Raw genomic sequence first — 218,254 nt, forward strand, 5'->3', positions numbered from 1 at the left:
AGTCCTGTCTGATCCGGTGGGTGCGGGCAAAGGAGGTCACCGCCGGCGTCGGCGCGTCGGCCACGATCCCGATGTACTCGGTCCACCGCCGGGCGTCGTCGACGACGGTGTCCGGTGCGGCCAGCGATCGCATCGCTTCGAGATCGAACGCCAGCGTCATCGATCCGCTGGATCCGTCCATACGACTGAATCGAGCGCCCCGTTCGAAACCCTGACGATCGGGTCACGGCGGCTGGCGTCGACCGCTCGGCTCGATGGTCCGGGTCACCGGGGGTCGCTGGGCCGGGCGATCAGCGTTCGAGCGTCTCCAGGGGCGCGATACGGGCGATACGCGTGCCCGCGGCGATCCCCGCGACGGTGCTCGTGACGACCGCGACCGCCAGCCCACCGGCCAGGACCCGCGTGTCCGGCGCGAGCAACCCCTCGAACCCGACGAGTTCGGTGACCAGCCACTCCAGGCCGGCGGCGACCGGGATCGTGAGCGAAACGCCGATCAGCCCGCCCACGACGCCGAGCACGACGGCTTCGACGGTGACGACACCGACGAGCGTCGTCGTCGAGGTGCCGAGCGCCCGCAGTGCGGCGAGTTCGTAGCGCTGGCGATCGACGTGTCCGAGCATGAGATTCGTCGTGAGCGCGACGCCCGCGACGACCGCGAGCACGATCATCACGACGCCGCTCGCGAGCACGAGTGCCTGCTCTTCGAGGATGGATCTGAGCTGTTCGCTGTTCGTCCGGACGGTCAGATCGGGCCGCTCGGCCTCGATCTCTGCGGCGACGGCCTCGGGATCCGCGCCCTCCTTGAGGGCGACGGTGATAAAGGAGGCGCCGTCGGTGCGCGCCGACCCGGTGATCTCCTGGAGTTCGCTCAAATGGAAGATCGCGGTCGACCCGCCGAGGAAGGTCCGGTACGTCGGGGAGATGCCTACAACGGTGTACTCGCGTCCGCGCGCGCCCGCGACGGTCCCGCCGACGTGGACGGTTTCCCCCACCGAGACGCCGAGTCGTGTCGCGGTCTGATTGTCGAGGACGACTGCCTGGCTCGTCGGCCCGTCGTACGTTCCGTTCGCGTAGTGCAAATCTCCCGTCGAAAAGCCTTCACCGCGCGTGATCTGGACCGAGGGGCCACTCGCGGGGGCGCCGACGCCGATGACGGTCTCCAGGGCGTCGGGATCCGATCCGACGTAGACGGTCTGAAAGCTCATCGGCACGGCCGTCTGAACGTCGGGTCGCCGGTCGAGATCCGCGGCCAGTCGGTGGGCGTCGACCAGCGGCGTTTCGAGCCCACCGATCGCGCCGGGCGTAATGCGCGTCGCGCCGGCGGTCACCCACAGGTCGCGATCGGCCTGTTCGAACATCTGCTCGCCGGTCGCGACGACACCCAGGCCCAGACTCGCGAGGATCGTCGTCGCGAGCACGGCGACGACGATGCCCACGACGGCGAGGAGCGTTCGCGTTCGATCGTGGCGGAGTTGCGCCCCGGCGAGCCCACAGATCGCGCGGGCTCGTGCCGCCACCCGGCGCAGGGCGGCCAGCGGCGCGATCACCACCCCTCTCATCGCGCCATCGCCTCCAGCGGATCGGTCCGGCGAGCGACCCAGAGCGGGTAGACGACCGCGAGCGCGCCGATCGCGAGCGCGACGCCGAGGCCGACGGCGATCAACAGGGGGTCGAACAGCGCGACACGGCCGAGGCCCGCGACGCGTGCGGCGACGCCGTTCACCGCGGCGATCGTCGCGATCCCGAGGCCGACGCCGGCGACCCCACCGATCGCGGCGACGACGATCGTCTGGGTGCCGACGATCCAGGCGCGAGACCGTCCGGAGAGCCCGATCGCCGCGAGGACGGCCAGCTGTCGGCGGTCGTCGGTGACTTCCAGGCCCATCAGCGTCGCGACAAAGAGTACGCCGACGACGAGTGTCGTGATCGTGGCGGCGATCGCCATCGCCAGCGGCAGGTTCGCCTCCGAGAGTTGATCGCGGCCGAGTCCCGTGCCGGTCACGACGTCGGTCTCCGGGTATCGCGCCCCGATCGACTCGCGGACTGACCGGTCGTGTGCGCGAACGAGGATGCGATCGGCCAGATCACCCTCGTCGGCCCCGGTCGCGGCCTGGAGTTCCGCGAGGTGGACGACGACCACGGGCGCGGTCGTGAGTTCGCCCGCGAGGCCCTCATCCTCGACCGCCCGGACGGTGAACCGATCGCCCCGCAGAGCGAGCGAATCGCCGTTCCCGACGGCGAGCAACTCCGCAGTCGCGCCGGAGACGACGGCCTCGCCCGTTCGCGGACCGGCATAGCTCCCGTTCGCGTAGTGAGGGTCGCTCGGCGAGAGCGCCGCGCCGGGAAGCGCCTCGCTGTCCTGGCCGTCGGGCGGGCCGATCACGCCCATCAGGACGGCGTACTCGGTGCGATTACCCGCCGAGACGGGGAGGATCGTCACCTGGACGGGCGTGGCGTAGGCGACACGGTCGTCGCTCGCAATCGAGTTCGTGACCTCGTGGACCTGGCCCAGCCGTGGCCCGTCGACGCCGACGACGACCGACCGCGCGGTCGCGCCATCGGGGACGATCCAGTAGTCGACGGTCTCTCCGGCCACGACGGTCCCGCCCGCGAGGCCGAGCGAGACGCCACCGATGGTCACGAGCAACGCGACGGCGATAGCGATGCCCGTGATCGTCACGAGCACGCGCGTCGAGGGCTGGCCCGCGACCCGGCGGATCCCGACGCCGACGAGCGCGCGTCGTCGCGAGAGCCACCGGTGGATCCGTTCGCGCATCGTCACCCCTCGGTCTCGCCGTTCACGCGGCCGTCGCGCAGTTCGAGCACGCGATCGGCCCGGTCGACGGCCTGGTCGTCGTGAGAGGCCAACACGACCGCGCGGTCCTCCGCGACCGCGGCGAGCGCGTCGAGAATGCGCTCGCCCGTCGCGGTGTCGAGTTCACCCGTCGGCTCGTCAGCGATCACGATGTCTGGATCGGGCGCGAGCGCGCGTGCGATCGCGACGCGCTGGCGCTCTCCGCCGGAGAGTTCGCCCGGTGCGTGATCGGCGCGATCCGAGAGCCCGACCGTCGCGAGTGCCTCCTCGGCGCGCGATCGCCGCTCGGCCTTGGAATGGCCGGCCTCGATCAGCGCGACCGCGACGTTCGACCGCGCGGACAGCGCGGGCAAGAGGTGAAATCGCTGGAAGACGATCCCGACGCTCTCCTGTCGGAGCCGACGCCGACCCCGGGCCGATAACGCGGCGGTGTCCTGGCCCCGAATGCGGACCTGGCCGGCGGTGGGCACGTCGAGGGCCCCCAGCAAGTGGAGCAGTGTCGACTTGCCGCTGCCGCTCGGTCCGACGATCCCCAGAATCTCGCCGCGCTCGACGAAAAGAGAGACACCGTCGAGGGCGCGCACTTCGGGGCCCGCGCGCCGGAATCGTCCGGTCGATCGACGGTAGGTGCGCTCGACCGACTCACACGCGATCAGCGGCGCGGACGACGCGGCGGACATTGCAGACGCGTCTCCGGGACGGCGAGACATAATGGTGCTGTCTGCGATCCTGACGCATCGATCACCGGTTTCGTAAGCGTTCAAAAGCGAGTCTTGGGCTCGTCGGCTGTCTCAAGAGCAATCTTGAAACGTCTGCCGGTCACAGACTGCCGTAAGATGGGAGGCCCAGAACTCTTCGCGTTCGCGCTGTTCGCGGTCATCACACTCGGTGGCGCGATCGGCGTCGTCGTGCTGGACGAACTCTGGCACGCCGCGCTATCGCTCGGGACCGCACTTCTCGGGGTGGCGGTGCTGTACGTCCTCGCAGGAGCCCCGCTGGTCGGCGCGATTCAGGTGCTCGTGTACGTCGGTGGTGTCCTCATTCTGATCACGTTCGCCGTGATGCTCACCGACGGCGATCGGACGATCGACCTGCCGGTCGGGGGGAACCGATGAGTCGACCGCGCCTCGACCGGGGGATCGATCTCCGGGCCGCGTTCGGTGTGGGGACGCTGTTCGTCGTCCTCGCGTGGGTGTTCGCGACCGCCGATCTGGGGCCCGCTGCGGGGTTCGGCACGGACTCGGTCACCGACGGCGTCGGCTTCGCGCTGCTCGGTCTGATCGACGCCTCGCCGCTGGTCACCGAGGGCTTTCTGCTCGCCTTCATCCTGCTGGCGGTCGTCCTCGACGCCGCACTCGGTGGCGCGGTCCACCTCGCGCGACGCGAGGGAGGTGAACACTGATGGTCCCGATCGAGTACTATCTCGTGGTCTCGGCCGCCCTGTTCTGTATCGGCCTGTTCGGCGTGCTCGCCCGCCGGAACGCGCTCCGATTCCTGATGTCGGTCGAACTCCTCCTCAACGCGGGCGCGCTCAACCTCGTCGCGTTCTCCCACCACTGGGGAAATCTGACGGGCCAAACGTTCGCCCTGTTTATCATGGCGCTGGCCGCCGCCGAAGTCGCGGTCGGTATCGGCATCGTCCTCGTGCTCAACCGGACGCTCGGGACGATCGACGTCACCGTTCCGCGGGGGCTGGAGGGGTAACATGGCGGTGACGACTGCCGCTGCGGGCGTCATCGCCGCGCCACTGATCGCCTTCGTCGCCGTCCTCCTCGTGGGCCGGTGGCTGCCGAAACGCGGCGCGTCGATCGGAATCCTCGGCACGGCGACGTCGCTCGCACTCGCGGTCTGGATCGCGCTGCAGGTCGCCGGCGGGATCGACCCCGAGGTCGCCAACAGCGTCGTCTACACGTTCGCGACTGGCGTCGAGGGCGCGCCGACACTCGAATTCGGCCTCCTGATCGATCCGCTGTCGGCGCTGGTCGGCGTCATCGTCGCGCTGATCGCGACGCTCGTGCTGGTCTTCTCGCTCGGATATATGAACGACGAGGGCGAGACCGGCCTCCCGCGATACTACGCCGAACTCTCACTGTTTACGTTCAGTATGCTCGCGTTCGTCTACGCGAGCAATCTTTTGATGGCGTTCGTGTTCTTCGAACTCGTCGGCCTCTGTTCGTACCTCCTCATTGGCTTCTGGTTCCGCGAACCCGGGCCCGCCAGCGCGGCGAAGAAGGCCTTTCTCGTGACGCGGTTCGGGGACTATTTCTTCCTGATCGGCACCGTCGCGGTGATCGTCATGTTCGGGACGACCCGCTTCGCGGGGCCGGAGAGCCTTCCGGCGGCCGCCGCCGACGCCATCGACGCTGGGACGCAATTCGCGGGGCTCGGCCCGCAGACGGCGATCACGGTCGTCGCACTGCTGATTCTAGGCGGCGCGATCGGGAAGTCCGCACAGTTTCCCCTCCATACGTGGCTGCCCGACGCGATGGAGGGCCCCACGCCGGTCTCGGCGCTGATCCACGCCGCGACGATGGTCGCCGCGGGTGTCTATCTGATCGCTCGGCTGTACGGATTCTACGCGCTCTCCCCGACCGCACTCGCGGTCGTCGCGCTCGTCGGCGGGGTCACGGCGCTGTTCGCAGCGTCGATGGGCGTCGTCGCCCAGGAACTCAAGCAGGTGCTCGCGTACTCGACGATCAGCCAGTACGGCTATATGATGCTCGCGCTCGGTGCGGGCGGCTACGTCGCTGGCGTGTTCCATTTGACGACGCACGCGATGTTCAAGGCCCTGCTCTTCCTGGGCGCTGGCGCGGTGATCGTCGCGACCCACCACGAGGAGAACATGTGGGAACTCGGTGGGCTGCGATCGAAACTGCCCTGGACGTACGCATCCTTCCTCGCGGGGTCGCTCGCGCTCGCGGGCATCGTGCCGTTCGCGGGCTTCTGGTCGAAAGACGAGGTGCTCTACGAGGCGCTCGATCACGGGTTGTCGGATCCAGTGCTGCTCGTCGCGTACGCGCTCGGCTTGCTCGCGGTCCCGGTCACGGGCTTCTATACGTTCCGGATGGTCCGGCTGACTTTCCACGGCGAATCGCGGTCCGACCACGCGCGTGACGCCCACGCCGTCGGCTGGTCGATGCGGATCCCGATGGCGGTGCTCGCCGTCGGCGCGCTCGCGGCCGGGTGGATCAACATGGCACCCTTAGAGGAGGTCGGCGTCCACGCGACCTTCCTTCACGACTGGCTGGACCGCTCGCTCGCGGTCGGCCTCTCGACGGACGCCGCCCACTACGGCGACCTGCTCGGCGCGGCGGGCTACGAAGCCGCGCACCTCTCACCGATTCTCCCGGCGCTCGTCTCGCTGACGCTCGCGCTCGTCGGCGCGGGCAGCGCGTGGTGGCTCTATCGGGAGCCTCGCGAGCACACCGACCGGCTCGGCCCGCTCAAGCGCCTGCTCGCGCACAACTACTACCAGGACGAGTACCAGGTCTGGCTGGCGCGGGGCCTGGTCGCGCCGACCGCCGCGGTGCTCGATCGGTTCGACCGGTCGGGGATCGACGGGTCGGTCGACGGCACGAGTACCGTGACGCTGGCCGCCGCCGACCGCGCGAGTCGCCTGCAGTCGGGGATCGTCACCCACTACCTGACGATCATCACGGTGGCGGTCGCCCTTCTCATCGTCGCCGTCGGCCTGCTCGGGGGGTGGCTCCAATGATTCTCGAAGCACTGATCGCGATCGCACTGCTCGGTGGCCTGGCCACTTTCCTCGCGCCCGACGAGTACGCGGGCCGTCTCGCGGCGGCGATCAGCCTGCTCCCGCTGGGTGGGTCGCTGTACGCCTGGCGGACGTTCGACGGGACGGGCAACGCCCTGCTCGGCGGGCAGATGGCCTTCGAGACCGACGTTGCGTGGTTCGAACTCGGGGGGTACGCGATCGACTGGCACGTCGGCGTCGACGGGATATCGCTGCCGCTGGTCGTGCTCGCAACGTTTCTCACGACCGCCGCCATCGCGAGTGCGTGGTCGACGATCGACGAGCGCGAATCGCAGTTCTACGGCCTCGTCCTGGTGCTCGAAGCCGCGATGATCGGCGTGTTCGTCGCGATGGACTTCATCATCTGGTTCGTCTTCTGGGAGGGCGTCCTCGTCCCGATGTACATCCTCATCGGGGTCTGGGGCGGCGACAATCGCCGGTACGCCGCGATCAAGTTCCTGATCTACACGAACGTCGCGAGTCTGGTCGCCTTCGTCGGCGTACTCGCACTGTTCGTCGGCCTGCCCGAGGCGACGTTCGGACTCCCCGAACTCGCTGATGGCCTGCGATCGGGGGCGCTCGAAGGCTACGCCGGGATCGACGCCGCGACGCTGACGCTGCTCGCCTTCGTCGCGACGTTCGCGGGCTTCGCGGTGAAGGTGCCGCTCGTGCCCGTCCACACCTGGCTGCCCGACGCCCACGTCGAGGCCCCCACGCCCGCGTCGGTGCTGCTCGCGGGCGTCCTCCTGAAGATGGGGACGTACGCACTCCTCCGTTTCAACGTGACCATGATGCCCGAGACGATGGCTCGACTCGCCGTTCCGATCGCGATCCTCGCGGTCGTGAGCGTCCTCTACGGCGCGTTGCTCGCGCTTGCACAGAACGATCTCAAACGCATCGTCGCGTACTCCTCGATCTCGTCGATGGGGTACGTCCTGCTCGGACTCGTCGCGCTCAGCCTCTACGGCCTGGGCGGGGCGACCTTCCAGATGGTCAGTCACGGGCTGATCTCCGGGGCCCTGTTCATGATCGTCGGTGTGATCTACCACCGCACGCACACCCGGGACGTCGAGACGCTGTCGGGGCTGGCCGACCGGATGCCGCTCACGGCGGCGGCGTTCGTCGCCGCGGCGTTCGCCTACATGGGCCTGCCGCTGATGAGCGGGTTCGCCGCCGAACTGTTCGTGTTCATCGGCGGGATGCAGTCGGCGGTCGTCCCTCTCGCGCCGCTCGTGACGGCGGTCGCGATGTTCGGCATCGTCGTCGTCGCGGGCTACCTGCTCTGGGCGATGCAGCGCACCCTGTTCGGCCCGGCGGGATCGGGCTATCCCGTCGACCGCGCGAGTGCGCGCGAACTCGTCCCGATCGGGATCGTCCTCGCGGCCGTGATCGCACTCGGCGTCGCGCCCGACCTGTTCTGGCCGACGATCCAGCGCGCGAGCGCACCCGTCCTCCAGGATCTCGGTGAGGTCGCGACCGTCCTGGGAGGTGGGCTGTAATGCTCGTCGATCTCGCGCCGGTGCTCGCACTCGGTTTGACGGCACTCGCGCTCTTTGCCGCCGACAGTATCCACCCCGTTCCCGACGCGAACGATCGCCGCATCCTCTACGGCGTCACGATCGTCGGCGTCGGCGCGGCGGCGGTGCTGGCTGCCGCTCGCCTCGTCACTGGCGGCGGGGCCGAGACGTTCTTCGCGGGCCACATCGTCGTCGACGAGTTGACGCTCGTGCTCTGGACGATCGTCGCGGGCGTCGCGACGCTCGTCGTCCTCGCGAGCATCGACGTCTGTGCCAACCGCAAGTGGGCGGCGGAGTACCTCTCTTTGATCGTGCTCGCGACCGCGGGGATGGCGCTGATGGCGGCCGCGCGGAGTTTCGTCGTGCTCGTGATCGCGCTCGAACTGACGAGTCTGCCCTCGTACGTCCTCGTCGCGTTCCGCAAAGACGACGAGCGGTCGGTCGAGGCCGGGACGAAGTACTTCCTCGTGGGTGCGCTCGCGTCCGCCCTGCTGATCTACGGTGTCACGCTGCTCTACGGGGCGACCGGGACGCTCACCTTCGAGGGCGTCGCTGCGGCGATCGACGGCGCGTCGCCGGGCCTGCTCGGGATCGGTATCGTGCTCGTCATCGTTGGGCTCGCCTTTAAGACGGCGAGCGTGCCCGTCCACTTCTGGGCCCCCGACGCCTACGACGGCGCACCGACGCCGGTCTCGGCGCTCCTCTCGTCGGCGTCGAAGGCCGCCGGGTTCGTCATCGCGATCCGGGTGTTCACGACGGCACTGCCCGTCGAGGCACTCGTCGGCGTCGTCGACGTAACCCTATTGTTCGCGGTGCTCGCGGTCGCGACGATGCTCGTCGGCAACCTCGCGGCGGCGACCCAATCGTCGGTCAAGCGCATGCTCGCCTATTCGTCGATCGGACACGCGGGCTACGTGCTGGTCGCGCTGGCATCGCTCGGCGCGAGTTCGCTCGCGCTCGGCGGTGGCCTGCTCCATCTCGCGGTGTACGGCGCGATGAACACGGGCGCCTTCCTCGTCGTCGCGCTCGTCGAACTCCGCGGGCGGGGCCGGGAGTTCGACGCCTTCGCGGGCCTGGGCGAGCGCGCACCCGTCGCCGCCGTCGCGATGAGTGTGTTCCTGCTCAGTCTGGCGGGCCTGCCCGTCGGCGGGGGCTTCCTCTCGAAGTACCTTCTCTTCGCGGGCGCGATCGACGCCGGGCTGTGGTGGCTCGCGGTGGTCGGTCTCGCGACGAGTGCGCTCTCGGTGTACTACTACGCGCGCGTCCTACGCGCGATGTGGTTCGAATCCAGCGATGCGCCGGGCCTCGATGCGACGCCGGTCGCGCTGTATCTCGCGATCGTGATCGCAGCCGTCCTCACCGTCGGCCTGCTCGTCGGCGGGGCTGGCGTGCTCGCTCCGCAGATCGACGCCGCGACCGCCGCGCTCTCCCCCTGATCGTCCAACATTTCGGTCGTCGCGAGTGAATCGCCGTTCTCGGTGTGGGCCTCGTCCGCGACCTGTCGGTGACGTCGGACGGCACCGATCGTCACGTCGACAGCGACGCGGAGTTTCTCACGATATCGCGGGTCGACCGACGTGCGGGTCACCACCGGTCGCGTTCGTCGGTCGACGCGCTCGGAAGACTCGACGAGTCGATCGTATCGCACGAAAGAAAAAGGCCGCTCGCCACACGTTCAGGCTGGCCGGCCGATCAGACCATCTCGAACAGTGCGAGGACGTCCTGCATGCCGACGCTGCCGTCACCGTCGAAGTCGTAGTACTCTGCGTTGTTCCGGGCCGAGGTCGACTCGGAGTTCTGGAACAGCACGTTCACGTCGGGGAAGTTCAGCTCTCCGTCACCCGAGAGGTCCTCGTACAGACCGTCGCCGTCGGGGTCGGTCGCGCCCTGTGGCCAGGTCGGGCCGGTCGGATCGTCCGTTCCGACCGAAATCGTTGTCGACGGGGTCGACGCGTCGATGGGCGTGCCGGCCCCGTCGATCTGGAGGGTCGTGATCGAGGTCGAGAGGTCGGCCGATCCATCGCTCTGGCCGTCGAGGCTGAGTGTCGCCAGAAGCACGTCGGTCTCGCCGCCGCTGTAACTGTCGACGGCGTCACTCGCCTTGATCGTCACGGCAGATCCGTCGTCGGTGGTGCTCGCGGAGCTCACGTCGCTGAACTCGTACGGGAAGCTTGCGGGGTCCGCGCCACGTCCGGTGGGGAACTGCAGGACGCTCGAATCGCTCACCGAGATGTCGAGTTCGTACCCCGCGAGGCCGCCGGAGGGCACCTGATCGAGGACCACGTCCACGGCCACGCTGTCGCCGGCGTCGATCGACGACGAGGACGGCTCCAGCAAGAGCTGCGAGCCGCCGTCGTTCGGGTCGTCAGTGGGCGTGGGTTCGTCGGTGGGCGTGGGGTCGTCGGTGGGCGTGGGGTCGTCGGTCGGGGTCGGATCGGTGGGCGTGGGGTCGTCGCTTGCGGACCCGTTGCCCGCCGTGTAGGTCGTCCCGTTGACGGTCAGCCCGAAGTGGTTGAACGTGATCGACCCGCTCGCGTACCCCTGGTACTCGGTCCCGAGTTCGACGCCCGTGAAGATCATGTCGCCGCTGGGGTTGAACCGCTGATCCATGTCGTCCATGACGACCGTCAGGTCGACCTTGCCGGTCTCCATGCCGCCGTCGACCCAGTAGATCAGCTGCGGTGCGCCGGTCCCGCCGTCGTTGTTGGCCCAGAACCGGATCGTGTTTCCGAACTGGTCGGAGCCAACCTCTTCCCAGGGCTGGTTCCACTCCCAGGCACTGCGGTGCTCTTCGTTCCCCCTGAGGACGAGCATGACCTCGTAGTCGTTGGCGGTCGGCTGATTCTCGACGGGATACTCGTTGAGCAGCCACCACTCCTCGGCAAGGTTCCACTCCCCTCCCGAGATGTTGATATCGGTGTCGATCTCCATCACGAGCTCGTCGATGTTCCGCCGCTCTGTCGGGAACGGGGGCGTGTTCGTGCTCTTGCCCCACGGGCGGTCACCGATGTACAGCTGGGGATAGTTGATGGAGCCACCCTGGCCCGTGAAGTCCCAGCCGAAACTCCCGTCGTCGTTGCGCCAGATGCACTGCGGGGCTTCCGAGTCGCCCCACTGGTTGTCGATCAGCGCGACGTCCTCGGTAACCGTGACCTCCTCGTAGGTCTCCTGGCCGTCACAGATCTCTTCGGCTTTCGCCCCGGATGCCAGCGACGCGCTGCCGAGCGCGACGGCCCCGGCCCCCGTCGCGAGGCCAGCCTTCAGGAACTGGCGTCGCGATCGATCGCTCACTTCGGTGTACTGTCCCCCGTCCGTCGTCTTCTCTGTATTGTTGTCTGTCATAAATGCCGAGCCGTGATGTTCCCCTACGCCTTTATTATATGGCTTCGCCACTCAAAAATTAATCGAAAATCTGCCGATCTCACCTCCAGCGCCCCTATCTGACGGCAAATCGACTGGAACCCGAACACGGCGGCCGGTCAGACCCGTTCGAACAGCGCGAGCACGTCCTGGGAGTCGAGGTCGTCGTCGCCGTCGAAGTCGTAGTACTGGCTGTTGTCCTGGGTGACCGACTGATCGGTGTTCTGGAACAGGCGGTTCACGTCGGGGAAGTTCAGCGTTCCGTCACCCGAGAGGTCTTCGTACAGGTCGTCGCCGTCGGGGTCGGTCGCCCCGTCGGGCCAACTCGGGCCGTCCTGGGTCGTGGTGGTCGGGTCCGGCGTCGTGGTCGTTTCGACCTGTCCCGCCCCGCTCTCGTAGGTCTGGCCGTTGATCGTCACGTCGAACTGCTGGAAGTGAGTCTCGCCACTGGAGTACGGCCAGTACTCGTTGCCCAGTTCGATCCCCGTGATGAACAGCGACGGGTCGACCCCGAGGTCGTTCGTACAGTAGTCGACGATCGGCTTCAGATCGAACTTCCCGTTCCGGGGCCCGCCCTGGACTTTGAAGATGTGGAAGGTCGCCCCGGTTCCCCCGGAGGGGTAGGTCGTCCAGTGGTCGACGGTGTTGCCGAACTGGTCGGTCCAGACGTTCCCGCGCTCGACGCCGGAGTGGCCGTGGCCACCGCCCCAGTCGAGATACAGCATGATCTCGTGGGTGTGGGTCTCGGCGTTCTCCGTCGGATCCTCTTCCGCGAGCCACCACTCCTCGACGAAGTCCCACTCGCCACCGCTCGCCGAGATGTCGACGTCGACCTCGATCCAGAGTTCCTCGACGTCTTGCTGGCGAATCGGGAACGCATCCGCTCCCGAATCGTTCCCCCAGGGGCGGGTGCCACAGTACACCTCCGGATAGTTGATGTCCCAGTCACCGACGGAGTCGCCCGACTCGGCGTCCCAGTCCCACCCGTACGTCCCGTCGTCTTCGATCCAGATGCACTGGGCCGCCGACGGCAGCGACCACTCGTTGTCGAGCATCTTGAACGAGTCGTTGATCGACCACTCGACCTCTTCTTCCTCCAGGGTCCCCTGCTGGTCGCAGTGTTCTTCGATTCGCGCTCCCGAAGCCAGCGACGCACTCCCCAGTGCGAGTGCCCCGGCCCCGGTCGCAAGCCCGCCTTTCAGGAACTGCCGTCGCGACCGTGGCGTTCTCGATTCCCCCGCCGTCGATGTGCGCTCGAAATCTGTCATGGTTTCCAATGCCCCGTGGTATTGAGAATTTTTCTCATAGAGCCACTAAAATTTTTCCCTGGATGCGGATGGAACGGTCGTCGCGAACCGCGTCGTGGGGGTCGTCTTCGGCTTGCGCTGTGGCCCGGTCGGATCGGGTGGTCGTCCTTTTGTATCAGGGGTGTCCACTCCCATCCATGACGACGATACTCGGGATCGCCGGGAGTCGCCGGTCCGGGAGCTACACACGACAGGCCGTCGAGCACGTCATCGAGAGGGCCGCCGATCGGGGTGTCGAGACCCGCCTCGTCGCGCTTCGGGAGTACGATCTGCCGCCGTTCGATCCGGATCGACCGGACGTCGGTGACGCGCCGGCGCTCCGTGAGGCACTCCGTGGGGCCGATGCGGTCTGTCTCGGCACGCCCGTCTATCACGGCTCCTATTCCTCGCCGCTGAAGACCGCACTCGATTACAGCGGGTTCGACGAGTTCGAGGAGACGACCGTCGGGCTCTGTTGTGTCGCTGGCGGTCGATTCCCCGTCACCGCGCTCGATCACCTGCGAACGGTCTGTCGCTCGCTCGACGCCTGGGTGCTTCCCCACCAGGTCGCCGTCCCACGGGCGAGTTCGGTGTTCGCGGACGGCGTGCCGACCGACGACGAGATCGAAGCGATGCTCACCGATCTCGGGACCGACCTCGTCGAGTACGCTCACATCGATCGCGATCCGGGCACCTTCGAGAGTGCCGAGAACGTCGGCGGCGACTGAATCGTAACGAGTGACTTTTTGTCGGGCGCTGCCCTTCCATGGACTATGCGTGTCGCGGTCGTCGCACGGGAACTGAACGCGACCCCCGAGGGGCGGGCCCGGCGGCGACTCGCGACGCTGGTCGACTCGCTCGCGAGTCGTGGCCACAGCGTCGCCGTCGTCTGCCATCCCTGGTGGGCTGTCGACGGCGAGAGCGAGGCCGACGGGTCGGAGCCGGGAGCGTCGGGGCAGTCGGCCTCGGACGACGAATCGCCACCCGAGGGGGCGTCACCGGCCCGTCGGGTGACCGTCGACGGCGTCCGGTATTTCGGGGTGCCGCGGAAACGGCGGTGGCCCTTCTCGCTGATCAGGTCGCTCGTCGGCTTCGATCCGGACGTGATCCACACGACGGCACGGCCGGCCCAGACCGTCGCCGCGAGCGTCGCGGGCTCACTCGCACGCTCACCCCTGGTCGTCGAGTACGCCTCGCCGTCCGCGCCGACCAGCCGATCTGACCGCCTCGGACTGAGCGAACCCGCGGCGGTCGTCACCCCCTCGGAACTCGTCCAGACCCGTGTTCGCGAACAGCTCCGATCGGACGATCACGTCCGGATCCTCCCCACGAGCGTCGACGTGGACCGGATCCACGCGATCGACCCGGTCGGAGAGGACGACGCGGTCTTCGCCGCACCGCTCGACGGCAGTTCCGGACTCGACGACCTCTTGCTCGCGCTCGCGGAGTTGCGCGACCGGGATTTCTCAGTGTCAGTGTTCGGTGAGGGCTCGCGCCGGGCGGCCCTGGAGGTCCAGACGCGTGATCTCCGGATCGACGGTCGGGTCACTTTTCGGGGCTGGCCCGACGCCGAGGACCGCATCGCACGCTATCGCGGGGCGCACACGTTTGTCCAGGCCGCCCGGATCGAACCGTTCGCGGAGGAACTGCTCCGCGCGCTCGTCGCCGGCTGTGTCGGCATCGTCGAGTACCAGGCCGACTCCTCGGCTCACGAGTTGATCGTCCACCGGGACCGGCACTTCCGGGTGACCGATCCCGAAGAGATCGCGGATGCCCTCCTCGCGGCCGGCGACATCGACCGCCAGACCGCGAGTACGGAGTTCGACGAATACGACCACGAGACCGTCCTCGAACGGTATCTCGACCTGTATCGCGAGTTGGGTCGGCGCTTTGGCTGGCTCTAGCGGTGCTGGACTGCGAGTGACTGATTCAGGCCGGGGTCCTCCGAATCGTATCGAACTGCCCTCGAAAGCATCCGCTGGTGGTGCCGACCTCTGTTCGATTCTCGACGGATGAATCGGACGGGCCGATATCGAGGGCCAAACGGAGTCAATCTCGAAATTCTTGCCAGGCGAGTCCGAGAACACCGATCACGACGAAGAACGAGCCAGTGAGGAGCAATCCCCACATGATGAGTGCATTCCTGCCGCCCCCGTCAGACACGACCGCCGAGACCTCGTACGTCGACTCCTCGGAGGTAACGTACTCTCCACCGAATGGGACGTCCTCGTCCGTTTCTGCGGACCCGTTCGAGAGGAGCGCATCAGCGAACAAGCGACGCTTCTCGTCCGAGAGGGACCGATACTGGGTGACTGTGGCGTGGTCGGGAACGTCGCTGGCGTTCACTTCCTGGATGTCGATACTCGTGGCTGTCGATGACGATTCGAAGGCCGTCACACCGCCAGAGAACGTGAACACCAGCAGTATCGAGCCAACGAGCACCGCTGTCCAGAACACGTCTTTCATTTCAATTCGCTTTGTAGCCACTCCTCCTTATCATTACACATTTCGTGTGTCGGCGTTCAGACGGCCGTCCTCGAACGGTCTCTCGACCCAAATCGGGACTTCGGCCGACGATTCGACTGGCTAGCGATGGCGCACCGAGACGACCGTGCCCACCTCGTCACCGACTTCCTCGACGGAAACGTCGACGCCGAGCAGTGCGTCACCGATGGCGTCTTCTGCAATCGCCTGGAGTTCGTCGCCATGGGGGTCGTCGGTCCGGAGGTGGACCTGTGTGAGTCCGCGATTCTCACCGACGCTGTCGACGGGGTACTCTGTCCGTTCGAACGCGTCCCGGAGTTGATCGGTAGTGTCGGTCACGACTCGTCGGTCTCACGCCGAGCCATTAAGCCCTCCGGCGATTCCGACGACAGAAACAGATCGTTCGAGTACGGACCGTCGCCCCTGACTCGCTGACTGCGATCAGGCGTCGATGCCCAGGTCTTCGGCACGCCCGTCGATCCAGGCCTGCAACTCCGCAAGGCCCTCTTCGTCTCCGTCCTCGCCGACGAGGTGACTGAATCGCTTCTGGTACTTGACGAACTCCTCGATCGGCTTGCGGTCGCTGACCTTCCGAATGTTCGTGATCTCGCCGCCCTCCATCTCGAAGACGGGGAACAGGCCGGTTTCGACCGCGAGGCGGGCGAGTTCGACCGTCTTCGAGGAGTCGTAGCCCCACCCGACCGGACAGGGCGCGTAGACGTGGAGGAACTTCGGCCCGTCACGTTCGAGCGCGGTCTCGATTTTCTGCTTGAAGTCGTGGGGGTTCGAGATCGACGCCGTCGCGACGTAATCGACGCCGTGGGCGGCGGCGATCGACGCCATGTCTTTCTTGTTGGTGTCGTTGCCGACCGAGGCCTCACCGTGTGGCGAGGTCGTCGTCTCCGCGCCGTAGGGCGTCTGACTCGACCGCTGGACGCCCGTGTTCATGTACGCCTCGTTGTCGTACATGATGTAGGTCACGTCGTGACCCCGCTCCATCATCCCCGAGAGGGCCCGAAAGCCGATGTCGGCGGTCGCGCCGTCGCCACCGACCGCGATGATATTGAGGTCGTCCTCGTCTGCGACGTCGAGGTGGTCGGGGTCGCGCCGATCGAACGCCTGGTAGGCGGCCTCGATGCCGGAGGCGACCGAGGCGGCGTTCTCGAAGATGTTGTGGATGTAACTGACACCCCACGCGCTCTCGGGGTACGGCGTCGAGACGACCTCCATACACCCGGTCGGCTGGGCGATGATGGTGTTCTCGCCGGCGGCCTCCGTGATGTACTTCATCGCGTTCGCGGGACCGCACCCCGCACACGCGCGGTGGCCGGCGTTCCACAGTTCTCCCTCGTGATCGATCTCGTCGGTGTAGTCCTGTTCCTGTAATTCGGAGCTCATCTCAGATCCCTCCGCTGATGATGTCTTCACGCAGTTGCGGCCAGGATTCGCTCTCCGAGAAGTCCATCACGTCGGTGGCGGTCTCGGCGTCCGCGACGATCGCTTTGATGTCCTCGCTGGTCACGTCCCGACCGGCCATGCCGAGGATGTACGTCTTCATCGGCGGCTGGTGCTCGGCGTGGTAGAGTGCGCTCTTGATCTCGCTGGCGAGCGCGCTCTCGAAGCCCTGGGAGTTCTCTTTGGTGAGCACGGCGACCTGGTGAGCGCCCGACAGGGCGTCGCGCAACTGCTCGGCGGGGAACGGCCGGTGGACGCGCGGGCGGACGAGTCCGACGAGTTCACCGTCGGCGCGCATCTCGTCGATGACGCCACGGATCGTGCCACAGATCGAGCCGAGCGCGACGATGACCGTCTCGGCGTCGTCGGCGCGATACGTGTCGATCATGCCGTCGTACTCGGTGTAGTCGCGGCCGAAGACGTCGTCGAACTCCTCGACGGCGTCGGTCCAGACGTCGCGGGCGTCCTCCAGGGCGGCCTGGACCTCGTAGCGCGCTTCGGTCCAGTGCTCGGGGCGGGCGTACGCCCCCATCGTCGCCGGGTCCGACGGGTCGAGCGTGTAGGCGGGGTCCCGCGGCGGGAGGAACTCACTGACTTCGGCCTCGGTCGGGATGTTGGCGGGTTCCTGCACGTGAGTCAGGATGAACCCGTCGAAATTCGAGAGCGCGGGCAGGTTGACCTGTTCAGCGACTTTGAAGCTCAAGAGGACGTGGTCGATGGCTTCCTGGACGTCCTCGGCGTGGAACTGCATCATCCCGCCGTCGCGCTCTGCGAAACAGTCGGTGTGGTCGGCCCAGATCGAGAGCGGGCCCGACAGCGACCGGTTGGCGACCGCCATCACGATCGGCAGGCGGTGCCCCGCCGCCGTGAACAGCGGTTCACTCATCAGCTTCAGGCCCTGGCTCGACGTGGCCGAGAACGCTCGTGCGCCCGCGGCGGACGCGCCGATACACGTCGAAGCGGCGTTGAACTCGCTGTCGACTTTGATGAACTCCGAGTCGATGTCGCCGTCAGCGACGATCTCGGAGAGCTTCTCGACGACGCCCGTCTGGGGCGTGATCGGGTAGGCGCTGATCACGTCGGGGTCGATCGCGGCGACGCCTTTCGCGACCGCCGACGTGCCTTTCATCACCTGGGTGTCCTCGCCGGGTGTGGAGTCTGCTGTCGCCATCTCAGCTGTCCTCCCGGATCATCTCGATGGCGTCGGTCGGGCACTCCTCGGCACAGATGCCACAGCCCTTGCAGTAGTCCAGGTCGATGCCGTACAGCTGATCGTCGACCTGTTTGGCGGCCTGGTCCGGACAGTACGTATCACACTGTCCACAGCCGATGCAGGCGTCGGCGTCGATGACCGGACGGAACTGCCGCCAGGATCCGGTCTTGTTCACCAGTGAGGTGTTGGGCTGTGCGACGGCACCGGTCGAAATCGAGAGATTCTCGTATGGATCTGAACTCATGCCTGGACCTCCGTGAACGCGTCGTTGGATGCTGCGACGTTCTGTTCACCGATCTCGCCGCCGAACTTCCGTGTGATGACCTCTTCGAGGCTGTCCCGAGACAACGCTTCTGTCGCGCCCGCGAACGCGCCGAGCAGCGCCGTGTTCATGATCGGCTTGCCCAGATGCTCCAGGGCGATCTCGGTCGCGTCGACCGTCAGGAGCTCACCCGACGTCTCGATGGCCACCTCCGAGGGATCTTTCCCGGTGTTGACGATGATGAGGCCGTCGTCGGTCAGCCCCTCGGTGACGTCGACGTACTCCAGCAGGCTCGTGTCCTGGACGATCACCACGTCCGGTTCGTCGACCTGACTCCGGTCGGTGATCTTCGACTCGTCGAACCGCGCGAACGCCTCGACCGGCGCTCCACGCCGTTCGACACCGAATGCGGGGAATGCTTGCGCCCAGATGCCCTCCTCGTGGGCCGCCTGCGCGAGCAACTGTGCCAGGGTGACCGATCCCTGACCGCCTCGTCCGTGAATGCGTATTTCTGTCTTGTCCATATCGTCCACCTCTTGGTTGTGTGGGTGGGGTCCCGCCGGGACCCAGCACCCACCCTTACATACTGTTATGTCACGAACGTTCGTCAGTGTATACCCCCTAAATTGGGGGAGTTTAAGGCCCATCCCGCGGGTTTTTCATGATTCTCTCGGAACGAATGTAACCGACCGGACCATTCTATAATCAACGACCATGTCATACGTTTTCTGATATCGGCGGCTCAGCCGCCTCGGCAGACGGATTCCCACGACGGATGTATCGCCGGCGACAGAAGCTATCAGATCGAGGGATCGATCTGGTGGTTCGGGCCCGCGGTGGTTGGACCCCCAATAGCGGGGGTTCGACCCTGCGGTCGGGGTGGCGGCCGCCGTTCGGTCGACGCCGAAGAGGCCGACCGCCGTCGACGTCGGCGGCTTGGGCCGGTCGAATGGCCACGAAGGGGCAACGACCTCTCCACACTGAACCCTTAACTATCCGCCCGTACAAGCGCGTCCAACATGACCGATCCCTGGATCGCGGTCGGGGCGTTCGGCGTCGTCGCGCTCGCCATCCCGCTGAGTATGATGGCGGTCTCGGCGCTGATTCGCCCGAACGTTCCCGAACCAGACAAGCGGGCCACCTACGAGAGCGGTGAAGTCCCGACGGGTGGGACCCACATCCGATTCAACATCCAGTATTACATGGTCGCGCTGTTGTTCGTGGTGTTCGACATCGAAACGGTCCTGATCGTCCCCTGGACCGTCGTCTACAGTCGCGCCGTCGAGATGGCTGGCCTCGTGCGTGCGCTCGCCCCGATACTCGTGTTCATCGGCATTCTGGTCGTCGGACTCGGCTGGGCCTGGCGCAACGGGGCCGTCCGCTGGGTGCGCAGTGATCGCGCCGAGGGCGTGGAGGCTCACTCATGAGTACGGACCGCTCGCTGCCCGAGGAGGCCCGCGATTCGAAACAGGCCGCCCGTCGGGGAGAGGGCCCCGACAACCGCTTCAACTCCCGTCTGCGAGACGTCTTCGGCACGTCGCCGTTCATCCTCACCAAGTTCGACCAGTTCATGAACTGGGTGCGGGGCAACTCGATGTTCATGCTCCAGTTCGGGATCGCGTGCTGTTCGATCGAGATGATGCACACCTACGCGGTCAAACACGACCTCGATCGGTTCGGTGCGGGCGTTCCCCGAGCGTCCCCGCGTCAGGCCGACGTGATGATCGTTCCCGGGACGATCGTCTCGAAGTTCGCTCCCCGGATGAAGCGGGTCTACGACCAGGTCCCCGAACCCAAGTTCGTGGTCGGGATGGGGTCGTGTACGATCTCCGGGGGCCCGTTCCAGGAGGGCTACAATGTCGTCAAAGGTGCCGAGGAAGTCATCCCCGTCGACATCCACGTCCCCGGCTGTCCGCCCCGGCCCGAGGCGCTGGTCTACGGTGTCCTCAAACTCCAGGAGCGCATCCAGCACGGCGAGTCCGCACCGGTGACGGTCAAACCGTACGAACTCGAACAGTTCGGTGACCTCGAACGCGACGAGTTGATCGAGAAACTTGCCGACGACATCGACGAGGACGATCTCGTCATGCGGTACAACTGGGCTGATTCGCCATGAGCGTCGACACACCCGAGACGAGTGAAGCATCGATCGAGGGCGTCGATATCGGTCGGATCGAGACCCTGCTCGGGGAGCAGGTCCTCGGACGGGACGATCACGCGAACGCGCCCGCGATCGTGATCGACCGCGAGAGCGTCCAGTCCGTGCTGGGGACGCTTCGCGACGAGGCGGGCTTCGATCACTGTGCTTGCGTGACTGCCCAACCCTACCGCGATCGCTACGAGACGATCTATCACCTGCGCTCGTACGACGACCCCACTCGCGAACTGTCGGTCGTCGTCCCCACGCCCGCCGACGACCCGGTCAGCGAGTCCGCCGCGCCGATCTACCGAACGGCGAACTACCACGAACGGGAGGCCTACGACCTCGTGGGCATCGAGTACGACGATCACCCCGATCTGCGGCGCATCCTCTTGCCCGAGACCTGGCAGGGCCACCCCCTCGGCCCGGATTACGACCAGACCGAACCCCAGGTGGTCTCACTGCGCGAGCACGTCAACCCGATCGCGGACAACCACGAGGCCGGCGACACGCTGTTTTTGAACATCGGGCCGCACCACCCCGCGACCCACGGCGTGCTTCACGTGAAGACCGTCCTCGACGGCGAGGAGGTCGCAGACGTCGACCCCGACATCGGCTATCTCCACCGGTGTGAAGAGCAGATGTGCCAGCAGAGCGACTATCGCTATCAGATCATGCCGTACCCCGACCGGTGGGACTACGCGCCGGGCGGGATCCTCAACGAGTGGGCCTACGCGCGCACCATCGAGGACCTGGTCGACGTCGACGTTCCGGAGTACGCCCAGTTGCTCCGGACGATGAGTGCGGAACTCACGCGGATGGCCTCACACCTGCTCGCGGTCGGAACCTTTGGCCTCGACGTCTACGGCGACTTCACGGCGATCTTCATGTACGCCGTCCAGGACCGCGAGGACATCCAGAGCCTGCTGGAGGCGCTGACCGGCCAGCGGCTGATGTTCAACTACCTCCGGATCGGCGGGGTCGCCTTCGATCTGCCCGATCCGCGCGAGGAATTCTTCGCGGACGTGCGAGACTTCCTCGACGGGTTCGTCGACAGCATCGAGGAGTACCACGACCTCATCACGGGCAACGAAATCTTCCAGATGCGGTGTATCGACACCGGCGTCTTGCCCGCCGACGTCGCGAAATCGGTCGGCGCGACCGGGCCGGTCGCCCGGGGGTCGGGGATCGATTACGACCTCAGGCGTGACGATCCCTACGGGATGTATCCCGAGTTGGACTGGGATGTCGTCACCCAGGACAACGGCGACAACTACGCGCGCGTGCTCGTTCGCATGCGCGAACTCGAAGAGTCCGCGAAGATCGTCCGCCAGTGTGTCGACCGCCTCGAATCGTATCCCGCCGAGGACCGCCAGATCCAGTCGAACGTCCCGCGGACGATCAAACCCGACCCCGACGCCGAGATCTATCGGGCGGTCGAGGCCGCGAAAGGCGAACTCGGGATCTACATTCGGAGTGACGGCACGGCCCAGCCAGCCCGGTTCAAGATCCGGAGTCCGTGTTTCTCGAACCTGCAGACGCTGCCGACGATGGCCGAGGGTGAGTTCCTCGCGGACATGATCGCCTCGCTCGGCAGTCTCGACGTCGTCCTCGGGGAGGTGGACCGATGATTCCGGCCGTCACGCTGCCCGAGCAGTTCGTCGAGTGGTTCGGCCTCGACCCGGCGAATCCGATCGCCGTGTTCGCGATGGGCCTGCTCGCTGCCGCGGGCGTCGCCTCGTTCGTGCTCGCCCAGACTGCGCTCGCGGGCCCGTGGGCCAAACGCAAGATCACCGCCAAGTTCACCGACCGGATTTCGGTCAATCAGCACGGGCCGTGGGGGATTTTCATCATCGTCGCGGACTCCATTCGATTGCTCTCGAAAGAACTGATCATTCCCGAGGGCGCGGACCGGCCGGCCTACGACCTCGCACCGCTCGTGCTCGCGGGATCGGCCCTGCTCGGCTTCGCGGTGATTCCGCTGGGATCGGGCATCCAGGTTGCCGACCCAGAGATCGGCCTGGTCTACGTGTTCGCGGTCTCCTCGATCGCGTCGCTGGGCCTGCTGATGGCCGGATACGCTTCGAACAACAAGTACTCGTTTCTGGGTGGACTCCGCGCGGTCGCCCAGAATATCGCCTACGAGATTCCGCTCGTCCTGACCGGCGTCTCGGTCGTGCTCTTTACCGGCACCCTCCAGTTGAGTGCGATCGTCGAGGCTCAACAGCAGACGCTCGTCCAACTCGGCCCGATCGCGATTCCGATGTGGTTCGGCCTGCTCAATCCGTTCGCGTTCGCCATCTTCTTCGCGGCGAACCTCGCGGAGGTCGGCCGCAATCCCTTCGACATCCCCGAGGCGCCGACCGAACTCGTCGGGGGGTACCAGACCGAGTACGGCAGCGTCTACTTCGTCCTGTTCTACCTGGGAGAGTTCATCCACATCTTCCTCGGCGGGGCGATCATCGCAACCTTGTTCCTCGGTGGACCCGCCGGGCCTGGTCCGGAGATCCTCGGCCTGTTCTGGTTCACGCTGAAGATCTGGGCGGTCTTCCTCGTGACGCAGTGGGCCCGCTCGGCGGTGCCCCGCGTGCGGATCGATCAGTTGATCGACTTCGGCTGGAAACGCCTGCTCGTATTGGCGTTCGCGAACTTCGTGGTGACGGCCGTCGCCGTGGGGGTGCTCGCATGAGTTCGCTCCCGACTGCGGTCCGGCCCCCGGCGACGCTCGGAGGTGACGCTCCATGATCGGCATCCTCAAAGGACTCGCGACGACGATGAAACACGCACTCGACGGCAACACCATCACTGTCGAGTACCCCAAAGACGCCCCCGACGTCGAGGACCGGTTCCGAGGGGTCCACAAGTGGTCCGAACAGCGGTGTATCTGGTGTCGCCAGTGTGAGAAAGTCTGTCCGAACGACACCATCCAGATCGTCATGGACGAAGACCGCAACGGCGAACAGTACAACCTCCACATTGGGCAGTGCATCTACTGTCGGCTGTGTGAGGAGGTCTGTCCGACCGAAGCGATCGTCCTCACCGAGAACTTCGAGTTCGTCGGTGACACCAAAGACGATCTGGCGTACGCCAAAGAGGAGTTGAAAAACGTCCCCTGGTACGAGAAGACCGACCCCGTCGCCGCGCGTGAACCCGACCGTGAGGCCTGGGTCGGAGAGGGTGACGGCGAGATCGATTATCAGTAGTCCCGATCCGTTCCGCGGCCCGTCTGACGAACCTATTTAGGGCCGGCCGTCGAACCGCCGACTATGACGGCACTCACGCTCGGCGTCGGAGTTCTGGCAGCGTTCGTCGGACTGGCGATGTTGCTCGGTCCCCAGTACGTCCTCCGGGCGAACGCAGCGGTGACCGGGGCCGACGAAACGGTCGCACTCGATGGCCTCGCCAACTACGTGTTCCGTGGGTTGGGCCTGTTGCTCGTGATCATCGGCGTCGGCCTGTCCTATTCGAGCGATCTCGTCGCGATGTGATCGCCGCCACGATCGAGTGAGTCGGCGCTGCCGGTCTGGACGAGTGGCGACCGGTATGGGCGCTTTTTGTCGTCGGCTGTCGTGGTCGTCGTATGCCACGTGTCGAGCACACGGGTCTACCCCGTCAAGGGCCTCGACGGGATCGCGTGCGACACCGCTCGGATCGACGAGTGGGGGATACTCGCGCACGATCGCCGCTACGTCCTGCTGGACGCGTCGGGTGAGATTCCCAACGGCAAGCGCACGGCGGCCATCCACCGCATCGAGAGCGCTTTCGATCCCGACGGGCACCGACTGACCGTCGAGACGCCGGCGGTCGACCGCCCCGAGACGGGCCCGTCGGTGATCAGCACGGCGACCCTGGAGGCCGTCGCTGACTGGTTCGACCTGTCCGTCGAGAGCGTGCGCCGACGCCTGCGAGCGAACGTCGAGGTCGCGGGGGTGCCCGCGTTCTGGGAGGGCCGCTTCGTCGGGCCCCTCGGGGTCGGTGTTCACGAGGCCGGCCACACGGCGTCGCCCGATCAGCCTCCGGCGAAACGAGCGCGCACCAGTAGAACGAAGTGGGCCCTGCACGGAACCCCGATATGGACGCAGTGGTGCTGGCCGGTGGCTTCGCCACCCGGCTCTGGCCGATCACTCGTGACCGCCCGAAGATGTTTCTTCCGATCGGTGACACGACAGTCGTCGATCGCATCTTCCGAGACCTCGAAGACGACGACCGCGTCGACGACGTCTACGTTTCGACCAACGAGGAGTTCGCGGACGATTTCCGCGAGCACCTGGCCGACTCGGAGTTCGAGAAGCCGGCCGTCTCCGTCGAGGACGCCAGCGCCGAGAGCGAGAAGTTCGGCGTCGTCGGCGCGCTCGGACAACTCGTCGACCGCGAAGGGATCGATTCGGACACGCTCGTCATCGCGGGCGACAACCTCATTAGCTTCGGCCTCTCGGAGTTCATCGATACCTTCGAAGAGAACGGCGATACCACGATCGCCGCCTACGACGTCGGTGACCTCGAACGCGCGACCCAGTACGGTGTGATCGACGTCGACGGCGATCGCGTCACGGAATTCCAGGAGAAGCCGGACGATCCGCCGAGCACGCTCGTCTCCATCGCGTGCTATGCGTTCACCGCCGAGACGCTCGGCCTGTTCGAGACGTATCTCTCCGGCGATAACAACCCCGACGAGCCGGGCTGGTTTATAACCTGGCTGATCGATCGTGAACCCGTGCGCGCCTTCCCGTTCGAGGGCGCGTGGTTCGACATCGGCACGCCCGACGGCTATCTCGACGCCGTGTCGTGGTATCTCGACGGTGGGACGCTCGTCCACCCCGACGCTCGCGTCGAGGACAGTGATCTGGGCGCGAACGTTCACGTGATGGAGGGCGCGACCGTGACGGACTCCACGCTCGAACGCTCGGTCGTGTTCCCGAACGCCACGCTTCGATCGTGTCAGATCTTCTCGTCGATCATCGATCAGAACACCCAACTCGAAGAAGTGACGCTGTCGAACGCCCAGATCGGGGCGTACACCTCGCTGGTTCAGGAACCGCCGGTGTCTGCGATCTGGGAGCAGAATCGCGATTCGCAGTAGGCATCGCGTCGTCGCCCGGCTTCGATCGACTGCCTACCGCAACGCGGCGTCGGTGGTCGCGCGCAGGCGGTCCGCGAGCGCGTCGTCGAGCGCCCCCGCGGGCAGTCGCCACGTCCAGTCGTCGCCACCCGCGGGGTCGTTGAGCCGACTCTCGGAGCCCAGATCGAGGAGGTCCTGAACGGGTGCGATCGCGAGCGCGGCGTCGGACTGCCAGACCGCTTCGAGTAGGTCCCAGACCGCGCGCTCGGCGTCGGTCGCGAGCGCGTACTCCAGACAGGAGCGCTGGCGGTCGTCGAGGCTCTCGACGTAGCCGCGTGCAGTGTTCGTGTCGTGCGTGGAAGTGTACGCGACGCTCCGTTCGGGATAGCCCGCGGGCTTGTGGCGATGCCGTTCGGCACACCAGTCCGCGTAGTGGGGCACACGCATCCCTGGGAATTCGAAGCGGTCGCGCAGGGTCGCGAGCGCGTCGTCCAGAAAGCCCAGATCCTCGACGATGAACGGCAACGCGCCGTGTTCGGCCCGGACGCGCTCGAAGAACGCTGCGCCGGGGCCCGCGCGCCACTCGCCCGCGGCGGGATCCGATTTCTCGGCGGGGATCGCCCAGAACGACTCGAACGCTTTGAAGTGATCGATGCGCACGCGATCCACCAGTGCGAGCAGGCGATCGAGTCGCGCGACCCACCAGTCGTACTCCGGCGCGAGCGCGTCCCAGTCGTAGACGGGCATGCCCCAGCGCTGGCCGTCGTCGCCGGGGTTGGGCGGGACGCCCGCGACCGCCGCGGGGTGGCCGTCCGCGCGGAGGTCGAACGCCTCGCGATGCGCCCAGACGTCCGCCGAGTCCCACGCGACGTAGATCGGCAGGTCACCGATCAGATCGATTCCGCGGTCGGCGGCGGCCGCACGGAACCGCTGCCACTGCTCGTCGAAGATCCACTGGACGAACGCGTGATAGGCGATCCGGTCGGCGCGCTCGGTGCGGATCGTCTCTATGGCGTCGGGATCGCGGCTCGCGAACTCCGCTGGCCAGTCGGCCCAGGGCTGGCCGTCGAACCGCTCGCGCAGCGTGACGAACAGCGAATAGTCGGCCAGCCACCCCGCTTCGCGCTCGCGGAACGCCTCGAAGGTCGCGCGTTCCTCGTCGGTCGCCCGGTCTCGAAACCCCTCGAAGGCTGCCTCCAGGCAGTCCTCGGTGAACGGGACGACGCGATCGTAGTCGACCCGATCGGTCCGGGGTGCGTCCGCGAGCGCGTCCGCCGACAGCCATCCCCGATCGACGAGATCGGTCAGATCGACGAACAACGGGTTGCCCGCGAACGTCGAGACCGACGCGTACGGCGAGTGGCCGTGGACGCCCTGGGTCGGATTGATCGGACAGACCTGCCAGACCGACTGATCGGCCCGGTCGAGCCAGTCGAGCACCGCGGTGGTCGCGCCCAGATCACCGATGCCGTGGGGGCCGGGCAGCGAACTCAAATGCAAGAAGATTCCACTCTCTCGATCGAGCGCCATGGACTGAGCAGTCGGGCCCCGCCCAAGAAGGCGGTGGTTGGCGTCTGGCACCCATCGAGTGCGTCAATTTGGTGCCCTCGAACGAACCCGTCAGATCCCCGCCGGAACCAACCGGTAAGTACACCCCCCTCTAATCGCCGGCCAAATGGTTCCGCACGTCCTCATGCTGGGCTGGGGGTTCCCCCCGAACGTGAGTGGTGGTCTCGACACGGCCGTCGGTGAACTGTTCGAGCAGTTCGACACTCGCGACGACGTGGCGATCGATCTGGTCCTCCCCGAGGAGTACGCCCCCGACCGCCCGCACGTCCACGGCGTGCCCACGGGCGAGGGCGACGTCCGCGAGCGGATCAACCGCCTCTCGGAGACGTTCGTCGATCGGGCGGCCGACGCCGACATCGTCCACACCCACGACTGGTTCGGCTACGGCCCCGGGTCACGCGCGCACGCCGCTCACGACATCGAGTGGGTGACGACCTACCACTCGCTGACGAGCGATCGGAATCGCGATCCGCCCGCCCGCGAACGCGAGACCGAACAGCGCATCGTCGATCAGGCCGATCACCTCGTCGCCGTCAGCGATCTGGTCCGCCGATCGATCGACGCCGAATACGGCGGCGAGTCGCACGTCATCCACAACGGCTTCTCCAGCGTCGAGGCGACGGGCCGGGATCTCAAAGCCGAGTTGGACGTCGCGGGCGACATGCTGTTTTTCGTCGGCCGGCACACCCACCAGAAAGGCATCGAACACCTCGTCTACGCGCTCGACCGGTTCGATCCCGGCGAGGTGACGCTCGTCGTCGGCGGGACGGGCCACCTGACCGACCGATTGAAAGCGTTCGTCGACCTGCTCGGTATCGAGGAGATGGTCGAGTTCGTGGGCTACGTGCCCGAACCCGACCTCGGGGATTACTACGCCAGCGCTGACGCGTTCGTCTCGCCGTCGCTGTCGGAACCGTTCGGTATCACGATCGTCGAATCGCTGTCGGTCGGGACGCGCGTCGTCGCGTGTGAGTCCGGCGCCGCCGAGGTGCTCCCCGAGGGCTGTCTGACCGAGGTCGACCCCCACTCACGCTCGATCGCGCGTGGGATCCGCGAGGCGCTCGATGCGGGTCCGCTCCCGGCATACGACCCACGCGGCTGGGACACCGTGGCCGACGAACACGTGGAGTTCTACCGCTCGATTTTGGCGGACTGACCCGCCCTCGACTCGTCGTCGCACAAGACGCGTACGTCGGTCACGGGTTCGGGGTGGACCACCCGGAAGCCAGTCTCCGTCGGCGTCACGCCCATGCGTTCCGGCCGGGCCCGTGCCGACCCGTACGTGCTCTGCTCGCTCATGCCCTCGTAGGGACTGTCAGCGACGCCGTCGGTCGCTCCGTCGTAGGGGCTGTCGCCGCGCGGGGGCGCATCGCTGATCCCCTCGTACGGGCTGTCGTCGCGCGGGCCTTCGCTGCCGTCGTAGGGGCTCTCGCCCGGCCGATGCGACGTCGGTTCGTCCTCGTCGGCCTCCGGCGGGAGGTAGACCCGCTCGCCCGATGCGGACTCGACGACGACCGCTGCGGACCGACTGCCTGCGACCCGAACGATCGTGCGGTCGTCGTCGATCTCGGTCGTGATCGTCACCGATTGCGTGCTCATGGAGATCCTTTCACCTCGACGGTCGTAAGGTTGAGCTTATCCGAAGGAAAAAGACCACCCCGCCCTCTGGTTCGAGTAGATGCACCATCCCGGACCACCGCGATTCATCGCTGCGGGCGAGACGATCGACCTCGCCCCACGCGATCCCGATCCCGACGCGACCTATCGCTGGTCGCTGACGACGCCCGACGACTCGGCGGTCAGCGTCGGCACCGACCCGGTCGAACAGTTCACGCCCGACGTCTCGGGGACCTACGTCGCCCACCTCGACGCCCCCGACGGCACGCACGATCAGACGATCCACGTCTTCGGCCCCGAGGCCAGTACGGGCCTCGTCGAGGGCGAACGGTCGGGCGAGTCCGGATCGCCTGCCTACAGCGCCCCCGAAGCGGCCGATCGTGACCCCGGCGGTCGTCCGCGCGTTCACCTCGACGGGCACGTCGAGGACGACCGGGTCGTCGTCCACGCCGCGGCGCTGCCCAACCCCGCGGGCGAGGAGTCGCCCGCCGACCTCGACGTGGCCTTCCTCGTCGACGATCGCGATTCGATCGACCGCCGCCTCCTCGACGTCGACGGGCGCGAGATAGCGATTCCGATCGCCGCGATCGACGACCGCGTGCGGATCTCCGCCAGCGCAGTCGGCGGCGCTGGCTACAGCGTCCCCGATGCGATCGAGATCGAGGTGTCGGACGAGGCGGTCACGATCGACCGGCCGTACGACCCGCCCGAGTGGGCCGTCGACGCCCAGATCTACGAGATCTACGTCCGGACGTTCCCGGGCCAGGACGCCGCCGCGGACGGCGAGGGCCACGCGGCGGGCGAGCGGTCGGTGTTCGACGCGATCGTCGATCGACTCGACTACATCCAGTCGCTCGGCGTCGACACCCTCTGGCTCACGCCCGTCCTGGAGAACGACCACGCGCCCCACGGCTACAACATCACGGACTTCTTCGCGATCGCCGAGGATCTGGGCACGCGCGAGGACTACGAGCGCCTGATCGAGGCGGCCCACGAGCGCGATCTGCGCGTCCTGTTCGACCTGGTCTGCAATCACACCGCGCGCGATCACCCGTACTATCAGGCCGCCGTCGGCGACCCCGACAGCGCCCACCACGAGTTTTACGAGTGGCGTGGGCCGGGCGAGCCAGAGACGTACTTCGACTGGGAGTACATCGCGAACGTCGACTTCTCGAAGCTGCGCGTCCGCAGACACATGCTCGACGCGGTCGACGAGTGGGCGCCGCTGGTCGATGGCTTCCGCATCGACATGGCGTGGGCGGTGCCCGATTCGTTCTGGAAGGAGGTCCACGACCGGGTGAAAGCACTCGATGCGGAGTTTCTCCTCCTGGACGAGACGATCCCGTACATCCCGGACTTCCAGGACGGCTGTTTCGACATGCACTTCGACTCGACGACCTACGCCGCGCTCCGGCGGGTGGGCAACGGCGAGGACGCTGATGCCCTTCTGGGGGCGATCGACGAGCGCGCGGAGATCGGGTTCCCGCCGCACGCGGGGTTCATGCTGTACGCCGAGAACCACGACGAGTCCCGCTACATCGTCGACTGTGGCCGCGAGTCCGCGATGGCGGCGGCGGGCGCGTTGTTCACCTTGCCCGGGTCGCCACTGCTGTATGCCGGCCAGGAGTTCGGCCAGCGCGGCAAGCGCGACGATCTGGCGTGGGCTCACGCCGACGAACCGCTGCGGGAGTTCGTCCGGTCGCTGGCCGACGTTCGGAGCACCGATCCTGCCCTGTCGGCGCGGGCGGACTGCCGGCGCGTCGCGTACACCGTCGCGGACGGCTGGCCGGACCGGGTCACCGCGTTCGCCCGTGTCACCGACGACGCGGCCAGTGTCGTCGTGCTCAACTTCGGTGAGGACGCGGCGACGGTGACGGTCCCGGCGGCCGCCAGCGACCACGATGCGGTCACCGACGAGCGGATCGGAACGCCCGACGGGCTGGTCGTCGAGCGGGTCGCGGTCCTGCCCGCCGATCGATCCCGCCTCGACTGAGACAATATCCGCGTCGGTCGGGGGTTTATTGCCTGGCTTGCGCTTGAGTCAGGTATGCGGCTGACGACGGCCCTCAACGAATACAAGCGGTCCCGGCACGACCGGTTCCCCGAGGAATCGCGGACCACCCGGGGATCGTTCTCGGGGTTCGACGACCGACTGGTCCACGTCGACCCCCACGGCTCGATCCGGGACTACTCCTCCCCGCTGTCGGGGCTGTACGGGATCGATCGCTCACAGCTCGGCATCGAGACGGCGGACGGCGTCCACTGGTTTGCCGACCTGGACACCATCCGCCAGCACTACTATCGCGACACCCGACTGGTCGAGACCGAGTACGACGCCGGATCGTACACCGTCCACCAGTACGATCTGACGCTCGGGCGGGCCCACGTCACCCACGTCGAACTCCGGGGGTCGGTCCCGCCAGACGCCCGCCTGGTCGCGTTCGTCACGATGGCGCCCGAAGGCAAGGAAGGCGGTGTCGGCGCGCTGATCCACGACGACGGCGGGCCGGGCGGCACGCAGGCCCTGGAGGTGTATCACCGGACCGAACACGACTATCTCGCGGCGTCGACGGGGCTGGATTCGGTCCGCGGGCAACGCCCCGAGCAGTTCGACGAACTGCTCGACGACGACCCCGTCGAGTTCCCGCGCGGTGACGACATTCGCACCTACGACCAGACCCGTCTGACCGGCGATTTCGTCGTGACCGCGCCGCTCGAACGCGCCGGGCGTGGCTCGCGGACGACGCTCGTGAGTCAACTCTCCGATCACGGCGAGATCACGCGCGGCACTGCGCTCGCAGACCTTCGCCGGTGTGCGATCGATCACGACAGCGCCGAGTCGCTCCGGGCCGCCGCGCGCGACCGGACGGTCGTCTCCGTCCCGGAGTCCGTCCCGCGCTCTGATCTCGTCCGGTCGGACGTCCGCGTGCTCGATCTGCTGAGCGTGCGCTCTGGCGGGCACATCGCCGCCCCCGAGTTCGACACCTTTTTCGCGAACTCCGGGGGGTATGGCTACGTCTGGTTCCGCGACGACGCCGCCGTCGCGACGCACCTCCTCGCGGCGGGCGATCGGTTCGGCCTGGCGGTCACCGGCGCGGCCGAGCGCAGCGCGAAATTCCACTGTCGGAATCAGTTGCCCGACGGCACCTGGCCCCACCGCGTCTGGGCGGTCGACGGGTCGCTCGCGCCGGGGTGGGCCAACGCCAACGTCGAGCGTAACGACGACTCCGTCGAATATCAGGCCGACCAGACCGCGTCGGTCACGGCCTTCCTCGCGACCGTCCTCGACGAGCGCCACGGCCACCTCGACGAGTCGCTGACCGTCGACATTCGCGAGACGATCGTCGACGCCGTCGACGCCATCGAGCGCGACCTCGCAGACAACGGCCTGCCCGCGCCGTGTCAGAACGTCTGGGAGGACTCGGTCGGGCAGTTCTGTCACACCGCCGCCGAGACGCTGCGCGCGCTCTCGCTGGTCGCGGACGCGCCGATCCGCCAGCCGATGCGCGAGCGCGCGCTCACCATCGCCGAGACCGTCCTCGAAGGGATCGACCAGCTGTGGGATCCCGATCGGGAGGCGTACGTGATGGCGTTGATCGACGGAGAGCCCGACGGCCGGATCGACGCCGCGAGCGTCGCGCTCGTCGAGGCCGTCCTCGCGTACGACGCCGTCGAGGGCACGATCGTCGACCAGCGGCTCCTCGATCGCCTCCGCTCGCACGTCGAGACGGTGATCGAGACGCTGTATCGCGACCCCGACGGGCCTGTCGAGGGCCTCGTCCGCTACGAGGACGACCGCTGGCGACGCGCCGAGCAGACGGAGCCGAAGATCTGGTCGGTCGCGACGGCCTGGGCCGCGCTCGCGAGTGCCCGCCTGGGGACGGCGTTCGAACAGCGCGACGCCGACGGGAGTGGCCTGCTGGAGCGGGCGGGCGAACTGTACGCACTGCTCGGTCCGGACGGGCCGTTGACCACCGACGCGGGCTATCTTGCCGAGCAGGTCTTCGACGACGGCACCCCCGACAGCGCGAGTCCGCTGGGCTGGTCGCACGCGCTCCGTCTGCACACGACTGCCGTGCTCGATGCAGCGGACGCACTCCCCTCGACCGCCGAGATCGAAGGCCCCGCCGAGCGCCCGACGTGGACGACCGGCGAGAAGTTCGGCGTGCTGACGGCCGCCGACCACGAGGTCGACGACCCGTCGCGCGTGTGGGCGACGCTCACGCGCGGTGCGGTCACCGAGGTCCGGTTCCCGCGGGTCGATCTGATGAACCTCCGGACGCTCGACTTTCTCGTTCGATCGGTCGACGACGAGTCGACGATCCGGACCCACCGCGAGACGCGTCGGGCCGACGACGACCTCGACCGCCAGGTCGAACCGCGCGCCGACGACTCGCTGCGGTTCGCGCACGTCTTCGAGACGACGCCCGACGCCAACCACGACTGGACGCTCACCGTCGAGTACGCCACCGATCCCGCCCACGACGCGCTGGTCGCCGCCCTCGACTTCGAGGCTCACGACGGCGGCGACTACGAGGTGTACGCCGTCGCAGACGTCGCGCTCACGAACTCCGCGGCCGCCGATCGCGGCATTCGACTCGGATCGAAGGGCCAGCGTCATCTCGCGGCCCGGGATCCGACGGCCTACACCGCCGACGCCGACGAGCCACTGCTCGCTGACGAGGACGGCGAAGCCTACTCCGCCGCGGTCGCGATGGCCTCCCGGAGTCGGTTCGACTGGGCGACCGTCGCCGCGGCGGGCAGCGAGGAGTTGCGCGCGCTGTTCCGCGACGGGCAGGTGCCCGAGACCCGGACCGCCGTCGACGGCGCGAACGTCGTCTTGCTCGGCCGCGTCGGGACCGGCACGGCGGTCGCGGAGTCGATCGCGCTGGGCTTCGCGCGCCACGCCGACACCGCCGCGGCGCTCGGCGCGGCGACCGGCGCGCTCGATCGGGGGTACGACACCGTCGTCGACGCCTACGACGCCACGTGGGCCGAGCGACTCGACGGCGTCACCCTGCCCGATTCGGTCGCTGACGATCCCGATCTCGCCGCCCAGTATCGGACCGCGCTGATGTGTCTGCACGCCGTCGGGGACAAGACGTTCGCGGGCGCGTCGATCGCCTCGCCGTCGGTGCCCTGGGGCGTCGCCGTCACCGCCGACGAACCACGGGGGTACGGCTACAACTTCGTCTGGTCGCGCGACCTCTATCAGGTGTTCTCGGTGTTCGAGACGGTCGGCGCGCTCGACGTCGCCCGCTCACAGCTCGAATACATCTACGAGTACCAGCAATCCGAGACCGGATTCATCCCACAGAACACCTACGTCAACGGCATCACGCGGTGGGGCGGCGAGCAGATGGACAACATCTCCTTCCCGCAGGTGATGGCCTATCAACTCTCCGAGGCTGGCATCGGGTTCGACGACGCCGACTATTCGTTCGAGAACGTGCGCCGATCGGCGAACTACGTCGCGCTCAACGGCCCGGAGACCGCCCAGGAGCGCTGGGAAGAGGAGGCTGGCTTCTCGCCCTCGTCGATCGCGACCGAGATCGCGGGGCTGGTTTGTGCGAGTCACCTCGCCGAGACGACCGATCGGAACGCCGACGCGCTGGTCTGGCTCGCCGTCGCCGACCACTGGGCCGAGCGTGTCGAGGAGTGGACCGCGACCACGACCGGCAGCGACCATCACCGTGAGACGCCCTATTACGTCCGGGTCACCCGCGACGGCGACCCCGACGCGGGTCACCTCCGGACGCTCGCCAACGACGGCCCGACGCTCGACGAGCGCGACGTGATCGACGCGGGCTTTCTCGAACTCACGCGGTTGGGCATCCGCCCCGCCGACCACCCCGTCGTCGAGAACTCCGTCGCGGAGGTCGACGCGACCATCCGGGTCGACGTCGACGACGCCGCCGCGTTCTATCGGTACAACGGCGACGGCTACGGCGAGCGCGAGCGCGGCGACAAAGGCGGGCCCTGGTCGCCCGAGCACTCGGGCAAGGGCCGGCTCTGGCCGTTGCTCACCGGCGAGCGCGGCGAGTACGAACTCCTCGCCGACGACCCCGACATCGGAGCCGCGGACTGCCTGCGCGCGATCGAGCAGTTCGCCAATTCGGGGCGGATGATCGCCGAGCAGGTCTGGGATCGCGAAGTCGCGACCGACTACAACTGGGAATTCGGCGAGGGCACCGGGTCGGCGACGCCGCTCGCGTGGTCGATGGCCCAGTTCGTCCGCCTGGCCCACGGTGTCAGCGCGGGCGAACCCGTCGAGACGCCCGCGATCGTCCGCGAGCGCTATCGGGACGGCCGGTTCGCGACCGACGACCCGATCGAGGCCGCCGACGGCGGTCGCGATGGCCCCTCGCTCCGGGTCGACGTGCGCCACCAGGGCAACGACCTCGTGGTCTCGGGCGAGACCGACGGCGCTCGCGTCGCCGTCACGACGCCCGTCGGGAGTCAGAGTTTCGCCGTCGCAGACGGGACCTTCGAGGGCACGGTCCCGGTCGATCCCGGCGAGAACCAGGTGATCGTCGCCGCCGCGAGCGAGGACGATCTCACCGCGGCCACGACGACCGTCGAGCGCTTCCGTTTGTAGGGGTCTGTTATTCGCCGGTCTGCCTGGCGACGATCGCCAGGCCGACCCGCCAGGGGCCGAGCAGCGCGAGGCCGACGCCCGTCGCGACCAGCGCGAAGGAGAGCGCGACGTTGCCGGGGAAGAACTGCGTCGAGCGGAGCGCGAGTGCGATGAGGACCGCGACGACCCACGCGAGCACGGTCCGGCCCGCGACGCTGGGGAGCGACTCGGCCCAGCCAGGAGCGTACGCTCGCGTGGCGAGCGCGGCGAGCGTCCAGCCGGTGAGAAAGCTGATCGCCGTCATCGCGATGTCTCCGCCCTGTGCGACGGGGTCCTCGCCGTGGCCCATCGTCGCGCCAAGGACGACGAACAGCGTAACGAGCGTGAGGTCGCCCGACGCGGCGATGGCGGTGAGTCGGGTGCGTGCGACGTGGTTCGAGAGGAATGGCATTGGCGGTGGTGAGGGGGAGAGGGTCTTGAGGGGACGGATATCGGCTGTGAAGAGGAACTGGCGGTGATTGGCACCCGGTGCGTCCGAGAATTTATCCCCGTCTTTCGAGTGAGCAATCCCTGACCGACTGGCTACTCGTCGTCTTCGGGCGAGGCGGCCAGCGCTTCGTACAACTCTGGGTTCGCCTCGACGTCTTTCGCCATCTCTATTTCAGCGTCCCAGTTCATTCTTGATCTCCATTTATACTGGCGAGATTTAGAGTCTTGGATCGGGAGTATCGGGTTACTCTAGTTGCCCTTTAAGAATCAATTTCGTCGCTGTGCCGTTTGAAAAATCGAATGAAGTGGGCCAACGCGGATTTGAACCAGAGGAAGACGGTTGTGCTCGCTCGCGGTGCTCGCTGCGCGCACTGCGACTTCCAGGGCTCAAACCCGCTCGGCCCATTCACCATTGCGACGGACTCGTCGCTATCGTTCCTCGTTGCGACGCGGCAGGAGAATGGGCCAACGCGGATTTGAACCGCGGACCTCCCGGTTATCAGCCGAGCGCTCAACCTAACTGAGCTATTGGCCCGTGCGAGCGCATTTCTTCGTATTGTAGGGGATCGTTTAAGCGTTGTCTTTCGGTCGCCGTCCGGCGATCACTCGTCGTCGAAGTCGATCGGCGTGGCGTCGTCCGGATCGAACTCGTCGTCGCTGTCGGGGCCGCCAGCGCCGGACGGCCCCGGGCCGGGCCCTGGACCGGGACCGCCAGGCCCCGGACCGCCCGGACCCGGGCCGGGACCCGGACCCCCGGGGCCGCCCGGGTTCCCGCCGGGGACGCCGCCGACGTAGATCTGCCCGGAGAGCAACCCGTCGAGTTCCCGATCGATGTACGGACTCACGACGTAGGTCTGGAGCACCGAGCGGATGGGCCCGCGGGTGATCGGGATCACCAGCAGGAAGCCCAGCGCGTCGGTGACGACACCCGGCGTGAGCAAAAAGGCCGCCGCGACGAGCAAGAGTGCGCCGTCGAAGACCTGCTCGGCGGGCAACTCCCCGCGCTGGAGGCGATCGCGCAGCTTTCGGATCGTGTACCGCCCCTCCGCGCGCACGAGGAGCATGCCGATCAGCCCCGTGAGCACGACGAGCAACACCGTCGGGGCGAACCCGATCCGGGTCGCGATCGGCACGAGGAGGAGTGCGTCGATCAGCGGGATCAGCAGGACTGACGCGTAGGCCCAGCGCATCGATCGATCCTATCGGGGCCGTCCTGAAACACCTTTCGAGCGATTCGACGACCCGACGAGTTTAGGGACCACGCCGTCCGAGGGCGCGCGTGATCGGGATTCTCGCCAGCGAACGCGATCCGGCCTCACTCGCCATCCGGGACGCGCTCGACACGCTTCTCGACTGGACGACCGTCGACGACTATCGCCGCTCCGCGGACGGCCAGTTCGCCATGCGCACCGTCGATGAGTTGCATCTCCACGTCGAGCACCCCGAGGACGCCTTCCCACCCATCGATCGGTTGCTCGTCGTCTCGAAACACGCCGGCGAGACGGGGCGATTGCTCACCGCGCACCCGCCGGGCAACGTCGCGAGCGCAGACCACGGGGGCGACCCCGCGACGCTCCCGCCCGCCGATCCCCGGGGCCTCGACGCGATTCAGACGACGCTCAGCGAGCACGCGCCCGAGGCCTACGAGGTGGGCATGGAGTGCACTCACCACGGCCCGACCGCGGTGAGCGTGCCGATCACGTTCGTCGAGATCGGCAGCGACGAGGCCGCGTGGGCCGACGACGAGGCCGCCCGGGCGGTCGCCCGCGCGATCGCGGCGCTGCCCGAGGCCCTCGACGCCGTCGCCACCGATCGCGCGATCGCGGGCTTCGGCGGCGGGCACTACGTCCCTCGCTTCGAGCGCATCCAGCGCGAGACCGACTGGTCGGTCGGCCACGTCGCGGCGGACTGGACGCTCGACGACGGGGAGGTGACGCCCGCCGTGATCGAACGCGTCGTCGCGGCTTCGGACGCACGGTGTGCGGTGATCGATGGCGATCGACCCGCCGTGCGCGAGGTGCTGGCAGCGACGGACACCCGTGTCGTCGGCGAGACCTGGCTCCGGGCCGCCGACGGCGTCGCGCTCGACCGGATCGACGCGCTCGAAGACGCCCTCGGTTCGATCGACGACGGCCTCCTGGTTGGCGACCTGGCGGCGACCGCTCCCGACTGGTCGGTCGAACGGATTCCCGACGCCCTGCTCGCACTCGCGCGGTCGATCGATCGCGCGGCGACCGATCGTGTCCTTCGTGAACACTGCGTCGCCGTTGCACGCGAGGCCGACACACCGACCGGCCGGGTTGCGGTCGGGCCGGCGGGCCTGCCCATCGATCCGTTGCTGGACATCGTCGACCGTGAGGCCCACGTTCGCCGCGCGGACGGGGTCGTCGTGATCGAACGCCGTGTGTTCGACCCCGAGGCGGCCCACGCGATGGGCGTCCCAGAGGGCCCGACCTTCGGCCGCCTCGCGAACGGGGAACGGGTGACCGTCGACGACGAGGTGATCGATCCGGACGCCGTCCACCGGATCGAGACCACTCGAATCGACCTGATGTCGTGATCGGGAAGTCCCCGAATCGAACGGTCACGATCCGGATATTATTTTCGGAGGGATCTTGATTTCTCGGCCCTCGGCGCTGAAACAGAGGGTTTCCTCCAGGATGGAGTCCGTCAGACGTTCGTCACACGAAGGCAAAGAATAATAATGGTAGGACCGCAATGTGGGTTTAAATATGGACTCGATCATCGACGACGCGATGGACGACGCCGAGGAGTCGGCGGAACCGACCGACGATCCGCCTGTCGAGACGACGACCGACGACTCGACGAGCGACGAGATGCCGTCCTCGGGCATGATGACCGACGACGAACTCCAGGACGTCGTCGGTGAACTCGAAACCCAGATCACCGTGATCGGGGCCGGCGGGGCCGGCGGGAACACCGTCACGCGGATGATGCAGGAGGGCATCCACGGTGCGAAACTCGTCGCCGCCAACACCGACGCCCAGCACCTGGCCGACGAGGTGCGCGCGGACTCGAAGATCCTCATCGGGCGCAAGCGCACCGGCGGGCGCGGCGCTGGCTCGGTCCCGAAGATCGGTGAGGAGGCCGCCCAGGAGAACATCGAGGACATCACTCAGTCGATCGATGGCTCCGATATGGTGTTCGTGACGGCGGGGCTGGGCGGCGGCACCGGCACCGGCGCCGCGCCCGTCATCGCCCAGGCCGCTCAGGAACAGGGCGCGCTCACGATTTCGATCGTGACGATCCCGTTCACCGCGGAGGGCGAGCGCCGCCGGGCGAACGCCGACGCCGGCCTGGAGCGTCTCCGCTCGGTCTCCGATACCGTCATCGTCGTCCCGAACGACCGCCTGCTCGATTACGCGCCGTCGATGCCGCTGCAGGACGCGTTCAAGATCTGCGATCGCGTGCTCATGCGGTCGGTCAAGGGCATGACCGAACTGATCACGATGCCCGGTCTGGTCAACGTCGACTTCGCCGACGTCCGGACGATCATGGAGAACGGTGGCGTCGCGATGATCGGCCTCGGGGAGAGTGATTCGGAGAACAAGGCCCAGGACTCGATTCGGTCGGCGCTCCGATCACCCCTGCTCGACGTGGAGTTCGACGGCGCGAACAGCGCGCTCGTCAACGTCGTCGGTGGCCCCGACATGTCGATCGAAGAGGCCGAAGGCGTCGTCGAGGAGATCTACGACCGGATCGACCCCGATGCGCGCATCATCTGGGGCGCGTCGATCAACCAGGACTTCGAGGGCAAGATGGAGACGATGATCGTCGTCACCGGTGTCGAGTCCCCGCAGATCTACGGCCAGAGCGAACAGGCCGACGAAGAGGCCGCCACGCAGGTTGCCGACGATATCGACTACGTGGAATAGTGACTCGATTTTTAATCGAGGTGGAGTAGAGACGCGATCTTCGATCGCGGTGAAATTGTGACGCGATTTAATTGCTGAGTATACTGACTCGATCTCTGTCTGTTGCCGACGACTATTTCTCACATCGTGGTCTACTCGAATTATGGTCGACGCTCGGACTCTCCGGTCCTGGCGAGCGGTCGGCGTCCTCGCGTTCGCAATCGCTCTCGTCGTCGCGAGCGGGCCGGCCCCGGCGATGGGTCGAACTGCGAACACCACCGGGCCGCCAGCGATCGCGGACGCTCCACCGACCGATCCCGACGGAGACGGCCTGTACGAGGATCTGAACGGCAACGGCCACTGGGGATTTCCGGACGTCAACCTCCTCTTCCAGCACACCGACGATCCACGCGTCGTCGATCACACCGCGGCGTACGACTTCGACGGCGACGGACAGGTCGATATGCAGGACGTCCTCGCGCTGTTCGAACACGACCGTCTCGTCGCACGGGCCACACTCGATCCCGCGGGGTCGGTCACTCCGGGCACGACGGTCACGCTCGACGGCAGGAACTCGACTGCCTCGACCAGTATCGACGCCTACACCTGGCGGGTGAACGGGTCCCGCGTGGGAGCGGGCGAGACCGCGACGATCGAGGTCACCGATCCCGGTCCGAAGCGGGTGACGCTTACGGTCCGTGATGCCGACGGGCGGACGGCAACGACCACCGAGACCATCACGGTGCGATCGGCCGACCAGCGCGTGATCGGCTACTATCGATCGTGGTCGCGATACCAGCGCGACTACCGGCCCGCGGACGTGCCGCTCGATCGGGTGACCCACCTGAACTACGCCTTTCTCGACGTCCGATCGAACGGGACGGTCGTGCTGGGCGATTCCTGGGGCGACCGGCAGAACCTCAGGGCGTTCCGCAATCGGAGTCGTGCCCACCCCGAGACGACGATGCTGCTCTCGATCGGCGGGTGGAGCTATTCCGAGGCGTTCTCCGATGCGGCGATGACGCCCGAACGCCGCGAGCGGTTCGCTGAGTCTGCGGTCCGCATCATGCGCACCTACGAGTTCGACGGCATCGACGTCGACTGGGAGTACCCCGGCGGCGGTGGCGCGCCAGGTAACACCGTCCGCCCCGACGACGCCCACAACTTCACGCTGTTGATGGAAACGCTCGACGAGCACCTCGAACGCGCGGGCGAGGCCGACGGGCGTGAGTACACCACGTCGATCGCCGTCTCGGCCGATCCCGAGAAAGTCGACCGACTCGAATGGGATCGCCTCGAAGCTCACGTCGATCTGGTGAATCTGATGACCTACGACTACGGCGGACCTTGGAGTGAGACCACCGGGCATAACGCCCCGCTCGACCGACCGGAGACCGCGGCGGTCGACAGCGTGAGCGAGGCGACGCGCTCGTTCGCAGACACCGGGTACCCCATGGAGCGCGTTCAGGTGGGCGTCCCGTTCTACGGGCGTGGGTTCGCGGGCGTCGAGAACGGTACGGCCCACGTCGGCCAGGCGTTTTCGGGAACGCCCGACGGCACCTACGGGACGAGCGGGGTCTACACCGCACGCGATATCGAACAGCGACTCAACGACTCTGCGGCCGGGTACCGATTTCACGAGGCGGCCGCCGCGCCGACGCTCTATCTTCCCGACCGGGAGATACTGATCAGCTACGAGAACGAGCGCTCGATTCGTGCGAAAGCTCGCTTCGCCCGCCGGTCGGGAACGGGCGGGGTGATGGTCTGGGCGCTCGGACAGGATCCGCGGGCGCGACTGCTCGCGGCGATCCGGGCGGCGCTCACCACGTCAGATCGTCCTTCCACAGCATACAAATAAGCGCGCGGTGTGGACATGGTATGGAGATTCCGACAGAGCTCAGTTCGTACATTCGGGTGCTCAAGCTGGCGAGCACACCGTCCTGGGAGGAGTTCTCACAGGTCGCGAAGATCGCCGGCGCGGGCATCCTCCTGGTCGGGATGATCGGATTCCTGATCTTCGCGATCATGTCGTTTATCCCCGGGGCCTAAGATGTCGATCTACGCAGTCAAGACCACGGCCAGTCAGGAACAGACCGTCGCGGACATGATCATGAACCGCGAGGAAGAAACCATCCACGCCGCGCTCGCACCGGACTCGCTGACCTCCTACGTCATGGTCGAGGCCGACGAGTCGGCGGTCTTCGAGCGCATCAGCGACGAGATCCCCCACATGCGCGGGGTCGTCCCCGGCGAGTCCGGACTCGGTGAGGTCGAACACTTCCTCTCACCGAAACCCGACGTCGAGGGCATTGCCGAAGGCGACATCGTCGAGTTGATCGCCGGGCCGTTCAAAGGCGAGAAAGCACAGGTCCAGCGCATCGACGAGAGCAAAGACCAGGTGACCGTCGAACTCTACGAGGCGACGGTCCCGATTCCGGTGACGGTGCGTGGCGATCAGATTCGCGTGCTCGACTCGGACGAACGCTGAAGCAGTCTGTTATTCGTCGGTCGTTTCGGCATCCTCGTCAGCTTCGGTGTCCTCGCTGACGGCGACCTGGGCCGGTCGGAGGACGGTCCCGGCCATGACATAGCCCGCCCGATGGACTTCTGCGACCGTTCCGCCGGGCTGATCGGCGTCGATCGTCGCGAGCACTTCGTGGCGCTCGGGGTCGACCGCGTCGCCGGGTACGGGATCGACGCGCTCGACGCCTTCCGACTCGAAGACCTGATCGAACTGCCGGAGGGTGGATTCGAGCCCGGATTCGAGGTCGTCGCCGTGATCGAGCGCGCGCTGGAGGTTGTCGCGGACGTCGAGCAAACGCTCCACCAGGTCGCGGGTCGCGCGCTCACGATACTGCTCTTTGTCGCGTTTGGCGCGCTTTTTGTAGTTCTGGAAGTCGGCTTTCGTGTGTTTCAGTGCGGACTCCAGGTCGTCGATGCGCTCCTCGCGGTCCGCGAGTTCGGCGTCACGATCCGCGACGGTCTCGCGGAGGTCGACGATCTCTGCGGCGACGTCCGTGGGGTCGCGCTCGTCGAGGTCGGCGGCGAGTTCCTCGATCTGATCGTCGCGCTCCTGGCTGTCGTCTGGCTCGGTCGCCTCGTCGGCGTCTGCCGGCTCACTGTCGTCGTCCGCTGGCTGGTCCTCGGGCGTTACTGACTCCTGATCGGTCATACACGAAGTGAGCCGCTTTGGGCTCAAAAGGGTTGAGAAAGCGCGCGGTGTCGGCCCTGCCGGCCTGTCGTTCAGTACGTCCGCGCGAAGTACGCCGTCCGTGCGGCCGGCTCACCACAGATCGCACACTCCTCGTGAATCGGGTCGTCCTCGAAGGGCACCATCACGATCTCGGCGGCGACGGCGTCTTTGATCGGCGCCTCACAGGCCTCGTCACCACACCAGCCCGCCTCGACGTAGCCGCCGTGCTGGCCGATCGTGCCCAGGATCTCTTCGCGGGAGTCGGCCTCGCGGATCGCGCCGTCCAGGGTCTGTTCGGCGGCGGCGTACAGTTTGGCGTACACCTCGTCGAGGTGGTCGTCGACGGTGTCGCTGATTCCTGCGCGCTCGACACTGATTTGTTCGCCGTCGGGCCGGTGGACGAGTGTCGCGCTTTCCTCCTCGACCTCGTTCGGTCCGACCTCGATACGTAGCGGGACGCCCTTGAGCTCCCACTCGTTGTACTTGAATCCCGGATTGCGGTTGTCGCGGTCGTCCAGTCCGACCCGGAGGCCTGCGCTATCGAGGTCTGCAGCGATCTCATCGGCGTATTCGAGGACGTGCTCTTTCGAGTCGGCGTCCCAGATCGGAACGATCACGACCTGTTCGGGCGCGAGCGTCGGCGGGAGGACGAGCCCCTGCTCGTCGCTGTGGAGCATGACGAGCGCGCCGATCGCTCGCCACGAGAGTCCCCACGAGGTGGTGTGGGCGACACAGTCGTCCTCGTCTTCGTCGGCGTAGGTGATGTCGAACGCCTCCGCGAAGGAGGTTCCGAGATAGTGCGAGGTCGCGGCCTGGACCGACTTACCGTCGGGCATCAGCGTCTCGACGGTCGTCGTCATCTCCGCGCCGGGGAATTTGTCGTGGTCGGGCTTGCGCCCCGTCAGCGCGGGCATCGCGAGGACGTCCTCGTACAGCCGTTCGTACTGATCCAGCCGTGTCATCGTCTCCTCGCGGGCCGACTGCTCGTCGCGGTGGGCGGTGTGGCCTTCCTGCCAGAGGAACTCCTTGGTCCGGAAAAACGGCTTCGTCTCGGTGGCTTCCCACCGGACGACCGAACACCACTGGTTGAGCCGCATCGGCAGGTCCCGATGCGAGCGGATCCAGTCGGCCATGAAGGGGGCGATGATCGACTCGCTGGTCGGGCGGACCGCCAGTCGCTCGTCGAGTTCCTCGTGGCCGCCGTGGGTGGTCCAGGCCACCTCGGGGTCGAACCCCTCGACGATGTCCTTTTCGCGTTCGAGAAAGCTCTCGGGGATGAACATCGGGAAGTAGGTGTTCTGGACGCCCGTCGCCTTGAACTCGGCGTCGAGGTGGTCCTGAATGCCCTCCCAGATGGCGTAGCCACGCGGGCGTGTGACGATGAACCCACCCATCGGCGCGTAGTCAGCGAGTTCGGCTTTCTGGACGACTTCGGCGTACCAGTCGCCCGTCGCGTGGGACTTCGATTCGGTGATCCCCAGGTCCTGTTCGCTCATACGGGCACCAGCCAGGCGGCGTTGAAACCGTCTCCGATTTCGACGGGGGAGTCGTTTCAAAACCAGAAGTCGATCGCCCTGCTTTTACATACGGGGGCCCCTATGTCACGAAGTACCATGCACGTGTCGGGGGACGATCGATCGGCGACCGAGGTGACACAGACCCGAGTGCTGGTCGTCGACGACGATCCGACGGTCGTGGATCTGGCGAGTCAGTACCTCGAACACGACCTCGTGGACGTCTCGATCACGGTCGAGACCGACCCCCAGGCGGCGATCGAGCGGATCCGGACCGGCGCGATCGACTGTGTGATCTGTGATTACAGCATGCCGACCGTCGACGGACTGGACGTTCTCGACGTCGTCGAGCGCGAGGCTCCGGGGACGGCGTTCGTGTTGTTCACCGGCTCGCCCGACGAGGCCGTCTACGACCGCATCGACGACGAGAGCGTCGATCGGTTCATCCGCAAGGGTGAGGCGGACGCGTTCGGTCGCCTCGCTACGGCGGTCGAGGAGTTGCGGTAAGTGGGCGCGGTCCAACAGGTAGTCGGAGGTCGGGGTTCTGGGCGGCCGCTCAGTTCGTGACGGCGTCGCGGATGTCGTCGGCCAGTTGGGTGTACTGGTCTGGTCCCTCACCCTTCCGGACGTAGCCCGTCGGAGATTCGTCGTCGAGTTCCTGGCGAATATCGCGGGCGTCGCGGCCCGTAAACAGGAAAAACGGCATCGACGCGTCGCGATCGCGGATCGCTTCGAGGAGGTCGGTCCCCGTCATCTCGGGCATCGTGTAGTCGCTGACGACACAGTCGACTGGTTCGGTCTCGAAGTGATCGAGCGCCGCGCTGGTGGAGGTGACGGCCGTCACCGAGAGGTCGTCAGACTGTTCGAGAAACGTCTCCGCGAGTTCGAGAACGTCGGTGTCCTCGTCGACGAGGAGCACACTGATCGCTTCTGACATGCGCTCACAAATTTGGGCCGTGGCCTTGAGTGTTTCCCGACGCACTCAGCGCCGGCGGGCGACCAGGGCGGCGATCGCGAGGAACGCGGCGACGACGCCGAACCCGGGCCCGTCTTCGGTCGTCACCGGGACCGGGGTGGGCGTGTCGGTGTCGATCGTCGACGCGTCGGTGGTCGTCTCGTCCGCCGGGTCGTCCGACTCTGCGCTGGTGTCGTCGGTAGTCGTCTCGTCCGCCGGGTCGTCCGACTCCGCGCTGGTCTGGCTGTCGGTCGACGCGTCCGTCGTGGTCGTCTCGATGTCGACCTGGTCGTTCGCGAGGCCGCCAGCCCCGCCACTCTCGTCGCCCGAGTCTGCGTTCGCGTCGTCAGCTTCCGGTGCGACGGTGATCGTGAACGTCGTCGTCTCCTCCCCGTCGTCTCCGTAGAACGACTGGACGGTCAATTCGTGGGTTCCGCTCGCGGACTCGGGAACGGTGAACGATATCGAAACGTCGGTACTCGGGTGGAACAATCTGAGGACCTGCGTGTCGCCCGCGTCGTAAACGTTTCCTTCTCGGCTCCCGTCGACCGAGACGTCCCAGTCTCCGGGGACGTCCTCGATTTCGAGCGCGGCGGCGTCGCCTATCTCGGGCGTGAGTTCGACAGTCCCGCCGGGGTTGACGGTCTGATCTGCGATCGTAACGCCCGCTCCGACAGCGGGTGCGACGACGGCGAGGAGGGCCACGGTCGCCAGGAGGGCGGGCACCATTCGGTTCACACGTTCCCTTCGCGTTCGATTGACGTAAATTTAGTGGGATAGGTTGTGATATTGGACGGTTTGTTCGTCTTCTCCGGTCGGTTCCCACTCCTCGGGGGTTAAGGGCCCCTGGACCCTGACGACGGTATGGTCTACACGGGCCGCGGCGATGCGGGACGGACGGATCTGGGCGACGGCCAGCGCGTCTCGAAGACCGACGCGCGGATCGAGGCGTACGGCACCGTCGACGAACTGAACGCCGTTCTGGGGCGGGTCCGGGCCGAGACCGAGACCGACACCGACATCGCTGGCCTCCAGCAGGACCTGCATACGATCCAGGCCGCGCTCGCGATGCCAGACGATCCCGAGGCCCCGACGCTCGCGGACGACGCCGTCGCGGAGCTGGAGGACACCATCGACGAGTACCAGGCCGCCCTCCCGGATCGCGACCGGTTCGTCGTCGCGGGTGACAGCGCAGCGGGCGCGTCGTTTCAGCACGCTCGCGCGGTCTGTCGACGGGCCGAACGCCGCGTGGTCGCGCTCGCTGAGGCGGAGGCGGTCCCCGACCCGATCGGTGCGTATCTGAATCGCCTCTCGGATCTCCTCTTCGTGTGTGCGCGCCGCGCGGACGACGCCGCGGGGGTCGACCCAGACGCGCCCGCGTACTGACCCGCCGCCTCCACAACGCTTAGAGGGCGGTCGGTCGTTGTGACCGTATGAAGCGGCTGATCGTCCACGGCGATCCGGGGATCCGCCGGGACGCCGTGATCGACGTCGACGGTGAAGAGTACGTCTGTTTTGCGATCAATCGCCAGGGCGAGTTCCACGGGCCGAGCGAGGTGCAACTCTGGTGTACGGTCGGCGCGCGCGACGAACGCGACGCCTTCGAGCGCCGGGAGTTCATTCCGATGCATCTGGAGACCGTCGCGGTCGACGCCGAGGACGTGTCCGTCCGCGAGGCGGCCTGACCGGGACGGCGGTCAGTCGGTCTCGACGCGATAGATCGTCACCGTCGGCCAGTCTTCGCTCGCCGTGATCGGGTCGAGACTCGATCGGTCGTCGAGTGTCAGCCGTCCGTACGCCGCTCGTTCGGCCGGCCCGGCGTAGACGTAGCGGACGTCGTAGGTCGCGAGCGCGTCTCGCTGTGCGGTGGCCGGGCCGGTGTAGATCGTCTCGACGGCGCTGACCCGACGCTCGGAGCGGGCGGGGGTCGGTGGCCCGGCGACGGTCGGGAGGCCGCTGATCGCGGCGGGGAGGGCGGCCCGTCCCGATCGTGGGGCGGTGGCGATCGTGGGCGATCCCGATCGGCGGTTCAGCCACTCCAGCGCCGACCGCTCGCTGGGCGTCAGGTCGAGGCCGGCGGTCACCGAGAGGTCGCGATCGGTGCCCGCGTGGTCCTGGGCGGCGAGCAGTGGCGTCGTGAGCGTGCCCGCGAGGACGACGGCGACGGCGATCGCTCGCAGCGCGCGTTGCCCTGCCGGCCACGACCGCCCCGCCGGACTCGGCAGGTGGTGGGTCCCGAGGCGGACGAGCGCGGGCCCCGTCGCGATGGCGAACAGCGTCCAGGCCTGTCGGGTGAACGACGCGCTCGCGGCGGGGTCGGAGACGACCGCTCGGGCGAGGACGGCGAGTGCACCCACGGCGATCAGGACCGCCGCAAACCCCGGTGCGGGGCGGTCGTCGAGGGCGTCGGTCCGGGCCAGGCCCACCGCGAGGACGGCGAGTCCGCCCGCGAGCGCGGCGACCGGACGGTCGTGGACCGCGATCAGCCAGACGAGGACGCTCGCGACGAGGACGACGGCGATCGGTCGGTCCCAGCGCGCCCGGAGGAACGCCCAGAGCGTGACCGTCAGGACGACGGCGAGCAGGCCGACCGCGAGCAGCGTGGTGTCGATCGTGGGGCCGGCCCCGCGGGTGAGTTCGAACGCCGTCCGGAGACGCTCCCGGTCGGGCCAGGCGACGGCGACGCCGACCGCTCCGATCCCGACCGTGACGACCGCCGCGATCACCCAGCGCGATGGCTCGGACAGCCACGCCGGTCGGTCCTCGAGCGCGATCGGTGGCGTCGGCGCGAGTGCGACCGTCAGGCCCGCGAGTGCGAGGATCGTCGGGCCGACCCAGGGGTCGACCGTCGTGGCGACGCCCGCGACCGGCCCGACCGCGACCAGGGTCAGCCACCGCTCGCGACGCTGTCCGGGTGGCCACCGGTAGGTGGCGGCGAGCAAGCCCACCGCGAGGACGAGCGTCAGCGTCGCGAGCGTCGCCCCGTCGAACGGCCCGAACAGCCAGGCGGCGGGCGTCGCCGCGCCCGTGGGGACCGCGACCCCCACCAGATCGAGCGCGCGATCGATCGGGACGGGACCGGCGAGGCCGAGAACCGCCGCCGTGGCGATCCCGCTCGCGACGCGACGGTGTCCCGTCCGGTCGAGGGCGCTGCCCAGGCCGTAGGCTGCGGTGAGGAGGGCGGCGTAGCTGAGCGCCGTCCACAGCGGTGCGGCGAACGCGGCGGGCGTGAGTGTGATCCGGGCGATCAGCGATGCCACGACCGTCCCGGGCGCGGCGGCCGACTCGCCGGCGGCCCAGATCGCGGCGGGCGGCAGGGTCGCGCTGCGGAGGAGACTGCGAAGCGTTCCGTAGTCCGCGAGTGCGGCGGTCTGGGTTGGATCGAGACCGGTGTGTGACTGGGCGAGGACTGCAGCGCCGAACGCGACCGCGAACACGCCGAGCGCGACGGGCGATCGGCCCACCGACCCCCCTCGTCGGGCGAGTGTTCCGAGTCCGAACACGAGTGTGAGGCCGGCGAGCAACCCCAGCGTGATCGAGCGCGTCCCGATCGGGCGCGCGCCCAGCCAGACGATCACGAGTGCGGCGGGCAGGCCCAGGCTCACGCCGCGATCGGGCAGCGGCCGGGCGAGGGGCGCGAGGACGGCCCCGCCGACGCCACCGAGGACTACGGCGAGACCGATCCAGACGAGTGCAAACCCACTCCCCATCGTGGGCGTCTGTGACGCGCTGATCAATACCAGTTCCGCATCGCGGTCGCCCTATCTGTAGTCGTCGACGGTCTCGGTGACCGTGTCCATGTACTCGGAGTGCTGGTAGGCGTCCATGGCGGCGAGCGCGCGGATCAGGAGGTCACCGACGACGATGACCAGCATGATGACCGGCCAGACAAACCAGAGTAACAGGCCAACTCCGAGGGTCAAGACGCCGAGGACGAAGCCGATGAGACCGATCACGGCTGCGGACCCGACACCGACGAGCCCCCACCCGACGATCACCCAGATGACATAGAAGAGCAAAATCGAGACGCCACGGTCTTTCTTGCCCTCGACCACCATATGGCCGAGCCCCGGGATCAGGAAAAAGGAGAGTAAGGCCGCGAGGATCGGGTCGTTGCTGCTGTCGTTCTGGGACGGCTGGCGGGTCTCTTCGGTGGCGGCGGTATCGCCAGTGGCCGTGGCGTCGCCGGTGGCCGTGGCGGCGGTGTCGTCGGTGGCGGCGGTATCGTCGGTGGCCGTGGCGTCGCCGGTGGCTCTATCCGCGGTGTCGTCGGTCCTGTCCTGGCCCGTCGTCCGCTCGCTCATCTCGTCGGCCCCCGGTGTCGTCCCGGTCGTGCTCGTCTCGTCGAAGCGACCGTAGGTGTCGTCGGGGTCGCCACTCCCGGCGTTGCCCGGGTCGTCGTCTTCTGTGTCTCCCGGGTCGTCGATCGGTTCGTCGTCGCCTGGCTGCCCACCGTCGGTGACGAGTCGGGTGTCGGATCGTCTCCTCATGGGCGTAGGGTTGTGGGGGTGGGTATTGAATGTGAAGGGATCGTCGACCTGGTGCCGGATGGGGTGAGTCGGGGTCACGGGTCGAGGACCGAAGCGCGGAGGTCGACCTGTCGCTCACGGAGGTCACCGAACTGGTCCACGACGCTCGCGACGAGTAAGTTAACCCACGGCTACAGCTGTGGGGTGGGGGTGGCGATCGCCGTCCGATGACGATCAGTCCGCACGAGGGTCGTATGGGGCGACCGAGAGCACGCTTTGCACGTCGTCGTCCCAGAAGTGGCGTTCCGCCGTCGCGAACCTGGCGCCGTGTTCGCGAGCCGACGCCGCGATGAGCGCATCGGGATGGTCGGCGGGCAGTCCTCGTTCGAGGAGCGCTTCCTGGAGGGCGGTGGCTTCCGCGGCGGTCCGTTCGGTCACCGGGAGGACGTCCATCGCGGTGGTGATCGCCTGGGTCAGCGTTTGTGGGTCGGCGTCGAGAGAGCCGTGGACGGCCCCCATTTGGGCTTCGTAGAGGACGATCGCCGACACGGCCCAGGCCTCGGATTCGTGGGCGTCGAGGAACTCCCGTGCGGCGTCCCGGCCGTCCAGATAGTCGCTGAGGAGGGTACTATCGAGGACGATCATCGGTGGCCTCGATGTCGGCGGTCGTCCCCTCGCGCATCGACTCCCGGATGCGGGTCATCGCTGTTCGGGTGTCACCCTCCGCGTCGTCGAGGACGCCGAACCCGGCCCACTTCTCGCGCTCGGTGAGTCTCCTGATCACGTCTTCGTAGCTCTCCGACTCGCGTTTGGCGAGATCGAGGCGTCGTTTGCAATCCTCGGAGACCCTGATCGAGGTCGTTCCCATGCATGTGCATACGTATGCGTATACAAAAAGGGTGGTGGGGCGAGTGTCGCCGGTCAGTCCCAGTCGAGGGCCTCGACGTACTCCTGGACATAGGGGTGGGGATCGTCGAGTGGCGGGTGGGCGACGCGGAGGTCGGTGTGTTGGTCGTCGGCGGCGCTGACGGGCGCGTCGGGCGTGACGACGTACGCCTGGGCGACGTAGTGTTTGGTCGGGACGCCCGCGACGTCGCTCGTCTCGTAGAAATGTTCGAACGTGCCACAGTGGGATTCGATGGTGACGGTGGTGTCCAGTTCCTCGCGAGCGACGCGGTCGACGGTGTCGGTGAGCGACTCGTTTTTCAGGACGGTCCCGCCCGGGACGAACCACTCGCCCTGTGCGGGGTCGTTCGTGCGTTTCCCGAGGACGAGGCCGCCCGCCTGGCGGACGAGCAGGTCGACCGAGACCAGTGGGACGTGTTCGACGATGGTCGCCCAGTCGGCGTCGGGCACGTGGGGCATGGGTGTGGTTGGTGGGGCGATGGGAAGTGGGGTTTGGGTGTTCTCTGGAACGTTCTCGGAGATCGAGGTGGGTTCGGACGCTCTCGGCGCGCTCGCGGTCGCTGTGCGGGATATCCTCGTCGCGCGACTGTCGTCGCGCTCCTCGGATAGGGCCTGCGTGGGCGGCGACTGCCGCCCACGTCTGGCGGTCGGCCACGGCCGACCGCCCGCGCACCGACGCGCGAGTGCGCCTCGCCCGTCCACTCCGCCAGGACCTGGCTCGTTTGTCGAGCGACGATGGACTGTTTGCTGGTCGGAATCGAATTGCCGTCGTGAGCGATGGGCTGTCCGGTCGATCAGCCTTCGACTTCTTGAAGCCGTTCCTCGGCGCGGTCGCGATCCTCGGGATATCCCACGTCGACGCGCCAGCCATCCATGCGGATCGCGTCGATCGTTCGCCCACTCCGGATCAAGAGGTCGACCGCCTCGCTGAGTTCGTACTCGCCACGGTTGGAGGGCTGGACGAGCTTCGCCGCGTGGAAGATTGCCGGTGAGAACGTGTAGAACCCGGTCATCACGAGGTTCGACGGCGGGTCTTCGGGCTTCTCGACGACTTCGGTGATCTCGCCGTAGTCGTTGGTCACACAGACGCCGTATCGACTGGCCTCGTCCCACTCGACCTCCTCGACGAGAAAAGCGGCGTCGGTGCGATTTTCCTGCTGGCGGCGGACCACATCGTCGAGGTTGGCCTCGAAGACGTTGTCGCCGAGCATCAGCATGAAATCGTCGTCGACGTGTTCCTCGACGGTGAGCAACGCGTGGGCGAGGCCGTTCTGGTCGCGCTGATGGGTGTAGGTGATCGGGACGCCCTCGTAGGCGTCGTCGTAGTGGGTGATGATGTCCTGCTTGCGATAGCCCACGACGACGATCAACTCGTCGGCTCCGAGATCGAGTAAGCGGTCGAACGCGTGGGTCAGTAACGGTTTCCCGTTCACTTCGACCATCGCTTTGGGTTTGTCGTCGGTCAGTGGCCGCAATCGCGTTCCCTCGCCGGCGGCCAGGACGACTGCTTGCATGGCCGACACCAATAGGGTGGTCGTCTTGAGCGTTCGGGGTCGTTCACGGTCGATTCGGTGGAGCATACGTGATCAGAAACCTACTAATCGCGGGGCATAGTACGGCCCATGATGCACATCAACGTCGTCGGAAGCGGCTATATCGGGACGACGATCGCGGCCTGGTTCGCCGAGATCGGCCACGACGTGACCAACGTCGACATCGACGAGTCGGTCGTCGCGGCGATCAACGACGGTCGCGCGCCGATTCACGAACCCGGCCTCGACGAACTGATGGCGGCCCACGGCGGGGAGACGCTCGTCGGGACGACCGACTACGACGAGATTTCGGGCGACGTGACCTTCCTGGCGTTGCCGACACCCTCGAAAGGGGACGGCAGCATCGACCTGTCGGCGATGGAGGCCGCTGCGGAGTCGCTGGGCGAGGCGATCGCTGGCGACGGCGAGCACGTGGTCGTGGTGAAAAGTACGGTCGTGCCGGGGACGACCCGGGAGCGCGTCGCGCCGATCGTCGCCGAGGCCGCGGACATGACCGTCGGCGAGGATCTTCACGTCGCGATGAACCCCGAGTTCCTGCGCGAGGGGTACGCACTGGAGGACTTCAAGAACCCCGACAAGATCGTCGTGGGCAGCGAGGATTCGGTGGCCTTCGAGACGCTCGCAGACGTGTACGACCCGCTGATGGCGGCCGCCGCCGACGAGACGGCGTACGTCGAGACGGGGCTTCGCGAGGCCGAGATGATCAAGTACGCCAACAACGCCTTCCTCGCGACCAAGATCAGCCTGATCAACGAGATCGGGAACATCTGCAAGGAGTACGGCGTCGACGCCTACGAGGTCGCGGACGCGATCGCACTCGACCACCGCATCAGCGAGCAGTTCCTGCGCTCGGGGCTCGGCTGGGGTGGGTCGTGTTTCCCGAAAGACGTCGCGGCGATCCGTGCGGCAGCCCGCGAGCGCGGGTACGAACCCGAACTCCTCGACGCCACGGTCGCGGTCAACGACAAACAGCCCGAGCGCCTCCTGGGCCTGCTCGACGAGCATCGCGACGTGGCGGGCGAGCGCGTCGCGGTGCTCGGATTGAGCTTCAAGCCCGGGACCGACGACATCCGATACACGCGGGCGATCCCGGTGATCGAGGGGTTGCAGTCGCGGGGTGCGGAGGTCGTCGCCTACGACCCCGTCGCGGTCGAGAACATGCGCGCGGAGTTCCCCGACATCGCGTACGCCGACGGCGCGGCGGCGGCGCTGGAGGGGGCACACGCGGCGCTCGTGGTGACCGACTGGGACGAGTTCGCGGCGCTGGACAGCGAGTTCGACGCGATGGCCGATCCCGTGGTGATCGACGGGCGGCGCGTGGTCGAGCGGCGCGAGGGGATCACCTACGACGGGCTGACCTGGTGAGCGGTGGCGTGTCAGGCGACGATCTGGAGGGTTCGACTCACCCAGGCGTCGACCGGTTCGGGGACGCGGTCGGTGAGTGGGTCGAGTTCGGCGACGTCGATGGCGCGCGTGCGGAGCGCGAGGACTGATTCGACGACCGTGGGCTGATCGGTCGGCGTGATCAATCTGTGCGTGCGTCTCGAAGGGCTCTCTCGAAGAGGTCGTCGCTGATCCAGAATCCCGCGTCCCGGAGAGCGTCGAGTTCGCCCTGTAGGTCGGCAACTGGGCCGTCCACGGCGGCGCGGATCAAAATTCCGATCGCTCCCGTCACGTCGAGGTCGTGACGGCGGGCGACCCGACGACCTTCGCGTTCGTCGATCAAGACCCGGTCGGCGTCGATGTCGAGAGCGTGTGCAATCGCGGCGGCTTCGCCGCTGTCGAGACGGGTCGTCAGTTCCCGAACAAGACTGGATCGATCGACCGGGACGACCGTGACGTCGTCGCTTCGTCGAAACGCCTGAATTTCGCGGAGTCCGTCTTCCCCAGCGGTGAGTTCTGCCCAGACTGGCTGGGGAATTGTGATAGTGCCGAACTGTCGGGTGAGACAATCGAGACGCTCGATCAGTGCGAGATTGAGGAGTGGCGAGGAATAGTGTGACGACGTGCTCACTCTCGGGCATAGTCGAGGTCTTCGTCGAGTTCCTCGCTCGTGTAGTGGCGCTCGATCTGGCGGTCGCCCAAGAGGCGGTGGAACTCTCGGGCAGAGTGGTCGGCCAGTTGTCGGGCCTTTCCGAACGAGAGGACACCGCGGTCGTACAGCGAGACCGCGAGTTCGGTCTTCATCGTAGCGTCTCGGTCTGGTTCGGGAAGCTCCATGGCCTCGTACACACCGTCGGGAATCTCGATGTCGGCCATATCGGTCGTTCGTTGTCCGCTCGCTTGAGTCTTCGGCCCACGGATCGCGGCGCGAAGATCACGAGCGGTCCGAACGAGGTGAGTCTCCCGTGGTCGGGTCACTGTCGTCGATCGGTGGTCGCGTGTCAGGCGACGATCGACAGCGTTCGACTCACCCAGGCGTCGACCGGTTCGGGGACGCGCTCGACGATCGGGTCGAGTTCGTCGACGTCGATCACTCGCGTTCGCAGTACGAGGACGCCGTAGACGACGAAGCCCACGGGCGGGACGACGACCAGCGAGAGGATCGAGTGGGGGATGGCCAGCGAGAGGCCGACGATCACCGGCGCGGAGACGCCGGCGGTGATTGCAATCCGCGCGAGACGGAGGTCACGGAAGGGGTCGTAGCCGATCCGCCGGGCGGCGATGCCGTGGAAGACGAGCATCGAGCCATAGCCCACGCTGGTGGCGACGCCAGCGCCGACCATGCCGTACTGGGGGATCAAAAGGAGGTTCAAGACGAGGTTGATCGCCGCCGCCGCGCCGGTGGCGACGATCAGCGGGCGCAGCGTCCCCTTGCCCTGGCCGACGGCCATGATCGGCCGCGTGACCGCGAAGCCGAGCGTGCCCGGGAGGAGCAAGAGGAGCGGCAGCACCGCCTGCTGGAAGTCGGGCCCGTAGTAGATCGGCACGAAGTCCGCCGCGAGCGATCCGAGGCCGAGGATGAGCAACAGCGTGAACGTGACGTTGAAGCGGGTCAGTTGTGAGATCATGTCCGAGACCTCGTCGCTTCCTTTGGTCGTCCACATCTCCGAACTCGAATGCAGGAGGACGGTCTGGAGCGCGCGCGGTGCGAACCAGAGGAACTGGGCGATGACCAGCGCGGCCTTGTAGAACCCGGCCTGGTCGCTGCCCGTGAGTGGTCGAATCAGGAGGATGTCGACGTGGTACAGCGAGAAGATCAGGAAAATTAATACAATGCTCAGTCCATTAAATGCTAATAGCTCTTTCCTCGGGAAGTCATCTGGGAGTTTTTTAAAAATATATTTTATATTAATGTGTCTTGATAATAATATGTACCCAATTGTGCCAACGATTGTGAATGCGAAAATGCGGCCAATTAACACCCCAACAACGTCTAACCCCAATAATGCAAGACAGATCGCTGATAAGCCAAATAAAAACTTTCGAAGGACAACAAGTGGTTCACTTTGGTGTTCTAAACTAAGTCCCATTAATCCCCCACGAGAAGTATTGCTGTATTGTTTCGCCAGCAAAAGTATTCCCACAAGTATGAAGTATAGGTCGAATGGTGGGCCGAAAATAAAACTAGACAAACCAAACCAAGATATGAGTGAATATATTATTAAAGCAAATCCGGCTAATATAGCACCTACACGGAGGTAATATCCTATGACATACTCTGTCCAGTTTGCGAATTCCCGGTTTTCGGCAATGAATTTGCGAGTCCCGTCGAATGTGCCTGCATTCACAAGTATAAATGAAACTGCCGTTAACGATAATAAGAATGAGTAATCTCCATAACCACTACTTCCGAGTAATCTCACCAATATCGGCGTGATCACGAACATCAAAACTAAGTTGGATACTTTCGCCCCGAAAATAGATATAAATCCTTTTAAAATAGTAGCCATATGTTAATCTATAATAATTGTGTCCACCTTCAAAATCATATCGGATCAAACTGGCTGGCATTTGTGTTTGCCACATCACATTTACTATGCATCAGGTTAGATGGAAAGGATTACAACACGGTGGTGGCTTGAATCGAATTAGCATGGACATAGCATTCATTACTCCAAGGTATCCCCCAACAGTAGTTGGTGGTGGGGAAATCAGTCTAAAATTATTATCGGAAAATTTGGCTAAACAAGACTGGGTTGATCGCGTTTCCGTCTATTCATTCGACGGCCGGGACAGCAACCTGAAAAATGGGGTAGAGGTCGTTCGAGTCTCTGATTTGACAATTAGTATAAAGGAAACGACAAATTATTTTGCTTACCGCGCACTTCAACCATATGTCGATGATTTGTGTGAATTTGATATAGTCCATTCATACAATATGAAGTTCCATCCCCTAGTTGGGTATTTGGCGAAAAAGTACAACATATCTGCCGTAGCAACGTTAAATTCGTTCGAATTCATATCCGAGAAAAAAATCAATATGGGATGGTCGAGACCACTTCGTCGAATATACAAGGAGATCTCGTTGAAATTGATGTCGAATTTTACCCTCAAATGGAAGGATGAAGTTGACGTAATTACTGCATTAAGTAACTCGATTCGGTCAATATATGTCAATAATGGCTTCCCGACTTCAAAAATCCATGTTATACCTAACATGGTTGACCCTGAGCTGTATTCCGGAAATACAAGGACGAGAGGAAATGGAACCCGACTACTCTACGTTGGTGCTTTGAAGAAGACTAAGGGAGTTGCAGATCTGGTGAAGTCTCTAAAGTATTTACCTGATGAATTCACCTTACGCGTGGGTGGTACTGGGAGTGATTCAGGCAGAATAAAAGACATCGTCGATGAGAACAATTTAAATCAACGCGTTGAATTTGCTGGGTGGGTTGATCATGAGGAGATATCTGAATTCTATTCATCTGGCGACATATTCGTTCACCCGGGGATTTGGCCAGAACCTTTTGGTCGGACATTGATCGAAGCTATGCAACACGGTCTTCCGGTTGTGGCAACGAATATTGGCGCAGCTCCCGAGATTATCCCCCAAGATAATCTATTGTGTGAACCGGGTTCCCCGCAGGACATTGCGAGAGCGATAACTGAAGCACATGACGACCACAAACGCTATGGGGAATCTAACATGTCCTATGTAAATGATGAGTACGCCCCCAAACGCGTACTCAACAAATACAATGAGATCTATAGCTCAATAGCATAAATACATGAATGGCAAAAATACTAAGAAAATTTCAGTAATTCTTGGGAATCTATTCATCGCTACCGTTGTATATCTCACTTCCTTGTATATACCGACCAATTCATTTAGGGACGTATTTTTTTATGCCGAATACTGGGTAGCGAATGAAATCATTCGTCAAGGTTCTGTCCCACAATCTGGGATCGAGTACGGCTTAAACCCGGGCGGGGTTCCAGTCATGAATTTATGGGGGAAAATTGGCTCTGACATCACCCTACCTATAACATCCATTATTGAAGCAGAGCTTAGTCTTGTCACGGGAATAGGTGTTAATGAGTGGTTGATTTCATTCCCGTCATTTATTGTAATCGCATTAAGTTACTTCCTTATTATTGATAATATGGTGGATGATCGCCGGATTTCAGTACCAATTAGTTTAGCTGGTGGTGTAAGTCCAGTGAAGCCACCCGATGCAATTTTGAGTATTGGTAGTACAGAAATAGCAATTTTCCTAATCTCAATGTATGTTGTTTCCATGGGGTATGCCGAAAATGACTCATCGGATGATTGGGGGAAGGCAACCATAGTGTTACTTCCGATCATGTCCATCTGGTTGGCCTTCAATACACCTTCATTATTTCTGTTATTCACAATGTGCCTGATTGCAGTGATAATCGTGAAATTGGTGGTTGAAAGGTCCATCCCACGGTACTTAACACCTGTCGCTATTGTCAGTGTGTTAGTTCCACGTATTTTGCAAGAGGGGAATTATGTGACATATGGTATTGCCGCTCTTCAAAATTTGAGAAAATTAGATATATCGAACCCGTTTGGTAGTAATACAGCAACGCCTGATTCAATATTGCCTGTTGAAAGCTATGGCTTGATCGTCATCGTTGTCCTCTTCCCTCTTGGATTAATTGGCGGGGTATTGGTTCTGAACCGAATCAGAACGTACGTGAGGACAAAAGAGCCTGTAATTGAGGTCGTATTGTTTGTTTGGGGTATTGTCATATTCGGGATGACTACCATATTCTTGTCGACAGGAGAATATTTCCTCGTAACTCGTGCTTATACATTTTCTTTCCCATTACTTGTTGTAGGAGCAGCTATTGGCATAGCATATTTGAACAATAACGCTCAAATTCTCATACCAATAATAACTACAATATTGGTTGTGTTTGCTTTAGTATTCGGTCTTCAGGTCACAACCCCACATCAGGACATTCAAACATACAATCAAAATAGTCCATCATGGAGTGAGTGGGTGATGGATTATGAAAACAAAATGTTGGTGGGGGATATGAAGATGGGATCACCATTAGTATCTTCGGGGTATTATGACTACTATTATCCGAGAAGTGAAACACAACTGAATAATATATATTATAGCACTAATATGGGTGCCTTTTGTAATGAGATGGATCAAATTGGAGCTGATCATATTGTATTGACGGGTGAAATGCGAGAGAAAGGGTTGTATATTCCAAATTACGCTAGAGTTCCGTTGAATTCATCTTCTTTCTGGCTAAGAAGTAATGAATTGGGCAAAATATACAGCAATGGAGGTCAGCGGATATTGACTTCAAGACAATCAAAGAAATGTAGAATCAGCAATAATTAGTTAATATTTTAAACAATTGGTCGGTAGAATCGTCCCAAGTGAATTTGTTTGAATGACATACGAGGTCGTCTTCGTTATCATTCAAATCATTATCACAAAGCGCATCTTCAATATCTTCAGTACAATATGGATCCACAAAGGTCGCGTGCCCGTCCAATATCTCGGGCAATGAACTACTGTTCGCCGCGATGACCGGTGTCCCACAGGCCATCGCTTCGAGCGGTGGCAATCCGAATCCCTCGTAGAGCGACGGAAACAGGAACGCGTCGGCGTTCTCGTAGGCATACTTCAGCTGGGGCCGCGGAACGAATCCCGGTGTGATGATGTTCTCGGACGCCTCCACGTCCATCGTCTTGAACATCGACTTGTTCCGTGGACCGATCAGCACGAGTTTCTGGTCGATCTCGTCGTGGATCTGTGTGTACGCGTCGACGAGTCTGCGAACGTTCTTTCTCGGGTTCATCGCCCCGACGTACAGGAAATAATCGTCGGGGAGGTCCATCGGCTCGCTCCCACCGTCCTGCAGGAAGAACTCGTCGACGCCGTTGTAGACCACGTGAACATCCTCCGGGTCGACGGGCAGATGGTCCACGATCTCTCCTTTCGAGAACTCCGAGACGGTGACGATGGCCTCGGAGTTCCGCACACCGAGCGGGACCATGGTCCGGCGGTAGATCTGATGCACCCAACTCGACATCCCCTTCAGGGCGTTCACGTCGTGGACGTAGGTGACGATCGGCACGCCCACGCCGACCGGGGGCGCGTTCCCGTTCGGACAGAGCAGCACGTCGATCTCGTCGGCATCGACGAGCATCGGCAGGACCGTGCGCTCCCAGAGGACGCCGAAGAACGGTGAGTTCGAGAAGAACCCACCACTGTGCACCTGCGTAGCGTTGGGAAACTCGCCGCTGAGACACGAATTACCGTACAGAACGACGGAAACATCGTCTCGCTGGATCAACTCGCGGGTGATCTTTCGCATCGACTGGACAGACCCGCCAGGTTCGTCCACAGAGAATGTTCTCGCATTCACCCCGATTCTCATCGTTGCTTTTTGGCTGTGGATCTGTATTTGTCTTCCGCATTCTCAATAATGGACTCGCGAGCGGTGGGTCTTAGAACAATGAGATCTGCCTTGGAACTCGGATCCGCACGTCTGGCGAGAGGTATCGCGTGCTCTGTCTCCCATCCTGGTCGGCCCGACGCTCGACCGTCTCGACGAGCACCGCGGGACCCGAGCGAGGACTCAAGGCAGTTCTCCCCGCTCGAACCCACACCAAGCGACTCCATCGCCTCGAAGGCCCTCGTGGCACCACAACTGCGAGACACGATGTCCCCCGGGTCGGAACCATCGACGAGGGCCACTTCGAGGGTGGAGCAGTGACTACCCGCTCGGGTCCGCTGGCGTCCTGACTCACGCCACGAATTTCTTCGCAGACCGATACAGGGTCAGTCCCACGAGTGAGTTCATCGAGAGACTCGATACGAGAAGCGACAGGTTGCGTCTCGTCGCCCACTCCGATCGCTCGTGATCGCCATCCGCTCGGAGCCCGCGAACGAGAGTGACTCCAGCGACGATCCATCCCGCTATCGCGATCGTGAGTAAGGTGAGCGACAGTCGACGCATACCCAGTATACGCGGGAGGACCCCACATAAGTATGAGTGACCACAGGGTCGGTGGGCACACGATACCATCGAGACAGTCGACGAGTCGCCGGGCCCAGACGATCCGATGGAATGACGGACGATGTCTCGGAGCGAGTCACGACCGGCCCGAGTACCGTCCTCGATCCGTCACGGGACGCGTGATTGGTCCTCACGAGCCCCGTGGACCAGGTCGGTGACCGCCGCGAGCGCCGCGGGACCCGAGCGAGGGTGTTCGAGGCCGACCACCCGACTCGAACCCCTCACGAAAGACGACCCGATCCCTTCGAATAACACTGAATAGGATCGAATACATACTGATACACACGATACCGATCTCGAAAGACCAGTTCCAGACGATCGAGGAGGACGGCCCACTCCTCGATCTCTCACCCGACACGACCCAGGGCGCGATCTACCGATTCCTCCTCGCCAACGCCGACACGGCGTTTCGCCAGCGCGAAATCGTCAACGCCGTCGACGTGCCCCAGGGCAGCGTCGGCCCGACGCTCGCGCGTCTCGAAGGGCACGGCATCGTCGACCACCGCGCCCAGTACTGGACGATCGCCGACGCCGAGCACGCGACCGCCTCGGCGGGCCATCTCGGTGCCGAGGCGGCGGAGGCGACCGACGGTGGGTTTTCCGACGAGGAGATCGCAGCGTGGATGGAGACCGCTGTCGATCCGATCGAGGACCGGGACGAATAGATGGCGTCGCGCGGCACAGTCGTCTGGGCTCCCGACCCGTTCAAATCGGGCGACGAGGCCGTTCGAACCCCTCGCGATCGAGTCACTCCGACCGACGCGGGCCCCGCGGCCGTTCAGCGATGACCGACCACGCTCGATCACGCCCTCGACTCCGCCACGCGACGACAATTTAAGGGTCGACCGACCCAACAGAGCGTATGATCGACGTCGACGACACGATCGACGGCCTTCGCGAGGTCGGTGCCTACGACACCGACGCGGAGGTGATCGAGGACGCCATTCGAACCCTCTTGCGGACGAAGCCGGAACTTCGGACCGAACTCGCGGTCGAGCAGTACCGCTCGGGCGGCGTCAGCCTCAACCGCGCCGCCGAGACCGCCGGGATGAGTCCGACCGCGTTCCGCGAGCTCCTCGCCGATCGCGGCGACCGCCGACCGGCTGGATTCCTCTCCGAGAGCGACCGCGACGATCGACTCGACGATCTCGAATGACGCTGGTCGATAACAACGTCTGTTCCAGCCTCGCGAAGATCGACCGGCTGGAGCTGCTCCCGACCGTCTTCGAGAGCGTCGCCACCACGCCCGCCGTCGTCGAGGAGTTCCACCGCGACGAGGTGAGCGGCTACGCGTTCGTCGATCGCATCGACGAGGTCGAGGCTCACGCTGGCGGCTGGCTCGACACGATCACGCCCACCGAGACCGAACGCACGCGAACCGACGAGATTCTCGATCGATCGCTCTCTCGCGTCGACGCCCAACTGATCGCGATCGCGGAGGTCCGCGACGAGCGATTGCTCACCGACGACGGGCACGTCCACACCATCGCATCACACCGTGGCGTCGAAATCGTCGATCTCGTCGTCCTCCTCCGGGCGGCCTGCGAACGCGACGCGATTACGTCCGCCGAAGAGCTCCGGACCGTCCTCGCCGACCTCCGTCGGGAAGACCACTACGAGTTCGCGACGGACGACGAACAGTACCTGTTCGAAGCGTTTGAAGAGTGAGCGTCCCGGAATCGCGAGTGTTCGTGGATCGTGAGTGCCGTCTCGACGAGCGCCGCGGGACCCGAGCGAGGGTGTTCGAGGTGGGTCCGTCTCCCGCGCTCCGCATCGCCCCCACTCAGGCCGACTCGTCCCGCCAGGACCCCCAGACCTCGCGATACCGACCCAACTCGCGATACTCTCGTGTACGCTCGAACACGTCGATGGCGTACAGCGTCTCGCTGTCCTTGTCCCAGTCGATCAGCACACGAAAGTCACCGACGCGGAGCTTGTACCCGGGGTGGTCTTTCAGCCGATCGAGAAAATGACCCGGGAACTCCAGCACGTCGTCCAGTTTCGAGACGATGCGCTGCGCATCTTCTCGCTCCAACTGCTCCAGCGTCTCCTGAATCGTCGCCGTATATTCCAGGTCGTGGGCCACGCCTTACTCCTCGTCGAGTCCGAACTGCGAGGTCATCTCGTCGTGACTGACCGTGCGGCCCGCCGCGACGTCGGCGTACCCTTCCGAGACCCCCTCCTGGGCCCCGGGCGTCAAGATCGGCTCCGTCGTGTCCCGGAGCACTTCACGCACGAACTCGGAGCGATTCGTGTACTGCAGTTCGTCCGCCAGCTCGTCGATGTCGTCGAGGAGTCGCCGCGGAACTTTGACGTTCAGCTTTACCATGTCCCCGTCGTCCGAGGCGTCGTCGGTCATGCTCTGTGGTACGTCGGTGGTACTGGAAAACCCTCCGCCAGTGTCGTCGGTGGTCTACAGACACGGACTGAACGGAGAACCAGCTTCCCGCGTCAGCCAGCCGAATCCTGGTGGACTGAAAGGGGAGGGGCGGCTCGACGAACCCCGGCGACGCAAGCCGCGAGGCGCTACGCGCCTCGGGCCGTGCGAACGGCGAAGCCGTGAGCAGACACCGCAACGGAGCGAGGAGCGCAGCGAGAGCGAGACTCGAACGAAGTGAGAGTCTCGACCGCGAGCGGCGAAGCCGCGAGCGCCGCGGGAGTGCTGCGAACGAAGTGAGCAGCACCGCGAAAGACGAGCATCGCGAGTCTTTCGCTGGTCGAGCGCCCCGAGGGCTTTCGAAGCGGTCCCACCACCCGAACGAGAACCACCCAACCGAAACCCGTTTCCACCCGACACGAATACGCACCGTCAATGCGGATCGCGTTCTTGTCAAATGTCGTCTATCCCTGGGTCAACGGAGGCGCAGAAAAGCGCATCCACGAGATCGGTAGTCGCCTCGCCGAGGACCACGCAGTCACGGTCTACCCCCGCAAGTTCTGGGACGGACCCGACGAGATCGACCACCACGGCATGACCCTTCGCGCGGTCGCCCCCGAGACCGACCTTTACGTCGAGGAGGGCCGCCGCTCGATCACCGAGGCGATCGACTACGCCGCCCGCCTCACGCCGCCACTCCGCCGCTCGATCGACGACCACGACGTCCTGGTCGCGAGCGTCTTCCCCTACTTCCCCGTCCTCGCCGCCAGCCTCGCGCGCCTGCGCACCGACACCCCGCTGGTCACCACCTGGCACGAGGTCTGGGGCGAGTACTGGGACGACTACCTCGGTCGCCTCGCGATCGGCGGCCGCGTCACCGAACACGTCACCGCGCGGGTCCCTCAACACCCGATCGCGGTCTCGGGGGTCACCGCCGATCGACTCGCTCAACTCGGGTCCGACCGCGCGATCCTCCCGAGCGGTCCCGACCGCGCAGACATCGCGGTCGTCCCGAACGGCATCGACGTCGCACAGGTCCGCGAGACCGACCCCGCCGACGATCCCGCCGATGTCCTCTACGCGGGCCGACTCATCGCAGACAAGCGCGTCGACCGCCTGATCGACGCGTTCGAACAGGTCGCGAGCGACGCCACCCTCCGGATCGTCGGTGACGGGCCCAAACGCGACGAACTCGAACGCCAGGCCCGCCGTTCCCCCGCGAGCGATCGCATCGAATTCACGGGCTTTCTCGACGAGTACACCGACGTGCTCCGCGAGATGCGCGCCGCCCCGATTTTCGCCTCCCCCTCCACGCGCGAAGGCTTCGGGATCACCTACGTCGAGGCGATGGCCGCCGACTGTACCGTGATCGGGGCCGACCACCCCGAGTCGGCCGCCGGTGAGGTGATCGCCGACGCGGGCTTCGTCCCCGAACCGACGACCGATGCGCTCGCAGACACCCTCGATCGTGCCCTGTCGGGCGAACGCCCCCCGACCGATCCGACCGCCCGCGCCGCCGAGTACGACTGGGACGCCATCGCTCGAATGGCCGAACGCGCCTATCGCGACGCGATCGGGTGAGGGAGAATCTCACCTCGCAAACGGTCCCAAACACAGAAGGGCCCAGAACCCGAATACGAACGTATGTCGAACGCAGATACGAGCGGGTCGTCCGATCCCGACAAGACCAACATCAACGTCCGCTTGACGGAGTCGTTTCTCGGAGACATCGACGCGACGTGGCGTGAGGAAGGCTTCAACTCGCGAAGCGAGTTCATCCGTCATGTCCTCCGTGATGCCGTCAAACACCCGGGGTTGAGTCGTGAAGCCTGGAAAGATATTGTGGCGACCGAGCACCAGCGTCGAACCGGATCGCCCGAGACGCTGACGCGCGAGGACGTTCTCGACCGGGACGATGACGAGTGACGAGTGGGGGTGGCGACTGTATCCACGCGCTCGCCAGCAGTTCGAGGCGCTCGACGATCACGCTCGCGACCGAATCGAATCCAAACTCGAAGAGATCGTGACCGACGAGTGGCGCGACCCCGATGCGTACGTCGAACCACTCACAGGCGTCCCGCACTCCAAACTCCGGATCGGACAGTTCCGGCTCGGCTGTGAACTCGACCACGACGCCAGCGAGATTCAAGTCTATACGATCGATCGCCGGGAAAATGCCTATCAACCTGGTGACGACTGAATCGAGTGGCGATTCACTCAGTATTCTGTGCTTCGTGGACGGGTCGTTTATTCCGTGAGTCGTTGGGACGCTTTGCGAACACTCTCGATCCCCGTGCCGGCGAGCGCCCCGCGATCGACCCGACCGAACGCGCCGCAGAGTACGACTGGGACGCCATTGCTCGAATGGCCGAACGCGCGTATCGCGACGCGATCGCGTGAGAAGGGACCCTCGACGTCACGTGCTGATTACCGGTGAGTGTCGATCCACTCGCAGAACGCCTCGAACTCCGCCGCGCCGGCATCGTCAGCGATGTCGTGCAGTGTTCCGATGCTGATCGAGTCGTGCGCTGGAACGGTAACGACTCGAACGTCCGTCTGCTCGTGGCTCTCGGGTGGATCCCACCGCAAGATGAGGTGGTCGCCAGTCGTGCGGACGTGCCGAAACCCGCCGACGGTGACCAGAACTTTCTACCCGTCTTCGACAGAGAAGTCTCGCGTCACCATCGTTACTGCAAGACATCGGGAAGATCGTTATTCTGCGATCGAGCGACGTCCGGGTCGACACCCAGCGCCTCCAGGTCCTCGTCGGTCGGGGCCCGCCCACCGTCGCCCTCGACGACCGCATCCAGGGTGTCGAGCACCTCGCTGCGAGTGTCCCCCTGAGCAGTGACACCGACGCGGAGATCACGAGCGGTCCACTGCCCGTCCGGATTTTTCAGCAAGCGGATCTCCCGGTCGGGAGCGTCCGCGCTGCCCGGGTCGGCTTGTGCCATACACCACGGTACTGTATTAAGAAGCAAAACGGTTCGGGAGCCTGGACGGCGGTCCCGGACTGTGGTCGAGGATTGTCTCGGAGTATCGGCCCAGTTCGACTGGGACGCCATCGCCAACGTGGCCGAACGCGCCTATCGCGACGCCATCGCATGAGGAGAGATCTTCGGCGTCACGCTACCGTCCGGTCGACCGCTCCACCCCAGCACTCAGGACCGTCCCGCCCCAATCACAGCTATGTGCGGCCGATTCGGACTGTTCGCTGATCCCGCGACGATCGCTGAGCGGACGGGCACTCGCGTGCCCGACGCCTACACGCCGAGCTACAACCTCGCACCCGGCGATCGGGTGCTCGCAGTCGAGCCTAGCGAGACCGCGACACTCACCCGGTGGGCCGAGCGGTTCAACGCCCGCATCGAGACTGCCGTCGACGAATCGGCGTGGGCCGAGCCCTGCCTCCTCCCGACCTCGGGATTCTACGAGTGGCGACCCGACGGCCAACCGGTCCGGATCTATCGTGAGGGCGACCCGATCCTCGCGCTCGCGGGCCTCCGCCTTCCCGATGGCGTCACCGTCCTGACGACCGACGCGCGCCCACCGGTCGACGCGATCCACGATCGGATGCCCGTCACACTCGCTCCCGACCGCGAAGCCGACTGGCTCGCGGACCGCGATCGCGAGGTGATCACCGCCGACCCGGCGACCGATCTGGCGATCGACCCCGTCGACCCCCGCCTGGGCGATCCGACCGTCGACGGCCCGGCCCTGATCGACGGCCCGGATCACGAACAGCGTGATCTCGACGCGTTCGGCTGACTCCGTCACGGGACTACTCCCGACGGTCGATCGACCCCGTTCGGTCGCTCCGCCGTCAGTGCACACGTAGGCAATATATACCTCCGAATCCCCGATTCACTGGTGAGAGGCCGCTGAACGACCCAAAATCGACGCTCCGAGACGATGAATTTTTACACAATAATTTTACCCGGTCCTCCCCAAAGTTGGAATACGCGGGGCGACCGCGGGGGAGAACGATGACAGGGGACAATCAGACGCGATCAGACGTACCGAGAGGTATCGACGCGGACAACTACACACGACGGCACTTCCTCAAAGGGGGCGTCGCAGCGGCCGGTGCACTGACACTCGGGAGCGCCGCGACCGTCAGCGGGGCCGATCAGGTCTGTAACAGCGACTACGGCACGATCGACGTGTCGAACACGTTCACGCTGATGGACAACCGCTGGGGGATGGACGACGCCGACCAGTGCATCTGGCTGAACGACGACGGCACCTACGGGTACGACTTCGACGCCTCGACGACCAGTGGCGGGATCAACTACCCCGAAGTGTTCACCGGGACGCGCCCGTGGGGCGACGACACGGGCGTCCCGGAGTTCCCGCTCCGACGGGGCGACGTTGACGACCTCGTGATGGAGGTCGACGCCGACCTGTCGATCGGTGGCGGCGAGTGGGACTGGGCCGAGGAGTGGTGGCTCTGTACGGACGACCCCACAGTGAATCCCGAGACCCACCAGTACGAGATCATGCTCCTGCTCGACTGGGGCGGCGGGCACGATCACGGGACCGTCCAGGATCCCGAGGCCTGGACCGACCAGTTCGGCAACACCGTCTCGCTGTGGACGGTCTACGAGGAAGGCGGGACGAGCGCCGACTTCTACATCTTCCGCATCGAGGGCGGCCACGACGGCGGCAAGATCGACATGGCCGAGATCGTCGACTACTTGAGCGCCAACGAGGGCATCAGCGAAGACCTCCTGATCACTGGCTTCGAACTCGGCAACGAGTACTGGGGCGGCGCGAGTGGCGAGGTCACCTACAACCAGTTCGACGTGACCGTCAACGGCGCGACCTACACCAGCGGGCCCGGCGGATCGACGAGTTCGACGACCGAGGAGTCGACCACGACGACCGAAGAGGATCCCACGACCGAAGCGGAGACCACGACCGACGACTCGGCCGACGACTCGACGACCGATGCCTCCAGCGACGCGATCGCAGTGATCGATCCGAGCACGACGACGCCCGCTGTCGGAGAGTACGTCGATTTCCACATCGAGGACACCAGCGGCAACGGACGCTGGATCACCGATCTCGCGTGGGACCTCGGGGACGGCGCGACAGGTACGGGGTGGCACGCCGGCCACAGCTACGCGAGTGCCGGCGAGTACGTCGTCGAACTCACGGCGACCGCCAACGATGGCAGTACGAGCGTCGACACCGTGACCGTCGTCGTCGGTGACGGGGGCAGCCCTACCGAGGAGACCACGACCGACGAGGAGACGACCACCGACGAGGAGACGACGACCACCGAAGAGACCACGTCCGACGACTCGACGTCCGGCGATTCCACATCTGACTCCTCGACGGACCCGTACGGCGAAATCGCCCCGAGCGCGACGACCGTGGACGTCGGTGAGACGGTCTATCTCGAACTCGACGCCAACGAGTCCTGGCTGACCGGCATCGAGTGGGACCTGGGTGACGGCACGACCGACTCGGGATCCTGGCACATTGCGCACGCCTACGACGAGGCCGGGAGCTACACCGTCACGCTCGACACCCAGTCCGGCAGCACCGGTGAGTGGACGACCGACAGCGTGACGATCGACGTCGTCTGATCGGTTCTCAGACGATTGGAGCGGGCCGACCGATTTTACGCTCTCAGATCGAATCGCCGCCGTGACCGACTGGCGTGACGCGATCGACGGCCTCCAGACCGATCTGCTCGCGAGCTACCGCCGTGGCGTGCCGATCGCGGGGCGACCGTACGAGCGGATGGCCTCCGCCCTCGACGCCACGCCCGACGCGGTCCGATCTGCGCTGACGGACCTCCAGCGGGCGGGCGTGATCAGGCGAATCGGGCCCGCGATCGCGACCCGTCACGTCGGGGCCTCAACGCTCGCCGCGCTGGCCGTGCCCGACCAGGCGGTCGATCGGGTCGGCCGGCAGGTCGCCGCTCGCGACCCCATTACGCACGCCTATCGGCGCGACCATCGCTATTCGCTGTGGATCGTGCTCACCGCGGGCGACCGGGCGGCACTCGACGCCCACCTCGCTGGCGTCGCCACGCAGACCGGGATCGAGCCGCTCGATCTGCCGGCCGACGCGGTCTACGCCCACGATCTGGCGTTTCCGGTCCTCGATCGCGAGCCACTGCCCGCGACCCGCGATCGCCCGCCGGCGACGCCCAACCGGTCGATCGATCCCGCGGATCGCCGCCTGCTCGCCGCGCTCCAGGACGGCCTCCCGATCGCGCCCCGACCGTACGAGCGGGTCGCTGACCGCCTGGATCGCGACCGCGACGCCGTCGTCGAAACGCTCGGCGCGCTCCAGACGGCGGGCTTCGTCCGCCGGACGGGCCTGGTCGTCAGCCACCACGCGACGGGCTACGATGCGACGGCGATGGTCGCGTGGGCGGTGCCGGATAGCGACCTCGACCGGGCGGGCCGGGCCGCTGCGCAAGTCGACGGCGTCACGAAGGTGTACGCCCGTCCCGCTCGTCCGGAGCGCGACTGGCCCTATTCGCTGTTTACGATGATTCACGCGCGAACGCCCGCGGCGCGCGACCGCGCGATCGATCGATTGGAGGATGCCATTGGCCACGCATTCGAGCGCCTGGAGACTGTCACGCGCTACGGCCAGTCGGGCGCGCGACTCTGATCGGACGCATCGCTGAGCGACGAGTGTTGACCGTATCCACAACACTCACGCGCTCCGATACCGAATTGTCCGATCATGGCACCGACTGGTGACGACACGACCACGCTTCACGTCCGGTATCGCGAGGGAAGTACCCTGGAATCGACGCTCGCGGCGATCGACCGGGGTGAGGATTCCGATCCCCACTACGAGGTGATCTTCGACGATCCGGACGACCTCCATCGCGTCACGCGCCCACGATCGGTCGAACTCCTCCGGACGATCGTCCACCACGACCCAGCGAGCATTCGTGAGACGGCCCGTCTCGTCGATCGTGACGTGAGTCAGGTCCACGAGACTGTCACGGAACTCGAAGGGCTCCACCTGCTCGAACTGCACGAGGAGGGCGCCTCGAAACGACCGGTCGTCTGGTACGACGCGATCGATATCGACCTGCCGCTGACGAGTGAGACGTCTGGGGCCGAGGACGTGACTGCCTGACTGCTCACCACTCGGTCGGGTCGCCGATCGTGTCTCGGATGGTGTGGTCGATCCGAAACTGGTCCGCCGGACCGGTATCTGCCCGGTCGAGTGTCGCTCGCGGCTTGACGAGTAGTGCGTTCGCGGCGTCGACCCACGCGTCGAACTGATCGGTGTCGGCTCGAACAGGCCCGTGTGTCAACGCGTACGTCGCCCCGGAGTACAGCGTCCAGGCGTCGACCTCGCCGGAGGGGTCGTGGGCCTGTGCGACCCGTCGAGCGGCGACTGTCGCCACCCGGGCGGGCAGGCCGATGGACTCGTAGACTGCCCGGACCGACGTGGGTGTCTCGATGGTGGTCGCGTGAGCGGTCGCGACGGCCGCCCCGAGGTCGTCGTCGAGGGTCCCGAGTGCGTGGAGTTCGTCGGCCCAGGTCTCTCGAACGGCGGTAGGTCTACCGTCGGTTTGCTCGGTCCGCTCGGTGAGCTGTCGCATCGAGTTTCGACAACTGGTGTCCTGGGCGACCCCTTCGATCAGCAGCCGCGGCCGTGAGCCTCGTTCGAGACGACCGGAGACGCCGATCGCCAGCGGATCACCCTGGTGGGCGACGGTGACACCCTCGAACAGCACGTCAACAGCGACACGTCCCGTGCTCGACGACGTGCGAAGTTCGCCGAACGCCCGCCGTCTCAGTGAGCGTCCATCGATCTCGATCGACCGAAGCAGGTCGACCAACGGATCGAATGCCGCTTTGGCCGACATTCGTGACCGTTTGGGGGAGCCGACAGTGTGTTCCGAGACCGCATCGACGGCAGTCGACAGCGACTGGACCTCGTCTGGATTGCCGTACCACGCGGGCACCGCCCGAGTGCCGGTGACACCTGCGAAGACCGTTCGATCTGTGGTCTGAGTCATGAGTGCACTCTACCGATCGAAACCGCGGCCCGTGCGGGCAGCGGTCGTGCGAATCGACCGACTGCGCGTCGTGGCGGGATCGCCCGTCCGGGTGAGCAGCGTCGTGGGAAGCGTCGGTGCCTCGACCGTCCGGGGTGTCGTCCCGTCGGACTCCAGCAGGTCGATCGCCTGACCGGGGGCGACCAGCAACTGGTTGAGCAGGCGGACGTGCTCGTCGAAGGTCGCCCCTTCCGAGCCCGGGTGCTCGTGGGTCAGCGCGTACGTCCCGCCCGAGTACAGCGTCCACAGATCGATCGCCATGCCGTCGGTCTCTGTGTCCTGTGATCCGGTCGTGGGCTCGGCGTCTGATCCGGCGTTGTCGTCTGGCCCAGCACCACCCTCAGCGTCTGGCCCAGCATCGTCTTCGTCGTCTGGCCCAGCACCGCCCTCAGCGTCTGGCCCAGCACCGCCCTCAGCGTCTGGCCCAGCACCGTCTTCGTCGTCTGGCCCAGCACCGTCTTCGTCGTCTGAATCCGGCAAGAACTTCGACTCGTCCAGTTCGGTGTCTACCTCCCGATCGACGGATTCGCTGTCGGTCTCTGCGATGACCCGTTCGGCCGCGCTGGTGGCGAGTGAGGGCGGCCACCCGATCGACTCGTACAGCGTGGGCACCAACTCTGGCTCGACCACGGTCTCGATCTCCTGAGCGGCCTCGATCGCGTTGCCGAGTCTCGAACTGACGAGCTCCATCTCCTGGAGATGCGCCCTCCACCACGATTCGAGGCTGTCCCGACTCGGCCTGGTCAGTTCTGATCGCTCGGTGAGCTGTCGCATCGAATTCGTGCAGGTGATGTCCTGTGCGAACCCGTCGGCGCTGACTGTCTCGTCCTCGAATCGGGTCGACAGGCCCATCGTGACCGGTTCGTCCCGGGAGAGGGTCGCCTCCAGACCGTCGAAGAGGATATCGACCTGTACTCGATCGGCCGATCGGTAGGTCCGAATCTCGCCGAAGGTAATCTCGCCCAGCCGTCGCCCGTCGACGCCGGCCCGGTGGCACAACTCGTAGATCGGCGAATACGCGTCGATCGGATCGAACCGGTCGGTGTCGATGGATCGGCTCACCGTTCGGACCGCCCGACTGAACGGGACCGGATCGGGGTCTGAATCGTACCAGTCCGGTATCTCGGCGTTCGATCTCGTGTCCACTCCGGCGAAGACGGTCCGTGTGTCTGGCTGGGTCATGGTGGCTCCTGGGGGCCGTCTGTGGCCCGATCGGCCGATCCGTCGAGTATGTACCGTCGTGAGGATCCCTGTCCCATCCCGAACGGCCCCGTCGACTAGTGGTCCGAATCTGTTAAGAAACCAGACCCCACACACTGTGGGTCTGTCTCCCGGGCGACCCAATCGCGTCGCTGGTCGGTCTTCGTGGCTGCGGGGAGTAAGCCCCCTTCTGTTCGATCCGGCATTCGGCTGAGCGTCCGCGCCGTCACCCGTGAGGGTGCTCGCCGTGTGGCGGTGGTGTCGGACTACCTGTCGCGCGGACTTGCACCGGCGAGGGTCGCCGTTCCATCCGTTCGCGGCCGTCGGCCCTCGGTGGGGTCTTCCCCGTGCTTGACCGGCCTTCGACCCGCGTGCCTTGCGACGGCGGGCCGCAGACCTTCATCGCGTGGGGGTCGCACACCTCGTTGGTCGGGCCGCGCGGTCTCGTTTCTGTTCGAGTGCCGGCGGTCGCCCGTCCCGGGCGTGGGCCCGGTCGCCTGCCCGCACGGTGGGGGGACTTTCCTCGTGCCCTGAGGGCACGGGAGCCGGACTCCCGCTGCCACTCGAACCTCGGCGGGCCCGCCCGTTAAGCGTTCGGTCACGCCCGCCCCGAACGCCAGCGGTTTTCACGATGGCCGTCGATGCCCCGAGCGTGATCGCAGACTGGACCGCCGTCGCCGTCGCGCTCGCCGTCCCGATCGCGGTGCTCGTCGTCCAAACCGCACGCCGCCCCCCGCGTCGAGACTGTCTCGTGGCGACGTTCGCCGTCGCCGGACTCGCCCCCGTCCTGGCGCTGCCGCTGTTGGCCTGGCTCGGCGCCCGCACCGTTTCGACCGTCGATCCAGCCCCCATTGGTCGTGTCGGACCCGTTCCGATCGCCGCGCTCGCGGTCGTCGCGGCGAGCGCACTCCTCGTGGGCCTGCTCGTCTGGCGGATCGGCCGCGTCGAGGCCCGGCCCGCCGTCGCTCGCACCGACCGCGCGTGGGGCACAGTCGCCGGCCTCGCGATCGCGGCCGTCGGTGTCGCGGTGGCCGTCCGCGTCGACCCTGCTCTCGGCGCGACGCTGGTCTGGGCCGGGCCACTCCTGGGGGTTCAGTGGGCCGTCGACTGGCGGATCGTCTGGGCCCGTCGACGGTCGGTCGCGTGGGCGGTCGTCGTTCCGACGCTGTATTTCTGGTCGATCGATGTGGTCGCGTTCACTGGCGGGGCCCCGGTCGGTGGCTGGGGGCCGTCACTCGTCGGGGCGATCCTGGCGCCTGTGGGGTCGCTGCTGGTCGTCCAGATGCTCGTCGTTCACGATCGGCACGCCTGACGGTCACTCTCGTCGCGATCGGTCGTTACCCCTCGGAGCGACGCAGCCCCGATTCGAGGAGGGGCCGCATCATGCCGACGATCGGAACCGCTCCGCCGTCGGTCCAGACCGCGCGGTGGTCGTCGGACGCGCCCGCCGCGTGGAGGCGCGTGCTTGCGAGCAAGGCGCTGCCGTCGAGGAGAGCGATCGCTGAGATCGCGCCCTGCTGGATCGGCACCTCTTCCCACCAGGTCCAGGTTTCGAGCACGGTCGCATGCGGCGCGGCCCGGCGAAGCGCCGCGCGGATCTCCTCACTCGGTGAGGCGGCCAGCATCTCGACTTCGCGTGCGTCGGCGTCGGTGATCGCCGCCCGGAGGTCGTCGGTCAACAGCGACGGATCGGCCAGGGCGAGCAACACCTCGGCCTCGGCCGCACCGATCAGGCCCTCCAGACGGTCGGCAACCGGCGCGACGCCTTCGAGCACCCAGACGTCACCGCTCTCGGACCCCCGTTCCGGGGCCGACAGCGCTGCCAGTCGCGCGTGCAACTGATCCAGCTGTCGAGTCGTCCGGCGCTCGATCGTCGCGATGGCCTCGTCGTGGTCGACCGCGCGGAAGGTTCGGGGTGAGCCCTCCTGGACGTCGACGACCCCGCGCTCGGCCAGCGCTTCCATACAGCCGTACACGCGTGCCCGAGGGACCTGTGAGACCTCGTCGACGTCGCGGGCCGACCCCTGACCGATCCGACAGAGGGCCACGAACGATCGGGCCTCGTACTCGGTGAACTCGAACCGTTCCAGCAGGTCGACGGCGGCTTCGATCGTGTCGGCGTCCTCGGACGTCGTCACGCCGTGCCGTTCGATCTGCCGGGCAATAACCGTTCGTCTCGGGGATCGAAGTCTGTTTCTACTCCAGTAAAAAACTGAAGTAAGACTTATACTCGTGGGTCGCTAATTCGTCGTACGCGACTTCCTCATGTCACGAGTCGACACGCGACCCGACGACGGCGCGACGGGCGAAGCACGCACGGACGAACAGCGTCGGGATGCCCGGCCCGCCCAGCGCACCGAGTGTCCGGAGTGTGGTGGCGAGGTCGTCCCCGACGGCGACGTCGACCGCGTCTGTACCGACTGTGGTGCGGTGATCGAGACCGACCGCATCGACCACGGCCCGGAGTGGCGGGCGTTTTCGGCGGCCGAACGCGACGAGCGATCGCGTGTCGGCGCCCCGACGACGAAACTCCTCCACGACGAGGGTCTCTCGACGACGATCGGGTGGGCCGACGTGGATTCCAGCGGAGCGACGCTCTCTCCAGAGAAGCGCTCCCAGATGCGCCGCCTGCGCGTGTGGGACGAGCGGTTTCGCACGCGCGATGCGAAAGATCGCAATCTCAAACAGGCGCTCGGTGAGATCGATCGCATGGCCGCCGCCGTCGGACTCCCCGAGGACGTTCGCGAGACCGCGGGCGTGATCTATCGTCGCGCGCTCGACGAGGACCTCCTCCCCGGGCGGTCGATCGAGGCGATGGCGACCGCCGCGCTGTATGCCGCCGCGCGGCGGGCGAACACGCCACGCAGCCTCGACGAGTTCGAACCCGTGAGTCGCGTCCCACGCGTCGAGTACGCCCGGGCGTATCGGTATCTCGCTCGCGAACTCGATCTCGGTGTCGCGCCCGCCGATCCCACCGCGTACCTCCCACGATACATCTCCGCGCTGGACGCCGACGAGGACATCGAACGGCGGGCCCGCGAACTGCTCGACGCCGCCAAAGAGCGGGGCGTCCACAGCGGCAAGGACCCGACCGGTCTCGCCGCGGGCGCGATCTACGCCGCGTCGCTGCTGGTGGGCGATCGTCTCACTCAACAGCGGATCGCGGACGCCGCAGACGTGAGCGCGGTGACGATCCGCGATCGGTACAGCGAGTTACTCGACGCTCGCGATCAGTCGCGCCGATAATCCTCGATCGCGAGGTGCGTGCGGACGAGTGCCTCCATCGCGTCGATCGGGCCCGCCGGATCGTACGTCGAGAGGCCGTGTTCGGCCTCGCGAAGGCGGTCACGCCGCTCTCTGAAGTCTCGGGCGAACCCGGCTGGAATCCCACTCGCGGCGATCCGGTCGGCGATCGCTCGTCGCTCGTCGTCGCCGTCCGCCGCCAGCAGCTCCGCATACTCGACGACGCCGTGGCGGATCGCCTCTCGGAAGATCGCCGCCGAAAAATCTCCCTCAGCGAGTTCGCGCCGCCAGGTCGTCACCCAGTTGCCGATCCGCCAGAGGCGCTCGCACTCGGTCACGAGTTCCCGAAATCGCCGGTACTCGGCGGCGTCGATCGACGGGCCGTACGCCAGATCGACGTGGAAGAAGGGCAGCGCGCCGATCGCGGTGGTCTCGTACGCCCAGCCGTCGGCGCGGTTGTACAATCCTGGTGACTCGGCGGCCACCCGAGCGTGGTCCATCGCGACCAGACTGGCCCGGAGATCGAACGACACCGGCGCTCGCAGCGCTGGCCCGTTCGGTGCGGCCTCGAATCGCTCCAGAAAGCCCGTGAGTGCGCGCTCGGCCGCCCGGACGGCGTCGCTCGCCTCCGAGAGGACCCTCTCGTCGGGTGACTGGCCGGGCATCGTCGCGCGAGCGAGTTCCCAGAACGCACGTCCGTCGCCGTCTCTCTCAGCGATGTCGTCCACGAGTGTCGTGAACGCGGCGGCGAAAAAACGCGTCTCCTGGACCGCATCGCGCCGATCGGCGGGGACCTCGGGGAGCGTCAGCACGTCACCACAGACGTAATAGATCCACTGCCAGACGAACGGGCGGCGCCCACCGACGTCCAGCCCATCGAAGATCCTCTCAACAGCCGCCGGCAGCGATGTCTCTTCGATCGTCCGGCGGAGTCGACGGCCGACGCGATCGTCGTAGCCGACGTCGAACGTCGGCGTCGTGTCGGTCGCCGTGACCTGCCGGACGCTCGGCGCTTCGACGGCGATCGCATCGCTTCTGGTCTCGATGTCGGGGTCGAAAGACATACATCTGATAATCCAATCACTACAATAGGTAATTATGGTATATATAATGATAACAAATACGGGAATCTGACTCTCTTCTTCGTCGAAAGCATCTGCTATCCGTCACGAGCCGGACGAGTTCAGGGTCGATGCGGTCGTCTCGGCTCCGTCCATAAATTTAGCCGTTTGGACCGGTCGATTTTATGACGTGGTTCAATGGACCAACGCACGTTTGTTCGGTAATTTATAATTAATTATAGGAGGGGTTCGCTGCTCTTCGGAGGTATGATGTCGACTGAATTCGACCCGATCCAGCACCACCCCGACGCCGAGGCACAGGGCCGATATCTCCAGCACTTTCTTCAGAGCACCGAGGACGTCTTGCCAGCGCTCAGACGGCGGACACAGGACGTACTCGCCGCGAAAGGGATCGAGGACGTCGATCGAGAGGCCTACTATCCGATCGAGGACGTCGCGGGCGTGTTTCAGAACATCGCTGCCTCGATGGGCGAACGGACGCTGAGTCGCGGCGCCGAGAAGATGGGGCTCGATCTGCCCGTCCCGGCGTCGGTCGACAGCCCCCATGCCGCTCTCGAACGTCTCGACGACCGCCACCGAGAGAGCTGTCGAATCTCACCGGACGCCGACGAATCGGGACCGGCCGCCACGGACCCGGCGGGCGGGTACGACGTCACGTTCGTCGACCCGGCCACCGCCCGGGTCGCCATCACCGACCGGTATCCGTTCCCCGACGTGATGGCCGGGGGCATCGTCCGCGGCGCGGTGAACCGACTGACCGACGCGAACACGTCCGTCCGGACCGAACGGGTCCCGACCGACCACGGTGAACGGGCGGCCTGGGAGATCACCTGGGCCTAAGCTGTCAGCGGCGTCTCGTCTGGCCTGACGGGTGTTCGTCGCGACGTGATCGCTGGTCTCCGGGCGTTTTTGTGTTCTCCGACGATAGAGTGCGTATGCCACGCTTGACGATCGGTCGGGCCTTCGGGATCCCGATCCGTCTCGACATCACGTTCGTACTCGTCCTCCCATTGCTGGCCTGGCTCATCGGCTCGGAGGTCGGCAACTGGGTGGAGATCATCGACGCGATGGGCGTCAGCCTCGCCGCCGAGACCCTCGAAGCGGGCCTGACGCCGTGGATTCTGGGAACGGTCGCCGCGATCGGCCTGTTCGCTGGCGTCGTCGCTCACGAACTCGGGCACTCGCTGGTCGCGATGCACTACGGCTACCCCATCGAGTCGATCACGCTCTGGATCTTCGGCGGGATCGCGAAACTCGAAGAGATGCCCGAACACTGGAGTCAGGAACTCGCGGTCGCGCTCGCGGGCCCCGCGGTGAGCCTCGCGATCGCGGGACTCGCCTTTCTCGCCCTCCCGATCGTGCCCGTCTCGGGGACGATCACCGCCTCGATCGCGTTCGTGTTGGGCTATCTCGCCCTCATGAACCTCGTGCTCGCGGCGTTCAACCTCCTCCCTGGATTCCCGATGGACGGCGGGCGCGTCCTGCGTGCCCTCCTCGCCCGAACACGCCCGTACGCCCAGGCCACCCAGATCGCCGCTCGTGTCGGGAAGATGTTCGCGGTCGTGCTCGGCCTCCTCGGCCTGTTCGTGCTGGGGAATCTCTTCTTGGTCGCGATCGCATTCTTCATCTATCTCGGCGCGGCCGGTGAAGCCCAGATGACGGTGATGAAAGCGGCCTTCGAGGGCGTCGAGGTCCGGGACGTGATGACGCCCGCCGACCGGATTGCGACGGTCGACGCCGAGGCGACGGTCGCGGACCTCGTCGATCGGATGGTTCGAGAGCGCCACACGGGCTATCCCGTCGTCGAGGGCGACCGGATCCTCGGGATCGTCACACTCGACGACGCCCGCGCGGTCCGAGAGGTCGAACGCGAGGCGTTTACCGTCCGGGAGGTCATGACGACCGATCTGGAGACGATCGCGCCCGGCGAGGACGCCATGTCGGCGCTCACCCGGCTCCAGAGCCGGAACGTGGGCCGTCTTCTGGTCTACGAGGACGACGAGTTCCGCGGGCTGATCACGCGCTCGGATCTCATGACCGCGTTCGACGTGATCCAGTCGAGCGGGTGGACGAGTCCGGAGACGACGCTCGCGGGCCAGCGAGTCTGAGTCGGTCTGCTGGCTGTGGCCAGCGGTCCTGCCGCAGTATTCAGGCGGGAAGATCGATTCGTCCTGCCGGGGTGTGCCGATTCGCGTCGTAGAACTGTAACTCCTCGATCGACCAGCGGTGTGTATCGATCGACGCCGAGCGGACTCGCTCGGCCCCTGCGCCGCGAGCGACGGTCACGTGCGGGCGATAGGCTTCTTCCTCGATGCCCTCGGCGGGGTCGAAATACTCACACAACTGCTCGTGGAGCGCGACGAGTCCGGGACTCTCGACCGACAGCGCGACGACGGGGGCGGGCCCGGCGGGCGGGTCCTCGAAGACGACCAGTCCCGCGACCCGTGCGGCGACCGGAGGCTGGCCGGCGAGCGCCTCGCGGGCGCGAGCGGAGAGTCGGGCCGCGTCGCTTTGCGCGCCCAGCCGTTTGAGAACGAGAGTGCGATCCGCATGCGGGCGGACGGTCGCCGGCGGGGCCTCGCGGGCGAGTTCGTCCGCAATTCGGTTCACCGCGCTGGGGATCGGGACGTTCAGACTGAACACGCACGATCCAGATTGGCCGGCGGTGAAAACCCGTCGGACGACACAACCGATTTGAGTGCGGCCGACCCAGATCAGGTATGGACATCGATCTGAAGACCATGCTGACGGTGGTGCTGGGGCTGGTGGCGGTGTGGATCGTCGTGGAGATCCTCTCGGAACTGATGGGCTGGATCGGCTGGCTACTCGGGCCGTTGCGTCCCGTGATCGGCCTGCTCGTCCTGGTCGCGATCGCGCTGTTCGTCTACGATCGCTTCCTCTAGAAGTCACTCAGTCCCGATTGCCGGCCCGCGACGAGCGTGGACTTCCGGCGGAGCGCCCCCCGCGAGATCGGGAGTTCGCGCTGGACGAGTCGGTCGATCGCGCTCGCGAACGTCTCCGAGTTGCCGGGCCGCCCCTGCATCGAGTCGGGCACGCCCGCGGGGTCGTCGAAGGCGTGGCGGACGCCCTCGCGAACCTGCCAGACCCCGACGGGCGCCCAGTACGCGTCGGTGACTTCCCGGAGCACGAGACACTTCGCCTGCCGATCGCGCTCGGAGAGGTGTTCGAGGACGCCGAGTCGGGCGGCGTAGTATGCGCCCGCGGTCTCCTCGACGTAGCCCGTCCGCCCATTCTGTCCTTCGTGGGCACTCGCGAGATAGTGCGTTTCGCCGGTCGGGTTCCAGACGCTGTCGGGCGCTTTCATCTCGACGAGTTCGAACTCCCAGGTGCCGGGCGAGAGCACGATCCAGTAGCGATTGCCCATGTAGTCGTTGTGCCAGACCTCGACCTCGTCGATCGTGTCCGCGCTCCGGGTCGTCCCACGGAGGTACTTCCCCACCGCATCGTCGACGGCGGTGATCGACCATCGGGTGGGCACGAGCCGTCGGTTCGGCCCGCGCCCGAGTGCGCCCGCCGAGAGGATGGTGTTGACGTCGTAGACGTCGAACCCCCGGCGATACAGATACGTCATCGCGCCCTCGGCACGCCACTCGTCGTCACTCAGCGTCTTCTCGACCGCGCGTGGGACGTGGGGGTTCTCCCCGAGCGTCGCGTCGGTCGCACTCGCGCGCGGGCCCGTCGGCGTCGCGACGTCGTCGACCGAGAGGTCGAACTCGGGGGTTTCGGAGAGGCCGACCTCCACGTCGACGGGGTGGTCTGCGATCGCGACCTCGCGTTGGGTGCCGACGAACCCGTCCCAGACGTCTTCGACGTTGACCCGGGCCGACCGTTGGGCGTTCAGGAGGCCGGTCCGGCGTTCGAGGACGCCCTCGATCTGGAGGCCGCGATCGTACCAGTCGCCACTCGTCGCGAAGCCCGCGGCGTCGGCGTCGGGATCGACCGGCGAGAGCACCCCCGTCGAGACTTCTGGGTAGGAGGATCGCCCGACGAAGATCTCGGGGGCGGTCGACCCGTAGAGATCGCCACCCGAGACAGACTGCTCGAACTGGCGCTCGACGTCGTCGAGGTGATCGACGATCGCGTAGGACTTTTCCTCAGCGAGGCGGCGTCGCTCGGCCTCGTCGTCCCGATCGACCCCGTCGAGGTACTCGTCGAGTCGCATCGATCGAAACTACCGCGTCGATACCCTTGAACCATCAGGTCGCATCGGTCCGTCAACTCGGCACGATCGTGACCTGCCGGCCGCGGTCGATCGCACGTTCGAGTTCTTCAGCGATCGCGCTCCCGCGCGAGACCTGGACTTCGCCACTCCTGGAGACCGTCGCCGTAAAGAGGTATTCGTCGCCAGCCCGGACCTCGACGGTCTCGCCCGCGAAGTCGTCGGCGGGGACGATCACGTGTCGGGAGGTAACGTCGGGCGTGACGATCCGCCCGGCAGTCGGCCCGTCGGCGCTCCCGCTCGACCCCGCGTCCGGTGCCGTCGGCGCGTCGTCCTCGCGGTCCTCGAACGTCCGGACATCGATCTCCAGGCCCAGGCGGTCCTCGACCGCGCCGATCCGATCGCCGTTCTTGCCGATGACCTGTGAGATGTCACGATCCTCGACGTAGACGACCGCGCTGTTGGGGCCCTGTAACTCCACGTCGACGCGTCCGTTCGCGATCGAGCGGATCTCGCTGGTGAGTTGCTCGCGCGCGATGCCTTCGACGCCCGACTCGTCGGCCGCGCCGTCGAGTGGCACCGTCACGACCTGGCGATTGAACGAGTAGATCTCGAAGGCTGGCTCGCCGGTCTCGAAGTCCTCGACCATCACGACCGGACGGGCGAGATCGGCTTCCATCAGGCCCTTCGGAACCTTGACCTCGGTGGAGACGTCGTACACCTGGGCGACTTCGCCCGCCTCGATGTAGATCACGGTGTCGACGACCTGCGGGATCAGTCCGAGTTCGACCCGACCGATCAACCGCTGGAGCGCGTCGACCCCACGGGTCGCGTGGACGACGCCGATCATGCCGACGCCCGCCAGGCGCATGTCCGCGAATACCTCCACGTCGTCGGTGGTGCGCACTTCGTCGTAGATGGTGTAGTCGGGCCGGACCATCAACAGGGCGTCGGCGGTGGTCTCCATCGATCCCGCGAGCGCGGTGTACTGGCTGATGCGCTCGTCGACCTGGAGGTCGCGGGGTTTCTCCATGGTCTTGACGGCGTGACCCGCGTCCGCGAGCATCGTCGCGACGGCCTGGGCGAACGTCGACTTGCCAGCGCCGGGCGCGCCCGCGATGAGGACGCCGCGCTGGCCGTCCTGGAGGCGTTCGCGCAAGTCGTCGGCGTGAGCGTAGTCGTCGAGACTCGTCTCGACGATCGGGCGGACGGCCGTGATCTCCATGCCGTCGGCGAACGGCGGGCGGGCGATCGCGATCCGGTCGGTGCCCAACTGGACGATCGTCATGCCCGGTTCGTCGATCTCGACGAACCCGTCGGCCCGAGCCGCGGCGGCCGTCTCGATCTCGCGGGCGTATCGCTGGAGTTCCGCCTCGGTACTCTCCGCGTCAGCGATCGGCTCGTAGGCCATCTCACCGACCGATCCGCGCTTGGCGCGTGGCTGGGCCCCCACCCGGAGGTGGACGCTCATCGTCTGGTCGTCGAAGAACTGCTCGATCGCCAACTCGTCGTGGCCCCGCGGATCGGGATCGAGCAATGTGACGTCGATGCCGCGCGCGGCGGCGACGTCACGCTGGACGTCGTCGCTCGTGACGAGCGTGGCGTCGCGCTCGCCAGCCAGGTCTCGAATCGCTGCGTCGATCGCGCCCGCCGCGGCGTTCGCGCGCTCGGCGGGACTCGCTCGCTCGCCCGCGAATTCGAGGTCGATGTCGCCGGCATCAGCGAGTCGTCGCAACGACTGCAGTTCGTCGAGGCCGTCGGCACCCGTGCGCCGCCCGTCGTTGGCTTGCGCTTCGAGTTCGCCCAGGACGGCCTCGTGAACGAGAACGTCGGCACCCACAAATTTGTCGTCAGCGATCGCCGTCGTAACCTGCCCGTCGACGATCACGCTCGTGTCCGGAACGATCTCCATGCTGGGTCTGCGTCGGGCGGACTGAAAAGGCCGTGGACGCGACCCCGATCAGGCTGGTGACGAGTCACCGGCGTCGTCGGGCGATTCGTCGGGGTCCTCCGGCGTCCCCGGTGACTCCTCGGTCGGTTCGTCGCTCTCCGGTTCACCTGTGGTCTCGGTGTCATCGTCGTCGATCGCCGCGCGGACGCCGAGGCCGACCTGTCGGACGGCGACGACCTGGGTATAAAAGAGAACGAAGAAGCCGACGACGAAGACGAGCAGCCATTGGGCCATCAGTCCGCCGATCACCCAGGCGGCGAACGCGACGAGCCACCGGACGGCGTAGCGTCGATCGGTCGCGATCGAGCGGTACCGACCGACGGCCATCGTTCCCGACAGGCCGTCTCGAACGTACAGTGCGACCGAGATGGGGAGCAGATACCAGGACAGGACGGCGTAGAGGCCACCGATCGGGACGCCGAGCAGTGCGACGACGAGCAAAAGCAGGCCCTGGTCGTTTGCCACCGACGAGACGACCATCCCGAGGACGAGCGACGCGGCGGCGATCACGACCAGCGGGATCAGGTACGCGATCGTGATCGCGATCACTGCGAGGCCGTCTTTGAGTCGGGCGCTGAGGTCCGCGAACGTCGGCGGTGCGTCCGCTCCGTCGAGTGTCGACCGGAGCACGTCGACGTAGTACCCGAACACCGGGAGCGCGACGAGGAGGCCCACGAGCGTGACCAGTGGCTGGACGACCACCGCGAACACGAGGAGGAACATCGACATGATGCTCCCGATCAGCGTGAGCGCCTGACTGCCGAACAGGAGTCCCCCGCCGGCAGCGACCGTCGAGAGCCAATCGTCTTTGCGTGTCGGATATCGCACCGCCGCTTCGAGGTCGACCATATCTCGTCTCTATAATATTCGGTACAAAGGGCCTTCGAAACGAGCGCGTCAGTCCGCGCTGTCCAGGTCCATCGCCGCCACGTAGCCCAGGCCGTACAGTCGGACCGTGACCACTCCCAGGTAAAACTGGAGGAAAACGCCGATCACCGCGAGGTACAACAGGCCGATGAACTGGCCGGCGACGAACTGGATCCCGAACGCGATCGTCCAGTAGATCGCGAACGCCTTCGTGAACGCGACCTGCGTGATTCGATCGTGGTCGAACGCCGTGCGGAGGTCGCCCTCGTGAGCGTAGATCGCCATCGAGATCGGCACGAAATACGGCATCACGGTCACGTACACCGCCACCACGAGACTGAAGACGACCACCCCCAGGCTACCGATCAGCAGGCCACCGACGACGGCCGCGTCGCCCCCGAGGGTCGTGACGATTCCGACTCCGAGTGCCGCCAGAACTCCGACGACCACCAGGACGACCACCAGCGGGACGGTGTACACGAGACTCACGGCGATCGGGATCAGGCCGTCTTCGAACAGTCGTTCCCAGTCCTCGAAGCGGGGTGGGTCGTCGTCGCCCTCGATGGTCGCCCGCAGGACCGCCATATAGTAGCCACCGACGGGGAGCGTAATCGCCACCCCGAGCAGGATGACGAGCGGAAACAGAGCGACACCGACGAAAACGAGGCTGAGTATCGCAGCCACGAGCAAGCCGACACCGACCACCGCGAGATTCACCACGAACAGTCCGCCACCGATCCCGATCGTCGACAGCCAGTCGTCGTCTTCCAGTGGATAGGTGATCGCGTCTTCGAACTCGACCATGGTCGAATCGTTACCGTCCGGCATCAAAATAATGCAGTACTCGTCACCACTCGGCCGGTTCGTCGGGGCTCGGGGACTCGCGAGGCGGTTCCGCCTCCCCGTTCCGATTCGAGGCGTCTCCGTGCGCTGGCGCTTACTCGCGGGTCACTGCGTTCCCCGCTCGTGATTTCGAGACGCTCCCGATGGTCGCGTCTCGCTTTACTCAGACGCCTCGCCGTTCTCCACGGCTCGCGCAGAGCGCTCGCCGTTCCGTTCCGAGGGTGTCTCCTTCAGTTCGTTCAGTCGCCACCCTCGCCGTTCTCCGCGGGTCGGCTCCGCCTCCCCGCTCCGATTCGAGGCGTCTTCGTTCGCTCCGCTCACTCAGACGCCTCGCCTTTCTCCACGGCTCCCTGACGGTCGCCGTTCCGATTCGAGGCTTCTCCGTGCGCTACGCTTACTCCGAAGCCTCGCCCTTCACTATCGGCGCACCCACGAGGTTACCCCACTCAGTCCACGAGCCGTCGTAGTTGACGGCGTCGTAGCCGAGCAGTTCGTGCAGCGCGAACCAGGCGACCGAGGAGCGCTCTCCGATCCGGCAGTACGCGACTGTCGTCTCCGATCCCTCGATGCCGACGTCGGCGTACAGGGCTTCGAGTTCGTCGCGGCTCTTGAACAGGCCGTCCTCGTCGGTGACGGCGGCCCAGGAGACGTTCTGGGCACCGGGGACGTGGCCGCCGCGCTGGGCGGTCTCGGTCAGGCCCGGCGGGGCGAGGACTTCGCCGCTGAACTCCTCGGGCGAGCGGACGTCCACGAGCGGCAGGTCGCGCTCGATGGCGTTTTCGACGTCTTCGCGGTACGCGCGGATCGTCTCGCGGGGACCGCCGGCGTCGTACTCGACGCTCGGGTAGTCCGGGACCTCCGTCGTCGTCGGGTAGTCGTTCTCGATCCAGTACTCGCGCCCGCCGTCGAGCAGTTTCACGTCGTCGTGGCCGTAGTACTTGAACTGCCAGTAGGCGTAGGCAGCGAACCAGTTGGCGTTGTCGCCGTACAGGACGACCGTCGAATCCTCGGTGATGCCGGCCTCACCGAGCAGCGCCTCGAAGTCCGATTTCGTGAGGATGTCCCGCGTCGTCTGATCCTGGAGTTGGGTCTCCCAGTTGAATCCGATCGCGCCGGGCGCGTGGCTCTCGTCGTAGGACTCGGTGTCCACGTCGACCTCGACGAGTCGATACTCGGAATCGTCGGACTGGAAGGCGTCCAGATTGTCGTCGACCCACTCCGCCGAAACGATGACGTCGTTCGCGTAGTCGCTCATTGCATTCCACCCTACTGGCGGGGGTCATAAAGCGCCGTGCGAAGAGGCAGGTTCGGTCATCCCTCCGCGGTCTCGACAACACTCTCCGGGAGGTCACCATCGCCCCGATTCGGACCGCCCACGGGCGAGACCGCGCTGGCCTCACACCGGCAACGATTGCCGAAACTCCGGACGGTGGTGGGCCAGGACAGCGAGTGCGAGGAGTGCGAGTGTGAGTCCGCCGACGGTTTCGAGCGGAGTGTGGACACCCGCGCCGACGCGAGCGGGCATCATGAGAAGGGGGATGACCACGAGGACGACCGCGCGTCTGTCCGCGAGCGCGACGAGGCCGAGCGGCGTCATCGAAAACAGGACGTGCCCGGAGAGGTTCCAGAACGGTACGATCGCGGTGTGCACCACAGTGACGGCTCCGAGCGTCAGACACGCCCATAGGACGTGATCGCCCCAGTCTCGGGACTGCCAGACGGCGACGATGACTGCCAGGCCGACGAGCAAGGCGAGACTCGCCTGTAGATCGCCCGCTGACTCCCCGACGAGCAGTTCGGGTGTCGCGGCGATCACTCCGACTGTAACCCCTGCTCCGAGCACGACCGTGACGACGCGCCCGACGGTCTCGATCGGTTCGGCATCGGACGCGTTGGCTTCGACGAGTGCCATCACCGTGAGACCGAGGACGACCATCTGTTCCGGAGCGAACACCGCCGAGTACGTTTCGGAGAGCCCCATAGCTGATCGTTCGTGAACACCGACCTGGCAGTTTTGATTCTCGATCGAGCGACTACTGTCCCAATATTTTTGACCGTTGACGGAGTTTTCGACGTATGCGAAACCGACGTTCCGGGTGGCTCCCCCACCGCTCTCGACATCGCCTCTCTCCGGGCGTGATCCGGGCGTGACGCCGACGCCGTCGGGGAACACCACGGCCACCATCTTCCCGATGGAGTGGGGATCGGGATTGCCGCTGCCAGACTGGGCTGTCTCGTTCGGTGAGGCCGTGATCGTGTTCGCTCTGGCGTACGTCATTCAGCGACTGTTGGCACGTCTTTTGGCCGATCGGATGCGGAAGCGGTTCGACCGCCAGAGTCTCAGTCGGACGGCGATGCGTGCCATTCGCGTGGGGATCTTCGCGTTCGCGGTACTGATCGTCCTCGACAGTTACGGTTTCAATCTCGCTGATTTCACTCTCTCCGTGGCGGTCTTCTCGGCGGTGGTCGGTGTGATCCTCGCACCGATCGTCGGGAGTCTGATCAGCGGGGTCTTCCTGTTGGCCGACCAGCCCTACGAGATCGGTGACATGGTCGAGATTCAAGACACCGGCCAGCGGGGGTTCGTCGAGGACATCACACTCCGCCACACCAAGATATTCACGCTCGACAATACGTTCATCGTCGTGCCGAACGGGACGATCCGCGAGCGAGACGTGATCAACTACTCCGCCGAGGACGCCCGGACCCGCCAGACCATCGACGTGGTCGTCACCTACGAGAGCGACCTCGATCGGGCGCGGAAACTCCTCGTCCGGGTGGCCCGGAGGACCGACGCCGTCATCGAAGGCGGGCCAGACATTCGAATCGGTGCCGCACGGTATCCCTCCGAACCGGTGGTGTTGCTCGAAGAGTTTGGCGATCACGGTATCGGCCTGCGCCTGCGCTACTGGATCGAGCAGCCATACCGCCTCAACGCGATCAAATCCTCGATTCAGACCGCCTACGAGGACGCAATTCAAGACGAACCCGTCGCCATCGCGTACCCCCACTCGCATCTCGTCTTCGACGACACGAGCGGGTCGCTCACGATCGATCGCGACGGTATTGGGTCCTCCGGTCGCGCGGGGGGCGAGCGCACCGGCGACGCCGGGACCGATGCCGCGACCGACGTCGAGACCGACGGTGGGGCTGGCGGAAACGTCGACGGCACGACCGACCCCGTCAGCGGTGGAGAGGCCGACCCAGAGGCCGGCAGCGGGACCGACGGCACCGACGATTCGGAGCCATCGGTAGGGTCTTGAGTCCACCGCCGGAATCCGGTCCATGAGCGAGGTCGATCGGATCAGTCTCACCCTCCCGCCCGCGATGGTCGAGCGACTCGACGGCATCGTCGAGGACTGGGAGTACGCCAGTCGGTCGGAGGCCGTTCGCGACGCACTCAGAGACTTTTTCACCACCTACGCCTGGGAGCGCGGCGGCGACGGTGACCACCAGGGGACAATCGTCGTGGTCCACGATCACGACCACGACAGCGACGTGGCCGGACGGATCCAGCACGTCCAACACGAAATGGCCGACGTCGTCACCTCGGTCCAGCATATCCATCTCGATCACGACTCCTGTATGGAGACCATCGTCGTCGACGGGCAGGCCGCGACGATCGAGGAGCTCGCCAATCGCCTCCGCGCGATGGACGGCGTCCGCCAGGTCAAGGTCGTTGTCGTCGGCAACGGCGAGTGAGGTCTCGACGCGACCGCGACCGTCTCCGACCGCCGTGAGTCGCCGTCGAAACCCTTAGGCAACGCCACCCCGTCGATCGGACATGGCCAACGACGACAGCGGCGGACTCATGTCGAGTGCGGGTCTCGTCCGGTATTTCGACGCCGAGGACAGCAACGCCATCCAGATCGATCCGCGCACCATCGTCGCACTCGGCGTCGCGACGGGGCTGATCGTCATCGTCGCGCGCGTGCTGATGGTCCTGTAGCGACGGATCGATGGACGAGACGAGTCACGACGACGATTCGTCGATCGGCGTTCGGATTCGGGGCATCTACACCACGGCAGCGACCGCTCGGCTACTCGACGCTGGCGTGAGTGTCGTCCAGCCGTCGCCGGCGATCCGCGAGCGATTCGACGCTTCGTTCGGGGCGGGGCCCGCCGACGCGTCGGTCCGGACCAGTGACGACGGCATCGCGATCGGCGTGCACGGCGCTCCCGACGCCGTCGACCGGGTCACCGACGTGCTGGCGGTCGGCCGCGATACACTCACACACGACGTCCTCCCGGAGGGTGGGGTCTATCGCGCAGAAGTCACGGACACGAGTTCGCGGAGTGCGGTCGTCGATCTCGGCGTGGGTGAGGCACTGCTCCCCGCTCACGACGTCGAGGGGCACGTCGAGACCGGCGACGAACGACTGGTCCAGGTCAGCGAGGCGCGCCCACCGTGGGCCGATCGCCCGCTGGTCGAGTCGCCACTCCGCGTCGAAGGTGGCCTCGCCACGCTCGTCCGCGGTGGGTCGTCGACCACGCGTGGCGGGCCCGACCTCACCACGCTGATCGACCCCGATCTGCCCGACGGGTGGGCGATCCGGTACGGTGCGGACGCCGACGTGGACTGTCTCGACGCGATCACCGCGACGATCGATCGGCTCTCCGATCGCGCCCGGGCGATCGACGCCGCCATCGCCGCGACCGACGCGGGCCCGGGCCCGGTCTGGACCGATCGCGCGAGTCGGTGGCTCCGTCTCGGGCGGGAGGGTCGGGCGGCGCTCGACGACGACCGCCGCACGGTCACGCCGACCGTCCCGGGCCACCATCGCATCAAAGCCGGTGGGCACACCGCGGGCCGGGGCGTCGACTTCCTGGAGGCGACCGACGCGCCCGATTCGATCGACGAGCCACCGATCGCCGCCGCGATGGAGGCGTTCGGACCGGGCGAGGGCGATCGCGTCGCGATCGAGCACGGCAAGCCCGACGGGCGGGCCTTCGAGTTGGGCACGGGCACGGTCACCGACCGCGACGGCACGACGATCGACCTCGAACGCGAGATGCACTCTTCGGGCACCTACGACGGTCTCGGCACCCCCCGGGAGGCGGGCGACACTGCGACGACGACCTACACCGAGGGCCAGTGGTGGGCTCCGACGGTGTATCGCAGCGACGGCGCGTATCGGGGGACGTACGTCAACGTCTCGACGCCCGTGGAGATCTTTCCCGACACCGTCCGGTACGTCGACCTGCACGTCGACGTGGTCAAACGACCCGACGGCGAGGTCGAACGCGTCGACGATGACGAACTCGCGGCGGCGGTCGAGGCCGGCGATCTGAGCGCGGAGTTGGCCGAGCGGGCACGGACGGTCGCCGATGCGGTCGAGAATGCGCTGTGAGGGGTCGTAGCGTACTTTTTCGATCGACTTCGATTCTTTTCGGTGGATTTTCGAAAAATTTGCGATCTACGGGCGGCATCCCGCCGAGCACAGCGAGGCGGGGTTCAGGAGCGTCGCTCCTGGCACATCGAACGACGACCGAAGGGAAGAGAGATGTGCCGGCCGGGAATTGAACCCGGGCTATGAGCTTGGGAAGCTCATGTCCTACCACTAGACCACCGGCACTCGTTCACTGCGTTCACTCGTGCCGTGCATCGACGGACATCGTCCGTCTCAACACCGGCACTCACTCGCATTCGCTCGTTCGTGCCGTGGATCGCAAATCCGACGGATTTGCTCACCACCGGCACTCGTCCGCGCCGAGGCCCACGACGCTTCCCGATCGCGTGACCTCGGCACTCGATTCGGGCGTTTCGCCCGACGGCACTTGAACGTAGCGTTCCTCGCTGGCGAGCGGTGCGCACACCCGGACGGTGAAGTGGCTCGGGTGTGGAGATCGATGCGATGACTGATTCCGATCTGGCGACGGCGGACGACCCACTGGATCTGCGCTTTTCGGACGAGGAACTCGCCGCACGTCGGGACCACGTCACCGACTTCGTTCGCGAGTTCGTCGATCGAGCGGGCGTGGAGCGCGCGGTGATCGGACTCTCGGGCGGCGTCGACAGTTCGACGGTCGCGGCGGTCGCGAGCGAGGCGCTCGGTCCGGACGCCGTCCATGGCCTCGTGATGCCGAGTTCGGTCGACGACGACGAGATCATGAGCGACGCCGAACGACTCGCTGAACAGCTCGGCATTGCCTACGACGTGCTCCCGGTCGGTGAGATCGTCGAGACGACCGCCGATCTCGCCCCCGAGGTCCGCGACGATCGCATGGCGATGGGCAACCTTCGCGTGCGCGCGCGGACGCTCGTCAACTACTCCGTCGCGAACGCCGAGGACGCGATCGTGCTCGGGACGGGCAATCGCACCGAGTCGCTGATCGGCTATTTCACCAAATACGGCGACGGCGCGGTCGACTGCCTCCCGATCGCGAACCTCTACAAACAGCAGGTTCGCCAACTCGCCCGGGATCTCGGTGTGCCCGAATCGATCGCCGGGCGGACGCCGACGGCGGGCATGTGGCTCGATCAGACCGACGAAGCGGAACTCGGCGTCGAATACGACACGCTCGACTCGATTCTCGCACTCCACGTCGAGGGTGGCGTGCCCGCGACGGCGACCGCCAGGACGATCGGCGTCGATCGCGAGGTGGTCAGAGACGTTCGCGAACTGTACGAACGGAGCGCGCACAAGCGATCGATGCCGCCCGGTCCGGATCGGCCCTGACGCCCAGGCGCGGCGGGCGTCCGGCCGACCTAGACGACCCGATAGATCCGGCGGCGCTTGTCGACTGCTTCGAACCGGTCGCGCAGGCTGATCGGGACGGTCTCGGTCATCCCGATCACGAGGTAATCACCCGAATCGAGGCCGTCGACGAGCGTCTCGAAGATCGGCTCTTTGTACGCCGCGTCGATGTAGATCAGGAGGTTCCGACAGAACGCGATGTCGAACGATCCAGGGGCGGACCCGCTGACCAGGTCGTGGCGCTCGAAGGTGACCATTTCGCGGACCTCGTCGGTGACGGTGAACGTCGAGCCCTCGCGGTCGACGTACGCCGTCGGATCCGACAGCGGTTCGAGTTCGGTGGCGATATCGGAGGTCGTCGAGGTCTCGTAGGTGCCCGCTCGCGCCCGTTCGAGGACGTCCGCGTTGATGTCTGTCCCGAGGATGTCGATGTTGGTGTGATCGATCTCGTCGGCGTCCAGCGCGAGCATCGCGACCGAGTACGGTTCGCGCCCGTCGGCACAGGGCGCGTTCCAGACGTCGACGGTCTGGCGCTCGTCGGTCAACTCCGCGAGGATGGGCCGTAACTGCTCCCAGACCTCGGGGTTGCGGAAAAACCCCGTCACGTTGATCGACAGCGAGTCGAGCAGCGCCTCGCGCTCGTCGGGGTCGTCGAGCAACTGGCGGTAGGCGTCGTAGTCCTCCACGCCGGTCCGGCGGATCCGGGCGGTGATTCGCCGGTCGAGGTACGCCTGGTTGTAGAAATCCGATTCGAAGTCCATCCCCGAGTCGATGGCGTCGAGGAGGCGCTCGAACGCCGCCTCCGATCCCGAGCGCCGGCTCATAGCGTGACCACGTCGATGATGTGGACGATGTTCCCGTCGCCCAGGACGGCCGTCCCCGAGAGCCCGGGTGTTCCACTCAAAATGCCTTCGAGGGGCTTGACGACGACTTCCTCTTGGGCCTCGACGGCGTCACAGTGCAGCGCCACACGACGTTCGGACTCCCGGACGCGCACGAGCATGCCGTCACCGTTCGTCCGAGCGCCGGGCACGTCGAACGCCTCCCCGAGGTCGATCACCGGATAGATCTCGTCGTTGTGCCGGATGACGGGCCGACCGTTGATCGTCTCGGACTCCGTCGACCGCGTGATCTCGTCGACGTTTTTGATCGGGATGCCGTAGCGTTCGCCCGCGACCGAGACAAAGAGGACCTTCACGATCGCCATCGTCACCGGCAATCGCAACGAGACGGTCGTCCCCTCGCCCAGCGTCGAGGCGACGTCGACCGAGCCGTCGAGTTGGGAGACCGTCTCGTGGACGACGTCCATCCCGACGCCACGCCCGCTGACGTCGGTCACTTCCTCGCTCGTCGAAAATCCGGGGTGGAAGACGAGGTCGTACACCTCGTCGTCGCTCATCGCGTCGAGTTCGTCACTCGATCGGACGCCCTCGCGCCGCGCCTGATCGCGAATCTCGTCGGCGTCCAGCCCCGCGCCGTCGTCTTCGACCGTGATGACGACGTGATCGCGTTCCCGGGTGGCCCGGAGTTCGATTTGGCCCTCGCGGGGCTTCCCGGCGGCTTCGCGCTCGTCCGGCCGTTCGATGCCGTGATCCACCGAGTTCCGCAGGATGTGCATCAGCGGGTCGCTGATCTCGGTGAGGATCGTCCGGTCGAGTTCGATGTCCTCGCCGTCGATCTCGAAGGTGATCTCCTTGTCCAGATCGCGAGCCAGGTCTCGAACCAGGCGGGGGAACTTCCCGACGACTTTCTTCAGCGGCACCAGCCGCATGTCCATGACCGTGTTCTGGAGATTCGCGGTCACCTTGTCGAGTTCGTTCAGAGTGTCGTTCGCGCTGTTGAAGTTGCGATCCTCGACGGCCCGGCGGAGCTTGATCCGGCTGGTGACCAGTTGTTCGACCTGTCCGTGGAGGTCGTCGAGTTGGTCCACGTCGACACGGACCGATTTGATCTCCTGGGCAGACTGGGCGCTGGCGAGGTCGCCATCGCTCTCTGAGGTGTCGCCCTGGTCTCTCGCATCGTCGATCCGCTCGGGAGCGATGGTGTCGATCGCACGGATCTCGGCGTCGCCCGCCGCGTCGATGGCCTCCCGAGCGACGGTATCGTCGGGGGCGTCGAGGGCGATCAGGAACGACTCCTCGAAGGCTCCGTCTTCGACGTCCTCTCGGTCGGGCACGGTTCCGAGGATGGCGACCTGGTCTTCGATTGCCTCCAGAGCGAGCATGGCGTCGACGCCGGGCATCTCCCCGCCGACGGCGAGTTCGGCGGCGACCAGCCCCTCGGTGGGGTCGGTGTCGACGGCTTCGAGGACGGTCACCGGATCGGCCCCGCCCTCTGTGGCCCCGGTCTGCTCGGTCGTGACTGCCTCGGCGTCGCCGGACTCGTGGGCCTCGTGAGTCGCGCGCAACTCGTCGACGAGATCCGCCGTCGCGGTGTCGGTCTCGCCGGTCTCGTCGATCTCGGTGACGATCGCCTCGATCCGGTCGACGCCCTCGAAGATCAGGTCCATCACGTCGCCGCTGACCGGGACCGACTCGTCGCGCATCCCGTCGAGGAGGTCCTCGATCGCATGCGCGAGTTCGCTCGCCTCCTCGAACCCCATCGCCCCAAAATTGCCTTTGAGAGTATGTGCCGTCCTGAATATCTGCTCCATCGCCGCTTCGTCGTCGGGATCGGACTCCAGATCGAGCAGCGAGTTGTTGAGCGCTGTGATGGCTTCCTCGCTCTCCCGGACGAACTCCTCTAGATACTGGTCACTCATTGGTTGCAGTCTCCCGTTCGATAGCGTCCTGAATCGCACGCGGCAGGTCCTCCAGCGCGGCGACGGTGTCGACACAGCCCGTTTCGGCGGCCCGTGTTGGCATCCCGTCGACCGCCGAGGTGGCGGCGTCCTGAGCGATCGTGCGCCCGCCGGCGGCTTTGATCGCCTCGATGCCCGCGGCACCGTCCCGGCCCATGCCGGTCACGACGACGCCCACGAGTGGATCGGTCACCACGTCGGCGGCCGAGGTCATCGTCACGTCCACCGAGGGGCGGACGCTGTTGACCGGTGGCTCTTCGGAGAGCGCGACCGACAGGCGACCGCGATCGTAGGTATCGACGACGAGGTGGTAGTCGCCGGGGGCGACGAGCGCGTCGCCGCCGCCGATGGTATCGCCGTGACTGGCCTCGCGAACGCTGTACGCCGAGTGGGCGTCCAGTCGATCCGCGAACCGAGCGGTGAAATCTTTCGGCATGTGCTGGACGACGAGGATCCGGAAGTCGGCCTCGATCGGCAGCGATTCGAGGATGTGCTCGACGACGCTCGGGCCGCCGGTCGACGAGCCGATGACGAGCGTCGGGCGGTCGAGGGTGGCCCCCCGCGACGTCGTCGTCGTCGTCGACTGTGGGACGCCACCCGCGGACACGTCGGCACTGGCCACCGTTCGGACGGTCTCTCGGATCGAGTCTTCGAGACTCGAAATCGTCGCTGACACCTCGCCGCCGGGCTTGGCGACGAAATCGACCGCGCCCCGGTCGAGCGCCTCGAAGGTCACGTCCGCGCCCTCGCTGGTGTGGGCGCTGAGCATGACGATCGGTGTCGGATGCTCGTCCATGATCCGCTCGACGGCGTCGAGGCCGTTCATCGTCGGCATCTCCACGTCCATCGTCACGACGTCGGGGTCGTGTTCCCGGACGGCCCGAACGGCCTCGCGACCGTTCGCGGCGGTCGCGACGACGTCGATCCCACCCTCGTCGAGGACGTCGGAGATGACGCTTCGCATGAAGTGGGAATCGTCGGCAACGACGGCCCGAATCGATGCTGTGTGGTCCATGGCAATGATGCCCGACGGGCGCGTTGATCCCGGCGCCGTCGGACGCTTACCAGATCTTCTTCCAGAATCCGCAAAAGTGTACTGCCCACGGAATCAGACCTGATAGTTTCGCGGACATGCTTTTGGCCGGAATCGCGCTAGACAGAGGTAGCAATCATGTCAGCGACGATCGCCGCAGACGAGCGCGTTCAGGTGCTGGAGTTCGGACTCGGGACCGAACGCTACTGTGTGGCCATCGAGTACGTCACCGAAATCGTCGACGTCGGCACGGTCACGGCCGTTCCGAACGCCCCTCGCTATGTCGAGGGTGTCATGGACCTTCGTGGCCGGACGACGTCGATCGTCGACCCGACGGTTCTGCTCGGTGTCGACGGCGAGAGTGACCCCCAGCGGATCGTCGTGTTCGACCCGGAGACGGTCGGCGAGGATCGGGCTGTCGGCTGGCTCGTCGACGAGGTCTATCAGGTCCTCGACGTGGAATCCGGTGACGTCGAGGAGTCGCCGGCCTGGGACGACTCCGGAGAGATCAGTGGCGTCGTCAAGCGCGAAAACGGCTTTCTGATCTGGGTCGATCCGCAGTCGATTCACGCCTGATCGCGTTTTTCACACGAGTCGGGTCGGGCCGGCATTCTGTCGGTACGTCGGTGAAGACCGTCACGTGCGGAAGCTATCGATCCCCGACGGTAAGCCACGACCGTTAAGACGGTGCGGGTGAATGTTCGAGTATGTCCGTCCTTTCGTTCGACGAGACGGGTGTGGACGTCGTCTACGAGGGTCACGAGTTCCGCCTCGACAAGTCGTTGATCGAGGACGCGACCCAGCGATCCTATCCCGACGTCACCGATCACGAGGTGCTCAAACTCGTCGAACCCAACCCTGCGCTCGGCGGCGAACCGCGTCGGATCGCGGACATTCTGGACTGAGGACCTCGAATCACATCAGAGCCACGTCGAGTCTGGCCCGAACGGTCTCGGTCGACCCAATCGGGGACCAGCGGGCCCCGCGACGGCCGGTCCCCGACCACTGTTTTCGTGTTCGATACTTCCAATCCCGTCCAACAACATTCGCTCAACTCTGTTCGATCCTCAGTTATGCCGTTATTACCGTCGTATCGTAGTGGGGGCACTCTACGGGTATCGGAAATGAGATTTGGGTCCGGGAGTATACGATCGTTTCGACCCATTCGATAGCGTATGGGAACGAGCGAACGCCCGGTCTACCGAGACGAGACACGGTCAGCGGAGACACGCGTGACGGATCTATTGGATCGCATGACGGTCGCGGAGTTGGCCGGTCAGGCCGTCGGGACCTGGGCGGGGCATTTCGTCGACCACCAGACCGTCGACGACGTCGAGCGAATGGTCCGATCACACGGTCTCGGTGCCGTCGCCACGTTCGGCTGGAACGGCGCGAGCGACGTGCTGCTCGAAGACGTAATCGAGACGGTCAATCGTCTCCAGCGGACCGCGATCGAGGAGTCCCGCCTCGGCATTCCACTCCTCTTTAGCGTCGACGCCGTCCACGGCCACGCCTACGTCGAGAACGCGACGGTGTTTCCGAACGGTCTCGGCGCAGCGGCGACGTGGGACCCTGCGCTCGTCGAGCGGTCGGCGTCGATGACCGGCTCGGAGATGCGAGCGACGGGGGCGGTCCACAACTACGCGCCGGTCGCGGACGTGGCGCGGGACCCACGCTGGGGGCGCACGTTCGAGACGTTCGGGGAGAGCCCGTTTCTCGTGAGTGAGATGACCGCGGCCGCAGTGCGTGGCTACCAGTCGGGGTCGGCCCGAGGCGGGCCGGTCGCCGCGACGGCCAAACACTTCCCCGCGTACGGGGGGTCGATTGCCGCCGAAGACGCCGCACCAGCGGATATCTCACGTGATTCCCTCCAGAACGTCTATCTCGCACCGTTCCGACGAGCGATCGCGGAGGGCGTCGAAGCGATCATGCCAGCCTACAGCAGCGTCGAGGGCCACCCACCCCACGGTTCGCGGTGGATCCTTCAGGACCTCCTCCGCGAGCAGTTGGGCTTCGACGGCGCGGTCGTCTCCGACTGGGGCGGGGTCGATCACCTCCACAAGGACCACTTCACGACCAGCGACGCCCGCGATTCGGTCGTTCGGACGCGCCGGGCGGGGATGGACGTCGAATCGACCGGCGGAGCGGATCACGCCGACCGTCTCGTCGCGCTCGTCGAGGCGGGCGTGCTCGACGTCGAGACGCTCCGGGCGAGTGCCGAGCGCGTGCTCCGCTGGAAAGTCGAGTACGGCCTGTTCGAAGACCCGTTCGTCGAGGCCTGGCACGCCGATCAGATCGTCGGTCACGCGGACCATCACGCCCACGCCCGCGAGATGGCGACCCAGTCGCTCACCTGCCTCGAAAACGACGGGATTCTCCCCGTCGCCCCGACCGCCGACGTGCTCGTCACCGGCCCGAACGCCGACGATCCGGTTGCCCAACTCGGCGGGTGGAGCGTCACCGATCCCGACCACACCGACGCGGTGACCGTTCGGGCGGCGTTCGAATCGTCCCACGAAGGCAGCGTCGAGTTCGTCCCCGGCGCGTCGGTGACCGACCGGGTGGACGTCGACGCCGCCGCACGTGCCGCCGCGGACGCGGACGTCGCCGTGGTCGTCCTGGGTGAAGACTGGTACATCCACGAGTTCGGCATGGAAGTGATCACCGGGCGAGCCACGGGTGAGTTCCCCACACGGACGCACCTCGAACTTCCCGAGGCTCAGCGCGCGTTGCTCGAAGCTGTCGCCGCGACCGACACGCCGACCGTCGCAGTCGTCGTCGGGGGCCGACCGCTGATCCTGGATCGCGAGGCCGACCTCGCGGACGCACTCCTCTGGGCCTATTACCCGGGATCGGACGGTGGCCCGGCGATTCGAGCGGCGCTGACCGGCGAGACGTCGCCCGGTGGTCGCCTGCCGATCACGATCCCCCGATCGCTCGGTCAGATTCCCATCACGGCCGACCGCCTCGCCCGCCCCCGGCCGATCGGTGACGACGAACACTACCCTGACTACGACCCACTGTACACGCTCGGTGACGGCCAGACCTACACCACTTTCGAGACCGAGTCGGTCGGCGTCTCCCCCGAGACCGTCGGCCCACGCGGGACGATAACTGTCGAGGCGACAGTCCACAACGTCGGTACCCGCCGCGGGAGCGAACTTATCCGCGTCGAGGGCAGTGATCGCGCCAGCGATCGGGTGACGCCGGTGCGCGAACTCGTCGGCTTCGATCGCGTCACGCTCGGGCCCGGCGAATCGGAAACCGTCTCGATCGACGTGCCGATCGCACGCCTCGCCCGGTACGACGCCGAGGGCCACCGCGAGGTCGCCCCTGGCGAGTACGTGCTCGCGGTCGGTGACCACCAGCGCCGCGTCACCGTCGAGCGTCAGTATCACTGACCGAACCCTGTTCTGCCGATGAATGGGCGAATCGCGATTGGTTTTTCAGGGCTCGAAGGCTTCGAGCGCCGCGAGTCGCTCGGCGGCCGACCCGTCCGCGATCGCTGCGTCCGCGCGCTCGACGCCCGTGTCCAGTGAGTCGACGGTCCCACCGGCGTACAGCCGAACGGCCGCGTTCAAGACGACCGCATCGCGGACGGGCCCCTCACGCTCGCCCGCGAGCACGGCCTCGGTGATCGCCGCCGAGTCGGCGGCCACGTCGTCGACCGCGAGGGCGTCCTCGTCGGTGTCGAGGCCGAAATCGGCGGTCTGGATCTCCCGATCTGCGATCGCGTCGCCCGCCCACTCGGCCATCGCCGTCGATCCCGGGCGCACGTCGTCGTAGCCTTCCAGCCCCTGGACGAACACGATCCGATCGAACGACTGGGCGCTCGCTCGCAGCGTCTCGATCATCCGCTTCGCGAACGCGAGATGATAGAACGAACCGAGGTGGACGTCGGCGTTCGCGGGGTTGACCAGCGTCTCGATCGTGTTGATGAACGTTCGGACGCCCATCGCCGCGCGCCGATCGTACAGCGCGTCGATCTCGGGGGCGAAGTTCGGCTGGAAGTAAAAGCCGAAGCCCACGTCGTCGGTCATCGCCGCGCTCTCCGGCGGTTCGAGGTCGGTCGCGACGCCGAGTTCGTCGAGTACGTCGTAGTACGCCGGGGCCTCCTGGGTGGGAATGCCGCTCCCGCTGTGGACGACGACTGGTTGGCCCGCCGCGGCGGCGGTAAGGCCCGCGGCGACGCCGAAGATCGCCGTCTCGGCCTTCCCGTCGTAGTTTGCCCCGCAGTCGACGGGGTCGACCGACGGCGTCGCGGTCTCGACGCCGCGCTCGCGCGTGACGTCCAGTGTCGCCGCGAGTTCGGTCGGGGTGTTGGTCTTCCACCGATTGGCGAGCAGGAAGGCGCCGAGCGTCGTCGGATCTGGCTCGCGGTCGAGAATCCGGTCCATCGCGGTGCGGGCCTGGTCGGCGGTCATGTCGTCGGCGGTCTTCGGCCCCGACCCAACGACGTTCGTCATCAATTCGCGGAGCGTCGGGCCGGACGCTGTCGAGACGGACTCGGGCATGGTCGCGGAAAGGTGACTCGCACAATAATGGCTCCGGACTCCGGCGATCACGGCCGGTATCCGGTTTAGGGGATGGCTTGCCAGAGCGCGAACAGTGTCAGCGCGACGCCAGCGATCACGAACAGCGCGTTCTCCAGATCGATGGATTCGCGCCTCAGCGTCTCTTCGTCGGTGGATTGCAGACCGAACACGCCCTCCATGCCGCTCTCGTCGGCGCCCTCCTCGGCGCCTGCCCGTTCGGCGTCTTCGTCGCCAGTCCCCTCACCGACGTCGGAAACGGCGAATTTCCACTCTCCGTCCGACTCTTCTGCGACCTCGACCATGCCCGACGTTTGGGACGCGGCCCCTAAACCCTCCCGGGTTGCGTGTGAACGTCCCTCGTCCGCCGTCACCGGATCACGGTCCCCGGCGGTGCGTCCTCGTGGGTCGTCAACAGGTCGGCCTCGTCACCGGCGGCGAGCAGCATGCCGTTGGATTCCACACCGAACAGTTCCGCGGGTTCGAGGTTCGCGAGCACGATCACGCGCGTCCCGGGCAGCGCGTCGAGGTCGTGGAGCCGTTTGATCCCCGCGACGAGTTGGCGGCGCTCGACGCCGAGATCGACCTCCAGGCGGACGAGGTCGTCGCTGTCCTCGATCGGGTCGGCCGTCTCGATCTCACCGACGCGGATGTCGAGATCCTCGACGGTCTCGAAGGGAACGCGATCGTCGTCGATCGCCGGCAGGTCGGCGTCCGCTGTGCCGTCGCCGTCCTGGCCTGTGTCGCTCTCGTCGCCCGCGCCATCGCCGTCCGCGTCGTCAGCCTCGCCGTGCTCAGCGTCGGTCCCATCGGTGTTGGCGGCGACGCGCTCGTCGAGTTTCGCTTCGAGTTCCGCGACGCGCTCGTCTTCGATCGCCTCGAACAACTCGCTGGGCTCGTCGAATTCGGCCGGCGGGTCGTCGAGTGCATCCTCGATGGTCGCCTCGTCGATCGGATCGTCGTGGCCCAGCTGGGCCCAGAGTCGTCCGGCCGTCCCCGGGATCGTCGGATACAGCATGATCGCGGCGGCGTGGACGATCTGGACGCAGTCGCGGATGACCGGCGCGGCCTCCTCCTCGTCGAGATTCCAGGGTTCGGACCGCTGGATGTACTCGTTGCCGAAGCCGGTCAACTCGACGGCGATCGCCGTCGCCTCCCGGATGGAGTGGTCGTCGATGGCCGCTCGGAACTGATCGATCGCGCTGTCGATGCGCTCGCGCACCTCGTCGCTGACCGCCGCGTCGGGCGTCCCCCCGAAGTTCCGATCGGCAAAGAGCAGTGATCGGTACGCGAAGTTGCCGACGTTGCCGACGAGTTCGCCGTTCACCCGGCTCTGGAACCGCTCCCAGGAGAAATCCACGTCGTGCTGGAAGTCCGCGACCGTCGCGAGATAGTACCTGAGGAGGTCCGGATCGAACCCTTCGTCGAGATACTCGTCGGCCCAGATCGCCCGGCCCCGCGAGGTCGAGAAGCCCTCGCCGTCGAGGTTGACGAAGCCGCTGGCGACGACCGCCCGGGGTTCGGCGTAGCCCGCGACTTCGAGCATCGCTGGCCAGAAGATCGTGTGGTGTTGGATGATGTCTCGCCCGATGACGTGGACGATCTCGCCACCCTCGCCCGCGCCGGTGTCCGCCCCGATCGGGCCGCGGCGCTTGCCCGTTCGGGCTTCGTCTTTCCAGACGGCCTCCCAGTCGTAGCTGTCGGGCCCGACTCGTTCGGAGTACTGTTTGGTCGAGGCGATGTACTCGATTGGCGCGTCGACCCAGACGTACAGCACGAGGTCGGTGTCCGCCTCGGGGTAGTCGATCCCCCAGTCCAGATCCCGCGTGATACACCAGTCCTGCAGGCCGTCCTCGATCCACTGGCGGGGCTGGTTCTGGGCGTTGGGCGTCCCCTCCAATCGATCGATGAAGCCCGCGAGGTACTCCGAGAGATCGGAGAGCGTGAAGAACTTGTGAGCGCGCTCGCGGTACTCGGCCGCGTTGCCGGTGACGACGCTGACGGGATCGACGATCTCACCGGGTTCGAGGTGGCGACCACAGCCCTCGTCGCACTCGTCGCCACGGGCCTGTTCGCCACAGTACGGGCACTCGCCCTCGACGTACCGGTCGGGCAACGGCTGGTCGGCCTCGGGGTCCCACGCGACCTTGATCGGCCGCTCCTCGACGTAGCCCTCGGATTCGAGCGTGCTGACGATCTCTCGGGTGAGTTCGGTGTTCGTCGCGTCGTGGGTGTGTCCGTAGTTGTCGAACTCGACGCCGAACCGGGGGAACGTCTCGGCGTACGTCTCGTGATACTCCAGAGCGTACTCTTCGGGGTCGACGCCGTCCTTCCGGGCGTTGACCGCGACGGGCGTGCCGTGCATGTCCGACCCACAGACGAAGGCGGTCTGCTGGCCGATCGTGCGGAACGCACGCGCGAGTGCGTCGCCGCCGACGTAGGTCCGCAGGTGGCCGATGTGCAGGTCGCCGTTGGCGTACGGCAACCCGCAGGTCACCACCGCGGGATCGTCGGTCGGCAGTGTCTCGTGGCTCATACCTCCGGGTCTGGGAGCCTGCGTTGAAAAGCCGCCGGTTCCGAGTGGGCGCTCCGTCGCGGGGAGGGCGATCGGATCATTGAAATGATGGCTGATCGTGACGCCAGCTATGCAGGGATCGGGCCGCCGTCGGGCGCTCCAACGGATGGGACTGTCGCTCTCAATTGCGGTCGTACTGCTCTCCGTGGCCGTTCCCGCCGCCGGACAGCGACCGGTCGCGGGGGCACCCGTTCTCGGCCTCTGGCGTGTCGCGCTGTCGGTCGGACTGACGGCGTTCGGTGGGATCGTCCTGTTGGGGTTCGTCCCGGCGTTCGGCTACGGTGTGATCGATTCGATCGCAGAGAACCCGTTCGTCACGGGGATGTACGGTCTCGTTGGGACGATCGGACTCCTCGCACTCCTGGTCGTGACCTGGTTTCTCGCGGCCGTCCCGCTGTTCGGCGTCATCGTCGCGTTCGTCATCGTCGTCCCCGTCTCGTCGATACTCCTCCTGGGGGCTGCGGCGGGATACATCGTCGTCGGTCGGTTTCTCGGCGGCCTCGTGGGGGTCTCGAACGCCTGGGTGGGGCTGGTGATCGGCGTCGGACTGGCGCTCGTCGTCCAGCTTGTCGGCCCGGTGGTGGCCGTGCCCGTGTCGCTCCCGCTGACGATGCTGGGTGTCGGCGGCGGGATGGCCCAGTGGTTCGGATCCGGCGGCGCTCGCGAAGAGCGATCGGTGCCACCGGCGACCCGGGTCTAGACGCCGACGAGTTCGATCCCGGCGACGACCGCTCCGAGGACGATCACCAGACGGCCGATCGATCCGACGAACGTCGCGAGTGCGAACCGTCGCGCGTCGCTGCCGACGACCGAACAGGCGTACACCGGGAGCGTATCCGGAAAGGTCGGGACCGAGAGCACGACCGCGAGGCCGACGTAGCCGTAGCGACGCGCGATCGCGACCGTCGTCGTCTCCGAGTAGCCGACGACGTCGATCGGCGCGCGTCGGAACAGATCGAGGACGGGGTCGGATCGGGAGACGCCGTGACCGATGCGGAGTGCGAGCACACTCCCCAGAGCCTTCCCGGTCGCGCTGACGAGGACGATCGTCGCCAGCGTCGCCGGGTGGCCCACCCCCAGATCGAGCGGCGCGGCGAGCACGAGTTCGCCCGGGGTGGGGAGGGCGACGACGATCGCGACCGAGTAGACGAAGACGATCACGAGGCCGACGGGCCCGGTCGCGGTCCGCACAGACCGCTCGACCCAGGGACCGAGCGCGGGTGTCGCGATCACGATCCCGTCGGTGAGCATACAAGCGCGATGCGCCCGGCCCGAATCTATACGTTTCGGCCTCCCGATCAGTACCAGTCCAGATCCGCCACGAACGAGCGCAGCATCGATCGGGTGACGTGTGGCATACAGACGATGCGCAGATCGCCCGCTCCCGTCCGGGAGATCCGCCAGCCACGCCGGCGGAGCGCGTCGATGATCGACTGGGAGACGTCGGCGGCGACCAGCGGGAGTTCGGGATCGACCACCTCGTAGCCCCGCTCGCGGAGTTCGTCCGCGAGCCACGTCGCGTTCGCCATCGCGCGCTCGTGGTTGTCGCGATACCCGTCGGGCCAGAGCGTCTCCATCGCCGCGAGCGCGCCCGCGACGCCCGCGCCGCTGCGCGTGCCCGTCAGCGTGACCTGCGTGCTCGATTCGAGGTACGGTGTCTCGACTTCGAGGACCTCCAGCAGCGATTCGTCGCGAGCGAGCAGTCCGCCCGCGGGGATCGGGGCCTGACCGGCCTTGTGGGGGTCGATCGTCATCGTGTCGATCGGCGCGTCCGAAAAGGACCAGTCGTGATCGGTGAAGGGGAGATGAAAGCCACCCCAGGCGGCGTCGACGTGACAGAGCGCGCCCGCGTCGTGGGCCAACTCCGCGAGCGCGGGGACGGGATCGACGCGCCCGAACTCCGTCGATCCGGCGACGGCGACGACGAGCGCGGTGTCGGAATCAATCGCCTCGGCGATCGCATCGGGGTCGGCGCGGTAGTCCACGAGCGGTGTCGTCCGGATCTCGACGTCGAGCATCGCGGCGGCCTTGTGGAAGCTGAAGTGCGCGCTCTCGGGGGCGACCACGACGGGGTCGTCGGTGTCGGCGCGATTGCGCGCGATGCGGACGGCCTGGATGTTGGCCTCGGTGCCCCCGGTCGCGACGTAGCCCGCGGGATCCGCAAGCTCGGTGATCTCACCGAGGAGGTCGACCGCACGCTCTTCCAGGCGCGCGATTTCGGGGTAGGTCCCCGGATCGCCGGGGTTCGTCGCGAGAAAGCGGTCGGCAGCCGCTCGTGCGGGGGGACAGGGCTCGGTGCACATCGAAGAGAGGACGCGCCCGAAGTCCTGGGGCGTGGCTTCGAGCATGGACGGTTCGTCGGGCCCGATCCAATTATCGGTTGTGGGCTGTTCACTCATGGGTGGTGTCGAGGGTGGCACTCGGTTCGTACAGCGTCTTCCGGGCGTCCCGAAAGGACGGGCGTTCCCGGACGAGATTGCGACCGTCGAGTCGGGAGAGGGCGTTTCGGACGGTGCGCGGCGAGAGCCGCGTTCGGTCAGCGATCTGGGCGGTCGTCATCGGGGCCTCGCGTTCGAGCACGAAAAAGACGAACTTGGCGCTCGGAGAGGCCTCCGCGAGACGCCGGTCGGGCGGGTCGTCGTCGGCCACGGATAGTCTACCGTAAAGAGGGCCCGCGCGATCAAACGCGTGTCGATCCCCGACCGCGATCTACAGGCCTCACCGGCCGGGCCGCTCGATCGGGAGTCTCTCGCCGGCGCGCTCGGCGGTCGTCGCGAGTAACTCCGGGATCGCCACGAGATCGGTGGTGTCGATCACCTCGACTGGCGTGTGCATGTATCGATTCGGCAGGCCGACGTTGAGCGCGGGGATCCCGCCGCGAGCGGTGTAGAAGGCGTCGGCGTCGGTCCCCGTGCGGATGCCTGCGGCCTGCAACTGTACCGACTGGTCGATCGCGTCGGCGGTCGATCGGACCGCTTCGACGAGCGCGGGGTGGTTCGAACTCCCGCGGGTGACGACGGGCCCGTCCCCCAGATCGATCCCGTTCGACCGGTCGGCCGGCGAGACTGGCTGATCGGTCGCGTGGGTGACGTCCACCGCGATCGCGGCGTCGGGATCGAGATCGAACCCGACCATCGCCGCGCCTTTGATCCCGAGTTCCTCCTGGACGGTCGAGACTGCCGCGACCGAGACGTCCAGATCGCGGTCAGCGGCGGCCCGAAGCGTCTCCGCCGCGGTCCAGACGCCGACGCGGTTGTCCAGTCCGCGTGCGGCCAGACGCGTCCCCGCCAACTCGCGAACGCGCTGGTCGATCACGACCGGATCGCCACGATCGACGAGTTCGGACGCCTCGTCCCCGTCGCTCGCGCCGATGTCGACGTGTTGTTCGTCGATGTCGGGGACGCCGTCGTCGTCGGCGTCTCGCAGGTGGATCGCGGTCTGGCCGATCACACCGGGGATCGGGCCCCCGGCGGTCTCGACGGTGACGTGCTGGCCTCGCGAGACCGTGCTGTCGGCCCCGCCGATCCGATCGATCCGCAAGAATCCGTCGTCGGTCACGTCCCGAACGATGTAGCCGATCTCGTCGGCGTGGCCCACGATGGCGAGCAACGGGCCGCCGTTGTCGATCGTGGCGACCGCGTTCCCGTAGGCGTCGGTCTCGACTCGATCTGCGATCGGTTCGACGGCGTCGGTCCAGACCGACTGGACGCGGTCTTCGTAGCCCGACGGACCGGTAGTCGCGAGCAGGTCGTCGAGGAACGCACGTCGTCGCTGGTCCATATCGGGGCGAGGGTTGCACGACCAAAGAACGTCGCGATCGATGGGGCTCGAAGATCGACGGGCATCGATGGGTTCGCGGATCGACGTGGCTCGATGAGACACACGCCGAGAGCCGTCTGGCACCGGTCGGGCCATACGTTTAAAGCGACCCGATCGGAATGTAGACACATGCAGGTCGATCGCTTGTCGATGTCCGAACGGGGGCGCGTCGTCGGGGCCGTCCTCGGTTCGTCGCTGGTGTTGACCGCGTGCTTTCTCGGCATCGTCGCGCTCCTGGAAGGACAGATCGGGACGCTTCCGGGCCGGTTGCCGTACTACGTGCTCGGTGCAGCCGTCGTGTTCACCGTCGCGATGTTCGCACTCGAAGACCCGACCGATCACGGCGTCCCGATCGTGACGACGACGGCGGCGCTGTCTGTGCTGGGATTCGTCTTGCTCACCTTCGCTGCCGAGGGCATCTACTACACGATCTACCATCCCGGAAAGGTGTTCACTGCGAACTTGATCGTCTACTTCCTCGCGGCGGGGCTGATCTGTACGGCGCTCGGCTACTGGGCGCTGCACCACTGGCGAGAGTTCCTCTGACCGGTCGTCGAGTCGGTCCACAGCCAAACCGTTACCCCGCTCGATCGCCGAGGACGAGTGTGGATCTCTCCGTCGTCGACCTCTCGCCCGTTCCGACCGACGGGACTGCGACCGATGCGTACGCGAACACCGTCGAAAGCGCCCAGCAGGCCGAGAGCCTCGGCTATTCCCGGTTCTGGGTGGCCGAACACCACGGCATGGCGACCACCATCGCCGGCACGACGCCAGAAGTGTTGCTCGGGCATCTCGCCGCCGAGACCGACTCGATCCGACTCGGGTCGGGCGCGGTCCTGCTCAATCACTACAGCCCGTTCAACGTCGCCGAACAGTTCGGCGTCCTCGACGCGCTCGCTCCGGGCCGGATCGACGCGGGCCTCGGCCGCGCGAACGGGTCCCCCGCTGCCGATCGCGCGCTGGGCACCGACCGGCGCGTCCAGAATCCCGATGCGGACCAGACCGAAAAGATCGAGGCCGTGATGGATCACCTCTCCGGTGGCTTCCCCGACGATCATCCGTACGCCGACCTCGAAGTCCCGGGTTCGGGCGCGGGCCTGCCGGAGCCGTGGGTTCTCGGATCCAGTCCGTCGAGCGCGTCGATCGCCGCCGAGTTGGGCCTTCCCTACTGTTTCGCGGCGTTCATCCGCCCGCAGTTCGCCGTCCGGGCGTTCGAGACCTACCGCGATCAGTTCCAGTCCACGTCGCTGGCCGGGAGCGTCGACCAGCCTCAGGGGATGCTCGCGGTCAACGCCGTCTCTGCCGAGACTGATAGGGAGGCAGTCCGACTGCGCGCGGTCGCCGAGGCGTCGTTCGCGCGGATGCAACGCGGCGTCGTCGGCACGCGACCCTCCATCGAGGAAGCGATCGACGAACTCGGGGGCGCCCCCGACCCGACACCACCACGACTCGACGGTGACGACTGGCCGCGTGCCGTCTCGGGCAGTCCGGAGACCATCTCGTCGGTGCTCGACCAGCTCGCGGATCGCGTCGGCGTCGACGAACTGATGATTCAACACGTCCAGCCGACTCAGGCCGACGCACTGCGATCACACGAACTGATCGCCGAGGGCGTCGGGATTACGTGACCTGACAGCGCTCGGAACGGAGCGTTACCGATCGGCTTCTGTGCGCCCGATCGCGAGCAAGATGACGCCCGCGAGCGCCCAGATCGGGACCGTCAGCGCCGTGACGAGGTCGTCGTTGGTGAGCGCCCACGCGGCGATCAATGCGCTGCCGACGATGGGGACGAGTCCGGCGATCTGAAAGCGCGGGTCCATCGTCCGCAGGTCGGTGGCGAGTGCAGTCGGAGAGAGCGCCATATCGAGGGCAACCGGTCGAGCCCCAAGAGCGTACCCATCCGGCCCGAACTCCTGAACTGGCACGGGTACGGCGTCGCGGAACCGATCGGGCCTGGCCGACTCGTCGGAACTGACGCCGACCCACCCGATCGGTGACGAAAAAATACAAGTTCCATGCTATCGAAAAATTAAGGTGATGTCTCCAGACGGCCAGTCCTCGGACGGGCGGACGGGTGGACCGGATGCGACGCGGCGACGGGTGCTCGCGACGGTCGCGGGCGCGGCGTTCGCGACCGGGAGCGCCCGTGGGGCCTGGGCGCCCCAGCCACCGGAACTCCCCCATTACTCGCACAACAGGTATATCGGGAGCCAGGAGGTCATCGTGGTCTGGGACGACCCGATCGACCCCTGTGGGAGTGTGATCGACCATTACGAGGTCACCGACGGCACGGGCGAGACCCTGACGGTCCCGGCCGGGATCAACAGGGCCCGGGTCACCCGCGGTGAGATATCGCTTCGTACGGTGACGACCGACGGTCAGCGTTCGGAGGCGGTGACCACACCGACGGACTCGTCGGTGATCGTCGAATCGTCGGATACGCTGTCTCTGGATCCTGCCCACGGATCGATCCCGCCGGGGGCGTCGACGTGGATCCCGCTTCGGGTTCACGCGGGGTATCACGTGTTTTCGGACCTTCCGCAGCCATCGGTGGACTCGCTGTCGGTCAGCCTCACCTCGCCGTGTGCGGCGGAGATCACCGACGTGAGGGCTCACGAGGCGGCCTCAGGCGTCGAAACGTCGATTTCCGAGGACGGATCGAGCGCGTCACTCTCCATCGAGAGCCTTCCGGTCTGTGACGGGGATGTCGTCGGGGCGATCGAAGTCACGGCTCGAACTGTCGGCCACACGAGCATCGTGGGCGATTCGTCGGTCGTGTATCGGGCTGATCCGGGCCGTCTGCACGTGAGCGAGGACGCCGAAGCCCCCGAAGGGTCGTGGACGAGTCCCGGCGGGACCTGTGGCCCGGACTGGCCGACCGACGCGACCGATCCCGACCGCGACGACCGATACGAGGACATCTCGGGCAACGAGCGGATCGATTTCCCGGACGTGAACGCACTCTTCCAGAACATCGATCTCGCGGGAAGATCGAGCAACGAGCAGTATTTCGACTTCTCGGGGGACGGAACGGTCGACATACAGGACGTGCTCGCGCTGTTCGAAATGGTCTGATCGTCGCGAGCGGCGACCGTCGCGTCGGCGGGTCGATCGCTGCGGTGGAGGGCCCGATCGGCCGGCCGCTGTCGTCGTGGTGGCCCCTGCCGCGGGGAGTATACACATATGTCCCCCGGGCCAATGGCGGCGTATGGCCAGGTCTTACGTGATCCTCGGGGACGGTATCGCCGGGAGTTCGGCGGCCGAGACGCTCCGTGAGGAGGACCCCGAGGGGTCGATTACGGTCGTGACCAACGAGGACGAACCCCTGTACAATCGCATTCTCATCAAGGAGTTCGCGAAGGGGACGATGCCCGAAGCCCCGATTCAGATTCACGACCCAGACTGGTACGCCGACCGTGATATCGACCTTCGCCTGGGGACCGAGGCGACAACCGTCGACGTCGAGGGCCACACGGTCGAGACGGCCGGCGGCGATTCGATCTCGTACGATCGCCTCCTCGTCGCGACAGGTGGGACGCCGATGGAACTGCCCGTCGAGGGCGGGACCGCCGCGGGCGTGCATTACTTCTGGACGTTCGACGACGCCCGGCGCATTCGCGCGGCCGCCGGTGAGGCCGAAACGGGCGTGGTCGTCGGAGCGGGCCTGCTCGGGATCGACCTCGCGGCGATCTGTGGCGCGCACGGTTGCGCCGCCCGGTATCTCATGCGCGGCGATCGCTGGTGGCGATACGCGCTCACCGACGCGGGGGCTTCGATCGTCCACGACGGCCTCAGAGAGAAAGGTGTCACACCCGTCTTCGAGAGCGGCGTCGACCACTTCGAGACCGACACGTCGGGCCACGTGACGGCGGCGGTCGATTCGTCGGGCCAGCGCCACCCCGCGGAGTTCGTCGGCGTCGCGATCGGCCTGGATTTCAATACGGACTTTCTCGCGGACACGCCCGTCGAATGTGACGGGGGCATCGTCGTCGACGAACGGATGGCGACCGCCGCACCCGACGTGTACGCAGCGGGCGATATCACGCAGTATTACGACGTCATCCTCGACGAGCGCACGCAGAACGGCACCTGGGGGTCGGCCAAAGAACAGGGCGCGGTCGCCGCCCGGAACATGGTGGGCGAGGACACCGCGACCTTTCGATACGTCCCCTCCTATTCGATCACGCACTTCGACTTTCCTTTCCTCTCCTTTGGCCACCCGACGATCGGCGAGGATCACGCCGAACGCACCTACGAGGAGGGTGTCTGGCGACGCCTGGCGTTCCGAGACGGCCGACTGGTCGGTGGCGTCCTGATCGGTGACGTCAGCCAACAGCGTGTGCTCAAGACGATCATTCGAGAGGAACGGCCCGTCGGAGACCACGCGGAGGCCCTCCTTGCCGAGGAAATCGATCTCGACGCGCTTCCCGAGAGCCCGGTGGACGCGACGGCCGAGTGACTGATCGGAGACAGTCTGCGATCAGCCCTGACAGAAGTCCATGCCGTCGCGAACGGAGTCCCGTTCGCCCAGGAGCGTCACCTTGTCGCCGCGCTCGAAGGTGTAGTCTGCGTTCGGGACGATCGTCTCGCCATCACGGCTGACCAGTGCGATCAGACAGGCGTCGGGGAGTTGGGGGCCGATCTCCTGGATCGACTGGCCGACGAGCGAATCGTTGGTGAGTTCGACCTCCTGGACGTCACCGATTCGGCTGACGTCGGTCATCCAGTGGGCGATCGCCGGCCGCTCGATCTGGTTGTCGATCGCCCACGCCGTCGCCATCGACGCGGAGATGGTCCGGACGCCCAGGTCCTCGAACGGTTCGACGTTCTCGGGGCGGTTCACCCGCGCGATGATGTTCTCGACGTCGAACTCGGCGTCGGCCAGCTGGCTGACCAGCAGGTTCACGTCGTCGTCACTGGTCGCGGCGACGATCGTCTTCGCGTTCTCGGCCCCGGCGTCACGCAGCACGTCCATGTCGGTGCCATCGCCCATGATACCGGTGTACCCGCTGTTCCGGACGATCTCGATCTGGGATTCGTCTTCGTCGACGATGACGACGTTTTCGCCTCGATCCTCCAGCCGTTCTGCGAGGGCCCGGCCGACGCGGCCGCCCCCGACGATGATGACGCGCATTGGGATCACATCCAGGAACTTCGCGACGTGGCGTGCCAGACCGCCCTCGACGGCGGCCGTGGCGAGAATGACCAGAAAGACCGTGCCGATGAGGATGTCTGCCTCGGTCCCCATCCCCTCGGCCTGCAATCGGATGGCGAACAGCGTCGCGACCGACGCGGGGATGATCCCGCGTGGCCCGACGAAACTCATAAACGCCCGCTCGGGCAGCGTAAATCGGTCTCCGATCGTCGAGACGAAAACGAGCAGCGGGCGGATGAACAGGGCGACCGCGATCACGACTGCCAGGCCGGGGATCCCTACCGCGGTGAGCGCCCCGACTTCGAGGATGCCCGCGAGCGTGATGAACACAAAGGAGAGCACGAGCAGCGTCACGTCGCCTTTGAACGTCGCGATCTCGTCTTTGTAGGGCACCTCCATGTTCCCCAGCAAGATCCCCGCCGTCGCGGCGGCGGCGACGCCGGCCTCGCTCTCCAGGAAGTTCGCGACCGCGAAGGACCCGATCGCCCCGGCGAGCACCAGGAGGCGGGCGTTCCGTGGCGCGTCGCCGGCCGAGAGGTCGACGTAGCGGAGCAGATAGAACAGCGCCGCGGCGACGAGCGCGCCGATGAGGACGCCCTCACCGAGTCGGGTGGCGAACTCGTTGACGATGCCGAACGCGGCCGCGCCCTCGATGACGACGACGTCGAAGACGACGACGGCGGTGATCGCCGCGGTCACGTCGTTGACGATCCCCTCGGTCTCCAGAACGGCCGCGACCCGATCGCGGACCGGGACGACCGCGAGGATCGGCGCGATGACCGTCGGGCCCGTCGCGACGAGCAGCGCGCCGATCGTGAAAGCCAGGCCCCACGAGATCGGGAAGGCGAGTTTGGTGGCGATCGCGGTCCCGATCAGCGCAATGGCCGCACCGAGCGTGATGAGCCGAAGCGTCGCCCGCGGGGCCTCGCGGAGGCGCTGGATCTTGAGATGAAAGGCCCCCTCGAAGACGATGATCGCGACCGCCAACTCGACGATCGTCTCCATCGCGTTCGGGCCGAACGTCTCCAGACTGAACAGGCGCGCGGGCAGGTCCATCCCGAGCGCCGATCCCAGCATCGGGAGGACGACCCCCGATACCGGCCCGATGATCAACCCCGCGAGAATGTAGAAGATGATGCTCGGCACGCGCAGTCGGGCCGCGAGCAACTGAGCACTCACCCCGAGCGCGAAGATGGCCGCGACCATCAGGACGACCACGTCGACCCCGGCACTCACGGCGATCGCTCCATGTCCACGGCTCTCGGGTGGCGGTCCAAATAAGCGCGTGGAATCGAGTCGGACGAACACAAGTCACATGGTGTCGATCGATCGGGTGCCGACCGGTCAGGTGTCGAGGACAGCACCCGTTCGTCACAGCCCTGATGTCGCCGCGCGTCCAACGGCCGCCATGCTCGAACTGTTTCCCAACGGCGTCGTCCACTACGCGGCGGGTGGCGTCCTGATCGGCGTCGGCGTCAGTCTCATCTACCTGCTGACGGGCATCGCTGCCGGCGCGAGTAGCGTCCTCGAATCCACGCTTACATACGTCTCCTCGCTCGACCGTCTCAACCGCCCCTCGATGGTCGAGAGTCGCGGGTGGCGACTCGTCTTTTCGGCCGGACTCGTCCTCGGCGCGGCGGCGTACACCGTCCTCGCCGGCGAGGGGATCTGGACGACCGAGGTGCCGATCTGGCGCTTGCTCGGCGGGGGCGTCCTCGTCGGCGTGGGCACGCGGCTTGGCAAGGGCTGTACCTCTGGCCACGGCATCTGCGGGATCGGATCGGTCGCGGGCACGTCGCTCGCGAACGTCGCGACCTTCCTGGGCGTGGCGATCCTGGTCGCACACCTGATCGAGTTCCTGGGAGGTGCGGTCTGATGGCCGACCGTCGCCTCCCGGTCGTCTTCGTCGGAGGCCTGATCTTCGGGGCGGGCCTCGCGATCAGTCGGATGGTCCGCCCCGAGGTCGTCTTGAGTTTCCTCCGCCTGGAGGATCTGGGCCTGCTTTTCGTGATGGGTGGGGCCGCAGTCGTCACGGGCGTGGTGATCGCCCTGGCGACCCGATCGGGCCGGACCGCGCCGTTGACCGGTCGCCCGTACACCCGCCGGCTCAAATCGATGGATCGGAACGTGTTGCTCGGCGGGGCGATCTTCGGTGTCGGCTGGGGGATTTCGGGAGTCTGTCCCGGCGCGGCGATCGCCAGCGTCGGCGTGGGCAACTGGCCGATCCTCGCCGCGATCGCAGGGATGCTCGCCGGGGCCTACCTGCAGGCGGCGCTGTGGCCGCTGCTCGTGACCGGCGAGTAGCGGACCCGCCCCCGGGGCGTCGAACCGCCGACCGCACTGCCGCGTGTCAGTCCTCGTCGCGTTCGTCGAGGAACTCGTGGGCGTCTTCGAGGATCTCCCGGGGCCCGTCCTGGGTGATGGTGTTGATCGCCTGTTCGTAGTCTCGCCACTGGTGGTCGCGATGCTCTTCGGAGAGTTCCGCACTCGTCTCGAAGGACTTCGCGACGAACAGATGGACGGTCTTGTGGATGGTGTTGCCGTCGGCTTCGAACACGTAATCGTAGTCCTGGCGGAAGCCGTCGAGCAGGCGAAAGTCCGAGATGTTCGCCTCTTCTTCGACTTCACGAATGGCCGTCTGCTGGAGTTCCTCCTCGCCTTCGACGCCGCCCTTGGGAAATTCCCAGTCGCCGGGGCGACTCTTCAGGAGTAGATACTCGCGACGGCCACGCGTGTCCCGATAGAGGATCGCGCCGGCACTCGTGGCCTCGATCATACGTCGGATATCGCAGGCAGACGGAAATGAATATCGGAGCGCCCGGGGCGACGCGATGGGTGGGCTTTTAGGCGTGGGTCGACCACCTCCGGACGATCCGATATGCCCTTCGTGACGACGCTCACCTTCACCAGCGGCGATCGCCACACGCTCGAATCGGTGGTTGCCGACATCAAAGAGTCCGCGACCCGGAAGGGCGTCGAACTGAAGGGACCGCACCCGGAGCCACCCACCGAGCAAGCGGTCGATCTCTCCGCGCGATTGCTCGCTGACGACGACGCTATCGACCGCTGGCGCTACTCGGTGTACACGCGCACTATCACCATCGTCGGTCACGACGAGTTCGCTCGGGCGATCACCGAACGCGACCTTCCCGATGCGGTCCACCTCGAAGCCGAAATCGAGCGTCGTTCCTCGGTCGGGTAGTCAGTCGACGGCAGACCGACCCCATCGACGATCGTGGATTCAGTCGATCCGCCGGGCGATCGAGAGTGTTTCTTCCGAGTCGTGATACTGGTCGCGCAAGGCGAAGATCAGCGCGCCACCCCCGACGAGCAGCGCGATCAGACCCACGAGTGGGCCGACGATCGGGATCAGACCGAGCGCGGCGACCCCGACCATCCCGGCGAGCAGGCCGAGCCAGCGGTCGGTGACGTCGAACCGCGCGAGTACCCACCGGCCGAGCGTGTACTTGCCGTAGACGAACGCGATCCACCCGCCCACGATCGCGACTGCGGGCGCGATCACGAGTGCGATCGGAATCCCGACGACAGAGAGGATCAGGATTCCCGAGAAGACGGGCACGGCGAACAGGGCCGCCACCCCCGCCCCGGCGGCGTAGTGGGGGCGATCGATGCCGTGGTCGGTGACCCGTTCGGAGAATCGCGGCAGGACGATCAACAGGATCGCGCCGAGGAACAGATCGACGAGCAGGAAATAGCCCGGCGCGAGCAGGCCGAGCAGGCTGAACGCTCCCGCGCCCGCACCGTCGGACCGGAGGTCGGTGCTCGTGGCCGATCCCTCGGTGGCGGCGCCAGGATCTCCGACGACCGTCGCATCCTCGTCGTAGGTCAGATCACCGCCGATCGAGGCGTCCGGGCCGATCTGGAGGCGATCGACAGCGGCGGTGACCGACCCGGTCACCGACCCGTCGATCTGCAGGTAGCCCGCCTCGGTGTCGATGCTCCCGACCGATCCAGTCTCACGGATTCGTACCGATCCGGCCGACCCGGTGACCGCCCCGTCGACGGTCCCACCGATCGAGACGTCACCCGCGTTCGCCACGATGTCGCCGGTGACCTGCCCCGACTCGGTGACGACGATCGACCCGGCGAACGCCGTCAGGTCGCCCTCGACGGTCCCTTCCACGACGACCGTCCCGCCGTAGGCGACCAGACCGTCCGTGACCGTTTCGTCGGGCCCGACGACGACGGCCCCACCGGTTCGTTCCTCCGCGGCGGCGATCCCCGGCACGACCGCGGCCCCGAGGACCACGAGTGCGAGAATCGCCAGCAGGCGTCCCGTCCGTGTCATGGGTGTGATGACTCGTGGCGCTTGTATAACAGTTTGGGTCGGAAGGTCCGCCGCAGAGCCGTTCTCGGGAGTTCCGCGAGACGCTCGTCCGCGTGATCACGCTCACCCGCCCTTGATCAACCGGACCACGCGCACGTGGTCGGCGTCGATGGGGGCGTCCGCGGGTTGGGGGCGCCCGTCGACGAGGAGCGCGACCTGGTGGACGCTGACCGAGAGGTCCGCGACGAGGTCGCCGAACGTGGCGTCGTCGGGGACCGACCGCTCGTGGGTCGGCCCGCCCGCGACGTCGACGGTGACCTCCATACCGGTCGTTCGTCCCGATCGCAATCAGTCTGTCGCGCTCGTGGCTCGCTCTCGCACTGTCGGACAGTCTCGGGGCCTTTTTGCCCGCGGCCCGTTTCCCTCTGTCCATGAGCGAGGCCGAACGCGCGGGACGGGACGCCGTCTGGATCGAGAAGTACCGTCCCCAGCGCCTGGAGGACATCGCGGGCCACGAAGCCATCGTGAATCGCGTCCGCGAGTACGTCGCCAACGACGATCTGAGTCACATGCTGTTCGCGGGCCCGGCGGGGACCGGCAAGACGACCACCGCCATCGCCATCGCGCGCGAACTGTACGGCGACGACTGGGAGGAGTACTTCCTCGAACTCAACGCGAGCGACGAACGCGGCATCGACGTCGTGCGCGACCGGGTGAAGTCGTTCGCCCGGACCTCGTTCGGCGGGCACAACTATCGACTTATCTTCCTCGACGAGGCCGACGCGCTCACGAGCGACGCCCAGGCGGCGCTGCGCCGGACGATGGAGCAGTTCTCTGACAACGTCCGGTTTATCCTCTCGTGTAACTATTCGAGTCAGATCATCGATCCGATCCAGTCCCGGTGTGCAGTGTTCCGGTTCGCACAGTTGGCCGACGACGCCCTCCGCGAGCAGATCTCACATATCGCCGCCGAAGAGTCGATCGAGGTGACCGAGGACGGCCTCGACGCACTCGTGTACGTCGCCGGTGGGGACATGCGCAAGGCGATCAACGGCCTGCAGGCCGCCGCGGCGGCGGGCGTGACCGTCGACGAGGACGCCGTCTTCGAGATCACCGCGACCGCGCGCCCGGAGATCATCGAGGCGATGGTCGAGAACGCGCTCGACGGCGATTTCACCGCCGCCCGCGCCACCCTCGATCGCCTGCTCGTCGACGAGGGGATCGCCGGCGGTGACGTCCTCGACCAACTCCATCGGTCGGTCTGGCAGTTCGATCTCGACGACGAGGCGGCCGTCCACCTCCTCGACCGCATCGGTGAAGCCGACTACCGGATCACCGAGGGCGCGAGCGAGCGGATCCAACTCGAAGCGCTGCTCGCGGCGGTCGCACTCGATTACTGAGGCTGGTTTTCGAAGGTGACGCGCCGACTCAGGGCCGGCGCGCGATCGTGAGATAGCCGGTGTGGCCAACCCCCGCGGTCGAGGGCCGAGTCCCCCGATCGCCCACGTCGAGTTCCCGCCGGATGGTCTCCCGGCAGGAGACGCGGTTCAGCCCCGCGTCACGGGCTGCCTCGACGACGTCGCTGGCGTGCTCGACGAACGGCGTGTACACCGCGAGAAACCCGCCGGGGACGAGCAACTCGGGCGCGCGTTCGATCATCGTCGGCGCGTCGCCCATGTCCAGGGTCATCAGATCGAACCCCTCGTCGTCCAGCACCTCGCGCACGTCACCCGCGACGACCGAGACGCGATCCCCGACGTCCGCGAGTTCCATGTTGTCGGCGGCGACGCGGGCGAAGTCGGCGTCGCGCTCGAACGTGAGTACGTCCGCACCCGCTCGCCCGAGCGTCGCCGCGAGGATGCCCGTCCCCGTGCCGGCGTCGAGAACGCGATCACTGACGCTGACGCCCGTCTCACCGACGATCAGGCCGACGTCACGGGGCAACATTGGCGCACCCGTGCGCTCGAAGTGCTCCAGAAAATCGGGGCCGCGCAACTCGCGAGCGCGAAAGGCCGTGCCGAGATGGGTCTCGACGGTGTCGCCGGGCGAGAGGTCCGGTGGCACCTCCAGCACGCCCTGGTCGCACTCGAAGCGCTCGCCCGGTTCGAGGACGTACGACCGGTCGTCGTGGACGAAAACGAGCGCCACTAGTCCAGCCGTGCGACCGCGCCCGCGAGGTCGCCGTCTTCGGCTTCGAGTGCGTCACGAGCGTCGTCTTCACTGACGCCCGCGCGCTGGGCGACCAGCGCGACGTCGTCGGGGTCGGGGCCGTCGTCGGCCTCGCTCCCCCCACTCTCGCCGCTCGACTCCTCGACGCTGGGCGACCCGACGATCTGATAGGTCTCCTGGCCCTGGGCGACCATCTTCTGGACCTCCGGCCCGTCGAAGACCAGGTCCTCGTCGTCGGTCCGAATGACGACTTCGGTCGCGTCGATGTCCTCCATGTCGACGCCCATCTGTTCCATCATCTGCTGCAGTTTGCGCGGATCGAGATTTCCGCCGCCGCCTCCAAACATACATCGCCCGACGGGCGGTGGATTCAAAAGGGCTGTCGTTCGCCGCGGCCGGTCGGCCGCCGAGGGGGAGTCGGCGCTGCGGGGTCGCCCGATCACGCGACGCTCTCGCGAACGTCGACGGCGACGCCGGTCTCGAAGGCCGCACACTCCGACGCGGAGAGGGCGGCCTCCCCGACCGCGAGCAGGCCCTCGTCGGTGACGACGAGCACCTCGTCGCCGGGCCGGATCGCGGGGTCGACCTTGCGAACGAACTTCGCGAACGCGTTGCGGCCGTCCCGGACGTACGGATCGGACTCCGATCCGACGACGACCCGTGATCGGGGCGCATCCAGCGCCGCCTGGAGGCGGCGACCCCCCTCGATCCCGAGGGTGAACCGGCCGTCGGTCCCCAGCGAGACGATTCGGCCGTCGGGGCCGTGGACCTGGCGCGGCCGGCCCCCCGACGAGTAGTCGATCGACCGCTGTTCGTCGGCCGGAAACAGCGCGTCGCCCGCCCCCGTTCCGAACTGGTAGGTCGCGATCGCCCGAAGTTTCTCCGTCTCCGATTCCGTCACGTCCTCCTCGCAGGTGCCGATCGGCAAAGCCCCGTCGGTTCACAGCAAGAAGCGGTCGGCCTCGTCGTCCAGATCGTAGTGTGTGTGGGCCGCCTCGACGAGTTGATCCGCCGTCGAGGCACCGAAACTCGCGACCTCGACGCGAACGCCCTCGTGGGTCAGATGCGAACAGAGCCGCGCGAAGTCGCCGTCACCGGTACAGAGGACGAGCGTGTCGACTTTCGAGGCCAGCGAGACCGCGTCGAGGCTCATCCCGACGTCCCAGTCGGCCTTTTTCGACCCGTCACCGAACGTCCGAATTTCTTTCCGTCGTGTTTCGAAACCGATCTCTTCGAGCGCCTCGAAGAAGCTCTCCTCGTCGGGTGAGTTCGCCTCGATGACGTACGCGATCGCTCGAATCAGATCGCGGTCGTCGACCGCAGATTCGAGCAACGCCGCGTAGTCGATCTTCCGGCTGTAGACACTCTGTGCGGTATGGTAGAGATTCTGTGCGTCTGCAAGAACGGCCACTCGTTGGCCCGTGTGAACGGTCGACTGTCGCATGAGTCGTCCTGCACAGCGGGCCGACAAAGCGTTTGTGGGACGGATTCGCCCTACTCCGCGCTGTCGTCGGTCGATTCGGATCCGTCATCCGACCGGTCGCCGTCCGACTGGCCACCGTCGAAGGCAGGCGGCTCCACGGTCGACGCCCTGGCGTCCGCGCCAGTGAGGCGGTCGAGACGGGCCGCGAGGTCTTCGAACCGCCGCATGCGCTCGCGATGCAGGGTGACGATCACGTCCGAGAGCACCGCGAACATCAACAACTGGACGCCGAAGATGATGCCCATCGCCGCGAGCACGGCCATGATTTCGTGGGTGATCGACCGTGTGATCCACTCGACGGCGACGTAGAGGCCGACGCCCGCGCCGGCAGTCGATGTCATCAGTCCGAGACTCCCGAAATAGAACAGGGGGTTGCTCGTCCGGGCCATCTGGTAGAGTGTCAGTCCGATAACTGCGCCGTCGCGGATCGGGCGGAGGTTGGTCTCGGCCTCGGTCGGTCGACACTCGTAGCGAATCGGGACGACGGCGGTCCGGAGGTCGTGTTTGATGCACTCGACGGCCATCTCGGTCTCGATGCCGAACCCGTCGGCCGACAGCGAGAGGCGTTCGATCGAGGCGCGCGTGAAGGCGCGATAGCCACTGAGGATGTCGCCCAGGTCTCGGCCGTGGATCGCACGGAAGGCGTGATTGATCAGCCAGTTCCCCGCGCGATTGAGCCGTGTCATCGCGCCGCGTTCCATGTCCGCGAACCGGTCACCGACGACGTGGTCCGCCCGCCCCTCGAACAGCGGTTCGACCATCGCGTCGGCGTCCTCCGGGCGGTAGGTCGCGTCGCCGTCGACCATCAGGATGTAGGGGGCCTCGATGTGGTCGATCGCCTCGCGGACGGCCTGGCCCTTGCCAGAACCCGACTGTTCGATCACGCGTGCGCCCGCGCTCTCGGCAATCGATTGCGTGCCGTCGGTCGATCCGCCGTCGATCACCAGGACGGTCTCGTAGCCCGCGTCCCGAAAGCCCGTGACGACCTGTTCGATCGCCCCGGACTCGTTGTACGTGGGGACCAACACGCACACGTCGCTCCGGTCCGGCATTGCTCGACGTTCGACCGGCGATCCCTTAAAAGGGTGGTCTCGGTTCCAAACGATAGCCTTTCGGTCGACCGTCGCTCGATATTCTCCTATGCATCTTGGAATCATATATGGGCCCGATCGCGACGACCGGACACCGCCAGCGGAGCCGTTTCACGGGAGTCGGTGATCGCCGTGCCGAAGATCAGCGTCGAAGTCCCGGCGGAACTGTTGGCCGACCTCGATCGTCACGTCGGCTCCGAGGGGAAGTTCGTGAATCGCAGCGAGGCGATTCGGGCGTCGATCCGCAAGCACCTCGATCTGCTCGACGACATCGATGACCGACACGATCGCTTGTCCGACGCCGGGCACCCGGAGGGCATCGATGAGTGAGCGTGCCGGGGCGAGTACCGCGGCGTCCCCGACGATCGCCCAGGTCGTCCTCATCGCGGTGTTCGTCACCGCGCTCGTGACCGCCCAGCTCACCGCCGCGAAGGTGCTCGCGATCGAGTTGCCGGTCGCGATTCCGTTCGCTGGCGACGGCGCGGGCACGCTCTTTTTGCCCGGGGCGGCGCTGGCGTACGCGCTGACCTTCCTCGCCTCGGACTGCTATGCGGAACTGTACGGCCGGCGCGCCGCGCAGATCGTCGTCAACGTCGCGTTCGCGATGAACTTCGTCGTCGTCGCGCTCGTGCTCTCGACGATCGCACTGCCCGCGAGTGCGAACTCACCGGTCGATCCCGCGACCTTCGAGGCCGCGCTGGGCCCGTCGTTCGCGATCGTGATCGCGAGCATGGCGGCGTATCTCGTCAGCCAGAACTGGGACGTGTGGGTCTTTCACGCGATTCGTGATCGCACGGACGGCGCGCAGCTGTGGGTTCGCAATCTCGCCTCGACGGCGTCGAGTCAGGCCATCGATTCGGTGATCTTCGTCGTGCTCGGCTTCGTCGTCGTGCCCGCACTGCTCGGCGGACGGGTGATGGGACTGGAGGCCGCGGCGGCGCTCGTCGTCGGGCAGTACATTCTGAAACTCGCGATCGCCGTCCTCGACACGCCGGTCGTCTACGCGGTCGTGGCACTGGTCAGATCGCAGAGCCCCCGACCCACTCCTGCGCCCGAGTGACCTGACTGTCGAGCCCTCTCGATTGAATCGCCGGACGACAGTCGGATCGACCAAACCTTGAAACCCCGCGTGGTCGAAAACCGCCGGACAGCATGCCGACCGAGTCCGAGCCGTTTGCGTCCCGCCACGCAACGTCGCGTCCTGACGGCTATCCGCCGGACTGGTAGGCTCGACGACAACGCGTCATCGAGCGCGATCAGTTCACCTGCCAGTCGTGTGGCCTGAAGAGCACGCGCATCGAACGGGTCCCGTTCGATATCGACCACATCGTTCCCAAATCCGAGGGTGGCACGCACGCCCTGGAGAACCTCCAGACGCTGTGTCCGGTCTGTCACGCCGAGAAACACCCCGACGTCGACCGACTCCAGCGTCGCGCCCGCCAGTTTCGCCAGCGCAACCGCCCATCGACGCTGTTTCGGGCGATCGCCGTCCTGACGGTGCTCCCAGCACTGCTTGGCCTCCACCGGCCCGCTGGCACGCTGGATCGGTACGGGCGACGGATCGCGGTCGACCGCGTCGAGCACGCGGTCGGGAGCGCCGAGGGATCGGATGTCACCGTCGAAGTGATGCCGACGGAGCTCTGGACGGCGGACGACGCGAGTGTCCAGCAACTGGGGCGGCTCCGCGATCTGAACGGAACCGGTTCGACCGTCCGATTCGTTGCGTGGGCTGGCAACGATCTGCCCCGGATGGAGCGCGACCACCAGTATCGCCTCTTCGGAGCGCGGGTGGACACCTACGAGGGTCACGACCAGCTCGTTCTGGACTCGCTGACCGATATCGAACAGCTCTGAGCGGGCTGCGATCGAAGCGCTGTCACCGAACGAAGGCTTACCCCGATCGGAGCGCAATCCTGCCTGTGTCCCGGAGCGGTCCCGACGCGGTTCAACGTCGACGGTGACCCACTGCAGCCGTGTAGCACGACCCTTTCGACGGGCTATCAACGCGACGGCCACTGTACGGTCGTCCCCGGCGATCACGGTGCGCATCACCTCTGTGCCGAACTCAGCCAGGAGTTTCTTGAGTTCTCTTGCGAACAGGGCAACGATCTGGTCACGCCACGCCCGGAGCTCGATTTCCCGGGACTGAACCCTGGCGATCGGTGGTGTCTCTGTGTCGCGAGCTGGATCGAGGCTCACGAGGCCGGTGTCGCGCCGCCGGTGGTGCTCGACGCGACCAACGAGACAGTCTCCGACGCGATCGATCGCGAGACGCTCGACGTCCACGCTGTCGGGGATTGATCGCGCTCTGCAAACCGTTCATCCAGAAACAGCGTGATCTTTCGGTCGATTGTGGGCCAAAACGGAGTTCACGTCGTCGCGTCCGCTGGTATCGTGCTGCCCGGAGTGCGATCTGAGTGGTGAATCCTCCGACATATTTGCACATCATTCATTTAGAATAGCAGTCTCGATCGGGATATATATATGATCAGTTTGATGGCGAAAATGTATGTCCGACAAGGACTTTATCAGTCGGCGAAAAGCGCTGAAAGGAATCGCAGGCTCGCTTGCGCTGGGGTCAGTACCGGCGGTTGGGTCGGCCAAACGGATGTCGCCAAACGGAAAGCCCGAACCTGGGCACCCGGAAGCACCCGGAGGCCTCGACGACAAACTTTCGGTGGAAGACGGAAAGGTCGTCGTCGAGGGAGAGTCCGAGATAAATGACGAGATAGTTTCGACTCTCGACCAACCTGTTGTCGAAAGCGACACTGGCAGCGTGTCCGCTACGGAAACTACTGCAACCGTCGAGATTCCAGAAGTGACGGCAGGGACGGTTGCTGAGTTCATCAACAAAGGGGTCGAGAACGGCGATTTCGAGGTGTCGTCAGAAAACGGCCAGGTGGCAGTTACCCCGACCGTCGACACATCAGAGATCGAAAGCGACAGCACCAAATTGCAGGACGACGCTTCGATCCAGCACACCAACTGTGGGAAGAACGATCTCATATACGACAATGGCATGTACATAAGGAGTCTGAAGGCCTGGACGGATCACGACCTCACCGATGAAGTCGTCTATTGGATTCAAACAGGCGCAAAGGCGACCGCAGTTGCGGGCCTTATCGTCGCCGCTGTTCCACACCCGTACGCAAAGGTTTCCGGGGTGTGCATCTCCATTCTCGGTATCATTATCAACTGGATCGGCAGTACGATCAAACACATCGATGATGGGTGTGGCGTCTACTGGGAGCGGACCGAGATGATAACCGGGCCAGCGGCGCCTCTCGAAATGACGGTCGAGGCCCAGTAGGCAAAATAGTTACCTCAGTACAAATACATTCTAAGTAATGGTGGTAGAGATAGAAAAACCCTGGATGTTGGCGTTCGCCGTCTTCTTAGCTGTTGCCGGGGTGGCCGGGCTTCTATGGGACACAGGAGAGAGCGCGCTAGTGGTGGAATTGCTGTACTATCCAGCAGTTTTCATCAGTGCCGTTGGCTTCGGTTTGGCGTCTGTCGGAGTGGGGCCGTGGCAGTAACTACCTCCCGGTTTTGAACAGCCGGTTCCTCGCGCCATACCGCCGTTTTGTGTCTGATCGAAAACAAGCAAGGCTGCGTGAAGACGGTCGCTGATCCCGATGGCGCTGCGAGCCCGTCGACAAGCGGTGGACCAGCAACCGATAGTGACGATCGTTCAAGCCCGGTCAGACGTCGAGTCGGTCAGCAGTGACCATGCACCACGTTGGCGTCGTGATGATTGGCGATTCCCTCGGGATCCGGCTCGTGACCCTCGGTCTGTGCCCCAGACCGAGAGTTCGGAATTCGATATGACGCCTTCGAATGCTCTGGCCGCGGCCGGACTTTTCTTGACGAGGATAGTTGCGTTGTGGCCCTCGATGGTCCACACCTCGCAATCACTCCCCTCAACACCGACCCTCGCCCCGCTCGGGTCGGCGATCGATCTCAGGCGTCAGCGGTCGCGAGCGCCTCGATCGCGATCTCGGCCTCCGTGTCCTCTATCTCCCAGGTCTCGCGGAGTCCGTCCTCGACGGCCTCGAACGCGTCCGCCCGGACTTCCTCGGCGATCAGATCGCGATGCTCGTCGACGAAGGCAGCCACACGATCCTCGACCCCGATCTCCACTCGAATGCGCTCGTCCATGTCGAGATCCAACTCTTTGCGCATCTCGTTGCCACCTTTTTCGTCCTCGGGTTCGCTCCCTTCGCTCGCGAACCACTCGTCGAAAAACGTGGGCGAAAAAGACCGGCCCTCGCTCCGCACCTCCGTCGCTGTCTCAGGCGTCGGCGGCCGCCAGCGACTCGATCGCGATCTCGGCCTCCGTGTCCTCGATCTCCCAGGTCTCGCGCAGGCCGTCCTCGACCGCTTCGAAAGCGTCGGCCCGGACTTCCTCGGCGATCAGATCGCGATGCTCCTCGACGAACGCCGCAACCCGATCGTCGACCGAAATCTCGACGCGGATGCGCTCGTCCATGTCGAGATCGAGATCCTTTCGCATCTCCTGGATCCGGCGGATCACCTCACGGGCGTACCCCTCGCTCTCGACGTCGTCGGTGATCGTACAGTCGACGTAGACGACGCCCTCGCCGTCGAGCGCCTCGAAGGCGCTCTCAGCGACGTGATCCGGCGAGTGGCGGACGATCTCGACCATCGATTCGTCGAGGTCGACGTCTTCGAGTTCGGTCGCGGACTCGACGGCGGCTTCGAGTGCGTCGATCGTCGGTTCGTCGACGCGCGCGTCGTTCAGCGCCTGCATGACGGCCTCCGCATCGGCCCCGAAGGCGGGCCCGAGCGCGCCCATGTCGGCGTCGGCCCCGTAGGTCAATTCGGCCCAGGGCTCGGCGGCGTCGAGCACGCGCACCTCCCGGGCGTTCAAACGCTCGCCGAGCAAGTCGGTGTGCGCGTCGAGTGCGGCCGCCAGGTCGGCGTCCTCGGGGTCGACGACGACCTCCGGGACGGGCCAGCGGAGTTTGCGTTCGGCGCGCTGGCGGGCGTTCGACCCCGCCTCTTCGGCCGCGCGCACGGCCGTGATCTCGGCGTCGAGGCTGGCGTCCTGGTACGCGGCGTCGACCGCGGGCCAGTCACACATGTGCACCGTCGGGTGGCCCGCGTCGCCGGTGAGATGCTGGTAGATCCGCTCGGCGGTGTGGGGGGCGTACGGTGCGAGCAACCGACAGACCGTTTCGAGGACGTGATACAGCGTCGCGTACGCGGCCCGCTTGCTCGGGCTATCGGCGGGCTCCCACATCCGCTCGCGCACTTCCTGGACGTAGAGCCGCGAGACGTCCTCGACGATAAAGTCGAGCAGCGCGCCGACCGCGCGGTCCTGCCGGAAGTTTTCGAAACTCTCGGTCGAGGTCTCGATGACCGACTGAAGCCGACTGAGCACCCACCGATCGACGGTGTCGAGGTCGCCCGCGACGGCGTCGAGATCGGTTGCCTCGGGATCGAACCCGTCGAGTCGCATGTACGGCAGCGGGAACCGAAAGACGTTCCAGAGGATGTTCAGCCGGCGCTCCATCGCCTCGCACTCGTCGTACGAAAAGCGCATGTCGTCGCCCTGGGGCGTGACCGAGAGCAAAAAGAGGCGCATCGGGTCCGCGCCGTACTCCTCCATGACTTCGCCGGGTTCGACCGTAATGTTTCGCGATTTCGACATCGCGCGACCGTCGGGCATCAACGCGTGCCCGTGCATGAGGACCGACTCGTAGGGCACCTGATCGAGCGCGGCGGTCCCCATGCCGAGTTGCGACCAGAACCATCCGCGTGTCTGGTCGTGGGCCTCGATGATGACGTCCGCGGGCCACAACTCCTCGAAGGCGTCCTCGTCGCTGGGGTAGCCCAGCGAGCCCCACGAGGCGACCGAGGAGTCCAGCCAGACGTCGAAGACGTCGGGCACGCGCGTGTAGATCACGCCGTCCTCGGTGATCGTCAACTCGTCGACGGTGTCTTTGTGGATGTCGACGCCGTCGGGATCGATCGACTGATCGACGCGATCGGCGAGTTCTGCGCGGTCGCCGATCACGATCACCTCGCTCATGTCGCCGTCCCACGCGATGGGTTCGCCCCCGACGGTCTCCGTGGGCGTCCAGATCGGGATCGGGATTCCCCAGTAGCGCTGCCGGGAGACGTTCCAGTCGGGCGAGTCCTCGACGAAGTCGGTAAAGCGCCCGTCGCGGGCCGATTGGGGGTACCACTCGCTGTCCTGGATGTTGTCGAGCAGATCCTCCTTGACGTCGGTGACCGTGATGAACCACTGGTCGGTCACCAGGCGGACGATGTCCGTATCGCAGCGCCAGCACTGCCCCTCGTTGACGGTATGCCCCGATTCGCTCGCGAGCAGGCGACCGCGCTCGCGGAGGTCCGCGATCACGCGGTCGTTGGCGTCCCGGACGAACGTGCCCGCGTACGCGCCAGCGGCGTCGGTATACACGCCGTCGGGGCCGACCGGACAGAAGATCGGCAGGTCGAGTTCCTGCCCACGCTCGAAGTCCTCCTCACCGTGGCCCGGCGCGGAGTGGACCATCCCGGTCCGGTCGCTTTCGACGTAGTCGGCGGCGTACACCTGGCCCGCGCCGTCGGCGTGGGTCGCGGCCGGGGCTTCGCCCACAAGATCGGCGAGCGGGTGGTCGTACTCCCACCCGACCAAATCCTCGCCGGACAGGGTTTCGCGGACCTCGCCGTCCTCGTACCCAGCAGCCTCGACGACGTCGTCGCGACAGGCCTCCGCGACGTAGATGAGTCGCTCGTCGTCGCCCGTCCCCACCGAAACGGCCTGGTAGGTCGCCTCGGGGTCGATCGCGACGAACGTGTTCGCGGGGATCGTCCACGGCGTCGTCGTCCAGATGACGAGACTCCCCTCGCGATCGATCAGATCGAAGGCGACGTAGATCGAGGGCTTCTCGACGGTGTGACGCTCGACTTCGTTGTTCGCGATCGCGGTCTCACAGCGCGGGCACTGGTTGATCGACCGCTGGCCCTGTTCGACCAGGTCGCGCTCGTGAGCGCGCTGGAACCCCCACCACGCGGCCTCCATGTACTCGGGATCGATCGTCTTGTACGGATCGTCCCAGTCCATCCAGACGCCAAACGACTCGAAGTCGGCACGAAGCCCGTCGAGTCGCTGTTCGGCGTAGTCCTTGCACTCGTCGATGAAGGCGTCCTCACCGAACGCCTCGATGTCGCCTTTGTTCTCGAAATCGAGTTTTTGCTCGACTTTCGTCTCGATCGGCAGGCCGTGCATGTCGAAGCCCGGCCGATCGGTGACGTCGAAGCCCTGCATGCGGAAATACCGGATGTAGGCGTCCTTGAGCGTCTTGTTCAGTGTCGTCCCCATGTGTGCCGACCCGGTCGTATACGGCGGGCCGTCGAGGAAGTACAGCGACTCGCCGTCCGATCGGTGGGCTTTCGTCCGTTCGTAGGCGTCGACCGCCGACCAGTGGGCCCGGGCCTCTGCCCGGGTCTCCTGGGGGTCGAACTGTTCGGAAACTTCGGCGAACCGGTCCATACCGATGGCATTCGGGCCACCGCTAAAGGCGACTCGGTCGACAGCCCAGACCGGCGATCCGAAACGTTTCTGTTCGTCGGCGGGACACTCCGGGTATGGCAACACACTCGTCGATGGCGTACGGGCGCTGGACGCGCCTCGGGTTCGCGACCGGCGCACTGCTGTTCGTGGTCGGGGTCCTCGGGCATCTCGCGGTCCCCGCGTTCACCGGGCCGGCCCCCGACTGGGTCGGCACACTATTGTTCGACATGGAGGTACTGGGCGTGCTCATCGCGCTGTTCGTCCCGCTCCTTTTCGGGATCGTCCTCCCGCTGACGGAGTAAGGTTCACAGCTGTGCCGCGATTCGTTCTGCGAAGTACGTGACGATCAGGTCGGCGCCGGCCCGCCGGATCGCATTCAGCGATTCCAGTGCGGTCGCGTCGAGATCCAGCCAGCCCCGATCGCTCGCGGCGTGGAGCATGGCGTACTCCCCGGAGACGTTGTACGCCGCGACGGGCACGTCGACCGCGCGGTCGACCGCACTGACGACGTCGAGGTAGGCGAGCGCGGGCTTGACCATCACGGCGTCCGCGCCCTGTTCGATGTCGAGGGCGACCTCGCGGAGCGCTTCGTCGCCGTTTCGAGGATCCATCTGGTAGTGTCGGCGGTCACCGAACGCGGGTGCGCCGTCGGCGGCGTCCCGAAAGGGGCCGTAAAACGCCGACTCGTACTTCGCGGCGTAGCTCAGAATTGGCACGTCGGCGTACCCACTCGAATCCAGGCGCTCGCGGATCGCGCCGACCATCCCGTCGGTCATCGCTGACGGCGCGACGATGTCCGCGCCCGCCGCGGCGTGACTTGCGGCGGTCGACGCGAGACGGTCGAGCGTCGCGTCGTTGTCGACGGTCAGCCGAGGGGCGTCGCGCGCCTCGGCTTCGAGGATGCCGCAGTGGCCGTGGTCGGTGTACTCACACAGACAGACGTCGCTGATGACGGTCACGTCGGTCGCGTCGTCGATCGCTCGGATCGCACGCTGGACGACGCCGTCTGTGGCGTCGGCGCGAGTCCCGCGGGCGTCTTTGGCCTCGGGAATGCCGAACAGGATGACCGTCTCGACGCCGGTCGCGCGGACCTCCTGGACGCGGTCGACGACGGCGTCGAGCGGAACGCGTTCCTGCCCGGGCATCGACTCGATCGAAACGCGCTCGTCGGTGGTCGCGTCGACGAACACGGGCGCGACGAGGTCGCTCGGTGCGAGGCGAGTCTCCGCGACCAGTTCACGCAGACCGTCCCGACGCAGACGACGGGGGCGACGGTGGAGGCTCATGGCTGCCGATGCGGCCCGGCCGGCGAAAGACGTTGTGTTCACTCCGTCGCGACGACGAGATCCGCGGCGAGTCGCGCTGCCGACACCGCGTCGCTGCCCAGCACGTACGTGATCGGTTCGAGCGCGAACCCACCGGGATGGTAGACCACGCGTGGGACCGACCCCCGATCGACGAGTGCGTCGCGCAGGTCCGCGAGGTGGTCCTCGTGGTCCGCGTCGAAAGCCAGCGGTTCGATCCCACGCTCACGAGCGGCCGCGAACAGGCCGTCACGCGTCGCGAGGTTGAGCGCACCACCGATCGCGGGATCGACGTCCCGAGCGGCCAAAATTGCGCGTGCGACGTGTCGTGAGGCCCCGAACTCCGGGTTCGCGGGCACTTCGACGCGCCCCTGGATCGCGTAGATCCGCCCCGGAATCGCCGCGACGTCGATCGGATCGGTCGCGCCGGGGAGTGCCGACCCGACGTTCGTACCGACCGCGGGCACGAATTCGGCCATCCCACCGGTCTGAGCGAGGATTCGAGCGGCTTTCCGGACGGTCGCGAGCGTCTCGCGCTCGGCGGCGACCCGTTCGTCGGGCCCGCGCACACAGAGATCACAACTCATCCCCTCCAGTTCGGGCGATTCGGCCTCGTGGAGCGTACACAGCGGCCCGCGATCTTCGAGTGTCTCGATGAGTTCCAACAGGTCGGCCAGTGCGGCGTACTCGTCACCGGCCGCGAGTTCGGCGGCGATCGATTCGACGGCCGCCGTCGTCTCTGGGTGGCCAGCGATCTCGCCGCCGGGCGGGTCGCCGCTGAGATACTGGCTCACCGCGGCCTGGGTCACGCCGAGGCGATCAGCGATCTGCTGTTGGGTCAGATCGCGATCAGCGAGCCGCCGCGCGATCAACGCTCGAACGGGCGGCAAGACGTGTTCGACGACGAGTTCCTGTGGCGCGACCAGTCCCATGCGAGCGGGTTCGTGCCGTCCGGCAAAAGCGTGGGGATGCGCGTCGGCGGCCGAACCCGATTTGACAGCCGCCGGAGATCTCCGATCGGAGCGGACATTGCGCTGCAAACGTCGATCGCGTCAGCCCTCGACGGCGTGGTCGTCGAGGGTCTCGCGTTCGATCCGGTCGAGGGCGTGCTCGTGGGTCGCTGCGAGCACGACCGGCGGCGCGCAGTCGGCGGCCAGCGCCTCGATCCACCGGTCGACACAGAGACACCACCGATCGCCGGGGTCGAGGCCGGGAAAGTCGAGTGCGGGCTGGGGCGTCCGGAGGTCGTTGCCCCGCTCTGCAGAGTACTCCAGAAACTCCGCGGTGAGTTCGGCACACAGACAGTGTTCGCCACGGTCGCCGGTGACGTCGCGACAGTACCCATCGCGCAGGTAGCCAGTCACGGGGTCGACACTACAGGGTTCGAGTGGCTCTCCCAGCACACTCTGCTGATCGCTCGTCTCGGACTCGCTGTTGGTCATGGCCGATCGTCGGGAGTCCGTGTCCATATCGGTTGGGACAGTCACACTCGATCGCCGGAGTATCGGTCGTGCGCGCCGCTCTCGGGATCGTACTCAGTCGTCGCTCTCGATCGCGTTCTCGGCGTGCTCACAGACGGCCGCCGACACCGTCGGGAGCCCGCTGGTGTCGTGGGTTCCCGTCGGTGGGAGGTTCACGCTCGCAGCGGCCGACTCCGCGAGGTCGACCGATCGGTTCAGGTCGGCCATCGAGTCGCCACGAGCGTCCTGATCGATCCGCATCGAACAAAAGTCCGCGCCGCACATCGAACAGTAGCGTGCCTCCTTGTGGGTGTCATCGGGGAGTGTCTGGTCGTGATACGATTTCGCGCGGTCTGGATCGAGGGCCAACTCGAACTGCCGGCGCCAGTCGAAATCGTAGCGGGCCGCCGAAATCGCGTCGTCCCAGTCGCTCGCGCCCGGTTTCCCGGCGGCCACGTCGCCCGCGTGCGCGGCGATGCGGTAGGCGGCGAGTCCGTCCCGAACGTCTTCGTCGTCGGGCAGGCCGAGATGCTCTTTCGGCGTCACGTAACACAGCATCGCGGCGCCGTGTCGGGCGGCCTCGGTCGCACCGATCGCGCTCGTGATATGGTCGTAGCCCGGCGCGACGTCGGTCACCAGCGGCCCGAGCAGGTAGTAGGGCGCGCCGTCACAGATCTCGCGCTGCTGGGCCATGTGATCGCCGATCTCGTCGAGTGGCATGTGGCCCGGGCCCTCGACCATGGTCTGGACGCCGTGCTCGCGAGCAACCCGCGTCAACTCACCCAGCGTCCGCAACTCGGCCAGTTGAGCAGCGTCGTTGGCGTCCGCGATCGCCCCCGGGCGGAGGCCGTCACCGAGCGAGACGGTGACGTCGTGGGCGGCGAAGATTGCGCAGATCTCCTCGAAATGGGTGTACAGCGGGTTCTGGGCGTCGTGGGCCTCCATCCACTCAGCCATGATCGACCCACCGCGGGAGACGATACCCGTCACCCGACCGTCGGTCTTCGGGAGGTGCTCGCGCAGCACGCCCGCGTGAATCGTCTGGTAGTCGACGCCCTGCTCGGCCTGCTTTTCGATGACCTCGAGCAGGAGATCGACGGTGATGTCTTCGGGACTGCCCGCGCGCTTGACGGCCTCGTAGATCGGGACCGTTCCGAGCGGGATCGGGGAGTGTTCGACGTGGGCGGTCCGGATCGAATCCAGATTCGACCCGGTCGAGAGGTCCATCACGGTGTCCGCGCCGTACTCGATCGCGGTGTGCAGTTTCTCCCGCTCGGTGTCGTAATCGCTGGTGGTCTCGCTCGTCCCGATGTTGGCGTTGATCTTCGTGCCGAACTCCGCACCGATGATCATCGGATCGAGCGCGTCGTGAGCATGGTTCGAGGGGATGACGGCCTCGCCCGAAGCGACGGACTCCCGGACGACTTCCGGGTCGCAGTTCTCGCGTTCGGCGACGCGGTCCATCGCCGGCGTGACCTCACCGTCGCGGGCGCGTTGGAGCTGGGTTCGTGCCATCGATAACTCGTTAATATTACTGCGTAATAATCGTGGCGGTGTGATCGACAGTCCAGCAGTGACCGATCGGGTCGGCGGCTGTCGATTCCGATAATCGGCGGGGTCGATTTAAGTGATCAAGCGCCGACGGTCAGAATGACAAATGGTGGCAGATCCCAATAGCGGTCTGGGGCCGCTGGGCCAGGTTCGATCGGTCCTGGGCGACGTGCGGTCAGTGATCGGTCGGGGACCTGGCGACCCCGGACCGTATCGGCCGGCCGAACAGGACACCCTCGTGAGTGCCGAGGGGATCGAGGGCACCGAGGTGGATCGCTACTGGTTGCGCCCGCCGTACGCGTTCGCGGTCATCACCTACGATCGACGGCGTGACGAACACGCGTATCACGTCGTCGAACCGACCCTCGACCCCCGGGAGCGAACCCTGCTCGACCGGACGATGGAGGACGTTCGCGCGCCGTTGCTCTATCGCGAATCGGTCGATATCGACCCCGAGGCGGCAATCCGTGCCGAACTGTTCGACCGTCTCGACGAGTACGGCGCGGATCTCACTCCGGCCAGCGCCCACCGGATCTTCTACTATCTCCACCGGGAGTTTCTGGGCTACGGCAAGATCGATCCGTTGCTCGCGGACCCGAACGTCGAGGACATCTCTGCCGACGGGATCGGCGTGCCGGTCTACGTCTATCACGACGCCTACGACGACGTGCGGACGACCGTGGTCTACGACGCCGACGAACTCGAAACCGTCGTCGTTCGTCTCGCCCAACGCTCGGGGCGACACGTCAGCATCTCCGATCCGGTCGTCTCGACGACGCTGCCGGACGGATCACGGATCGAACTGGCCTACGGGACGGAGGTCACGCCCCGTGGGTCGGCGTTCACGATCCGGAAGTACGCCGACGATCCGTTCACGCCGATCGATCTCCTCGAGTCGGGCACGGTCGATCTGGAGATGCTCGCCTTCCTCTGGCTGGCCGTCGAGCACAACAAATCGCTGTTGATCGCGGGCGGGACCGCCGCCGGGAAGACGACGACGATGAACGCGCTGTCGATGTTCATCCCGCCGGGATCGAAGGTCCTGACGATCGAAGACACGCGCGAACTCTCCCTGTATCACGAGAACTGGCTGTCGGCGGTCACCCGCGAACGGATCGCTGAGGACGAAGACATCTCGATGTACGACCTCCTTCGGTCGGCACTCCGTCACCGCCCGGAGTACATCCTCGTCGGTGAGGTCCGCGGGAGCGAGGCGATCACGCTGTTCCAGGCGATGAACACCGGGCACACGACGTTCTCGACGATCCACGCCGATTCGGTCCAGCGGACGATCAACCGCCTCGAAAACGAACCGATCAACGTCCCACGTCCGATGGTCGCGAGTCTGGATCTACTCTGTGTGCAGGTGTTGACGCGTCGCGGTAACGAACGTGTCCGGCGCGTGCGGACGCTCGCTGAGATCGAGGACATCGATCGCCGGAGCGGTGATCTCGACTACACCGAATCGTTCGAGTACGACACCCGGACGGACGAGTTCCAGCGCGGGAACACCGGGTTGATCGGTGAAATCGTCGACGAACGCGACTGGTCACGTGCACGCGTCCTCGAAGAACTCCGCGATCGATCACGGTATCTCGACGCACTCCAGCGACATGGCGTCGACGACTACCGGCGGTTTACCGCACTGATCAACGAGTATTACGCCGATCGAGCGGCCGCGCTCAGATCGATCGGCATCGAGGGGCCTGACCGCTAATGGCGGTCGTCGGCCTCGCCCCCCTTGCTGTCGCACTCGTGGGGGCCGTGTTGCTCCTGGCCCGGTCGAAGGTTGGGCCGGTGGATCGCGCACTCACCCGGATCGCCCTCCTCGTGGCGCCGGCGGTTCCCGAGCGTCCCGACCGTCGCCGCCTGCTCGGAGCGGCGGCGGTCCCGACGACGTATCGAACGTACGCCGCGGAATCCTGGGTGCTCGCCGCACTCGGTGGGTTGATCGGTGGCGTCGTCGGCGTCTATCTCTCCGGATGGATGCTCGTCGGCCTCCCGATCGTCGCCGGGGTTGTCTCGCTCGCCGTCTCACGGCCGGGACTCGCCGTCCTCGTCGCCGTCGGTGGCTTCATCGCCGCCGGGTTGACCGCCTCCGGGATCTCGCTGTGGCGCTGGCAGCGTCTCAACAACCGCGCGATCGAGCGACGCCGCGCGATCGACGCTGCGATCCCCCGGACCGTCGCGTTCATGTACGCGCTGACCCGCGGGGGGACCTCCGTCACCGATGCGATGTGGACCATCGGGTCGCATCGCGAAATCTACGGCGCGGCGGCCGACGAGATCGACGTCGCCGTCCGCGAGATGGAATTGTTCGGCGCTGACGTGGTGACGGCGACCCAGCGAATGGCCTCGCGGTCTCCCAGTGACCGCTTTCGGACCTTCGGTGAGAACCTCGCGAGCGTGCTCCGAAGCGGACGCAGTGTCTCGGAGTTCTTTCGCGAGCAGTACCAGCAGTTCAACGATGCCGCGGCCGACCGACAGGCCGAACTCCTCGATCGTCTCGCGACCGTGGCCGAGGCGTACGTGACGATCCTCGTCGCGGGAGTCCTCTTTTTGTTGACGATCCTCTTCATCATCGGATTGACCGTCTCGGAGACGCTCGCGATCGTTCGCGCACTGGTGTATCTCATGATCCCGCTCGGAACGCTCGCGACGATCGTCTACCTGGATCAGTCGCTCCAGGGCATCGACGTCGTCGAACGCACTCCGACCGATCTGGCACCCGATCGGGACGAGCGGGCCACGACCGCGGTCGATCCGTCGACGCGGCGTCGACTCGCGATCGCGGACCGCGTTCGTGCCCTCAGAGGGGTGGTCGCTGACCCGTGGACGACGTTTCTCGACCGGCCGATCCGGAGCCTCGTCGTGACGGTTCCGATCGCTGCCATCGTTTTCGGCGCCGTCGTCGTCAGTCTCGACCTCTCGACGATGCCAGTCCACCGCCTCGACGACGCCGTGGTCTGGGCCCTGTTGCTCGTGGCCGGTCCGTACAGCGTCCTCCGAGCCCTCCACCGTCGGCGCATCCGACGCGTCGAGGCTGCCGTCCCGGACCTGCTCGATCGCCTCGCGAGTCTGAACGAGGCGGGCATGTCCATCGTCGAGTCGATCGAGCGAGTCCGAGAGAGTGATCTCGGCCCGCTCGATCCGGAGGTCGACGCCCTCTGGCGGGACTTGCAGGTCGGCGCGACCGTCACGCAGGCCCTCGATCGGTTTCAGGCGCGCGTCGGGACGGCGACCGTCGCGCGTGTGACGACACTCGTCGCGAACGCCCACCGCGCGAGTGGGACGCTCGGGCCGGTGCTACGGATCGCTGCCGACGACGTCCAGTCGACGCTCAGACTCCGCCACCAGCGTCGCCAGGAGATGTTCACCTATCTGATCGTCGTCTACATCGCCTTCGGCGTGTTCGTGCTCATCGCCCTCGTCGTTCGCCTGGTCTTGATCCCGAGTCTTCCCGAGGTCACGACTGTCAGTTCGTCGTCGATCCCGAGCGGTGGCTCGCCACTCTCCCAGGTCGGGACGGCCAACCGCGCGGCGTACGCCGTCGTTCTCTCGCACGCGGTGCTCGTCCAGGCCGCGTGTTCGGGCCTCGTCGCCGGCCAGATCGGTGAGGGACGCGTCGCGGACGGGGTGAAACATGCCGCGATCATGGTCGCACTGGCGTATCTGATCGTCGTCGTTACGACCGGGCCCGTCGCGGCGATTACGGTCGGTGGGGCCTCTGGCACGACGATCGAAGTCGACTCTGCGACCCTGTCGAACGGCGGGTATCTCGTCGTCCACGAGGAGAGCGCCGACGGACCGATCGTCGGTCGGACCGACCATCTCGCGCCCGGCACGCACGGCGATCTCACGATCGCACTCGATCGACCGGCGACGGACGTCGAGGTCGTGGCGTATCGCGACGCCGACCGTGATCGCGTGTTCGACCCCGATCGCGACGTCTCGTATCCAGAGGGCCCGGGTCGGCACGCGGTCGGGCTCTCGATCTGACGCGAATCGAACGGGTTTTTGTGCTGGCTCGTGGAGACTCCGCGAGGACGCGTGGCCTAGTGGACAGGGCGAGAGGTTCCTAACCTCTCGATCGCGGGTTCGAATCCCGCCGTGTCCGACCACCTTTTTCTTCGTCGGGTTCGCTCGCTTCGCTCGCGAACCACTCCTCGAAAAACGTGGGCGAAAAAGACCCGAGCGTTCGCTTCGCTCACGCTCGGTGAAACGGCTCGCTTCGCTCGCCGTATGCGTCGACCACGACGTGGATTGTGACGAACCACTATCCGACCGTATCCGTCGAAGGAACTCTTTCGAACCCGGACCGAAACGGAGAGCGCTCTCGCTACCCGGTCGGGAAAACTCGGAAAATCGATCGACTCAGGCGATCGTGAGGCCGTGCTCTACGCGGGCGTGTTCCAGGAGCTCGTCCGTGGAGTCGAACTGCTCACCGCACTCACACGAATGGTAGGCCGTCGTCGCCTGGCGTGTCGCCATACCCAATACTCGGGGTGGGACTATCATAATTCTTCGTGCTTTATTTCGCAGTCTCTCCTGCGAATCGACTGCCGGCGGCGAATATTACTGTAATTCGTTCGAGGGCTGCAATAGCTCGGTGAGTCCGTCAGCGAGGGTCGAGCGGTCGAGCACGGCGTCGGCGTCGGGGTGGGCCGTCGCGCCGTTCGTCACGACCTGTGCGGTCCGGAGGCCGGCGCTGGCCGCGCCACGGACGTCATTGTCGGGGCCGTCCCCGACGAACAGCGTCCGTTCGGGTGAGACACCGAGACGGTCACAGAACGCCTCGTAGACCGCGGGGTCGGGCTTTCGCGCGTCGATCGCGCCGGTGATCACCTCCACGTCAGCGACACCCGAAAGGCCCACGGCGTCGAGTTTCGCGCGTTGAGCCCTGACGGGGCCGTCCGTGCAGATTCCGACGCGGCAGCCTCGATCGCGGGCGACCCGGATCGCTGCGCGGGCCTGGGGGAGGAGCGTGACGGCGTCGGCCATCGCCGCACAGTAGGCGTCAGCGAGCGCCGCGGCGTCGTCGGGGCACAATCGCTCGAAGATCGGTTCGCGCGTGCGATCGATCCGATCGGCGGGGACTGCGTCGTGCGCGTCGAGATACGCCTCGCGATCGATCGGGGCGACGCCTGCCGTCGCGCAGGCGCTCGCGAGGAGGTCCGAGCGATCCCGCTCGGGGACGATCAGCGTCTCGTCCAGGTCGAACCCGACGGCGTCGATCGGCCCGTCCATCGGGTCGAACGCAGCGATCGAAACGCTTGTGGCTGTCGGTCACGCGCCCCCGTCATGGCCTTTTTCGACCGCCTGGCCGAGCGGATCGCCGCCACGGACAGCGTCGTCTCCGTCGGCCTCGATCCCGACCCCGACCGTCTGCCGGAGCACGTGACCGATCGCGACCTGCCGCGATGGGCGTTCAACCGGCGCATCATCGACGCGACCCACGAGTACGCGGCGGCGTACAAGCCCAACGCCGCGTTCTACGAGGACCCCGACGGCTGGCGCGCCCTCGAAGAGACGATCGCCTATGCGCACGGCAAGGACGTGCCGGTCGTCCTCGACGCCAAGCGTGCGGACATCGGGAACACGGCCCGGCAGTACGCCCGCTCGCTCGATCCCGATGGGCTGAACGCCGACGCGATCACCGTGACGCCGTACATGGGTCGGGACGCGCTCGCGCCGTTTCTGAACACCGACGCGGGCGTGTTCGTTCTCGCGCGCACGTCGAATTCGGGCGGTGCGGACCTCCAGGACCTCGAACTCGCTTCCGGCGAGACGGTCTACGAGCGCGTCGCGGGGATGGCTGCCGACCTCCAGGGCGAGGTCGGTCTCGTCGTCGGGGCGACCGCGCCCGAGGAACTCGAAACCGTCCGATCGATCGCGCCCAACTGTCCGTTCCTCGTGCCGGGCATCGGCGCGCAGGGCGGTGACGCCGAGGCGGCCGTCGAGTACGGGCTGAGCGACGGCGTCGGACTCGTCAACTCCTCGCGAGGGATCATCTTCGCGGGCGAGACCGCGTCGGGTGACGACTACTTCCGCGCGGCGGGCGCTGCGGCCCGTCAGTTGCGCGATCGGTTGAACGACTCGCGGTAGCGAATCCGACGTAACATTCACATGCCGTCCGGTCGCTGTGTGATCCATGGGTCTGATGAGCAAAATCCTCGGCACGACCGGCGCCACCCGCGGTACTGACGACTACGTCGAACTCGACGCCGGGGAGTACTCTGCAGCCACGACCGACGCCGACGAGCAGGTTCACATCGCCCGGATCAGCGACAAGACCGACATCGTCGAGATCAAAGACGCCATCTACGACGGCGACATCGTCGTCGCGGACATCACTCGTCACACGACGGGCGACCGCACGATGGAGCACATCACCGACGAACTCAAGCAGGTCGCCCGCGAGGTCGGCGGTGACATCGTCCTCAAAGACGACGACCAGTTGATCCTCACGCCGGCGGGGACGGCGATCAGCCGCGAGCGCCTCGATCGATAATCAGACGGAGTCGGCTTCGTCCGGGCTGTCTTCGACGTCTCGTTTCAGCGATTCGCGTCGCGCCTTCGCGTCGCGACCGGTCGCCTCTTCGAGGAAGTCGTTTTTCGCGTCGACGGCGTCTTCGGCGGCGTCGACGTGCCCCTCAGCGATGACCTCTTCGGCCGGCCGCTCGTCGATCTGGAGCGCGAGGCGGTCCTTTTTCGAGCCGTAGTCGACGGTGCCGGCGACGACGCGGTCGAACACTGGGTTGTCGGGGTCGTCGACGACGAACAGTTGAGTGTCGTCGTACGGTTCCGTGCCTGTGATCTCACCGAAGTACTCTGTGATCGTGGACTCCATGTCTTCGATCCGGTCGGAGAGATACTCACCACGCCGCATCTTGTATTCGCGCATGGCCCCCGATTCGCCAGCGGATGGTTTACCGGTTACGCTCCCCACGACCCCCCGACACGCCCTGACACCCGCTCAGCTGTCGGCCTGTTCGAGCGATCCGGTGTGACACTCCGGACAGTAATCGCCCGCCCGGAGTGACGCGCCCTCGGTGTCGGTGGTGAATCCACACTCCGGACAGCGGTAGGTCCCCTCCGGGACGGTCGTTCCCGGCCCGCCAGCGTCGTCCGGCCCCAGGTCGAGGCCGTCGTCGACGCTCTCGGCGGCCTCTTCGCTGGTGTCGTCGCCTACGATTTCGTCGTCGCCGCTCACGATCTCCGCGTCCTCGTTCGTCCCGATGTCTGGCTCACTGTCGTCGGGCCACTCGCCGGGTGCGCGCCCCTCGTCGTCATCGTCGTCATCGTCGTCGTCGAGAATGATCCCGTCGTCTTCGGCCGCCGACCTCGGCGGTTCGAACTCGCTTCCGGACGAATCGATCGTCGAGCCAGTCTCGACAGTGCGGGGCGACCGATCGCCAGTATCGGTGTCGGACTTGGACGCTCTCCCGGAGTCCGATGGGCCGCTCGTCGCCGGTCCGCTCCTGCGTTCGTCGCTCTCGGGCGTCTCGATCGCCGTCACCTCCTTGTTCTCGGAGACCACGCGCGTTTCACCACAGCGGCGACAGGTCTCGACGGTCCGTTCGACGATGACGACTTCGTTGCCGGACTCCTCGCGGTCGCGGTCGGTCGTCCGGTCGTCGAAGGCGTGCCCGAGGATCGAACACTTGAGTCCCATTACCGTAGTATGGCGACGGTCGGCAGATAAGCGTACTGCCGGCGATCAGTCGTCGGCGACGCGCTGGCGATGCATCAACCCCTGCATGTCCGCGGTGGTCGCTGCGAACTCTCGGAACGCGTCGCCGGTCGCGCCCTCCGCGCGGACGATCGGTGCGCCCGAATCGCCGTGTTCGCGAACCTCCGGATCGAGTGGGATCGACCCCAGGAAGGGGAGATCCGCTTCCTTCGCGAGGGTCTCGCCGCCGCCCGTCCCGAAGATGTCGTGAGTCGAATCACAGTCGGGACACCGGAACGTACCCATGTTCTCGACGATGCCGAGCACGGGCGTCTCGTGCTCACCGAACATGTCGAGGCCCTTTCGGGCGTCCGCGACGGCAACGTCTTGGGGTGTGGTGACGACGACCGCGCCCGTGACGGGGACGGTCTGGAGCAAGGTGAGTTGGGCGTCGCCGGTGCCCGGTGGGAGATCGACGATCATGTAGTCCAGATCGCCCCACGCGACGTCCTCGAACAGCTCGGTCAGGAGGTTGTGGACCATCGGGCCCCGCCAGATCACGGGTGCGTCGTCACCGAGCAGGAAGTCGATGCTCATCAGCTTCAGGCCGTGTTTCTCGGGCGGTTCGATGCGGTCGTCGTCGGTCGCGCCCGCGCGCTCGTCTGCCCCGAGCATGTGGGGGACCGACGGGCCGTAGATGTCGGCGTCGAACAGGCCGACGTCCGCGCCCATATCGGCCAGTCCCGCCGCGAGGTTGACCGACACCGTCGACTTGCCGACGCCACCCTTCCCCGAGGCGACGGCGATGACGTTCGTGACGCCGTCGAGGACCTCACTGCTCGTCATGTCGGCGGGCAACGATGCAGTGAGTTCGATCGGTTCGTCGAACGCATCGCGAACGGCCTCTGCGATCGCGGTTTCGGTCGGTGCGAACGGTGCGCCGAGTGCGAGATCGACGTGGACCGTCCCCTCGTCGATCCACACCTCGTTTACCAGGCCCAGCGAGACGATGTCGTCGCCCAGGTCGGGGTCCTCGACACTTCGCAACCGGTCGCGCGCGGTGGCTTCGTCCATGCGTCCGCTTTCCGGCCCCGTGCCGAAAGGCTTCCGTCACTGGCGGCGATCGCCGGTGTGGACCGACACGCTCACTTCCGCCGGGGAGCTATCGATACCGTGGCCTACGACGCCCTCCTGTTCGATCTCGACGGCGTGTTGCTGACGGGGTATCACACCGACCGGGCGATCTATCGCGCGGCGGCCGCCGACGCGGTCACCGACGCGGGCCGCCCCGGCGATCCGCCCGACGGACTGGTCGACCCCGACGAGAGCCGCGACGTCCGCCGAGCATGCGCGCCCCTGGATCTCGATGCCTCCTCGGTCTGGGGGTATCGCGAGCACAGTGCGACGGTCCGCGAGAACGAGCAGATCCGATCGGGCGAGCGCGTCCCCTTCGACGACGCGAGCGTGCTCGCGGATATGGCCGATCGCCAGATCGCGATCGTCTCGAACAACCGCCAGGGCACCGCGCTGTTCGCCCGTGAGCACACCGGACTCGACGCGATCGACGTGGTGCGCGGCCGGTACCCCTCGCTCGCAGATTTCGATCGGATGAAACCCGACCCTGCCTTCCTCCACGACGCACTCGACGCCCTCGATGTCGCGCCGTGTGACGCGCTGTTCGTCGGTGATCGGCGCTCGGACGTCGCTGCCGGGCGGAACGCAGGGACCGACACCGCGCTGCTCGTCCGGGATGGTGACCCACCCGTGGGCGACCCCGATCCGACACACGTCATCGACTCGCTCGACGCCATTCCCGATCTGGGCTGATCGATCGCGGCTTTCGGTACGTCTTTGTCGCGTGGGACCGGCCATCGCGTATGTTCGAGAGTGGCGCGTTCGTCGCCGAGCAGTTCGGGGACCTGACCGACGAGCAAGTTCAACCCAACGGCGTCGACCTCCGCATCGAGGGCGTCTTCGAACCCGACGAACCCGGACGGATCGGGGTCGACGGTAAACACGTCGCCGAGCGCCGGGAAATCGAACCCCGCGAGACGGACGGCCGGGCGGTCTACCATCTCGATCCCGGTGGGTACGTCGTCACCTACGAGGACCGCATCGCGATTCCCGACGAGCACGTGGGCCTCCTCCTGCCACGCTCCTCGCTACTTCGCAACGGCGCGACCCTCGAAACGGCGGTCTGGGACGCGGGCTACGAGGGTCGCGGCGAGGGCCTGCTCATCGCACATCACCCCATCGAGATCGAACGGGGCGCGCGCATCGGCCAGTTGATCGTCGCCGAGGCCGAGCACTCGGGAACCTACGACGGATCGTATCAGGGTGAGCGGATCGAGGCCGACGGCGGGTCCTGACCACGAGCACCGATCGGTCGTCGGTGCTCTCGCTGCCGACAACCCCTGACCCCATCGTCAGACCCATGCCACTCGGTCGGCAACGCGAATCAATGCCGACGGTTCGGATGGGATCGCGGTTGCACTTCGGCTTTCAGAACCTCTCGCTCGCGCGCGAACGCCTCTACGGTGGTATTGGCGTGGGGATCGCAGAGCCACGGATGGCCCTCCACGTCGAGCGCGCCGACACGATCACCAGCGACGACCCCGTCGCGGCGCCGTATCTCGAAGCGGCCTGCGAGCATCTCGACGTGCCAGGAGCGGAACTCTCTGTTCGCGAGCGCCCGACCCACCACGCGGGCTTCGGGACGGGGACGCGACTCGCGCTCGGGGCCCTCCTCGGGGTCGCCCGCGCGTACGATCGATCGGTCGATCTGCGCGCGGCGGCCCCCGCGCTCGACCGGGCGGGCCGGAGTGGCGTCGGCGTCGCGACGCTGGAGGCGGGCGGCGTCGTCCTCGACGGCGGGCACCCCACCGAGCGGTTCACCACCGAGCCACCCGCGCGCGGCGCGTGGACGACGCCGCCGGTGATCGCCCGGCACGCCGTCCCCGAGGATTGGCGATTCCTGCTCGTGACGCCGATCGACGCCGCCGGACCGTCGGGCGACGCCGAGGACGGCCAGATCCGCGCCGCCGTCGAGCGTGCGGACCCGGGGATCGCAGACGAAATCGCGACGCTCGTCACCCAGCGATTGTTGCCCGCGATCGCCGCCGGCGACCGGATCCCGTTCGGGCGCGCGATCACGCGACTCGGACGGCTCAACGGTGCGTGGTACGCCGACGAACAAGGCGGGGTCTATCGCCCGCCCGCTGGCGACATCGTCGATACGTTGCGTGATGCGGGCCCGATCGACGGGGTGGGTCAGTCCTCGTGGGGCCCGACGATCTACGGGCTGATCGATCGTGCGGTGAGCGATCGCGCCCGTGAGATCGGCCAGGCGGCGCTCAGGGATGCGGGCGTCGAGGGACAGGTTCGGGTCGTCGCCCCGGATCGTCAGGGCGTGACCGTCGGCTGACGCGCTCCCGGGCGTTCGTCGGTCGGCACCATGCCAGTGAGACCGGCCGTGACCGCGCGTGTTTTCGGTGGCCGGGTCGGAAGCCGGATCATGAACGTCGCCATCGTCAGTGACGCGCACATCCCCTCGCGCGCCACAGAGATTCCCGATTCAGCGAAAGAGCGTCTCCGTGACGCCGATCACGTCATCTGTGCGGGCGATTTCGACAGTACGGACGGATACGCGCGATTCGTCGACCTCGCACCGCGGATGACGGCGGTCGCGGGCAACACCGATCCCCGGAGTCTCGACCTGCCGGACGTCGCGACGGTCGAGTTGGAAGGCGTCACCTTCGTCGTCACCCACGGCGACGGCCTGGCCCGGTACGCGATGGGGCTGGCCGATCTCGCTGAACGAGAGGCGCCCGACGCCGACCGTCTCGTCGCCGTCGCGGGCCACACCCACGACGTCCTCGACGAGCGCGTCCAGTCGGTCCGGATCGTCAATCCGGGAAGCGTGACCGGTGCGGCCCCTGCGCGCCGGGCGACGCTGTGTCACGCGACGGTCGCGAACGGCGAGATCGACCTCGACCTGGTCGAACTGGACTGACGCTATCCGTCGATCGCGTCGGTCACGACTCGCTCCAGGCGGTCGGCCAGCGCGTCGTGGGTCGCCGTGACGGTCACCGGCCCGATTTCGCGTTCGGGGCACCCGGCCGCCTGGGTCACCAACTCGCCGGCGACGCGTTCGCGCTCGTCGGGCCGAATGGCGACGATGGCGTCGAGTCGCCCCTGAGCACACTGCGAGTAGTGGACGACGGGCGCCCAGCTTTCGATCACGCGCTTGGCCGTCCCGCGCGTCTCACTGACGACCGCACGGAAGGTCTCGTCCAACTCGCCCGGGCCATCGATCGCTTCGATCACGGGCGATCCGATCACGACGCCGACGGTGCTCTGTTCGACCGGGAGGTGATCGCTCTCCGCGACGGCGACGCGGTGCCCGTCGAGTCGGCACCCGTCGGGCGTCGCGACGTAGCGATCACCGACGATCGGCAGGTCGACCGCCGTCGCGCGTGGCTGTCCGTCCTCGACGGCAGTGACCGCCGATCCGAACGTCGGCAGGCCGACCGTGAAGTTGTTCGTCCCGTCGAGTGGGTCGACGACCCACCGGATCGACCCCGATCCGGGGTGCTCGCCCGATTCCTCGGCGCTGATCGGGTCGTCGGGCCGGCGCTCGCGGACGATGTCGAGAATGAGGCGTTCGGCCTCGCGGTCGGCGTCGGTCGTCACGTCACCCGCCGAATAGTCGGCGTCGAGATCGTCTCCGAATCGATCGGCAAGATAGGGGCTGGCCGCGCCCACCGCGGCGTCGGCCACCCTGGCGAGATCGTTCATATCGACGGTCGGGCGTCAGGCCCGATGAGCCGTTCGATCGTGGCATCGCGGGGCTTTTTACCGCGCCAGACCCCCGATCGAGTATGCAGATCCGCGCGGTCGACGGGATCCCCGAGATCCGCCCCGGCGACGATCTGGCGGCGGCGATCGGTCGCGAGGCCGATCTGGACGCCGACGTGCTCTGCGTGGCGTCGACGGTCGTCGCGAAGGCCACCGGTCGGTACGCCGATCTGGCGGATTACGAGCCCAGCGACCGGGCGCGATCGATCGCCGACCGGATCGACCGGGCCGATCCACGTTTCATCGAGGCCGTGATCCAGGAGAGCGAGGAAATCGTCCTCGAAGATCCGTTCGTCCTCGCGGTCACGCCCTTTGGCCACGTCGGCGTCAACGCCGGGATCGACCGCTCGAACGCCCCCGGTGGCGACATCCTCCTGTTGCCCGAGGCGCCGGGCGAGCACGCCGCCGCCCTCCGCGATTCGCTGGCCGCGGAGGGTTTCGAGGGAGGGGTGATCGTCACCGACACGTCGGGGCGGCCGTTCCGTGCGGGCCAGCGCGGCGTCGCCCTCGGCTGGGCGGGCCTCCCGGCCTGTCGAGACTATCGGGGCGAACACGACCGCGAAGGTCACGAACTCGAAGCCACGGTCGAGGCCGTCGTCGACGAGTTGAGCGCGGCGGCGAATCTCGTCATGGGCGAAGCCGACGCGGGCCGGCCCGCCGCGACGATCCACGGCTTCGAGTTCGGTGACCACGACGAGAGCGACCGACTGTTTCGCGACCGCGAGACCGATTTCGTCCGCCAGGCGCTCGCGACGTTCGACGTCGACTCACAGCGGTAATGCACACCAATGATCGCCATCGAGATCACACCGGACCGACCGATCGAGGACTGTATCGCACTCGCGACGGCCGCCGAAGACGCAGGTCTCGACGCTGCGCTCGTGAGCCACCACTACAACAATCGCGATCAGTGGATCGCCCTCTCCGCGATGGCGACCGCGACCGAGGCCATCGATCTTGGGCCGGGCGTCGCGAACCCCTACGAGACCCATCCCGTCACGCTCGCCGGGCGAATGGCGACTCTGGACGAACACGCGGGCGGGCGGGGCGTCTTCGGTGTCGGCGCGGGTGATCGCAGCACGCTCGCGAACCTCGGGATCGATCGCGATCGACCGCTCAGGCGCGTCCTGGAGACCATGCAGGTCGCACGCGACCTCTGGGCGGGCGAACGCGTCACGCACGACGGCACCTTCGTGGCCGACGACGCCGGCCTGAACTTCGAATCGGGATCGATCCCGGTGTACGTCGGCGCTCAGGGCCCGCACATGACGCGTATGGCCGGGAAATACGCCGACGGGATCCTCTACAACGGGGCACACCCGCGCAATCTGGCGTGGGCGGCCGAACGGGTTGCAGAGGGTCGATCCGAGCGCGACGAGGACCGCGATCCGCCGCTCCTCGCGGCGTACGCGAGCGTGTCGATCGACGACGACGCCGACCGCGCCCGAGACGCCGCTCGCGAACCCGTCGCGTTCATCACAGCGGGTGCGCCCGACCCCGTCCTCGATCGCCACGGCATCGACACCGACCGGGCGGGTGAGATCGGCGCGGCGATCCAGCAGGGGGCGTTCGGGACCGCTTTCGAGGCGGTCACGCCAGCGATGGTCGACGCGTTCGCCATCGCGGGGACGCCTGCGACCGTCGAGGACCGACTCGCGGCGTTTCCCGACGCGGTCGACGGCCTCGTCGCCGCCTCGCCGCTGGGGCCCGACCCCGAGCGCGCGATCAGTCTCCTCGCGGATGCCGTCGCCCGATCCGGGGCGATCTGAACAGATCGATCCCCGCGCCCAGCGCGAGGCCGCCGAACAAGCCGAGTGCGACCGTCACGAGCAGGCCACCCATCGCGACGAGCAAGGCGGAGACGACGTCGGCCGTGGCGATGTCGATGAATTTGCCGGGCATCGCGAGTGCGTCCCCGAGGAGTCGGGTGAGGAGTGCTTCGATCATACCCACCGTTCGGGGCCGTCCCCCTTGGGCGTTGCCACCGTCACACTCGCCGCTCCCCGATCACCAGATCGGTCTCGCGGCGCTGTTCGGTCCGGACGATCCGACAGCCGGCGTCGATCATCGCGCGGGCGATGCCGGCGACGTCGTAGCGTTCGTGTTCGGGTGGCCCGGCCTCGAAGTCGGGCGCGGACGTCGACCAGTCGAGCACGACGAGTCGGCCGCCGGGCCGGAGCGCGGCGACGATCCCAGGGAGCGCGTCGCGAACGCCGTGATGGAAGGTGCGCAGGGACACTGCGGCGTCGAGCGATCCGTCCGCGACGGGGAGGGTGCCGTGATCGGCCCGCACGGAGTGGACGGTCGCCGGTGGGTCGCGCTCTCGATGGGCAGCGTGCATCGCTGCGGAGCGATCGATCGCCAGCACGCGACCCACGCTCTGGGCGATCGTATCGGTGTACAGCCCCGGTCCGCTGCCCAGGTCCGCGACCGTCCAGTCCGGCCGGGGATCGAGCCACGAATGCAGTTCTTCGGCCGAACAGTACCGAAACTGCCCGGGCGCTGCGAGTCGCTCGGCGGCGTCGTCGTGCATACCGACCGGTGGGGCCGCCGACGGAAGGCCCCGGCGGTCAGACCATCTCGAACAGCGCGAGGACGTCTTGCATATCGACGTCGCCGTCGCCGTCGAAGTCGAACTTCGCGTCGTTCGTGTCGTCGGTGTTCTGGAACAGGAGGTTCACGTCCGGGAAGTCGAGCTGGCGGTTCCCGTTGATGTCCTCGTAGAGGCCGTCGCCGTCGGGATCGGTCGCGTCGAGGGGCCTCGACGTCTCGGGCGTCGGACTCACGTCGAGAGCATCGAGCATGACGTCGGCGTATCGCTTGCCCAGTTCGCGATACCCCGCGGCGTCGAAGTGATACTGGTCCTGACCGCCCAGGCCCTCCGCAGAGACCACGTGCCCGTTGTCGATCACGTCGGGAATCTTGGCGACCTCCTCGTTGTGTGCGGCACACGCTCCGCCCTGGTCGGCGTACAGCATCTCGCCCGCGAGGAAGGGGACCTTTCCGATGTCGAGATCCGCACGGAGGTCCTCGTAGATGCCCTCGACGGCGTATTTCCACTCGGGGTCGCCGGTGTTGGTTTCGCCCTGGTGGAGCAAGATCCCCTTGATCGTGCCGACTTTCTGGGCTTGCTGGGCCAGGTCGAGCAGCCATTGGTACCCGCCCGGGAAATCGCGAGGCACCGAGTACTCTCCCGTTCCGATCGGCGCGCCCTTCTCGAACAGCGCGATGTCACACCCGCTGACGGCGGCGGGGACCAGGCCGATCACCACGTCGTCGGGCGTCTCTTTGGCCATCTTCTTTCCGAAGTAGTCGCCCGGCCCGATCCCCGCCCAGCAGCGGTTCAAGGGTGGTTCGGCCAGGTACCAGGTGCCGTACGCTCGATTCAGGTCGGGACAGGTCTTGTCCTGGAGGACGCGCACGTCCTCGCGGGTCTGTTCGTCTTCTGGCTCGACCGTCCCCTGGCCCTCCATGTTGGATTGGCCGAAGAGGAGATAGATGTGGACGTTCTCCGGATCGACCGCGGGCGGCGCTTCCGTCGCCCCGGACGCGGTCCCGGCCCCCGCGAGTCCGAGTGTCGCGGCCGCCCCAGCGCTCAACACCCCCCGACGCGACCACTGCGTGTTCGGTGTATCCGATCTGTCTGGATCAGCCGCTGGGTCGCCCATATGAAATTCCCCTGCCTTTGATACGGTTTCGCGGTCGAAAAAATTATCGATGATTGCCTGATTGAACGACGATAAATATCGTCGATTGCTGCTCTGATTGGCCTCGAAATAGTTCCAATCTCCAACCGAAATACCTCGTTTGAAACCGCTTCTCGATTCCAGTAGGGCCGGACGTCGAGAGCGGCGAGACAACAGATGTCGAGTTCGTCGTTCGACTGTCTGCTCACCGTTGGACTGCGGGTCGTCGGACAGTGGCGGACCGGGCGTCGCTCGACGCTACGGTCAGACCATCTCGAACAGCGCGAGCACGTCCTGCATGTCGACAGTTCCCTCACCGGTGAAATCGTAGAAGTTCGCGTTGTCCTGGACCGCCTGACCGTCCGTATTCTGGAACAACGTATTGACGTCGGGGAAGTCGACGCGGTCGTTCCCCGAGAGGTCCTCGTACAGGCCGTCGCCGTCGGGATCGGTCGCTCCCGACGGGTACGTCGGCGTCTCGGGGGTCGGCTCGGGTGGCGGACTCACGTCGAGCTGGTCGAGCATGACGTCGGCGTACCGCCGTCCGAATTCGCGGTACGCTTCGCTCGTAAAGTGCGCGACGTCCTGGCCTTCGAGGCCCTCGGCGGAGACGACGTGCGCGTTGTCGATGAGATTGGGCAGTGTGTTGATCTCATCGTTGTGGAGGCCACAGCACCCGCCCTGTGACTCGTACAGCAGTTCGCCGGCGAGCAAGGGGACCGTCCCGATGTCGAGATCCGCACGGAGGTCCTCGTAGATGCCCTGGACCTGATCTTTCCACTCGGGGTCGCCGGTGTTGGTTTCGCCCTGGTGGAGCAAGATTCCCTTGATCGTGCCGACTTCCTGGGCTTGCTGGGCCAGGTCGAGCAGCCATTGGTACCCGCCCGGGAAATCGCGAGGCACCGAGTACTCTCCCGTTCCGATCGGCGCGCCTTTCTCGAACAGCGCGATGTCACAGCCGCCGACTGCGGCAGGGACGAGTCCGATCACGACGTCGTCGGGCGTCTCCTGGGCCATCCGTTTCCCGAAGTAGTCGCCCGGTCCGAGTTTCCCCCAGCACCGATTCAGGGGTGGTTCGGCGACGTACCAGGTGCCGTACTCCCGATCGAGGTTCGAACAGGTCTTGTCCTGGAGCACGCGCACGTCGTCGCGAGTCTCGCGGTCCTGTGGCTCTATCGGACCGACCCCTTCCATGTTGGACTGGCCGAAGAGGAGATAGATGTGGAAATTCTCCTCGCTCACCGACGTCGGCGGCGCTTCCGTCGCGGCCGAGGCCGCTCCGATCGCCCCTAATCCGAACGCAGTGGCGGCACCCGCGCTGAGGACGCCTCGGCGCGACACGGTGGTCCGATCTGTACGACGACTGCCGTCTCCCTCTGGAGTAGTCACGGCGGATTCCCCGTTGTTTGCATACAATGCTCAGGGCGAAAAATTCACCGATCCGTTGCAGTCCGTCGGTCGGGGCGTGCGTTCAAGAGGCTCCGCTACGAGGAATAGCCCGATGACCGAACATCCGATGTCGGGGGTCGATCTGACCGACACCAGCGTGACGATCGTGGGGGCGGGGATCGGGGGCCTCTCCACGGCGGCGTACTGCGCCGACGCGGGCGCGGACGTGACGGTTCTCGAACGGCACGACCAGGTCGGTGGTGTCGCCCGGACGATCGAGGCCGATGGCTTCCAGTTCGACGCCGGGCCCTCCTGGTATCTCATGCCCGAGGTGTTCGAGCGGTTTTTCGGCCAGTTCGATCGCTCGCCCGACGACTACTACGAGTTGGAGGAACTCGATCCGCAGTACAGGGTGTTCTGGACCGACGGCGATCGCGTAACCGTTCCGCCCGATCGGGATGCCGTCCGGGAGATCTTCGAGTCCTACGAGGACGGGGCTGGCGCGGCGTTCGATCGGTACATCGAGCGGGCGGGCGAGGCCTACCACCTCGGGATGGATCGGTTCGTCTACGTCGATCGGTCCCGACTGCGCGATTTCCTCGATCTGGACGTGCTCCGATCGGCGCGAGCGCTCGGCCTCGTTCGATCGATGGACGGTCACGTCGCCCGATACTTCGACGTGCCAAAGCTCCAGCAGCTCCTCCAGTACACGCTCGTCTTTCTGGGGGGCGCGCCCCACAACACGCCGGCGCTGTACTCGATGCTCGCCTACGCCGATTTCGAGGGGCACGTCCACTACCCCGACGGCGGGATGATCGCGGTCGTCGACGGCATCGCCACGCTCGCCCGCGAGCGCGGCGCGACCATCGAGACCGGGACGCCGGTCACCTCGATCGAACCGACCGACGACGGACTGCGCGTCGAGACGGCCGAGCGAACCCACGAAACCGATCGCGTCGTCGCGAACGCACCCCGGCCTCACGTCGAACGCGACCTGCTGGCACCCCGGTACCGCGACAAGGACCCAGAATTCTGGGACTCGCGCACCTACGGGCCCTCGGCCTATATGCTGTATCTCGGTGTCGAAGGCTCGGTCGATCCGCTGGCTCACCACACGCTCGTCCTCCCGACCGACTGGGATCCACATTTCGAGGCCATCTTCGACGATCCGGGCTGGCCCGACGACCCGGCCTTCTATCTGAGCGTGCCCTCACAGACCGATCCGAACGTCGCGCCGGATGGCCACCACGCGCTGGTCGCACTCGTCCCGATCGCACCCGATCTGGCGGACGGGCGAGACGTTCGCGATCGGATGCGTGAGACCATCCTCGATCGCATCGAGAGCGAGGCTGGTGTCGACCTTCGCGATCGGATCGTCCTCGAACGCGAGGTGTGCGTCTCGGAGTTCGCTGATCAGTACTCGTTGCCCCAGGGCACGGCGCTGGGACTGGCCCACACGCTCCGCCAGAGCGGTCCGCTCCGGCCCGGGCATCGCTCGGCGGCCTGTCCGGGGCTGTACTACGCAGGATCGTTCGTCCGCCCGGGGATCGGCGTCCCGATGACGGTGATCAGCGGCGAACACGCCGCTCGGGCGGTTGCGATGGACGTCACCTGACGCCGACCACCACGCTGAAGCCCGGTGACGGCCAAGGTCGTCCATGGCTGTGATTCCCGATTACGAGGTGCTCGGGTCGACGGAGGGCATCGCACTCGTCCAGCACGCTCGGGCGTCGATCGCCGCGGCGTTGAACGACGACCCCACCCCCGACCCACCCGACAACGACGGGCTTCGCGTCGATCGTGGCGCGTTCGTCACGATCAGAAAAGACGGCGAGATGCGCGGCTGTATCGGCCGGCCGACGCCGCGTCGCCCGCTCGCAGTGACCGTCGGTGAGGTCGCCGTCGCGGCGGCGACCGACGACCCCAGATACCCCGCGATGGAGGCCGACGAACTCGACGACGCGCTCATCACGGTCAGTGTCCTGACGCATCCGGAAGCGATCGACGCCGACGAACTGAGCGGGTATCTCGATGCCATCGAGGTGGGCCGGGACGGCCTGATCGTCGAGCAGGGCTCACACCGGGGATTGTTGCTCCCGCAGGTCGCCGTCGACAACGACTGGACCGCCCAGAAGTTCCTCGTCGAGACCTGTCGAAAGGCTCAGCTGACGGGGACTGCGTACGTCGAACCGGAGACGACCGTGAAGCGCTTTTCCGCCCAGAAGTTCACCGAAAAGTGGCCAAGCGGCGAGATCACTCAGCGGAACTACATCGAGTGATGGCGGACCTGGAACCCAAGACCGATCAGTACGAGCGGATGCTTGCCGAGGCGATCGATCTGGCGAACGTCGCTTCGGTCGACGGTCTCGATGGCGATCCGGGCGCGGAGTGTCTGGAGATGGCCCAGGCCTATCTCGACGACGGACGACACTTTCGGGCCACCGACGACCCGGTGAACGCGCTCGCGGCGTACTCGTACGCGTACGGCTGGCTCGACGCCGGCGCACGCATCGGCGTGCTGGACGTGCCACGCGACGACGAGCGGTTCACCGTCGCATAGCTTGCGACGCGCGTGGAGTTACATCCCCATGTCGGCGGCGGCGTCGGGGATCGGGAGCTCGCGTGGCTCGACGCCGAGCAGTTCGGCAGCGTGATCGAGTGCCATGTCGAACCCGTAGTACCGCTCGCGTTCCTCACCACCGGCCCGAACGGCGAGCATGGCGTACCCCTCGGTGTTCTGTGCGACCGTGACGCGCTGTCCACCCCGCGAATAGCGGAGTTGGCGCTCGGTGTCCGTCTCCACGTAGTCGGCCTCGATGTCGTCTGAATGCCCCATCTGGCGGTCCCTGGCACCCCGGACCGAAAGCTGTGTCGCCGTCGTCAGCGATTAGTGAGCGCCGACCGAACGCCGATCATGGCCGACACCGCCGACAGCACGCCGACGGACCCACTCCCCGACCGCGCACCGCCGGACCGCTCCACTGCGCCACAGTCGCCCGCCACATCGCGACAGATCGCGACCGGGGCGGCGATTGCGACGCTGATCGTACTCGCGATCGTCACCCTCGTCGTCGTACTCTGAAGCCCACTCGCCCGCTGAATCGAAGATTCGGCCGCCGATCAGGGCTCGCCGTACTTCTCGCGGAACTCGACGATCAACTGGCCCATCTTCGCGTACCAGTCGTTCAGCGTGCGCTGCATCTCGTCGGCCACCTGATCGGGGTCGGTCGGTCTGTAGACGTGATAATAGCCGCCCTGGTCGTAGTTGACCTGCTCTTTACGGATGAACCCGGCCTTCAGCAGGCGCTGAATCGATCGATACGCCGTCGATCGCTCGCGATCGACCTGGTCAGCGACCTCGTCGACGGTCAACGGGTCGTCGCTCGCAGTCAGTTCACCGAACACCTCTTGATCGAGATCCTTGAGACCGTAGACACACTCCAGGAGCCCTTCACAGGCGATCTCTTGAGAGAGCTGTTCGGACATCGACGCTGGCATGTCCGCACGTACGCCGAGAGCGCTCAAAAGCCTTGTGAGAACTGCACACGATTCAGCGCCCCGCCGGACGGGCCAGGCCCGCCGGCGCTCTGTCGGTCGACTGTCGAACGGACGTTCTCTCACGGGAACCAATTGGTGGTCCCGGGCGTGTCCTCCGGCGAGACAGCTTCGACGGGTCGGCATCGGACCGTCTGGGAGATTCAGCGGTATTGTATAGAGCATTCAAAACTGTTAAGGTGGACCCGATACAACCAGTGGGTGTAATGAGTGACAGCGACGACATCGAGAGCATCCGAGAGCAAAAGAAAGCACAGATGATGGGGGACGGCGGTGCGTCCGCAAACGCGGCCGAATCGGCAGGAGCGCCCGCCGACCCCATCCACGTCGAGGGGGCCGACCACCTCGGGGAGATCGTTCAGGAGTACGACGTGGTCTTCGCGGACTTCTACGCTGACTGGTGTGGACCGTGCAAGATGCTCGAACCGATCGCTGAGGACATCGCGGCGGAGACCGACGCCGCGGTCGCCAAGGTCGACGTCGACGCCCACCAGCAACTCGCTGCGCAGTACCGCGTCCAGGGCGTCCCGACGGTCGTGATCTTCGGGCAGGGCGAGGTTGCCGAACAGCTCACTGGCGTCCGTGACAAGACCCAGTATCTCGATCTGATCGAGCGGGTTGGGGCCTGAGCGCAGTACAGGTTCACCGACGGCGTTCGATTCTGTAGCGAACGAACACGACTGCGTTCGGAGACGATGGTTTTCTGCGGCACCCTCCGTCTCAGATCGCGAGGTACTCCGCAGTCGCCTCGGCGTCGGCGAGCGTCTCGCCGTCGAGTTCGGCCCCGATGACGCCTCGTTCCATGGCGTAACACCGGTCGGCCATCGCGCGGATCACTTCGAGGTTCTGCTCGACGAACAGGATCGTCGTGTCCAGGTCGGCGTTGATCGCCCGCATGTCCTGGTGGATCTGTTCGACGATCGACGGCTGGATCCCCTCCGAGGGTTCGTCGAGCACGAGCAGGTCGGGATCGCCCACCAACGCTCGCCCGATCGCGAGCATCTGCTGTTGCCCGCCGGAGAGCGAACCGGCCCGCTGGTCGGCCCGCTCTTCGAGAATCGGGAAGTACTCGTAGATCCGATCGAGTGGGGGGTCGTCGTCACCGAGCACCGACCTGGGATCGGCGAGGACGCCTCGAACCCGCTCGATCGGGCCGGCGGTCCCCGTGTTGACCGTCCCGCCCATGCGGAGGTTCTGCTCGACGGTCAGATCCGGGAAGACGTCCCGCCCCTGTGGGATGTACCCCATCCCCATGCGCGCCCGGACGTCGGCGGGCGCGTGGGTCACGTCGTCGCCGTCGAAGGTGATCGTCCCCGTCGTCGGGTCGAGAAGACCCATCACGGTCTTGACGAGCGTGGTCTTGCCGACGCCGTTTTTGCCCATGACGCCGACGATTTCGCCCCGCTCGACGGTCACGGAGACGTCTCGCAACACGGGCGTGTGGTGATAGCCCGCCGTCAGGCCCTCGATCTCAAGCATCGCTCTCACCACCCAGATAGATCCGGCGGACCTCCGGATCGTCACGGATCTCCTCGATCGGGCCCTCCCGGAAGATCTGGCCCTGGTGGAGGACGGTCACCTCGTCAGCGATCTTTGCGACGAAGTCGGTGTCGTGTTCGATGACGACGAACGCGATCCCGCGCTCGGTGTTGAGCGTCTGAATCCGGTCTGCGATCTCGTCGCGTTCCTCCATCGACAGTCCCGCGACGGGTTCGTCGAGCAAGAGCAGATCGGGATCGAGGGAGGCGGCCATGCCGATTTCGAGTTGCTGTTGTTGCCCGTGAGCCAGATCGCCCACGAGGTCGTCGGCCCGATCCGCGAGTCCGACGATGTCGAGCGTCTCCTCGATTCTCGCCTCGCGGTCGGCACCGCTGAGGAACCGCTGGATCGGGAGCCGGACGTTCTCGCGGACCGACAACTCCTCGTAGACGCTGGGGACCTGGAACTTGATCGAGATGCCCCGTCGGATGCGCTCGTGGGGTTCGAGGTCGGTGATCTCCTGGCCGTCGTAGAAGATCCGCCCCGAGGTCGCGTCGTGGGTGCCCGTGATGAGTTTCATCAGCGTGGACTTGCCCGCGCCGTTCGGCCCGATCAGACAGTGCATCTCGCCGGCCTCGACCGCGAAGTCTACGGTCTCGACCGCGTGGAACCCGCCGAAGCTCTTGAGGAGGGCGTCGGTCTGGAGCAGCGTGTCGGTCCCACTGCCGGTGAGGATCTGAGCCTCGCTCTGTCTGGCGTCGGGGTACTTGCTGCCGGCCTTGACACTCTCTTGAGCGTCGTCAGTACTCATCGGTCGGTCACCTCCCCGTCACCGTCGGCGCGCAGCGGCGTCGACCCCAGCTTGTCGCGCACTAGCTGTGGCATCCGGCGAACCGTCGAGGGCAGTCGTCGAATGCGGCCGGGGAGCGAGCGGACGCCGGCGACGATCCGCGGCCACCCGTCGGCCACCCGTGGCACGACCCCGTCGGGGAAAAACAGGATCGTGACGACGAGCAGCGTACCGATCGCGATCAGCGCGAAATCCGGGAGATTGATGCTCAGCCACCGATTGCCCCACGCGACCGCGAGCGTCCCGACCGTCGCGCCGATCAGACTCTTCCGGCCGCCGACGCTGACCCAGACCACGGGAAGGGCCGCAAAGGACAGCGAGAACACGTCGGGGCTAACGTAACTGCCCCATGCGGTGTTGAGGACGCCGCCCAGCCCCGCGAGCGCGCCGCCCAGCGTGAACACGAGCAGTTTGACCCGGCGAACGTCGTAGCCGAACATCCGGGTGCGATCCTCGTCTTCGCGGACGGCGACCGCGACACGGCCGAAATCCGAATTGACCAGCCAGCGCAACCCGAGGAAGGTCACCACGAACAGCGCGAGTACGAACCAGTAATATCGTGCGTTCGTGATCGCGACCGCGACCGGGCCCGCGCCGAGTTCGAACGCCGGGATGTCGGGCATGCCGTTGAACCCACCGAGGGCGGCCGATCCGATCGTCCACTCGTCGCCCGCCGTCTGGGCCATGAACGTATGCAGCACGAGCGAGGTCACCAGCGTGATGATCGTGACGTAGACCTCGGTCACGCCGCCGTAGAACATGAAATAGCCCAATAGTGCCGCCAGCAGCGCGCCGATGGCGACGCTGGCGACGACGCCGACCGTGATGCCCAGCGGCGACGCGAAATTGATCGTGATGACGCCGAACGCGTAGCCCGCCGCCCCGAAGAAGGCGACCTGGCCGAAACTCAGGATGCCACCGTACCCCCAGACGAGCGCGAGACTCACGCCGAGGAACGCGTAGGCGATGAACTGGGCGTCCTGGTAGGCGGGATACTGGCCCGCGAACAGGGGGTAGGCGACCGCGAGGACGACCAGCGCGACGAACCCGGCCCAGAACGACCACGACGCTCCGACGGTGTTCGGGCCGATAAAGGGCCGTCGGAGCGGATCGAGCGCCGAGCGGACCGGATCCAGCCGTCGATCGAGACGGGCGTAGCCGTTCGTGATCGTGTCGATCACGACTCGTTCACCCCCCGGCGCTCACGGACCGACTCGACCAGCCCCGAGACCCCCGTCGGAAGGAAACGGAGCACGAGAATCGCGACGACGAGCAGCGCGATCCGGCCGAAAAACGAGTTACCCGTGAGGTTGTCGACGGTCGCGCTGATCGCCGCGAGGACGCCCCCGCCGAGCAGCGTTCCGAGGATGACGCTCGTCCCGCCGACGACGACGGCGACAAAGGCCTCGACGAGGAACTGACTGCCCAGACCGGGCCCGATGCTCAAGGTTGGGGCGTAGAGTGCGCCCGTGAGGCCGGCGAGTCCCGATCCGACCGCGAACGTCGTCATGTAGGTCCGATCGGTGTCGACGCCCAGCGATCGGGCCATCGGTTCGTCCTGGATCGTCGCCCGCGCGCGTCGCCCCCAGGCCGTCCGGGTGAACAGGACGTACATCCCGGCGACGACGGCGACGCTCGCACCCGCGAGGACGACGCCGTACATCGACGTCGAGAACGCGCCGTAGTGGATACTGCCCAGGGGCGTCCCGATCGAGGGCAACGAATCACCGAAGACGATCCGGCCGCCCTCGATCATCACGAGGCTGACGCCCCAGGTCGCGACCATCGAGTCGAACAGCCGATCGTACAGCGGTTCGATCACCGGCCGGCCGATCGTCTTCTGGGCGATCCAGTTTGGGACCGCCCCGGAGACGATGACGCGCTCGACGACGAACCCGATGCCCGCCGCCGCGAGCACGCCGGCGATCATCGCGACCGGCAGGGGTGCGCCGGCGTTGGCGGTGAGCGTCGTGCCGTACGCACCGACCATGATGAACTCGCCGTGAGCGAGGTTGATCACGCCCATGATGCCGAAGATCACCGCCAGGCCCACCGCCGCGAGGACGATAAAGGCGAAGTCGTTCAGGAACTGGAGCGCCAAATTGAACGCCTGATACAGCGGCCCGAGCAGGCCGGCGGCGTCGAGAAACTGGACGAACGCGTCGAGAAGCCCCACGACGGCGTCCAGTGCCCGGCCGGGCAGGCCCAGCGCTCGCTGGAGGATCGACGCCGGCCCTCCACTCGACCCGCGCTGAACGAGGGCCCCGGAGACGGTCGGGACCCCCGCCAGCACGATTCCGAGGAGGCCAACGGCCGCCGTCCGGGACCCTCGCCCCATTACTCGGCCTCCTCGTAGTAGTCTTTGGGAGTGTACTGGGTCTCCTCGTCTTCGGCGGTCAGATCACACCCGACCGTGTCGAGCAGGAAGGTCTCGTCGATCACGCGGTCGTCGACGGCCTCCAACTCGTGGTTCTCGTCGGCGCGCATCGCCCACATGTGGTGGTTGACGTGGTGGGTCTCGGGCACCAGGTCGATCTCTTCCTCGCCCGGCGCTTCGGGGGCCCCGTAGGAGATGCCCGACTCCAGGGCCTCCTTGACGGCCTCCTGCTCGAAGGTGCCGGCCTGTTCGACCGCCTGCTTGTACATGTAGATGCTGAAGTAGTTGTTCTCGGCCTCCTCGTTGAGGTACGGCGCGTCGGGGAACTTCTCGTAGTACCGGTCGACGAACCCGCCGTCGCGGGTGTTGCGCTCGGTCGGAATCTCTTCCATGTAGTTGACCCCGGCGTAGACGTTCGCGAGCGCGGGTGGGTCGAGGGTGAGGTGTTCGTAGCCCTGAGCCATCGCCGTCGAGGTCCCGATGGGAACCTCCATCCCGGCGGACGCCTTCTGCTCGTAGAAGGCGGTGTGGTTGTTCCCGACGAGCATGCTCATCACGAAGTCGGGGTCGGCCTCCTGGATCCGGTTGATCGAGGAACTGAACGAGGAACTCGACAGCGGGATGAACTCCTCGTCGATCACTTCGGCGTCGTTCTCGTTCGCGAGGACCTTCACCCAGTCCGCCGAGAGCTGCCCGAAGTTGTAGTCCGCGGCGATCGTGTAGATGCGCGGGCCGTACTCCTCGACGAGGTAGGGCAGGACCATCCCGAGTTGCTGGCGGGCGGTCGGCCCGACCGCGAAGACGTTCTTGTCACAAACGCCGCCCTCGTACTGGGTCGTATAGAAGTACAGCTGGTCGTTCTCGTCGACGATCGGTCGAATCGCCTCGCGGGTCGCAGAGGAGTAGCCCGCCCACATCGCGTCGACCGATTCTTGCTGGATGGCCTGACGGGTCAGCTGTTGATACCGCTGATTGTCCGACTGTGGATCGGGGTCGAACACCTCGATCTCGGTGTCCATGATCCCGCCGTCGGCGTTGATCTCCTCGATGGCGAGCATGCTCGCGTTGTACTTCGGCGTGCCCACCTTCGAGAAGTTCCCAGAGCGGTCTTCGAGGACGGCGAGTTTCACCGTCGAATCGCCGCCACCCACGGCGCCGCCCTGGTCATCGCCGCCACAGCCTGCGAGCGCGGCGACCGCCGTGGCCCCGCCAGCGGCCAGGAAATTCCGTCGGGAGACGTATTCTGATTTCACGCCTTTTCACCCCAAAAGTTTCCGGATCGTGCGGAATCGGGGGAGACAGTTAGTGGACGTTTCGTCATTTTCTTTCTAAGTGGTCGATCTCTCATGTTGCAACCAGGCGATCCGATGACGCTGATAGATAAAAGGCTTGTGTAGGGCGTATTAATACCATAGATATGTCCTAATATTCCTTGATCGAGTGGCGCGTGGGACTCGAAATCACGCGCAATTATTGCACGGTTCGCGAGGGCTTTTGAGACGACAGTGAAATCGTCTCCCACCGTGCCAATCGACTTACCACACCGTGATTTAGTCCTTGTTCGTCCAGTTTTCCTCCGTAAACATCGAACGGGGGGTGAACGGTGACCGCTCCGGGTGCGGTCACGACGGGCGAGGACCCCGTCTCCATCAACGAGGGGCGCGACCGCCGGTCCGTGACCGTCGCGAACACCGGGGACCGGCCGGTCCAGGTCGGCTCTCACGCCCATTTCTTCGAGGCGAACGACGCGCTCGAATTCGACCGCGAGGCCGCCTTTGGCTTCCGCCTGGACGTGCCCGCGGGCACCGCGATCAGGTTCGAACCCGGTGACGAGCAACCGGTCGATCTGGTCGCGATCGGTGGCGAACGGCGTCTCCTCGGGATGAACGGGCTGACCGGCGGCAATCTGGACGATCCCGACGTTCGCGAGGCCGCCCTCGACCGCGCTCGTGCGGAGGGGTATCTGTGACCGACATCGATCGCGACCGGTACGCCGGCCTGTACGGCCCGACGACGGGCGATCGGGTCCGTCTGGGTGACACCACACTCGAAGCCGAAATCGAGCGTGACCTCCGAACGGCGGGCGAGGAGGCCGTCTTCGGCGGCGGGAAGACCCTGCGCGACGGGATGGGGATGGCCCCCGAAGCGACCAGTGAGGACGCGCTGGATTACGTGATCCCGAACGCGACGGTGATCGATCCGCTCCTCGGCATCTTCGCCGCCGACGTGGGGATTTCGGATGGGCTGATTGCGGGCGTCGGGTCGGCGGGCAACCCCGACACCATGGACGGTGTCGACATGGTGGTCGGCCCGGGCACCGACGCCTATCCCGCCGAGGGGATGATCGTCACCCCCGGGGGGCTGGACGTTCACGTCCACTTCAACTCCGCCCAACTCGTCGATCACGCGCTCGCGAGCGGGATCACGACGATGCTCGGTGGCGGGTTCGGCGGCGGCGCGACGACCTGTACGCCCGGCCCGCACAACATCGAGCAGTTCCTCCGGGCGGCCGAGGACTGGCCGGTCAACGTCGGCTTCTACGGGAAGGGTTCGGCGAGCGCGCCCGACGCCCTGCGCGAGCAGGTCGAAGCGGGCGCCTGCGGCCTCAAACTCCACGAGGACTGGGGGTCGACACCCGCCGCGATCGATACGTGTCTCTCCGTTGCCGAGGAGACCGGCGTCCAGGTCGCGATGCACACCGACACGCTCAACGAAGCGGGATTCGTCGAGAACACCGCCGACGCGATCGGAGAGCGGCCGATCCACCTGTTCCACATCGAAGGCGCGGGCGGCGGTCACGCCCCCGACATCGTGGAACTCGCCGGGGAGTCCCACGTCCTGCCCTCCTCGACGAACCCCTCGATGCCGTACACCGCGAACACCGTCGACGAACACCTCGATATGGTGATGGTCTGTCATCACCTCGACGACGACGTCCCCGAGGACGTCGCGTTCGCGGAATCGCGCGTGCGTGCCGAGACCATCGCCGCCGAGGACGTCCTCCACGACGAGGGCGCGATCGCGATGACGACCTCCGACTCCCAGGCGATGGGCCGGATGGCCGAGGTGATCTGCCGGACCTGGCAGACGGCAGATAAGATGAAACGGCAGCGCGGGCCCCTGCCCGCCGACGAGGGGACGGGTGCCGACAACGCGCGCATCGAGCGCTACATCGCGAAGTACACCATCAACCCGGCGATCACGGCGGGCATCGATGCCCACGTCGGGTCGCTCGAACCCGGGAAACTCGCGGATCTCGTGCTCTGGGATCCGGCCTTCTTCGGGATCAAACCCCAGGTCACGTTCAAAGGCGGGTTCCCCGCGTACTCCGCGATGGGCGAGGCCAACGGATCGCTGATGACCTGTGAGCCGATCGTCCAGCGCGAGCGCGCCGGCGCGCAGGGCACCGCGAAAAACGCCGCCTCCCTGCGCTTCGTCAGCGAGGCCGCCGCCGAGGGCGGGATCGACGAGGCCTACGACCTGGAGACGCCGGTCGTCCCGATCGACGCCCGCGACGTCTCGAAAGCCGACATGGTGGGTAACGACGCCACGCCCGACATCGACGTCGACCCCGAGACGTTCACCGTCCGGGTCGACGGCGAGGTCGTGACGTGTGAACCGAGCGATGAAATCGCCCTCGCCCAGCGGTACGTCCTATGAACCTCTCACCCAAGGACCGCGAACGACTGCTCGTGTTCATGGCGGCGGAACTCGCTCGCCGTCGCCACGAGCGAGGCATTGCGCTGAACCACCCCGAGACGGTCGCGTACATCTCCGACTGGATCTTCGAGCGCGCCCGCGAGGGCGAATCGGTCGCGGAGATTCGCGCCGAGGCGACCCAACTGCTCGATCCCGCGGACGTCATGGACGGCGTCCCCGCAATGATCGACATGATCCAGGTCGAACCGACCTTCCCCGACGGGACGAAACTCGTGACCGTTCACGACCCGATCCGGGCCGCTCCGGAGGCCGCGACCGACGGCGGAGTTGCTCTGGACACACAGACCGATCCCCCGGAGGACGAGTCGTGAGCGCCCGCGACGTGGCGACCGTCGGCATCGGCGGGCCCGTTGGCTCCGGGAAGACCGCGCTGATCGAGGCGCTGGTCCCGCACCTGACCGACCACGATCTCGGCCTGATCGCCAACGACATCCTCACGCGCGAGGACGCCGACCGCCTGCAATCGCGCTTCGCGGGCGAGATCCCCGAAGACCTCATTGCCGGCGTCGAGACCGGGGCCTGCCCGCACACCGGGATTCGCGAGGACCCCTCGATGAACCTCGATCAGATCGCCCAGTTCCTCGACGCCCATCCCGACCTCGATCTGGTGCTCGTCGAGTCGGGTGGGGACAACCTCGCCGCGACCTTCAACCCCGAACTCGCGGATTACTCGCTGTATGTCATCTCGGTCGCCGAGGGCGGGGACATCCCACGCAAGCGCGGACCGGGGGTCGTGGACTGTGACCTGCTCGTTATCAACAAGACCGACCTCGCCGAACACGTCGACGTCGACCTCGATGCGATGGTTGCGGACGCGCGTGCGGTCCGCGATGGGCCAGTCCTCACGACGAACGCCCGGACTGGCGAGGGGGTCGCCAGGGTGGCCGAGCAGTTCACACGCGGGGTGTTGCTGGCCTGATGGCCGCCGATCGACCCGGATTCGAGGCGTACGCCGACGAGTCTCCGCCCGGCCCGTCGGTCGGCGCGGCGGGCACGGACGGCCGACTCGAACTCGAATTCGGCGCGACCGAGGGCGGGACCGCGCTCGTTCGGGATTACGCCCGCTCGCCGTTCCACGTCACCGGAACGCTGCCCGATCCGATCGATCGCGCGACGGCGGTCTGTGTCCAGTCGCCCGCGGGCGGGATCGCCCAGGGCGACCGCCGTGCAGTCGACGTCTCGGTCGGCCCCGAGGCCGTCGCGCGCGTCACCACCGGCAGTGCGACGAAGGTGTTCGGGATGGACGCCAACTACGCCACCGAGCAGGTCCGGCTGACCGTCGAGCGCGGCGGCCACCTCGACTGGCGACCGAAAGCGTCGATCCTCAAAGCCGGCGCGCGCCTGGATCGACGCCTTGACCTCTCGGTCGGGGCCGCGGCCAGCGCGATCGTCGGGTCGATCGTCGTCCCCGGACGCCTCGCACGCGGCGAGCGGTACGCGTTCGACCGGTATCGCGCGGCGGTCCGGATCGAGGGTCCCGGGGGCCGCCTCGCGACCGATCGGACGGACCTCGCGCCCGACGAGCAGGGGGCGCTCACCGCGATCGGCGGCGCGGAGGGCATCGTCCTGGGCGATCTGTACGTCGTCGCGCCGGACGGCGACGCCGACGCGCTGAGCGATCGACTCCACGCGGCCGTCGACGGCCCCGCCCGGGCCGGCGCGAGCACCCTCCCCCGCGGCGCGGGCGTGCTCGTCCGGGTCGTCGCGCCCGCCGCCGACCCGGTCCGGACCGCGATCGCGGCCGCCCACGACGCCGCACGCCGTTCGCTCCTCGGGGGGCCAGCGTGATCGTCGCTGATACGTATCTCGGCCGTGTGTCAGCCCTGGAGTGCGATCCAGCGGTGACCGTCCGCCTCGACGCCGACGAGCGCCGGCGTTCGCGCGTGCGAACGACGACCGAGCGCGGGACCGAGATCGGCGTGATCGTCGGGCGACGCCTCCGGACGGGTGACGTGATCGCGAGCGACGACCGGCGCTTCGTCGTCGAAATCGAACCGGTCGACGCGCTCGCGATCGATCTGGGCGACCCCGATCCACTGTCGACGCTCGAACTCGGCCACGCGATCGGGAACCGTCACTGGGAGGTGGCGATCGAGGACGGTGTCGCCGTCGTCCCGGTCGCGGACTCCGTCGAGCGCACTCGCGAGCGAATCGCTGACGCCCTGCCCACGAGCGCGACGATCGAGGAGCGCGACGTCTCGCCGGCGGTCTTCGAAGACGGACCAGATCACGGCCACAGTCACGAACCGCCCCGCGACGGTCACACCCACGACCACGGTGACGACGCCCACGACCACACCCGCGTCGACGGCCGACAGGCCCACCAGGAGGATTCGTCGTGACCGACCTCGCGGCGTTCCAGCTCGCGGATTCGTTTCTCCCCACGGGGAGTTACGCTCACTCCTACGGCCTCGAACAGTGCGTCGTCGACGATCGCGTCGGGTCGGTCGACGAGCTTCGGGGCTTTCTCGATCGCGCGCTCACCCGCCAGATCGGGCCAAGCGACATGGTGGCGCTCCGGGCAGCCCACCGGGCAGCGCGTGACGGCGACGTCGCGGGTGTCGTCCAGGCCGATCGTCGTCTCGAAGCCGCGACGCTGCCTGCGGAGTTCCGCGAGAGCGCGCGTCGGGCGGGCGAGCGCCTCGCGGAGATCTGGGTCGAAACCCGCGACGCTCCGCTGATCGCCAGCTATCGCGACCGCGATCCGCCACACCAGGGGCCGGCGGTGCTCGGCGCGGTCGCGGCGGTCGCGGACATCGATGCCGATCGGGCGTGTCGGCTCCACGGCTATCGCTACTGTTCGGACCTGCTCGGGGCGGGCCAGCGACTCCTCAGCCTTGGCCACACCGACGCCCAGCGGATCCTGACCGACCTCGGGCCGGCGATCGAGACGGCCGTCGCAGACAGCGCGGACCGCCCGCTCGATCGGATCGGCGGGACCACACCACTGATCGACATCGCATCGGCCAGACACGAACGCGCCGACCGGCGACTGTTCCGGAGCTAGCGCACTTAGACCGACTCGAACAGTGCGAGCACGTCGATGTCGTTGACATTTCCGTCGTCGTTGTAATCGAACAGCTCGACGTTGTTCTGGACGACTGATTCGTCGGTGTGTTGGAACAGCGTGTTCACGTCGGGGAAGTTCACGCGTCCGTCGCCGGTGAGGTCTTCGTACAGGCCGTCGTCGTCTGGATCCGTGGGTCTCGCACCGTCGATCGTGGGGGCGGCATCGACGTACTCGGAGAGGTCGTGATAGACACTCATCATGTCACCATTGGTCAGGACTGTGCTTTCGGTGGCCATCGAGACGTCGACGACTTCGATGCCAGTGAAGCCGGCCCGCTGGCCGGCCACGGTGACCCATCCCAACGTGCCCGTGGAGTCCGCGTCTGGGACCGACTCGTCGACGGTGATCGTTGCGGTCCGATCGTCGACAGTGACCGATCCCTCGATGTCTTGGCGAACGTCACCGTCGGTGATCGTTGCGACACAGGGGTTCGACACCGCGACGGTGACCGACTCCAGGTCGGGGAGCGATCCGAAATCTTCCCAGAGTACGGAGATCGGGATCGTGTCGTCGACGGGCACTGGGTGATGGATTTCGGCGATTTCGACGACGCAGTCCGGATCGTCGTGGCTCCAGTTCGCCGCCGTCGTGACGGTGTCGGACGCTCCTGTCGACGTATCGACTGCGCGGACACCGATCTCCCCGGCTGTGACGTCGGCTTTTGAGAAGACGTTGGCTTCGGTCACTCCGACCGGAACGGTATTCTCGTCCGTTCCGTCGATCGAGACGACGTATTCGTCGACGACCGAATCACAGCCGTCGGCGGGATGATCCCACGAGACGAGGACCGAATCACCCCGGTTCGGTCTGTAGTCGAGGGTCGTGGGTGGGTCCGGCCGCTCGTCCGCGACGCGAATCGTCCGCCGATCGTCTTCGACGATGCAGTCGTCACCGAGATACGATATTTCGAGAGTGACGTCCGTCGATCGACCGGCTGTCTTCCCTTGGAGCGTGAGTGTCGCGAGCGGCGGTTCGACACCGATATACCCGAACCAGGGTTCCTGAAATACCGACAGTGTGGCACGACGCCCGTCCTCGATAGTCGGTTGCGCGGTCAGATCACCGGGCGGTTCGAGGCCGGAGATCTCGACGACATCGGGGTCCTCGACTTCCACCGTTACGTCGTATCCCGCCGGCTGACAGCCCCCGACAGTCCATTTTTGAAGAACGACATCGGCAGTCACCGACTTCCCCGGTGCGACGACGTTCTGGTCCGGCCAGAGATGCGCCCGAGATGGTGGGTCGACAGTTCTTTGATCGGTCGCGACCAGTCCAGCGGCGATGTTCTGGTCTTCGCGTCCGATGCCTGCACCGACGACTCCAGCGATACTACCCCCTGCAACGACGGTTTTGAGGAACTGACGGCGTGACGAGTGCTCGCTGGCATCCGACACCTCAGATCGAGGTCTTCGATCTCTCATACCATAGATTTATCCATCATTCAATGTAAAACTAACTTCCTGACCGGGCCATACCGGGGATCCGAAATGGAACCGACACCCGGTCTTTGGCGATTGGGGTCTGTTAGACCGACTCGAACAGCGCGAGCACGTCCTGCAGGGTCACGCCATTCCCCGATTCGAAGTCGAACAATCGGGCGTTGTTCGAGACGGCGTCCGTCCCGAGGTTCTGGAACAGGGTGTTCACGTCTGGGAAGTTGACCTCGCCGTCGCCGTTGAGGTCCTCGTACATCCCGTCGTCGATGTCGGCGGGAACGCTGCCGTCGATCGGGGGTGACGATCCCGTTTTGCCGCCGGGAATCGTCGCGACGGACTCGTTGACCCCCAGCGTCGCCCACTGCGTCCTGACGTGCCCGTCCGAGGCGGTGACGACGTCGTCGATACCACTCGCGTGTGACTGGCCGCCCGCCCCGTCACCTCGACGGTGGCGACCGTTCCATGGCGATCGGCCCCGTTGGGGAACCCCGACCAGTCGATGGTCACGGACGTGCCGTCGTCGGCGACGGTCGCCGTGCCCTCGAAGCGATCGGCCACGGCCCCATCGTGATGTCGGCCGCACACGGCGTCGAGAGGCCGACCGTGATCGAATCGAGATCGGGAACCGCATCCATGAAATATTTGCCCCGTATTGTGTTAAAATCAATCCGATCCTGTCATCGGTCTCGTGGCCGACCACGGGCGGGGACCACGCGGTTGCCGGGGCACCGTCACCCTTGTGTCTGGACCGTCTATCGACACTATGACCGAGAGCCACCCACTTTTCGCGGCGATTTACGATCCGGTGATGGCGATCGCCGAGCGGACTCTGCTTCGCTCCCACCGGCAGGCGCTCGCCGAGGGGATCGACGGGCCGGTGCTCGACGTCGGGACTGGTACAGGCGCAATGTTGCCCGTGCTGGCGGCGGCCAACCCCAGTGCGATCCACGCGATCGAACCCGGTCCCGCCATGCGCCGGCGGGCCCACGCCCGGATCGAGAGCGACGACCTCGACGTGTCGGTTCGATCGGCCAGCGCCGAGTCGCTCCCGTACGACGACGACAGTTTCGAGACGGTCGTGGCTGCGATGGTGCTCTGTACCGTCGACGATCCCGACGCGGCGCTCGCGGAGGTCGAACGCGTCCTCGTTCCGGGTGGCGAACTCCGCCTGTTCGAACACGTGGCCGACGAGGGGTGGCGCAATCGCGTCCAGGCGGCGATCGACCCTATCTGGCGACACGCGGCCGCAGGCTGTCACCTGCGCCGGGCGACCGCCGAGCGCGTGCTCGACCGATCGGCGCTCGACGTGATCGCGATGGAGCGATTTCACCTCGGCGTCACGCCGGTCCGACCGTTCGTCCGTGGTCGGGCCCGCTTCGGTTGAGTCGAGAGCGTTTCCAAACTGTTTTGGCCACCCATCCGCCACGCTCGGGGTATGACAACTCCCGTCGGAATCGTCGGCGCGACCGGGGCCGTCGGTCAGCGCCTCGTCCAGACGCTCGCACCGCACCCGGACTTCGAAATCGCAGCACTCACCGCGAGTTCGTCGAGTGCCGGCCAGTCCTATCGCGAGGCGGCGAAGTGGCGCATCGACAGTCCGATTCCCGACCACGTCGCCGCAATGACCGTCAGCGAGACCGATCCGGCGGTCGTGCCCGACGACGTGCCCCTGCTCTTTTCGTCGCTGCCCTCCGGAGTGGGCGAACGGGTCGAACCCGCATTCGCCGAGGCGGGCTATCTCGTCTCCTCGAACTCCTCGAATTTCCGGACCGATCCCGACGTGCCGCTGACGATCCCCGAGATCAACCCCGAGCACATCGATCTCATCGAGGTGCAACGCGAGGAGCGCGGGTGGGACGGGGCGATCGTCAAGAATCCCAACTGCTCGACGATCACGATGGTCCCGCCGCTCGCAGCGATCGAGGAGGCCGTCGGGATCGATCGGGTCGACGTATCGACGCTCCAGGCCGTCTCGGGCGCGGGCTACGACGGCGTCACCTCGATGGAGATCATCGACAACGCGATTCCGCACATCGGCGGTGAGGAAGAGAAAATGGAGACCGAGGCGCGGAAACTGCTGGGCACGTTCGACGGGAACAGCGTCGAGTGGCTCGACGCTACGGTCGCGGCCTCGTGTAACCGCATCCCCACCCTCGACGGCCACCTCGAAAACGTGTTCGTGGACACGCGCGCGGACACCACGCCCGAAGCGATCGTCGAGGCGTTCGAGGCGTATCCGACTGTGGACCTCCCGAGTGCGCCCGAGCAGTTGATCCACGTCTTCGACGACCCGGGGCGCCCCCAGCCACGCCTCGATCGGAACACCGAGGACGGCATGGCGATCAGCGTCGGTGGCGTGCAAGCGACCGCCGAGGGCGTCCAGTTCAACTGTCTGGCGCACAATACCCGTCGCGGGGCCGCCGGGGCGAGCGTCCTGAACGGCGAACTGCTGGCCCGCGAAGGCTACCTGTAGTCTCTGCGTCGACGCTGGTCGGGAAGCTCGCTATTGATCGCAGTTTTTCCGTATCGAGACCTTTACCGCCTCGTATCGGCAGTTTCGACGATTTCTGACTGGCCAGCCGACGCCCGTTCTCTCGTCGCGTCGGGCAGGCGGGCCTCTGCCGCGCTCGTACAGATTTCATATAGCCACATGTGATTTATTTTGGGGCTGGGACTCCCGATTCGACGATGATTGTCGGTGTGAAAGCGACAGGACGGGCCTCGGACGACGACTGCCCCCGGGACCCAGCCATTTCATGAGGTCGGGGTCCCCACCTCCGGTATGATCGAATCGGTCCTGGTGCCGATGGACGACTCGGAGATGGCGGAGCGCGCGCTCGCTTTCGCCTTCGAGGCCCACCCTGACGCCGAGGTTACCGTGCTCAACGTGGTCGGGGAACCGTCGACGATGATGGGCCAGGCGATGAGCCTCGCGATCGAAGACGACATCAAGGCGGCGGCCGAGGAGCACGCCGAAGGCGTCCTCGATCGGGCCAGAGCGATCGCTGACGATCACGCTCGCGACATATCGACCGAGGTCGCGTGGGGGCGCCCCTCCAAAGCCATCCTCAACCGGGCCGACGAGTACGACACCGTCGTCGTCGGGAGCCACGGTGGATCGATCGCTGACCGGCTACTCGTCGGCAACGTCGCAGAAACGATCTTCCGCCGGTCACCGGTGCCCGTGACTGTCGTTCGGTGAGGGCGATGTCGCCCGGAACACTAACGTCCGACCTCATCCCTGGCGGTCTGCCGGGTCGGCCGGGAAACCCTCGTGCCGGGCGGACGGGCGTGGCCCGTCAGTGGGCAGTGATCTGCCCACGACTGTCGCAATATAGCGTGTCCGGGATCTCCGCACGGTCATCGCACCCCTGTGGGTCCACTCGGGCGGGGACTAGAGACACGCGATAGAGCGTAGCCCCGACGGAGGGAAATCGATTGCGTTCGTCACGCGATGTCGTAGGCCGATTCGGGGAGACCGACGTAGCCACCGTCGCGTAACTGCCAGCGCCGATACGTGTACTCGGCGACGACGCGCGCCCCGTCGATGCCGGTGCTGAACAGTCGCCAGATCCCCGAGCGGTCTGAATCGAGGACGCGCTGACCGGTCTGGAGGCGTCGATCCCAGTCGTCGGGGCCGTACCCGCGGACCATGTCCGCGACGGCGACGTTCCGGCGGATCTCCGACCCGATGGCGTCCTGCCAGGCGGCGTTGTACTCGTCGAGGCGGTCCGCGGCGGCGAGGCGCCCCGCGATCGATCCCGTGCGGACCGCAACGTGATCGCCGCCCTCGTGGAACGCCGACGTCGTCCCCATCGCCCCGCCCGCGACCGCCAGATCCGCTCCGACGGGCGATTCGATCGGGCGGGTCGACGAGATGGGGTACGCTTCCGTCCCGTTGCTCTTCCCCCGGTCGTCGAGTCGGGGGGCGTCGTCCGGGTCGACCCCCAGAACGCGGTCGAGGAGGCGCTCGACGACGATCGCGCCGGGGGGCATGCGCTCGTCGTCGGCGTCGATCAGGGTGTAGTTCGCGGGGTCATCGACGGTCGCGAGATCGAGCGCCGAGGGCATCGTGAGCCCGATCCGATAGCGATCCTCGCCGTCGGGAAACACCCAGGGGTAAGCGGTATGGCCCGGGATCGCGCCCCACCAGAAGTGGAACTGATCGTCGTCGATCGCGTCCTCGGGCAGGCGGCGATACTCCTGGTAGCCGATGTGGTTGGCGTGATCCGGCCCGATCGCCTCCTCGACCCGGTCACGATCGGCGAACTGTGAGAGTGCGTCCAGGGTCACCGATCGACTCGGGCCGTCCGCGAGGATCACCCGATCGGCTTCGACGGTCGTCCCGTCGGCCAACTCAAGGGTGTGGGTCCACCCGCCGCTCGGAGTACTCGACACACTCGACACGCCGGTCCCGACGCGCACGTCGGCCCCCGCGGCCTCGGCGCGCTGGCGCAGCCAGTCGTCGAAGCCCGATCGATCGAACGTGATGCCGAACGGGGCCTCGCCGTCGGCCAGCCCGGTGTCGGTGATCGTCGTCTCGACGGTCGGCCCGTAGAACGCCGCGCCCGTGCACTCGGCGCTGATCAGGTGGTCAGGAAACTCCGCATACGAGATGCCCATCACGTCGAACCAGTAGTCGAGCAACCCCGCTGCGTCCGTCGAGTCGGCTCCTGGCTCCGGGCGGTCGGCCCGTGGGACCCCCTTTTCGTACAGTCGAACCTCCGCCCCCGCGCTGGCGGCGGCCTCCGCGGCGCTCGTCCCTGCCGGGCCCCCGCCGACGACCGCAATCGCGACCTCGTCCATACCGCAGGGCCGGTCTCGCCTGGCATAAAGGTCCCGTCACCGGCCGGTTCCGTCAGCGAAGCAGACGACTGAGGACGACGCCGAGGACGATTCCGACTGCGACGAGCGCGAGCGATCGCCGTCGGCCGGTCGCGGTCACGAATCGCGTCCCGGTGTCGCTGACTTCGAGGGCCCCTGCGGGTCGCGCCGAGACACCGCCACCGAGTCCACCACCCTCGCCCTCCGCGTCGTGGCCACCGCCGCCACCGAGTCCGTATCCGACCCGCGCAACGGGCACGACCGTTCGATCCGCGCGCTCGATCGGTGGTCCGAAGACGGCGTCGGCGGCACTCGACTCGATGGCGTCGATCAATGACTGAAATTCGGCCGGGAGGTCCATGCCGGTGCGACGAGCGTCGTCTCGAAACGTGTTCCGTCGTCGGGTGTTCGATCGCCCCCTCCGACACGCTCTTTTCGGGCCCGCCCTGTTCTCGTGGTGTGCCGACCGAGATCCGCCAGGCCCGCCCCGAGGAAGCGTCTGCGCTCGACATCCTCCGCCGACAGGCCATCGAAGCGACCTACAGTGTCCCTCTCGACCGGTCGTCGTTTGCCGATCTGGTCGCGACGCCCGACGCCGCGCTCGCCGAGCGCATCGCGAATCCAGACTGGCGGGTCGTCGTCGCGGCGACCACCAACGCACAGGCAGGCTACGCCGTCTTCGACCGTGATCGTCGGCAGGTAACGGGCGTCTACGTCGCCCCGCATCGCCAGTGCGAGGGCCTCGGATCGGCGCTGCTCGACCGATTACTCGACGATGGGCCGGTCGGGGCGGACGCCCCGAACCCCGTGGCTGGCTTCTTCGAGGCCAACGGGTTCGAGCGAACTGGCTCGACGACGTGGAACGGTCTCGACGCCGTCAGCCTGCGACGGCCCTGAACTGCTCTCTGGCCACGCTTATGTCCTCGCCGGCCGATCTTTCCTGCGTGACCGACCTGCGCACCGTCGTCGATGGTCTCGTTCACGAACCGACCCAGACCGAGGGTCCGGGCGTCGATTGCACCGTCGAGGAGGTGTTCGAGGTGACGACTCCCGGTCGGATCGATTTCGGTGGTGGTGAACTCGAAGCGGCGGGCGTCGAGGCACACGACCGCGAGTTTCGATCGCCGGACGACGAGTACGAGTGGTGGCATCTCGATGCGGGCCAGTATCTCGTCGCGTTCAACGAGTCGCTCGATCTTCCGGAGGATCGACGCGCCGTGATCCAGCCACGGGACGCACTGCTCGCTCGCGGCGCCAGTCATCCGACGGTCCACACCGCCACGCTCGATCGGCTCCCGCTCTCGGTCGGGGGTGCGGGGCTGAAGCTCAAAGAAAACGCTCGGATCTCGACGCTGATCGATATCGAATAGTGGGCTGTCGTGCGTTCGGGGCCCGCCCCGATCAGTCGCCCGCGGCGGCCCCGCCGTCGAGCGGTCGCCCGAGCATCGTCTCCAGATCGCTGTCGACCTCGTCGATCAACTGGAGGTTGAACTCCTCGTTGAGCGTCTCGATGACGGCCGGCGTGAGCCACTCGGGGGCCGACGGGCCGATACGGACGTCCTGAATGCCCAGGTGGAACAGGCCGAGCAGGACGGCGACGGCCTTCTGTTCGAACCACGAGAGGACGATGTGCACCGGGAGGTCGTTCACCTCACAGTCGAGTGCGTCGGCCAGTCCCATCGCGATCTTCACGGTCGAAATCGAGTCGTTACACTGGCCGAGATCGATGAAGCGCGGCAGATCCGTCCCGGGAACGGTTCCGAAATCGAGGTCGTTGAACCGGTACTTGCCACACCCGGTCGTGAGCACGATGGCGTCCTCGGGGACGGATTTGGCCATCTCGCGGTAGTAGTCGCGACCCCCGGTCGGGCCGTCACAGCCGGCGATGACGAAGAAGTCGCTCAACTTGCCGTCCTCGATGGCTTCGACGATCTGCGGGGCGAGATCGAGGACGGTTTCGTGGTAAAACCCGGTCGTCAGGGTTTCGGAACTGTTCCACTCCTCAGCGGGCACCGGCCCGAGTTCTTTGGCCTGTTCGATCACCGGGGAGTAGTCGTCGTCGACGATTTCGGTGCCCTCGGTCAGGCCCGTCACGGAGGTGGTGTAGAACCGATCGACGTAGTCCGCGACCGGCGGCATCAGGCAGTTCGAGGTGCCGATGATCGGGCCGGGGAACTCCTGGAACAGTTGGCGCTGGTCGTACCACGCCTCTCCGACGTTGCCCTTCAGGTGGTCGTGAGCGGCGAGTTCGGGGTAGCCATGGGCGGGCAGCATCTCGGAGTGCGTGTAGACGGTGACGTCTTCGTCGGCGGACTGCTCCAAGAGTCCCTTCAGCGCGTACATGTCGTGGCCCGTGACGAGGATCGCGTTGCCCTCCACGTCGTTTTCGGGCACTTCGGCGGGTTCGGGCGTCCCGAGCGTCTCGGTGTGAGCGGTGTCGAGCAACTCCATCGCGTCGATCGCCGCGCCCCCCAGGTCGAGGGCGCGTCCGAGGGTGTCCTCGGCGTCGAAGTTGACGTTCGTCAGCGTCGTGTAGAGTGCTTCCTGGACGGCAGCGTCGACGTCAGGGTCGCTGTAGCCCAGATCGCGGGCGTGAGTGGCATACGCCGAGATGCCTTTCGCGCCGTGGATCAGGGTCTGTTGCAGTGCTTCGAGATCGGGATCTTTGCCACAGACGCCCACTTCCCGACAGCCATCGTCGAGCGTTTGCTCACACTGGGTGCAGTGCATATCTGCAGGAGAACGCTCCACGATTAAACGACCCCCCGCGCGCCACCGTCGTCCGGGAACCGCCGCGAACATGTTCGATCGCACGCCAGCGGAACTCCCTCGCGAAATTTCTACTCATACAACGACGAATATTCCATTCGCTGTCCTCGTTTGCTGGTTCGAGAACCCTCTTTATTTACACGGTCTTTAATCTCGAATACGACTGGGTCGGCTCATCGAGAGCCCGGTCCGCATTCATCCATGACGAACCGACCACAGACGACGGACGGTGGGGGATCGACACCGACGACCAGGGACGACCGGCGACCGACGCGGCGGGGGGTCCTCGCGGCACTCGGCGGGGGCGTCCTGGCGACGACTGCGCTGGCGACGCCGGCGACCAGCAGTCACGCCGACCCGCTGGTGATCAACGACTTCGAGGGCGAGTTCCCGGGATCGAACGCACTGGGCGAGTGGTCGCAGACGGGCGATCTGGAGGCGAGCGTGGTCTCCGACGACGGGTCGTGGCTCGAACTGTCGTACGACGGGACTGGCTGGTTCGCCTCGAACGTGCGTCGTGACGTCTCGGCGTACGATCACCTCGAAATCGCGCTTCGGGGGGCCGACGGCGGCGAAGAAGGCGACGCGACCATCGAGGTCGGCGGCGTCGAGGGCCCACTCGACGATCTGGCCGAGGGCAGCGTCGGCACGGATCGATCGGTCCTCTCGATCGATCTGGTCGCGGCGGGCGTCGACCGCTCGGCCCTGGACGACGTCTGGCTCGAATTCTTCGACGCGAGTGGGGCGGTCTGGATCGACGAACTTCGTTTCGTCGCGAGTGGCCCGCCGGCGATCGGTGACGCCGCTCGCCCGCGTGACCTCGACGGGGATGGGACCTACGAAGACATCGACGGGAGCGGGCACCTCGCGTTCCCGGACGTGAATCGATTTTTCCAGCACTCTGAGGAGTCGGTCGTCCGCGATCACGCCGACGCGTTCGACTTCGACGACGACGGATCGGTCTCGCTGGACGACGTGCTGACGCTGTTCGAGAGGGTCTGACCATGAGGGATATCCACACGACACCGGACGGATCGCAGGCCGTCTCGCGCCGACGACTGTTGAAAGGGGCCGGGGCCGCTCTCGCGGGCGGTGTCGCCATCGGGTCCGTCCTCGGTGCGCCCGAGGACACCCTCGTCGTCGATTCCTTCGACGGCGAGACGCCACTGGAGACCAACGATCTCGACAACTGGTCGACCGCCGTCGGGTTCGAGTCCGCCACCGTCTCGAACGCCGTGCTCTCCCTGGAGTACGACGACGGCGGCTTCTACGCCACGCGTGTCGAGCGCGACGTGACGGCCCACTCGCATCTCGTGGTCGGCATGCGGGCGGCGAACGGAGCCGATGCGAGCGACGTGCAGGTCGAGATCGGCGGGCAGGAGGCCGCACTCGCGGAGGTCGCTGACGACGCCGTCTCCATGTCGTTCGATCGCGTCGCGATCGACCTGGCGGCGATGGGTGTCGACCGATCGAACGTCGACGACGTTCGCGTCAACTGCTGGCAGGGCGGGAGCGGCACGCTCGAACTCGCCTGGATCGCGTTCGCGCCGACCGCCGATCCCGACATTGCGCTGCCCGGCGAGGCGACGCCCGGGACGACGACCGAGGGGACGCCCGACACCGACAAACACCCCTGGGAGGTCGAGGCTGGCAACGAGAAAGAGCCGACGGATACCATTCCCGTTGCCGATATCGACGAGGGGACGACGCTTGCGGAACTGTGTTCGACTTACGACTCCGACGACGCGCACCTCTACGTCCCCCGGTCGACGACTGATTACCTGCCGTCGGCCGCCGAGTCGGCGCCGAGTAGCGTCGACTGGGCGAGTACGAACCTCTCGGACGGCGAGAAAGCCGCGCTGTTCGACGTCGACCTGGCGACCGTCCGGTCTGAGATTGGCAGTGGACAGGTCACACTCGGGGACATGGGGACTCAGACGACCGATCACGTCCGTCGCTGGATCGACGCCGGCCTCCCCTACCACGCCGCGGCGAAACTGCTCGGGCGGGCGATGTTCCTCCCCGACGAGACGGTCAATCTGCCCTACCACAAGTCGGGCAACGCCTGGATGGAGACTGCGGGGCCCGCGACGCCCGCCAACGATCCCGAGACGTTCGTCCAGGAGGAGTGGCCGACCGACGCGCGCACTTACATCCCCGACGAGAAGTACGAACGCGATCGCGCGCACGACCAGCCGAAACACGTCGACGGCTGGACCAACGGCACGCCAGGTGAGGAGGTCTACGCCGACGAGGACCACCCACTGCGCGTCGCCATCGAGACGAACACCCATCCCGTGACCGGCGAGGACCTCGGTGGCGGGTTCACTGCGAACGCGCCGATGGAGGCCTCGGTCAAGATGCACCAGCAGGACGGCTACCTCTACCAGGTGATCGACTTCCTCAACACCCAGGACGCACCCTACTATCTCGACGCCGCGGTGATCTGGTGGGTCGGGCCAGCCGGCCTGTCGACGCTGCGCAACGGCCACTACAACAACCCCCACCGTCCGGGCGCGGGGCGTGGCCACCCACAGCGTGACATCATCGAGGTCATCTACGACCGCGAGCGCAGTCTGTCGGCGTACGCCGTCCGGATCGCCCAGCACGACGAACCGTACCACATGCGGACGGCCTACCCCGACCAGCCGTGGGGGCTCGAACAGGGCGTCCCCGCCGACGATCCGATCAACGGCGGGGCGCGGTTCCAGAGTAGTGAGGAACGGCAGGACCTGTTCGATACGATGCTCTCGACGCTCCACGTCGAACTCGAATCCGACATGGATCGCAATCAGCCGTTGATCGAGGCGCTCGACCTGCGCAATCGCGTCTCGAACTGAGTCACGACAGCAACCGACCTCGTCGGTACTCAGTCAGTTTATCGATCGCCCATCACGTAACCGCTCCACGTCGCTACCCCAGCGTGACGTCGAGAAACAGCATGACGATCACGCCGGCCATCGTGCCCATCGTCGCGATCCGCTCGTTGCCCCGCGCGTGGGTCTCCGGAACGATCTCGTCGCTGACGACGAACAACATCGCGCCCGCCGCGAAGCCCATGGCATACGGCAAGATCGGCGCGATGAGCGTGACCGCGACCGCGCCGATAAGCGCCGCGGGAATCTCGACGGCCCCGGAGCGCAGGCCCGCGAGCGCGGCGTAACTGCGGCGGTCGAACCCGGCGTTGACCGCCGCGATCGAGACCGCCAGCCCTTCGGGGACGTTCTGGATGCCGATCGCGAGTGCGAGTGCGAGCGCACCCGACAGATCTCCCGCTCCGAACCCGACGCCGACGGCCAGCCCCTCGGGGACGTTGTGCAGTGTGATCGCGAGGACGAACAGAACGAGGCCGGCGATCCGCTCGTCGGCGATCGGGAGCGACTCGGCCGGATCGGCGGCGTCGCTCCGCCGTCGGCCCGTCAGCAGGACGTGGGCGTGTGGCACGAGTCGATCGCCAGCGTCGAGGACGATCGCCCCGAGTGCGACGCCCGCGAGCACCTGGACCGCGGCGACTGGCCCGCCGCCCGCGAAGTCGATCCCCGGAAGGATGAGACTCGTGAAACTCGCCGCGAGCATCACGCCCGCTGCAAAGCCGAGTGCGCCGTCGAGACCCCGTTCGCTGGGATCGTGCCAGACGAACACGAGCGACGCGCCGAACAGGTTGAGCACGGCGATCGCGATCCCGCCCACGAGGGCGTGGACGACGACGTTCGACCCGAATAGATCGACGAACAGCGATTCGATCACGTCTCGATCACCCCTCTGCCACCACTCATGCGCTGGGGTTCTGTGGCCCCGCCCATCACTGTTCGCACTCGGTCGGCCTGGCAGTGGGTCCGGAGTGAAGTTACCGCTCGATCAGCGGCGTCCCGTCCGCGCGTGGGCCCAACTGGGGCCCGTGTGGTGGGTCGTCGGGATCCACCCGCCGCCGCTCAGTGTAGTCCGTCGATCGCTCGACGGGCCGGCGGCCGATGGCGTCGATCATCTCGACGTACTCTCCGATCGATCGTGCCTCACCGAACGACCCGCCCGCACGTTTGGTGATCTCCTCGGAGAGGATCGTCCCCATGAAGTCGTCCGCGCCACAGGAGAGCAGCTTCAACCCGCGCTCGTCGCCGTATTTGACCCACGAGGACTGGATGTGATCGACGTTGTCGAGAAAGAGCCGCGAGACCGCGATCAGCAGTTCGTCTTCGACGGGATCGGGCCCACCGTCGACGAGGCCACGCTCGTAGAGGGGCGTGTTCTCGTGGACGAACTTCAGGGGGACGAACTCGGTGATCGCGCCCGTGCGGTCCTGCAAGTCCCGAACCCGTTTCAGATGGCGGGCGCGGTGGGCCTCGTTTTCGACGTGGCCGTACATGATCGTCGCCGTCGTCGACAGCCCGGCCGCCGCGGCGGCCTCCATCGCCGTGATCCAGCCCTGGGTGTCGATCTTGGTCGGGCAGATCACCTCGCGGACCTCCTCGACGAGGATCTCGGCGGCGGTCCCGGGGACCGTATCGAGGCCGGCGTTCGCGAGGCGGTCGTACACTTCCCGATAGGACCACTCCGTGCCGCGGCGGGCGTGGGCGGCCTCTTCGGGCGTCATCGAGTGGACGTGCACACCGCCGACGGACATCGCCGAAATCTGGTCGACGTAGGTCCCTGGATCGGTCGCGTACACCTCCGGCGGGCGGTACTCGGGGGGATCGTCCAGACTCGCCAGGATCGCGCGGTGCTCGTCGTCGAGTGCGAGTGCAGGATGCAGGCCCGAGACCGACGTGACCTCGTAGATCCCCCGGTTGAGCGCGCGCTCGACGATCCGGCGCGACTCGTTGGGGGTCTTCGTGAAACCGGGCGATTCTCCGGGCGAATCGCTCTCGAACGCCGCGGCGGGGTCTTTGAAGTTACAGAACAGACAGCCCGTGTCACAGGCGGTCGTGACGTTGTTGTTGAGGTTCGCGACGAAGGTGACCTCGTCACCGACGACCGCCGCACGGCGACGATCGGCGGCTTCGAGGACGCGTTCTTTGCGTGCGTGATCGATGCCCTCGTGATCGCTCCCAGTCGTCAACAACTCGATCGCGTCGTCGACGGTCAGGCGGTCGCCCGATCGCGCTTTCGCGAGGGCGTTCCCGAAGGACTGGTCGCTCTCTGGCCGGCAGTCGAACTCGAACTCACGGGCCACCCCCTCCGCTGCCATCGCGCAATCTGTGTGGCCCTCCCCCTCGTAGCTTCCGATCGCGTCACCGACTGCCGCGGTCGGGGACGGTCGGCGGTGCGTGCCGACGGCCATCGGTGCCGATCCCAAGCGACAAATCGTCTGGCCCCGACCGACCGGCATGGTCACCGCGAGTGCACCCGGGAAAGTCTACTGCTTCGGGGAGCACGCGGTCGTCTACGGCGAACCGGCGATCCCGTGTGCGATCGATCGGCGGGCGCGCGTCACCGTCACCGAACGCGCTGATTCCGCCCTGCGGATCTCGGCCGACGACCTCTCCTTGGAGGGCTTTACCGTCGCCTACGACGGCGGTCCGGAGGACCGCCCGAACGTCGACGCGCCAGAGTCGTTGCTCGACGCCGCGATGGGGTACGTCCGCGAGTCGATCGCACAGGTCAGAGACCTCCTCGATCGCCCCGAGGCGGGCTTCGACGTGGAGATTCACAGCGAGATTCCGCTCGGCGCGGGGCTCGGGTCGTCGGCGGCCGTGACGGTCGCAGCGATCACCGCCGCGGCGGTCGAGTGCGGGCACGACCCCGATCCAGCGATCGTTGCCGATCGGGCGTTCCAGGTCGAACACTCGGTCCAGGACGGTGAAGCGTCGCGAGCGGACACGTTCTGCTCGGCAATGGGCGGCGCAGTTCGCGTCGAGGGTGAGGACTGTCGACGCCTGGAGGACGTCCCCACTCTGGAGTTCGTCGTCGGCTACGACGGCGGTGCGGGCGACACCGGCGCGCTCGTCCGCGGGGTTCGCGCGGATCGCGACCGCTACGACTCGATCCGCGAGACGATCGACACGATCGGTGCGGTCGTCCGCGAAGGACAGGCCGCCCTCGAAGCGGGCGATCGCGACGCTATCGGGCGATGCATGGACGTCAATCACGGCCTGCTCTCGGCGTTGGGGGTTTCAGCGCGATCGCTCGACGCGATGGTCTGGGCCGCCCGCGACGGCGGGGCCCGCGGCGCGAAACTCACCGGTGCTGGCGGTGGTGGCTGTATCGTCGCGCTCGGTGACGGACCCGTCCGCCGTGCGCTGGAGTTCTCGACGGCGTGTGAACAGGCGTTCGCGACGGCGATCGATCGCGACGGCGTTCGCGTGGAACAGCGATGATCGTCCTCAAACTCGGCGGGAGTGTGATCACCGACAAGGCATCGCCCGAGACCGTCGACGAAACGACACTGGACCGCCTCGCTCGGGCGGTCGGTGACGCCGACGAACCGCTGGTCGTCGTCCACGGCGGCGGGAGTTTCGGCCACCACCACGCCGACCGCCACGGCGTCTCCTCGACCGATGGCACCCGGTCGGCCGACGCGATCCGCGAGATTCACGCCGCGATGGGGCAGTTGAACGACGCCGTCGTGGGCGCACTCGCCAGGGCGGACGTCCCGTCGGTGCCGATCCGCCCGCTCTCGGCGGCGACGCGCGACGAGGGTCTCGATCTGTCGGTCGCGCCGATTCGGGGCCTGCTCGACGAGGGGTTCGTGCCCGTGTTGCACGGCGATGTCGTCGGTCACGCGGGCCGGGGTGCGACGATCGTCAGCGGTGACGCGCTCGTCGCCGCGCTCGCACCCGCGGTCGACGCCGACCGCGTCGGCCTCTGTACCGGCGTCCCGGGCGTCTACGATACGGAGGATCGAGTCATCGAGACGATTACGGACCCCGACAGCGTCGACAGTCTCGGGGCGAGCGATGCGACCGACGTGACCGGTGGGATGGCGGCGAAAGTCGAGACGCTGGCCGCGCTCGACCGGCCGGCCTCGATCTTCGGCGTGGACGATCTGTCGGCCTTTCTTTCCGGCGAGCGCCCCGGAACGACCGTCGAGTGACCGAATCAGTGCCGCCGTTGCCGGTCGTCGGGCGCGCCCTCTGGTAGGTTTCGGTCGATCTCGTGTTGAATACACGTTCCGAACAGTCACTCGAAACGACCAATCGTTTTGCTCGTCGACCGTCTATATCGGGTATGCTGACGATCTCGGCCCGCGAGTCGGTCCGACAGGTGATCGAGACGCTACTGTTCGTCGGGGTGGTGCTCGTCGGATCGGTCGGCGCGATCGGTGCCGGACTCGTCGCTCTGTCCACGGTTGTCACGCCGGGCGCGTTCACCCGTGCGACGATCACCGCGTCGCCGGGCGTGACCGTTGCGGGTGCCGTGGCCGTTCTGTTCGGCATTGCGCTGTTCGCCGCTGGTGTGGCCGTTCTGGCCGTCGAAACCGTGGCGTCGGGCGTCCGTATCGGACTCGACCGGTCCGCCGCGCTGGGCAGACCCTCGATGCCCCGTCGGGTGGCGAGTCCAGTCGGTCCGACCCGGCCTGCAACGACCAGTGACACCACGACACACGAATCGGTCGATGCAGAGACGACCGACGCGGCCGAGCGGGGACGACGAGAGACGCCCGATCCTGCGGACTGGACCGCGCGAAACAGCGTCGAGCGCTCCCGATCGTCGGAGTCGGACCTCGACGACGAGTGGGTGTTCAAAGGCGAGGAGTCGTCCGACGAGGCCGACCGGACGGCCTGAGGGCCCCGCGGAAACGTTTATCTCACCGTTCGTCGAACCGATGGCTATGGCGGTACCCGACCTGGACGGTCCCGACCTCCTCTGGATCGTGCTCGGCCTTCTCCTCGCGGTCGTCCTCGCGACGGTCCTGGAGGCGTTTCTCGGGACGTTCGTGTTCGCACTGTTCGTGTACTACGCCACGCGACCGGTGTATCGACGGCTGCGACGTCGCATCAGGAGCCCCACACTCTCGGCTGGACTCGCGCTGGTCCTCCTCGCGCTCCCGGTGGTCACGCTCATCGGGTATACGATCGCGATGGCCTACCAGGAATTCGATAAATTCGTCTCGACGACCGACGCCGCTGCGATCGGCCCGTTGATCGACCGCGCCGAACACCTCGAACAGTTCGAGGGGCTGTTCGATCTGGTCCAGGACCCTGGATCGCTCGTCAGCGACCCGAACGTCGTCGGCTTTCTCGGGGACATTCTCGACGGCGCGATCCAGTACGTCGGTCTGCTCGGATCGATCGCGATTCAACTGTTCATCATGCTCGCGGTCGCCTTTTACTTGCTCCGGGACGGCCCGGGGTTCGGCCGATGGATGCGAAGTTTCGGGGACGACCGGGGGGTGTTCGACGCGTTCGCCAGTGCCGTCGACGGGAGCCTTCAGCGCATCTTCTACGGGGCCTTGCTCAACGCCGTACTGACGGCGATCATCGGTTCGATCGTGTTCAGCGTGCTCGCCAGCCTCGGCCCGCCGGGCGTGAAGATCCCGTATCCCGCATTGCTGGGCGTGCTCGCGGGACTGGCGAGTCTGATCCCGATCGTCGGCATGAAACTGGTCTACGTCCCGATGACGGCGTACCTCGTCGTCCGAGCGATCGACGTGGGAAGCGGGTACGGCTACGTGGTCGTCGTCTTCGTCGTTTCGTTAGTGATCGTCGACACGATTCCGGACTTCATCGTCCGGCCCTACGTCTCTCGTGGCGATCTCCACGTCGGCCTCGTCATGTTCGCGTACATCATCGGCCCGCTTCTCTTCGGCTGGTATGGCATCTTCCTCGGGCCGATCGTGCTGGTCGTGCTCGTCCACTTCTTGCGGGTCGTCGTCCCCGCGTACGCCGACCGTTCGGGGCCCACTCCGGGGAGTGTCGACCCGGTGTATCTCGACGACCCGTGATCGCGGGGGCGGCCCGTAACCGTTAACCTTGCCGACCGAGCACCGTCGGTATGCCGACCGAACCGGAAACCGGCTACGACGCCTCACTCGGCCGGAAATTCATCTTCGTCACCGGCGGTGTCATGTCCGGACTGGGCAAGGGCATCACCGCCGCGAGCACCGGACGACTCCTCGCGAACGCCGGCTTCGACGTGACCGCGGTCAAGATCGACCCGTATCTCAACGTCGACGCCGGGACGATGAACCCCTACCAGCACGGCGAGGTGTACGTCCTCAAAGACGGCGCGGAGGTCGACCTGGATCTGGGCAACTACGAGCGATTCCTGGACATCGACATGACCGCCGAGCACAACGTGACCACGGGGAAAGTCTATCGCGAGGTCATCGACCGCGAGCGCGCGGGCGACTACCTCGGCCGGACGGTCCAGATCATCCCACACGTCACCGACGACATCAAACGCCGGATTCGCGAGGTCGCGGACGGCCACGACGTCTGCATCATCGAAGTCGGGGGGACCGTGGGTGACATCGAGGGGATGCAGTATCTCGAAGCGCTCCGGCAGTTCGCCCACGAGGAAGACGACGCCGACATCCTCCATACCCACGTCACGCTCGTCCCGTACTCGAAAAACGGCGAACAGAAGACCAAGCCGACTCAGCACAGCGTCAAGGAACTCCGCTCGATCGGCCTCCAGCCCGACATCCTCGTCGGGCGGTGTGAGGACCACCTGGCGGAGAAGACCCGCGAGAAGATCGCGCTGTTCTGTGACGTGCCCACCGAGGCGGTGTTCTCGAACCCCGACGTCCCGGACATCTATCGCGTCCCGCTGGTCGTCGAAGACGAGGGCCTCGATCGGTACGTCATGGACGAACTCGATCTGACCGACGAAGCACTCCCGCGTGAGGATCGGGACAACCACTGGCGCGATCTCGTCACGCGCGAGCGCACCGACGAGGTGTGTATCGCGCTCGTCGGGAAGTACGGCCTCGAAGACGCGTATCTCTCTATTCACGAGTCGCTCAAACACGCCGGCCTCGACGCCGCGACGGAGGTCGAGACCACCTGGATCCACTCCGAGGAACTGGTCGACGGCGTCGGTGACGCCTTCGAGGGGATCGACGGCATCGTCGTGCCCGGTGGGTTCGGCTCGCGCGGCACGGAAGGCAAGATCGCCGCGATTCGGTACGCCCGCGAGAACGACGTGCCCTTCCTCGGCCTCTGTCTGGGCTTTCAGATGGCCGTCGTCGAGTTCGCGCGCAACGTCCTCGATCTCGACGGCGCACACTCCGCGGAGATGGTCGAGAACACGGCCCACCCCGTGATCGACCTGCTGCCCGAACAGGAAGACGTCGACGACATGGGCGCGACGATGCGGTTGGGCGCTCACGAGACCCAGATCGAAGCGGGGACGCTCGCCCACGCGCTGTACGATTCGACGACCTGTACCGAACGACATCGCCACCGCTACGAGGTCAACCCCGAGTACATCCCCGACCTCGAAGCAGCGGGCCTGACGTTCTCGGGCGAGTCCGGCCGTCGGATGGAGATCCTCGAAATCGACGACCACCCCTACTTCCTGGGGACGCAGTTCCACCCCGAGTTCCGCTCGCGCCCCGGTCGTGCCTCGCCACCCTTCGTCGGCTTCCTGGAGGCAGTCCAGGGCGCGACGCGCGTCCCACCCGCCGAATCGAGCGACTGAACGGTCGACGAGTGACGGTGTGTCCGGACCGACCACTCGACGCGAGCGTCGTGTGAGCGCGACTCGCGGAAGGCCTATCCCTGCCGGGCCCCCCGCTATTGTTGCAATGGCGACTGGAACTGTGGATTTCTTCCACGACACTGGCGGTTACGGATTTATCGAAACCGAGGACGCAGACGACGACGTATTCTTCCACATGGAGGACGTTGGCGGCCCGGATCTCGAAGAAGGACAGGACCTCGAATTCGACATCGAAGACTCACCGAAAGGCCCGCGTGCGGCGCAGGTCGTTCGCAACTGATCGGCTGATCTCTCAGCACGACTGAGCACCACCGATTTTTTCGGACCCCCACCCGTCGAGCGATCGCTATCGCTCGGTCTCGACCAGATCGTACGTCTCGCCCAGGTCGCGCTCCACGGCGGCCTCGTAGACGACGCGTGCCGCGGCGACGTCCTGGATCGCCAGCCCCGTCGAGTCGAAGACGGTGACGCCGTCGCTGGCCCGCCGCCCCGGCCGATCGCCCGCGACGATCGCCCCCAGCGTCTCTGTGATATCGGAGTCGTCGAGCCGACCGTTCGCGAGCGGGACGTTCACCTCTCCCGAGTGGCGACACTGCTCGACGTCGTCGACGACGATCCGCGCGTCGGCAAGGATCGCGTCGCTGATCTCGTGTTTCCCGGTGGCGTCGGCCCCGATCGCGTTGATGTGCGTCTCCTCCCCAGCGGTGTGGACGATCGGCTCTGCGACGGGCGTGAGCGTCGAGACGATATCACAGCGGGCGGCGTCCGCGACGGTCTCGACCGAGACCTCGGCCCGATCGGCGTGACGGCTGGCGAACTCCGCGGCGGCAGTGCGATCTTCGTCCGCGACGACGACGCGATCGATCTCTCTGACGGTGCGGATCGCCTCGAACTGGGCGTCGGTCTGTGCGCCCGCGCCGATCACGCCGAGCGTGCTCGCGTCATCGCGAGCGAGGTGATCGGTCGCGACCGCGGCCGCCGCGCCCGTTCGCAGGCGCGTGATCAGCGTGCCGTCCATGACCGCGAGCGGCCGCCCCGTCGAGGGGTCGTTGTAGACGATCGTTCCCATCACCGTCGGGAGTCCCGACCGGCGATTGCCGGGGTGGACGTTCACCCACTTCAGCGCCGCCGCCTCGCCGGATTCGTCGGCGACGTACCCCGGCATCGACCGGAAGTCGCCGCCGTGGTTCGGCAGATCGATGTAGGATTTCGGCGGCATCTGACAGTCGCCCCGGGCCGCCGCCGCGAACGCGCTCTCGACGGCGGTGACGATCGCTCCCGGATCGGCGACCTGTCGGACGATCTCGGGCCCGATCAAGCGTACCATGCGGGCCGTTCGACTGACCCCACAATAAAACGCCGGCCCGTCAGCGGTCCGATCGGCCGACGGTCGCGATCGCCTCCCGACCCAACTCGGCGACGTCGGCGGCCAGATCCGCCTCGCGGAGGTCCGACGGGTCGAACCACTCCCAGTCGTCGGCCGGGACCTCGTCGGGCCCCGGATCGAGGTCACGGGACGGGATCGACCCGTAGTAGACGTGATCGACGTGCTGGTGGCCGACCTCGCCGTCACAGACGTCGATGTCCTCGATGAGGAGGTGCTCGGCCCGAGGGAGACTCCGCGCGGTGGCACTCTCGATGTCGCCCGGTTCGGCGTTCAGATCGACCGCGACTCCGAGTTCCTCGCGCACCTCTCGGATCGCCGCTTCGTGGGGCGTCTCGCCGCGATCGATGTGGCCACCGGGCGGGAGCCACATGTCGAGTGTGGGGTGGTGATGCAACGCCGTCGCGCCCTCGTGAACGACGTAGACCGTCGCGACGAAGTGCCGTGTCCGTTCCATTACAGTCCCTCCACGCGCCGGAGCGCGCTGGCGACGGTCGCCGGTGCGGCGTCTGGCCCGTCGCTGACCCGGTGACTCGGAACGACGATCGGGACGGGGTTGTCTCGAAGGGCCGACGCGACGGTTCGAGCGGCGTCGTCGGCATCGGGGTCGAGATCGGCCGTCATCCGTGCGAGTTGGGCCAGACTGACCGTCTCACCCCGGGGCACCGATCGCAGCGCGTCGAGGACGCGCCGGCGGTCGGTCGGCATCGTCAGCGCCACCTCGACGTCACGCAAATCGTCGTCTTCGCCCCCGAGCACGGCCTCGATCCGGTCGAGTAGTGGGTGTTCGGACCCATCGCGGTCGCCCGCGGTGTCCGGAAACGTCACCGACAACAGACGGCCGTCGGCGACGCCGATCTCGATCTCGCGGTCCAGATACGGCGTGTCGCGCCCGAAAACACCCGTGCGTTCGTCCATGGCCGATCCTCGGCCCGCGGGACCGTCAACGTGGCGTCGTCACGCCAGCGTGTAGCGCTCGAAGCGGCGGGCCGCCACGGCGAGACTCGCCACGCCGCAGACGGCGAGCAGCGTGATCGACGCGACGAGCCCAGTGATCGCTACTGGGGTGACCGACACGCCGATCAGGTCCGCCAGGGGCCCCGCCGCGTACGTCCCCACGAGACCGGGCGCGAGCACGACGCCCGCGACCAGCAGGTAGCCCGCGAACGCCCACCCGCTCGGAACGACCACTTCGGTGCCACTGACCTCGTTGGTCTCGAATTTGGGAAGGTACGCGCCGATCCCGGTCGCGATCGCCGGGAGCGCGAGCGCGCTCGCGACCGCGAGTGCGCCACCCGTCGCGAGGACGAGCGGGGCCGTTCCGAGCGCGATTCCGAGGACTCCGACGAAGATGACGGTGAGCACGACGCCTGGCAACGCGCCCGCGAGCGCCAACCCGGTTACGAACGCCGTCCCCGACGGCGCGGCGATCAAGACGACGGGCAACACGTCGCCTTCACCGCCCAGTGGGTTGAGCGAGAACGCCGCGCCCGCGCCGACCGCGGTCGCCAGCCCCGCGCTGACCGCGAGCGTCGGGGGGATCGGATCGCCCGCGAACGCCGGCGTGATCTGGTAAATCAAAAAGAAGTACGGAAAGATCGCGAACTGCACGATGAACGGCGATCGGAGCGCGCGCAGCCAGGATTTGCGCGCGACGGCCGCGCCCGACGGCGGAAGCACGCTCGGCAGCAGCCAGTCGGTCCAGCGCGCACTCGACGCGCTCGCCTCGATTTGGACGCTGTCGAGATACCAGGTCCGCCCGGTCGCTTCGACCGTCGCCAGCGGGCCGGTGAGCATCGCGACGCCGAGCACGCCCGCCCCGACGAGACCGCGCAGCGGGTCTGCGGGCAGGCCAGGGACCACCAGGCCGACCAGGTCGGGCCACCAGCCCAGCGGTGTCTGGGCGGCGAGTGCGGCGGCCTGGCTCTGCCCGCCGGGCGCGTTGATGAAGCCGATCCACAGCGTCAGGCCGACCAGCGTCGTCGCGATTCCGAGGATCGACCGGTGTCGCGAGACGAACCGCGAGCGCGCCAGGACGTATCGGGCGGCCTGGCCGAGCGCGTACGCCCACGCGACGGTGGCGATCGTGAGCGCCAACACGGAGAGGCCGACCGCGCTCGCAGCGAGCAGCCCAGACACGACCGCCCCGGCGATCGACGGGCGCGTCGAGGCGACGCCCGCGCCGACCCCGATCGCGCCTGCGAGACCGATCACGCCCAGCGATGCGATCACACGCCCGGTCTCAGCGAGCACGACGCCCAGCGTGACCGTCCGGTGGTCGGTCGCGGTCAGGAGTCCGTCCAGCCCGTCGGGTTCGCCGGTCTTCTTGATCGCGCGCTGGAAGACGACGAAGGCGATAAAGCCGACCAGTCCGGCGGGCGCAGCGGCGAACGCGATCTGCCCGAACTCGGAGGGATCGGGGCCAGCGAGGTTCGCGGCGAGGAAAAAGCCTCCACCACCCGCGATCAGGCCGTAAAACAGCCCGAAGAGGAGGCCGCCGACGATCAACAGGACGCCGCGTGCGCTGTCGCGCAGTTGCCGCCAGGACCGTCTGAGTTCGGTGAGCGCGACGAGCGCGATGCCGTGTCGCGTCATCGGTCGGGCCCGCCGGTCACTTCGAGGAACACGTCTTCGAGCGTGCCCGCGCCGTCGCCTTCGACGCGGGCGATCAACTCGGCGGGCGACCCGTCGGCGACGAGTTCGCCGTCGTAGAGCACGCCCACGCGATCCGCGAGTTCCTCGACCACGCTCAGAATGTGCGTCGAGAGCACGACCGTCGTCTCGGCGTCAGCGATCTCACCGATCACCTCACGCACCGCCCGGGCGGCCCGTGGGTCGAGCCCGCTCGTGGGTTCGTCCAGAAAGAGCACGTCGGGGTCGTGCATCAGCGCCTGGATCAGACTCGTCTTCTGGGCCATCCCTTTCGAGTAGGTCTCGATGCGGTCGTCGGCGGCGTCGACCAGATCGAACCGGTCGAGCAACTCCGCGATCCGATCGTCCAGATCGGCCTCGCGGAGGCCCGCGACGTACGCGAGTTGCTCGCGAGCGGTCAACTCCTCGTACAGCGGCGGTGACTCGGGCAGGTAGCCGATGTGCTCGACGACTGCCGAGCGGTCGTCGATCGGCGTGCCCGCGATGGCGGCGGTGCCAGCCGTCGGCGTCGTCAGCGTCGTCAACATGCCCATCGTCGTGGTCTTGCCCGCGCCGTTCGGCCCGAGCAGCCCGAACACCGTCCCGCGCTCGACGCGCAGATCGAGGCCCTCGACGGCGACCGTGCCGTCGTAGACCTTTCGGAGCCCCTCGGTCTCGATGACGGGATCGTCCATGCGCTGGCTGGGACCGGCGGCCTCAAAAACGGTGGGTCACAGTCCGCCGACGGCGACCCACAATCCGGCGATCGCGGCGGTGCCGAACAATGTGCTCGCGACCGCGGCGTGACGAAGCCGATCGGCGTCGGGCGAACAGACGACCGCGCCGTGGCCGCTCTCGGGGTCGCCGGACTTGCACTCGGGCAGCATGTCGATGGCGACGTGGGTGAACACGCCCGTCGAGAGCCCGAAGAAGGCGGCCTGGACGCCGCCGCTCAGCGGCGGGACGAGTAAGGATGCGGGGATCGCCGCGAGCGCGACCGCCGCGGCGGGCACCACCAGTTGAATCGACGACTGGCCGCGATCGATGACCGCGGACGCGCCGGTGAATCCGGCGGGGAACTTGTGGGCGACGACGCCGAATCCGAACAGGGCGGTCAGCCCGGGCAGCGACCCGTAGAGGACGCCCATCATCGCCCCGGCGGCGACGGCGTGCAGCGTCAACTCGCCGGTGACCAGATCGATCGGCCAGTCGCGATGGGTCGCGTGATGGCCGATTTCGTGGGCGGCGTAGCCGACGAGATAGCCAACGGCGATCGCGAACCCGCCGATCTCGGCGTGCTGGCCGATCGCCTTCGGTGCGAGCAGTGCCATCGCACTCGCGAGCATCGCCCCACTCGATAGCCCGTACGCCCAGACAGTCCGTGTCGGTGACCCGAAGTCGCCGGCGACCCGCAGCGCGACGCCGGCCGCCATCGCGACGAACGCGAAGAGTGTGACGCCGACCAGCGTCGTCCGATCGTTGAGGAGGCCGACGCCGAGGACGGCGACCAGCGCGATCGTCGTGCCGATACCGATGACGAACGGCTGGCGGGACGGAGACGTCATATCGAGGACTCGTGAGAGCGATACAGGAAGGTTTCGAAAGGGCGTCGGTCACTACCGGTCGTCCGAGGAGCGGACGCCGAGTCGGCTCAGCACACGACGGGAACGCGTTGCGATCGCTCGCGAGAGGTCGGCCAGGCGCGATCGGAGGCCACCCGGCGGCGAGTCCTCGGGCGCGGCGGGCACGGCGCTCACGCGGTCGAAGACCGTCCGTGGATCGCCGTGTCGAGACCACGAGAGTCGAGTCTTCGCGACGACCCACAGGCGTCTGGGCATCGAGAGTGTGGGCCGAGAACTGACGACGTCACACGACTGGGCGCGGATCAGGCGGTGGTGTTCGGCGTACAGCACGGCGGCGGCCAGGACCGCGAACTGGCAATCGTCGGGCAAGTTTGCGATCCCGTCGACGCCGTGGCGATAGCGCCGTTCGGTCCGCCGGAGTTCCGAGCGGATCACGGCGCGCAACGCCGGCGAATCCGCCAGTCGCCGCACGTCGTCGGGGGTGAGTCCCTCCGCGGCGAGTGCGGATTCCGGCAGGTAGACCCGATCGAAGTCCACGACGTCCTCGCGGACATCACGCAGGAAGTTGGTCAACTGAAAGGCCTCAGCGAGCGCGCGGGCGTGATCGAGGGTCTCGGGGTCGTCACGGTCCATCACTGCACACATCATGTTTCCGACGGCGACCGCCGACCCACGGAGATACTCGTCGAGCGCGTCGTAATCTGCGAAATCGCTCGGGTCGACGTCGCGTGCCATCGCGTCGAAAAACGCCTCGATGTCTCTTTCGGTGAACCCGTGGCGGTCGGACAGGTCCCCGAACGCGTCGAGCACCGGCGATTCGGGCGGCCGGTCGCCGTGGGCCGCCGCGCGCATCTTTGCGAGGCGTTCGCGTCGGATCTCGGGGGCCGGCGGGTCTGGATCGTCGACGATTTCGTCGGCCTCGCGGAAGAACGCATACAGGACGTAGGTCGGCACTCGCACTCGCTCGGGGAGGAATCGCGTCGCGACGTGGAAGGTCACCCCTGTCTCTCGCTGGATCGATCGGCTCACGTCGATCGCGTCGTCGGATGCCCGATCGGAGAGGACCTCGTCCACCATCGTGTGGGGCATATCACGCCCTCCCTCAAAACCCTAGGCACGCGATCGCCACGTCACGTCGATCGGCCGCCCGCACGCACACTGGTCGGCCCCGCGCTCGACGGCGAGCGTGGCCGCAAAGCCGTCGCGTTCGATCCACGGTCGATCGCAGTCCGGACACCGAGTGTCGCTGGCAGGATGGCCGGGAACGTTCCCCACGTACACGTACTCCAGGCCGGCCTCGCGTGCGATCGCGGCCGCTCGATCCAGCGTCTCGACGGGCGTCGAGGGGTGATCGCTCATCTCGTGGGCGCCGTGGAATCGCGAGAAATGCACGGGCGTCGACGGGCCCATCGCGTCGCGGACCCACTCGACGAACGCCCGCAGTTCGTCCGCCGAATCGTTCACGTCGGGGATCGTCAGATATGTCAGCTCGACGTGGACGCCCGCCGCAGCCAACCGCTCGGCCCCCTCGCGACTCGGTGCGGCTTGCGCGCCCACGTACGCGCGATGGTCGTGTTCGTCCATGCCCTTGATGTCGACGTTGGCGGCGTCGAGGTACGGCCCGACCGCGGCGACGAACTCTTCGGTGAAATAGCCGTTCGAGACGATGGCGGTGAGCAGGCCCGCCTCCTGGGCCAGTCGTGCGGTATCACGGACGTACTCGGCGTAGATCGTCGGTTCGTTGTACGTCCACGCGACGGCCTCACAGTCCTGTTCGCGGGCGGCCTGGACTGCCTCCTCGGGCGAGACCGATCGGAGTGAGACCTCCTCGGGGTCGGCGTGAGCGATGTGGTGGTTTTGACAGAATTTGCATGCGAAGTTACAGGACGCGCCGCCGAAGCTCAGAATCCGGCTCCCGGGCGCGACGTGGTACAGGGGCTTTTTCTCGATCGGATCGGGCGTCCCTGGCGGTCCGACCGGACTGTCGTGGACCAGTCCGTAGGTGTCCAGATACAGCGTTCCGTCGTGGTTGGTGCGGACCGAACAGATGCCGGTCTGGCCGGGGTCGAGCGTACATCGATGAGCGCACGCGGTGCAGGTGACCCGATCGCCGTCGGCGTCCTCGCTCAGGGTCGCTGGCTGACCACCGGCCGGATCGTCGGTCGCCATACGCTCGATAGGTGCTCAGAGACCAAATAGCCGTGTGAGACTCGTCCCGACCCAGACCCACTCAGGCGATGTCGCGGCTGGTGTCGATCGCGACTTCCTCTGCGAGGTTGAGTTTGATGATGTCCGTCGGGGCCCGCCCACCGCGGAACTTGGGGATAGCGAGACGGTTCTCGATGTCGTCACCGTCGACGGTCGTATCGAACTGGAAGATCACGTCTGCGAAGTGCTCGGTGCTGTCCCGGAGCGGTGGGACCTGCCGGCCGTCGAGACAGTGCAGGATGGCGAGACTCCCCGTATTGAAGATGTGGTTCTGGAGGTCGTTCATGAAACTCCGGAACCGCGACGGCGGTTCCTGTGCTTCGAGGACGTCCAGCGGGTCGATGATCAGATTCGACGCTTCGGGCAGTGCACTCACGAGTTTGCCGGCGTTGTCGAGCGGGGCCTCCCCCGAGACGTGTCGAATCGTCGGCTCGCCGGTCTCGGCGGGCGTGTACTCGATCGCGTCCCTGACCGCCTCCTCGGAGCGATCCAGCGACAGATACAGCGTCCCACGCACGGCTGTCAGTTCGTATAGAAATAGCTCTGCCTGGCTGGCCGGCGTCGCGTTGACCACGACGATGCTGCCGGCCGGAATACCGCCCCCGAGTTTTCGATCGAGGACGTCGACGCCCGTTCGCAGCCGATCTTTCATTCTTTGCTGTCCCTAGGGATCGTTATTGATTAAAGATTCCGGCCAGTTACGCCTCTCAAGAAATTGGAAAATTGATCGAGGTCGTCGAGATTTCCTTCCAAAGAGGCTTCGATTCGACGTCGTGCCCAGATCGGGACTTTCAAGGTCGTTTGCGGCGGGCTATTCACCGATGCGCCACGAGGACATCATCAGCGCCAAACAGCTCTCTCGGGCGGACATCGAGGGGGTTCTCGACCGGGCGGCCGAGATCGCGGCCGATCCCGCAGCGGTGGCCGACCGCCACGCGAACGCCCTGTTGGGCCTCTGCTTTTTCGAGCCCAGCACGCGCACGAAGATGAGTTTCGCGGCCGCGATCAAGCGACTCGGGGGCGACGTCGTCGACATGGGGACGGTCGAATCCTCCAGCGTCAAGAAAGGCGAGAGTCTCGCGGACACGGTCCGCGTGGTCGAAGGCTACGCCGACGCACTCGTCTTGCGCCATCCGATGGAGGGGTCGGCCCAGATGGCCAGCGAGTTCGTCGACGTGCCGTTGATCAACGCGGGTGACGGCGCGGGCCAACATCCCACCCAGACGTTGCTCGACCTGTATACGATTCGCGAGGCGGCGGGCCTGGACGACGTCTCGATCGGGATCGTCGGAGATCTCAAGTACGGGCGCACGGTCCACTCGCTCGCCCACGCGCTCACCAACTTCGACGCGACCCAGCATTTCGTCAGTCCAGAGAGCCTGCAACTGCCCCGGAAGGTCAGATACGACCTCCACGAGGCGGGCGCGACGATCCGCGAACACACCGATCTCGACGCGATCGTTCCCGAGGTCGACGTGCTCTATATGACCCGGATTCAAGAGGAGCGATTTCCCGACGAGAGTGAGTACCGCGAGGTGGCCGGTGAGTACCGGATCGACACCACGACGCTGGCCGCGGCGGCCGACGACCTCACGGTGATGCATCCGCTGCCACGCGTCGACGAGATCGCCCCCGAGATCGACGACACCGATCACGCGGCGTACTTCGAACAGGCCCACAACGGCGTCCCGGTGCGGATGGCGCTGCTCGACCTCCTCCTGGAGGCCCAGTCATGAGCGATCAGCAACTCCGTGTCTCGAAGATCGAAGACGGCACCGTCATCGACCACATCACCGGTGGACAGGCGTTGAACGTCCTCACGATCCTGGAGATCACGGGCCGCGCGGGCGTCCCCGTCAGCGTCGTGATGCACGTTCCGAGCGACCACCTCTCCACCAAGGACATCGTGAAAATCGAGGGTCGGGAGTTGAGTGAAGCCGAAGTCGACGTGCTCAGTCTGATCGCGCCATCCGCGACGATCAACATCATCCGCGACTACGAGGTCGTCGACAAGCGACGCGTCACCCGCCCCGATCGCGTGATTGGCGTCCTCCACTGCCCGAACCCCAACTGCATCTCCACGAAGGACGAACCTGTCGAGTCGAACTTCGAAGTGCTCGACGACGCCGTCCGGTGTGCGTACTGCGATACGATCGTCCGAGACGACATCGCCGCCCTGATCGACGACGCGTGAGCGGGCCACGCCGACCGCCAGCGCACTTTTTGGGCTGACCCGCGTAGGAGAGGGGGTGACTCGCCACCCGACGACCGTCGACGACGGCACGATCTACGTCGGGGAGGGCGACGACCGGCTTCCGGTCGGTGATCTCGACCGCGTGATCGAAGCGGTCGGTGGGTTCTCCTGGACGATTCGGTACACCGACGCCGAGCGCGAGCGCCACCCCGGGATGGCGACCGACGACGCCGGCCTGACCGTCGACGTCGTCGACGTCATGCACGCGATGACTCATAGCGAGCGGTTTCGCGAGACGCTCGCGGCTCACCCGGTGGACCTCCCGGAGACAGCCCCACCGTCGTCGATCGCACCGCGAACGGGGCTGTTCGTCGGGAAACTGTTGGAGAACCTCGAAAACGGGATGCGGTGACTCGCCGCGGCGGCGGGCGGCTCAGACTTCCGCGAGGTCGAGATCGACCGCCGTGTGATCGAGCACGAGAACGACGATCGCGCCGACGAGAGCACTCCCGAGAAACGCCGTCACCGACGTCGTCGACACCGAGACGGCCTCACGTCCGAGCAGTTCAGCGATCGGCGCTCTGAGCGCGCCGACGACCAGGCCGATCAAAAAGAATAGCGTCGCCCGACGCGCTCGCAACAGTGCCCACTGGATCACGCGTGAAATCGTCGCGAGCCCCGTCAGGCCCCCGAGAATGAAGACGGAGGCGACGACGATCTGGTCGAACGGGAGGCTCGCACCGTCGAGGACGGCGCTCGCCAGGCCGTCCATGACGGATTTGAGCGTCTCGACCATGCGCTCGTACTGTCCGAGAATCACGAGGAGTAGCGATCCCGAGACGCCGGGGAGAATCATCGCGCTGACGGAGACTGCGCCCGCGACGAAGACGACGAGGAGTCCATCCCCCGAGAGCGGTGTCGACCGCCCCGAGAGTACCGCCGCGATCACGACGCCGACGAGCCCCATCGCGATCTCACGACCGGACTCCGGCGGGAGGCTTCGCAACAGAACGACCGCGGAGGCGGCGATCAGTCCGAAAAAGACGCCGTACAGCACGACGGGCGCGTTGGCGTTCGCGAAGTGGACGGCCCGCGTCACGAGCACGACCGCCGTGGCGACACCGGTGCCGAGAGCGATCAGAAAGCCCGCGTCGACAGTCATCAGCAGTCGGCGGGCGCGATCGATCGAGAACCCTTCACCGACGGGGATCAGCGATCGAACGCCGGTGAGAAATCGCTGTGGCGTGATCGCCGTGATCGCGCCGATGAGTCGCTCGTAGACGCCCGCGATCAGTGCGATCGTGCCGCCGGAGACGCCCGGGACGGCGTCGGCGGTCCCCATAAACAGCCCCACGACCGCCGCGCGAAGCAGGCTCACCGGGTCGAGCCAGTCCTCGCGATCGACGCGCGACTCCGCCGTTCCGTCTGACATGCATTGTGATTGGACGATCGCGGGCAAGTCGCTTCCGAAGCGTGACGGCAGCCTCAAGAGTCGTCCGCCCGTCCGAGGTGGCGTGTCGACGATCGATCTCGCCTGTGACCTCGTCGCAATTCCGAGCCACTCGACCGACGCGCGCGACGAACGGGCCGCCGGCGACGCTGTCGAAGCCTGGCTCCGCGAGCACACTGCGGCCACCGTCGAACGCGACGACGCGCCACGCGGCGGGAACGTGATCGCTCGCGCGGGGCCGTCCGGCGATCCCGATCTCGCCTTCGTGGGTCATCACGACGTGGTCGACCCGGCCGACGACCACTGGGCCGCGGATCGATTCCGGGTCGAGCGCCGCGATGGCCGCCTCTACGGGCGCGGGACCGCCGACATGAAAGGCTCGCTCGCTGCCGCGATGACGGCGTTCGCGGCGGTGGCCGACGACGCCACACGACCGGTCGCGTTCGTCTCGTTCACCGGCGAGGAATCTGGGGGCATCGGCTGTCGGTGGGCGATCGACCACGGATTCAGTCCAGAGCGCGCGGTCGTGCTCGAAGGCTCGACGGGGTACGGAAAAGAGGAGGCCCCTAGTGACGGGCCCCCTGGCATCGACGTCGCAGTCGCCCACAAGGGCCGCCGGGCGCTCACCGTCGAGGCCAGCGGAACCGCCGCTCACGCCAGCGTCGGCCACGACGCGGACAACGCGATCTATCACGCCATCGATGCGATCGACCGGTTGCGATCGGTCGATCCGCCCAGCCGCCAGATCGCCGGGCAGCGCGTCGACGGATCGGTCGCTGTCACCGAAATCGCGGGCGGAGACGCGTGGAACGTCGTCCCCGAGACCTGTACGGTCACCGTCGACGAGCGGACGATCCCCGGCGGACGGATCGACCTCGCGATGTTCGACGCCGTCGACGTGACGGTCGATCAGGATCTCCCGCCGATGGTCTGTGCCGACGAGTCGTTCGTCGAGCGTGCGGTCGCCGCCGCGAGTCGGGACCGCGATGCGCGTCGGATCGTCAAACCGCACGCGACCGATGCCGGGTGGCTGGCCGACCGTGCCGGGACGGACTGTCTGGTGATCGGGGCCGCCGAACCCGGCGAGGCCCACACCGACGACGAATCCGTCTCGATCGCCGCGATCGAACGCTGTCGGGAGATCTACGAGCGCCTCGTGCGTGATCTGGTGGTCTGAGGAGGCTGGCGTCGGTCGGCGCTACATATAGGCGGCGTCCCACCGGGTCGGCTTCCGGGCGTTCCCGCAGTTCGCACACTCGATACGGCCCATCGCGTCCATCGCGTTCGCGAAACTCTCGCAGTTGCTACAGAAATAGCCGTACCGCTGATCGCGCGCTTCGTCACTGTAGACGACGAACAGTGGGGCGATCGACCCGGTCTCGGCGTCGTCACGGTCGACGTAGACGGTCTGGCCGTCGGTCTCGACGGATTCGATCCCGCTGGGTTCGTCGACGTAGACGTACTCGATGTGGCTCCGGCCGGCGATCTCGCGTTCCTGCTGGCCGACGCGCTGGAGGCCGAAGTCCTCGTAGAAGCCCGTCCCCTCGCTGTTGTCCGCGAGCACCTGCGCCCGGAGGCGCGTCGCGCCGAGCTCGTCGAGTCGGTCGCGCGTGCCCTCGAACAGTCGGGTGCCGACGCCCGATCCCCGATAGGCGGGATCGACGTGCACCCAGAGGATCGTCGCGTCGTGACTGGTGTCGACGTCCTCGTGTGCGCCGCGAGCCTCGACGTGGGATTCGGTGAGCGTACTCTCCGAGAAGCCCACGACCTGATCGTCGATTTCTGCGACGAGCAAGAGGCGATCGTCGGCGTCGAGCGTCTCGGTCAGTCGGGATTCGGCGTACCACTCCTCGATGGCGTCGGTGATCGCCTGGGGACTCAGCGAATACGACGCCTGGATCGATCGGCGCGCGACGTCACGGATCGCCGGTCGGTCGGCCGGTTCTGCGGGTCGGCAGTTCATACGTGGGCCTCGTGGGCATGGCGCATAAAGGCTGTCACGCCGGCAGGTCCCCTGGAGGGACTGGGTGGGACCTCGCCACTCAACGGATCAGCGGTCGACCCATCGAGACTCGGAGAGCACTCGATCGGTGTGATCGCCCGATCCGATCGGAGGTCTCGATCAATGCGTTTACGATAGGGCCAGCAGACTCAGCATCCAATGATCGATCGCAAAACCCCACTGCACGTCCCGGTCGTCGTGAGCGTGTTCGTGGTCTACGTGGCGATCGGCCGGATCGTCGAGATTCCGATCTGGAGTCCGGCCGGGGCCGTCCTTGGCGCGGTGTTCAACATCGCTCTCTTCGGCGGCGTGTCCCACGCGGTGCTCGCCGCTCGGGGCCGGCCCGGCGACCTCTCGGTCCGCGCGCGGTGGCGGTACGTCCTGGCGCTGATCGCGTTCTTCGGCGCCCCGGTCGTCGTTGTCTCTCTGTTCGAGCGTGGCACGGCGGCGTGGATCGGTCCGGTCCTCGCCGGGTGGCTCCTTGTCGTGGTTGGCGGGTATTTCGCCGTGGAGATCCGCGCCGGCTACCGCGATTCGATCGATCAGTAGGATTCGTCTGCGTCGCCCATTCGGTCCGCATGTCGTCGAGGTCACGCTGGCGGTGCTCACGGCGCTCATCGAGAGCCGCCCGGAGCGTCTCGACTTTTTCGTCGCTCAGAACGCCCGCGAGGTCGAGGAGTGATCGATCGTCGGGGCAGTGATTGCTCATCGGCGTGTTCGAACAATCGACCACTGAACCACTAAGTACTTTCTCCGAGCCGGCATCCGACGGCTCGTCCCGCTACACGACCCGATTTGCCAGATCGCTCAGATCGTCGCCCGCGAGCACGCGTTCCACGTTCGGCGCGACGATGTCCGCGAGTCGATCGTAGTACGCGGGCGTGTGGCCCGCCACGTGCGCGCTGATCAGGACGTTCTCGAAGTCCCACAAGGGGTGCTCGGGCGGGAGCGGTTCGGGATCGGTCACGTCCAGGGCCGCGCCCGCGATGTGGTTGTCTCTGATCGCCGCGACGAGGTCGTCGGTGTCGACGACCGGGCCACGGGCGACGTTGACGAGCACCGCGTCGGTCGGCATGGTGAGGAAGGCGTCCGCGTCGATCAGGCCACGCGTCTCCTCGGTCAGCGGCGTCGCGAGCGCGACGTACTCCGATCCCGCGAGTGCGTCGTGGATCCGATCGAATCCGACGACCTCGTCGGTCGGTCCACCCTTTTCGGGCGAATACCGGACGCCGACGGTCTCGACGTCGAACGCCGCCAGCCGATCGGCGAGCGTCCGGCCGATCGCGCCGAGTCCGACGATGGCGACGCGACTGCCGGTGAACTCGCGAGCCTGATAGGAGCGCCACTCGTGGCGCTGCTGGCGACGCCGCGCGGTCAGGAACTTCCGGGTGAACGTGAGAAAGGCCCCGATCACGTGCTCGGCGATGTTCGGGCCGTGGACGCCCGACGCGTTCGTGACCGCAATGTCGCGGTCGGCCAGCGTCTCACGGGGAAGGTGGCCGGTGCCGGCGTACGTGCAGGCGAACAACTCGATCGCGTCCGCCGCGTCGAGCAGCGACTCGTCGATCGAAAACCCCGTCACGACTGGCGCGCTCTCGACGAGCGATCGGGCGTCGGCGGGCGTCTCGGCCCGCGCGATGCCGACGTGTGGGAGACGGTCGCGCAGTGCGTCGGCGTATCGTTCGGGTGCCATGCCGTGGGGTTTGCCGCGCAGGACGACCACGTCGGGGTCGGTCCGGGAACTGTGTGACGTCGGATCGTCGGCGCTCATACTCGGGCGGGGGTGGCCCGCCCCCAAAAGACTGCCGTCCGTCTCCTGACAGACTCCAGGTGTCGTAACCCTAAAGAGTCAGTCGTCCGTTTATAACCACAATGACTGACGCACACGCGACGTTGCGGAGGAGGTGGTGCTGTGGGTGTCGAAATCCGTGAGCGGCCCGTCACCGACGAGGAGTACGCGGCCATGGAGCAGTTCGTCTGGGAGTATCTCCGCGCGAGTGTCGAAAACGAAGAAGAAGGCGGACGGATGCGGTGGTACCCCTGGCACTCCGCGACCTACCGGTTCAACCACATCCGGAACGTGGTCGATCTCGCGGTCGAACTCGCCCGCGAGGAGGGCGCGAACCCCGACGTGGTTCGGGTCGCCGCACTGTTCCACGATATCGCGAAACTCGAAGCCGAACAGGACGAACACGCCGACGCAGGCGCACACGTCGCCCGGGAGTACCTGACGACACACGTGGACTACCCCCAGTCCTTTATCGATCAGGTGTGTTCGGCCATCGAGGACCACTCCTATCAGGGCCCCGTGACGGACCTGCCGCTGGAAGCGCAGTGTCTCATCGAGGCCGACGTGCTCGACAAGGTCGGCGCGAACGGCATGACGCTGCTCTTCCTCCGGATGGGCTACGAGGCCCGGACGCACATGGACAGCGCGGAGATGGTGAATCGCGTGCTCGAACGCGGCCAGGACGCCCAGGAGCGCATCGCGAGTGACGCCGCCGAGAGCGTCGCCCACCGCCGGATGAAACGCGTCCGGTGGTTCAAAGAGTGGCTCGAACTGGAGGTCGCTGGCATGGACGCCGAGGGACCGGCCCGGCCGAGTGACGACGCCGAACCCGGCGCCTAGAGCAGGAGGCCGCCGGCCTGGACGAGAAAGGCGACACCGAACCCGGCGAGCACGAGCGCGCTCCCGGCGGCGATCAGCGTCGCGAACCGCTCGATCCGACGGCCGAGTGCGACGAGGGCGGCCGGGAACGCGACGATCCAGACGGCGATGCCGGCGAACAACCCGACGATGAGGAGTGGGTCGCCCGTCCGGACGACAATTTGGCCAGCGAGACTCTCGTGAGCGACGCCGAGCACGTCGACGTCGCCCGGGTCGAGCAGTCCGACGCCGACGGTCAGCCAGAAGACGATCTGAAACGGGTTCGTCATCGCGAGGACGAACGCACGCCGGAACCCGCGAACGTCGCTGTCGTCCGTCTCGGCCGGTGCGATGCCCTCGACGGTCGTCCAGCCGGCGGTTCGGACCGCGTCGATGGCAAAGTAGCACATGAGGACGCCGCCGATCGCCAGCATGGCGCCCCGGAGCAGTGTCACGTCGCGGACGACGGCGACGACGCCGACGAGCGCGAGGCCCAGAAAGATGGCGTCGGCGGCCATCGCGCCCAGGCCGGCGATCACGCCCGATCGCATCCCGTTGCGGACGCTCTCCTCAGCGATGACGGCGTTCATCGGGCCCGGCGGGACCGCGAGCGCCAGGCCGAACACCGCGCCAGCGACTGTCGTCCAGAGTGCCGTCGCGAGAGCCATGACTCTCGAATCGCTGGCGAATTCTGAAAAGTCACGCGGTCGCACCGTCCGCGACCGTCACTGAAAGCCGATCGGTTGGACGCTCGAACTCTCGTCGCCACCCTGGCTCATCTCGCGGGCCAGCCGTTCGCGTGCCTCACCGATCTCTTCGGCCTGTTCGATCAGCGATTCGGTTTCGAGGCCGATCCCCGTGATCGGCACGATCGCCCGGTCCAGGAACTGACGCGCGGCCTCGGGGTCTGGGAACTGTGGGGTCGTCTCGACGATGATCCCGACCGCGTCGACCGACTGGCGGATCGCGGCGTAGAGCAGCGCGCCCGTCGGGCCGGTGATCGCACCGCTGTCGGCGGGGTCGTCCACGTCGAGATCGGTGAGAAACCCACTGGCGTCGCCGGTCGCGACACCGATGACCTGTCGGTCGTCGACGTCCTCCACACTGTCGATATCGTCGACGCTGTCGCCGTTTTCGACGCCTTTCCCACTCACGTACAGCGGGAGGATGTCTTCGTCGTCGAGGAACTGTGTCAGACACGCGGCGAAGTCCTCGGCGGTCGACGGCGAGACGGGGACGTCGCTCTGGAGGACGATCACGTCGCCCGATTCGTCGGCGTGAATGCGCACCGGGGCGCGCACGGTCGTCGTCTCGGTCCGGTAGGTCGCGACTTCGGGAAGCCCGTCGCAGTGGCAGGTCCCGACGTGGGCCAGATCGAGCGATTCGACGAGGTGATCGGCGGCGATCTTACCGACGAGGCCCTGTCCTGGAAGGCCGTCGATGAGAACGCCGCCAGAGAGGTCGATGCCGGCGTGAACGTCGACGTGTGCCATGTCAGGACGGACGCCGGTTCGGTGGTTAAATCCACGGGCCGGGATCACAAGGTGGCCGGTAAACCCATCCCGCTGGCCGACGAACCGCCGTCATGACCGTTCTCGTGACGGGCGCGACGGGCTTCGTCGGCGGCCGACTCGTCCCCGCGCTCGTCGATCACGGACTGGAGGTGCGTGCACTCACACGGGACGCGAGTGGCTACGACCCGCCCGATGGCGTGCGCGCCGTCGAGGGCGATCTGCTCGACCCCGACTCGCTCGACGGTGTGTTCGACGGTGTCGAGACCGCCTACTATCTGGTTCACTCGATGGGGTCGGGCCCGGAGTTCGCAGAGCGCGATCGTCGCGCCGCCGCGAACTTCGTGGCGGCAGCCGAAAGCGCCGGTGTCGAACGGATCGTCTATCTCGGTGGGCTCGGTGAGACCGGCGCAGAACTCTCCGAACACCTCCAGTCCCGCCGCGAGGTCGAATCCGTCCTGGCGAGCGGGACGCCCCGACTCACCACGCTCCGGGCGGCGATCGTCGTCGGTGCTGGCAGCGTCAGCTTTCGAATGATTCGCCAACTCGCCGGGCGACTGCCGATCATGATCACGCCGAAGTGGGTTCGGACGCCGTGTCAGCCCATCGCGATTTCGGACGTGATCGCGTACCTCGTCGGCGTGCTCGACGCGCCCGAGACGGCGGGTGAGACCTACGAGATCGGTGGGCCGGACGTGCTGACCTACCAGGCGATGATGGAGGCGGTCGCCAGTCAGCTGGGCCGCGATCCGATCATCGTTCCCGTGCCGGTGCTCTCGCCGTCGCTGTCGGCCTATTGGGTCGAGTTGGTCACCGACGTCGACGGTTCGGTCGCTCGACCGCTGATCCGTGGCGTCGAGAACCCCGTCGTCGTCACCGACGATCGCATCCGGTCGATCGTCGACGTGGATCTGACGCCGTTCGACGACGCCGTCGCGACCGCGCTGTCCGAAGCCGACGGGTCGGAGGACAGCGATGGCGGAGACTGACGACTGGGCGTATCTCAACATCGTCGGCGCACTTCCCGGCTGGACGCCCACTCCAATGCTCGCGCTCGCGATCCAGTTCGGCGGGTTCGGGGGCGTCGCGCTCGTCGTCGCTGCGGTCCTCGATCAGTGGACCGCTCTCCCCGCCGCACTCGTCGCGATCGGTGTCGCGACCGCCGGGAGTGGCCTGATGACCGTCGTGAGCGACCGCATTCGGCGTGCGGACCCACCGCCGGGCTATCGCGACCTCCTCTTCGGATCGAGTGTCGACGTGGTGATGGGTGTCGTCGCGTTCGTCGCCTTCCTCACGTACGTCCTCACCCGCGATCCGCCGGGCATCGTGGGCGCGGTCGTCGGCCCGGAGACGCCCGCACCCGTGGTCTTCCTGGCACTCCTGGTGATCTGGGACCTCTGTTATCGGATCGGCACGGCGTGGTGGGCCAGTGTCGTCGGGGCCTGGCGGTCGCTGGTGTACGCCGGGTCGTTCGATCGAGCGACGCGGCAAGCGTTCGTGGTCTGCGACCTGCTCGTCCTCGCGTTCGCGGGGATTCAACTCGCACTCGTGCCGTTCGCCTGGGGGACGCTCCTCGCGTGGCTGGTCGTCGGTCACGTCCTCGCCGTCGCTGTCGTCTCGGGTGGATCGATCGTCCGATTGCGGCTGGGCTGACCCAGCGGTCGAGGCCCTCTCGCCAGTCAGAGCGGGCAGTCCTCGGGAACGATGTCTGCGTGGAGCCGACTCACCACGCGCTCGGTCACCGTTTCGAGGTGGTCGACGTCTTCGCGATTGTAGCTCACGAGCGTCTCCAGGGCCCCGTCGTCGCCGCGCTGGAACTCCCGCCAGAGTCGCACGGCGTCCTCGCCCGAGAGGTCTGGCCGGTCGCGCTCGACGCCCAGGTCGCGCTCGATACGTTTGAGCCCGCCGGTCAGATCCAGGCGTCGACAGGGGTACATCACGTCGAGATGGGGCCGATCGAACAGGCCGTTCACCTCGAACGCCGATTCCAGGAAGGGAACGTCGAATCGCGCGCCGTTGAACGTCACCAGCATGTCGGCATCGCACACCACGTCTCGCAGACGGTCGGCCGTCAGATCTTGCCCGCGGACGAGCGTGGTCGTCTCGCCGCCGAGACGAACGCTGACGGTCGTCACGTCGTCGCGATACTGATCGAGCCCGGTCGTCTCGATGTCGAGAAACGCGGCGTTGTCCCTGAACGTCTCGTAGAGCCGCCAGCGGGCCTGACTGGGGAACTGCTCCGCGAAGAAGGTGGTGTCCCCCGCCGCGAGGCTCTCGCGGGCGTCGTCGATGTACGCCTGGATCCGGTCGGCGGTCGTCGATCCGACCGCACTGGGGTCGAAGGCGTCCCAGTGGGTGATCCCCGCCCGCCAGAGGTCTCGCTCGGTGGTCTCACCGACGCCGTAGACCGGAATGAAGCTCTCTTCGACGCGCACGACCAGCGGTCGGTCGTCGACCACCGTAAGTGTCGCGTTCGTCGATTCGATCGCGGTAGCCCGCGTGTAACGAAGGCGGTGGGCCGGTGAGAGACGTCCGTGGCTTCCAGAACATCGCGATCGACGCTCGGAACGCTGCTCGTCAACGCCATCGTCGGCCTCGCCATCCTGATCGTGGCGAACGCCGTCGGTCTCGGCGTTCAGATATCCGCCGTGACGCTGCTCGTCTGTGCGGTCTTCGGTGTCCCGGGGGCGATCCTCGTCCTCGCACTCGCGCTGTTCGACGTCGCGTTCGTCGCGACGCTCGTCCCGGTCGACATCCTGGCAGTACTGCTCTGACCCCCGGGATCGGTTCGTCCCCACGTCGCGTGCCGAACCGCTCTTGGTCGGGCCCGGCGTAACGCTCGCGTGGTCTCGATCAGCCAGGGCGACGGGGTCCGGATCGACGTCCCGGGCGCCCCGACGGTCGTCGTCGACGCCGCCGCCCCCGACGACGGTCTCCCGGTCTACACCCACGCCCACGGCGATCACCTCTACGATCGCGCGCCCGAGGCGGCGATCTGTTCGGATCTGACCCGCGACCTCGCGGGCGTCCGCCGCGACGGCGTGCCCGATCCACTCGATCACCCCGCGGTTTCGCTCGTGCCCTCGGGCCACGTTCCGGGATCGCGCGCCGTCCTCGTCGAAGGCGACCGGCGTGTGCTCCACACCGGCGACTGTGCGCTCCGCGATCGACTGTTCCTCGACGGGTTCGACCCCGTCGGAGCGGACGTGCTCGTCATCGAATCGACCTACGGGATCCCCGAATACAGCTTTCCAGACCCCAGCGAGACCGTCGCGGAGATGCTCACCTGGCTGTCGGAGACGCGTGACCGCCCGGTGATCCTCTTCGGATACGCCCTGGGGCGGGCCCAGCAACTCCAGGCGATCGTCGAGCGCTCCGATCGCGACCGTCTGTTCGTCTCCGACGCCATTCTGGATCTCAACGCCCCGATCGAGCGCGCGCTCGACCTGTCGTTCGGAGCCCGATCGATCGACGACCTCGACCGCATTGGGCCCGGCGACGCGCTCGTCCTCCCGAGTCAGGTCCGCTCGCTCGCGTTCGTCGAGAACCTGATAGAGGATACCGACGCGCTCACGGCCAGCGTCTCGGGGTGGGCCGTCGATGCATCGTTCAGATTCGCGACCGACTATGACGCGACCTTTGTCCTCTCCGATCACTGTGATTTCGAGGACCTGGTCGGCGTCGTCGAGCAGGTCGATCCCAGCGAGGTGTACACGATCCACGGGTCGACCGAGGCGCTGGCGAGCGAACTCACCGCGCGTGGCTATCGAGCGCAGGCGCTGAAGGCGAATCAGCACACCCTCGGTGAGTACTGACCGCAATCGCCGCGCTCGAACAGGCTTTAGGGGGGCGCCCGCGAGAAGCGAGTATGTCCGAGGACCTGCTCGCCGCCGTCGAGCGCGGTGAGATCGATCTGCACGAACTGGACGACCATACCGACGCCGAGACGGCTACGGAGATTCGTCGGGCCGCGATCGAGGCGGCGACCGACGCCGATCTGGAGACCGTCGGGGAGACGGCGATTCCCGCCGCCGACGCCGAGCCGAACATCGAGAACATGATCGGCGCGGCCCAGGTGCCGATGGGCGTCGCCGGGCCCGTCCCGATCGACGGCGAGTACGTCGACCGGTCGGTGCGCGTGCCGCTGGCGACCACGGAGGGCGCACTCGTCGCGTCGATCAACCGGGGGATGGCTGCGATCCGCGAGGCCGACGGCGCGATCGCGCGCATCGTCGACTCGGGGATCACGCGCGCACCGGTGTTCACCGTCGCAGACGTTTCGGAGGCCCAGCAGGTCGCGGACTGGGTGGCGGCGAACGCCGACCGCGTCGGCGCGGCCGCCGCCGAGACCGATCCGCACCTCGATTTCGTCGACCTCGAACCGTACGTCGTCGGGGACTCGGTGTTCGTTCGGATCCGCTACGACACCGGCGACGCGATGGGGATGAACATGGCGACGATCGGGTCGCGATCGGCCGCGGAACTGATCGAGTCCGAGACGCCCGCCGACCTCGTCGCGATGTCGGGGAACCTCTGTTCGGACAAAAAGCCCGCCGCGATCAACAGCGTCGAAGGCCGGGGCTACACCGTCGCCGCCGACGTCGAACTCGACGCCGAGGTCGTCGCTGACCGGTTCGGAACGACGCCCGCCGCGATCGCAGAGGTGAACACCCGCAAGAACCTGGTGGGGAGCGCGAAAGCCGGCGCGCTCGGGTTCAACGCCCACGCGGCGAACGTGATCGGCGCGGCCTTCCTCGCGCTCGGCCAGGACGAAGCCCAGGTCGTCGAGGGCTCGAACACCATCACGACCGTCGAAGAGCGCGACGGATCGCTTTACGTCAGTGTGACGCTGGCCTCTCTGGAGGTCGGCACCGTCGGCGGCGGGACAGGCCTGCCCACCCAGCGAGAGGCGCTCTCGGTCATGGACCTCGCGGGCGGGGGCGACCCGCCGGGGACGAACGGCGCGGCGCTCGCGGAGATCATCGCGACGGCGACGCTCGCGGGCGAACTCTCCTTGCTCGGTGCGCTCGCCGGGCGACACCTCACGAGCGCGCACGAAGAACACGGTCGGTGATCGATCGCAGGCAGCGATCGATCGGTGACTGATTGACCCGATCGATGATCGAACGGTCCGATCGGTGTCCAATCGTCGTCCGACCGGTGACGAATCGATCCGATCGCCGGAGAGAGGCCCAATCGCGGCCTGTCGACACCTCACACAGGGGCCCCCCGATCGGGGAGTTTATCCCCCGTGGTAGTCCACCGAAGGTATGGGATTTGGCAGCTACGACGAATCCGAACAACAGGATCAGAACGTCGATACCGACGATAGTGACGGCGTGACCGTTCACGAGCACGATCACGACGGCGAAATCTCGACGGAAGCCTCGGCGTCGACCGAGGAACTCGTGGCTGGCCTGCAGGACATGTCGTCCGACGACGACTGAATCGGACTCCGATCGAGTGACGATTTCTCGCGATCGAAATTCTCCGATGAGACCACCGGCCGTTTCGTGGTCGAAAAGGGTCCTTTGGCGACGCCGACTCGACGCCCGCCGTGCTACGCCGACTCGACCGCGTCGAGGGCCGTCTCGCTGTCGAGCGTCTCGGAGGTGACCGCCGTCGCATCGGGGCCGAGCAGATCGGTCTCGACGACGAGGTGCTTGCTGAACGAGTCGAGGACGATCGAGTGCTGGTGGCCGTCGACGGTCACGACGGCGACCAGGACGAACTCGACGGTCGAGGTCTCGTCGTTGGAGACGTGACTGGCCCACCAGTCGTCGACGGTCTGTGTGTCGATCGATGGCTTGAGGACGACCCGTTCGCTCCCGGGCGTCGCGGTCGCGCCGTCCACTCGGTCGACGCCCATCGTCACGTCGTTCGCGCGCATCGCGAACTCGAAGTGGTCGATTTCGATCTCTCGATCGGCAGCCATCGACATCGCGAATCGGACGACGGTCTCCTCGTCTGTGGCGTCACCCCACCGGACCGACTGATGGGTCAAGCGGAGTTCGTCGTCACCGACGCGGACGGTGTCGTCGTCGAGGCCGTCACCCGGAAGGAGCGACGTGCGGAACGCACGCGACTGTTCGGGCAACGACTGCGTGAAACCGGGAAACTCCAGGCGCGGGGCGATCGTGAGCGACGAGCCCTGGCCGTGACTGTCGGTCGCGACCCACCACTCGACGATCTTCGCGTGATCGAGTGTCGTCTCGACGGTCAGATTGCTCGTCCCGCTTGGAATGCCGATTCCGCCGGTTCGTCCCTCACCGACCCTGGTCTCGTCGAGTCTGATGTCGTAGGCCACCCCCACCAGCGGCGGCACACCGATCGGATTAGGGTTGTCGATCGTCGCTCGGGTCTCGACGTTCGTCGTATTCTCGGTCACGTTGCCCCACGCGTGTTCGTACTCTCGGACCTGCGGCTGGTCCATCGTCACGGTCACGATTCCACCCACCGCGAGCAGCGTTACGACCCCGAGCAGGAACGTAACGCCGACGACGCGACGGGTGGGCGGCCACCCATCTCCCCCCATGTGACTAAATTTAGCGGACGAGAGGCCTTAAATTACGAGGATTGTATCACTGAACCGCACAATCGACCGACGGAGCGCCGATCTCAGTCGTCGTCGAAGACCACGTCCTGGGCGACGAGGTCGGCAAGTGCCTCCGTGATCGCGGGGTCGACCTCCGCGATCGGATCGCCGTCGTGGAGACGGTCGTTGTGGCCGGCGATGGTCGCTTCGAGGTCGTCGAGTGGCACCCGCGTCGTCGTATCACACGCCGTGCAGACGACGGGGACGGTCGGGGCATCGCCCATACCTGTCTATCGGCGCCAGTCGATAAAAAACCGTCCCGGTGGCACGTCCTCCACGTAATCGACCGTCGGACGGGGCGGTGGGGGAGTAGCCGTCGCCCGGGACGACCGCGTCACTCCACGGACTCGGCGGGGACGGGCCCCGATCCGATCACGTCCTCGATCGCAGCACGGAAGTCCTGCCGACTCTCGAAATACGTTCGATCGGTCTCGTCGAGCAGGTCGTCGACCGTGCGCGGGCCGTCGGGCGTCCGGACGGTCGTCGACCCCTCGCGTCGCCGGATTCGACTGGCTTCGATCCCCCACGTCAGACGGGCAGCGACCTGTGCGATCGGGACGCCCTCGACGTCGGCGTCGGGCCCCAGTTCGATCGATTCGCTTTCCTCGTCGCTCATGGCCGTGGTGACGGCCGGTCGAACCATGGGCGTTACGCTCTCGGCGGCGTCGGACGACTGTCTGACACACCACTTTAGGGGCCGGCCGCCTACCGCCCGCTATGGCGAGCCTGGAGGCAGTCTATCGCGGCGACGTGCGCATGCCCGTCGCCGCACATCGCATTCTCGCGGGCGTCGCCGTCGTCCTCGTCGGTGGGGTGGCGGTCGTCGTCGCGATGGCGCTGGCGACGACGGGGCTGGGCAATGACGCGCTCGGCCTGACCGGCGCCCGCCGACTCGCGGGCGCGATCGGTGGCGTCGCGGTGCTCGTGATGATCGTCGGCGGGTTCGTCGCGCTGCCCGCCGCACGAGAGACACTCGTGGGGGCGGCCCTGGGTGTCACCGTCGCGCTCGTCGGCGTCGCATTGTTCGTCGTCGTCTACCCCACCCACTGGCTGTCGGCCACACTCCCGACGTTTCTGACCGTCTCGGTGTTCGTCGCCGGGACGATCCTCACGCTCTGGTCGCTGTTCGTCGCGGTCGCGACCTTCCAGACCCGCCAGCATCCGGGTGGGTCGGCCCGCTTGCGCGTGACCGAGACGGGCCGGGTCGAGTTGACCGAGACGCCCGACTGTGGCGCGTTCGGCGGCATCGGCCTGTTCGGCATGGGCGAAGACGAGGTCGAACCGCAGAATCGGCCGGGAACGCCGGGCGGTGCGGCCCCGGACGGCGGGACGAACGCTCGGGCCGGGGCCGACGCGGACCGATCGGCGGCGTCGGGACCGACGGCGCCCACCAGTGAGACTGGCCCGACCGACGCCGCGACCCACGCTTCGGGCGGGCCCGATCGGTACTGCGGGACGTGTACGCATTTCCGGTACGACAACGGCACGACGCCGGTCTGTGGGTTCCACGAGCGCCGACTCGACGACCTCGATCCCTGTCCAGAGTTCGATCGGTAGGTGCGTTCGGACGGCTCAGCCGAACCGCAAGACCCACACCGCAGGGATCTGATTGTGCGAGCATGTTCGACCCGGGAGTCTATCTCGTGACCCAGCGGACGGCGTCTGCGGGTCGGCCGACCGACGCGGTCGTCGTGGACGCACTCGACGGTGGCCTCGGGGCCGTCCAGTTGCGGGAAAAGGGCCGCTCCGCACGCGAGCGGTATCACCTCGGGCGACGGCTCAGAGCGCTGACCGACGAGTACGCGGTCCCACTCCTCGTCAACGACCGGGTCGATCTCGCGCTGGCGATCGACGCCGACGGCGTCCATCTGGGCGCGAGCGATCTCCCGCTTCCGGCCGCTCGCGACCTCCTCGGTGCGGACGCGATCCTCGGGCGGTCGGTCTCGACGGTCGCGGACGCCCGCGAGGCCGCCGCGAAAGGCGCGGACTACCTGGGTGTGGGCGCGGTCTATCCGACCACGTCGAAAGACGACGTCGATCCCGACGAGCAAGGGATCGGCACCGATCGCGTCGCGGCGATCGACGACGCGGTCGACGTGCCGATCGTCGCGATCGGTGGCATCACGGCAGAGCGCGCGCCCGAAGTCCTCGCGGCCGGGGCCGACACCGTCGCGGTCGTCTCTGCGATCACCGCCGCCGAGGACCCCGAGCGGGCGACCCGACGACTCGCTGATGCCGTCGACACCGAGTGATCACAGGAGTGCGATCACGGCGGCCGTGAGGCCGGCGGCCGCCGTCGCGAGGAAGTTGACGCCCTGATTTCCGACGACGCGACCTTCGATGGTCGCGCCGAGCAGGCTGTCGACCGTCATGCCGACGACGCCCGCGCCGACGATCACGAGCGCCCCCAGCGCACCGACCGACGGGAACGTGAGCACGGCGAGCACGCCGATCAGGCTCGCCCCGCCGAGTCCGGCGACCTCGCCTTGCCAGGTGATCGCGCCGTCGGTCCCCGGATCGACGACTTCGAAGGTCGTGATCAGGCGGGGCCGATCGAACGTCCCACCGATCTCACTGGAGAGTGTGTCCGCGAGCGCCGCCGCGAGCGACCCCGCGAACGCCAACAAAAACGGCGTGGCGTCGAGACCGGTCAGGTCTGGACTCGCTGCCGCGCCGATCAGTGCGAACGTCGCGACCGTGGCGTTCGCGAGGACATTCGCGCTCCCGCGCGCGCCCTCGTCGGCTTCTGCGATGTCACGGTCGACCTTGCGGTCGTATTTGAACTTCGTCGAGAGACCGCCGACACCGAAGAAGGTGACCAGGAGGAGCACCCACCCTGGGTCGCCGCCACCGAGGACGATCGCGAGCAGACTGAGGAGGACGCCCGTGACCATGCCGTGGACCGACGCCGTCTGAAGCCGTCGGGCGACGTATCCGAGCGCGCCAGAGACGGCGATGCCCACCGCGACGATTCGGGGATCGCCCCCGACCGGGAGCACGGCGAGCACCCAGAGGGCGAGCGCGACCGAGACGAGGACGAGTGGGTCGTCACGATCGACGAGCGTCACCCGAAGCAGCGCCGCGATCAAGGCGCCGACGACGCCGAGGAAGGCGATCTGAGCCAGCGGTGTCGCCTGCCCTCCACCGGCGAGGCGCTGAGCGACCGACAGCGCGATCGCACTTCCGAGGACCGCACCGCTCGCACCGCCGACGACGAACGCGGCGGTCGTGAGTTCCGAATCGCCACTGCCGTGGGTAGCCTGAGCGCCGACGGGCCCGATCGAGACGACGAGGACGGCGACGAGAAAGGCGACGACCGGCATGCCGAGGTGTGTCACAAGCAGTGTGAGCCCGCCGATCGCGAGGCTGAACCCCGCGAGGCCGTACAGCCGGCGGTCCCGTCGATCGCCGGGGCGGGCGAACAACTCGAACAGCAGGCCGTCGTCGACGCTGAACAGCGCGATCCCCGAGATCACGAGAAAGGGCGCGGCGCTCGCGAAGGGGAGTGCCGCCTGTGGCAAGATCGCCCCGAGTGCGACCACGGGGACGACGAGCGACCCAACGACGGCAAAGGCACTCGCCCGTCGGACTGGCGACGTCACGACGAGTCGTTTCGCGGAGATCCACTTACCGCTTGTGGACGCACGTGGTCGTCAGACGAGGGCTTTAGGAGTCCCGACAGCCAGACCTGATTCGTGGGGCTGTTCGACCGCTATCTCGAAGTTCGCGTTCGCTCCAGCGACGCTGCCCTCCCGGACTCGGTCGCACTCGTCATCACCGAGCGTGACCTCCTCGAACAGGGGGCGTACGACACGCTTGCCACGTTTTTCGATTGGGCGCTGGAGTTCGGCGCCGAGACGGTCACACTGTACGTGAGCGTCCTCGACGAGGCCGCCATTCCGCCGCTCACCCGGTCGCTGGAGGACCTCGACGCGCCGGCCTCGATCGCCATTCGAACGCCCGAGACCGACGAGCGCGCGGATGCGACGATCCAGGTGTCGATCGGGCTGGGCGGTCGCGCCGAGTTCGCGCGCGCCGTTCGTGACATCGCCGCCGACGTCGAAGACGGCCAGATCGACCCCGAGGCGATCGACGAGGCGGCGATCGAGGGGCGTCTCGTTTTTCCCGAACCGCCCGATCTGCTCGTCAAGACCGGCGCCGAACGACTGTCGGATTTCATGATCTGGCAGACGGTCTACTCGGAGTTGTACTTCACCGACGTGAACTGGCGAGATTTCCGCAAGCGGGACTACCTCCGGGCGCTGCGGGACTACCAGCGCCGACAGCGGCGGTACGGAGAGTAGGTCAGTTCGGCCGGTCTCCCGTCTCGTCCGGCCGGTCGAGCAAGGCGTCGACGTCGGTCCGCTCCGGAACGGAGTCACGGAGTCGTCGGAGGACGGCGCGCGCCTCGTCGAGTTCGCAGTCTTGGACCGTTCGAAGCAAGGCGAGTGCGCGTCGAGCGCGCGTCCGGCGGTGAGAGGCGCGTCGGGACTCGTAGGTCCGAACGCCACGGAGGAGGTCGACTTTGCTGAACTCCGGCCAGTAGGGCGTACAGAAGTAAACGGCCGCCTCGTTGCCACTCGCCCGCCAGGGCAGGAAGTTGCTGGTCCGTTCGGCCCCACCAGTGCGGATGATCAAGTCGACCTCGTGGCCGGGGCCGTCGTACAGCGCGTCTTCGACGGTCGAAACGTCGATGTCCTCGGGTGTGATCTGGCCGGTTTCGACGCGGGCCGCGACTCGGCGGGCCGCCGTCAGGAGTTCGGCCCGACCCCCGTACGCCAGCGCGACGTTCAATCGAAACCGATCGTTGTCGGCCGTCTGGCCCTCGGCGTAGTCGATGGCCTCTCGGACGCGCTCGGGCAACCGATCCAGTTCCCCGACGGCGTGGATCCGCACCCCGGCCGCCTCGACCTCGTCGTGCTCGGCAAACGCCCGGAGTTTCTCTGCGATCAGATCGAACAGCGCCTCGCGCTCCTCGGGCGGTCGTTTGAAGTTCTCCGTCGAGAACGCGTACAGCGTCAACTCCTCGATACCGAGTTCCGCACACCACCGCACCATTCGCTCGGTCGTCTCCGCGCCTTCGCGGTGTCCAGAGGTGGTCTCCTCGTCTTGAGCGCGGGCGTACCGCCGGTTGCCGTCCTGGATGACGGCAACGTGTGTGGGCGTGCCGGCGATCTCCCGTTCGAGGAGGCGCCGATAGACCCGCCGACCCAGACCGCGGAGCCACGATCGCATCGTCCGATGTGACTCGGTGGCTCGCATTGAACGTTGCGTCTGGGGACCGCCGATCGACCGATGCCGTCCCGTTCGACCCGTCGAACGGGCAGAGCGGGGCGCACCGCAGAATTTTAATACGATCCCGTCGTGATCTGAGTTGCAATGGCGACCGGTACTGTGGATTTTTTCCACGACACCAAAGGTTACGGCTTCATCGACACTGAGGACGCAGACGATGACGTCTTCTTCCACATGGAAGACGTCGGCGGCTCCGACCTCGAAGAAGGCCAAGACGTCGAATTCCAGATCGAACAGGCGGACCAGGGCCCCCGGGCGCTGGAACTGCAGCGAGTGTGATCACAATGGCAACCGGAACTGTAGACTTCTTCAACGACACTGGCGGGTACGGCTTCATCGATACCGAGGACGCAGACGAGGACGTGTTCTTCCACATGGAAGACGTCGGCGGTCCTGACCTCGAAGAGGGGCAGGAAGTCGAGTTCGAAATCGTCGAGGCCGAGAAGGGACCGCGCGCGAAAAACCTGACGCGCCTGTAAGCGCAGGCCGTTCTCCGGGTTCTCCGACCGCCGAGCGGCGGGTGTGTCTGCGTGCCCGCGTCGACCGACACGGCCGAGTCGACCGACGCGGACACCGGCCGGTCCTGCACGCGCCGCTGGGTTTAACCGATCCCGTCACCGAAATCCGGCGATGACCGACGGTCTCGATCGTCGTGACGCGGCGATCGTCAACGCGTTTCAGGGTGGGTTCCCCGTCACCGACCGGCCCTTCGAGGTGGCTGCCGACGCGCTCGCTGCGGGCGGCGTCGACCTCTCCGGGACGGCTCTCCGAGAGCACATCGCAGATCTGGTCGAGCGAGGGACGCTCTCTCGGTTCGGGCCATTGATCGACGCCGACGCGATCGGTGGGCGGGCCGAACTCGTCGCGATGGCCGTGCCCGCGGATCGGTTCGACGCCGTCGCGGAGGCGGTCAACGCCCACGAGGAAGTCTCACACAACTATCGGCGCGATCACGACACGCTGACGATGTGGTTGGTCGTGAGCGCCGCCGACCCCGACCGCATCGAGGGCGTCACCGACGCCATCGAAGCCGAGACCGGACTCCGAACGTATCGACTGCCGAAACTGACGGAGTTCCACGTCGGCGCGCGTTTCCCCGTCGAGGGCCCCTTCGCTGACGGGGGACTGGACCTCACAGATCGGAATCCCGGCGTGGCCGCACACGACGGCGAGACGCTCACCGCCGACGAGCGCGAACTGTTGCTCGCGATCCAGGACGGCCTCCCGATCGAGGCCGATCCCTACGTCGCGGTCGCTGACGACATCGGTGCGGCCCCCGCCTGGGTTCGCGAGACCATCGAAGCGTTCCGGCGAGCGGGCGTGATCCGTCGGATCGGTGCGGTCCCCAACCACTACGCCCTGGGGTACAGCGAGAACGGCATGACTGTCTGGGACGTGCCCGACGATTCCGTCGAGGAGATCGGCACGGCGCTGGCTGACCTCCCCTTCGTGACTCACTGTTACGAGCGGCCACGCCACGACGACGTCTGGCCGTACAACGTCTTCGCGATGGTCCACGGGCGCAGCGAGGTGGAGATCGATGCCCGCCTGGATCGTGTCCGTGCGGTCGTCGCCGCGCACGCACGGATCGCGGACGACGACTGGGCGACGCTGTACTCCACCGAGATGCTGAAAAAGACCGGGTTCAGTCTGGCCGATCGGACGGAGGCGGCAACGAACTCGTGAGTCGCGTATGATTCCACTGTTCGTCGATTTTGCCGACGAGACCGTCCTCGTGTTTGGCGGCGGTTCGGTCGGCGCTCGGAAGGCCCGACTGTTTGCCGACGAGGCCCGCGTCGTCCTGGTGAGTCCGACGTTCACGGAGACGCCAGCGGCGGTGGACTGTGTCCGAGCGGCCCCCAACGACCGATCGGTCGGCGCGTGGATCGATCGGGCCGATCCCGCGTTGGTCGTCGCGGCGACCGACGACGCGGCGCTCAACGCTGCGATTGCCGACGCCGCTGTCGACCGTGGCGTGCTGTACAACCGTGCCGATCGACGGGGCGGCGACCGACCCGCGGCGAGCGTGACGGTCCCCGCGACGTCGACCGACGGGCCGGTGACCGTCGCGGTCGGCACGGACGGCCGCGCGCCGGCGCTCAGCAAGTCTCTCCGCGAGGAGATCGACCCGCTGATCGACGACGCCGGCGCGATGGCGCGCCTGATCGACCAGTTGCGCGAGGAGTGGGCCGACTGGCCCGCTGACGAGCGTCGATCCGCACTGCGGCAAGTGGTCAGATCGGATCGGGTGTGGACAGCTTTAGGTGCCGAGGGCGATAACGCCCAGCGGAGAGCCGTGGACGTGATCGAGAGCGGGGGTGATCCGCCGTGAGTGGCCGACGACTCGTCGCCGCAAGCGTCGCCCACGGCCACGCCGACGTCGAGACGATCGAGCGCGCACGCTTCGATTCGCAGACGTCGGGTGTCACCACCCTCCTCGACCGGGTACGTTGCGAGGAGGCACTCGTCCTCCAGACCTGCCATCGGACGGAGGCGTACGTGGTCACCGACGGCGATCACCGATCGCTGGCCGAGACGCTGTTTCCGGCCATTCCTCGCCCGTCGGTCCGGACGATGGGTCACGACGCGGCGATCGAGCACCTCTGTCGAGTCGCGGCGGGTCTCGAATCCGTCGTCACCGGCGAAGAGCAGATTCTGGGTCAGGTCGGTGACGCCTACGAAGCCGCTCGGGCCGCCGACGGCGTCGGTCGCGTCCTCGAAACGGTCGTCCCGAGCGCGATGCGCGTCGGGGAACGCGCGCGGACCGAGACGGCGATCAACGACGGCGTGGTCTCGCTCGGCGGCGCGGCCGTCCGCCTCGCAGATCGCGAACTCGACTTGCACGGGCAACGAGCGGTCGTCGTCGGAGCCGGCGAGATGGGTCGGACGGTCGCCCGGTCGCTGGCCGATCGGACCGCAGTCGAGCGGGTGACGGTCGCGAACCGGACCGTCGAGACCGCCACGCGCGTCGCCAGCGACCTCGCGTGTGCCGCCGACGCCGTCGGTCTGGACGCCATCGAGCGTGCGAGCGTCGACGCTCGACTGGTCGTCACCGCGACGGCGGCCGCCGATCCAGTGCTCGATCGATCGACGCTCGAATCGGCGGGAGAGACCGTCGTAATCGATCTCGGACAGCCCCGTGACGTCGCGGCCGCCGCCCGAGACCTCCCACACGTCGAATCGTACGATCTCGGCGACGTCGAGGCGATCACCGACGCCGCACAGGCCGAACGCGGGGCTGCGACCGCGGCCGTCGAACAGTTGATCGACGACGCCTGTGCGCGTCTCGACCGTCGACTCGAACGCCGGCGCGCCGATGCCGCGATTTCGGCGATGTACGAGGCCGGCGAGCGGATCAAGGCCGATCAGATAGAGCAGGCCAGCCAGCGAATCGACGCGGGCGGCGACGAGCGGGCAGTCCTGGAGGACATGGCCGACGCCATCGTCAACCGCCTGCTCGCGACGCCGACCGAGGCGCTCCGAGACGCCGCCGAGGACGGCGATCTGGAGACCCTGGAGGTCGCACTCGACGTGTTCGACCCCGAGACCTCGACGGCCGACCACACCTCCGAGCGCGCTCCCGATCCAGAGCCCGCGCCACGAGCGCGCGGACGCGGCGAAGACTGATTCGACCCGACCGTTTTTGGTGACCGCACGAGACTGCCCTCCATGGCAGTTGTCCTCGACCCCGACACGATCGACGATCGCTCCCCCGACGGCTGGACCCGAGAGGGTGACGCGATCGAAGCGACCTACGAGTTCGACGACTACCTCGCTGGCGTCGGGTTCGCGAGCGGCGTCGCGGGCCTCGCTCAGGAAGCCTACCACCATCCGACGATCGAGATCGGCTTTCGATCGGTGACAGTGCGCCTCACGACACACGATGCCGGCGGCGTCACGGACGCCGATCTCGATCTGGCCGCGCGGATCGACTCGCTCGATCGGGACTGATCGGCGCGGACCACAGTCCGCCCGAACCGCCTCAGAACAGATCGTCCAGCCGGTCGTCCTGAAAGCTCTCGGTGGGGTCGGCTGGCGACGCACTGGTCTGCTCGCTCGCTTCGCGAGCGCGATCCAGGAACTCCTCGACGCGACGAGAGCGTTCGATCCCACCGAGGACGACGATCGCGGCGAGGCGGTCGCTCTCCATCGGGAAGTCGCCGCCCCGCACGTCGAGACTGCCGGTCTCCTCTTCGATCCACTTGCGGGCGCGCTCGACGCCCTTCCGGGCGATGCGCTGGGGCTCGCCCGCGATCACGAGCAGTGCTGACTGGGCGTCGACGGCGTCGGGCAGACTCGTCCCCGTGAGCACGGCGTTGCGCGCGAGACTCGTGATCGCGTTGATGTTCTCGGCGGCGTCCTCGCTGGCCTCACAGGTCGCGTATCCGACGGCCGCGAGTTCGCCCCGGCGAAGCGTGTTGATGAGATCGCTCGCGTCGACGACCGTCTCGGCGGTGCCCTCACCGATGCGCTCGCCGGTCGCCAGCAGAAGTCCGATTCGGCGGGCGACTCGCTGGTTGATCGTGTCGAATCCGGCCTGGAGGCTCTCGTCGCTGGAGCGCCAGGCGTCGTTGTCGATCATGATCGTCGAGTCGGCCTCGCGGAGCACGGTCTTCAGCGATCGACCGGCGTTGACCTGATAGAGCGACCCCTCGTCA

The 218,254-nt window shown here is 66.5% G+C and carries 242 protein-coding genes, 3 tRNA genes, 1 other RNA gene and 1 pseudogene (2 of these 247 cut by a window edge); 127 read left to right on the top strand and 120 right to left on the bottom strand.

Annotated features, from left to right (window positions below; translation table 11 throughout):
• The 4 genes from HARCEL1_RS04845 to HARCEL1_RS04860 form a co-directional block, all read right to left on the bottom strand.
• Positions 1-181: the beginning of a DUF7124 domain-containing protein gene (locus HARCEL1_RS04845; protein WP_108381449.1), read on the bottom strand. The gene continues 227 nt to the left of window position 1, outside the view; only the first 181 of its 408 coding nucleotides appear in the window; it begins with the start codon at positions 179-181; its stop codon lies beyond the left edge, outside the window.
• 109 nt (positions 182-290) lie between these two features.
• Positions 291-1,559, bottom strand: coding sequence for an ABC transporter permease (locus HARCEL1_RS04850; protein ID WP_108381450.1), 1,269 nt, complete (start codon positions 1,557-1,559; stop codon positions 291-293).
• Positions 1,556-2,776: an ABC transporter permease gene (locus HARCEL1_RS04855; protein ID WP_108381451.1), complete on the bottom strand. Its 1,221-nt coding sequence runs from the start codon at positions 2,774-2,776 to the stop codon at positions 1,556-1,558. The genes HARCEL1_RS04850 and HARCEL1_RS04855 overlap by 4 nt, the downstream gene beginning before the upstream one ends.
• 2 nt (positions 2,777-2,778) lie before the next feature.
• The gene (locus HARCEL1_RS04860; protein ID WP_108381452.1) at positions 2,779-3,525 is read right to left on the bottom strand and encodes an ABC transporter ATP-binding protein; all 747 of its coding nucleotides are present in this window, start codon (positions 3,523-3,525) and stop codon (positions 2,779-2,781) included.
• A 126-nt stretch (positions 3,526-3,651) separates the two neighbouring features.
• Here HARCEL1_RS04860 and HARCEL1_RS04865 point away from each other — a divergent pair, with 126 nt between their 5' ends.
• From HARCEL1_RS04865 to HARCEL1_RS04890, 6 genes are read left to right on the top strand one after another with little or no spacing between them, the layout of a single operon-like run.
• Complete coding sequence (locus HARCEL1_RS04865) at positions 3,652-3,930, top strand: NADH-quinone oxidoreductase subunit J (protein ID WP_108381453.1); 279 nt, start codon at positions 3,652-3,654, stop codon at positions 3,928-3,930.
• Complete coding sequence (locus HARCEL1_RS04870) at positions 3,927-4,217, top strand: hypothetical protein (RefSeq protein ID WP_108381454.1); 291 nt, start codon at positions 3,927-3,929, stop codon at positions 4,215-4,217. The genes HARCEL1_RS04865 and HARCEL1_RS04870 overlap by 4 nt, the downstream gene beginning before the upstream one ends.
• Positions 4,217-4,519: an NADH-quinone oxidoreductase subunit NuoK gene (gene nuoK, locus HARCEL1_RS04875; protein WP_108381455.1), complete on the top strand. Its 303-nt coding sequence runs from the start codon at positions 4,217-4,219 to the stop codon at positions 4,517-4,519. The genes HARCEL1_RS04870 and nuoK overlap by 1 nt, the downstream gene beginning before the upstream one ends.
• Before the next feature lies 1 nt (position 4,520).
• Complete coding sequence (gene nuoL / locus HARCEL1_RS04880; RefSeq protein WP_108381456.1) at positions 4,521-6,530, top strand: NADH-quinone oxidoreductase subunit L; 2,010 nt, start codon at positions 4,521-4,523, stop codon at positions 6,528-6,530.
• The gene (locus HARCEL1_RS04885) at positions 6,527-8,068 is read left to right on the top strand and encodes a complex I subunit 4 family protein (protein ID WP_108381457.1); all 1,542 of its coding nucleotides are present in this window, start codon (positions 6,527-6,529) and stop codon (positions 8,066-8,068) included. The genes nuoL and HARCEL1_RS04885 overlap by 4 nt, the downstream gene beginning before the upstream one ends.
• Positions 8,068-9,522 (top strand): NADH-quinone oxidoreductase subunit N, encoded by a 1,455-nt coding sequence (locus tag HARCEL1_RS04890; protein WP_108381458.1) that lies wholly within the window; start codon positions 8,068-8,070, stop codon positions 9,520-9,522. Before HARCEL1_RS04885 ends, HARCEL1_RS04890 begins: the two co-directional genes overlap by 1 nt.
• Before the next feature lie 256 nt (positions 9,523-9,778).
• Here the strand turns inward: HARCEL1_RS04890 and HARCEL1_RS04895 are convergent, their stop codons facing one another.
• On the bottom strand, positions 9,779-11,428 hold the full coding sequence (locus HARCEL1_RS04895) for a hypothetical protein (protein ID WP_108381459.1): 1,650 nt from the start codon (positions 11,426-11,428) through the stop codon (positions 9,779-9,781).
• 137 nt (positions 11,429-11,565) lie between these two features.
• Entirely contained in the window at positions 11,566-12,714 is a 1,149-nt protein-coding gene (locus HARCEL1_RS04900) for a twin-arginine translocation signal domain-containing protein (RefSeq protein ID WP_108381460.1), read from the bottom strand.
• Positions 12,715-12,890: 176 nt separating this feature from the next.
• Between HARCEL1_RS04900 and HARCEL1_RS04905 the strand changes: the two genes are divergently transcribed.
• Entirely contained in the window at positions 12,891-13,460 is a 570-nt protein-coding gene (locus HARCEL1_RS04905) for an NADPH-dependent FMN reductase (RefSeq protein WP_108381461.1), read from the top strand.
• A 45-nt stretch (positions 13,461-13,505) separates the two neighbouring features.
• Positions 13,506-14,636 carry a glycosyltransferase gene (locus tag HARCEL1_RS04910; protein WP_108381462.1) on the top strand — a complete coding sequence of 377 codons (1,131 nt, stop codon included), beginning with the start codon at positions 13,506-13,508 and terminating at the stop codon, positions 14,634-14,636.
• 145 nt (positions 14,637-14,781) lie between these two features.
• Here HARCEL1_RS04910 and HARCEL1_RS04915 read toward each other — a convergent pair whose 3' ends face one another.
• The 6 genes from HARCEL1_RS04915 to HARCEL1_RS04940 form a co-directional block, all read right to left on the bottom strand.
• Positions 14,782-15,198 carry a hypothetical protein gene (locus tag HARCEL1_RS04915; protein WP_108381463.1) on the bottom strand — a complete coding sequence of 139 codons (417 nt, stop codon included), beginning with the start codon at positions 15,196-15,198 and terminating at the stop codon, positions 14,782-14,784.
• 120 nt (positions 15,199-15,318) lie between these two features.
• On the bottom strand, positions 15,319-15,555 hold the full coding sequence (locus HARCEL1_RS04920) for a hypothetical protein (protein ID WP_108381464.1): 237 nt from the start codon (positions 15,553-15,555) through the stop codon (positions 15,319-15,321).
• Positions 15,556-15,657: 102 nt separating this feature from the next.
• A complete protein-coding gene (locus HARCEL1_RS04925) occupies positions 15,658-16,614 on the bottom strand; it encodes a thiamine pyrophosphate-dependent enzyme (protein ID WP_108381465.1) in 957 nt (318 codons plus the stop codon).
• 1 nt (position 16,615) lies between these two features.
• The gene (locus HARCEL1_RS04930) at positions 16,616-17,842 is read right to left on the bottom strand and encodes a pyruvate ferredoxin oxidoreductase (RefSeq protein WP_108381466.1); all 1,227 of its coding nucleotides are present in this window, start codon (positions 17,840-17,842) and stop codon (positions 16,616-16,618) included.
• A gap of 1 nt (position 17,843) precedes the next feature.
• Positions 17,844-18,128, bottom strand: a complete 285-nt coding sequence (locus HARCEL1_RS04935; protein WP_108381467.1) for a 4Fe-4S binding protein — start codon at positions 18,126-18,128, stop codon at positions 17,844-17,846.
• Positions 18,125-18,670, bottom strand: a complete 546-nt coding sequence (locus HARCEL1_RS04940; protein ID WP_108381468.1) for a pyruvate ferredoxin oxidoreductase subunit gamma — start codon at positions 18,668-18,670, stop codon at positions 18,125-18,127. The genes HARCEL1_RS04935 and HARCEL1_RS04940 overlap by 4 nt, the downstream gene beginning before the upstream one ends.
• A gap of 495 nt (positions 18,671-19,165) precedes the next feature.
• Between HARCEL1_RS04940 and HARCEL1_RS04945 the strand changes: the two genes are divergently transcribed.
• From HARCEL1_RS04945 to HARCEL1_RS04980, 8 genes and pseudogenes are all read left to right on the top strand, one after another.
• Complete coding sequence (locus HARCEL1_RS04945; protein ID WP_108381469.1) at positions 19,166-19,573, top strand: NADH-quinone oxidoreductase subunit A; 408 nt, start codon at positions 19,166-19,168, stop codon at positions 19,571-19,573.
• Entirely contained in the window at positions 19,570-20,262 is a 693-nt protein-coding gene (locus HARCEL1_RS04950) for an NADH-quinone oxidoreductase subunit B (RefSeq protein WP_108381470.1), read from the top strand. Before HARCEL1_RS04945 ends, HARCEL1_RS04950 begins: the two co-directional genes overlap by 4 nt.
• Positions 20,259-21,917 carry an NADH-quinone oxidoreductase subunit D gene (locus HARCEL1_RS04955; RefSeq protein ID WP_108381471.1) on the top strand — a complete coding sequence of 553 codons (1,659 nt, stop codon included), beginning with the start codon at positions 20,259-20,261 and terminating at the stop codon, positions 21,915-21,917. Before HARCEL1_RS04950 ends, HARCEL1_RS04955 begins: the two co-directional genes overlap by 4 nt.
• On the top strand, positions 21,914-22,975 hold the full coding sequence (locus HARCEL1_RS04960) for a complex I subunit 1/NuoH family protein (RefSeq protein WP_108381472.1): 1,062 nt from the start codon (positions 21,914-21,916) through the stop codon (positions 22,973-22,975). The genes HARCEL1_RS04955 and HARCEL1_RS04960 overlap by 4 nt, the downstream gene beginning before the upstream one ends.
• 52 nt (positions 22,976-23,027) lie before the next feature.
• Positions 23,028-23,489, top strand: coding sequence for a NuoI/complex I 23 kDa subunit family protein (locus tag HARCEL1_RS04965; RefSeq protein WP_108381473.1), 462 nt, complete (start codon positions 23,028-23,030; stop codon positions 23,487-23,489).
• A 63-nt stretch (positions 23,490-23,552) separates the two neighbouring features.
• Positions 23,553-23,774: a hypothetical protein gene (locus HARCEL1_RS04970; protein WP_108381474.1), complete on the top strand. Its 222-nt coding sequence runs from the start codon at positions 23,553-23,555 to the stop codon at positions 23,772-23,774.
• A 99-nt stretch (positions 23,775-23,873) separates the two neighbouring features.
• A pseudogene (locus HARCEL1_RS13725) lies at positions 23,874-24,104 on the top strand (MOSC N-terminal beta barrel domain-containing protein); the annotation flags it as partial.
• A gap of 254 nt (positions 24,105-24,358) precedes the next feature.
• Entirely contained in the window at positions 24,359-25,366 is a 1,008-nt protein-coding gene (locus tag HARCEL1_RS04980; protein WP_108381475.1) for a sugar phosphate nucleotidyltransferase, read from the top strand.
• Between the two features lie 33 nt (positions 25,367-25,399).
• Here HARCEL1_RS04980 and malQ read toward each other — a convergent pair whose 3' ends face one another.
• On the bottom strand, positions 25,400-26,875 hold the full coding sequence (malQ, locus tag HARCEL1_RS04985; protein WP_108381476.1) for a 4-alpha-glucanotransferase: 1,476 nt from the start codon (positions 26,873-26,875) through the stop codon (positions 25,400-25,402).
• Positions 26,876-27,038: 163 nt separating this feature from the next.
• Between malQ and HARCEL1_RS04990 the strand changes: the two genes are divergently transcribed.
• Positions 27,039-28,070 carry a glycosyltransferase family 4 protein gene (locus tag HARCEL1_RS04990; protein ID WP_108384086.1) on the top strand — a complete coding sequence of 344 codons (1,032 nt, stop codon included), beginning with the start codon at positions 27,039-27,041 and terminating at the stop codon, positions 28,068-28,070.
• On the opposite strand, the gene HARCEL1_RS04995 is transcribed toward HARCEL1_RS04990, so the two are convergent.
• Positions 28,046-28,513: a DUF7510 family protein gene (locus tag HARCEL1_RS04995; RefSeq protein WP_108381477.1), complete on the bottom strand. Its 468-nt coding sequence runs from the start codon at positions 28,511-28,513 to the stop codon at positions 28,046-28,048. The genes HARCEL1_RS04990 and HARCEL1_RS04995 overlap by 25 nt on opposite strands.
• Before the next feature lie 79 nt (positions 28,514-28,592).
• On the opposite strand from HARCEL1_RS04995, the gene malA reads away from it, so the two are divergent.
• Both malA and HARCEL1_RS05005 read left to right on the top strand, forming a co-directional pair.
• Positions 28,593-30,524: an alpha-amylase MalA gene (gene malA, locus HARCEL1_RS05000; RefSeq protein ID WP_108381478.1), complete on the top strand. Its 1,932-nt coding sequence runs from the start codon at positions 28,593-28,595 to the stop codon at positions 30,522-30,524.
• A gap of 54 nt (positions 30,525-30,578) precedes the next feature.
• On the top strand, positions 30,579-35,129 hold the full coding sequence (locus tag HARCEL1_RS05005; protein WP_108381479.1) for a glycoside hydrolase family 15 protein: 4,551 nt from the start codon (positions 30,579-30,581) through the stop codon (positions 35,127-35,129).
• 7 nt (positions 35,130-35,136) lie between these two features.
• Here HARCEL1_RS05005 and HARCEL1_RS05010 read toward each other — a convergent pair whose 3' ends face one another.
• The 3 genes from HARCEL1_RS05010 to HARCEL1_RS05025 all read right to left on the bottom strand — a co-directional run bounded on the left by HARCEL1_RS05010 (position 35,137) and on the right by HARCEL1_RS05025 (position 36,787).
• Positions 35,137-35,559 carry a DUF3054 domain-containing protein gene (locus HARCEL1_RS05010; RefSeq protein WP_108381480.1) on the bottom strand — a complete coding sequence of 141 codons (423 nt, stop codon included), beginning with the start codon at positions 35,557-35,559 and terminating at the stop codon, positions 35,137-35,139.
• 499 nt (positions 35,560-36,058) lie between these two features.
• A tRNA-Ile gene (locus HARCEL1_RS05020) sits at positions 36,059-36,132 on the bottom strand.
• Between the two features lie 67 nt (positions 36,133-36,199).
• Positions 36,200-36,787, bottom strand: coding sequence for an FxsA family protein (locus HARCEL1_RS05025; RefSeq protein ID WP_108381482.1), 588 nt, complete (start codon positions 36,785-36,787; stop codon positions 36,200-36,202).
• Between the two features lie 89 nt (positions 36,788-36,876).
• Between HARCEL1_RS05025 and HARCEL1_RS05030 the strand changes: the two genes are divergently transcribed.
• The 5 genes from HARCEL1_RS05030 (at position 36,877) to HARCEL1_RS05050 (ending at position 41,960) form a co-directional block, all read left to right on the top strand.
• On the top strand, positions 36,877-38,157 hold the full coding sequence (locus HARCEL1_RS05030) for a D-aminoacyl-tRNA deacylase (protein ID WP_108381483.1): 1,281 nt from the start codon (positions 36,877-36,879) through the stop codon (positions 38,155-38,157).
• A 172-nt stretch (positions 38,158-38,329) separates the two neighbouring features.
• The gene (ftsZ, locus tag HARCEL1_RS05035; RefSeq protein WP_108381484.1) at positions 38,330-39,493 is read left to right on the top strand and encodes a cell division protein FtsZ; all 1,164 of its coding nucleotides are present in this window, start codon (positions 38,330-38,332) and stop codon (positions 39,491-39,493) included.
• Positions 39,494-39,635: 142 nt separating this feature from the next.
• The gene (locus tag HARCEL1_RS05040) at positions 39,636-41,330 is read left to right on the top strand and encodes a glycosyl hydrolase family 18 protein (RefSeq protein ID WP_108381485.1); all 1,695 of its coding nucleotides are present in this window, start codon (positions 39,636-39,638) and stop codon (positions 41,328-41,330) included.
• A gap of 20 nt (positions 41,331-41,350) precedes the next feature.
• Positions 41,351-41,521, top strand: a complete 171-nt coding sequence (locus HARCEL1_RS05045; protein ID WP_108381486.1) for a protein translocase SEC61 complex subunit gamma — start codon at positions 41,351-41,353, stop codon at positions 41,519-41,521.
• 1 nt (position 41,522) lies between these two features.
• Positions 41,523-41,960, top strand: coding sequence for a transcription elongation factor Spt5 (locus HARCEL1_RS05050; protein WP_108381487.1), 438 nt, complete (start codon positions 41,523-41,525; stop codon positions 41,958-41,960).
• A gap of 9 nt (positions 41,961-41,969) precedes the next feature.
• Here the strand turns inward: HARCEL1_RS05050 and grpE are convergent, their stop codons facing one another.
• Positions 41,970-42,644 (bottom strand): nucleotide exchange factor GrpE, encoded by a 675-nt coding sequence (grpE, locus tag HARCEL1_RS05055; RefSeq protein WP_108381488.1) that lies wholly within the window; start codon positions 42,642-42,644, stop codon positions 41,970-41,972.
• Positions 42,645-42,715: 71 nt separating this feature from the next.
• On the bottom strand, positions 42,716-44,161 hold the full coding sequence (gene proS / locus HARCEL1_RS05060; RefSeq protein WP_108381489.1) for a proline--tRNA ligase: 1,446 nt from the start codon (positions 44,159-44,161) through the stop codon (positions 42,716-42,718).
• Positions 44,162-44,278: 117 nt separating this feature from the next.
• On the opposite strand from proS, the gene HARCEL1_RS05065 reads away from it, so the two are divergent.
• Positions 44,279-44,686 (top strand): response regulator, encoded by a 408-nt coding sequence (locus HARCEL1_RS05065; protein ID WP_159077024.1) that lies wholly within the window; start codon positions 44,279-44,281, stop codon positions 44,684-44,686.
• A 49-nt stretch (positions 44,687-44,735) separates the two neighbouring features.
• Here the strand turns inward: HARCEL1_RS05065 and HARCEL1_RS05070 are convergent, their stop codons facing one another.
• Both HARCEL1_RS05070 and HARCEL1_RS05075 read right to left on the bottom strand, forming a co-directional pair.
• Complete coding sequence (locus tag HARCEL1_RS05070) at positions 44,736-45,116, bottom strand: response regulator (protein WP_108381491.1); 381 nt, start codon at positions 45,114-45,116, stop codon at positions 44,736-44,738.
• Positions 45,117-45,161: 45 nt separating this feature from the next.
• The gene (locus tag HARCEL1_RS05075) at positions 45,162-45,872 is read right to left on the bottom strand and encodes a hypothetical protein (protein WP_159077025.1); all 711 of its coding nucleotides are present in this window, start codon (positions 45,870-45,872) and stop codon (positions 45,162-45,164) included.
• A 126-nt stretch (positions 45,873-45,998) separates the two neighbouring features.
• Here HARCEL1_RS05075 and HARCEL1_RS05080 point away from each other — a divergent pair, with 126 nt between their 5' ends.
• Positions 45,999-46,520, top strand: coding sequence for a cob(I)yrinic acid a,c-diamide adenosyltransferase (locus tag HARCEL1_RS05080; RefSeq protein WP_108381493.1), 522 nt, complete (start codon positions 45,999-46,001; stop codon positions 46,518-46,520).
• Positions 46,521-46,567: 47 nt separating this feature from the next.
• The gene (locus HARCEL1_RS05085; RefSeq protein ID WP_108381494.1) at positions 46,568-46,819 is read left to right on the top strand and encodes an HAH_0734 family protein; all 252 of its coding nucleotides are present in this window, start codon (positions 46,568-46,570) and stop codon (positions 46,817-46,819) included.
• Positions 46,820-46,831: 12 nt separating this feature from the next.
• Here the strand turns inward: HARCEL1_RS05085 and HARCEL1_RS05090 are convergent, their stop codons facing one another.
• From HARCEL1_RS05090 to aglF, 6 genes are all read right to left on the bottom strand, one after another.
• Entirely contained in the window at positions 46,832-48,844 is a 2,013-nt protein-coding gene (locus HARCEL1_RS05090) for a DUF2298 domain-containing protein (protein WP_108381495.1), read from the bottom strand.
• 51 nt (positions 48,845-48,895) lie between these two features.
• Complete coding sequence (locus HARCEL1_RS05095) at positions 48,896-49,624, bottom strand: hypothetical protein (protein WP_108381496.1); 729 nt, start codon at positions 49,622-49,624, stop codon at positions 48,896-48,898.
• Positions 49,625-49,837: 213 nt separating this feature from the next.
• Entirely contained in the window at positions 49,838-50,248 is a 411-nt protein-coding gene (locus HARCEL1_RS05100; protein ID WP_108381497.1) for a PIN domain-containing protein, read from the bottom strand.
• Entirely contained in the window at positions 50,232-50,471 is a 240-nt protein-coding gene (locus HARCEL1_RS05105) for a DUF7557 family protein (protein WP_108381498.1), read from the bottom strand. The genes HARCEL1_RS05100 and HARCEL1_RS05105 overlap by 17 nt, the downstream gene beginning before the upstream one ends.
• Before the next feature lie 53 nt (positions 50,472-50,524).
• Positions 50,525-50,968 carry an NUDIX domain-containing protein gene (locus HARCEL1_RS05110; protein ID WP_108381499.1) on the bottom strand — a complete coding sequence of 148 codons (444 nt, stop codon included), beginning with the start codon at positions 50,966-50,968 and terminating at the stop codon, positions 50,525-50,527.
• Between the two features lie 335 nt (positions 50,969-51,303).
• Positions 51,304-52,023: a UTP--glucose-1-phosphate uridylyltransferase AglF gene (aglF, locus tag HARCEL1_RS05115; RefSeq protein WP_108384087.1), complete on the bottom strand. Its 720-nt coding sequence runs from the start codon at positions 52,021-52,023 to the stop codon at positions 51,304-51,306.
• Positions 52,024-52,134: 111 nt separating this feature from the next.
• On the opposite strand from aglF, the gene aglM reads away from it, so the two are divergent.
• Positions 52,135-53,427 (top strand): UDP-glucose 6-dehydrogenase AglM, encoded by a 1,293-nt coding sequence (gene aglM / locus HARCEL1_RS05120; RefSeq protein ID WP_108384088.1) that lies wholly within the window; start codon positions 52,135-52,137, stop codon positions 53,425-53,427.
• 11 nt (positions 53,428-53,438) lie between these two features.
• Here aglM and HARCEL1_RS13320 read toward each other — a convergent pair whose 3' ends face one another.
• The 4 genes from HARCEL1_RS13320 to HARCEL1_RS05135 form a co-directional block, all read right to left on the bottom strand.
• Positions 53,439-53,591 carry a hypothetical protein gene (locus HARCEL1_RS13320; protein WP_159077026.1) on the bottom strand — a complete coding sequence of 51 codons (153 nt, stop codon included), beginning with the start codon at positions 53,589-53,591 and terminating at the stop codon, positions 53,439-53,441.
• Entirely contained in the window at positions 53,588-54,076 is a 489-nt protein-coding gene (locus HARCEL1_RS05125; RefSeq protein ID WP_108381500.1) for a DUF3368 domain-containing protein, read from the bottom strand. The genes HARCEL1_RS13320 and HARCEL1_RS05125 overlap by 4 nt, the downstream gene beginning before the upstream one ends.
• Positions 54,073-54,321: a UPF0175 family protein gene (locus tag HARCEL1_RS05130; protein WP_108381501.1), complete on the bottom strand. Its 249-nt coding sequence runs from the start codon at positions 54,319-54,321 to the stop codon at positions 54,073-54,075. Before HARCEL1_RS05130 ends, HARCEL1_RS05125 begins: the two co-directional genes overlap by 4 nt.
• 125 nt (positions 54,322-54,446) lie before the next feature.
• Entirely contained in the window at positions 54,447-55,955 is a 1,509-nt protein-coding gene (locus tag HARCEL1_RS05135) for a lipopolysaccharide biosynthesis protein (RefSeq protein WP_108381502.1), read from the bottom strand.
• Between the two features lie 143 nt (positions 55,956-56,098).
• Between HARCEL1_RS05135 and HARCEL1_RS05140 the strand changes: the two genes are divergently transcribed.
• Positions 56,099-57,229, top strand: a complete 1,131-nt coding sequence (locus HARCEL1_RS05140; RefSeq protein WP_159077027.1) for a glycosyltransferase family 4 protein — start codon at positions 56,099-56,101, stop codon at positions 57,227-57,229.
• A gap of 4 nt (positions 57,230-57,233) precedes the next feature.
• Positions 57,234-58,832 carry a hypothetical protein gene (locus HARCEL1_RS13325; RefSeq protein WP_159077028.1) on the top strand — a complete coding sequence of 533 codons (1,599 nt, stop codon included), beginning with the start codon at positions 57,234-57,236 and terminating at the stop codon, positions 58,830-58,832.
• Here HARCEL1_RS13325 and HARCEL1_RS05145 read toward each other — a convergent pair.
• Positions 58,819-59,877, bottom strand: coding sequence for a glycosyltransferase family 4 protein (locus tag HARCEL1_RS05145; protein ID WP_108381504.1), 1,059 nt, complete (start codon positions 59,875-59,877; stop codon positions 58,819-58,821). The two genes, HARCEL1_RS13325 and HARCEL1_RS05145, sit on opposite strands and share 14 nt — an antisense overlap.
• Positions 59,878-60,959: 1,082 nt before the next feature.
• On the opposite strand from HARCEL1_RS05145, the gene HARCEL1_RS13730 reads away from it, so the two are divergent.
• The 3 genes from HARCEL1_RS13730 (at position 60,960) to HARCEL1_RS13735 (ending at position 62,187) form a co-directional block, all read left to right on the top strand.
• Positions 60,960-61,184 carry a hypothetical protein gene (locus tag HARCEL1_RS13730; RefSeq protein WP_233357413.1) on the top strand — a complete coding sequence of 75 codons (225 nt, stop codon included), beginning with the start codon at positions 60,960-60,962 and terminating at the stop codon, positions 61,182-61,184.
• A 197-nt stretch (positions 61,185-61,381) separates the two neighbouring features.
• Positions 61,382-61,675, top strand: coding sequence for a UPF0175 family protein (locus tag HARCEL1_RS05160; RefSeq protein ID WP_108381506.1), 294 nt, complete (start codon positions 61,382-61,384; stop codon positions 61,673-61,675).
• The gene (locus tag HARCEL1_RS13735; protein ID WP_233357414.1) at positions 61,672-62,187 is read left to right on the top strand and encodes a hypothetical protein; all 516 of its coding nucleotides are present in this window, start codon (positions 61,672-61,674) and stop codon (positions 62,185-62,187) included. Before HARCEL1_RS05160 ends, HARCEL1_RS13735 begins: the two co-directional genes overlap by 4 nt.
• 115 nt (positions 62,188-62,302) lie before the next feature.
• Here HARCEL1_RS13735 and HARCEL1_RS05170 read toward each other — a convergent pair whose 3' ends face one another.
• Together HARCEL1_RS05170 and HARCEL1_RS05175 are read right to left on the bottom strand one after the other, a co-directional pair.
• Positions 62,303-62,605, bottom strand: a complete 303-nt coding sequence (locus HARCEL1_RS05170) for a type II toxin-antitoxin system RelE family toxin (RefSeq protein WP_108381507.1) — start codon at positions 62,603-62,605, stop codon at positions 62,303-62,305.
• A gap of 3 nt (positions 62,606-62,608) precedes the next feature.
• Positions 62,609-62,878 (bottom strand): ribbon-helix-helix domain-containing protein, encoded by a 270-nt coding sequence (locus tag HARCEL1_RS05175; protein WP_108381508.1) that lies wholly within the window; start codon positions 62,876-62,878, stop codon positions 62,609-62,611.
• A 453-nt stretch (positions 62,879-63,331) separates the two neighbouring features.
• On the opposite strand from HARCEL1_RS05175, the gene HARCEL1_RS05180 reads away from it, so the two are divergent.
• The 4 genes from HARCEL1_RS05180 to HARCEL1_RS13330 all read left to right on the top strand — a co-directional run bounded on the left by HARCEL1_RS05180 (position 63,332) and on the right by HARCEL1_RS13330 (position 65,296).
• Complete coding sequence (locus HARCEL1_RS05180) at positions 63,332-64,477, top strand: glycosyltransferase family 4 protein (RefSeq protein WP_108381509.1); 1,146 nt, start codon at positions 63,332-63,334, stop codon at positions 64,475-64,477.
• A gap of 63 nt (positions 64,478-64,540) precedes the next feature.
• Complete coding sequence (locus HARCEL1_RS05185; protein ID WP_108381510.1) at positions 64,541-64,822, top strand: ribbon-helix-helix domain-containing protein; 282 nt, start codon at positions 64,541-64,543, stop codon at positions 64,820-64,822.
• A complete protein-coding gene (locus HARCEL1_RS05190; protein ID WP_108381511.1) occupies positions 64,812-65,096 on the top strand; it encodes a type II toxin-antitoxin system RelE family toxin in 285 nt (94 codons plus the stop codon). The genes HARCEL1_RS05185 and HARCEL1_RS05190 overlap by 11 nt, the downstream gene beginning before the upstream one ends.
• A 62-nt stretch (positions 65,097-65,158) precedes the next feature.
• Positions 65,159-65,296 (top strand): hypothetical protein, encoded by a 138-nt coding sequence (locus tag HARCEL1_RS13330; RefSeq protein WP_159077030.1) that lies wholly within the window; start codon positions 65,159-65,161, stop codon positions 65,294-65,296.
• 27 nt (positions 65,297-65,323) lie between these two features.
• On the opposite strand, the gene HARCEL1_RS05195 is transcribed toward HARCEL1_RS13330, so the two are convergent.
• A complete protein-coding gene (locus HARCEL1_RS05195) occupies positions 65,324-65,539 on the bottom strand; it encodes a type II toxin-antitoxin system HicA family toxin (protein ID WP_233357439.1) in 216 nt (71 codons plus the stop codon).
• A 44-nt stretch (positions 65,540-65,583) separates the two neighbouring features.
• On the bottom strand, positions 65,584-65,850 hold the full coding sequence (locus HARCEL1_RS05200; RefSeq protein ID WP_108381512.1) for a type II toxin-antitoxin system HicB family antitoxin: 267 nt from the start codon (positions 65,848-65,850) through the stop codon (positions 65,584-65,586).
• Between the two features lie 235 nt (positions 65,851-66,085).
• Here HARCEL1_RS05200 and HARCEL1_RS05205 point away from each other — a divergent pair, with 235 nt between their 5' ends.
• The 4 genes from HARCEL1_RS05205 to HARCEL1_RS05220 all read left to right on the top strand — a co-directional run bounded on the left by HARCEL1_RS05205 (position 66,086) and on the right by HARCEL1_RS05220 (position 70,012).
• Entirely contained in the window at positions 66,086-66,664 is a 579-nt protein-coding gene (locus HARCEL1_RS05205) for an SOS response-associated peptidase (RefSeq protein WP_108381513.1), read from the top strand.
• A 218-nt stretch (positions 66,665-66,882) separates the two neighbouring features.
• On the top strand, positions 66,883-68,490 hold the full coding sequence (locus tag HARCEL1_RS05210) for a PKD domain-containing protein (protein WP_108381514.1): 1,608 nt from the start codon (positions 66,883-66,885) through the stop codon (positions 68,488-68,490).
• A 61-nt stretch (positions 68,491-68,551) separates the two neighbouring features.
• Positions 68,552-69,532: a siroheme decarboxylase subunit beta gene (gene ahbB / locus HARCEL1_RS05215; RefSeq protein ID WP_108381515.1), complete on the top strand. Its 981-nt coding sequence runs from the start codon at positions 68,552-68,554 to the stop codon at positions 69,530-69,532.
• A 75-nt stretch (positions 69,533-69,607) separates the two neighbouring features.
• Entirely contained in the window at positions 69,608-70,012 is a 405-nt protein-coding gene (locus HARCEL1_RS05220; protein WP_108381516.1) for an HVO_A0114 family putative DNA-binding protein, read from the top strand.
• Positions 70,013-70,016: 4 nt separating this feature from the next.
• On the opposite strand, the gene HARCEL1_RS05225 is transcribed toward HARCEL1_RS05220, so the two are convergent.
• The 3 genes from HARCEL1_RS05225 to rnpB all read right to left on the bottom strand — a co-directional run bounded on the left by HARCEL1_RS05225 (position 70,017) and on the right by rnpB (position 72,704).
• Positions 70,017-70,904 carry a hypothetical protein gene (locus HARCEL1_RS05225; protein ID WP_108381517.1) on the bottom strand — a complete coding sequence of 296 codons (888 nt, stop codon included), beginning with the start codon at positions 70,902-70,904 and terminating at the stop codon, positions 70,017-70,019.
• Positions 70,905-70,913: 9 nt separating this feature from the next.
• On the bottom strand, positions 70,914-72,125 hold the full coding sequence (locus tag HARCEL1_RS05230) for a hypothetical protein (protein WP_108381518.1): 1,212 nt from the start codon (positions 72,123-72,125) through the stop codon (positions 70,914-70,916).
• Between the two features lie 185 nt (positions 72,126-72,310).
• An RNA gene (gene rnpB, locus HARCEL1_RS05235) (RNase P RNA component) lies at positions 72,311-72,704 on the bottom strand.
• Positions 72,705-72,774: 70 nt separating this feature from the next.
• Between rnpB and HARCEL1_RS05240 the strand changes: the two genes are divergently transcribed.
• Positions 72,775-73,455, top strand: a complete 681-nt coding sequence (locus tag HARCEL1_RS05240; protein WP_108381519.1) for a hypothetical protein — start codon at positions 72,775-72,777, stop codon at positions 73,453-73,455.
• A gap of 25 nt (positions 73,456-73,480) precedes the next feature.
• On the opposite strand, the gene HARCEL1_RS05245 is transcribed toward HARCEL1_RS05240, so the two are convergent.
• Positions 73,481-74,281: a TrmB family transcriptional regulator gene (locus HARCEL1_RS05245; protein ID WP_233357415.1), complete on the bottom strand. Its 801-nt coding sequence runs from the start codon at positions 74,279-74,281 to the stop codon at positions 73,481-73,483.
• A 127-nt stretch (positions 74,282-74,408) separates the two neighbouring features.
• Between HARCEL1_RS05245 and HARCEL1_RS05250 the strand changes: the two genes are divergently transcribed.
• Positions 74,409-75,389 carry a transcription initiation factor IIB gene (locus tag HARCEL1_RS05250; RefSeq protein ID WP_108381521.1) on the top strand — a complete coding sequence of 327 codons (981 nt, stop codon included), beginning with the start codon at positions 74,409-74,411 and terminating at the stop codon, positions 75,387-75,389.
• Here HARCEL1_RS05250 and HARCEL1_RS05255 read toward each other — a convergent pair.
• Positions 75,374-76,450, bottom strand: coding sequence for a hypothetical protein (locus tag HARCEL1_RS05255; protein ID WP_108381522.1), 1,077 nt, complete (start codon positions 76,448-76,450; stop codon positions 75,374-75,376). The two genes, HARCEL1_RS05250 and HARCEL1_RS05255, sit on opposite strands and share 16 nt — an antisense overlap.
• Positions 76,451-76,717: 267 nt before the next feature.
• On the opposite strand from HARCEL1_RS05255, the gene HARCEL1_RS05260 reads away from it, so the two are divergent.
• Complete coding sequence (locus HARCEL1_RS05260) at positions 76,718-77,308, top strand: hypothetical protein (protein ID WP_159077031.1); 591 nt, start codon at positions 76,718-76,720, stop codon at positions 77,306-77,308.
• A gap of 95 nt (positions 77,309-77,403) precedes the next feature.
• Positions 77,404-78,576, top strand: coding sequence for a CBS domain-containing protein (locus HARCEL1_RS05265; protein WP_108381524.1), 1,173 nt, complete (start codon positions 77,404-77,406; stop codon positions 78,574-78,576).
• A 40-nt stretch (positions 78,577-78,616) separates the two neighbouring features.
• Here HARCEL1_RS05265 and HARCEL1_RS05270 read toward each other — a convergent pair whose 3' ends face one another.
• Complete coding sequence (locus tag HARCEL1_RS05270) at positions 78,617-79,111, bottom strand: 2'-5' RNA ligase family protein (protein ID WP_108381525.1); 495 nt, start codon at positions 79,109-79,111, stop codon at positions 78,617-78,619.
• Positions 79,112-79,188: 77 nt separating this feature from the next.
• Between HARCEL1_RS05270 and HARCEL1_RS05275 the strand changes: the two genes are divergently transcribed.
• Positions 79,189-79,371 (top strand): DUF7554 family protein, encoded by a 183-nt coding sequence (locus HARCEL1_RS05275; RefSeq protein ID WP_108381526.1) that lies wholly within the window; start codon positions 79,189-79,191, stop codon positions 79,369-79,371.
• Here HARCEL1_RS05275 and nreA read toward each other — a convergent pair.
• The 6 genes from nreA to HARCEL1_RS05305 form a co-directional block, all read right to left on the bottom strand.
• Positions 79,368-80,651: a DNA repair protein NreA gene (nreA, locus tag HARCEL1_RS05280; protein ID WP_108381527.1), complete on the bottom strand. Its 1,284-nt coding sequence runs from the start codon at positions 80,649-80,651 to the stop codon at positions 79,368-79,370. The genes HARCEL1_RS05275 and nreA overlap by 4 nt on opposite strands.
• Before the next feature lie 52 nt (positions 80,652-80,703).
• Positions 80,704-82,560, bottom strand: a complete 1,857-nt coding sequence (locus tag HARCEL1_RS05285) for a PINc/VapC family ATPase (RefSeq protein WP_108381528.1) — start codon at positions 82,558-82,560, stop codon at positions 80,704-80,706.
• Between the two features lie 48 nt (positions 82,561-82,608).
• Entirely contained in the window at positions 82,609-83,448 is an 840-nt protein-coding gene (locus HARCEL1_RS05290) for a DUF4013 domain-containing protein (RefSeq protein ID WP_108381529.1), read from the bottom strand.
• Positions 83,449-83,496: 48 nt separating this feature from the next.
• On the bottom strand, positions 83,497-84,270 hold the full coding sequence (locus HARCEL1_RS05295; protein WP_159077032.1) for a DUF4013 domain-containing protein: 774 nt from the start codon (positions 84,268-84,270) through the stop codon (positions 83,497-83,499).
• A gap of 433 nt (positions 84,271-84,703) precedes the next feature.
• Positions 84,704-85,564 carry a sulfurtransferase gene (locus HARCEL1_RS05300; protein ID WP_108381531.1) on the bottom strand — a complete coding sequence of 287 codons (861 nt, stop codon included), beginning with the start codon at positions 85,562-85,564 and terminating at the stop codon, positions 84,704-84,706.
• 141 nt (positions 85,565-85,705) lie between these two features.
• Positions 85,706-86,290, bottom strand: a complete 585-nt coding sequence (locus tag HARCEL1_RS05305) for a hypothetical protein (RefSeq protein WP_108381532.1) — start codon at positions 86,288-86,290, stop codon at positions 85,706-85,708.
• Between the two features lie 211 nt (positions 86,291-86,501).
• Here HARCEL1_RS05305 and HARCEL1_RS05310 point away from each other — a divergent pair, with 211 nt between their 5' ends.
• The 4 genes from HARCEL1_RS05310 to HARCEL1_RS05325 all read left to right on the top strand — a co-directional run bounded on the left by HARCEL1_RS05310 (position 86,502) and on the right by HARCEL1_RS05325 (position 89,660).
• Entirely contained in the window at positions 86,502-87,572 is a 1,071-nt protein-coding gene (locus tag HARCEL1_RS05310; RefSeq protein ID WP_108384089.1) for a mechanosensitive ion channel family protein, read from the top strand.
• 22 nt (positions 87,573-87,594) lie between these two features.
• Positions 87,595-88,011 (top strand): nickel-responsive transcriptional regulator NikR, encoded by a 417-nt coding sequence (gene nikR / locus HARCEL1_RS05315; RefSeq protein ID WP_108381533.1) that lies wholly within the window; start codon positions 87,595-87,597, stop codon positions 88,009-88,011.
• Between the two features lie 82 nt (positions 88,012-88,093).
• The gene (locus HARCEL1_RS05320; RefSeq protein ID WP_108381534.1) at positions 88,094-88,258 is read left to right on the top strand and encodes a preprotein translocase subunit Sec61beta; all 165 of its coding nucleotides are present in this window, start codon (positions 88,094-88,096) and stop codon (positions 88,256-88,258) included.
• Between the two features lie 10 nt (positions 88,259-88,268).
• Positions 88,269-89,660, top strand: a complete 1,392-nt coding sequence (locus HARCEL1_RS05325) for a DUF402 domain-containing protein (protein WP_108381535.1) — start codon at positions 88,269-88,271, stop codon at positions 89,658-89,660.
• Between the two features lie 154 nt (positions 89,661-89,814).
• Here HARCEL1_RS05325 and HARCEL1_RS05330 read toward each other — a convergent pair.
• Positions 89,815-89,885 (bottom strand) — tRNA-Gly (locus HARCEL1_RS05330).
• A gap of 112 nt (positions 89,886-89,997) precedes the next feature.
• Entirely contained in the window at positions 89,998-90,126 is a 129-nt protein-coding gene (locus tag HARCEL1_RS13860; protein ID WP_267894698.1) for a hypothetical protein, read from the bottom strand.
• A gap of 38 nt (positions 90,127-90,164) precedes the next feature.
• Between HARCEL1_RS13860 and HARCEL1_RS05335 the strand changes: the two genes are divergently transcribed.
• Positions 90,165-90,989 (top strand): NAD+ synthase, encoded by an 825-nt coding sequence (locus HARCEL1_RS05335; RefSeq protein WP_108381536.1) that lies wholly within the window; start codon positions 90,165-90,167, stop codon positions 90,987-90,989.
• A 29-nt stretch (positions 90,990-91,018) separates the two neighbouring features.
• Here HARCEL1_RS05335 and HARCEL1_RS05340 read toward each other — a convergent pair whose 3' ends face one another.
• Genes HARCEL1_RS05340 through cheB form a run of 3 tightly spaced genes read right to left on the bottom strand, consistent with a single transcriptional unit; the run spans position 91,019 to position 94,822 of the window.
• Positions 91,019-91,831, bottom strand: coding sequence for a CheR family methyltransferase (locus HARCEL1_RS05340; protein ID WP_108381537.1), 813 nt, complete (start codon positions 91,829-91,831; stop codon positions 91,019-91,021).
• Positions 91,828-93,768, bottom strand: a complete 1,941-nt coding sequence (gene cheA, locus HARCEL1_RS05345; RefSeq protein WP_108381538.1) for a chemotaxis protein CheA — start codon at positions 93,766-93,768, stop codon at positions 91,828-91,830. The genes HARCEL1_RS05340 and cheA overlap by 4 nt, the downstream gene beginning before the upstream one ends.
• Entirely contained in the window at positions 93,761-94,822 is a 1,062-nt protein-coding gene (gene cheB / locus HARCEL1_RS05350) for a chemotaxis-specific protein-glutamate methyltransferase CheB (protein ID WP_108381539.1), read from the bottom strand. The genes cheA and cheB overlap by 8 nt, the downstream gene beginning before the upstream one ends.
• A 156-nt stretch (positions 94,823-94,978) precedes the next feature.
• On the opposite strand from cheB, the gene HARCEL1_RS05355 reads away from it, so the two are divergent.
• From HARCEL1_RS05355 to HARCEL1_RS05365, 3 genes are all read left to right on the top strand, one after another.
• Entirely contained in the window at positions 94,979-95,416 is a 438-nt protein-coding gene (locus HARCEL1_RS05355; protein WP_108381540.1) for a chemotaxis protein CheW, read from the top strand.
• Positions 95,417-95,547: 131 nt separating this feature from the next.
• Entirely contained in the window at positions 95,548-95,745 is a 198-nt protein-coding gene (locus HARCEL1_RS05360; RefSeq protein ID WP_108381541.1) for a DUF5800 family protein, read from the top strand.
• A 270-nt stretch (positions 95,746-96,015) separates the two neighbouring features.
• Positions 96,016-98,241 (top strand): glycoside hydrolase family 3 N-terminal domain-containing protein, encoded by a 2,226-nt coding sequence (locus HARCEL1_RS05365; protein ID WP_233357417.1) that lies wholly within the window; start codon positions 96,016-96,018, stop codon positions 98,239-98,241.
• Positions 98,242-98,286: 45 nt separating this feature from the next.
• On the opposite strand, the gene HARCEL1_RS05370 is transcribed toward HARCEL1_RS05365, so the two are convergent.
• The 3 genes from HARCEL1_RS05370 to metG form a co-directional block, all read right to left on the bottom strand.
• Positions 98,287-99,354 (bottom strand): anthranilate phosphoribosyltransferase, encoded by a 1,068-nt coding sequence (locus tag HARCEL1_RS05370; RefSeq protein WP_108381542.1) that lies wholly within the window; start codon positions 99,352-99,354, stop codon positions 98,287-98,289.
• A gap of 65 nt (positions 99,355-99,419) precedes the next feature.
• Positions 99,420-99,677 (bottom strand): DUF7312 domain-containing protein, encoded by a 258-nt coding sequence (locus HARCEL1_RS05375; protein WP_108381543.1) that lies wholly within the window; start codon positions 99,675-99,677, stop codon positions 99,420-99,422.
• Between the two features lie 65 nt (positions 99,678-99,742).
• Positions 99,743-101,908, bottom strand: a complete 2,166-nt coding sequence (metG, locus tag HARCEL1_RS05380) for a methionine--tRNA ligase (RefSeq protein WP_108381544.1) — start codon at positions 101,906-101,908, stop codon at positions 99,743-99,745.
• A 109-nt stretch (positions 101,909-102,017) separates the two neighbouring features.
• On the opposite strand from metG, the gene HARCEL1_RS05385 reads away from it, so the two are divergent.
• The gene (locus tag HARCEL1_RS05385; protein WP_108381545.1) at positions 102,018-102,647 is read left to right on the top strand and encodes a hypothetical protein; all 630 of its coding nucleotides are present in this window, start codon (positions 102,018-102,020) and stop codon (positions 102,645-102,647) included.
• Here HARCEL1_RS05385 and HARCEL1_RS05390 read toward each other — a convergent pair.
• From HARCEL1_RS05390 to HARCEL1_RS05405, 4 genes are all read right to left on the bottom strand, one after another.
• The gene (locus HARCEL1_RS05390) at positions 102,644-103,198 is read right to left on the bottom strand and encodes a VTT domain-containing protein (RefSeq protein WP_108381546.1); all 555 of its coding nucleotides are present in this window, start codon (positions 103,196-103,198) and stop codon (positions 102,644-102,646) included. The two genes, HARCEL1_RS05385 and HARCEL1_RS05390, sit on opposite strands and share 4 nt — an antisense overlap.
• A 47-nt stretch (positions 103,199-103,245) precedes the next feature.
• Positions 103,246-104,295, bottom strand: a complete 1,050-nt coding sequence (mfnA, locus tag HARCEL1_RS05395) for a tyrosine decarboxylase MfnA (RefSeq protein WP_108381547.1) — start codon at positions 104,293-104,295, stop codon at positions 103,246-103,248.
• A gap of 43 nt (positions 104,296-104,338) precedes the next feature.
• Positions 104,339-104,596 (bottom strand): MarR family transcriptional regulator, encoded by a 258-nt coding sequence (locus tag HARCEL1_RS05400; RefSeq protein ID WP_233357418.1) that lies wholly within the window; start codon positions 104,594-104,596, stop codon positions 104,339-104,341.
• Between the two features lie 69 nt (positions 104,597-104,665).
• Positions 104,666-105,727 carry a zinc-binding metallopeptidase family protein gene (locus HARCEL1_RS05405; RefSeq protein WP_108381548.1) on the bottom strand — a complete coding sequence of 354 codons (1,062 nt, stop codon included), beginning with the start codon at positions 105,725-105,727 and terminating at the stop codon, positions 104,666-104,668.
• A gap of 168 nt (positions 105,728-105,895) precedes the next feature.
• On the opposite strand from HARCEL1_RS05405, the gene HARCEL1_RS05410 reads away from it, so the two are divergent.
• Both HARCEL1_RS05410 and HARCEL1_RS05415 read left to right on the top strand, forming a co-directional pair.
• On the top strand, positions 105,896-106,312 hold the full coding sequence (locus tag HARCEL1_RS05410) for a hypothetical protein (RefSeq protein WP_108381549.1): 417 nt from the start codon (positions 105,896-105,898) through the stop codon (positions 106,310-106,312).
• Positions 106,313-106,371: 59 nt separating this feature from the next.
• Positions 106,372-107,394 carry an LLM class flavin-dependent oxidoreductase gene (locus tag HARCEL1_RS05415; RefSeq protein ID WP_108381550.1) on the top strand — a complete coding sequence of 341 codons (1,023 nt, stop codon included), beginning with the start codon at positions 106,372-106,374 and terminating at the stop codon, positions 107,392-107,394.
• Between the two features lie 24 nt (positions 107,395-107,418).
• Here the strand turns inward: HARCEL1_RS05415 and HARCEL1_RS05420 are convergent, their stop codons facing one another.
• The gene (locus HARCEL1_RS05420) at positions 107,419-107,628 is read right to left on the bottom strand and encodes a hypothetical protein (protein WP_108381551.1); all 210 of its coding nucleotides are present in this window, start codon (positions 107,626-107,628) and stop codon (positions 107,419-107,421) included.
• A 175-nt stretch (positions 107,629-107,803) separates the two neighbouring features.
• On the opposite strand from HARCEL1_RS05420, the gene HARCEL1_RS05425 reads away from it, so the two are divergent.
• Together HARCEL1_RS05425 and HARCEL1_RS05430 are read left to right on the top strand one after the other, a co-directional pair.
• Positions 107,804-108,841, top strand: coding sequence for a hypothetical protein (locus HARCEL1_RS05425; protein ID WP_108381552.1), 1,038 nt, complete (start codon positions 107,804-107,806; stop codon positions 108,839-108,841).
• A 133-nt stretch (positions 108,842-108,974) separates the two neighbouring features.
• On the top strand, positions 108,975-110,225 hold the full coding sequence (locus HARCEL1_RS05430; RefSeq protein WP_108381553.1) for an NAD(P)/FAD-dependent oxidoreductase: 1,251 nt from the start codon (positions 108,975-108,977) through the stop codon (positions 110,223-110,225).
• Between the two features lie 21 nt (positions 110,226-110,246).
• Here HARCEL1_RS05430 and HARCEL1_RS05435 read toward each other — a convergent pair whose 3' ends face one another.
• Positions 110,247-112,163, bottom strand: a complete 1,917-nt coding sequence (locus tag HARCEL1_RS05435; RefSeq protein ID WP_108384092.1) for an NAD-binding protein — start codon at positions 112,161-112,163, stop codon at positions 110,247-110,249.
• A 166-nt stretch (positions 112,164-112,329) separates the two neighbouring features.
• Here HARCEL1_RS05435 and HARCEL1_RS05440 point away from each other — a divergent pair, with 166 nt between their 5' ends.
• Together HARCEL1_RS05440 and HARCEL1_RS05445 are read left to right on the top strand one after the other, a co-directional pair.
• Positions 112,330-112,797: a YeeE/YedE family protein gene (locus HARCEL1_RS05440; RefSeq protein WP_174182921.1), complete on the top strand. Its 468-nt coding sequence runs from the start codon at positions 112,330-112,332 to the stop codon at positions 112,795-112,797.
• The gene (locus HARCEL1_RS05445) at positions 112,797-113,225 is read left to right on the top strand and encodes a DUF6691 family protein (RefSeq protein ID WP_108381555.1); all 429 of its coding nucleotides are present in this window, start codon (positions 112,797-112,799) and stop codon (positions 113,223-113,225) included. Before HARCEL1_RS05440 ends, HARCEL1_RS05445 begins: the two co-directional genes overlap by 1 nt.
• Before the next feature lie 46 nt (positions 113,226-113,271).
• On the opposite strand, the gene HARCEL1_RS05450 is transcribed toward HARCEL1_RS05445, so the two are convergent.
• Positions 113,272-113,697, bottom strand: coding sequence for a bis(5'-nucleosyl)-tetraphosphatase (locus HARCEL1_RS05450; protein ID WP_108381556.1), 426 nt, complete (start codon positions 113,695-113,697; stop codon positions 113,272-113,274).
• Positions 113,698-113,799: 102 nt separating this feature from the next.
• Here HARCEL1_RS05450 and HARCEL1_RS05455 point away from each other — a divergent pair, with 102 nt between their 5' ends.
• On the top strand, positions 113,800-114,123 hold the full coding sequence (locus tag HARCEL1_RS05455) for an uS10/mL48 family ribosomal protein (protein ID WP_108381557.1): 324 nt from the start codon (positions 113,800-113,802) through the stop codon (positions 114,121-114,123).
• Positions 114,124-114,162: 39 nt separating this feature from the next.
• On the opposite strand, the gene HARCEL1_RS05460 is transcribed toward HARCEL1_RS05455, so the two are convergent.
• Both HARCEL1_RS05460 and samp2 read right to left on the bottom strand, forming a co-directional pair.
• Positions 114,163-115,230: a polymer-forming cytoskeletal protein gene (locus tag HARCEL1_RS05460; protein ID WP_108381558.1), complete on the bottom strand. Its 1,068-nt coding sequence runs from the start codon at positions 115,228-115,230 to the stop codon at positions 114,163-114,165.
• Between the two features lie 102 nt (positions 115,231-115,332).
• Positions 115,333-115,533, bottom strand: coding sequence for a ubiquitin-like small modifier protein SAMP2 (gene samp2, locus HARCEL1_RS05465; RefSeq protein ID WP_108381559.1), 201 nt, complete (start codon positions 115,531-115,533; stop codon positions 115,333-115,335).
• A gap of 107 nt (positions 115,534-115,640) precedes the next feature.
• On the opposite strand from samp2, the gene HARCEL1_RS05470 reads away from it, so the two are divergent.
• Positions 115,641-116,609 (top strand): replication factor C small subunit, encoded by a 969-nt coding sequence (locus HARCEL1_RS05470; protein WP_108381560.1) that lies wholly within the window; start codon positions 115,641-115,643, stop codon positions 116,607-116,609.
• A 28-nt stretch (positions 116,610-116,637) separates the two neighbouring features.
• Here HARCEL1_RS05470 and HARCEL1_RS05475 read toward each other — a convergent pair whose 3' ends face one another.
• The 5 genes from HARCEL1_RS05475 to aglJ form a co-directional block, all read right to left on the bottom strand.
• Positions 116,638-117,357, bottom strand: a complete 720-nt coding sequence (locus HARCEL1_RS05475; protein ID WP_108381561.1) for a methyltransferase domain-containing protein — start codon at positions 117,355-117,357, stop codon at positions 116,638-116,640.
• Complete coding sequence (locus HARCEL1_RS05480; protein ID WP_108381562.1) at positions 117,357-117,725, bottom strand: nascent polypeptide-associated complex protein; 369 nt, start codon at positions 117,723-117,725, stop codon at positions 117,357-117,359. The genes HARCEL1_RS05475 and HARCEL1_RS05480 overlap by 1 nt, the downstream gene beginning before the upstream one ends.
• 92 nt (positions 117,726-117,817) lie before the next feature.
• The gene (locus HARCEL1_RS05485) at positions 117,818-118,279 is read right to left on the bottom strand and encodes a PUA domain-containing protein (RefSeq protein WP_108384093.1); all 462 of its coding nucleotides are present in this window, start codon (positions 118,277-118,279) and stop codon (positions 117,818-117,820) included.
• 39 nt (positions 118,280-118,318) lie between these two features.
• Positions 118,319-118,822: a LabA-like NYN domain-containing protein gene (locus tag HARCEL1_RS05490; protein WP_108381563.1), complete on the bottom strand. Its 504-nt coding sequence runs from the start codon at positions 118,820-118,822 to the stop codon at positions 118,319-118,321.
• A gap of 50 nt (positions 118,823-118,872) precedes the next feature.
• Positions 118,873-119,913 carry an S-layer glycoprotein N-glycosyltransferase AglJ gene (gene aglJ, locus HARCEL1_RS05495; RefSeq protein ID WP_108381564.1) on the bottom strand — a complete coding sequence of 347 codons (1,041 nt, stop codon included), beginning with the start codon at positions 119,911-119,913 and terminating at the stop codon, positions 118,873-118,875.
• 171 nt (positions 119,914-120,084) lie between these two features.
• On the opposite strand from aglJ, the gene HARCEL1_RS05500 reads away from it, so the two are divergent.
• The 6 genes from HARCEL1_RS05500 (at position 120,085) to HARCEL1_RS05525 (ending at position 123,488) form a co-directional block, all read left to right on the top strand.
• The gene (locus HARCEL1_RS05500) at positions 120,085-120,282 is read left to right on the top strand and encodes a ribbon-helix-helix domain-containing protein (protein WP_108384095.1); all 198 of its coding nucleotides are present in this window, start codon (positions 120,085-120,087) and stop codon (positions 120,280-120,282) included.
• On the top strand, positions 120,275-121,012 hold the full coding sequence (locus HARCEL1_RS05505) for a queuosine precursor transporter (protein WP_108381565.1): 738 nt from the start codon (positions 120,275-120,277) through the stop codon (positions 121,010-121,012). The genes HARCEL1_RS05500 and HARCEL1_RS05505 overlap by 8 nt, the downstream gene beginning before the upstream one ends.
• 266 nt (positions 121,013-121,278) lie before the next feature.
• Positions 121,279-121,806 (top strand): HNH endonuclease, encoded by a 528-nt coding sequence (locus HARCEL1_RS13895; RefSeq protein ID WP_394337428.1) that lies wholly within the window; start codon positions 121,279-121,281, stop codon positions 121,804-121,806.
• Between the two features lie 63 nt (positions 121,807-121,869).
• Positions 121,870-122,253 (top strand): DUF2237 family protein, encoded by a 384-nt coding sequence (locus HARCEL1_RS05515; protein WP_108381566.1) that lies wholly within the window; start codon positions 121,870-121,872, stop codon positions 122,251-122,253.
• 208 nt (positions 122,254-122,461) lie between these two features.
• Positions 122,462-123,262 carry a hypothetical protein gene (locus tag HARCEL1_RS05520; RefSeq protein WP_159077033.1) on the top strand — a complete coding sequence of 267 codons (801 nt, stop codon included), beginning with the start codon at positions 122,462-122,464 and terminating at the stop codon, positions 123,260-123,262.
• Positions 123,263-123,299: 37 nt separating this feature from the next.
• Positions 123,300-123,488: a hypothetical protein gene (locus HARCEL1_RS05525; RefSeq protein ID WP_108381568.1), complete on the top strand. Its 189-nt coding sequence runs from the start codon at positions 123,300-123,302 to the stop codon at positions 123,486-123,488.
• A gap of 424 nt (positions 123,489-123,912) precedes the next feature.
• Here HARCEL1_RS05525 and HARCEL1_RS05530 read toward each other — a convergent pair whose 3' ends face one another.
• Positions 123,913-124,134, bottom strand: a complete 222-nt coding sequence (locus HARCEL1_RS05530) for a DUF5915 domain-containing protein (RefSeq protein WP_159077034.1) — start codon at positions 124,132-124,134, stop codon at positions 123,913-123,915.
• A gap of 109 nt (positions 124,135-124,243) precedes the next feature.
• Complete coding sequence (gene ileS / locus HARCEL1_RS05535) at positions 124,244-127,474, bottom strand: isoleucine--tRNA ligase (protein ID WP_108381570.1); 3,231 nt, start codon at positions 127,472-127,474, stop codon at positions 124,244-124,246.
• A gap of 95 nt (positions 127,475-127,569) precedes the next feature.
• Here ileS and HARCEL1_RS05540 point away from each other — a divergent pair, with 95 nt between their 5' ends.
• The gene (locus tag HARCEL1_RS05540) at positions 127,570-127,797 is read left to right on the top strand and encodes a DUF7860 family protein (RefSeq protein WP_108381571.1); all 228 of its coding nucleotides are present in this window, start codon (positions 127,570-127,572) and stop codon (positions 127,795-127,797) included.
• A 3-nt stretch (positions 127,798-127,800) separates the two neighbouring features.
• On the opposite strand, the gene hemB is transcribed toward HARCEL1_RS05540, so the two are convergent.
• The 4 genes from hemB to thiC all read right to left on the bottom strand — a co-directional run bounded on the left by hemB (position 127,801) and on the right by thiC (position 131,774).
• Positions 127,801-128,781 carry a porphobilinogen synthase gene (gene hemB, locus HARCEL1_RS05545; RefSeq protein WP_108381572.1) on the bottom strand — a complete coding sequence of 327 codons (981 nt, stop codon included), beginning with the start codon at positions 128,779-128,781 and terminating at the stop codon, positions 127,801-127,803.
• A 38-nt stretch (positions 128,782-128,819) separates the two neighbouring features.
• A complete protein-coding gene (locus tag HARCEL1_RS05550) occupies positions 128,820-129,731 on the bottom strand; it encodes a thiamine-phosphate synthase family protein (RefSeq protein ID WP_108381573.1) in 912 nt (303 codons plus the stop codon).
• Positions 129,732-129,851: 120 nt separating this feature from the next.
• Positions 129,852-130,241: a DUF2237 family protein gene (locus HARCEL1_RS05555; RefSeq protein ID WP_108384101.1), complete on the bottom strand. Its 390-nt coding sequence runs from the start codon at positions 130,239-130,241 to the stop codon at positions 129,852-129,854.
• A 93-nt stretch (positions 130,242-130,334) separates the two neighbouring features.
• On the bottom strand, positions 130,335-131,774 hold the full coding sequence (thiC, locus tag HARCEL1_RS05560; protein WP_108381574.1) for a phosphomethylpyrimidine synthase ThiC: 1,440 nt from the start codon (positions 131,772-131,774) through the stop codon (positions 130,335-130,337).
• A gap of 145 nt (positions 131,775-131,919) precedes the next feature.
• On the opposite strand from thiC, the gene HARCEL1_RS05565 reads away from it, so the two are divergent.
• The 3 genes from HARCEL1_RS05565 (at position 131,920) to HARCEL1_RS05575 (ending at position 135,927) form a co-directional block, all read left to right on the top strand.
• Positions 131,920-133,527 (top strand): type II/IV secretion system ATPase subunit, encoded by a 1,608-nt coding sequence (locus tag HARCEL1_RS05565; RefSeq protein ID WP_233357419.1) that lies wholly within the window; start codon positions 131,920-131,922, stop codon positions 133,525-133,527.
• Positions 133,527-135,809: a type II secretion system F family protein gene (locus HARCEL1_RS05570; protein ID WP_108381576.1), complete on the top strand. Its 2,283-nt coding sequence runs from the start codon at positions 133,527-133,529 to the stop codon at positions 135,807-135,809. Before HARCEL1_RS05565 ends, HARCEL1_RS05570 begins: the two co-directional genes overlap by 1 nt.
• Before the next feature lie 45 nt (positions 135,810-135,854).
• A tRNA-Arg gene (locus tag HARCEL1_RS05575) sits at positions 135,855-135,927 on the top strand.
• A 458-nt stretch (positions 135,928-136,385) separates the two neighbouring features.
• On the opposite strand, the gene HARCEL1_RS05580 is transcribed toward HARCEL1_RS05575, so the two are convergent.
• Positions 136,386-137,057, bottom strand: a complete 672-nt coding sequence (locus tag HARCEL1_RS05580) for an HAD family hydrolase (protein WP_108381577.1) — start codon at positions 137,055-137,057, stop codon at positions 136,386-136,388.
• 54 nt (positions 137,058-137,111) lie between these two features.
• Here HARCEL1_RS05580 and pyrF point away from each other — a divergent pair, with 54 nt between their 5' ends.
• Together pyrF and HARCEL1_RS05590 are read left to right on the top strand one after the other, a co-directional pair.
• Positions 137,112-137,915 carry an orotidine-5'-phosphate decarboxylase gene (gene pyrF / locus HARCEL1_RS05585; RefSeq protein ID WP_108384103.1) on the top strand — a complete coding sequence of 268 codons (804 nt, stop codon included), beginning with the start codon at positions 137,112-137,114 and terminating at the stop codon, positions 137,913-137,915.
• A gap of 46 nt (positions 137,916-137,961) precedes the next feature.
• Entirely contained in the window at positions 137,962-138,321 is a 360-nt protein-coding gene (locus HARCEL1_RS05590) for a cell division protein SepF (RefSeq protein ID WP_108381578.1), read from the top strand.
• On the opposite strand, the gene HARCEL1_RS05595 is transcribed toward HARCEL1_RS05590, so the two are convergent.
• From HARCEL1_RS05595 to HARCEL1_RS05605, 3 genes are all read right to left on the bottom strand, one after another.
• Positions 138,322-138,714: a DUF5611 family protein gene (locus HARCEL1_RS05595; RefSeq protein ID WP_108381579.1), complete on the bottom strand. Its 393-nt coding sequence runs from the start codon at positions 138,712-138,714 to the stop codon at positions 138,322-138,324.
• A 72-nt stretch (positions 138,715-138,786) separates the two neighbouring features.
• Complete coding sequence (locus tag HARCEL1_RS05600) at positions 138,787-139,485, bottom strand: DUF7093 family protein (protein WP_108381580.1); 699 nt, start codon at positions 139,483-139,485, stop codon at positions 138,787-138,789.
• Positions 139,486-139,530: 45 nt separating this feature from the next.
• Entirely contained in the window at positions 139,531-140,556 is a 1,026-nt protein-coding gene (locus HARCEL1_RS05605; protein WP_108381581.1) for an Mrp/NBP35 family ATP-binding protein, read from the bottom strand.
• 99 nt (positions 140,557-140,655) lie between these two features.
• On the opposite strand from HARCEL1_RS05605, the gene HARCEL1_RS05610 reads away from it, so the two are divergent.
• The 4 genes from HARCEL1_RS05610 to HARCEL1_RS05625 all read left to right on the top strand — a co-directional run bounded on the left by HARCEL1_RS05610 (position 140,656) and on the right by HARCEL1_RS05625 (position 143,494).
• Complete coding sequence (locus tag HARCEL1_RS05610) at positions 140,656-141,309, top strand: HAD family hydrolase (RefSeq protein WP_108381582.1); 654 nt, start codon at positions 140,656-140,658, stop codon at positions 141,307-141,309.
• Positions 141,310-141,359: 50 nt separating this feature from the next.
• On the top strand, positions 141,360-141,851 hold the full coding sequence (locus HARCEL1_RS05615) for a deoxyuridine 5'-triphosphate nucleotidohydrolase (RefSeq protein WP_108381583.1): 492 nt from the start codon (positions 141,360-141,362) through the stop codon (positions 141,849-141,851).
• 92 nt (positions 141,852-141,943) lie between these two features.
• Positions 141,944-142,906 (top strand): GHMP kinase, encoded by a 963-nt coding sequence (locus HARCEL1_RS05620; protein WP_108381584.1) that lies wholly within the window; start codon positions 141,944-141,946, stop codon positions 142,904-142,906.
• A gap of 90 nt (positions 142,907-142,996) precedes the next feature.
• The gene (locus HARCEL1_RS05625) at positions 142,997-143,494 is read left to right on the top strand and encodes a metallophosphoesterase family protein (protein WP_108381585.1); all 498 of its coding nucleotides are present in this window, start codon (positions 142,997-142,999) and stop codon (positions 143,492-143,494) included.
• 2 nt (positions 143,495-143,496) lie between these two features.
• On the opposite strand, the gene HARCEL1_RS05630 is transcribed toward HARCEL1_RS05625, so the two are convergent.
• Positions 143,497-144,279 carry an inositol monophosphatase family protein gene (locus tag HARCEL1_RS05630; protein WP_108381586.1) on the bottom strand — a complete coding sequence of 261 codons (783 nt, stop codon included), beginning with the start codon at positions 144,277-144,279 and terminating at the stop codon, positions 143,497-143,499.
• An 83-nt stretch (positions 144,280-144,362) separates the two neighbouring features.
• Here HARCEL1_RS05630 and HARCEL1_RS05635 point away from each other — a divergent pair, with 83 nt between their 5' ends.
• Together HARCEL1_RS05635 and HARCEL1_RS05640 are read left to right on the top strand one after the other, a co-directional pair.
• Positions 144,363-145,118, top strand: a complete 756-nt coding sequence (locus HARCEL1_RS05635) for a coenzyme F420-0:L-glutamate ligase (protein ID WP_108381587.1) — start codon at positions 144,363-144,365, stop codon at positions 145,116-145,118.
• 9 nt (positions 145,119-145,127) lie between these two features.
• The gene (locus tag HARCEL1_RS05640; RefSeq protein ID WP_108381588.1) at positions 145,128-146,108 is read left to right on the top strand and encodes a 5,10-methylenetetrahydromethanopterin reductase; all 981 of its coding nucleotides are present in this window, start codon (positions 145,128-145,130) and stop codon (positions 146,106-146,108) included.
• Here HARCEL1_RS05640 and HARCEL1_RS05645 read toward each other — a convergent pair.
• From HARCEL1_RS05645 to HARCEL1_RS05660, 4 genes are all read right to left on the bottom strand, one after another.
• Positions 146,065-146,286 carry a hypothetical protein gene (locus HARCEL1_RS05645; protein WP_108381589.1) on the bottom strand — a complete coding sequence of 74 codons (222 nt, stop codon included), beginning with the start codon at positions 146,284-146,286 and terminating at the stop codon, positions 146,065-146,067. The two genes, HARCEL1_RS05640 and HARCEL1_RS05645, sit on opposite strands and share 44 nt — an antisense overlap.
• Positions 146,287-146,326: 40 nt before the next feature.
• A complete protein-coding gene (locus tag HARCEL1_RS05650; protein WP_108381590.1) occupies positions 146,327-146,872 on the bottom strand; it encodes a class I SAM-dependent methyltransferase in 546 nt (181 codons plus the stop codon).
• Between the two features lie 37 nt (positions 146,873-146,909).
• The gene (locus tag HARCEL1_RS05655; protein WP_159077035.1) at positions 146,910-147,938 is read right to left on the bottom strand and encodes a sialate O-acetylesterase; all 1,029 of its coding nucleotides are present in this window, start codon (positions 147,936-147,938) and stop codon (positions 146,910-146,912) included.
• A 351-nt stretch (positions 147,939-148,289) separates the two neighbouring features.
• The gene (locus tag HARCEL1_RS05660; protein WP_159077036.1) at positions 148,290-149,267 is read right to left on the bottom strand and encodes a sialate O-acetylesterase; all 978 of its coding nucleotides are present in this window, start codon (positions 149,265-149,267) and stop codon (positions 148,290-148,292) included.
• 259 nt (positions 149,268-149,526) lie between these two features.
• On the opposite strand from HARCEL1_RS05660, the gene HARCEL1_RS05665 reads away from it, so the two are divergent.
• Genes HARCEL1_RS05665 through HARCEL1_RS05675 form a run of 3 tightly spaced genes read left to right on the top strand, consistent with a single transcriptional unit; the run spans position 149,527 to position 151,974 of the window.
• Entirely contained in the window at positions 149,527-151,029 is a 1,503-nt protein-coding gene (locus HARCEL1_RS05665; RefSeq protein ID WP_325047906.1) for a phytoene desaturase family protein, read from the top strand.
• 43 nt (positions 151,030-151,072) lie between these two features.
• Positions 151,073-151,693 carry an AmmeMemoRadiSam system protein A gene (gene amrA / locus HARCEL1_RS05670; RefSeq protein WP_108381593.1) on the top strand — a complete coding sequence of 207 codons (621 nt, stop codon included), beginning with the start codon at positions 151,073-151,075 and terminating at the stop codon, positions 151,691-151,693.
• Positions 151,693-151,974, top strand: coding sequence for a DUF357 domain-containing protein (locus tag HARCEL1_RS05675; RefSeq protein ID WP_394337427.1), 282 nt, complete (start codon positions 151,693-151,695; stop codon positions 151,972-151,974). Before amrA ends, HARCEL1_RS05675 begins: the two co-directional genes overlap by 1 nt.
• An 18-nt stretch (positions 151,975-151,992) precedes the next feature.
• Here HARCEL1_RS05675 and HARCEL1_RS05680 read toward each other — a convergent pair whose 3' ends face one another.
• Positions 151,993-152,250, bottom strand: a complete 258-nt coding sequence (locus HARCEL1_RS05680) for a DUF7111 family protein (RefSeq protein WP_108381595.1) — start codon at positions 152,248-152,250, stop codon at positions 151,993-151,995.
• 54 nt (positions 152,251-152,304) lie between these two features.
• Between HARCEL1_RS05680 and HARCEL1_RS05685 the strand changes: the two genes are divergently transcribed.
• Entirely contained in the window at positions 152,305-152,496 is a 192-nt protein-coding gene (locus HARCEL1_RS05685; protein WP_108381596.1) for a DUF7550 family protein, read from the top strand.
• Between the two features lie 38 nt (positions 152,497-152,534).
• Here the strand turns inward: HARCEL1_RS05685 and HARCEL1_RS05690 are convergent, their stop codons facing one another.
• Entirely contained in the window at positions 152,535-152,912 is a 378-nt protein-coding gene (locus tag HARCEL1_RS05690; RefSeq protein WP_108381597.1) for a helix-turn-helix domain-containing protein, read from the bottom strand.
• Between the two features lie 263 nt (positions 152,913-153,175).
• Between HARCEL1_RS05690 and HARCEL1_RS05695 the strand changes: the two genes are divergently transcribed.
• Positions 153,176-153,598, top strand: a complete 423-nt coding sequence (locus tag HARCEL1_RS05695; protein WP_108381598.1) for a thioredoxin family protein — start codon at positions 153,176-153,178, stop codon at positions 153,596-153,598.
• A gap of 91 nt (positions 153,599-153,689) precedes the next feature.
• Here HARCEL1_RS05695 and HARCEL1_RS05700 read toward each other — a convergent pair whose 3' ends face one another.
• From HARCEL1_RS05700 to HARCEL1_RS05720, 5 genes are all read right to left on the bottom strand, one after another.
• A complete protein-coding gene (locus tag HARCEL1_RS05700) occupies positions 153,690-154,448 on the bottom strand; it encodes an ABC transporter ATP-binding protein (RefSeq protein WP_108381599.1) in 759 nt (252 codons plus the stop codon).
• On the bottom strand, positions 154,441-155,259 hold the full coding sequence (locus tag HARCEL1_RS05705; protein ID WP_108381600.1) for an ABC transporter ATP-binding protein: 819 nt from the start codon (positions 155,257-155,259) through the stop codon (positions 154,441-154,443). Before HARCEL1_RS05705 ends, HARCEL1_RS05700 begins: the two co-directional genes overlap by 8 nt.
• On the bottom strand, positions 155,256-156,434 hold the full coding sequence (locus HARCEL1_RS05710; RefSeq protein WP_174182939.1) for an ABC transporter permease subunit: 1,179 nt from the start codon (positions 156,432-156,434) through the stop codon (positions 155,256-155,258). Before HARCEL1_RS05710 ends, HARCEL1_RS05705 begins: the two co-directional genes overlap by 4 nt.
• 41 nt (positions 156,435-156,475) lie before the next feature.
• Positions 156,476-157,417, bottom strand: a complete 942-nt coding sequence (gene urtB, locus HARCEL1_RS05715) for an urea ABC transporter, permease protein UrtB (RefSeq protein ID WP_394337429.1) — start codon at positions 157,415-157,417, stop codon at positions 156,476-156,478.
• A gap of 218 nt (positions 157,418-157,635) precedes the next feature.
• Positions 157,636-158,928, bottom strand: coding sequence for an urea ABC transporter substrate-binding protein (locus HARCEL1_RS05720; RefSeq protein ID WP_108381603.1), 1,293 nt, complete (start codon positions 158,926-158,928; stop codon positions 157,636-157,638).
• A 350-nt stretch (positions 158,929-159,278) separates the two neighbouring features.
• Between HARCEL1_RS05720 and HARCEL1_RS05725 the strand changes: the two genes are divergently transcribed.
• Genes HARCEL1_RS05725 through HARCEL1_RS05755 form a run of 7 tightly spaced genes read left to right on the top strand, consistent with a single transcriptional unit; the run spans position 159,279 to position 164,402 of the window.
• On the top strand, positions 159,279-159,644 hold the full coding sequence (locus HARCEL1_RS05725; protein ID WP_108381604.1) for an urease subunit beta: 366 nt from the start codon (positions 159,279-159,281) through the stop codon (positions 159,642-159,644).
• On the top strand, positions 159,641-161,335 hold the full coding sequence (gene ureC / locus HARCEL1_RS05730; RefSeq protein ID WP_108381605.1) for an urease subunit alpha: 1,695 nt from the start codon (positions 159,641-159,643) through the stop codon (positions 161,333-161,335). Before HARCEL1_RS05725 ends, ureC begins: the two co-directional genes overlap by 4 nt.
• Positions 161,332-161,706 (top strand): urease subunit gamma, encoded by a 375-nt coding sequence (locus HARCEL1_RS05735; RefSeq protein ID WP_108381606.1) that lies wholly within the window; start codon positions 161,332-161,334, stop codon positions 161,704-161,706. Before ureC ends, HARCEL1_RS05735 begins: the two co-directional genes overlap by 4 nt.
• Positions 161,703-162,314 (top strand): urease accessory protein UreG, encoded by a 612-nt coding sequence (gene ureG / locus HARCEL1_RS05740; protein ID WP_108381607.1) that lies wholly within the window; start codon positions 161,703-161,705, stop codon positions 162,312-162,314. Before HARCEL1_RS05735 ends, ureG begins: the two co-directional genes overlap by 4 nt.
• Positions 162,314-163,183, top strand: a complete 870-nt coding sequence (locus HARCEL1_RS05745; protein WP_108381608.1) for an urease accessory protein UreD — start codon at positions 162,314-162,316, stop codon at positions 163,181-163,183. Before ureG ends, HARCEL1_RS05745 begins: the two co-directional genes overlap by 1 nt.
• Positions 163,184-163,209: 26 nt before the next feature.
• On the top strand, positions 163,210-163,737 hold the full coding sequence (locus tag HARCEL1_RS05750; RefSeq protein ID WP_159077037.1) for a UreE family protein: 528 nt from the start codon (positions 163,210-163,212) through the stop codon (positions 163,735-163,737).
• On the top strand, positions 163,734-164,402 hold the full coding sequence (locus HARCEL1_RS05755; protein WP_108381610.1) for an urease accessory protein UreF: 669 nt from the start codon (positions 163,734-163,736) through the stop codon (positions 164,400-164,402). The genes HARCEL1_RS05750 and HARCEL1_RS05755 overlap by 4 nt, the downstream gene beginning before the upstream one ends.
• Before the next feature lie 5 nt (positions 164,403-164,407).
• Here HARCEL1_RS05755 and HARCEL1_RS05760 read toward each other — a convergent pair whose 3' ends face one another.
• Together HARCEL1_RS05760 and HARCEL1_RS05765 are read right to left on the bottom strand one after the other, a co-directional pair.
• A complete protein-coding gene (locus tag HARCEL1_RS05760) occupies positions 164,408-165,580 on the bottom strand; it encodes a dockerin type I domain-containing protein (protein ID WP_159077038.1) in 1,173 nt (390 codons plus the stop codon).
• A gap of 409 nt (positions 165,581-165,989) precedes the next feature.
• Positions 165,990-166,484, bottom strand: a complete 495-nt coding sequence (locus HARCEL1_RS05765; protein WP_159077039.1) for a hypothetical protein — start codon at positions 166,482-166,484, stop codon at positions 165,990-165,992.
• A gap of 180 nt (positions 166,485-166,664) precedes the next feature.
• On the opposite strand from HARCEL1_RS05765, the gene HARCEL1_RS05770 reads away from it, so the two are divergent.
• The 3 genes from HARCEL1_RS05770 to HARCEL1_RS05780 all read left to right on the top strand — a co-directional run bounded on the left by HARCEL1_RS05770 (position 166,665) and on the right by HARCEL1_RS05780 (position 169,103).
• Positions 166,665-167,285, top strand: coding sequence for a class I SAM-dependent methyltransferase (locus tag HARCEL1_RS05770; RefSeq protein WP_108381613.1), 621 nt, complete (start codon positions 166,665-166,667; stop codon positions 167,283-167,285).
• Positions 167,286-167,336: 51 nt separating this feature from the next.
• Positions 167,337-168,374, top strand: coding sequence for an aspartate-semialdehyde dehydrogenase (gene asd / locus HARCEL1_RS05775; protein WP_108381614.1), 1,038 nt, complete (start codon positions 167,337-167,339; stop codon positions 168,372-168,374).
• A gap of 309 nt (positions 168,375-168,683) precedes the next feature.
• Positions 168,684-169,103: a universal stress protein gene (locus HARCEL1_RS05780; RefSeq protein ID WP_108381615.1), complete on the top strand. Its 420-nt coding sequence runs from the start codon at positions 168,684-168,686 to the stop codon at positions 169,101-169,103.
• A 245-nt stretch (positions 169,104-169,348) separates the two neighbouring features.
• Here HARCEL1_RS05780 and HARCEL1_RS05785 read toward each other — a convergent pair whose 3' ends face one another.
• Together HARCEL1_RS05785 and HARCEL1_RS05790 are read right to left on the bottom strand one after the other, a co-directional pair.
• Positions 169,349-170,707 (bottom strand): NAD(P)/FAD-dependent oxidoreductase, encoded by a 1,359-nt coding sequence (locus tag HARCEL1_RS05785; protein WP_108381616.1) that lies wholly within the window; start codon positions 170,705-170,707, stop codon positions 169,349-169,351.
• A 52-nt stretch (positions 170,708-170,759) separates the two neighbouring features.
• Positions 170,760-171,086 (bottom strand): spore germination protein GerW family protein, encoded by a 327-nt coding sequence (locus HARCEL1_RS05790; RefSeq protein WP_108384108.1) that lies wholly within the window; start codon positions 171,084-171,086, stop codon positions 170,760-170,762.
• A 98-nt stretch (positions 171,087-171,184) separates the two neighbouring features.
• On the opposite strand from HARCEL1_RS05790, the gene HARCEL1_RS05795 reads away from it, so the two are divergent.
• Together HARCEL1_RS05795 and HARCEL1_RS05800 are read left to right on the top strand one after the other, a co-directional pair.
• Positions 171,185-171,622, top strand: a complete 438-nt coding sequence (locus HARCEL1_RS05795; RefSeq protein WP_159077040.1) for a GNAT family N-acetyltransferase — start codon at positions 171,185-171,187, stop codon at positions 171,620-171,622.
• Between the two features lie 47 nt (positions 171,623-171,669).
• Positions 171,670-172,095 carry a dCTP deaminase/dUTPase family protein gene (locus HARCEL1_RS05800; RefSeq protein ID WP_233357420.1) on the top strand — a complete coding sequence of 142 codons (426 nt, stop codon included), beginning with the start codon at positions 171,670-171,672 and terminating at the stop codon, positions 172,093-172,095.
• A gap of 31 nt (positions 172,096-172,126) precedes the next feature.
• Here HARCEL1_RS05800 and hcp read toward each other — a convergent pair whose 3' ends face one another.
• Positions 172,127-173,455 carry a hydroxylamine reductase gene (gene hcp / locus HARCEL1_RS05805; RefSeq protein WP_108381619.1) on the bottom strand — a complete coding sequence of 443 codons (1,329 nt, stop codon included), beginning with the start codon at positions 173,453-173,455 and terminating at the stop codon, positions 172,127-172,129.
• Between the two features lie 240 nt (positions 173,456-173,695).
• Between hcp and HARCEL1_RS05810 the strand changes: the two genes are divergently transcribed.
• A complete protein-coding gene (locus HARCEL1_RS05810; protein WP_108381620.1) occupies positions 173,696-174,496 on the top strand; it encodes a hypothetical protein in 801 nt (266 codons plus the stop codon).
• A 2-nt stretch (positions 174,497-174,498) separates the two neighbouring features.
• Positions 174,499-176,334 (top strand): hypothetical protein, encoded by a 1,836-nt coding sequence (locus HARCEL1_RS05815; RefSeq protein ID WP_108381621.1) that lies wholly within the window; start codon positions 174,499-174,501, stop codon positions 176,332-176,334.
• Between the two features lie 73 nt (positions 176,335-176,407).
• Here HARCEL1_RS05815 and HARCEL1_RS05820 read toward each other — a convergent pair whose 3' ends face one another.
• Both HARCEL1_RS05820 and cofH read right to left on the bottom strand, forming a co-directional pair.
• Positions 176,408-177,241 carry a ZIP family metal transporter gene (locus HARCEL1_RS05820; RefSeq protein WP_108381622.1) on the bottom strand — a complete coding sequence of 278 codons (834 nt, stop codon included), beginning with the start codon at positions 177,239-177,241 and terminating at the stop codon, positions 176,408-176,410.
• A gap of 100 nt (positions 177,242-177,341) precedes the next feature.
• Positions 177,342-178,679, bottom strand: a complete 1,338-nt coding sequence (cofH, locus tag HARCEL1_RS05825) for a 7,8-didemethyl-8-hydroxy-5-deazariboflavin synthase subunit CofH (protein WP_108384111.1) — start codon at positions 178,677-178,679, stop codon at positions 177,342-177,344.
• A 139-nt stretch (positions 178,680-178,818) separates the two neighbouring features.
• On the opposite strand from cofH, the gene mvk reads away from it, so the two are divergent.
• The 6 genes from mvk to HARCEL1_RS05850 all read left to right on the top strand — a co-directional run bounded on the left by mvk (position 178,819) and on the right by HARCEL1_RS05850 (position 184,376).
• Positions 178,819-179,808: a mevalonate kinase gene (gene mvk, locus HARCEL1_RS05830; RefSeq protein WP_108381623.1), complete on the top strand. Its 990-nt coding sequence runs from the start codon at positions 178,819-178,821 to the stop codon at positions 179,806-179,808.
• Positions 179,805-180,524: an isopentenyl phosphate kinase gene (locus tag HARCEL1_RS05835; RefSeq protein WP_108381624.1), complete on the top strand. Its 720-nt coding sequence runs from the start codon at positions 179,805-179,807 to the stop codon at positions 180,522-180,524. Before mvk ends, HARCEL1_RS05835 begins: the two co-directional genes overlap by 4 nt.
• A gap of 134 nt (positions 180,525-180,658) precedes the next feature.
• Positions 180,659-181,216 (top strand): hypothetical protein, encoded by a 558-nt coding sequence (locus HARCEL1_RS13335; RefSeq protein ID WP_159077041.1) that lies wholly within the window; start codon positions 180,659-180,661, stop codon positions 181,214-181,216.
• A gap of 46 nt (positions 181,217-181,262) precedes the next feature.
• Positions 181,263-182,375 carry an AI-2E family transporter gene (locus HARCEL1_RS05840; protein ID WP_159077042.1) on the top strand — a complete coding sequence of 371 codons (1,113 nt, stop codon included), beginning with the start codon at positions 181,263-181,265 and terminating at the stop codon, positions 182,373-182,375.
• A gap of 50 nt (positions 182,376-182,425) precedes the next feature.
• Positions 182,426-184,075: a glutamine hydrolyzing CTP synthase gene (gene pyrG / locus HARCEL1_RS05845; RefSeq protein WP_108381626.1), complete on the top strand. Its 1,650-nt coding sequence runs from the start codon at positions 182,426-182,428 to the stop codon at positions 184,073-184,075.
• A gap of 106 nt (positions 184,076-184,181) precedes the next feature.
• A complete protein-coding gene (locus HARCEL1_RS05850) occupies positions 184,182-184,376 on the top strand; it encodes a cold-shock protein (protein ID WP_108381627.1) in 195 nt (64 codons plus the stop codon).
• A 66-nt stretch (positions 184,377-184,442) separates the two neighbouring features.
• Here the strand turns inward: HARCEL1_RS05850 and HARCEL1_RS05855 are convergent, their stop codons facing one another.
• The 9 genes from HARCEL1_RS05855 to HARCEL1_RS05895 all read right to left on the bottom strand — a co-directional run bounded on the left by HARCEL1_RS05855 (position 184,443) and on the right by HARCEL1_RS05895 (position 192,554).
• Positions 184,443-185,423 carry an ornithine cyclodeaminase family protein gene (locus HARCEL1_RS05855; RefSeq protein ID WP_108381628.1) on the bottom strand — a complete coding sequence of 327 codons (981 nt, stop codon included), beginning with the start codon at positions 185,421-185,423 and terminating at the stop codon, positions 184,443-184,445.
• Between the two features lie 40 nt (positions 185,424-185,463).
• Positions 185,464-185,937, bottom strand: coding sequence for an NUDIX hydrolase (locus HARCEL1_RS05860; RefSeq protein ID WP_108381629.1), 474 nt, complete (start codon positions 185,935-185,937; stop codon positions 185,464-185,466).
• A complete protein-coding gene (locus HARCEL1_RS05865) occupies positions 185,937-186,398 on the bottom strand; it encodes an MGMT family protein (RefSeq protein ID WP_108381630.1) in 462 nt (153 codons plus the stop codon). Before HARCEL1_RS05865 ends, HARCEL1_RS05860 begins: the two co-directional genes overlap by 1 nt.
• Before the next feature lie 39 nt (positions 186,399-186,437).
• On the bottom strand, positions 186,438-188,075 hold the full coding sequence (locus HARCEL1_RS05870) for a hypothetical protein (RefSeq protein ID WP_108381631.1): 1,638 nt from the start codon (positions 188,073-188,075) through the stop codon (positions 186,438-186,440).
• Positions 188,072-188,806, bottom strand: coding sequence for an ABC transporter ATP-binding protein (locus HARCEL1_RS05875; RefSeq protein ID WP_108381632.1), 735 nt, complete (start codon positions 188,804-188,806; stop codon positions 188,072-188,074). Before HARCEL1_RS05875 ends, HARCEL1_RS05870 begins: the two co-directional genes overlap by 4 nt.
• A 36-nt stretch (positions 188,807-188,842) precedes the next feature.
• Entirely contained in the window at positions 188,843-189,676 is an 834-nt protein-coding gene (locus HARCEL1_RS05880) for a ZIP family metal transporter (RefSeq protein WP_108381633.1), read from the bottom strand.
• A 51-nt stretch (positions 189,677-189,727) separates the two neighbouring features.
• Positions 189,728-190,783 (bottom strand): phytoene/squalene synthase family protein, encoded by a 1,056-nt coding sequence (locus HARCEL1_RS05885; protein WP_233357421.1) that lies wholly within the window; start codon positions 190,781-190,783, stop codon positions 189,728-189,730.
• 21 nt (positions 190,784-190,804) lie between these two features.
• Positions 190,805-191,863: an AmmeMemoRadiSam system radical SAM enzyme gene (gene amrS, locus HARCEL1_RS05890; RefSeq protein WP_108381634.1), complete on the bottom strand. Its 1,059-nt coding sequence runs from the start codon at positions 191,861-191,863 to the stop codon at positions 190,805-190,807.
• A gap of 61 nt (positions 191,864-191,924) precedes the next feature.
• Positions 191,925-192,554, bottom strand: a complete 630-nt coding sequence (locus HARCEL1_RS05895) for an RAD55 family ATPase (RefSeq protein WP_108381635.1) — start codon at positions 192,552-192,554, stop codon at positions 191,925-191,927.
• A 169-nt stretch (positions 192,555-192,723) separates the two neighbouring features.
• Here HARCEL1_RS05895 and pyrB point away from each other — a divergent pair, with 169 nt between their 5' ends.
• The 3 genes from pyrB to HARCEL1_RS05910 are packed head-to-tail and all read left to right on the top strand — an operon-like array spanning position 192,724 to position 194,508.
• On the top strand, positions 192,724-193,638 hold the full coding sequence (pyrB, locus tag HARCEL1_RS05900; protein WP_108381636.1) for an aspartate carbamoyltransferase: 915 nt from the start codon (positions 192,724-192,726) through the stop codon (positions 193,636-193,638).
• Positions 193,635-194,096, top strand: coding sequence for an aspartate carbamoyltransferase regulatory subunit (gene pyrI / locus HARCEL1_RS05905; protein ID WP_108381637.1), 462 nt, complete (start codon positions 193,635-193,637; stop codon positions 194,094-194,096). The genes pyrB and pyrI overlap by 4 nt, the downstream gene beginning before the upstream one ends.
• 55 nt (positions 194,097-194,151) lie before the next feature.
• Positions 194,152-194,508 carry a hypothetical protein gene (locus tag HARCEL1_RS05910; protein WP_108381638.1) on the top strand — a complete coding sequence of 119 codons (357 nt, stop codon included), beginning with the start codon at positions 194,152-194,154 and terminating at the stop codon, positions 194,506-194,508.
• Between the two features lie 21 nt (positions 194,509-194,529).
• Here the strand turns inward: HARCEL1_RS05910 and HARCEL1_RS05915 are convergent, their stop codons facing one another.
• On the bottom strand, positions 194,530-195,528 hold the full coding sequence (locus HARCEL1_RS05915; RefSeq protein ID WP_233357422.1) for a DUF368 domain-containing protein: 999 nt from the start codon (positions 195,526-195,528) through the stop codon (positions 194,530-194,532).
• An 82-nt stretch (positions 195,529-195,610) separates the two neighbouring features.
• Between HARCEL1_RS05915 and HARCEL1_RS05920 the strand changes: the two genes are divergently transcribed.
• Complete coding sequence (locus HARCEL1_RS05920; protein ID WP_233357423.1) at positions 195,611-196,723, top strand: M20 family metallopeptidase; 1,113 nt, start codon at positions 195,611-195,613, stop codon at positions 196,721-196,723.
• Between the two features lie 21 nt (positions 196,724-196,744).
• Here HARCEL1_RS05920 and HARCEL1_RS05925 read toward each other — a convergent pair whose 3' ends face one another.
• Positions 196,745-197,509, bottom strand: a complete 765-nt coding sequence (locus HARCEL1_RS05925) for a GNAT family N-acetyltransferase (RefSeq protein ID WP_108381640.1) — start codon at positions 197,507-197,509, stop codon at positions 196,745-196,747.
• A 198-nt stretch (positions 197,510-197,707) separates the two neighbouring features.
• Between HARCEL1_RS05925 and HARCEL1_RS05930 the strand changes: the two genes are divergently transcribed.
• A complete protein-coding gene (locus HARCEL1_RS05930; RefSeq protein ID WP_108381641.1) occupies positions 197,708-198,097 on the top strand; it encodes a hypothetical protein in 390 nt (129 codons plus the stop codon).
• Between the two features lie 232 nt (positions 198,098-198,329).
• Here the strand turns inward: HARCEL1_RS05930 and HARCEL1_RS05935 are convergent, their stop codons facing one another.
• Complete coding sequence (locus HARCEL1_RS05935; protein WP_108381642.1) at positions 198,330-199,319, bottom strand: D-2-hydroxyacid dehydrogenase; 990 nt, start codon at positions 199,317-199,319, stop codon at positions 198,330-198,332.
• A gap of 141 nt (positions 199,320-199,460) precedes the next feature.
• Between HARCEL1_RS05935 and HARCEL1_RS05940 the strand changes: the two genes are divergently transcribed.
• Positions 199,461-200,177 (top strand): HD domain-containing protein, encoded by a 717-nt coding sequence (locus tag HARCEL1_RS05940; RefSeq protein WP_108381643.1) that lies wholly within the window; start codon positions 199,461-199,463, stop codon positions 200,175-200,177.
• On the opposite strand, the gene HARCEL1_RS05945 is transcribed toward HARCEL1_RS05940, so the two are convergent.
• Both HARCEL1_RS05945 and HARCEL1_RS05950 read right to left on the bottom strand, forming a co-directional pair.
• Entirely contained in the window at positions 200,174-200,863 is a 690-nt protein-coding gene (locus tag HARCEL1_RS05945) for a LysE family translocator (protein WP_108381644.1), read from the bottom strand. The genes HARCEL1_RS05940 and HARCEL1_RS05945 overlap by 4 nt on opposite strands.
• Positions 200,864-200,920: 57 nt before the next feature.
• A complete protein-coding gene (locus HARCEL1_RS05950) occupies positions 200,921-201,688 on the bottom strand; it encodes a proteasome assembly chaperone family protein (RefSeq protein ID WP_108381645.1) in 768 nt (255 codons plus the stop codon).
• A 92-nt stretch (positions 201,689-201,780) separates the two neighbouring features.
• Between HARCEL1_RS05950 and HARCEL1_RS05955 the strand changes: the two genes are divergently transcribed.
• Together HARCEL1_RS05955 and HARCEL1_RS05960 are read left to right on the top strand one after the other, a co-directional pair.
• Positions 201,781-202,695 carry an NAD(P)H-binding protein gene (locus HARCEL1_RS05955; RefSeq protein WP_108381646.1) on the top strand — a complete coding sequence of 305 codons (915 nt, stop codon included), beginning with the start codon at positions 201,781-201,783 and terminating at the stop codon, positions 202,693-202,695.
• Positions 202,682-203,359 (top strand): DUF7530 family protein, encoded by a 678-nt coding sequence (locus HARCEL1_RS05960; RefSeq protein ID WP_108381647.1) that lies wholly within the window; start codon positions 202,682-202,684, stop codon positions 203,357-203,359. The genes HARCEL1_RS05955 and HARCEL1_RS05960 overlap by 14 nt, the downstream gene beginning before the upstream one ends.
• Positions 203,360-203,385: 26 nt before the next feature.
• Here HARCEL1_RS05960 and HARCEL1_RS05965 read toward each other — a convergent pair whose 3' ends face one another.
• Entirely contained in the window at positions 203,386-204,141 is a 756-nt protein-coding gene (locus HARCEL1_RS05965; protein WP_108384117.1) for a ribonuclease H-like domain-containing protein, read from the bottom strand.
• 99 nt (positions 204,142-204,240) lie between these two features.
• Between HARCEL1_RS05965 and HARCEL1_RS05970 the strand changes: the two genes are divergently transcribed.
• The 4 genes from HARCEL1_RS05970 to HARCEL1_RS05985 all read left to right on the top strand — a co-directional run bounded on the left by HARCEL1_RS05970 (position 204,241) and on the right by HARCEL1_RS05985 (position 207,153).
• Positions 204,241-204,480, top strand: a complete 240-nt coding sequence (locus HARCEL1_RS05970) for a pro-sigmaK processing inhibitor BofA family protein (protein WP_108381648.1) — start codon at positions 204,241-204,243, stop codon at positions 204,478-204,480.
• A gap of 69 nt (positions 204,481-204,549) precedes the next feature.
• Positions 204,550-205,521 carry an mRNA 3'-end processing factor gene (locus tag HARCEL1_RS05975; protein ID WP_108381649.1) on the top strand — a complete coding sequence of 324 codons (972 nt, stop codon included), beginning with the start codon at positions 204,550-204,552 and terminating at the stop codon, positions 205,519-205,521.
• 53 nt (positions 205,522-205,574) lie between these two features.
• Positions 205,575-206,780 carry a hydroxymethylglutaryl-CoA reductase gene (locus HARCEL1_RS05980; RefSeq protein WP_108381650.1) on the top strand — a complete coding sequence of 402 codons (1,206 nt, stop codon included), beginning with the start codon at positions 205,575-205,577 and terminating at the stop codon, positions 206,778-206,780.
• Positions 206,781-206,976: 196 nt separating this feature from the next.
• Positions 206,977-207,153: a DUF5786 family protein gene (locus HARCEL1_RS05985; protein WP_108381651.1), complete on the top strand. Its 177-nt coding sequence runs from the start codon at positions 206,977-206,979 to the stop codon at positions 207,151-207,153.
• Between the two features lie 113 nt (positions 207,154-207,266).
• Here HARCEL1_RS05985 and HARCEL1_RS05990 read toward each other — a convergent pair whose 3' ends face one another.
• The 3 genes from HARCEL1_RS05990 to HARCEL1_RS06000 all read right to left on the bottom strand — a co-directional run bounded on the left by HARCEL1_RS05990 (position 207,267) and on the right by HARCEL1_RS06000 (position 208,917).
• Complete coding sequence (locus tag HARCEL1_RS05990) at positions 207,267-208,241, bottom strand: LEA type 2 family protein (RefSeq protein WP_108381652.1); 975 nt, start codon at positions 208,239-208,241, stop codon at positions 207,267-207,269.
• Between the two features lie 83 nt (positions 208,242-208,324).
• A complete protein-coding gene (locus HARCEL1_RS05995) occupies positions 208,325-208,525 on the bottom strand; it encodes a hypothetical protein (RefSeq protein WP_108381653.1) in 201 nt (66 codons plus the stop codon).
• A 110-nt stretch (positions 208,526-208,635) separates the two neighbouring features.
• A complete protein-coding gene (locus HARCEL1_RS06000) occupies positions 208,636-208,917 on the bottom strand; it encodes a DUF5789 family protein (RefSeq protein ID WP_108384119.1) in 282 nt (93 codons plus the stop codon).
• Positions 208,918-209,018: 101 nt separating this feature from the next.
• On the opposite strand from HARCEL1_RS06000, the gene HARCEL1_RS06005 reads away from it, so the two are divergent.
• Together HARCEL1_RS06005 and thiE are read left to right on the top strand one after the other, a co-directional pair.
• The gene (locus HARCEL1_RS06005) at positions 209,019-209,858 is read left to right on the top strand and encodes a DUF7139 domain-containing protein (RefSeq protein ID WP_108381654.1); all 840 of its coding nucleotides are present in this window, start codon (positions 209,019-209,021) and stop codon (positions 209,856-209,858) included.
• Between the two features lie 62 nt (positions 209,859-209,920).
• A complete protein-coding gene (gene thiE, locus HARCEL1_RS06010; protein WP_108381655.1) occupies positions 209,921-210,553 on the top strand; it encodes a thiamine phosphate synthase in 633 nt (210 codons plus the stop codon).
• Here thiE and HARCEL1_RS06015 read toward each other — a convergent pair whose 3' ends face one another.
• Positions 210,554-211,903, bottom strand: a complete 1,350-nt coding sequence (locus HARCEL1_RS06015) for a DUF92 domain-containing protein (RefSeq protein ID WP_108381656.1) — start codon at positions 211,901-211,903, stop codon at positions 210,554-210,556.
• A 93-nt stretch (positions 211,904-211,996) separates the two neighbouring features.
• On the opposite strand from HARCEL1_RS06015, the gene HARCEL1_RS06020 reads away from it, so the two are divergent.
• On the top strand, positions 211,997-212,605 hold the full coding sequence (locus HARCEL1_RS06020; protein ID WP_108381657.1) for an undecaprenyl diphosphate synthase family protein: 609 nt from the start codon (positions 211,997-211,999) through the stop codon (positions 212,603-212,605).
• 1 nt (position 212,606) lies between these two features.
• Here HARCEL1_RS06020 and uppS read toward each other — a convergent pair whose 3' ends face one another.
• Complete coding sequence (uppS, locus tag HARCEL1_RS06025) at positions 212,607-213,536, bottom strand: polyprenyl diphosphate synthase (RefSeq protein ID WP_108384121.1); 930 nt, start codon at positions 213,534-213,536, stop codon at positions 212,607-212,609.
• A gap of 144 nt (positions 213,537-213,680) precedes the next feature.
• Between uppS and HARCEL1_RS06030 the strand changes: the two genes are divergently transcribed.
• The 6 genes from HARCEL1_RS06030 (at position 213,681) to HARCEL1_RS06055 (ending at position 217,547) form a co-directional block, all read left to right on the top strand.
• Positions 213,681-213,875, top strand: a complete 195-nt coding sequence (locus tag HARCEL1_RS06030) for a cold-shock protein (RefSeq protein WP_108381658.1) — start codon at positions 213,681-213,683, stop codon at positions 213,873-213,875.
• Between the two features lie 5 nt (positions 213,876-213,880).
• The gene (locus tag HARCEL1_RS06035) at positions 213,881-214,075 is read left to right on the top strand and encodes a cold-shock protein (protein WP_108381659.1); all 195 of its coding nucleotides are present in this window, start codon (positions 213,881-213,883) and stop codon (positions 214,073-214,075) included.
• 151 nt (positions 214,076-214,226) lie between these two features.
• Positions 214,227-215,282, top strand: coding sequence for a siroheme decarboxylase subunit beta (gene ahbB / locus HARCEL1_RS06040; protein ID WP_108381660.1), 1,056 nt, complete (start codon positions 214,227-214,229; stop codon positions 215,280-215,282).
• 7 nt (positions 215,283-215,289) lie between these two features.
• Complete coding sequence (locus HARCEL1_RS06045) at positions 215,290-215,928, top strand: precorrin-2 dehydrogenase/sirohydrochlorin ferrochelatase family protein (protein WP_108381661.1); 639 nt, start codon at positions 215,290-215,292, stop codon at positions 215,926-215,928.
• On the top strand, positions 215,925-217,223 hold the full coding sequence (hemA, locus tag HARCEL1_RS06050; protein ID WP_108381662.1) for a glutamyl-tRNA reductase: 1,299 nt from the start codon (positions 215,925-215,927) through the stop codon (positions 217,221-217,223). Before HARCEL1_RS06045 ends, hemA begins: the two co-directional genes overlap by 4 nt.
• 42 nt (positions 217,224-217,265) lie before the next feature.
• On the top strand, positions 217,266-217,547 hold the full coding sequence (locus HARCEL1_RS06055; RefSeq protein WP_108381663.1) for a 4a-hydroxytetrahydrobiopterin dehydratase: 282 nt from the start codon (positions 217,266-217,268) through the stop codon (positions 217,545-217,547).
• 31 nt (positions 217,548-217,578) lie between these two features.
• Here the strand turns inward: HARCEL1_RS06055 and HARCEL1_RS06060 are convergent, their stop codons facing one another.
• Positions 217,579-218,254 carry the 3' portion of a tubulin/FtsZ family protein gene (locus HARCEL1_RS06060; protein WP_108381664.1) on the bottom strand. The gene runs 407 nt beyond the window's last position, so the window shows 676 of its 1,083 coding nt (coding positions 408-1,083); the start codon falls outside the window, past its right edge; it ends in the stop codon at positions 217,579-217,581.

This window comes from Halococcoides cellulosivorans, assembly GCF_003058365.1.
Taxonomy (GTDB): Archaea; Halobacteriota; Halobacteria; order Halobacteriales; family Haloarculaceae; genus Halococcoides; species Halococcoides cellulosivorans.

What these genes read in the sequence shown, in the direction of transcription:
- HARCEL1_RS04850 (WP_108381450.1), bottom strand. Translation starts at nt 1,559, where the DNA reads ATGAGAGGGGTGGTGATCGCGCCGCTGGCCGCCCTGCGCCGGGTGGCG.
- HARCEL1_RS04855 (WP_108381451.1), bottom strand. Translation starts at nt 2,776, where the DNA reads ATGCGCGAACGGATCCACCGGTGGCTCTCGCGACGACGCGCGCTCGTC.
- HARCEL1_RS04860 (WP_108381452.1), bottom strand. Translation starts at nt 3,525, where the DNA reads ATGTCTCGCCGTCCCGGAGACGCGTCTGCAATGTCCGCCGCGTCGTCC.
- HARCEL1_RS04865 (WP_108381453.1), top strand. Translation starts at nt 3,652, where the DNA reads ATGGGAGGCCCAGAACTCTTCGCGTTCGCGCTGTTCGCGGTCATCACA.
- HARCEL1_RS04870 (WP_108381454.1), top strand. Translation starts at nt 3,927, where the DNA reads ATGAGTCGACCGCGCCTCGACCGGGGGATCGATCTCCGGGCCGCGTTC.
- nuoK (WP_108381455.1), top strand. Translation starts at nt 4,217, where the DNA reads ATGGTCCCGATCGAGTACTATCTCGTGGTCTCGGCCGCCCTGTTCTGT.
- nuoL (WP_108381456.1), top strand. Translation starts at nt 4,521, where the DNA reads ATGGCGGTGACGACTGCCGCTGCGGGCGTCATCGCCGCGCCACTGATC.
- HARCEL1_RS04885 (WP_108381457.1), top strand. Translation starts at nt 6,527, where the DNA reads ATGATTCTCGAAGCACTGATCGCGATCGCACTGCTCGGTGGCCTGGCC.
- HARCEL1_RS04890 (WP_108381458.1), top strand. Translation starts at nt 8,068, where the DNA reads ATGCTCGTCGATCTCGCGCCGGTGCTCGCACTCGGTTTGACGGCACTC.
- HARCEL1_RS04895 (WP_108381459.1), bottom strand. Translation starts at nt 11,428, where the DNA reads ATGACAGACAACAATACAGAGAAGACGACGGACGGGGGACAGTACACC.
- HARCEL1_RS04900 (WP_108381460.1), bottom strand. Translation starts at nt 12,714, where the DNA reads ATGACAGATTTCGAGCGCACATCGACGGCGGGGGAATCGAGAACGCCA.
- HARCEL1_RS04905 (WP_108381461.1), top strand. Translation starts at nt 12,891, where the DNA reads ATGACGACGATACTCGGGATCGCCGGGAGTCGCCGGTCCGGGAGCTAC.
- HARCEL1_RS04910 (WP_108381462.1), top strand. Translation starts at nt 13,506, where the DNA reads ATGCGTGTCGCGGTCGTCGCACGGGAACTGAACGCGACCCCCGAGGGG.
- HARCEL1_RS04915 (WP_108381463.1), bottom strand. Translation starts at nt 15,198, where the DNA reads ATGAAAGACGTGTTCTGGACAGCGGTGCTCGTTGGCTCGATACTGCTG.
- HARCEL1_RS04925 (WP_108381465.1), bottom strand. Translation starts at nt 16,614, where the DNA reads ATGAGCTCCGAATTACAGGAACAGGACTACACCGACGAGATCGATCAC.
- HARCEL1_RS04930 (WP_108381466.1), bottom strand. Translation starts at nt 17,842, where the DNA reads ATGGCGACAGCAGACTCCACACCCGGCGAGGACACCCAGGTGATGAAA.
- HARCEL1_RS04935 (WP_108381467.1), bottom strand. Translation starts at nt 18,128, where the DNA reads ATGAGTTCAGATCCATACGAGAATCTCTCGATTTCGACCGGTGCCGTC.
- HARCEL1_RS04940 (WP_108381468.1), bottom strand. Translation starts at nt 18,670, where the DNA reads ATGGACAAGACAGAAATACGCATTCACGGACGAGGCGGTCAGGGATCG.
- HARCEL1_RS04945 (WP_108381469.1), top strand. Translation starts at nt 19,166, where the DNA reads ATGACCGATCCCTGGATCGCGGTCGGGGCGTTCGGCGTCGTCGCGCTC.
- HARCEL1_RS04950 (WP_108381470.1), top strand. Translation starts at nt 19,570, where the DNA reads ATGAGTACGGACCGCTCGCTGCCCGAGGAGGCCCGCGATTCGAAACAG.
- HARCEL1_RS04955 (WP_108381471.1), top strand. Translation starts at nt 20,259, where the DNA reads ATGAGCGTCGACACACCCGAGACGAGTGAAGCATCGATCGAGGGCGTC.
- HARCEL1_RS04960 (WP_108381472.1), top strand. Translation starts at nt 21,914, where the DNA reads ATGATTCCGGCCGTCACGCTGCCCGAGCAGTTCGTCGAGTGGTTCGGC.
- HARCEL1_RS04965 (WP_108381473.1), top strand. Translation starts at nt 23,028, where the DNA reads ATGATCGGCATCCTCAAAGGACTCGCGACGACGATGAAACACGCACTC.
- HARCEL1_RS04970 (WP_108381474.1), top strand. Translation starts at nt 23,553, where the DNA reads ATGACGGCACTCACGCTCGGCGTCGGAGTTCTGGCAGCGTTCGTCGGA.
- HARCEL1_RS04980 (WP_108381475.1), top strand. Translation starts at nt 24,359, where the DNA reads ATGGACGCAGTGGTGCTGGCCGGTGGCTTCGCCACCCGGCTCTGGCCG.
- malQ (WP_108381476.1), bottom strand. Translation starts at nt 26,875, where the DNA reads ATGGCGCTCGATCGAGAGAGTGGAATCTTCTTGCATTTGAGTTCGCTG.
- HARCEL1_RS04990 (WP_108384086.1), top strand. Translation starts at nt 27,039, where the DNA reads ATGCTGGGCTGGGGGTTCCCCCCGAACGTGAGTGGTGGTCTCGACACG.
- HARCEL1_RS04995 (WP_108381477.1), bottom strand. Translation starts at nt 28,513, where the DNA reads ATGAGCACGCAATCGGTGACGATCACGACCGAGATCGACGACGACCGC.
- malA (WP_108381478.1), top strand. Translation starts at nt 28,593, where the DNA reads ATGCACCATCCCGGACCACCGCGATTCATCGCTGCGGGCGAGACGATC.
- HARCEL1_RS05005 (WP_108381479.1), top strand. Translation starts at nt 30,579, where the DNA reads ATGCGGCTGACGACGGCCCTCAACGAATACAAGCGGTCCCGGCACGAC.
- HARCEL1_RS05010 (WP_108381480.1), bottom strand. Translation starts at nt 35,559, where the DNA reads ATGCCATTCCTCTCGAACCACGTCGCACGCACCCGACTCACCGCCATC.
- HARCEL1_RS05025 (WP_108381482.1), bottom strand. Translation starts at nt 36,787, where the DNA reads ATGCGCTGGGCCTACGCGTCAGTCCTGCTGATCCCGCTGATCGACGCA.
- ftsZ (WP_108381484.1), top strand. Translation starts at nt 38,330, where the DNA reads ATGGACTCGATCATCGACGACGCGATGGACGACGCCGAGGAGTCGGCG.
- HARCEL1_RS05040 (WP_108381485.1), top strand. Translation starts at nt 39,636, where the DNA reads ATGGTCGACGCTCGGACTCTCCGGTCCTGGCGAGCGGTCGGCGTCCTC.
- HARCEL1_RS05045 (WP_108381486.1), top strand. Translation starts at nt 41,351, where the DNA reads ATGGAGATTCCGACAGAGCTCAGTTCGTACATTCGGGTGCTCAAGCTG.
- HARCEL1_RS05050 (WP_108381487.1), top strand. Translation starts at nt 41,523, where the DNA reads ATGTCGATCTACGCAGTCAAGACCACGGCCAGTCAGGAACAGACCGTC.
- grpE (WP_108381488.1), bottom strand. Translation starts at nt 42,644, where the DNA reads ATGACCGATCAGGAGTCAGTAACGCCCGAGGACCAGCCAGCGGACGAC.
- proS (WP_108381489.1), bottom strand. Translation starts at nt 44,161, where the DNA reads ATGAGCGAACAGGACCTGGGGATCACCGAATCGAAGTCCCACGCGACG.
- HARCEL1_RS05065 (WP_159077024.1), top strand. Translation starts at nt 44,279, where the DNA reads ATGCACGTGTCGGGGGACGATCGATCGGCGACCGAGGTGACACAGACC.
- HARCEL1_RS05070 (WP_108381491.1), bottom strand. Translation starts at nt 45,116, where the DNA reads ATGTCAGAAGCGATCAGTGTGCTCCTCGTCGACGAGGACACCGACGTT.
- HARCEL1_RS05080 (WP_108381493.1), top strand. Translation starts at nt 45,999, where the DNA reads ATGGTCTACACGGGCCGCGGCGATGCGGGACGGACGGATCTGGGCGAC.
- HARCEL1_RS05085 (WP_108381494.1), top strand. Translation starts at nt 46,568, where the DNA reads ATGAAGCGGCTGATCGTCCACGGCGATCCGGGGATCCGCCGGGACGCC.
- HARCEL1_RS05090 (WP_108381495.1), bottom strand. Translation starts at nt 48,844, where the DNA reads ATGGGGAGTGGGTTTGCACTCGTCTGGATCGGTCTCGCCGTAGTCCTC.
- HARCEL1_RS05095 (WP_108381496.1), bottom strand. Translation starts at nt 49,624, where the DNA reads ATGAGGAGACGATCCGACACCCGACTCGTCACCGACGGTGGGCAGCCA.
- HARCEL1_RS05100 (WP_108381497.1), bottom strand. Translation starts at nt 50,248, where the DNA reads ATGATCGTCCTCGATAGTACCCTCCTCAGCGACTATCTGGACGGCCGG.
- HARCEL1_RS05105 (WP_108381498.1), bottom strand. Translation starts at nt 50,471, where the DNA reads ATGGGAACGACCTCGATCAGGGTCTCCGAGGATTGCAAACGACGCCTC.
- HARCEL1_RS05110 (WP_108381499.1), bottom strand. Translation starts at nt 50,968, where the DNA reads ATGCCCCACGTGCCCGACGCCGACTGGGCGACCATCGTCGAACACGTC.
- aglF (WP_108384087.1), bottom strand. Translation starts at nt 52,023, where the DNA reads ATGCAAGCAGTCGTCCTGGCCGCCGGCGAGGGAACGCGATTGCGGCCA.
- aglM (WP_108384088.1), top strand. Translation starts at nt 52,135, where the DNA reads ATGCACATCAACGTCGTCGGAAGCGGCTATATCGGGACGACGATCGCG.
- HARCEL1_RS05130 (WP_108381501.1), bottom strand. Translation starts at nt 54,321, where the DNA reads ATGGCCGACATCGAGATTCCCGACGGTGTGTACGAGGCCATGGAGCTT.
- HARCEL1_RS05135 (WP_108381502.1), bottom strand. Translation starts at nt 55,955, where the DNA reads ATGGCTACTATTTTAAAAGGATTTATATCTATTTTCGGGGCGAAAGTA.
- HARCEL1_RS05140 (WP_159077027.1), top strand. Translation starts at nt 56,099, where the DNA reads ATGGACATAGCATTCATTACTCCAAGGTATCCCCCAACAGTAGTTGGT.
- HARCEL1_RS13325 (WP_159077028.1), top strand. Translation starts at nt 57,234, where the DNA reads ATGAATGGCAAAAATACTAAGAAAATTTCAGTAATTCTTGGGAATCTA.
- HARCEL1_RS05145 (WP_108381504.1), bottom strand. Translation starts at nt 59,877, where the DNA reads ATGAGAATCGGGGTGAATGCGAGAACATTCTCTGTGGACGAACCTGGC.
- HARCEL1_RS05160 (WP_108381506.1), top strand. Translation starts at nt 61,382, where the DNA reads ATGATCGACGTCGACGACACGATCGACGGCCTTCGCGAGGTCGGTGCC.
- HARCEL1_RS13735 (WP_233357414.1), top strand. Translation starts at nt 61,672, where the DNA reads ATGACGCTGGTCGATAACAACGTCTGTTCCAGCCTCGCGAAGATCGAC.
- HARCEL1_RS05175 (WP_108381508.1), bottom strand. Translation starts at nt 62,878, where the DNA reads ATGACCGACGACGCCTCGGACGACGGGGACATGGTAAAGCTGAACGTC.
- HARCEL1_RS05180 (WP_108381509.1), top strand. Translation starts at nt 63,332, where the DNA reads ATGCGGATCGCGTTCTTGTCAAATGTCGTCTATCCCTGGGTCAACGGA.
- HARCEL1_RS05185 (WP_108381510.1), top strand. Translation starts at nt 64,541, where the DNA reads ATGTCGAACGCAGATACGAGCGGGTCGTCCGATCCCGACAAGACCAAC.
- HARCEL1_RS05190 (WP_108381511.1), top strand. Translation starts at nt 64,812, where the DNA reads ATGACGAGTGACGAGTGGGGGTGGCGACTGTATCCACGCGCTCGCCAG.
- HARCEL1_RS05200 (WP_108381512.1), bottom strand. Translation starts at nt 65,850, where the DNA reads ATGGCACAAGCCGACCCGGGCAGCGCGGACGCTCCCGACCGGGAGATC.
- HARCEL1_RS05205 (WP_108381513.1), top strand. Translation starts at nt 66,086, where the DNA reads ATGTGCGGCCGATTCGGACTGTTCGCTGATCCCGCGACGATCGCTGAG.
- HARCEL1_RS05210 (WP_108381514.1), top strand. Translation starts at nt 66,883, where the DNA reads ATGACAGGGGACAATCAGACGCGATCAGACGTACCGAGAGGTATCGAC.
- HARCEL1_RS05220 (WP_108381516.1), top strand. Translation starts at nt 69,608, where the DNA reads ATGGCACCGACTGGTGACGACACGACCACGCTTCACGTCCGGTATCGC.
- HARCEL1_RS05225 (WP_108381517.1), bottom strand. Translation starts at nt 70,904, where the DNA reads ATGACTCAGACCACAGATCGAACGGTCTTCGCAGGTGTCACCGGCACT.
- HARCEL1_RS05230 (WP_108381518.1), bottom strand. Translation starts at nt 72,125, where the DNA reads ATGACCCAGCCAGACACACGGACCGTCTTCGCCGGAGTGGACACGAGA.
- HARCEL1_RS05240 (WP_108381519.1), top strand. Translation starts at nt 72,775, where the DNA reads ATGGCCGTCGATGCCCCGAGCGTGATCGCAGACTGGACCGCCGTCGCC.
- HARCEL1_RS05250 (WP_108381521.1), top strand. Translation starts at nt 74,409, where the DNA reads ATGTCACGAGTCGACACGCGACCCGACGACGGCGCGACGGGCGAAGCA.
- HARCEL1_RS05255 (WP_108381522.1), bottom strand. Translation starts at nt 76,450, where the DNA reads ATGTCTTTCGACCCCGACATCGAGACCAGAAGCGATGCGATCGCCGTC.
- HARCEL1_RS05260 (WP_159077031.1), top strand. Translation starts at nt 76,718, where the DNA reads ATGTCGACTGAATTCGACCCGATCCAGCACCACCCCGACGCCGAGGCA.
- HARCEL1_RS05265 (WP_108381524.1), top strand. Translation starts at nt 77,404, where the DNA reads ATGCCACGCTTGACGATCGGTCGGGCCTTCGGGATCCCGATCCGTCTC.
- HARCEL1_RS05275 (WP_108381526.1), top strand. Translation starts at nt 79,189, where the DNA reads ATGGACATCGATCTGAAGACCATGCTGACGGTGGTGCTGGGGCTGGTG.
- nreA (WP_108381527.1), bottom strand. Translation starts at nt 80,651, where the DNA reads ATGCGACTCGACGAGTACCTCGACGGGGTCGATCGGGACGACGAGGCC.
- HARCEL1_RS05285 (WP_108381528.1), bottom strand. Translation starts at nt 82,560, where the DNA reads ATGGAGATCGTTCCGGACACGAGCGTGATCGTCGACGGGCAGGTTACG.
- HARCEL1_RS05290 (WP_108381529.1), bottom strand. Translation starts at nt 83,448, where the DNA reads ATGGTCGACCTCGAAGCGGCGGTGCGATATCCGACACGCAAAGACGAT.
- HARCEL1_RS05295 (WP_159077032.1), bottom strand. Translation starts at nt 84,270, where the DNA reads ATGGTCGAGTTCGAAGACGCGATCACCTATCCACTGGAAGACGACGAC.
- HARCEL1_RS05300 (WP_108381531.1), bottom strand. Translation starts at nt 85,564, where the DNA reads ATGAGCGACTACGCGAACGACGTCATCGTTTCGGCGGAGTGGGTCGAC.
- HARCEL1_RS05305 (WP_108381532.1), bottom strand. Translation starts at nt 86,290, where the DNA reads ATGGGGCTCTCCGAAACGTACTCGGCGGTGTTCGCTCCGGAACAGATG.
- HARCEL1_RS05310 (WP_108384089.1), top strand. Translation starts at nt 86,502, where the DNA reads ATGGAGTGGGGATCGGGATTGCCGCTGCCAGACTGGGCTGTCTCGTTC.
- nikR (WP_108381533.1), top strand. Translation starts at nt 87,595, where the DNA reads ATGAGCGAGGTCGATCGGATCAGTCTCACCCTCCCGCCCGCGATGGTC.
- HARCEL1_RS05320 (WP_108381534.1), top strand. Translation starts at nt 88,094, where the DNA reads ATGGCCAACGACGACAGCGGCGGACTCATGTCGAGTGCGGGTCTCGTC.
- HARCEL1_RS05325 (WP_108381535.1), top strand. Translation starts at nt 88,269, where the DNA reads ATGGACGAGACGAGTCACGACGACGATTCGTCGATCGGCGTTCGGATT.
- HARCEL1_RS05335 (WP_108381536.1), top strand. Translation starts at nt 90,165, where the DNA reads ATGACTGATTCCGATCTGGCGACGGCGGACGACCCACTGGATCTGCGC.
- HARCEL1_RS05340 (WP_108381537.1), bottom strand. Translation starts at nt 91,831, where the DNA reads ATGAGCCGGCGCTCGGGATCGGAGGCGGCGTTCGAGCGCCTCCTCGAC.
- cheA (WP_108381538.1), bottom strand. Translation starts at nt 93,768, where the DNA reads ATGAGTGACCAGTATCTAGAGGAGTTCGTCCGGGAGAGCGAGGAAGCC.
- cheB (WP_108381539.1), bottom strand. Translation starts at nt 94,822, where the DNA reads ATGGACCACACAGCATCGATTCGGGCCGTCGTTGCCGACGATTCCCAC.
- HARCEL1_RS05355 (WP_108381540.1), top strand. Translation starts at nt 94,979, where the DNA reads ATGTCAGCGACGATCGCCGCAGACGAGCGCGTTCAGGTGCTGGAGTTC.
- HARCEL1_RS05360 (WP_108381541.1), top strand. Translation starts at nt 95,548, where the DNA reads ATGTCCGTCCTTTCGTTCGACGAGACGGGTGTGGACGTCGTCTACGAG.
- HARCEL1_RS05365 (WP_233357417.1), top strand. Translation starts at nt 96,016, where the DNA reads ATGGGAACGAGCGAACGCCCGGTCTACCGAGACGAGACACGGTCAGCG.
- HARCEL1_RS05370 (WP_108381542.1), bottom strand. Translation starts at nt 99,354, where the DNA reads ATGCCCGAGTCCGTCTCGACAGCGTCCGGCCCGACGCTCCGCGAATTG.
- HARCEL1_RS05375 (WP_108381543.1), bottom strand. Translation starts at nt 99,677, where the DNA reads ATGGTCGAGGTCGCAGAAGAGTCGGACGGAGAGTGGAAATTCGCCGTT.
- metG (WP_108381544.1), bottom strand. Translation starts at nt 101,908, where the DNA reads ATGAGCCACGAGACACTGCCGACCGACGATCCCGCGGTGGTGACCTGC.
- HARCEL1_RS05385 (WP_108381545.1), top strand. Translation starts at nt 102,018, where the DNA reads ATGCAGGGATCGGGCCGCCGTCGGGCGCTCCAACGGATGGGACTGTCG.
- HARCEL1_RS05390 (WP_108381546.1), bottom strand. Translation starts at nt 103,198, where the DNA reads ATGCTCACCGACGGGATCGTGATCGCGACACCCGCGCTCGGTCCCTGG.
- mfnA (WP_108381547.1), bottom strand. Translation starts at nt 104,295, where the DNA reads ATGCTCGAAGCCACGCCCCAGGACTTCGGGCGCGTCCTCTCTTCGATG.
- HARCEL1_RS05405 (WP_108381548.1), bottom strand. Translation starts at nt 105,727, where the DNA reads ATGGACCAGCGACGACGTGCGTTCCTCGACGACCTGCTCGCGACTACC.
- HARCEL1_RS05410 (WP_108381549.1), top strand. Translation starts at nt 105,896, where the DNA reads ATGCAGGTCGATCGCTTGTCGATGTCCGAACGGGGGCGCGTCGTCGGG.
- HARCEL1_RS05420 (WP_108381551.1), bottom strand. Translation starts at nt 107,628, where the DNA reads ATGGCGCTCTCTCCGACTGCACTCGCCACCGACCTGCGGACGATGGAC.
- HARCEL1_RS05425 (WP_108381552.1), top strand. Translation starts at nt 107,804, where the DNA reads ATGTCTCCAGACGGCCAGTCCTCGGACGGGCGGACGGGTGGACCGGAT.
- HARCEL1_RS05430 (WP_108381553.1), top strand. Translation starts at nt 108,975, where the DNA reads ATGGCCAGGTCTTACGTGATCCTCGGGGACGGTATCGCCGGGAGTTCG.
- HARCEL1_RS05440 (WP_174182921.1), top strand. Translation starts at nt 112,330, where the DNA reads ATGCTCGAACTGTTTCCCAACGGCGTCGTCCACTACGCGGCGGGTGGC.
- HARCEL1_RS05445 (WP_108381555.1), top strand. Translation starts at nt 112,797, where the DNA reads ATGGCCGACCGTCGCCTCCCGGTCGTCTTCGTCGGAGGCCTGATCTTC.
- HARCEL1_RS05450 (WP_108381556.1), bottom strand. Translation starts at nt 113,697, where the DNA reads ATGATCGAGGCCACGAGTGCCGGCGCGATCCTCTATCGGGACACGCGT.
- HARCEL1_RS05455 (WP_108381557.1), top strand. Translation starts at nt 113,800, where the DNA reads ATGCCCTTCGTGACGACGCTCACCTTCACCAGCGGCGATCGCCACACG.
- HARCEL1_RS05460 (WP_108381558.1), bottom strand. Translation starts at nt 115,230, where the DNA reads ATGACACGGACGGGACGCCTGCTGGCGATTCTCGCACTCGTGGTCCTC.
- samp2 (WP_108381559.1), bottom strand. Translation starts at nt 115,533, where the DNA reads ATGGAGGTCACCGTCGACGTCGCGGGCGGGCCGACCCACGAGCGGTCG.
- HARCEL1_RS05470 (WP_108381560.1), top strand. Translation starts at nt 115,641, where the DNA reads ATGAGCGAGGCCGAACGCGCGGGACGGGACGCCGTCTGGATCGAGAAG.
- HARCEL1_RS05480 (WP_108381562.1), bottom strand. Translation starts at nt 117,725, where the DNA reads ATGTTTGGAGGCGGCGGCGGAAATCTCGATCCGCGCAAACTGCAGCAG.
- HARCEL1_RS05490 (WP_108381563.1), bottom strand. Translation starts at nt 118,822, where the DNA reads ATGCGACAGTCGACCGTTCACACGGGCCAACGAGTGGCCGTTCTTGCA.
- aglJ (WP_108381564.1), bottom strand. Translation starts at nt 119,913, where the DNA reads ATGCCGGACCGGAGCGACGTGTGCGTGTTGGTCCCCACGTACAACGAG.
- HARCEL1_RS05505 (WP_108381565.1), top strand. Translation starts at nt 120,275, where the DNA reads ATGAGTGAGCGTGCCGGGGCGAGTACCGCGGCGTCCCCGACGATCGCC.
- HARCEL1_RS05520 (WP_159077033.1), top strand. Translation starts at nt 122,462, where the DNA reads ATGTCCGACAAGGACTTTATCAGTCGGCGAAAAGCGCTGAAAGGAATC.
- HARCEL1_RS05525 (WP_108381568.1), top strand. Translation starts at nt 123,300, where the DNA reads ATGGTGGTAGAGATAGAAAAACCCTGGATGTTGGCGTTCGCCGTCTTC.
- HARCEL1_RS05530 (WP_159077034.1), bottom strand. Translation starts at nt 124,134, where the DNA reads ATGCGCAAAGAGTTGGATCTCGACATGGACGAGCGCATTCGAGTGGAG.
- ileS (WP_108381570.1), bottom strand. Translation starts at nt 127,474, where the DNA reads ATGGACCGGTTCGCCGAAGTTTCCGAACAGTTCGACCCCCAGGAGACC.
- HARCEL1_RS05540 (WP_108381571.1), top strand. Translation starts at nt 127,570, where the DNA reads ATGGCAACACACTCGTCGATGGCGTACGGGCGCTGGACGCGCCTCGGG.
- hemB (WP_108381572.1), bottom strand. Translation starts at nt 128,781, where the DNA reads ATGAGCCTCCACCGTCGCCCCCGTCGTCTGCGTCGGGACGGTCTGCGT.
- HARCEL1_RS05550 (WP_108381573.1), bottom strand. Translation starts at nt 129,731, where the DNA reads ATGGGACTGGTCGCGCCACAGGAACTCGTCGTCGAACACGTCTTGCCG.
- HARCEL1_RS05555 (WP_108384101.1), bottom strand. Translation starts at nt 130,241, where the DNA reads ATGACCAACAGCGAGTCCGAGACGAGCGATCAGCAGAGTGTGCTGGGA.
- thiC (WP_108381574.1), bottom strand. Translation starts at nt 131,774, where the DNA reads ATGGCACGAACCCAGCTCCAACGCGCCCGCGACGGTGAGGTCACGCCG.
- HARCEL1_RS05570 (WP_108381576.1), top strand. Translation starts at nt 133,527, where the DNA reads ATGGCGGTCGTCGGCCTCGCCCCCCTTGCTGTCGCACTCGTGGGGGCC.
- HARCEL1_RS05580 (WP_108381577.1), bottom strand. Translation starts at nt 137,057, where the DNA reads ATGGACGGGCCGATCGACGCCGTCGGGTTCGACCTGGACGAGACGCTG.
- pyrF (WP_108384103.1), top strand. Translation starts at nt 137,112, where the DNA reads ATGGCCTTTTTCGACCGCCTGGCCGAGCGGATCGCCGCCACGGACAGC.
- HARCEL1_RS05590 (WP_108381578.1), top strand. Translation starts at nt 137,962, where the DNA reads ATGGGTCTGATGAGCAAAATCCTCGGCACGACCGGCGCCACCCGCGGT.
- HARCEL1_RS05595 (WP_108381579.1), bottom strand. Translation starts at nt 138,714, where the DNA reads ATGCGCGAATACAAGATGCGGCGTGGTGAGTATCTCTCCGACCGGATC.
- HARCEL1_RS05600 (WP_108381580.1), bottom strand. Translation starts at nt 139,485, where the DNA reads ATGGGACTCAAGTGTTCGATCCTCGGGCACGCCTTCGACGACCGGACG.
- HARCEL1_RS05605 (WP_108381581.1), bottom strand. Translation starts at nt 140,556, where the DNA reads ATGGACGAAGCCACCGCGCGCGACCGGTTGCGAAGTGTCGAGGACCCC.
- HARCEL1_RS05615 (WP_108381583.1), top strand. Translation starts at nt 141,360, where the DNA reads ATGTTCGAGAGTGGCGCGTTCGTCGCCGAGCAGTTCGGGGACCTGACC.
- HARCEL1_RS05620 (WP_108381584.1), top strand. Translation starts at nt 141,944, where the DNA reads ATGCCGACGGTTCGGATGGGATCGCGGTTGCACTTCGGCTTTCAGAAC.
- HARCEL1_RS05625 (WP_108381585.1), top strand. Translation starts at nt 142,997, where the DNA reads ATGAACGTCGCCATCGTCAGTGACGCGCACATCCCCTCGCGCGCCACA.
- HARCEL1_RS05630 (WP_108381586.1), bottom strand. Translation starts at nt 144,279, where the DNA reads ATGAACGATCTCGCCAGGGTGGCCGACGCCGCGGTGGGCGCGGCCAGC.
- HARCEL1_RS05635 (WP_108381587.1), top strand. Translation starts at nt 144,363, where the DNA reads ATGCAGATCCGCGCGGTCGACGGGATCCCCGAGATCCGCCCCGGCGAC.
- HARCEL1_RS05640 (WP_108381588.1), top strand. Translation starts at nt 145,128, where the DNA reads ATGATCGCCATCGAGATCACACCGGACCGACCGATCGAGGACTGTATC.
- HARCEL1_RS05645 (WP_108381589.1), bottom strand. Translation starts at nt 146,286, where the DNA reads ATGATCGAAGCACTCCTCACCCGACTCCTCGGGGACGCACTCGCGATG.
- HARCEL1_RS05650 (WP_108381590.1), bottom strand. Translation starts at nt 146,872, where the DNA reads ATGCACGACGACGCCGCCGAGCGACTCGCAGCGCCCGGGCAGTTTCGG.
- HARCEL1_RS05665 (WP_325047906.1), top strand. Translation starts at nt 149,527, where the DNA reads ATGACCGAACATCCGATGTCGGGGGTCGATCTGACCGACACCAGCGTG.
- amrA (WP_108381593.1), top strand. Translation starts at nt 151,073, where the DNA reads ATGGCTGTGATTCCCGATTACGAGGTGCTCGGGTCGACGGAGGGCATC.
- HARCEL1_RS05675 (WP_394337427.1), top strand. Translation starts at nt 151,693, where the DNA reads ATGGCGGACCTGGAACCCAAGACCGATCAGTACGAGCGGATGCTTGCC.
- HARCEL1_RS05680 (WP_108381595.1), bottom strand. Translation starts at nt 152,250, where the DNA reads ATGGGGCATTCAGACGACATCGAGGCCGACTACGTGGAGACGGACACC.
- HARCEL1_RS05690 (WP_108381597.1), bottom strand. Translation starts at nt 152,912, where the DNA reads ATGCCAGCGTCGATGTCCGAACAGCTCTCTCAAGAGATCGCCTGTGAA.
- HARCEL1_RS05695 (WP_108381598.1), top strand. Translation starts at nt 153,176, where the DNA reads ATGAGTGACAGCGACGACATCGAGAGCATCCGAGAGCAAAAGAAAGCA.
- HARCEL1_RS05700 (WP_108381599.1), bottom strand. Translation starts at nt 154,448, where the DNA reads ATGCTTGAGATCGAGGGCCTGACGGCGGGCTATCACCACACGCCCGTG.
- HARCEL1_RS05705 (WP_108381600.1), bottom strand. Translation starts at nt 155,259, where the DNA reads ATGAGTACTGACGACGCTCAAGAGAGTGTCAAGGCCGGCAGCAAGTAC.
- HARCEL1_RS05735 (WP_108381606.1), top strand. Translation starts at nt 161,332, where the DNA reads ATGAACCTCTCACCCAAGGACCGCGAACGACTGCTCGTGTTCATGGCG.
- HARCEL1_RS05745 (WP_108381608.1), top strand. Translation starts at nt 162,314, where the DNA reads ATGGCCGCCGATCGACCCGGATTCGAGGCGTACGCCGACGAGTCTCCG.
- HARCEL1_RS05770 (WP_108381613.1), top strand. Translation starts at nt 166,665, where the DNA reads ATGACCGAGAGCCACCCACTTTTCGCGGCGATTTACGATCCGGTGATG.
- asd (WP_108381614.1), top strand. Translation starts at nt 167,337, where the DNA reads ATGACAACTCCCGTCGGAATCGTCGGCGCGACCGGGGCCGTCGGTCAG.
- HARCEL1_RS05780 (WP_108381615.1), top strand. Translation starts at nt 168,684, where the DNA reads ATGATCGAATCGGTCCTGGTGCCGATGGACGACTCGGAGATGGCGGAG.
- HARCEL1_RS05785 (WP_108381616.1), bottom strand. Translation starts at nt 170,707, where the DNA reads ATGGACGAGGTCGCGATTGCGGTCGTCGGCGGGGGCCCGGCAGGGACG.
- HARCEL1_RS05790 (WP_108384108.1), bottom strand. Translation starts at nt 171,086, where the DNA reads ATGGACCTCCCGGCCGAATTTCAGTCATTGATCGACGCCATCGAGTCG.
- hcp (WP_108381619.1), bottom strand. Translation starts at nt 173,455, where the DNA reads ATGCACTGCACCCAGTGTGAGCAAACGCTCGACGATGGCTGTCGGGAA.
- HARCEL1_RS05810 (WP_108381620.1), top strand. Translation starts at nt 173,696, where the DNA reads ATGACGAACCGACCACAGACGACGGACGGTGGGGGATCGACACCGACG.
- HARCEL1_RS05815 (WP_108381621.1), top strand. Translation starts at nt 174,499, where the DNA reads ATGAGGGATATCCACACGACACCGGACGGATCGCAGGCCGTCTCGCGC.
- cofH (WP_108384111.1), bottom strand. Translation starts at nt 178,679, where the DNA reads ATGGCAGCGGAGGGGGTGGCCCGTGAGTTCGAGTTCGACTGCCGGCCA.
- mvk (WP_108381623.1), top strand. Translation starts at nt 178,819, where the DNA reads ATGGTCACCGCGAGTGCACCCGGGAAAGTCTACTGCTTCGGGGAGCAC.
- HARCEL1_RS05835 (WP_108381624.1), top strand. Translation starts at nt 179,805, where the DNA reads ATGATCGTCCTCAAACTCGGCGGGAGTGTGATCACCGACAAGGCATCG.
- HARCEL1_RS13335 (WP_159077041.1), top strand. Translation starts at nt 180,659, where the DNA reads ATGCTGACGATCTCGGCCCGCGAGTCGGTCCGACAGGTGATCGAGACG.
- HARCEL1_RS05840 (WP_159077042.1), top strand. Translation starts at nt 181,263, where the DNA reads ATGGCGGTACCCGACCTGGACGGTCCCGACCTCCTCTGGATCGTGCTC.
- pyrG (WP_108381626.1), top strand. Translation starts at nt 182,426, where the DNA reads ATGCCGACCGAACCGGAAACCGGCTACGACGCCTCACTCGGCCGGAAA.
- HARCEL1_RS05850 (WP_108381627.1), top strand. Translation starts at nt 184,182, where the DNA reads ATGGCGACTGGAACTGTGGATTTCTTCCACGACACTGGCGGTTACGGA.
- HARCEL1_RS05855 (WP_108381628.1), bottom strand. Translation starts at nt 185,423, where the DNA reads ATGGTACGCTTGATCGGGCCCGAGATCGTCCGACAGGTCGCCGATCCG.
- HARCEL1_RS05860 (WP_108381629.1), bottom strand. Translation starts at nt 185,937, where the DNA reads ATGGAACGGACACGGCACTTCGTCGCGACGGTCTACGTCGTTCACGAG.
- HARCEL1_RS05865 (WP_108381630.1), bottom strand. Translation starts at nt 186,398, where the DNA reads ATGGACGAACGCACGGGTGTTTTCGGGCGCGACACGCCGTATCTGGAC.
- HARCEL1_RS05870 (WP_108381631.1), bottom strand. Translation starts at nt 188,075, where the DNA reads ATGACGCGACACGGCATCGCGCTCGTCGCGCTCACCGAACTCAGACGG.
- HARCEL1_RS05875 (WP_108381632.1), bottom strand. Translation starts at nt 188,806, where the DNA reads ATGGACGATCCCGTCATCGAGACCGAGGGGCTCCGAAAGGTCTACGAC.
- HARCEL1_RS05880 (WP_108381633.1), bottom strand. Translation starts at nt 189,676, where the DNA reads ATGACGTCTCCGTCCCGCCAGCCGTTCGTCATCGGTATCGGCACGACG.
- HARCEL1_RS05885 (WP_233357421.1), bottom strand. Translation starts at nt 190,783, where the DNA reads ATGCCCCACACGATGGTGGACGAGGTCCTCTCCGATCGGGCATCCGAC.
- amrS (WP_108381634.1), bottom strand. Translation starts at nt 191,863, where the DNA reads ATGGCGACCGACGATCCGGCCGGTGGTCAGCCAGCGACCCTGAGCGAG.
- HARCEL1_RS05895 (WP_108381635.1), bottom strand. Translation starts at nt 192,554, where the DNA reads ATGAAAGATCGGCTGCGAACGGGCGTCGACGTCCTCGATCGAAAACTC.
- pyrB (WP_108381636.1), top strand. Translation starts at nt 192,724, where the DNA reads ATGCGCCACGAGGACATCATCAGCGCCAAACAGCTCTCTCGGGCGGAC.
- pyrI (WP_108381637.1), top strand. Translation starts at nt 193,635, where the DNA reads ATGAGCGATCAGCAACTCCGTGTCTCGAAGATCGAAGACGGCACCGTC.
- HARCEL1_RS05915 (WP_233357422.1), bottom strand. Translation starts at nt 195,528, where the DNA reads ATGTCAGACGGAACGGCGGAGTCGCGCGTCGATCGCGAGGACTGGCTC.
- HARCEL1_RS05925 (WP_108381640.1), bottom strand. Translation starts at nt 197,509, where the DNA reads ATGAACTGCCGACCCGCAGAACCGGCCGACCGACCGGCGATCCGTGAC.
- HARCEL1_RS05930 (WP_108381641.1), top strand. Translation starts at nt 197,708, where the DNA reads ATGATCGATCGCAAAACCCCACTGCACGTCCCGGTCGTCGTGAGCGTG.
- HARCEL1_RS05935 (WP_108381642.1), bottom strand. Translation starts at nt 199,319, where the DNA reads ATGAGCGCCGACGATCCGACGTCACACAGTTCCCGGACCGACCCCGAC.
- HARCEL1_RS05945 (WP_108381644.1), bottom strand. Translation starts at nt 200,863, where the DNA reads ATGGCTCTCGCGACGGCACTCTGGACGACAGTCGCTGGCGCGGTGTTC.
- HARCEL1_RS05950 (WP_108381645.1), bottom strand. Translation starts at nt 201,688, where the DNA reads ATGGCACACGTCGACGTTCACGCCGGCATCGACCTCTCTGGCGGCGTT.
- HARCEL1_RS05955 (WP_108381646.1), top strand. Translation starts at nt 201,781, where the DNA reads ATGACCGTTCTCGTGACGGGCGCGACGGGCTTCGTCGGCGGCCGACTC.
- HARCEL1_RS05960 (WP_108381647.1), top strand. Translation starts at nt 202,682, where the DNA reads ATGGCGGAGACTGACGACTGGGCGTATCTCAACATCGTCGGCGCACTT.
- HARCEL1_RS05980 (WP_108381650.1), top strand. Translation starts at nt 205,575, where the DNA reads ATGTCCGAGGACCTGCTCGCCGCCGTCGAGCGCGGTGAGATCGATCTG.
- HARCEL1_RS05985 (WP_108381651.1), top strand. Translation starts at nt 206,977, where the DNA reads ATGGGATTTGGCAGCTACGACGAATCCGAACAACAGGATCAGAACGTC.
- HARCEL1_RS05990 (WP_108381652.1), bottom strand. Translation starts at nt 208,241, where the DNA reads ATGGGGGGAGATGGGTGGCCGCCCACCCGTCGCGTCGTCGGCGTTACG.
- HARCEL1_RS05995 (WP_108381653.1), bottom strand. Translation starts at nt 208,525, where the DNA reads ATGGGCGATGCCCCGACCGTCCCCGTCGTCTGCACGGCGTGTGATACG.
- HARCEL1_RS06000 (WP_108384119.1), bottom strand. Translation starts at nt 208,917, where the DNA reads ATGAGCGACGAGGAAAGCGAATCGATCGAACTGGGGCCCGACGCCGAC.
- HARCEL1_RS06005 (WP_108381654.1), top strand. Translation starts at nt 209,019, where the DNA reads ATGGCGAGCCTGGAGGCAGTCTATCGCGGCGACGTGCGCATGCCCGTC.
- thiE (WP_108381655.1), top strand. Translation starts at nt 209,921, where the DNA reads ATGTTCGACCCGGGAGTCTATCTCGTGACCCAGCGGACGGCGTCTGCG.
- uppS (WP_108384121.1), bottom strand. Translation starts at nt 213,536, where the DNA reads ATGCGATCGTGGCTCCGCGGTCTGGGTCGGCGGGTCTATCGGCGCCTC.
- HARCEL1_RS06030 (WP_108381658.1), top strand. Translation starts at nt 213,681, where the DNA reads ATGGCGACCGGTACTGTGGATTTTTTCCACGACACCAAAGGTTACGGC.
- HARCEL1_RS06035 (WP_108381659.1), top strand. Translation starts at nt 213,881, where the DNA reads ATGGCAACCGGAACTGTAGACTTCTTCAACGACACTGGCGGGTACGGC.
- ahbB (WP_108381660.1), top strand. Translation starts at nt 214,227, where the DNA reads ATGACCGACGGTCTCGATCGTCGTGACGCGGCGATCGTCAACGCGTTT.
- HARCEL1_RS06045 (WP_108381661.1), top strand. Translation starts at nt 215,290, where the DNA reads ATGATTCCACTGTTCGTCGATTTTGCCGACGAGACCGTCCTCGTGTTT.
- HARCEL1_RS06055 (WP_108381663.1), top strand. Translation starts at nt 217,266, where the DNA reads ATGGCAGTTGTCCTCGACCCCGACACGATCGACGATCGCTCCCCCGAC.